Annotated in this window: 212 protein-coding genes and 1 riboswitch (2 of these 213 cut by a window edge); of the genes, 173 read left to right on the forward strand and 39 right to left on the reverse strand. The window is 48.2% G+C overall.

The genetic code is table 11. The features are described from left to right. Positions 1-410: the 5' end (the start) of a 3-hydroxyacyl-CoA dehydrogenase family protein gene (locus EJL91_RS10270; RefSeq protein WP_125141836.1), read on the reverse strand. 481 nt of this gene lie to the left of the window's left edge; 410 of the gene's 891 nt are visible here — the first part of the coding sequence; its start codon is at positions 408-410; its stop codon lies off the left edge, out of view. Positions 411-429: 19 nt separating this feature from the next. Continuing rightward, positions 430-1,623 (reverse strand): thiolase family protein, encoded by a 1,194-nt coding sequence (locus tag EJL91_RS10275; RefSeq protein ID WP_125141837.1) that lies wholly within the window; start codon positions 1,621-1,623, stop codon positions 430-432. Positions 1,624-2,300: 677 nt separating this feature from the next. On the opposite strand from EJL91_RS10275, the gene EJL91_RS10280 reads away from it, so the two are divergent. From EJL91_RS10280 to ggt (EJL91_RS10355), 17 genes are all read left to right on the forward strand, one after another. Further along, positions 2,301-2,609 (forward strand): ATP synthase subunit B family protein, encoded by a 309-nt coding sequence (locus tag EJL91_RS10280; RefSeq protein WP_125141838.1) that lies wholly within the window; start codon positions 2,301-2,303, stop codon positions 2,607-2,609. Between the two features lie 35 nt (positions 2,610-2,644). Further along, positions 2,645-4,660: a V-type ATP synthase subunit I gene (locus EJL91_RS10285; protein ID WP_125141839.1), complete on the forward strand. Its 2,016-nt coding sequence runs from the start codon at positions 2,645-2,647 to the stop codon at positions 4,658-4,660. 1 nt (position 4,661) lies between these two features. Next, a complete protein-coding gene (locus tag EJL91_RS10290) occupies positions 4,662-5,129 on the forward strand; it encodes a V-type ATP synthase subunit K (RefSeq protein WP_125141840.1) in 468 nt (155 codons plus the stop codon). Positions 5,130-5,160: 31 nt separating this feature from the next. Continuing rightward, positions 5,161-5,754, forward strand: coding sequence for a V-type ATP synthase subunit E (locus EJL91_RS10295; protein WP_125141841.1), 594 nt, complete (start codon positions 5,161-5,163; stop codon positions 5,752-5,754). 91 nt (positions 5,755-5,845) lie between these two features. Continuing rightward, positions 5,846-6,823, forward strand: a complete 978-nt coding sequence (locus tag EJL91_RS10300; protein ID WP_125141842.1) for a V0D/AC39 family V-type ATPase subunit — start codon at positions 5,846-5,848, stop codon at positions 6,821-6,823. Beyond that, a complete protein-coding gene (locus EJL91_RS10305; RefSeq protein ID WP_125141843.1) occupies positions 6,816-7,139 on the forward strand; it encodes a V-type ATP synthase subunit F in 324 nt (107 codons plus the stop codon). The genes EJL91_RS10300 and EJL91_RS10305 overlap by 8 nt, the downstream gene beginning before the upstream one ends. A 73-nt stretch (positions 7,140-7,212) precedes the next feature. After that, positions 7,213-8,982: a V-type ATP synthase subunit A gene (locus tag EJL91_RS10310; RefSeq protein WP_125141844.1), complete on the forward strand. Its 1,770-nt coding sequence runs from the start codon at positions 7,213-7,215 to the stop codon at positions 8,980-8,982. Beyond that, positions 8,983-10,356 carry a V-type ATP synthase subunit B gene (locus tag EJL91_RS10315; protein ID WP_125141845.1) on the forward strand — a complete coding sequence of 458 codons (1,374 nt, stop codon included), beginning with the start codon at positions 8,983-8,985 and terminating at the stop codon, positions 10,354-10,356. A 244-nt stretch (positions 10,357-10,600) separates the two neighbouring features. After that, positions 10,601-11,275 carry a V-type ATP synthase subunit D gene (locus EJL91_RS10320; RefSeq protein WP_125141846.1) on the forward strand — a complete coding sequence of 225 codons (675 nt, stop codon included), beginning with the start codon at positions 10,601-10,603 and terminating at the stop codon, positions 11,273-11,275. A gap of 117 nt (positions 11,276-11,392) precedes the next feature. Further along, positions 11,393-13,051: a sensor domain-containing diguanylate cyclase gene (locus tag EJL91_RS10325; RefSeq protein ID WP_125141847.1), complete on the forward strand. Its 1,659-nt coding sequence runs from the start codon at positions 11,393-11,395 to the stop codon at positions 13,049-13,051. A gap of 217 nt (positions 13,052-13,268) precedes the next feature. Then, positions 13,269-14,681 (forward strand): sensor histidine kinase, encoded by a 1,413-nt coding sequence (locus EJL91_RS10330; protein ID WP_125141848.1) that lies wholly within the window; start codon positions 13,269-13,271, stop codon positions 14,679-14,681. Then, positions 14,659-15,291, forward strand: coding sequence for a response regulator (locus tag EJL91_RS10335; protein WP_243125301.1), 633 nt, complete (start codon positions 14,659-14,661; stop codon positions 15,289-15,291). Before EJL91_RS10330 ends, EJL91_RS10335 begins: the two co-directional genes overlap by 23 nt. A 173-nt stretch (positions 15,292-15,464) precedes the next feature. Continuing rightward, the gene (locus EJL91_RS10340; RefSeq protein ID WP_125141849.1) at positions 15,465-16,109 is read left to right on the forward strand and encodes a DUF6305 family protein; all 645 of its coding nucleotides are present in this window, start codon (positions 15,465-15,467) and stop codon (positions 16,107-16,109) included. A 17-nt stretch (positions 16,110-16,126) separates the two neighbouring features. Next, positions 16,127-17,404, forward strand: coding sequence for a TRAP transporter large permease subunit (locus EJL91_RS10345; protein WP_125141850.1), 1,278 nt, complete (start codon positions 16,127-16,129; stop codon positions 17,402-17,404). Positions 17,405-17,419: 15 nt separating this feature from the next. Then, positions 17,420-17,566 (forward strand): hypothetical protein, encoded by a 147-nt coding sequence (locus tag EJL91_RS24565; RefSeq protein ID WP_164516807.1) that lies wholly within the window; start codon positions 17,420-17,422, stop codon positions 17,564-17,566. A 10-nt stretch (positions 17,567-17,576) separates the two neighbouring features. Beyond that, positions 17,577-18,722 (forward strand): succinylglutamate desuccinylase/aspartoacylase family protein, encoded by a 1,146-nt coding sequence (locus tag EJL91_RS10350; protein ID WP_125141851.1) that lies wholly within the window; start codon positions 17,577-17,579, stop codon positions 18,720-18,722. A gap of 44 nt (positions 18,723-18,766) precedes the next feature. Further along, the gene (gene ggt / locus EJL91_RS10355) at positions 18,767-20,575 is read left to right on the forward strand and encodes a gamma-glutamyltransferase (RefSeq protein WP_125141852.1); all 1,809 of its coding nucleotides are present in this window, start codon (positions 18,767-18,769) and stop codon (positions 20,573-20,575) included. Between the two features lie 711 nt (positions 20,576-21,286). Here the strand turns inward: ggt (EJL91_RS10355) and EJL91_RS10365 are convergent. Next, on the reverse strand, positions 21,287-22,045 hold the full coding sequence (locus EJL91_RS10365; RefSeq protein ID WP_125141853.1) for a succinylglutamate desuccinylase/aspartoacylase family protein: 759 nt from the start codon (positions 22,043-22,045) through the stop codon (positions 21,287-21,289). Between the two features lie 232 nt (positions 22,046-22,277). On the opposite strand from EJL91_RS10365, the gene EJL91_RS10370 reads away from it, so the two are divergent. The 6 genes from EJL91_RS10370 to EJL91_RS10395 all read left to right on the forward strand — a co-directional run bounded on the left by EJL91_RS10370 (position 22,278) and on the right by EJL91_RS10395 (position 28,008). Then, entirely contained in the window at positions 22,278-23,141 is an 864-nt protein-coding gene (locus tag EJL91_RS10370; protein ID WP_125141854.1) for an alpha/beta fold hydrolase, read from the forward strand. A gap of 69 nt (positions 23,142-23,210) precedes the next feature. Continuing rightward, on the forward strand, positions 23,211-24,290 hold the full coding sequence (locus tag EJL91_RS10375; RefSeq protein WP_125141855.1) for a TRAP transporter substrate-binding protein: 1,080 nt from the start codon (positions 23,211-23,213) through the stop codon (positions 24,288-24,290). Positions 24,291-24,313: 23 nt separating this feature from the next. Continuing rightward, on the forward strand, positions 24,314-24,853 hold the full coding sequence (locus EJL91_RS10380) for a TRAP transporter small permease (RefSeq protein WP_125141856.1): 540 nt from the start codon (positions 24,314-24,316) through the stop codon (positions 24,851-24,853). Continuing rightward, a complete protein-coding gene (locus EJL91_RS10385) occupies positions 24,854-26,131 on the forward strand; it encodes a TRAP transporter large permease (protein ID WP_125141857.1) in 1,278 nt (425 codons plus the stop codon). It abuts the gene before it with no gap. A 4-nt stretch (positions 26,132-26,135) separates the two neighbouring features. Continuing rightward, the gene (locus EJL91_RS10390) at positions 26,136-26,954 is read left to right on the forward strand and encodes a DUF6282 family protein (protein WP_125141858.1); all 819 of its coding nucleotides are present in this window, start codon (positions 26,136-26,138) and stop codon (positions 26,952-26,954) included. 139 nt (positions 26,955-27,093) lie between these two features. Beyond that, a complete protein-coding gene (locus EJL91_RS10395) occupies positions 27,094-28,008 on the forward strand; it encodes a LysR family transcriptional regulator (protein ID WP_125141859.1) in 915 nt (304 codons plus the stop codon). Between the two features lie 49 nt (positions 28,009-28,057). Here the strand turns inward: EJL91_RS10395 and EJL91_RS10400 are convergent, their stop codons facing one another. Next, positions 28,058-29,329 carry an L-cysteine desulfidase family protein gene (locus EJL91_RS10400; RefSeq protein WP_125141860.1) on the reverse strand — a complete coding sequence of 424 codons (1,272 nt, stop codon included), beginning with the start codon at positions 29,327-29,329 and terminating at the stop codon, positions 28,058-28,060. A 99-nt stretch (positions 29,330-29,428) separates the two neighbouring features. Between EJL91_RS10400 and EJL91_RS10405 the strand changes: the two genes are divergently transcribed. Next, on the forward strand, positions 29,429-30,367 hold the full coding sequence (locus EJL91_RS10405; RefSeq protein ID WP_125141861.1) for a LysR family transcriptional regulator: 939 nt from the start codon (positions 29,429-29,431) through the stop codon (positions 30,365-30,367). Between the two features lie 102 nt (positions 30,368-30,469). Here the strand turns inward: EJL91_RS10405 and EJL91_RS10410 are convergent, their stop codons facing one another. Beyond that, positions 30,470-31,468: a uroporphyrinogen decarboxylase family protein gene (locus EJL91_RS10410; protein ID WP_125141862.1), complete on the reverse strand. Its 999-nt coding sequence runs from the start codon at positions 31,466-31,468 to the stop codon at positions 30,470-30,472. Between the two features lie 683 nt (positions 31,469-32,151). On the opposite strand from EJL91_RS10410, the gene EJL91_RS10415 reads away from it, so the two are divergent. The 6 genes from EJL91_RS10415 (at position 32,152) to EJL91_RS10440 (ending at position 36,884) form a co-directional block, all read left to right on the forward strand. Continuing rightward, the gene (locus EJL91_RS10415; protein ID WP_125141863.1) at positions 32,152-33,195 is read left to right on the forward strand and encodes a Bug family tripartite tricarboxylate transporter substrate binding protein; all 1,044 of its coding nucleotides are present in this window, start codon (positions 32,152-32,154) and stop codon (positions 33,193-33,195) included. Between the two features lie 39 nt (positions 33,196-33,234). Continuing rightward, positions 33,235-33,705: a tripartite tricarboxylate transporter TctB family protein gene (locus EJL91_RS10420; protein ID WP_125141864.1), complete on the forward strand. Its 471-nt coding sequence runs from the start codon at positions 33,235-33,237 to the stop codon at positions 33,703-33,705. An 18-nt stretch (positions 33,706-33,723) separates the two neighbouring features. Then, positions 33,724-35,238, forward strand: coding sequence for a tripartite tricarboxylate transporter permease (locus tag EJL91_RS10425; protein WP_125141865.1), 1,515 nt, complete (start codon positions 33,724-33,726; stop codon positions 35,236-35,238). A 297-nt stretch (positions 35,239-35,535) separates the two neighbouring features. Beyond that, the gene (locus EJL91_RS10430; protein ID WP_341466985.1) at positions 35,536-35,901 is read left to right on the forward strand and encodes a Fur family transcriptional regulator; all 366 of its coding nucleotides are present in this window, start codon (positions 35,536-35,538) and stop codon (positions 35,899-35,901) included. A gap of 57 nt (positions 35,902-35,958) precedes the next feature. After that, complete coding sequence (locus EJL91_RS10435) at positions 35,959-36,525, forward strand: 6-carboxytetrahydropterin synthase (protein ID WP_125141867.1); 567 nt, start codon at positions 35,959-35,961, stop codon at positions 36,523-36,525. Between the two features lie 179 nt (positions 36,526-36,704). After that, positions 36,705-36,884, forward strand: coding sequence for a hypothetical protein (locus EJL91_RS10440; protein ID WP_164516808.1), 180 nt, complete (start codon positions 36,705-36,707; stop codon positions 36,882-36,884). A gap of 43 nt (positions 36,885-36,927) precedes the next feature. Here the strand turns inward: EJL91_RS10440 and EJL91_RS10445 are convergent, their stop codons facing one another. Then, entirely contained in the window at positions 36,928-37,413 is a 486-nt protein-coding gene (locus EJL91_RS10445; protein ID WP_125141868.1) for a GNAT family N-acetyltransferase, read from the reverse strand. 169 nt (positions 37,414-37,582) lie between these two features. Here EJL91_RS10445 and trxA point away from each other — a divergent pair, with 169 nt between their 5' ends. After that, the gene (gene trxA / locus EJL91_RS10450) at positions 37,583-37,894 is read left to right on the forward strand and encodes a thioredoxin (protein ID WP_125141869.1); all 312 of its coding nucleotides are present in this window, start codon (positions 37,583-37,585) and stop codon (positions 37,892-37,894) included. A gap of 148 nt (positions 37,895-38,042) precedes the next feature. Here trxA and EJL91_RS10455 read toward each other — a convergent pair whose 3' ends face one another. Together EJL91_RS10455 and EJL91_RS10460 are read right to left on the reverse strand one after the other, a co-directional pair. Further along, a complete protein-coding gene (locus tag EJL91_RS10455; RefSeq protein WP_125141870.1) occupies positions 38,043-38,720 on the reverse strand; it encodes a Crp/Fnr family transcriptional regulator in 678 nt (225 codons plus the stop codon). 71 nt (positions 38,721-38,791) lie between these two features. Next, positions 38,792-40,030, reverse strand: a complete 1,239-nt coding sequence (locus EJL91_RS10460; RefSeq protein WP_125141871.1) for a 6-phosphofructokinase — start codon at positions 40,028-40,030, stop codon at positions 38,792-38,794. Positions 40,031-40,397: 367 nt separating this feature from the next. Here EJL91_RS10460 and EJL91_RS10465 point away from each other — a divergent pair, with 367 nt between their 5' ends. The 10 genes from EJL91_RS10465 (at position 40,398) to EJL91_RS10510 (ending at position 54,119) form a co-directional block, all read left to right on the forward strand. Further along, positions 40,398-41,087 (forward strand): GntR family transcriptional regulator, encoded by a 690-nt coding sequence (locus EJL91_RS10465; protein WP_125141872.1) that lies wholly within the window; start codon positions 40,398-40,400, stop codon positions 41,085-41,087. A gap of 89 nt (positions 41,088-41,176) precedes the next feature. Beyond that, entirely contained in the window at positions 41,177-42,148 is a 972-nt protein-coding gene (locus tag EJL91_RS10470; RefSeq protein WP_125141873.1) for an aminopeptidase, read from the forward strand. Positions 42,149-42,316: 168 nt separating this feature from the next. Further along, on the forward strand, positions 42,317-43,516 hold the full coding sequence (gene gltS / locus EJL91_RS10475; protein ID WP_125141874.1) for a sodium/glutamate symporter: 1,200 nt from the start codon (positions 42,317-42,319) through the stop codon (positions 43,514-43,516). 145 nt (positions 43,517-43,661) lie between these two features. Then, entirely contained in the window at positions 43,662-44,585 is a 924-nt protein-coding gene (locus EJL91_RS10480; RefSeq protein WP_125141875.1) for a nucleotidyltransferase family protein, read from the forward strand. Positions 44,586-44,711: 126 nt separating this feature from the next. Next, entirely contained in the window at positions 44,712-45,437 is a 726-nt protein-coding gene (locus EJL91_RS10485; protein ID WP_125141876.1) for a hypothetical protein, read from the forward strand. A 300-nt stretch (positions 45,438-45,737) separates the two neighbouring features. Then, positions 45,738-48,221: a hypothetical protein gene (locus EJL91_RS10490; RefSeq protein WP_125141877.1), complete on the forward strand. Its 2,484-nt coding sequence runs from the start codon at positions 45,738-45,740 to the stop codon at positions 48,219-48,221. Between the two features lie 147 nt (positions 48,222-48,368). Further along, complete coding sequence (locus EJL91_RS10495) at positions 48,369-49,661, forward strand: UDP-N-acetylglucosamine 1-carboxyvinyltransferase (protein ID WP_125141878.1); 1,293 nt, start codon at positions 48,369-48,371, stop codon at positions 49,659-49,661. A gap of 573 nt (positions 49,662-50,234) precedes the next feature. Continuing rightward, a riboswitch (SAM riboswitch) is annotated at positions 50,235-50,384 on the forward strand. Positions 50,385-50,494: 110 nt separating this feature from the next. Further along, positions 50,495-51,685 (forward strand): methionine adenosyltransferase, encoded by a 1,191-nt coding sequence (metK, locus tag EJL91_RS10500; protein WP_125141879.1) that lies wholly within the window; start codon positions 50,495-50,497, stop codon positions 51,683-51,685. A gap of 260 nt (positions 51,686-51,945) precedes the next feature. Next, positions 51,946-53,433: a sensor histidine kinase gene (locus EJL91_RS10505; protein ID WP_125141880.1), complete on the forward strand. Its 1,488-nt coding sequence runs from the start codon at positions 51,946-51,948 to the stop codon at positions 53,431-53,433. After that, on the forward strand, positions 53,430-54,119 hold the full coding sequence (locus EJL91_RS10510; protein ID WP_125141881.1) for a response regulator transcription factor: 690 nt from the start codon (positions 53,430-53,432) through the stop codon (positions 54,117-54,119). Before EJL91_RS10505 ends, EJL91_RS10510 begins: the two co-directional genes overlap by 4 nt. 183 nt (positions 54,120-54,302) lie before the next feature. Here the strand turns inward: EJL91_RS10510 and EJL91_RS10515 are convergent, their stop codons facing one another. After that, positions 54,303-54,992 carry a GntR family transcriptional regulator gene (locus EJL91_RS10515; protein WP_125141882.1) on the reverse strand — a complete coding sequence of 230 codons (690 nt, stop codon included), beginning with the start codon at positions 54,990-54,992 and terminating at the stop codon, positions 54,303-54,305. Between the two features lie 263 nt (positions 54,993-55,255). On the opposite strand from EJL91_RS10515, the gene EJL91_RS10520 reads away from it, so the two are divergent. From EJL91_RS10520 to EJL91_RS10535, 4 genes are all read left to right on the forward strand, one after another. After that, positions 55,256-55,756, forward strand: a complete 501-nt coding sequence (locus EJL91_RS10520; protein WP_125141883.1) for a TRAP transporter small permease — start codon at positions 55,256-55,258, stop codon at positions 55,754-55,756. 87 nt (positions 55,757-55,843) lie between these two features. Next, positions 55,844-57,130, forward strand: a complete 1,287-nt coding sequence (locus tag EJL91_RS10525) for a TRAP transporter large permease (RefSeq protein ID WP_125141884.1) — start codon at positions 55,844-55,846, stop codon at positions 57,128-57,130. A 108-nt stretch (positions 57,131-57,238) separates the two neighbouring features. Then, a complete protein-coding gene (locus tag EJL91_RS10530) occupies positions 57,239-58,312 on the forward strand; it encodes a TRAP transporter substrate-binding protein (protein ID WP_125141885.1) in 1,074 nt (357 codons plus the stop codon). Between the two features lie 52 nt (positions 58,313-58,364). Further along, entirely contained in the window at positions 58,365-59,849 is a 1,485-nt protein-coding gene (locus tag EJL91_RS10535; RefSeq protein WP_125141886.1) for a carboxylesterase/lipase family protein, read from the forward strand. A gap of 154 nt (positions 59,850-60,003) precedes the next feature. Here the strand turns inward: EJL91_RS10535 and EJL91_RS10540 are convergent, their stop codons facing one another. Then, positions 60,004-62,016 (reverse strand): LacI family DNA-binding transcriptional regulator, encoded by a 2,013-nt coding sequence (locus tag EJL91_RS10540; RefSeq protein ID WP_125141887.1) that lies wholly within the window; start codon positions 62,014-62,016, stop codon positions 60,004-60,006. A gap of 346 nt (positions 62,017-62,362) precedes the next feature. Between EJL91_RS10540 and EJL91_RS10545 the strand changes: the two genes are divergently transcribed. From EJL91_RS10545 to EJL91_RS10565, 5 genes are all read left to right on the forward strand, one after another. Then, positions 62,363-63,391: a sugar ABC transporter substrate-binding protein gene (locus EJL91_RS10545; RefSeq protein ID WP_125141888.1), complete on the forward strand. Its 1,029-nt coding sequence runs from the start codon at positions 62,363-62,365 to the stop codon at positions 63,389-63,391. A gap of 89 nt (positions 63,392-63,480) precedes the next feature. Beyond that, positions 63,481-64,974: a sugar ABC transporter ATP-binding protein gene (locus EJL91_RS10550; RefSeq protein WP_125141889.1), complete on the forward strand. Its 1,494-nt coding sequence runs from the start codon at positions 63,481-63,483 to the stop codon at positions 64,972-64,974. Between the two features lie 3 nt (positions 64,975-64,977). Continuing rightward, positions 64,978-65,967 (forward strand): ABC transporter permease, encoded by a 990-nt coding sequence (locus EJL91_RS10555; protein ID WP_125141890.1) that lies wholly within the window; start codon positions 64,978-64,980, stop codon positions 65,965-65,967. A gap of 3 nt (positions 65,968-65,970) precedes the next feature. Continuing rightward, positions 65,971-67,446 (forward strand): glycoside hydrolase family 32 protein, encoded by a 1,476-nt coding sequence (locus tag EJL91_RS10560; RefSeq protein WP_125141891.1) that lies wholly within the window; start codon positions 65,971-65,973, stop codon positions 67,444-67,446. A gap of 95 nt (positions 67,447-67,541) precedes the next feature. Continuing rightward, the gene (locus EJL91_RS10565) at positions 67,542-68,516 is read left to right on the forward strand and encodes a carbohydrate kinase family protein (RefSeq protein WP_125141892.1); all 975 of its coding nucleotides are present in this window, start codon (positions 67,542-67,544) and stop codon (positions 68,514-68,516) included. A gap of 58 nt (positions 68,517-68,574) precedes the next feature. Here the strand turns inward: EJL91_RS10565 and EJL91_RS10570 are convergent, their stop codons facing one another. Next, the gene (locus EJL91_RS10570; protein WP_125141893.1) at positions 68,575-69,279 is read right to left on the reverse strand and encodes a DUF554 domain-containing protein; all 705 of its coding nucleotides are present in this window, start codon (positions 69,277-69,279) and stop codon (positions 68,575-68,577) included. A 442-nt stretch (positions 69,280-69,721) separates the two neighbouring features. Here EJL91_RS10570 and EJL91_RS10575 point away from each other — a divergent pair, with 442 nt between their 5' ends. After that, complete coding sequence (locus EJL91_RS10575) at positions 69,722-71,434, forward strand: glycosyltransferase family protein (RefSeq protein ID WP_125141894.1); 1,713 nt, start codon at positions 69,722-69,724, stop codon at positions 71,432-71,434. Positions 71,435-71,478: 44 nt separating this feature from the next. Here EJL91_RS10575 and EJL91_RS10580 read toward each other — a convergent pair whose 3' ends face one another. Next, positions 71,479-72,282, reverse strand: a complete 804-nt coding sequence (locus EJL91_RS10580) for an amidohydrolase family protein (protein ID WP_125141895.1) — start codon at positions 72,280-72,282, stop codon at positions 71,479-71,481. Between the two features lie 844 nt (positions 72,283-73,126). Between EJL91_RS10580 and EJL91_RS10585 the strand changes: the two genes are divergently transcribed. Continuing rightward, entirely contained in the window at positions 73,127-74,782 is a 1,656-nt protein-coding gene (locus tag EJL91_RS10585) for a DEAD/DEAH box helicase (protein ID WP_125141896.1), read from the forward strand. Positions 74,783-75,012: 230 nt separating this feature from the next. Here EJL91_RS10585 and EJL91_RS10590 read toward each other — a convergent pair whose 3' ends face one another. Then, a complete protein-coding gene (locus EJL91_RS10590) occupies positions 75,013-75,492 on the reverse strand; it encodes a GNAT family N-acetyltransferase (RefSeq protein ID WP_125141897.1) in 480 nt (159 codons plus the stop codon). A 154-nt stretch (positions 75,493-75,646) separates the two neighbouring features. On the opposite strand from EJL91_RS10590, the gene EJL91_RS10595 reads away from it, so the two are divergent. Genes EJL91_RS10595 through EJL91_RS10605 form a run of 3 tightly spaced genes read left to right on the forward strand, consistent with a single transcriptional unit; the run spans position 75,647 to position 78,385 of the window. After that, positions 75,647-75,883: a hypothetical protein gene (locus EJL91_RS10595; protein WP_243125302.1), complete on the forward strand. Its 237-nt coding sequence runs from the start codon at positions 75,647-75,649 to the stop codon at positions 75,881-75,883. A 26-nt stretch (positions 75,884-75,909) separates the two neighbouring features. Next, on the forward strand, positions 75,910-76,650 hold the full coding sequence (locus tag EJL91_RS10600; protein WP_125141898.1) for a response regulator transcription factor: 741 nt from the start codon (positions 75,910-75,912) through the stop codon (positions 76,648-76,650). Further along, positions 76,622-78,385 carry a sensor histidine kinase gene (locus EJL91_RS10605; protein ID WP_125141899.1) on the forward strand — a complete coding sequence of 588 codons (1,764 nt, stop codon included), beginning with the start codon at positions 76,622-76,624 and terminating at the stop codon, positions 78,383-78,385. Before EJL91_RS10600 ends, EJL91_RS10605 begins: the two co-directional genes overlap by 29 nt. A 119-nt stretch (positions 78,386-78,504) precedes the next feature. Here the strand turns inward: EJL91_RS10605 and EJL91_RS10610 are convergent, their stop codons facing one another. Then, positions 78,505-79,824: an aspartate kinase gene (locus EJL91_RS10610; RefSeq protein WP_125141900.1), complete on the reverse strand. Its 1,320-nt coding sequence runs from the start codon at positions 79,822-79,824 to the stop codon at positions 78,505-78,507. A 224-nt stretch (positions 79,825-80,048) separates the two neighbouring features. Next, entirely contained in the window at positions 80,049-80,852 is an 804-nt protein-coding gene (gene lepB / locus EJL91_RS10615; protein WP_125141901.1) for a signal peptidase I, read from the reverse strand. A gap of 137 nt (positions 80,853-80,989) precedes the next feature. Between lepB and EJL91_RS10620 the strand changes: the two genes are divergently transcribed. The 11 genes from EJL91_RS10620 (at position 80,990) to EJL91_RS10670 (ending at position 95,209) form a co-directional block, all read left to right on the forward strand. Further along, the gene (locus EJL91_RS10620) at positions 80,990-82,072 is read left to right on the forward strand and encodes a DUF3810 domain-containing protein (RefSeq protein ID WP_125141902.1); all 1,083 of its coding nucleotides are present in this window, start codon (positions 80,990-80,992) and stop codon (positions 82,070-82,072) included. A 94-nt stretch (positions 82,073-82,166) separates the two neighbouring features. Then, on the forward strand, positions 82,167-84,635 hold the full coding sequence (gene glgB / locus EJL91_RS10625; protein ID WP_125141903.1) for a 1,4-alpha-glucan branching protein GlgB: 2,469 nt from the start codon (positions 82,167-82,169) through the stop codon (positions 84,633-84,635). Between the two features lie 15 nt (positions 84,636-84,650). Then, positions 84,651-85,604, forward strand: a complete 954-nt coding sequence (locus tag EJL91_RS10630) for a mechanosensitive ion channel family protein (RefSeq protein ID WP_125141904.1) — start codon at positions 84,651-84,653, stop codon at positions 85,602-85,604. A 9-nt stretch (positions 85,605-85,613) separates the two neighbouring features. Further along, complete coding sequence (locus EJL91_RS10635) at positions 85,614-86,156, forward strand: HD domain-containing protein (RefSeq protein WP_125141905.1); 543 nt, start codon at positions 85,614-85,616, stop codon at positions 86,154-86,156. A 752-nt stretch (positions 86,157-86,908) separates the two neighbouring features. After that, positions 86,909-88,204, forward strand: a complete 1,296-nt coding sequence (ltrA, locus tag EJL91_RS10640) for a group II intron reverse transcriptase/maturase (RefSeq protein WP_125141906.1) — start codon at positions 86,909-86,911, stop codon at positions 88,202-88,204. 501 nt (positions 88,205-88,705) lie between these two features. Beyond that, complete coding sequence (locus EJL91_RS10645; protein ID WP_125141907.1) at positions 88,706-88,990, forward strand: hypothetical protein; 285 nt, start codon at positions 88,706-88,708, stop codon at positions 88,988-88,990. Positions 88,991-89,129: 139 nt separating this feature from the next. Beyond that, a complete protein-coding gene (cysE, locus tag EJL91_RS10650; protein WP_243125303.1) occupies positions 89,130-89,858 on the forward strand; it encodes a serine O-acetyltransferase in 729 nt (242 codons plus the stop codon). A gap of 16 nt (positions 89,859-89,874) precedes the next feature. Continuing rightward, positions 89,875-90,804, forward strand: coding sequence for a tRNA 2-thiocytidine biosynthesis TtcA family protein (locus tag EJL91_RS10655; RefSeq protein WP_125141908.1), 930 nt, complete (start codon positions 89,875-89,877; stop codon positions 90,802-90,804). 358 nt (positions 90,805-91,162) lie between these two features. After that, a complete protein-coding gene (locus EJL91_RS10660; protein WP_164516809.1) occupies positions 91,163-92,824 on the forward strand; it encodes an amidohydrolase in 1,662 nt (553 codons plus the stop codon). Positions 92,825-92,839: 15 nt separating this feature from the next. Continuing rightward, positions 92,840-94,258 carry a YfcC family protein gene (locus tag EJL91_RS10665; protein ID WP_125141910.1) on the forward strand — a complete coding sequence of 473 codons (1,419 nt, stop codon included), beginning with the start codon at positions 92,840-92,842 and terminating at the stop codon, positions 94,256-94,258. A 33-nt stretch (positions 94,259-94,291) separates the two neighbouring features. Continuing rightward, the gene (locus EJL91_RS10670) at positions 94,292-95,209 is read left to right on the forward strand and encodes a DMT family transporter (RefSeq protein WP_125141911.1); all 918 of its coding nucleotides are present in this window, start codon (positions 94,292-94,294) and stop codon (positions 95,207-95,209) included. A gap of 164 nt (positions 95,210-95,373) precedes the next feature. On the opposite strand, the gene EJL91_RS10675 is transcribed toward EJL91_RS10670, so the two are convergent. Beyond that, complete coding sequence (locus tag EJL91_RS10675; RefSeq protein ID WP_125141912.1) at positions 95,374-96,720, reverse strand: hypothetical protein; 1,347 nt, start codon at positions 96,718-96,720, stop codon at positions 95,374-95,376. A 219-nt stretch (positions 96,721-96,939) separates the two neighbouring features. Between EJL91_RS10675 and EJL91_RS10680 the strand changes: the two genes are divergently transcribed. The 15 genes from EJL91_RS10680 to EJL91_RS10750 all read left to right on the forward strand — a co-directional run bounded on the left by EJL91_RS10680 (position 96,940) and on the right by EJL91_RS10750 (position 114,927). Continuing rightward, on the forward strand, positions 96,940-98,466 hold the full coding sequence (locus EJL91_RS10680; RefSeq protein WP_423243435.1) for a DUF3794 and LysM peptidoglycan-binding domain-containing protein: 1,527 nt from the start codon (positions 96,940-96,942) through the stop codon (positions 98,464-98,466). A gap of 217 nt (positions 98,467-98,683) precedes the next feature. After that, positions 98,684-100,543, forward strand: coding sequence for an ATP-dependent nuclease (locus EJL91_RS10685; RefSeq protein WP_125141914.1), 1,860 nt, complete (start codon positions 98,684-98,686; stop codon positions 100,541-100,543). Positions 100,544-100,737: 194 nt separating this feature from the next. Further along, a complete protein-coding gene (yaaA, locus tag EJL91_RS10690; protein ID WP_125141915.1) occupies positions 100,738-101,742 on the forward strand; it encodes a peroxide stress protein YaaA in 1,005 nt (334 codons plus the stop codon). Beyond that, positions 101,742-102,911, forward strand: coding sequence for a cation diffusion facilitator family transporter (locus EJL91_RS10695; RefSeq protein ID WP_125141916.1), 1,170 nt, complete (start codon positions 101,742-101,744; stop codon positions 102,909-102,911). The genes yaaA and EJL91_RS10695 overlap by 1 nt, the downstream gene beginning before the upstream one ends. A gap of 104 nt (positions 102,912-103,015) precedes the next feature. Then, positions 103,016-104,521, forward strand: a complete 1,506-nt coding sequence (locus EJL91_RS10700; RefSeq protein ID WP_206429481.1) for a metallophosphoesterase — start codon at positions 103,016-103,018, stop codon at positions 104,519-104,521. 50 nt (positions 104,522-104,571) lie between these two features. Next, entirely contained in the window at positions 104,572-105,081 is a 510-nt protein-coding gene (locus tag EJL91_RS10705; RefSeq protein WP_125141917.1) for an NUDIX hydrolase, read from the forward strand. Further along, on the forward strand, positions 105,053-105,712 hold the full coding sequence (locus EJL91_RS10710) for an HAD family hydrolase (protein ID WP_125141918.1): 660 nt from the start codon (positions 105,053-105,055) through the stop codon (positions 105,710-105,712). The genes EJL91_RS10705 and EJL91_RS10710 overlap by 29 nt, the downstream gene beginning before the upstream one ends. Positions 105,713-105,714: 2 nt before the next feature. Beyond that, positions 105,715-106,908 carry a leucine-rich repeat domain-containing protein gene (locus EJL91_RS10715; RefSeq protein WP_125141919.1) on the forward strand — a complete coding sequence of 398 codons (1,194 nt, stop codon included), beginning with the start codon at positions 105,715-105,717 and terminating at the stop codon, positions 106,906-106,908. 158 nt (positions 106,909-107,066) lie between these two features. Further along, positions 107,067-108,116 (forward strand): LysR family transcriptional regulator, encoded by a 1,050-nt coding sequence (locus EJL91_RS10720; RefSeq protein WP_125141920.1) that lies wholly within the window; start codon positions 107,067-107,069, stop codon positions 108,114-108,116. Continuing rightward, positions 108,088-109,431 carry a vWA domain-containing protein gene (locus EJL91_RS10725; RefSeq protein ID WP_125141921.1) on the forward strand — a complete coding sequence of 448 codons (1,344 nt, stop codon included), beginning with the start codon at positions 108,088-108,090 and terminating at the stop codon, positions 109,429-109,431. Before EJL91_RS10720 ends, EJL91_RS10725 begins: the two co-directional genes overlap by 29 nt. A gap of 52 nt (positions 109,432-109,483) precedes the next feature. Further along, positions 109,484-109,969: a pyridoxamine 5'-phosphate oxidase family protein gene (locus tag EJL91_RS10730; protein ID WP_125141922.1), complete on the forward strand. Its 486-nt coding sequence runs from the start codon at positions 109,484-109,486 to the stop codon at positions 109,967-109,969. Between the two features lie 6 nt (positions 109,970-109,975). Continuing rightward, a complete protein-coding gene (locus EJL91_RS10735; RefSeq protein WP_125141923.1) occupies positions 109,976-111,526 on the forward strand; it encodes an ATP-binding protein in 1,551 nt (516 codons plus the stop codon). Positions 111,527-111,532: 6 nt separating this feature from the next. Then, positions 111,533-113,146 (forward strand): metallophosphoesterase, encoded by a 1,614-nt coding sequence (locus EJL91_RS10740; RefSeq protein ID WP_125141924.1) that lies wholly within the window; start codon positions 111,533-111,535, stop codon positions 113,144-113,146. Between the two features lie 14 nt (positions 113,147-113,160). Further along, positions 113,161-114,036 carry a radical SAM protein gene (locus tag EJL91_RS10745; RefSeq protein WP_125141925.1) on the forward strand — a complete coding sequence of 292 codons (876 nt, stop codon included), beginning with the start codon at positions 113,161-113,163 and terminating at the stop codon, positions 114,034-114,036. After that, positions 114,037-114,927 carry an EamA family transporter gene (locus tag EJL91_RS10750; protein ID WP_125141926.1) on the forward strand — a complete coding sequence of 297 codons (891 nt, stop codon included), beginning with the start codon at positions 114,037-114,039 and terminating at the stop codon, positions 114,925-114,927. Positions 114,928-114,949: 22 nt separating this feature from the next. On the opposite strand, the gene EJL91_RS10755 is transcribed toward EJL91_RS10750, so the two are convergent. Further along, positions 114,950-115,831, reverse strand: a complete 882-nt coding sequence (locus EJL91_RS10755) for a DNA-3-methyladenine glycosylase family protein (protein WP_125141927.1) — start codon at positions 115,829-115,831, stop codon at positions 114,950-114,952. Positions 115,832-116,249: 418 nt separating this feature from the next. Between EJL91_RS10755 and EJL91_RS10760 the strand changes: the two genes are divergently transcribed. After that, complete coding sequence (locus tag EJL91_RS10760; protein ID WP_125141928.1) at positions 116,250-116,699, forward strand: zinc ribbon domain-containing protein; 450 nt, start codon at positions 116,250-116,252, stop codon at positions 116,697-116,699. Positions 116,700-116,736: 37 nt separating this feature from the next. Next, positions 116,737-117,123, forward strand: a complete 387-nt coding sequence (locus EJL91_RS10765) for a thioesterase family protein (RefSeq protein WP_125141929.1) — start codon at positions 116,737-116,739, stop codon at positions 117,121-117,123. Between the two features lie 805 nt (positions 117,124-117,928). Here EJL91_RS10765 and EJL91_RS10775 read toward each other — a convergent pair. Together EJL91_RS10775 and EJL91_RS10780 are read right to left on the reverse strand one after the other, a co-directional pair. Then, positions 117,929-118,318, reverse strand: coding sequence for a hypothetical protein (locus EJL91_RS10775; protein ID WP_125141931.1), 390 nt, complete (start codon positions 118,316-118,318; stop codon positions 117,929-117,931). Between the two features lie 54 nt (positions 118,319-118,372). Continuing rightward, positions 118,373-118,897: a hypothetical protein gene (locus EJL91_RS10780; protein ID WP_125141932.1), complete on the reverse strand. Its 525-nt coding sequence runs from the start codon at positions 118,895-118,897 to the stop codon at positions 118,373-118,375. Positions 118,898-119,716: 819 nt separating this feature from the next. Between EJL91_RS10780 and EJL91_RS10785 the strand changes: the two genes are divergently transcribed. From EJL91_RS10785 to EJL91_RS10810, 6 genes are read left to right on the forward strand one after another with little or no spacing between them, the layout of a single operon-like run. Further along, the gene (locus EJL91_RS10785) at positions 119,717-120,466 is read left to right on the forward strand and encodes an MBL fold metallo-hydrolase (RefSeq protein WP_125141933.1); all 750 of its coding nucleotides are present in this window, start codon (positions 119,717-119,719) and stop codon (positions 120,464-120,466) included. Then, on the forward strand, positions 120,463-120,834 hold the full coding sequence (locus EJL91_RS10790; protein WP_125141934.1) for a VOC family protein: 372 nt from the start codon (positions 120,463-120,465) through the stop codon (positions 120,832-120,834). The genes EJL91_RS10785 and EJL91_RS10790 overlap by 4 nt, the downstream gene beginning before the upstream one ends. Before the next feature lie 50 nt (positions 120,835-120,884). After that, positions 120,885-122,177, forward strand: coding sequence for a dihydroorotase (locus EJL91_RS10795; RefSeq protein WP_423243443.1), 1,293 nt, complete (start codon positions 120,885-120,887; stop codon positions 122,175-122,177). Continuing rightward, positions 122,174-122,860: a YjjG family noncanonical pyrimidine nucleotidase gene (locus tag EJL91_RS10800; protein ID WP_125141936.1), complete on the forward strand. Its 687-nt coding sequence runs from the start codon at positions 122,174-122,176 to the stop codon at positions 122,858-122,860. The genes EJL91_RS10795 and EJL91_RS10800 overlap by 4 nt, the downstream gene beginning before the upstream one ends. A 21-nt stretch (positions 122,861-122,881) precedes the next feature. Beyond that, positions 122,882-124,393 (forward strand): 4-alpha-glucanotransferase, encoded by a 1,512-nt coding sequence (malQ, locus tag EJL91_RS10805; protein ID WP_125141937.1) that lies wholly within the window; start codon positions 122,882-122,884, stop codon positions 124,391-124,393. A gap of 48 nt (positions 124,394-124,441) precedes the next feature. Beyond that, positions 124,442-125,101, forward strand: a complete 660-nt coding sequence (locus EJL91_RS10810; RefSeq protein ID WP_125141938.1) for a hypothetical protein — start codon at positions 124,442-124,444, stop codon at positions 125,099-125,101. Between the two features lie 190 nt (positions 125,102-125,291). Here EJL91_RS10810 and ggt (EJL91_RS10815) read toward each other — a convergent pair whose 3' ends face one another. Further along, positions 125,292-127,013: a gamma-glutamyltransferase gene (gene ggt, locus EJL91_RS10815; RefSeq protein WP_125141939.1), complete on the reverse strand. Its 1,722-nt coding sequence runs from the start codon at positions 127,011-127,013 to the stop codon at positions 125,292-125,294. 1 nt (position 127,014) lies between these two features. Further along, positions 127,015-128,388, reverse strand: coding sequence for a sodium:solute symporter family protein (locus tag EJL91_RS10820; RefSeq protein ID WP_125141940.1), 1,374 nt, complete (start codon positions 128,386-128,388; stop codon positions 127,015-127,017). 470 nt (positions 128,389-128,858) lie between these two features. Between EJL91_RS10820 and EJL91_RS10825 the strand changes: the two genes are divergently transcribed. Continuing rightward, positions 128,859-129,539 carry a GntR family transcriptional regulator gene (locus EJL91_RS10825; RefSeq protein ID WP_125141941.1) on the forward strand — a complete coding sequence of 227 codons (681 nt, stop codon included), beginning with the start codon at positions 128,859-128,861 and terminating at the stop codon, positions 129,537-129,539. 131 nt (positions 129,540-129,670) lie between these two features. Here the strand turns inward: EJL91_RS10825 and EJL91_RS10830 are convergent, their stop codons facing one another. Both EJL91_RS10830 and EJL91_RS10835 read right to left on the reverse strand, forming a co-directional pair. After that, positions 129,671-130,282 (reverse strand): metallophosphoesterase family protein, encoded by a 612-nt coding sequence (locus EJL91_RS10830; protein ID WP_125141942.1) that lies wholly within the window; start codon positions 130,280-130,282, stop codon positions 129,671-129,673. A 131-nt stretch (positions 130,283-130,413) separates the two neighbouring features. After that, positions 130,414-132,345, reverse strand: coding sequence for a BMP family ABC transporter substrate-binding protein (locus EJL91_RS10835; protein WP_125141943.1), 1,932 nt, complete (start codon positions 132,343-132,345; stop codon positions 130,414-130,416). A gap of 912 nt (positions 132,346-133,257) precedes the next feature. Here EJL91_RS10835 and EJL91_RS10840 point away from each other — a divergent pair. After that, a complete protein-coding gene (locus EJL91_RS10840; RefSeq protein ID WP_125141944.1) occupies positions 133,258-134,895 on the forward strand; it encodes an ABC-F family ATP-binding cassette domain-containing protein in 1,638 nt (545 codons plus the stop codon). Between the two features lie 102 nt (positions 134,896-134,997). On the opposite strand, the gene EJL91_RS10845 is transcribed toward EJL91_RS10840, so the two are convergent. Both EJL91_RS10845 and EJL91_RS10850 read right to left on the reverse strand, forming a co-directional pair. Next, positions 134,998-135,390 (reverse strand): helix-turn-helix domain-containing protein, encoded by a 393-nt coding sequence (locus EJL91_RS10845; RefSeq protein ID WP_125141945.1) that lies wholly within the window; start codon positions 135,388-135,390, stop codon positions 134,998-135,000. A 138-nt stretch (positions 135,391-135,528) separates the two neighbouring features. Beyond that, positions 135,529-136,362, reverse strand: coding sequence for a helix-turn-helix transcriptional regulator (locus tag EJL91_RS10850; RefSeq protein WP_125141946.1), 834 nt, complete (start codon positions 136,360-136,362; stop codon positions 135,529-135,531). Positions 136,363-136,573: 211 nt separating this feature from the next. Between EJL91_RS10850 and gnpA the strand changes: the two genes are divergently transcribed. Beyond that, positions 136,574-138,736 (forward strand): 1,3-beta-galactosyl-N-acetylhexosamine phosphorylase, encoded by a 2,163-nt coding sequence (gene gnpA, locus EJL91_RS10855; RefSeq protein WP_125141947.1) that lies wholly within the window; start codon positions 136,574-136,576, stop codon positions 138,734-138,736. Between the two features lie 127 nt (positions 138,737-138,863). Here the strand turns inward: gnpA and EJL91_RS10860 are convergent, their stop codons facing one another. Beyond that, entirely contained in the window at positions 138,864-139,751 is an 888-nt protein-coding gene (locus EJL91_RS10860) for a GNAT family N-acetyltransferase (protein WP_164516810.1), read from the reverse strand. A 586-nt stretch (positions 139,752-140,337) separates the two neighbouring features. Here EJL91_RS10860 and EJL91_RS10865 point away from each other — a divergent pair. Next, positions 140,338-140,739, forward strand: a complete 402-nt coding sequence (locus EJL91_RS10865) for a cyclophilin-like fold protein (protein WP_125141949.1) — start codon at positions 140,338-140,340, stop codon at positions 140,737-140,739. A gap of 13 nt (positions 140,740-140,752) precedes the next feature. Beyond that, entirely contained in the window at positions 140,753-141,238 is a 486-nt protein-coding gene (locus tag EJL91_RS10870; protein ID WP_125141950.1) for a cucumopine synthase-related protein, read from the forward strand. A gap of 92 nt (positions 141,239-141,330) precedes the next feature. Here the strand turns inward: EJL91_RS10870 and EJL91_RS10875 are convergent, their stop codons facing one another. Then, entirely contained in the window at positions 141,331-142,221 is an 891-nt protein-coding gene (locus EJL91_RS10875; protein WP_125141951.1) for a LysR family transcriptional regulator, read from the reverse strand. A 269-nt stretch (positions 142,222-142,490) separates the two neighbouring features. On the opposite strand from EJL91_RS10875, the gene dhaK reads away from it, so the two are divergent. The 6 genes from dhaK (at position 142,491) to EJL91_RS10905 (ending at position 148,852) form a co-directional block, all read left to right on the forward strand. Then, positions 142,491-144,272 (forward strand): dihydroxyacetone kinase subunit DhaK, encoded by a 1,782-nt coding sequence (gene dhaK / locus EJL91_RS10880; RefSeq protein ID WP_125141952.1) that lies wholly within the window; start codon positions 142,491-142,493, stop codon positions 144,270-144,272. Between the two features lie 26 nt (positions 144,273-144,298). Then, positions 144,299-145,381, forward strand: a complete 1,083-nt coding sequence (locus tag EJL91_RS10885) for an ABC transporter ATP-binding protein (RefSeq protein WP_125141953.1) — start codon at positions 144,299-144,301, stop codon at positions 145,379-145,381. 20 nt (positions 145,382-145,401) lie between these two features. After that, positions 145,402-146,529: an ABC transporter substrate-binding protein gene (locus EJL91_RS10890; protein WP_125141954.1), complete on the forward strand. Its 1,128-nt coding sequence runs from the start codon at positions 145,402-145,404 to the stop codon at positions 146,527-146,529. Positions 146,530-146,617: 88 nt separating this feature from the next. Further along, complete coding sequence (locus EJL91_RS10895; RefSeq protein ID WP_125141955.1) at positions 146,618-147,466, forward strand: ABC transporter permease; 849 nt, start codon at positions 146,618-146,620, stop codon at positions 147,464-147,466. A 2-nt stretch (positions 147,467-147,468) separates the two neighbouring features. Next, positions 147,469-148,254: an ABC transporter permease gene (locus EJL91_RS10900; RefSeq protein ID WP_125141956.1), complete on the forward strand. Its 786-nt coding sequence runs from the start codon at positions 147,469-147,471 to the stop codon at positions 148,252-148,254. 226 nt (positions 148,255-148,480) lie between these two features. Continuing rightward, positions 148,481-148,852: a helix-turn-helix domain-containing protein gene (locus EJL91_RS10905; protein ID WP_125141957.1), complete on the forward strand. Its 372-nt coding sequence runs from the start codon at positions 148,481-148,483 to the stop codon at positions 148,850-148,852. Between the two features lie 110 nt (positions 148,853-148,962). Here EJL91_RS10905 and EJL91_RS10910 read toward each other — a convergent pair whose 3' ends face one another. Then, positions 148,963-149,898, reverse strand: coding sequence for an AraC family transcriptional regulator (locus EJL91_RS10910; protein ID WP_125141958.1), 936 nt, complete (start codon positions 149,896-149,898; stop codon positions 148,963-148,965). A gap of 246 nt (positions 149,899-150,144) precedes the next feature. On the opposite strand from EJL91_RS10910, the gene EJL91_RS10915 reads away from it, so the two are divergent. The 14 genes from EJL91_RS10915 (at position 150,145) to EJL91_RS10980 (ending at position 171,011) form a co-directional block, all read left to right on the forward strand. Beyond that, positions 150,145-151,461, forward strand: coding sequence for an ABC transporter substrate-binding protein (locus EJL91_RS10915; RefSeq protein ID WP_125141959.1), 1,317 nt, complete (start codon positions 150,145-150,147; stop codon positions 151,459-151,461). A 135-nt stretch (positions 151,462-151,596) separates the two neighbouring features. Continuing rightward, the gene (locus EJL91_RS10920; protein ID WP_125141960.1) at positions 151,597-152,502 is read left to right on the forward strand and encodes a carbohydrate ABC transporter permease; all 906 of its coding nucleotides are present in this window, start codon (positions 151,597-151,599) and stop codon (positions 152,500-152,502) included. A 14-nt stretch (positions 152,503-152,516) separates the two neighbouring features. Then, the gene (locus EJL91_RS10925) at positions 152,517-153,392 is read left to right on the forward strand and encodes a carbohydrate ABC transporter permease (RefSeq protein WP_125141961.1); all 876 of its coding nucleotides are present in this window, start codon (positions 152,517-152,519) and stop codon (positions 153,390-153,392) included. 101 nt (positions 153,393-153,493) lie between these two features. Beyond that, positions 153,494-154,423 carry a nucleotidyltransferase family protein gene (locus EJL91_RS10930; protein ID WP_125141962.1) on the forward strand — a complete coding sequence of 310 codons (930 nt, stop codon included), beginning with the start codon at positions 153,494-153,496 and terminating at the stop codon, positions 154,421-154,423. Between the two features lie 2 nt (positions 154,424-154,425). Continuing rightward, a complete protein-coding gene (locus EJL91_RS10935) occupies positions 154,426-155,544 on the forward strand; it encodes a phosphotransferase enzyme family protein (protein WP_125141963.1) in 1,119 nt (372 codons plus the stop codon). A gap of 269 nt (positions 155,545-155,813) precedes the next feature. Beyond that, on the forward strand, positions 155,814-157,064 hold the full coding sequence (locus EJL91_RS10940; protein ID WP_125141964.1) for an AfsR/SARP family transcriptional regulator: 1,251 nt from the start codon (positions 155,814-155,816) through the stop codon (positions 157,062-157,064). 179 nt (positions 157,065-157,243) lie between these two features. Beyond that, complete coding sequence (locus tag EJL91_RS24915; RefSeq protein WP_243125304.1) at positions 157,244-157,747, forward strand: hypothetical protein; 504 nt, start codon at positions 157,244-157,246, stop codon at positions 157,745-157,747. 35 nt (positions 157,748-157,782) lie between these two features. Further along, entirely contained in the window at positions 157,783-164,139 is a 6,357-nt protein-coding gene (locus EJL91_RS10950) for an isopeptide-forming domain-containing fimbrial protein (protein WP_164516811.1), read from the forward strand. A gap of 1 nt (position 164,140) precedes the next feature. Continuing rightward, positions 164,141-165,784 carry a SpaH/EbpB family LPXTG-anchored major pilin gene (locus EJL91_RS10955; protein WP_164516812.1) on the forward strand — a complete coding sequence of 548 codons (1,644 nt, stop codon included), beginning with the start codon at positions 164,141-164,143 and terminating at the stop codon, positions 165,782-165,784. A 149-nt stretch (positions 165,785-165,933) separates the two neighbouring features. After that, on the forward strand, positions 165,934-166,809 hold the full coding sequence (locus EJL91_RS10960) for a class C sortase (protein WP_125141967.1): 876 nt from the start codon (positions 165,934-165,936) through the stop codon (positions 166,807-166,809). Between the two features lies 1 nt (position 166,810). Next, on the forward strand, positions 166,811-167,638 hold the full coding sequence (locus EJL91_RS10965) for a pilin N-terminal domain-containing protein (protein WP_125141968.1): 828 nt from the start codon (positions 166,811-166,813) through the stop codon (positions 167,636-167,638). Then, positions 167,635-168,444 (forward strand): class B sortase, encoded by an 810-nt coding sequence (locus tag EJL91_RS10970; protein WP_125141969.1) that lies wholly within the window; start codon positions 167,635-167,637, stop codon positions 168,442-168,444. Before EJL91_RS10965 ends, EJL91_RS10970 begins: the two co-directional genes overlap by 4 nt. A 290-nt stretch (positions 168,445-168,734) precedes the next feature. Continuing rightward, positions 168,735-170,600: a sensor domain-containing diguanylate cyclase gene (locus EJL91_RS10975; RefSeq protein WP_164516813.1), complete on the forward strand. Its 1,866-nt coding sequence runs from the start codon at positions 168,735-168,737 to the stop codon at positions 170,598-170,600. 210 nt (positions 170,601-170,810) lie between these two features. Further along, a complete protein-coding gene (locus EJL91_RS10980; protein WP_125141971.1) occupies positions 170,811-171,011 on the forward strand; it encodes a cold-shock protein in 201 nt (66 codons plus the stop codon). A 201-nt stretch (positions 171,012-171,212) separates the two neighbouring features. On the opposite strand, the gene EJL91_RS10985 is transcribed toward EJL91_RS10980, so the two are convergent. The 7 genes from EJL91_RS10985 to EJL91_RS11015 form a co-directional block, all read right to left on the reverse strand. Beyond that, positions 171,213-172,265 (reverse strand): type IV pilus twitching motility protein PilT, encoded by a 1,053-nt coding sequence (locus EJL91_RS10985; RefSeq protein WP_125141972.1) that lies wholly within the window; start codon positions 172,263-172,265, stop codon positions 171,213-171,215. Between the two features lie 51 nt (positions 172,266-172,316). Next, complete coding sequence (locus EJL91_RS10990) at positions 172,317-172,760, reverse strand: hypothetical protein (protein WP_125141973.1); 444 nt, start codon at positions 172,758-172,760, stop codon at positions 172,317-172,319. Beyond that, complete coding sequence (locus tag EJL91_RS10995) at positions 172,744-173,172, reverse strand: hypothetical protein (RefSeq protein WP_125141974.1); 429 nt, start codon at positions 173,170-173,172, stop codon at positions 172,744-172,746. The genes EJL91_RS10990 and EJL91_RS10995 overlap by 17 nt, the downstream gene beginning before the upstream one ends. Next, the gene (locus EJL91_RS11000) at positions 173,165-173,686 is read right to left on the reverse strand and encodes a DUF4860 domain-containing protein (protein WP_125141975.1); all 522 of its coding nucleotides are present in this window, start codon (positions 173,684-173,686) and stop codon (positions 173,165-173,167) included. Before EJL91_RS11000 ends, EJL91_RS10995 begins: the two co-directional genes overlap by 8 nt. After that, on the reverse strand, positions 173,683-174,036 hold the full coding sequence (locus tag EJL91_RS11005) for a hypothetical protein (RefSeq protein WP_125141976.1): 354 nt from the start codon (positions 174,034-174,036) through the stop codon (positions 173,683-173,685). Before EJL91_RS11005 ends, EJL91_RS11000 begins: the two co-directional genes overlap by 4 nt. Before the next feature lie 13 nt (positions 174,037-174,049). Next, positions 174,050-175,099 (reverse strand): type II secretion system F family protein, encoded by a 1,050-nt coding sequence (locus tag EJL91_RS11010; RefSeq protein WP_243125305.1) that lies wholly within the window; start codon positions 175,097-175,099, stop codon positions 174,050-174,052. Positions 175,100-175,220: 121 nt separating this feature from the next. After that, positions 175,221-176,108 (reverse strand): transglutaminase-like domain-containing protein, encoded by an 888-nt coding sequence (locus EJL91_RS11015; RefSeq protein WP_125141977.1) that lies wholly within the window; start codon positions 176,106-176,108, stop codon positions 175,221-175,223. 823 nt (positions 176,109-176,931) lie between these two features. Between EJL91_RS11015 and EJL91_RS11020 the strand changes: the two genes are divergently transcribed. The 7 genes from EJL91_RS11020 (at position 176,932) to EJL91_RS11050 (ending at position 185,953) form a co-directional block, all read left to right on the forward strand. Next, the gene (locus tag EJL91_RS11020; RefSeq protein ID WP_125141978.1) at positions 176,932-177,204 is read left to right on the forward strand and encodes a hypothetical protein; all 273 of its coding nucleotides are present in this window, start codon (positions 176,932-176,934) and stop codon (positions 177,202-177,204) included. Positions 177,205-177,376: 172 nt separating this feature from the next. Beyond that, the gene (locus EJL91_RS11025) at positions 177,377-178,570 is read left to right on the forward strand and encodes a dicarboxylate/amino acid:cation symporter (RefSeq protein ID WP_125141979.1); all 1,194 of its coding nucleotides are present in this window, start codon (positions 177,377-177,379) and stop codon (positions 178,568-178,570) included. A gap of 298 nt (positions 178,571-178,868) precedes the next feature. Then, positions 178,869-179,624 carry an exodeoxyribonuclease III gene (locus EJL91_RS11030; protein ID WP_125141980.1) on the forward strand — a complete coding sequence of 252 codons (756 nt, stop codon included), beginning with the start codon at positions 178,869-178,871 and terminating at the stop codon, positions 179,622-179,624. 77 nt (positions 179,625-179,701) lie between these two features. Beyond that, positions 179,702-181,543: an ABC-F family ATP-binding cassette domain-containing protein gene (locus EJL91_RS11035; protein ID WP_125141981.1), complete on the forward strand. Its 1,842-nt coding sequence runs from the start codon at positions 179,702-179,704 to the stop codon at positions 181,541-181,543. A gap of 76 nt (positions 181,544-181,619) precedes the next feature. Then, positions 181,620-183,476: an alpha-amylase gene (locus tag EJL91_RS11040; protein ID WP_243125306.1), complete on the forward strand. Its 1,857-nt coding sequence runs from the start codon at positions 181,620-181,622 to the stop codon at positions 183,474-183,476. A gap of 30 nt (positions 183,477-183,506) precedes the next feature. Next, on the forward strand, positions 183,507-184,865 hold the full coding sequence (locus EJL91_RS11045; protein WP_243125307.1) for a S8 family peptidase: 1,359 nt from the start codon (positions 183,507-183,509) through the stop codon (positions 184,863-184,865). 26 nt (positions 184,866-184,891) lie between these two features. After that, on the forward strand, positions 184,892-185,953 hold the full coding sequence (locus EJL91_RS11050) for an acyltransferase family protein (protein ID WP_125141984.1): 1,062 nt from the start codon (positions 184,892-184,894) through the stop codon (positions 185,951-185,953). Between the two features lie 9 nt (positions 185,954-185,962). Here the strand turns inward: EJL91_RS11050 and EJL91_RS11055 are convergent, their stop codons facing one another. Together EJL91_RS11055 and EJL91_RS24570 are read right to left on the reverse strand one after the other, a co-directional pair. Next, complete coding sequence (locus tag EJL91_RS11055) at positions 185,963-186,832, reverse strand: class I SAM-dependent methyltransferase (RefSeq protein ID WP_125141985.1); 870 nt, start codon at positions 186,830-186,832, stop codon at positions 185,963-185,965. A gap of 8 nt (positions 186,833-186,840) precedes the next feature. Then, complete coding sequence (locus tag EJL91_RS24570) at positions 186,841-186,987, reverse strand: hypothetical protein (protein WP_164516814.1); 147 nt, start codon at positions 186,985-186,987, stop codon at positions 186,841-186,843. A gap of 119 nt (positions 186,988-187,106) precedes the next feature. On the opposite strand from EJL91_RS24570, the gene EJL91_RS11060 reads away from it, so the two are divergent. Beyond that, positions 187,107-188,492 carry a cell wall-binding protein gene (locus EJL91_RS11060; RefSeq protein ID WP_125141986.1) on the forward strand — a complete coding sequence of 462 codons (1,386 nt, stop codon included), beginning with the start codon at positions 187,107-187,109 and terminating at the stop codon, positions 188,490-188,492. Positions 188,493-188,621: 129 nt separating this feature from the next. Here the strand turns inward: EJL91_RS11060 and EJL91_RS11065 are convergent, their stop codons facing one another. Further along, positions 188,622-189,509 carry an AraC family transcriptional regulator gene (locus EJL91_RS11065; protein ID WP_125141987.1) on the reverse strand — a complete coding sequence of 296 codons (888 nt, stop codon included), beginning with the start codon at positions 189,507-189,509 and terminating at the stop codon, positions 188,622-188,624. A 129-nt stretch (positions 189,510-189,638) separates the two neighbouring features. Between EJL91_RS11065 and EJL91_RS11070 the strand changes: the two genes are divergently transcribed. From EJL91_RS11070 to pepD, 42 genes are all read left to right on the forward strand, one after another. Beyond that, the gene (locus EJL91_RS11070; RefSeq protein WP_243125308.1) at positions 189,639-190,307 is read left to right on the forward strand and encodes a sugar O-acetyltransferase; all 669 of its coding nucleotides are present in this window, start codon (positions 189,639-189,641) and stop codon (positions 190,305-190,307) included. Positions 190,308-190,838: 531 nt separating this feature from the next. Then, positions 190,839-191,156 (forward strand): 30S ribosomal protein S10, encoded by a 318-nt coding sequence (gene rpsJ / locus EJL91_RS11075; RefSeq protein ID WP_125141988.1) that lies wholly within the window; start codon positions 190,839-190,841, stop codon positions 191,154-191,156. Positions 191,157-191,280: 124 nt separating this feature from the next. Next, a complete protein-coding gene (rplC, locus tag EJL91_RS11080) occupies positions 191,281-191,916 on the forward strand; it encodes a 50S ribosomal protein L3 (protein WP_125141989.1) in 636 nt (211 codons plus the stop codon). Between the two features lie 27 nt (positions 191,917-191,943). Continuing rightward, on the forward strand, positions 191,944-192,564 hold the full coding sequence (gene rplD / locus EJL91_RS11085; RefSeq protein ID WP_125141990.1) for a 50S ribosomal protein L4: 621 nt from the start codon (positions 191,944-191,946) through the stop codon (positions 192,562-192,564). Then, positions 192,564-192,863, forward strand: a complete 300-nt coding sequence (gene rplW, locus EJL91_RS11090; RefSeq protein WP_125141991.1) for a 50S ribosomal protein L23 — start codon at positions 192,564-192,566, stop codon at positions 192,861-192,863. The genes rplD and rplW overlap by 1 nt, the downstream gene beginning before the upstream one ends. A 227-nt stretch (positions 192,864-193,090) precedes the next feature. Further along, the gene (gene rplB / locus EJL91_RS11095; RefSeq protein ID WP_125141992.1) at positions 193,091-193,933 is read left to right on the forward strand and encodes a 50S ribosomal protein L2; all 843 of its coding nucleotides are present in this window, start codon (positions 193,091-193,093) and stop codon (positions 193,931-193,933) included. A 20-nt stretch (positions 193,934-193,953) separates the two neighbouring features. Next, positions 193,954-194,235 (forward strand): 30S ribosomal protein S19, encoded by a 282-nt coding sequence (gene rpsS, locus EJL91_RS11100; protein WP_003497851.1) that lies wholly within the window; start codon positions 193,954-193,956, stop codon positions 194,233-194,235. Positions 194,236-194,263: 28 nt separating this feature from the next. Further along, on the forward strand, positions 194,264-194,650 hold the full coding sequence (rplV, locus tag EJL91_RS11105) for a 50S ribosomal protein L22 (protein WP_125141993.1): 387 nt from the start codon (positions 194,264-194,266) through the stop codon (positions 194,648-194,650). 12 nt (positions 194,651-194,662) lie between these two features. After that, on the forward strand, positions 194,663-195,319 hold the full coding sequence (gene rpsC / locus EJL91_RS11110; RefSeq protein WP_125141994.1) for a 30S ribosomal protein S3: 657 nt from the start codon (positions 194,663-194,665) through the stop codon (positions 195,317-195,319). Continuing rightward, positions 195,319-195,756, forward strand: coding sequence for a 50S ribosomal protein L16 (gene rplP, locus EJL91_RS11115; protein WP_125141995.1), 438 nt, complete (start codon positions 195,319-195,321; stop codon positions 195,754-195,756). Before rpsC ends, rplP begins: the two co-directional genes overlap by 1 nt. Beyond that, on the forward strand, positions 195,746-195,949 hold the full coding sequence (gene rpmC / locus EJL91_RS11120) for a 50S ribosomal protein L29 (protein WP_125141996.1): 204 nt from the start codon (positions 195,746-195,748) through the stop codon (positions 195,947-195,949). Before rplP ends, rpmC begins: the two co-directional genes overlap by 11 nt. Before the next feature lie 54 nt (positions 195,950-196,003). Continuing rightward, positions 196,004-196,279: a 30S ribosomal protein S17 gene (gene rpsQ, locus EJL91_RS11125; protein WP_206429482.1), complete on the forward strand. Its 276-nt coding sequence runs from the start codon at positions 196,004-196,006 to the stop codon at positions 196,277-196,279. Between the two features lie 27 nt (positions 196,280-196,306). Next, a complete protein-coding gene (gene rplN, locus EJL91_RS11130) occupies positions 196,307-196,675 on the forward strand; it encodes a 50S ribosomal protein L14 (protein WP_125141998.1) in 369 nt (122 codons plus the stop codon). A 12-nt stretch (positions 196,676-196,687) separates the two neighbouring features. Continuing rightward, entirely contained in the window at positions 196,688-196,993 is a 306-nt protein-coding gene (gene rplX, locus EJL91_RS11135) for a 50S ribosomal protein L24 (protein ID WP_125141999.1), read from the forward strand. A gap of 23 nt (positions 196,994-197,016) precedes the next feature. Further along, on the forward strand, positions 197,017-197,556 hold the full coding sequence (gene rplE / locus EJL91_RS11140) for a 50S ribosomal protein L5 (protein ID WP_125142000.1): 540 nt from the start codon (positions 197,017-197,019) through the stop codon (positions 197,554-197,556). A gap of 15 nt (positions 197,557-197,571) precedes the next feature. After that, positions 197,572-197,757: a type Z 30S ribosomal protein S14 gene (locus EJL91_RS11145; RefSeq protein ID WP_003497828.1), complete on the forward strand. Its 186-nt coding sequence runs from the start codon at positions 197,572-197,574 to the stop codon at positions 197,755-197,757. 183 nt (positions 197,758-197,940) lie between these two features. Further along, positions 197,941-198,342: a 30S ribosomal protein S8 gene (gene rpsH, locus EJL91_RS11150; protein ID WP_125142001.1), complete on the forward strand. Its 402-nt coding sequence runs from the start codon at positions 197,941-197,943 to the stop codon at positions 198,340-198,342. Positions 198,343-198,416: 74 nt separating this feature from the next. After that, positions 198,417-198,959, forward strand: coding sequence for a 50S ribosomal protein L6 (gene rplF / locus EJL91_RS11155; RefSeq protein WP_125142002.1), 543 nt, complete (start codon positions 198,417-198,419; stop codon positions 198,957-198,959). 17 nt (positions 198,960-198,976) lie between these two features. Then, positions 198,977-199,345, forward strand: a complete 369-nt coding sequence (gene rplR / locus EJL91_RS11160) for a 50S ribosomal protein L18 (RefSeq protein ID WP_125142003.1) — start codon at positions 198,977-198,979, stop codon at positions 199,343-199,345. A gap of 19 nt (positions 199,346-199,364) precedes the next feature. Further along, positions 199,365-199,874, forward strand: a complete 510-nt coding sequence (gene rpsE / locus EJL91_RS11165; protein ID WP_125142004.1) for a 30S ribosomal protein S5 — start codon at positions 199,365-199,367, stop codon at positions 199,872-199,874. A 15-nt stretch (positions 199,875-199,889) separates the two neighbouring features. Beyond that, a complete protein-coding gene (rpmD, locus tag EJL91_RS11170) occupies positions 199,890-200,072 on the forward strand; it encodes a 50S ribosomal protein L30 (protein ID WP_125142005.1) in 183 nt (60 codons plus the stop codon). Between the two features lie 22 nt (positions 200,073-200,094). Further along, positions 200,095-200,535: a 50S ribosomal protein L15 gene (gene rplO, locus EJL91_RS11175; protein WP_021640639.1), complete on the forward strand. Its 441-nt coding sequence runs from the start codon at positions 200,095-200,097 to the stop codon at positions 200,533-200,535. Between the two features lies 1 nt (position 200,536). Then, positions 200,537-201,853 (forward strand): preprotein translocase subunit SecY, encoded by a 1,317-nt coding sequence (secY, locus tag EJL91_RS11180; protein WP_125142006.1) that lies wholly within the window; start codon positions 200,537-200,539, stop codon positions 201,851-201,853. A gap of 164 nt (positions 201,854-202,017) precedes the next feature. Continuing rightward, positions 202,018-202,662 carry an adenylate kinase gene (locus EJL91_RS11185; RefSeq protein ID WP_125142007.1) on the forward strand — a complete coding sequence of 215 codons (645 nt, stop codon included), beginning with the start codon at positions 202,018-202,020 and terminating at the stop codon, positions 202,660-202,662. A gap of 3 nt (positions 202,663-202,665) precedes the next feature. After that, complete coding sequence (map, locus tag EJL91_RS11190) at positions 202,666-203,418, forward strand: type I methionyl aminopeptidase (RefSeq protein WP_125142008.1); 753 nt, start codon at positions 202,666-202,668, stop codon at positions 203,416-203,418. Positions 203,419-203,459: 41 nt separating this feature from the next. Next, positions 203,460-203,729, forward strand: a complete 270-nt coding sequence (locus EJL91_RS11195) for a KOW domain-containing RNA-binding protein (protein ID WP_243125309.1) — start codon at positions 203,460-203,462, stop codon at positions 203,727-203,729. A gap of 54 nt (positions 203,730-203,783) precedes the next feature. Beyond that, positions 203,784-204,002, forward strand: coding sequence for a translation initiation factor IF-1 (gene infA / locus EJL91_RS11200; RefSeq protein ID WP_003497811.1), 219 nt, complete (start codon positions 203,784-203,786; stop codon positions 204,000-204,002). Positions 204,003-204,363: 361 nt separating this feature from the next. Continuing rightward, a complete protein-coding gene (rpmJ, locus tag EJL91_RS11205) occupies positions 204,364-204,477 on the forward strand; it encodes a 50S ribosomal protein L36 (protein WP_003497809.1) in 114 nt (37 codons plus the stop codon). Between the two features lie 154 nt (positions 204,478-204,631). Further along, a complete protein-coding gene (gene rpsM / locus EJL91_RS11210; protein WP_125142009.1) occupies positions 204,632-205,000 on the forward strand; it encodes a 30S ribosomal protein S13 in 369 nt (122 codons plus the stop codon). A gap of 79 nt (positions 205,001-205,079) precedes the next feature. Beyond that, entirely contained in the window at positions 205,080-205,481 is a 402-nt protein-coding gene (rpsK, locus tag EJL91_RS11215; protein WP_022360550.1) for a 30S ribosomal protein S11, read from the forward strand. An 18-nt stretch (positions 205,482-205,499) separates the two neighbouring features. Then, complete coding sequence (gene rpsD / locus EJL91_RS11220) at positions 205,500-206,102, forward strand: 30S ribosomal protein S4 (protein ID WP_125142010.1); 603 nt, start codon at positions 205,500-205,502, stop codon at positions 206,100-206,102. 162 nt (positions 206,103-206,264) lie between these two features. Further along, positions 206,265-207,227: a DNA-directed RNA polymerase subunit alpha gene (locus EJL91_RS11225; protein WP_003497792.1), complete on the forward strand. Its 963-nt coding sequence runs from the start codon at positions 206,265-206,267 to the stop codon at positions 207,225-207,227. 143 nt (positions 207,228-207,370) lie between these two features. Further along, positions 207,371-207,907 (forward strand): bL17 family ribosomal protein, encoded by a 537-nt coding sequence (locus EJL91_RS11230; protein WP_125142011.1) that lies wholly within the window; start codon positions 207,371-207,373, stop codon positions 207,905-207,907. 185 nt (positions 207,908-208,092) lie between these two features. Then, positions 208,093-208,932, forward strand: a complete 840-nt coding sequence (locus EJL91_RS11235) for a helix-turn-helix domain-containing protein (protein WP_125142012.1) — start codon at positions 208,093-208,095, stop codon at positions 208,930-208,932. A gap of 152 nt (positions 208,933-209,084) precedes the next feature. Beyond that, positions 209,085-211,661: a response regulator gene (locus tag EJL91_RS11240; RefSeq protein ID WP_164516815.1), complete on the forward strand. Its 2,577-nt coding sequence runs from the start codon at positions 209,085-209,087 to the stop codon at positions 211,659-211,661. A 302-nt stretch (positions 211,662-211,963) separates the two neighbouring features. After that, positions 211,964-213,211, forward strand: a complete 1,248-nt coding sequence (locus EJL91_RS11245; protein ID WP_243125310.1) for an N-acetylmuramoyl-L-alanine amidase family protein — start codon at positions 211,964-211,966, stop codon at positions 213,209-213,211. A gap of 98 nt (positions 213,212-213,309) precedes the next feature. Then, positions 213,310-214,365 carry an N-acetylmuramoyl-L-alanine amidase family protein gene (locus EJL91_RS11250; RefSeq protein ID WP_125142015.1) on the forward strand — a complete coding sequence of 352 codons (1,056 nt, stop codon included), beginning with the start codon at positions 213,310-213,312 and terminating at the stop codon, positions 214,363-214,365. Between the two features lie 53 nt (positions 214,366-214,418). Continuing rightward, on the forward strand, positions 214,419-216,155 hold the full coding sequence (locus tag EJL91_RS11255; RefSeq protein WP_125142016.1) for a sigma-54 interaction domain-containing protein: 1,737 nt from the start codon (positions 214,419-214,421) through the stop codon (positions 216,153-216,155). Between the two features lie 305 nt (positions 216,156-216,460). Further along, the gene (locus EJL91_RS11260) at positions 216,461-217,768 is read left to right on the forward strand and encodes an L-cysteine desulfidase family protein (protein ID WP_125142017.1); all 1,308 of its coding nucleotides are present in this window, start codon (positions 216,461-216,463) and stop codon (positions 217,766-217,768) included. A 53-nt stretch (positions 217,769-217,821) separates the two neighbouring features. Beyond that, entirely contained in the window at positions 217,822-218,337 is a 516-nt protein-coding gene (locus tag EJL91_RS11265) for an L-2-amino-thiazoline-4-carboxylic acid hydrolase (RefSeq protein ID WP_243125311.1), read from the forward strand. A 151-nt stretch (positions 218,338-218,488) separates the two neighbouring features. Next, positions 218,489-219,829, forward strand: a complete 1,341-nt coding sequence (locus EJL91_RS11270; protein WP_125142018.1) for an APC family permease — start codon at positions 218,489-218,491, stop codon at positions 219,827-219,829. A gap of 290 nt (positions 219,830-220,119) precedes the next feature. Continuing rightward, positions 220,120-221,562 (forward strand): beta-Ala-His dipeptidase, encoded by a 1,443-nt coding sequence (pepD, locus tag EJL91_RS11275; RefSeq protein WP_164516816.1) that lies wholly within the window; start codon positions 220,120-220,122, stop codon positions 221,560-221,562. 6 nt (positions 221,563-221,568) lie between these two features. Here pepD and EJL91_RS11280 read toward each other — a convergent pair whose 3' ends face one another. After that, complete coding sequence (locus EJL91_RS11280; protein WP_125142020.1) at positions 221,569-222,447, reverse strand: LysR family transcriptional regulator; 879 nt, start codon at positions 222,445-222,447, stop codon at positions 221,569-221,571. Positions 222,448-222,654: 207 nt separating this feature from the next. Here EJL91_RS11280 and EJL91_RS11285 point away from each other — a divergent pair, with 207 nt between their 5' ends. The 9 genes from EJL91_RS11285 to EJL91_RS11325 form a co-directional block, all read left to right on the forward strand. Then, positions 222,655-224,070: a YfcC family protein gene (locus EJL91_RS11285; RefSeq protein ID WP_125142021.1), complete on the forward strand. Its 1,416-nt coding sequence runs from the start codon at positions 222,655-222,657 to the stop codon at positions 224,068-224,070. A 61-nt stretch (positions 224,071-224,131) separates the two neighbouring features. Beyond that, positions 224,132-225,043 carry an AEC family transporter gene (locus EJL91_RS11290; RefSeq protein WP_125142022.1) on the forward strand — a complete coding sequence of 304 codons (912 nt, stop codon included), beginning with the start codon at positions 224,132-224,134 and terminating at the stop codon, positions 225,041-225,043. A gap of 146 nt (positions 225,044-225,189) precedes the next feature. Next, positions 225,190-225,372: a hypothetical protein gene (locus tag EJL91_RS11295; protein ID WP_125142023.1), complete on the forward strand. Its 183-nt coding sequence runs from the start codon at positions 225,190-225,192 to the stop codon at positions 225,370-225,372. Next, positions 225,338-226,198: an energy-coupling factor transporter ATPase gene (locus EJL91_RS11300; protein ID WP_125142024.1), complete on the forward strand. Its 861-nt coding sequence runs from the start codon at positions 225,338-225,340 to the stop codon at positions 226,196-226,198. The genes EJL91_RS11295 and EJL91_RS11300 overlap by 35 nt, the downstream gene beginning before the upstream one ends. A gap of 4 nt (positions 226,199-226,202) precedes the next feature. Further along, positions 226,203-227,069 (forward strand): energy-coupling factor transporter ATPase, encoded by an 867-nt coding sequence (locus EJL91_RS11305; RefSeq protein ID WP_125142025.1) that lies wholly within the window; start codon positions 226,203-226,205, stop codon positions 227,067-227,069. Next, positions 227,066-227,866 (forward strand): energy-coupling factor transporter transmembrane component T family protein, encoded by an 801-nt coding sequence (locus EJL91_RS11310; RefSeq protein ID WP_125142026.1) that lies wholly within the window; start codon positions 227,066-227,068, stop codon positions 227,864-227,866. Before EJL91_RS11305 ends, EJL91_RS11310 begins: the two co-directional genes overlap by 4 nt. A 24-nt stretch (positions 227,867-227,890) precedes the next feature. Further along, positions 227,891-228,943, forward strand: coding sequence for a tRNA pseudouridine(38-40) synthase TruA (gene truA / locus EJL91_RS11315; RefSeq protein ID WP_125142027.1), 1,053 nt, complete (start codon positions 227,891-227,893; stop codon positions 228,941-228,943). Between the two features lie 95 nt (positions 228,944-229,038). Next, positions 229,039-230,475, forward strand: coding sequence for a sodium:solute symporter family protein (locus EJL91_RS11320; RefSeq protein ID WP_125142028.1), 1,437 nt, complete (start codon positions 229,039-229,041; stop codon positions 230,473-230,475). Further along, on the forward strand, positions 230,459-230,686 hold the start of the coding sequence (locus tag EJL91_RS11325) for a sensor histidine kinase (protein ID WP_125142029.1). 1,119 nt of this gene lie beyond the right edge of the window; 228 of the gene's 1,347 nt are visible here — the first part of the coding sequence; its start codon is at positions 230,459-230,461; the stop codon falls past the right edge of the window. Before EJL91_RS11320 ends, EJL91_RS11325 begins: the two co-directional genes overlap by 17 nt.

Here is a 230,686-nt window from a genome sequence, read left to right on the forward strand (position 1 = left end):
ACATCCGCCAGCTTGGAGCTTACAATATTTGAACTGTTGGTGCTCAGAATAGTATCTGGCCTGCATAGCTTGCTGATGGTTTCAAAGAGCCGGCGTTTTACTTCCAAATCCTCGACGACAGCTTCTATAATAAAATCTGCCTGAGCGGCAGCCCATTGCACGTCTTCCGACAGGATAAGGTTAGAACTTGTTAGATTAGCTTCCGCCCTAGTAAGCCTGCCTTTTTCCACTCGGCTGTCCAAATAACCGATAACCCATTTTTCTGATGTTTCTAAGGCGGCATTATATGTATCGCATAAAATGACCCGATAACCCTGTCCCCTTCCGTTCAAAGCCGTGTTCATGGCAATCTGCCGCCCCATGGCACCGGCCCCAATAACGACAATAGTCTTAAGATTCTCTGCCTTCATGTACATCCTTCTTTCTATGTTAGTGTTGTAAATTTTCAAGGATTACTGCCATAGACTGGCCACCTCCGATACAGAGGGTAGCAAGGCCATAGTGGCCGCCGGTCCGTTTAAGGCTGTGCAGTAATGTGACAATAAGGCGGGCTCCCGTACATCCAAGGGGATGGCCCAGGGCGATGGCGCCTCCGCTTATATTTACCTTTTGTGGATTCAGTTCGAGGTCGCGCATACACGCAACTGCCTGAGCTGCAAATGCTTCATTCAGTTCGATCAGGTCTATCTGTTGCAGGTTCATGTCCACTTTATTAAGAAGTTTTCTGGTCGCTGTCACTGGTCCGTATCCCATGATGGAGGGATCGAGTGCGGCTGAAGAAACACCTATTATTTTGGCAAGAGGCCTGACTTTTGCTTTCCTGACCATAGTCCCGCTCATGAGGACCAGGCAGGCGGCCCCATCATTCAGCCCACAGGAATTTCCGGCGGTGACGGTGCCGTCCTGTTTTACGATGGGTCTTAACTTTGCCAGTATTTCCAGCGTGGTAGATGGCTTCGGGAATTCATCCGTTTCAAATACGGATGAATTCTTTTTATCTTTTACCGTTATCCCGATAATCTCTTCTTTAAAGTATCCTTTTTTGATTGCCTCATTAGCTTTTCTCTGGCTCTCAACTGAAAATAAATCCTGCTGTTCACGGCTGATATTAAAGCGTTCCGCTACATTTTCAGCCGTCTGGGGCATACTTAGACCCGTCCCATAGACAGAAGAGGGCTGGGCTGTGGTTCCTGCTTCAATATTTGCATCCACAAGAGTCATAGGTCCATCTCCCCAACGTCCGTTCCTGATATAGATAGGAGCACGGCTCAGGTTTTCGGTCCCGCCGGCCACGATACAATTAGCCTCGCCCAGCCATATTTCCTGGCATCCTGAATATACGGCCTGCATTGAGGAGGCGCAAAGGCGGTTCACCGTAAAACCAGGAACTGTTTCAGGCAGGCCTGCCTCCAGAAGTGCACAACGTGCAATATTAGAGGCCTCCGTACTCTGCCTCACTTCGCCGAGAATCACTTCGTCAATGTGCTCTGTGTCTGCTCCGGCACGAGTGACGGCTTCTTTAATGACGGCGGCTGCCAGTGCGTGTGCCGGAACATTTTTGAGGGAACCGCCGTATTTCCCTATGGCCGTTCGCACTGCGCTTACAACATAAACATCTTCCATTTTCATTTCCTCCGTGTGTTCCTTCAATAAGATTTTACCGAAGGTTTTTATTTCCGGATTACAAATTGTATCTTGCTATACTTCTATTGAGCAAGTAATGTGCCAGATTACGATTTAAACGCTAATTTGCTTTTTCTTGCATGTAAACCCGTTGTTTTCAAGGAACTTCGCATTGGCTGCTCCTGTTTATGATAGAAGTGCATTGTGCATAAAGTGCAAATTGTGAAATGAATTCACATATTCTGCACTTTATGGATTGCATATATATATTTTCTGCACAGAGTTTTAGCAAGTGAAAATTAATAACTTTTTCGATAAGCCTGCCGTTGCTGAAAAGCTTTTTTTTAGGATTGTCAACTTTATCTTTGTAAAGCGCTAATGCATATAAATGGACGGATTTAGACAAAATGTCACCTATTGGCATAGAATTGTATGAATTTTATCATTTTTATAACATTTAATAGACAAGTCTGAAGTAAATAGTTATAATAGTATACAAATGTGCGGGGAGAAATGGGTTTTGCATGGTTTGATGAATGGAAAAAGCAGGCTTGAACTATAATAAAACAGATAGAATTCAACATTTCATGGGGAGCTGCACATGCTGTACCATCATCGGAGGATTCCGGGAGATGGTAATTTTTTTAACAAATATCAGAAGCTAAGGTGGTGAGGAGATGGTCAAGGACACGATCCAGGCCGTAAAAGAAGCAGAAGAAAAAGCTGCTGAGATGATTGGGAAAGCGTCTGAAGAGGGGAAAAATCTGATTGGGAAAGCGAAGGAAGATGCTTCGCAGATGAGGGAATCAGCCCTTAAGGAAGCCAGGGAGAAAGCCGGCAAGGTCCGGGAAAAGCTGGCCGAGGAAGGCGAGCAGTATCTGCAGGAATCAATTGCGGCGGCCGAAGAGGATATCGCTTCCCTGAAGTACAATGCCGGGAAGAAGACGGAGGAAGTAATTAATAAGGTTATTTCCGAACTTATTTAGCGGCATATTAGCAGAACGTTAGGAGGGATGCGGACATGGCAGTATTGCAGATGCAGAAATTTAGTATCTGTGCACTGAAGAGGGACCGTAAAGAGGTTCTGGAACTTTTGCAGGCTGCCGGCGTGATGGAGATCACTCAGGAAGCAGAAGAAGACAGTGTATTTAAAAAGATGGATACGGCGTCTTCGAGACAGATGTTTGACAGGAATGCCGCCCTTGCGGATCAGGCTCTTGAGATACTTCAGGAATATGTTCCTGAGAAGAGTTCGATGTTTTCCGCGCTGGAGGGTAAGGCTCTGACAGACCGTGGTAAATTCGGCAAAGTAGCGGAGAATGCCCAGACCGTCCTGGAGGACGCAAGGCAGATCCAGGCGCTGAATAAGCAGGTAGCGGAGCAGAAGGCAGGAATAGTCAAACTGGAGACGCAGATAGAGAGCATGAAGCCCTGGATGGGATTAGACATCCCCTTAAGATGCCAGGAGACGCGGACTGCTTTGGTTCTGGTCGGAGCGGTAGCTGGCGGAATGACGCTTGACCTGCTCTATCAGGCGGTGGCCGAGAGGGCGCCGGGGATAGAAGCATTGGATATCCAGGTAGTAGGATCGGATAAGGATCAGACGTGCATCACGGCCGTCTGCCTGAAACGCGACTCGGAACAGCTTGAGGAAGCGCTCAGGTCGGTAGGGTTTGCAAGACCGTCCCAGACGGTTCAGGAGATTCCCGCACAGTACGTCACGGAGCTCCGTGCACAGATTGAACAACTGAATAACGAAATTGAAAATACCGTAAATAAACTGAAAGTGTATGAGGGAAGCAGGGAAAACCTGAAAGTTTTATCCGACTATTACAGGATCAGGGCGCAGAAGTACGAAGTGCTTGGACAGCTCGTCCAGTCGGAAAAGACCTTTATCGTCACAGGCTACGTTCCCAAGCGAAGCGTGGAAAAGCTGGAAGGAACGCTCACATCGCGTTTTGACCTGTCTTTTGAGGCAGAGGATATTCCGGAGGACGAAGAAGCCCCGGTACTCCTGTCCAACGGCCACTTTGCATCCGCAGCGGAGGGAATCACGGCCTCCTTTGGCCTTCCGGCAAAAGGGGAGATCGACCCGACGACAATCATGTCGGCCTGTTATGTGTTCCTGTTCGGACTGATGCTTTCGGATGCGGCGTACGGCCTGATCGTATTTTTGGCCTGTTTCATCGCACTTAAGAAGTTCCCGAGAATGGGAGAGAACCTGCAAAAGTCACTGCGGCTTTTTATGTACTGCGGCCTTTCCACCCTGTTCTGGGGAGTTTTGTTTGGAGGATATTTTGGAGACGCGGTAAACATTGTCAGCAGGACCTTCTTCGGGCATGAGGTTTCAATCCCGGCGCTCTGGTTCGTACCGCTTAACGATCCGATGAAGATGCTTGTATGTTCCATGATATTCGGCGTTATCCATCTTTTCCTGGGACTTGGAATCAAGGGATATATGTACCTGAAGAACAAGGACGTCCTCGGTTTCGTATGTGACGTCGTATTCTGGTATATGATGCTTGTCGGCCTCGTTATGATGCTGATCCCGACCGAACTGTTCAGTTCGATCGCACAGATTCAGATCGTATTCCCGCCGGCGGTAAGCATGCTGGCAAAGTGGATGGCTATTCTCGGAGCCGTCGGCATCCTGGTGATGTCGGCCCGGACGACGAAGAATCCGGCGCTCAGACTGGCTCTCGGCGCTTACGATTTGTACAACATATCAGGCTGGCTGTCTGATGTGCTCTCTTATTCAAGACTTTTAGCCCTGGGACTGGCAACCGGCGTTATCGCTTCCGTTGTCAATCAGATGGGCAGCATGTTTGGTTCCGGCCCGATAGGCGCAATCCTGTTTATTGCAGTCTTTTTATTCGGCCATCTGTTCAACCTGGCAATTAACCTGCTGGGTGCATACGTCCACACATGCCGTCTTCAGTATGTGGAGTTTTTCGGTAAATTCTATGAGGGCGGAGGAAAAGAATTCACGCCGTTTAAACAAAATACGAAATATGTAGATATTAAGGAGGATTTATAATATGAGCGGTATTGTTTTTGCATTATTAGGTGTAGCAGTAGCAGTTGGCCTGGCAGGCATGGGTTCTGCCTGGGGCGTAGGCATTGCAGGCCAGGCGGCCGCAGGCGTTGTAACAGAAGATCCGAGTAAATTTGCGAAGGTTCTTGTACTTCAGCTGCTTCCGGGTACTCAGGGTATCTACGGTCTGCTGGTTGGTTTCATCACATTATCTAAAATCGGCCTCTTAGGCGGCGGTGTTAACATGGATATGGCAATGACGGAAGGCCTTCTTTACTTTGCAGCCTGCATCCCGATCGGTATCGTAGGACTTATCTCCGCAAGATATCAGGGGGAAACAGCCGCTGCCTCCATCGGCATCGTGGCTAAAAAACCGGAGCAGTTCGGTAAAGCCATGCTGTTCCCGGCCATGGTTGAGACATATGCAATTCTGGCGCTGTTAATCTCCATCCTGGCAGTAAGTGCCCTGTAATACGATAAACTTAAAGTAAGGAGAGTTTAGAATGACCGGATTAGACAAAATTATAAGTCAAATCCTTGAAGATGCAGGCAAAGAAGCGCAGGAAATTTCCGAGAAGGCCAAAAGCGAGGTTCAGTATATTCTGGAGGATGCCAAAGAGGGCTGCAAAAAGATCGCGGCGGAGAACGACGTAAAGCTGGCCGAGGAGGCTACAAGCTATATGGAGCGAATCAAATCTTCCGCAGAACTGAAAAAACGCCAGTCGGTGCTGCTCGCAAAACAGCAGGTTATCACGGAGATGCTGAATCAGGCATATGATACGCTGCTTGGAAAAGAGGGCGAAGAATATTTCACTCTGATTGAGAAAATGCTTAATAAATTTGTCCTGCCCAAAGAGGGTGAGATTTATTTTTCAAAGAAAGACCTGGACAGAATGCCGCAGGGATTTGAAGCTGTAATTGAAAAGGCGGCTTCTTCTAAGGGCGGAAGCCTGGTTCTTGTAAAGGAGCCGAAAAACATAGACGGAGGTTTTATTCTTGTCTATGGAGGTGTTGAGGAGAACTGTTCATTTAAAGCGCTGCTTGCGGCGAGGAGAGATGAACTTTCTGATAAGGTACATGCAATGTTATTTTCATAAAGTGTAACCGCGTAACTGTTCGGACGGCAGGATACCGCAAAGCGGTAACGCATGAAGGTACCGAACAGTTATTACCGAGAAGGAGGATCATATGTCTGATACAAAATATGCCTATGCGGTTGCACGAATCCGTGCGATGGAACTGTCGCTTTTTTCCGCCGCCACGCTGGATCAGCTGATGGCCCTGAAAACGTATGAGAGCTGCCTGCAGTTTCTTGTAGAAAAGGGCTGGGGCGATCAGGATACGTCCCAGGACGCGGAAGCGATCCTGGCAATGGAGAGGGAAAAAACATGGAATGTGGTCAGAGAGCTTCTGAAGAAGGAGGATGCGGGCATTTTAAATGTCCTGTCCTATGAGAATCTCTTCCACAATCTCAAGGCGGCAATCAAGGAAACGGTCACTTCGGATCACCATGGGAACATCTATTTTGACAACTGTGCCGTAAACGGCAGGGAGATGGCCCGCATCGTGGCGGAACGTGACTGGCAGGCGCTTCCGGCTAATATGAGGCCGGCGGCGGAGGAAGCCTATGAGACATTCCTGCACACGAGGGACGGACAGCTCTGCGATATCATCGTAGACAGGGCGGCTCTGGAGGCAATCTATGCGGAGGGGGAGAAATCGAAGGACCCGGTCATCAGGGCCTATGCCGAATCCACCGTAGCGGTTGCCGATATCAAGATCGCCGTCCGCTCACAGAAAACCGCAAAATCACTTGAATTTATAAAACGGGCAATGGCTCCCTGTGCCAGCCTGAGCGTTACACGCCTCAGTTCGGCGGCGCTCTCCGGCATGGACGCCATCTGCGAATATCTGGAAGGTACTGCATATGCAGGCGGCGCCGAGGCGCTGCGTGAATCGCCGTCGGCTTTCGAGCGCTGGTGTGACAACCAGCTCATGGAGGCGATCAAACCGCAGAAGTATAATTCATTTTCAGCAGGACCTCTGGTAGCCTATGTGCTGGCCAGGGAGAATGAGATAAAGACAGTCAGGATTATTCTGACGGCCAGGCTGAATGAGCTTCCTGAGGAGCAGATCCGGGAAAGGATAAGGGAAATGTATGTATAAAGCAGCAGTGATGGGCGACTACGACAGTATTTACGGCTTTGCGGCGCTCGGACTGGATACATTTTCTGTATCCGGCCAGGAGGATGCTGAAAAAATGCTTCAGAAGCTTGCCGGCAGTGAATATGCAGTCATCTATATAACGGAAGCCGTGGCGGCCGGAATTGGCCGCGCCATAGCAAAATATAAAGAAAGTCTGCTTCCTTCCATCATCCTGATACCGGGAATTTCCGGAAATACGGGAAAAGGCGTGGAAGGCGTTAAGAAATCGGTGGAGCAGGCGGTCGGTTCTGATATCCTTTTCGGAGGAAACCAGTAGCGGAACCGGGTAAGCTGTCCGGCGGGGACGCCGCGGCGGTCATATTGTTAAGAAAGGTGGGTGTGACCTTCCAATGAGCAAAGGTACGATTAAAAAAGTGGCAGGCCCTCTGGTAATTGCACAGGGGATGAGAGATGCCAATATGTTTGACGTGGTCCGCGTAAGCAGCCAGCGTCTGATCGGTGAGATTATTGAGATGCACGGAGACGAGGCCTCCGTTCAGGTATATGAGGAGACATCCGGACTGGGGCCGGGAGAGCCGGTAGAGTCGATTGAAGTGCCGCTTTCCGTAGAACTGGGGCCGGGACTCATCGCCAGTATTTACGACGGTATCCAGAGACCTCTGGATGAGATCATGAAAGCGACGGGGAGCAACAACCTGAAGCGCGGTGTTGAAGTTCCTTCCCTGAACCGCGAGAAGAAATGGGAATTTGTTCCTACGGCTAAGGCCGGTGATGAGGTTGAGGCCGGTGATATCATCGGTACCGTGCAGGAGAGTATTGTAGTAGTTCAGAAGATTATGGTGCCTTACGGAATAAAGGGCACGATAAAAGAGATTAAGGGCGGTGAATTCACCGTGGAAGAGGTTGTGGCTGTCGTTACCACGGCGGAGGGTGACAAAGAGCTTACGATGATGCAGAAATGGCCGGTCCGAAAGGGACGCCCGTATCTGAGAAAACTTCCGCCGGAGACTCCGCTTGTGACAGGACAGCGTGTTGTAGACTCTTTCTTCCCAATCGCCAAAGGCGGCGTTGCAGCCGTTCCCGGACCGTTCGGAAGCGGAAAGACCGTTATCCAGCATCAGCTTGCTAAATGGGCCGAGGCGGATATTGTGGTTTATATCGGCTGCGGTGAGCGTGGAAACGAGATGACCGACGTTCTGAATGAGTTCCCGGAACTGAAAGACCCGAAGACCGGCCACTCCCTGATGGAGCGTACCGTTCTGATTGCTAATACTTCCGATATGCCAGTTGCGGCCCGCGAGGCGTCCATCTATACCGGTATTACAATTGCAGAGTACTTCCGTGATATGGGCTTTTCCGTGGCGCTGATGGCAGACTCCACATCCAGATGGGCTGAGGCCCTCCGTGAGATGTCTGGACGTCTGGAGGAGATGCCGGGTGAGGAAGGTTACCCTGCTTATCTGGGAAGCCGTCTGGCCCAGTTCTACGAGCGTGCCGGCCATGTGGTATGTCTCGGCAAGGACGGAAGAGAAGGAGCCCTGTCCGCGATCGGAGCCGTATCCCCGCCAGGCGGTGATATTTCCGAGCCGGTATCCCAGGCGACACTGCGTATTGTAAAGGTATTCTGGGGACTGGATTCTTCCCTCGCTGCAAAACGCCATTTCCCGGCCATCAACTGGCTGACAAGCTACTCACTTTACGTGGACAGCATGGGTAAATGGTTTGATGAGCATGTAGACAGTGAGTGGATGGAGAACCGCCAGAAGATGATGAGCCTGTTACAGGAGGAGTCGGAGCTGGACGAGATCGTTAAGATGGTTGGTATGGATGCGCTTTCTCCTTCCGACCGGCTTAAGATGGAGGCGGCCCGTTCCATCCGTGAGGACTTCCTGCACCAGAACTCATTCCATGAGATTGACACCTATACTTCCCTGCGCAAGCAGTTCCTGATGATGAAGCTGGTTATGGCTTTCTACGAGGAATCCCAGAAAGCGTTAAACGACGGAGCTTCGGCAAACGGACTCATCAAGATGGCTGTCAGGGAGCAGATCGGACGGTTTAAATATACGACGGAAGACAATATAGAGACGGAATACAAGAAAGTTTTAGATGAACTGGCAAAAGAAATTGCCGACGTATTAGGAAAGGAGGACTTCTAAATGCCAAAAGAGTACAGAACCATACAGGAAGTAGCCGGTCCTCTGATGCTGGTGCGCGGCGTTGAGAATGTTACTTATGATGAACTGGGAGAGATCGAGCTGGCAAGCGGCGAGACAAGGCGCTGCAAGGTGCTGGAGATCAACGGAAGCGATGCTCTTGTACAGTTATTTGAGAACTCAACCGGTATTAACCTTTCCAACAGTAAGGTGCGGTTCCTCGGGAGAACGATGGAGCTGGGCGTATCGGAAGATATGCTGGGCCGTGTATTCGACGGCCTGGGCCGTCCGATCGACGGAGGCCCTGATATCCTGCCGGAGGAGAGAAGAGACATTAACGGACTGCCGATGAACCCGGCGGCCAGAAGCTACCCGGAAGAGTTTATCCAGACCGGTATCTCTGCTATTGACGGGCTGAATACCCTGGTCCGCGGCCAGAAACTGCCGATTTTCTCGGCATCCGGCCTTCCCCATGCCAATCTGGCGGCTCAGATCGCAAGACAGGCAAGAGTGCGCGGAACCGATGAGCAGTTCGCCGTAGTGTTCGCCGCTATGGGTATCACATTCGAGGAGTCCAACTTCTTTATTGAGAGCTTTAAAGAGACAGGCGCGATTGACAGGACCGTACTTTTCGTGAACCTGGCAAACGACCCGGCCGTAGAGCGTATCGCAACACCGCGAATGGCCCTGACCGCAGCCGAGTACCTGGCATTTGAAAAAGATATGCATGTACTTGTAATCCTGACCGATATCACAAACTACGCAGACGCCCTGCGTGAGGTTTCCGCAGCCCGTAAAGAGGTTCCGGGACGCCGCGGCTATCCGGGTTACATGTACACCGACCTTGCTTCCCTCTATGAGAGAGCAGGACGCCAGAAGGGTAAATCGGGTTCCATCACGATGATTCCGATCCTGAGCATGCCTGAGGATGATAAGACTCACCCGATCCCAGACCTTACCGGATATATTACCGAGGGCCAGATCATTCTGAGCCGTGAACTTTACAGAAAAGGCATCACACCTCCAATCGATGTACTGCCGTCCCTGTCACGATTAAAAGATAAAGGTATCGGCGAAGGCAAGACGAGAGCCGACCACTCCAACACGATGAACCAGTTGTTTGCCGCTTATGCCCGAGGCAAAGAGGCAAAAGAGCTGATGGTAATCCTGGGCGAGGCGGCGCTTTCCGATATCGACCTGATTTATGCGAAGTTTGCGGACGCCTTTGAGAGAGAGTACGTTTCCCAGGGCTACACGGCAAACCGCGATATTGAAGAGACACTGAAGATTGGCTGGAAACTCCTTTCTATTCTGCCGAGGGCGGAGCTGAAACGTATCGATGACAAGTATCTGGATCTCTACTATGGGAAAGAGTAAAGACTGAAGACTAAAGACTAAAGAGTAGGTACGAAAAATAGAATAGTTAGTTACTGTCCGCAGAGAATATTCCGCGAGGCGTTTTTTGTGAGTGAAGCGAAGCGCAAGTCACAGACAGCGGGCCCCCTTGGGTCAAACCCGAGGACAGCAGCGCGAAACGGCATTTTTGCCGTTTCTGTGCATCGCGAAGCGTCCTTCTGTCACTGTACGCGGAGCGAACAGTAACGGAAAGGAGGTGATTGCCGTGGCATCTACACAGGTGAACCCAACCAGGATGGAGCTTACAAGGCTCAAGAAAAAACTGGTGACGGCCACGAGAGGCCATAAGCTTCTGAAGGATAAACGAGATGAGCTGATGCGGCAGTTTCTGGATCTGGCAAGGGAGAACATGGCCCTGCGCCTTAAGGTAGAAGAGGGAATCAGAAGCGCCAATAAGAATTTTGTCATTGCAAAAGCGGGAATGTCCGAGCAGGCGCTGAACGCCGCCCTGATTGCGCCCAAGCAGGAGGTATACCTGGAGACCGGAAAGAAGAACGTCATGAGCGTCGATATCCCGGTGTTTGAATATAAGACGAGAACGGCAGATGAGAATGATATTTATTCTTATGGATTTGCCTTTACTTCGGGTGACTTAGACGGCGCTGTCAAATCCCTGGCGGATATCCTGCCGGATATGCTGAAGCTGTCCGAGACGGAGAAAGCCTGCCAGCTCATGGCCGCCGAGATCGAGAAAACCAGAAGGCGTGTAAACGCGCTGGAGCATGTCATCATCCCGGAGACAAAGAAGAACATCAAGTATATTACCATGAAGCTGGATGAGAACGAGAGAAGCACCCAGATCCGTCTAATGAAGGTGAAGGATATGATGCTTGAAGAGGCTCATCATTACAAGGAAAAACAGGCAGTAGCAGCAGAATAATAAGCGAATAAGAAATAGAGGCCGGCCGACGTCTGTAGTATAGAGGATACAGATGGCGGCCGCGTCTGCCTTTTTAGAAAAACATAAATTATATTTTGTTTTTGTGAGGTATTACATATGAGCATTCGCAATTCCATGTGCCGGCTGTTTTTCGCACTCGTTGTTCCTCCGTTTTTACTTTTTATGCTTCTGGTTGCATATCTGTTTTCCAATAAAATGGAAAAAGTAATTACCGACAGCCTTCAGGTTGTGTCTAATGCCCAGGTAGCGGAGATGACGGACTTTTGCGAACAGCAGAGAGATTATCTGACCGTCATGGGCAGCATGAATTTGCCGAGGGCGGCTATGCGCAGCCAGCTTAATGATGAAATGCAGGGATATCTGGATAATATGCTGGAGGCCCGTGTTCAGACAATGGGATATCTGGATGCAATTGCCATCATTGACAAAGACCGCCGCGTGGCGGCATGCGGAAAACGGCATGATGTGTTTGCCAATGAAGGGATTGACAGCCTGATTGAGATGATGGGAGATAAACCATTTTTCATTTCTGATACGATGCCGGATGAAGAAGGAAATAAGACGCTGATTGCAATAGCAAAAATTGAAGACGGGGAAGAACTATTAGGCTATGTTCTGGCGGAACTCTGCACAGATTTCTATGAAACGCTCAGGGAGCGGGCGGAGCTGTGGAATGAATCCACCTTTTATCTGCTGGATGGGAAGGGAAAGATTATCAGTGCGGGGACTTCCGATGAAAACCGGGATTCTTTTGTCACGACAGAGGAGGAACGGAAGGACTACACTGCAAAATACGGCTCAGTTGATTTTACACTGCACCCACAGGGCAGTTTCCGTTATAAGGTCGGCGGAACGGATTATATCACCTATTATTCCAATCTGGATTATACGAACTGGCGTGTTATGCTGTCGGTCAATTTAAGCGCCTATCAGAGCCAGAAAACAGTTTACTATATGATGATCTGTTTTATTCTGCTGCTTTGGTTTATGCTGGCGGCAGGAATCGGCTGGTTTGCATCGCACAGGATTGTTCATCCCATAAAAAATATTTCCGACACGTTGAATTCTATCCGGGAAAGACAGGATTATTCCCTGCGCGTCGAGGTTGAAAAAAAGGATGAACTGGGAGCTCTGGCAGCGGAGGTCAACGGTTTGCTGGAATTTATAGAGACGGAGAATCTCTATAAGCTGCAGCAGCAACGACTTCTTCAAGAGCGCGCAGGGAGGGATGCCCTGACAAAAGTCTTTAACCGGGAACGGATCAGCCAGACTATCCGGGAAGCGGTCGAGCTCCATCGCGGTGCGCATACAGGACTGGCGGTATTGTTCGTGGATATCGACGACTTTAAGGACTTTAATAATATTTACGGACACAATGTCGGAGATCAGGCTTTGTTGTTCTTTGCATCTGTCCTTGAGAGGGAGACAAATGGGACAGTGGGAAGGGTTGGAGGCGATGAGTTTGTAATCCTGATAGAGTGCCCCGGAGATATGACGGAGCTGGAAGGGCGGCTGGAGAAGGTGGAAAAAGCGGCGGCGGAACGGTTTGTGCTGCGCGGCAGCGGGGTACATCTGCCGGTTTATTGCTGTATCGGCGCCGTAACCGTTGATTTTTCAGTATCTGATGCCGTGGAACTTACATGTGAGAAACTGATGGATATGGCGGATCGTGCAATGTATCAGATGAAAAACAGCGGAAAGCATGGCCATGTAATATTGGAATATTCAGAAAAAGCAGAGAGCCGGGAGGTCTGAGGGACTTAAGGCTCCTCTTTTTATTTGAAGGCGGTAACATGACCGAAGGGCGTACGGGTTATCGTCAGGTGAAAAATTCGAAAAATTCTATCGAAATGTCCGCGATAAAAAGACATGCGGCTAAGTCCGGAAGAAAGGTAATATTGTATTTCCCCCTCGTAATATGGTATGATAGATCTGCTAAATCTGAAACGTTCATGCAGATACGGGGGGAGCTATGAAAATTCGGGTCAGGTATTTCAACAAAAAGAAGTTTTTTTCGGGCTGCGTTTTACTGCTGCTCGGAATCTGTATGCCATATTTTCTGACAATCAACATGTGGAATATTCCGGAAAAAGCCTATGACGCCATTGTCACACGGGACAAGCTGGAATTGTGGACGGCGGGAATGAAGCTGGGGGCGCTGAATTCCATCCGCGCATTTCCCCATTATTTCGGGGCGTTCATTATCGCTGAATCCATCGAGCTGGACAGCGGCCACAAGATCACAAAGTGGCTGAAATCAGCCATCGTCTTCTGCATCATCCCACTGATTTATACGATTATCAGCTTTGTCCACCAAATTAAGTATGATTTTGGAATACCGGCGCTGTCTCTTATCATTCTGCTGATCCTGCTGGGGAAAAATGATTATAATTACGTCAGCTTGTGGAAAAAAGCCATGCTGATTCTGGTGTTTCTGTCGGCGCTTCAGTTCCTGGATATCATGCCCTGTTTAAAGGGACTTCCCACAGGCAGGGGGGAGATGTCGAAGGACATCAAGATCATTGCCGAGTTTCTGGAGATGGAACCCGAGATGAACGGGACCGTGGCGATATTCTTTGCCCTTTTGATGTTCATGGGGGTGCTGCTCTTTCTGCTGATCCGGGATGAGAATAACCTGAAGGCAATGAATGAGCTGAAGGCCCAGAATGAGAGGATGGTCATGGATACCAGGCTCCGTGTCCTGGAGAACCGGACGTATCTGGAAATGCGCCATCTGGTCCACGATCTCAAGTCTCCGCTGACATCAGCCCAGGCGCTGGTGGGCGTGGTGCGGATGTCCTGCGATTCCAGGCAGATGTCAAAGGAATCGGGATATTTAAGCCAGGTGGAATCGGCCATTGAGAAGATGAGCGGGATGATTTCCGAGATTCTTTATGAGAATCACAGGACCAGGATTTCGACGGAAGAAATACTGGATTCCGTTTTAGCCCAGATTTCCGTTTCGGAGTATTCGTCCCTGGTCCATGTGTCGAACCGGGTTCCGGAAAAATACCTGCTTGTCAATAAAATTCGGTTTTCAAGGGCGCTTATCAACCTGATTGAGAACTCGTTCTATGCCCTCGCGGAGGAAGGCGGAAGCATAGATTTTATTGTGGACAAGGCCGGTCCGGACGGGGAGGGGGAGATCTGCTTTAATATATCTGACAACGGAAAAGGAATCGATGAGGACACGCTGTCGCTCATCTGGGAACGGGGATTTACCACCAGAAGTTCTCACGGCCTGGGCCTGAGTTTTGTAAAGAAAGTGGTGACGGATTCGGGGGGGACGATAGAGATAGACAGTGAGATTGGAAAAGGGACAAGCATTGTACTGAGATTGCCCGAGGATAAAGAGGAGGAGTATGATGAGCAGCAGTGTAATTAAAATTCTGTTGATTGATGATGAGCCGGAGATTCTCTGCGCGCTGAAAGCAGTGATTGAGACGCAGGGCTGGGAGGGGCTGATGGCCCAGAACGTCAGGCAGGCGCTGGAACTGTATGAGAAGAGCGCGCCGGATCTTATTCTGATTGACTACCACATGCCGCATATCAATGGGGTGGAGGGGGTGAAAATGTTCCGGAAGATCGATCCGGACATTCCAATTATTGTATTTACGATAGATGAGGATCAAAGCATTGCCGACAAGTTTCTGGAGGCAGGAGCCAGTGATTTTGCCACTAAACCGATTAAGGCCCCGGATATCATATCCAGAATCCGCGTCCATATCAGGCTGATGGACAGCAAAAAGGCGAGGAAGAATGAGTACGAACCATTTATCGTCAAGGGCATCGGGACCTCTACGATGGAGCTGATCAAGGACGCGATGAAGGGGCAGACGCAGTACCTTACCGTGGAGGAAATCTCGGAGAAAACCGGGCTTGCCTATCAGACGACATACCGCTATCTCCAGCACCTTACATCGGACGAAAAAGTGGATGTAAAGAGCAGTTACGGCAAGAAAGGAAGGCCGAAACAGAGCTATTTGCTGCTGTGAATTGTATGAAATTATTAGAAAAGAGCTGTTTTGAAATGATTTTATGGTTAAAATCACGAAAAAACAGCTCCTTTTTTGTCTATTTCAACGAGAGATAAATAAGAGAAAAAATAGAAGTTTGGAATGGCCTATGATACTATAAATTTAACAAAAAAATAACGCAGGAGGGAAATATGAGAAAGAAATCAGTTGCAATTTTAATGTGCCTGGCGCTGGCCATGGCAGTGAGCGGATGCGGGGAAAAGACTTCCCAGGGAGGCGGCCAGCCGGCTGCTGCGCAGACACAGACCGCAGGCGGAGAGGCTCAGGCAGCCGCAGAGGTAGAGGGACTCAAGGAGGCGATTGCCGAAGCGCCGGTTCTTCTGACTTCCGTAGGGCAGAGCGCCGACTATGAGATGGTTAAGACGATGCTGGATAAGAACAACATTAAGTGTGAGAAAAACAGCCTTGCAACATCCGCGGATCTGGAAGGGATTAAGACACTGATGCTGGCGGTGGGAGGTTCCTCCAAAGGACTTGGAGCCGCCGGAATCGACGCCAACGGTGAACTGGAACGTGTGGCCGAACTGATCGGCGCGGCGGATGAACAGGGAATTGTTATCATCGCGGTGCACGTGGGCGGAGAGGCAAGGCGCGGTGACTTATCCGACAAGTTCATTGCCCCGAGTTTTGAAAAAGCAGACTACGCCATCGTGGTGGCGGACGGAGATAAGGACGGCCTCATGAAAGGACTTGCAGCACAGGCGGGAATTCCTTTCGACGAGGTGAGCAGCATGGCCGACGTGGTCCCGAAACTGGGCGCCGCATTTAAATCTTAAGTTTCAGGGGGTTACATATGAGTATTGAGCTGATAATATTTTTAGCCATGGTGATTGTGTTCGTGGCAGGCTGCTTCCTTTTGAAGCTGCCCGTAAGTCTTTCCATGGTGTTGGCGGCCATCGTCGGAGCCCTGGTGGGAGGATATGGTTTTCCGCTCCGTCATCTGATTGAGGGAACCTTCTCCTATGTGGATACGATTCTGGTTATTACGACCGCTATGATTTTCATGAAAGTAATTCAGGAGTCGGGAGCGTTGGATGCGCTGTCGTCCCTGATTATTCAGAAGTTCCATAAGGCCCCGGCCCTGCTGGTCTGCCTGATTATGCTGGTCATTATGTTTCCGGGTATGATTACCGGTTCTTCCACCGCAGCGGTTCTCTCCGCCGGTTCCATTATGGCCCCGGTGCTGATGCTTATCGGAATCCCGCAGCTTGAAACGGCCTGTATCCTGGCCATGGGCGGAATCCTGGGAATGATAGCTCCGCCGGTCAATATTCCGGCCATGATTATCGGAGGCGGGATTGATATCCCTTATGTCGGTTTTGAACTTCCCCTTGCGCTTCTGACATTTCCGCTCGCATTCATTTTTGCCCTGATGTTCGGGTTAAAATATGTGAAAAAACTGGAATACGAAGTAATCAGGGAAAAACTGAACCAGGAGCCGGGCGAGAAATTCGGATTCAAAATTTACATCCCGATTTTTGTGGCGATGATTCTGATGGTTCTTAACAAGACGGTTCCGTCACTCCCCAACCTGGGAATGCCGCTGATTTTCATGATTGCCTCGGTGACGGGACTGTTCACCGGCTACAAAATCAATGTGCAGAAGGTGTGCAAGGACGCGGTCCAGAGCGTGCTTCCGGTTCTGGGAATCCTGATGGGCGTCGGAATGTTTATCCAGATTATGACACTGACAGGCGTGCGCGGTTTTATTGTAACAACCTGCCTGAGCCTTCCGAACGGTTTCTTATATCTGGCGATGGCAGTTACCATTCCGCTGTTCGGCGCAGTATCTTCCTACGGAGCGGCCTCCGTATTGGGAGTACCGTTCCTGCTGGCTTTCCTGAGCAAGAACCAGATTATCACGGCGGCAGCCATTTCCCTGATTGCTTCACTGGGAGACATGATGCCTCCGACGGCTCTGGCCGGAATCTTTGCAGCCCAGGTAGTCGGTCTCGACAAGTATACAAAGGTGCTTAAAAAGTGTATGATTCCGTCCCTGATGATTATTGTCTGGGCCATTGCATTTATTCTTCTTGCTAATGTTCTGGCGCCGTATATCGTGATTAAATAGAGGGAGGGATCGGGTATGATTACATTGATTTACAGAGGAATTGTGGCGCTTGTCCTGATATTTACCGTCTGGAACCTGTTCGACGAAAAAAAAATTACACTGCAGGCCAACGCGGCGCTCGTTGTAATTCCGCTGATACTGAGATTATTAATGATTAAATAAGGAGGCAGACATGAAGAAAAACCATATTACAGCGGCTGTCTGCCTGGCGGCGGCGCTTCTGGTGGCAGCGGTGACGGGACAGAATTTTGCGTCACTGAAGAATCTCGGGGAGATTAAACCGGGACCGGGTGTGACGGGAACAAAGATGCTTTCCGAGTATTTTGACGGCATCAAAGGCACGAACATGGACACGGAAGTCTATGTGATGGAGGGGGAAAAACCGGGCGGCAAGGCGCTGATTCTCGGAGGAACCCACGGTAATGAACCGGCAGGATATATGGCGGCCATTACATTTATTGAAACGGCGAAGGTGGAAGAGGGGACAGTCTATGTGATTCCCTTTACCAACCGAAGCGGAATGACCCATAACGATCCGCAGGAGGCGTCCCCACAGTACATGCACATCACAACGCCCAGCGGAGAGCGGAAATTCCGCTATGGCTCCAGGGCTTCCAATCCGGTTGACCAGTGGCCGGATCCGGATGTCTATGTACATGCGGCCTCCGGGCAGCAGCTGTCCGGATCAGAGACAAGAAACATCAACCGGGCGTACCCGGGAAAGCCGGACGGCAATTCTACGGAAAAAGCGGCCTATGCGATAGCGGAGATGATCCGGGCGGAAGGCGTGGACGAAACCTTTGACCTCCACGAGGCATCTCCGGAGTATCCGGTTATCAATGCGACGGTTTCCCATGAAAAGGGAATGTCGCTGGCGGCCAGCGGAATGATGGAACTGACCTTTGCGGGCATCCAGATGTCCCTGGAACCGTCGCCGACCAACCTGCATGGCCTGACACACAGGGAGTTGGGAGATTATACGAAAACGATTCCGCTGCTGATGGAGACAGCCAATGCATCACAGGGACGTCTGCGCGGGGCGACCAATGAGAAACTGGCCCTGACGGGAAAAGACAAGGCATATGTCAAGAGTGCGAAGCTGGGATTTTTGTATGTTCCTTACGATGAGAGCGGGCATCCCATCGAGGAGAGAGTCGGAAGACACCTCCAGGGAGTCATCGAATATACGAAGGCATACAACCAGCTGTACCCGGACAACCAGATTGTTTTTTCAGAGGTTCCAACTTATGCGGAACTGTTCCTGGATTCGGACGGCTCAGATCTGGGGGGAAACAGACTGGGAAGTTTTCTGAATTAGAGTATGTTTAGGCGTTTTCATAGAAAGATTAGGAGGATATGAATATGAGAAAGAAAAGTTTGGCGCTCTTTTTAGCTGCTGCTCTGGCAACATCCGTTACGGGATGCCAGACAAAGACAACGCCGCCGGCCACGGAGGCGGTACAGGAATCCGCCGTACAGACGGAAGCGCCGGAGGAAACAAAGGAAGCTCCGGCTGCGGAAGAGGGATGGAAACCTTACGATGAGAACGGACAGATTAAGCGTGACGACCGTGATGCCAACGGCAAAAACGGTGTGGTATCCACAGGAAAATACGAGGCGTCAAAGATTGGAGCCGACATTATTGAGGCCGGCGGAAACGCTGTGGATGCGGCAGTTGCCGTAGGATTTGCCCTGGGTGTATGTGAGCCGCAGTCATCCGGTATCGGCGGAGGCGGATTTATGTTAATCCATTCGGCGGAGACGGGCGAGAATGTATTCGTAGATTTCCGTGAGCCGGCGCCGTCCAAGGCAGAGCCGGGAATGTGGCCGGTTGACAAGGACGGGGAACTGACGGATGACACAAAATGGCTGGGCGGCCCCGCAGTCGGCGTACCGGGCGAGGTAAAAGGGCTTTTATACGCCCTGGATACATACGGAACAATGACAAGGGAAGAGGTTATGAATCCGGCCATCGAGATGGCTGAGAACGGCTATGAGGTATCAGCTGTCCTGAACCGGGATATGATGGAAGAGTTCGAAGTGCTCACCCGCTTCAAGGCCTGCGGTGATATTTACCTGAAAGAAGGATTCCCATATTCGGTCGGCGATGTGATTAAAAACCCGGATCTCGCAAAAACACTTTCCCTGATCCGCGATAACGGACCGGATGCGTTCTATAAGGGAGCAATGGCGGAAGCCATGGTTAAGGCAGTCCAGGAATCGGGTGGAGTCCTGACTCTGGAGGATCTGGCAAACTATGATATCAAGCTCAGAACACCGGTCAGCGGCACTTACAGAGGCTATGAAATCCTTTCCTCCCCGCCGCCATCATCGGGTGGTACGACAATCGTGGAGATTCTGAATATTCTTGAGAATTTTGACATCAAGGGAATGGGCCACAATTCGGTGGAGCACCTCCACACATTGACGGAAGCAATGAAAATGGCATACAAGGACAGAGGTTTCTTTGCGGCAGATACCGATTTTATCGATGTTCCGCTGACGGGAATGGCCTCTAAAGAATATGCAAAGGAACTGGCTTCCCAGATCGACCCGGAAAAAGCGCAGATTTTTGAGCATGGAGATGCATGGGCTTATGAATCCCCACAGACGACCCACTACTCCATCATGGATAAACAGGGAAATATTGTGGCTGTAACAAAAACAATCAACTACGTATTCGGTTCCGGCCTTGTTCCGGAGGGATATGGATTTATTATGAATGATGAGATGGACGACTTCGACGCTGAGGTTGGCACAGCCAATGAGGTACAGCCGGGCAAACGTCCGATGAGTTCCATGTCACCTACCATCATTCTTAAAGACGGAAAACCGGTTATGACCATCGGTGCGCCCGGTTCCCAGAGAATTATCTCCGGTGTGGCACAGGTTATCTCCAATGTCATCGACTTTGACATGGATATCCAGGATGCCATTTCCGCGCCTCGAATCCACGCCGGTTCTGACTGGACTACAAGCGATGAGACAATCATGATCGAGACCAGGGTCGACAACGACGTAATTGAAGGATTAAAAGCTCTGGGCCACCCGGTGCTTGAGACCGGAGACTGGATGGATTATCCGTGCGTACAGGCTGTGGAGATGCTTCCCGACGGAACACTGCGCGGCGGCGCGGATCCAAGACGTGACGGGAAAGCGGTTGGATATTAACTGGTTTTTTCTGGGACTCCCGTTCTGTCCGGGGGGATCACTTAGACTTTCGTAATAAAAGGTGGTTTCAGAAATAAGAAGATAAAAAGGAAATCTTTTATAGCTGCGTACAGCTGGAAAGATTTCCTTTTTTGATGATGCAAAATTAGTCAAGTTCTAATTGCATGAGAATAATTTCCTGCCATTCCTGACTGCAGGAATAGAACCCTCTGAGATTTCTGCCATATTACAGGAATCCAACACTTTTACATAATGCGATGGCGCCGGCATTTTTATTAACCACATCTAGTTTCGACTGTTGATAGCCGGCTTCTTTACCTTGTCCTTTAAACCAACCTTTTCAATGCCTGCTCCCCCGACTAAAAATCCATCAATAAATGCGCAAATTTTGATTTCATTGCTGCTGTTTTCTTTTTCAAGCAAATATGCTTTGGCCTACTCAATATTAAAGCTGTTTTCGTCTAGATAAGTCAACAGGAAATCTGTTTCTCCGTGTGTAAGATTAAAATTATTATGAACCAACTCCGCATCTATTACCTGTGCATTTCAAAGTAAGCATTTTGTATTATCTTTTAATAACATTGTTTTACTGTATTTCATTTCATATTCCCTTTGGGTTTATATTAAACATTAGCTGATATTTCGATTCTGTAACTTGTAGCAAACAATAATTTACCAGTCTAATGGTTTCTTGGCCGGATATAACTGTTTTTATTCCATCGAATAATAGCTGAGAATCCGGTTCACAATAGCGAGCTGGTTCCGGATGCGCGTTTCCAGCGGTTCCTCCTGTGATACCTCCACGGTGACGGCAGGGATACCGAGCGTTTCGGTGACAGTACGGTTCAGGCTGCCTGCGGGAGTGCCGTTGTAGCAGGAAAAGGGGGCGGAAGTTTTGAGCGTTCCGTCCTGGGATTCCACGATAAGGTCGAAAATCAGTTGATCGATAGTTCCGGAATCAGTGATAATAAGGGAGTTACCCAGAAAGTCACGTCCGGTTCCCTCCCGGTAAGCCTCATGCAGGTCAATGACGAGATCGGGGGAGTATTCCCTGATTTTCAGGAAGATGGAGGCGGCCAGTCTGTCCGTTAAATCCCGGTTCTTATCACCCGGAAAGGAACGGTTCAAATCCCGGTACTGTTCTACGTTGCGCTCCCCGTTTTTGCTCCCCGGAGCATTAGCGGGGGAGAGGATGATAAGCGTCCCGCTTTTAAGATTCCGGCGCTTTTTCAGCTGATCTGCGGCCATCCAGCCGGAAGTTTCATCCCCGTGAACTCCTCCGACCACCAGGACGGTTTTACCGGGAGAGCCGCTTTCCAGGATGGTAAACCCCGTTTCAAGAGGGGTGTGCTCCATGATGAATTCCGTTTTTGGCCCCGGCCTTAATACCGTAAAAAGGCAGACGCCGCACAAAACGAAGAAAAACAGCAGTACAGGCCGGTAACGGCCTTTTTTCTTTGGTCCGGACATAAGGGAGATCCACCTCTCTGTTTTTTTCTTACTTAAAAGTATACAACAGCAGAGGATAAAAAGAAAGAATGGAAAATATTGACATTGCAAATATATCCGCCAATACACACGATATAATATTTCTGTTATATACTGGATAAAGATTAAGTCTTTGTTGCAATATCCGTATTTTGTTATACTGAATCTATTCAAATCACGGCCGTGGTTTAACAGGTATTGGAGAGGTATGGTAATGGATAAAAGTAACTTTTTCACGGCGTCGGACGGTGCTGTCCTCTATTATGAAGACAGGGGGGACGGGGTCCCGTTTCTCCTGATGCCGGGCTTTTTGGCGACGACAAAATTTTTTGAAAGAAACGTTAAAGTGCTGGCGGAAAAATACAGAGTGATTGTTTTTGACCCCAGGGGCCAGGGACGTTCCGGCAAGGTATGCAGCGGAAATACAATGGAGCGTAATGCTTTGGATATCAGGGATCTCATTGAACATCTCCAGCTGGAGGACGTGATACTGGGCGGATGGTCCATGGGTTCGTCGGTGGTGGTTTCCTACGCGTCTATGATGCAGGAGGCGCACTTGAAGGGAATAATTCTGATAGATGGCTCTCTGTTCCCAATGTCGCCCGATGGGTGGAACAAACACCGCTCACGGGACTACAACGTAGATAACTGGCTGGAAAATTACATGCCGATGATTTTTGACAGGGAGACATTCTACGGCCGATTTATTGCCAGGATATCAAACGGGGCGATGACGGAAGAGGACAGGGAGTGGGTGACAGCGGAATTCATGAAGACGCCCCCGTGGTCAGCTCTGGAATTTCATTATGATTTCTGCCAGACCGACAACTACAGCAACCTGAAAAAACTGACAGTTCCCGTGGCGATATTCGGCGGTTCATCGGAAGCGTACGGATTGGAAATGGTGGACGCCTTTGCTGCGGAGCTAAGAGGCTATGTGGAGCTGAACAAATTTTACAACAGCGGTCATATGATGTTTTACTATGAGGCGGATAAATTTAATCAGTGTGTCAGCTGTTTTATCGACCGGGTGACCGGGGGAGGCGGCCTGGCGGGGAATTCCAGGCGTGTATCCTGATTCGGACGGGAGAAGCGGGAAATGTAGGTAAACATAAAAACGTACATAAGAAATGGAGTGGAGAAAACTATGAAGAAAATGTTAGCAATTGGTATATCACTTATCATGGCGGCTTCCCTGGCAGGGTGCTCATCGGGAGGGACTGTGGCGGATACGCAGCAGGCGGCCAAAGAAAGCGCTGGCGGACAGGAAGCGGACAGGCCCAAAACGGAGGGAAAGACGAGAACGATCCAGCTGGGGCACATTGATCCGGCCCAGGATGTGGATCCTTACCACACACTGGCAATGAATTTTAAAACAGAAATAGAGGAACTGTCCGGCGGCGCGGTTACGGTTGATGTAATTACGGATGCACAGCTTGGCAGTGAGCTTTCAATGATGGAAGGCATGAATATGGGAACCATCGACATGGCCGTTATAACAAATTTCAGTTTCAGTTCGTCGGTACCCGATTTTGCCGTTTTCGATCTGCCTTACCTGTTCCTGAGCCGTGAGCAGGCCCATGCGGTTCTGGACGATGCAGCCATAACCAATGCAATGGAGGAGGAGCTTTACAATGATTTTGGCGTTAAAATTTTAAGCTGGGGCGAGGGCGGCTTCAGAAGCACCATTAATAAAAAACGTCCCATCTATACGCCGGCTGATTTAAATGGAATCAAAATCCGCGTGCCGGAGAATTCAACATACGTAGATACATTCAAGGCTTTGGGCGCCAATCCAACAACAATGGCGTCCAGCGAGTGCTTTACCGCTCTTCAGCAGGGAACCATCGACGGTCTGGAGCAGCCGGTTACGCCGATGTATACTTATAAATCATATGAGCTTTGCGATTACATTTCCTTTACGGAACACTTCTATTCTCCCATCACGCTCAGTGTATCAAAATTTATCTGGGACGACTTAAGCGATGAGGAAAAAGGATGGTTTGAGGAAGCAGCAGAGAAGGCAGCAAAAGAGGAGCGGGTATCTGCAAAGGATACGGACGACAAGCTTTTGAAGGAGATGGAGGCCGCCGGAACCCAGGTGAATGAGGTGACGGATAAACAGCAGTTCAGAGATGCGGTAAGACCGATTCATGAGGCATTTGCGGCGGATGTGAACGGTGAGCTGCTGAGTCAAATCAATGCAAAAATAGCGGAAATCCAGTAATCTGCCGGGTGAGGAGAAGGCTTATGAGAAATGTGGTGGATAAAGTGTGCGGTCTGGTCAACAGGATTTATGGAGGGGCGGCTCTGCTCCTCCTGGCCGTTCTGACCGGAGCCATGGCCGTACAGGTTTTTACAAGATATGTGCTGGGATCCTCCCTGTCAGGGACGGAAGAGCTGGGGAGGTATTGTTTCATCTGGATGACAATGCTGGGTGCCAGCATCTGTGTATCGACGGACTCCCATGCGGCCGTGACAATCCTGAACGATAATTTAAAGGGGAAAATAAAAGGGGGACATAAAATAACAGTGGATTTTATGATTCTGGCCTGTGCGGTGCTTCTTTTTGTGCAGGGAATCAGGATGGCGTCTATGACAACGAGGCAGCTTACGCCGACCTTGCATATTCCGATGTCCGTTATTTACTGTTCCCTTCCCGCCGGGGCATTCGGCATTATACTGAACGGGCTCAACAACCTGCTTAAGAGAATAGCCGGGCCCGGGCGGACGGAAGAAATCACCGCAGCCGAAGAAGGGGAACAAGGCGGAGAAAGGGGGAAGCGGTAGATGGAAGTTGCACTGCTATTAGGGGTTATGATGATACTTCTGGCATATGGCGTTCCCATCGCCTTTTCCATTGGAATATCCAGCAGTATTTTTCTGATGGTGACACAGATGAAACCGCTGATCCTGATTGCCCAAAGAACAGTTCTCGGAACGGACAGCTTTCCGCTTCTGGCGATCCCTCTTTTTACGCTGGGGGGATATCTGATGGAGTCCAGCGGACTTTCCAAGCGTCTGGTCGGCTGCATTGAAAAAATGCTGGGCGGTGCGCCGGGCAGCGTGGGAACCGTAACAATTGTCTGCTGCACGATATTTGCAGCTCTGACCGGATCTGGTCCTGCCACTGTAGCGGCCATTGGGGCTATCATGCTCCCGGCCATGCTGAAGAACGGTTACAGCAAATCAGAGACAGGCGGCATCCTGGCGGCGGCCGGTTCTCTGGGGCCGGTGATACCGCCGAGCATCTGCATGATTGTATACGGCAGTACGATGAATGTATCCATACCGGAAATGTTTGTGGCGGCGATTGTGCCGGGGCTTCTGCTGGCCGCTTCCTTTGTTGCGGTTAATCTGGTGACGAACCGGAATAAAAAAGCCGCCGTCACCGTCAGCTACAGCAGAAAAGAAGTAATGGAGTCTTTTATACAGGCGGTGCCGGTTCTGCTGCTCCCGATCATCATCCTGGGCGGTATTTACACCGGGATCTTTACACCGACCGAGGCGGCTGTAACATGCGTAATCTATAGTCTTGTATTGGGAATTGCCTACAGGGAGATGAAGCTGTCAGATCTGATCAGCGCAATGAAGAAGACGGTGGTGACCTCGGGTATGGTAATGTTTATTATGGCTATGTCGGCTAACTTCGGCTGGATTCTGTCCGCCGCAAAAATCCCGACCACCGTTGCAAATGCGCTTGTGCCGTACCTGGGCAGCCGGTTCGTCTTTACGGTGCTGCTGTTAATCCTGCTTTTTGTGGCGGGCTGTTTTATGGAGGTTCTGGCCCTTGTTGTCATTCTGGCGCCGATCCTGATTCCGATAGGAGTTCAGCTTGGAATGGATCCTCTGCATCTGGGAGTCACTTTTTGTATTGCGCTCGTTATGGGGCTTATCACACCGCCGTTTGGTATGAATCTGTTTACTGCGGCAGCGGTCTGCGATACCACATTTGTGGAGATTGTTAAGGGGGCTCTGCCATATATCTGTGTGGCGCTTATCATGATTACCCTGTTTGCGTTTGTGCCCCAGATCACCTTATTCCTTCCCGGATTGATGGCGGGGTGAAGGCATGGCGGAGAGAAATATTTTAAAGGGTGTGACGGAGCTTCATGTTCATCCATCACCCGACATACAGCCGAGAAAATTCACGGATTTGGAACTGGCGGAGCAGATGAAGGCGGCTGGAGCTGCGGCCGTCGTTCTGAAATCCCATACATTTCCTACAATGGCCCGGGCGGAAGCTGCGTCAAGGGCGGCGGATTTTCCCGTGTTCGGTTCCATCACCCTCAATGATGAGGTGGGGGGATTCAACCCGGTGGCAGTGGAAACAGCCCTGAACCTGGGGGCTAAAACGGTATGGATGCCTACAAAGAGCGCGGAGAACCACAGGAAATATTTTAACCTGCCGGGCGGCCTGAATGCTCTGGAAGGGGGCAGGGTGAGGGAGGAACTGGAATCTATTCTGCGCATGATTGCGGACAGGGATGTCATCCTGTCTATGGGGCACCTGTCATTTCAGGAGCAGAGGGCCGTTATTGTAAGGGCCAGGGAACTGGGGGTTAAGAAAATCATGATCGATCACCCGGAACTGTCTCTGACAAGGCTCACGGTCCCCGAACAGAAATGTCTTCAGGAATACGGTGTTTACTTCCTGCGCTGCGCGGTTTATCTGGATTTGAGCCGGTCGTACGGGGATGTGCTTTATAACCTTTTGGAACTTGGGTGTTCCGATACGGTGCTCTCTACGGACGGCGGCAATTTTGGACTTCCGGACTGGCCTGAACTGATGGAAGAATATCTTCTGTATCTTCTGCGCCATGGGGTTACGGAGGAAGAACTAGGTTTGATGGCAAAGGACAATCCGGCCGGTCTGCTGAATCTGATATGATAAAATTATAGTGATACAATGAAAAGTGCGCTGCAGGAAATTTTCGTTGTCAATCAATAAAAGAGGCAAGGTATCTGTAAACCTTATAACGGTTTATGGGATGCCCTGCCTTTCCGTGCCGGGAGGGGGAAGCTAGATTATGACATTAAAGGAACTGAAATACATAGTGGCAATTGCTGAGGAAAAGAGCATATCACGCGCGTCCGAAAGGCTGTATGTATCGCAGCCGTATTTGAGCCAGTGTCTGATGCGGATTGAACGCCAGCATGATATGCCGCTGTTTAAAAGGACGCAGAGTGGTCTTGTACTGACTTTTGCGGGGGAACAGTATGTGGAAACTGCAAGAAAAATTGTGAAGCTCTACAATGATTTTGAAACGGGATTGTGCGAGATTAGCAATATGAGAAAAGGCCGTCTTACGATCGGTTCAACCATTCATCTGGGGTCCATTGTTTTTTCAACAATTCTGCCGGTTTTCAGGGAACTGTATCCTAATATTGAGATAAGAATAGAGGAGGGGCCATCGCAAAAGATAGAAGAATATATTATGGCTTCAAAGGTGGATATCGGTCTGCTTCACTGTCCGCTGAAGGATAACGCCATATCCTGTGTCCCGATCTGTGAGAACAATTTTGTTGCGGTGCTGCCGAAAGAGAGTCCACTGCAGGTGCATTTTTATGAAAAGGAGGGGAGCCCGTTTCCGTTCATTGATCCGAGGCGGCTTGCAGGAGAAAAATTCGTTCTGGCTTATCCCTATCAGAGGGTCAGGCAGATTGCGGATCAGATACTCACCGCGGCGGGAATTAACCCCGCCGCATACCTGGAGACCAGCAGCGTCCAGACCGCGATGTGCCTGTCGGCCGTGGGACTTGGAATTTCCTTTATGCCGGAAAACTATATTTCTCTGTTCAACTGTCCGGTGGAGCCGCAGTTCTGCCGGATGGAAGAGGAGTTTGGGGCAAAGTGGACTATGGCGGTTGCCTACGATGCAAGGGATACACTGAGCGGTCCGGCGAAAGAATTTATCAGGCTTATGAGGTCGAATATGGGATAAATGTGGGCCATCCGCAGTATAAATCGGCTGTGCATGGGACATTCTGGATTTAGTTCTCCAGCATGATGTTCAATATTTCAATATCCGTGGCCCTCATCCCTTCACGGCCCATACGGCCTATACTCTGGATGGTATCCTCCACATTTTCCTTCACAAGGCCTTCACCCGGCTGGAATACGCGTCTGTTTTTACTTAAGTGGAATGCGGTGAGGGCACAGTCTACGGCTGATGCAATTTTTGCGGCACAGGATGGTTTCGCGCCGTCACACACCATTCCGCCGATGGTGGCGATGGTATCGGTAATAATGCCGCAGATCTCGTCATAGGTGGCTCCCAGCATATAGGCAATGCCGACGCCGCTTCCGCATGCCGCGCTGACCGCTCCGCAGTAGGCGGACAGACTGCCGATGTATTTTTTCTGATGCAGGGAAATCAGATTTCCGGCCACAAGGGCACGGTATAGTCCTTCATCGGAAATATGATATTCCTTTGCATATTCGATAATCGGAAGAGAAACCGTCATACCCTGGTTTCCGCTTCCCGAATTGATGACAACCGGCAGCGGGCATCCGCTCATTCTGGCATCGGAACCGGCAGCGGCGGCCGCCTTAGCCCGGATAGCGACATCGCCTCCGAATGTGTCGAGAAGCGTGCGGCCGACCTGGGCGCCCCATGGGTTATTCAGGCCTTCGCGGGAAATGGCGGTATTGCATTCGATCTGGCGGGAAATCACCTCACTGATGTCACTGAGATCCACACAGTCCGCAAATTCCAGAATATCTTTGACATTCAGCAGGGATTTATCAGGTCCGGCGGACTCTTCGGAGCACGACTCGGAGGCGCTGTAGAGCACTTCGCCGTTTTTGACGATCTTCGTGATATTGCTGTGATAATCTCGTATTTCTACGGTGGCTGATTCTTCCCCGGCAAAGGCCGTAATAACAATATAGAGGTTTTCCACGCCTTCAATCAGCCCGCATTCACAGAATCCCTTCCTGACGAGAGACTGGGTTGTTTCAATCTGCTCCGGCGTGATATCTTCGAGCACGGCAAGGATACGGTCGACGTTGCCGCCTACGATGCCCAGGGTTGCGGCCGTGTCGATTCCCTTCATGCCGCCGGAGTTGGGAACGGTTACTCCCTTTACGTTTTTGACGATGTTACCGCTGCAGAGAATCTCGCAGCGATCTGGCATTTGCCCCAGAACCTTTCTCACCTTGGCGCCCGCATAGGCGATGGCGATTGGTTCTGTGCAGCCCAGAGCCACAACGAGTTCATTTTTTAAAATTGAGACATAAGTGTCGTAAGTATTCCGGTTCATAGTTACTTATCCTTTCTAGATTAGCTTGTCAGATAAACCTTGCAATTTCTACCATGCCCCCGTATAATTTTACCTGAGAGAAAGGGAGGAGCTGAGGTTATGAATTTCCTGAATTTGAAATATTTTATTGTGACGGCGGAAGAGATGAACTTCACAAAGGCGGCAAAACGCCTTTTTATATCGCAGCAGTCACTCAGCAATCATATTGCAAAGCTGGAAGATTACTTCGGCGTCCAGCTCTTTGACAGAAACACACCTCTTACACTGACCGATGCGGGGGAAAGTCTTTTGAAGAGCGCCCGCAAAATTCTGAATGTGAAGCAGGAGGCGGAGCTGGAACTGCAGGATATCCGCGACTTCCGCAGCGCGGTTCTTACAATCGGCGTGCCAAATACGAGAGGCTCGGTGATTCTGCCACCGCTTCTGATGCGATTCAGGAGCGAGTTCCCGCAGGTACAGATACGTCTGGTGGAGGGAACTTCCAATGAGATTACCGATGCCCTGTATAAAGGCGATGTGGATTTTACCATTGGTTTTGAGCTGGATGCGCCCGACCGGATTCGAACAGAGGTGCTTCACGAGGAGCACACTCTAATCGTGGTGCCCGACAACATCCTGAGAGAATATTTTTCCGAGGAGGAGCAGAAGGAGATTCTAAGCAGGAAACTCCTGCCCATCCAGGTTTTTGCCCGGTGCCCCTTTATTAAGATGAAACACTCCAACTGGATTGGCGAGATATTTGAAAGCAGCTGCAGGGAGGGAAATATGACTCCTATTGTGATTCTGGAAACGGTCAATATTATGACAATGGTCTCCATGTGCAGGGCCGGGGGAGGCATTATCATCTGCCCCAGCGTCTTTGTGGAGGACAAACGGCCGGTTTTCGGCAATGTGAAAGAGGAACCAATCCATACGTTTATCCTTGATTTCCCCAATGCCCACAAGATGATCGCCATCAACTATCTGAAGAATAAATACCAGACCAAAGCGGCCAGAGAATTTATTGAAATGACGAAGGTAATGCTGGCCCGTCCATAGCAGGATTCAAAATACTGCGCCGTCTGCGGGAATTTCCGTGGCGGCGCAGTGTTTATTGAGTGGCAATGAAAAGTTCGCAAAGCCTGCTTTTCGTTGTTTGGTTTAATACATTCTCTCTTCCACGTATTCTTTTACTCTCTTCACATAAGTCAGCATATCGTCATCCAGCGGATACCGGATTACGCAGCCGGGAGTCAGAATCTGATGAAGTCCCTTTAATGTCTTGAAGCTCTCATAAATCTGGTTCTGTATCTCGTTCTTATGGCCATTCGTAATATCCATACGTTTTAAGCCGCCCATCAGGCATTTTCCCGTCATGAGGAAGGCCTCATCCAGTTCCGGAAGTGTCTCTCCGGCATGCCAGTTGAATACGGAAACAGGATAATCTTTTAAAATATCGAACATGATATTATTGCCGTGGGCATGGATCGTGTTGAACCAGCCATCCTTTGCGGCCTCCAGAACCTTTAAGTCATAAGGTTTTCCATATTCCATATATTCTTCGGCTGTCATTGAATCGTAGGTGCTCATCTGGGAGGCAAAAAACACACCGTCGGCTCCCAGCCGGATTGCCTCGGCGGCCAGGGCCATGGTTGTCTCTGTGATAACATCCAGGGCTTTTTTTACGAGGTCTCCGTGGCCTTCCCTGATATGGGAAAGCATTGTTTTGCCGGAAATCTTATCGGCTGTGGTTATGGGGCTGAAGACAGTGAACAGGACGGGAACCTCCTCACCTTTGACCTTGTCAAGAAGCAGCTTTAAGGAGGTCAGTTCCCTGGAAAGACTGCCTTCTGTACAGGGACATGGTTTCAATTTTAACCAGTCGGATGCCTCTTTCACAGGGGTGCCGGTGACTTTTGCCACTCCGCCCTTAGCGATTTCGGAATAATCTACGGTGCATCCAAAATCCTCGATCGGGTACATGCCGTTATTCATGGTCTTGATGAAATCCACATCATATGTTTTGTAGAATTCATACGTTTTTTCCGCCAGAAGGGCGGGGTCCAGGTCAATACCGGGAAGGTGGGTCCACAGGGAGTACGGCAGTTTGTCGGGCTTTGTCCCCTTTACAGCAGCCTGGATTCGTTCACGCTTTGTCATAATTCAACCTCCAATGTTATATGTATGCATTTTTATTAATAGTCGGTAAATCGCTTTCGGTAATTTCAGTATAAGAAGCCGGGGAGTAAAATGTCCAACAGGTTTTTTTGTAAATGCAACAGCTAAAAGACTGTTACGTGAGAAAGGGAATATAAAAGAAAACTAAATTTGATAAAATATTCGGAAATTTCTTAATATTGGAAGAAGAAAATCAATTATTTATCTTGTAATTTGTGCGATAATTTGATATGAAAGTAAAAAAGCTTTTACGACTCCAAAAGATGTGATGTTGAAAAGGGTCGCAATACGACGATGGAAAATAAATACCACAACCTTTTGACTGTTGATATAAAGAGAAAAGCTGTTGGTAAAAATGATTAGGATATAATATGATTGATTTAAAAATAAGGCAAAATTGAACAAAAGAAAGCGAGATTTAATCACGGCCGGACGAAGCTGAAAAATAGCGTGAAACCGTACGTGAATTGAAATAATATTTGTAACTGTTCAAAGGGTAGTGTCCTGCGAGCTGTTTTGACGGATTTCGACATGAAAATCCGGGTTTTTCCTGTACAGAACAGATTATTATGGGGATTTCTGTACAACGCAGGACGGCAGCTGGGAAGGAACTGAATAGTCACTAATATTTATACATTTATATACCAGAAAGGAAAGGGAAAATTATGAAGAAGACTACTAAGAATTTATTGGCGCTTGCAATGGCGGCCGTTATGCCGCTTACATTGGCGGGATGCTCGGGAAGCCAGGGAGCGGACGAGCCGAAGACAGAGGCACAGCAGGGCGGGGAAGCAGAAAGCCCGAAGAAAGCAAAAGGCGAGTGGCCCTCAGAGACGATTACGCTGGTCTGCCCGTTCTCGGCAGGCGGCGGTACCGATATCGGAGCACGCAATATGGCGACGGCTCTTACTAAGGCATTGGGTGTTAACGTGGTAGTGGAAAACCAGACTGGTTCCGGCGGCTGGATTGCATGGACAGACCTGATTACCGGCGATTACAGCGACGGATATACGGTAGGCCTGATCAACCATAACTATGCGATGGGAGAACTGGATCCGGATAATCCACGAAAGTATAATCTCGATGATGTGCAGGTTCTTGCTAACCAGGCGGTTGATTACAACGTCATGGCAATCCGAAGCAACGACACGCGATTTACCGATATCAAGAGCTTTATTGAATATGCAAAATCAAATCCGGTCCTCGTTTCCGCCCAGGCTACCGGTATTACGGACGGCGATGCCACAACGGCAGAGTGGTTTAACAAGACCTTCGGGACCCAGATTACGGTAGTTCCGGTGGATGGGGCTTCCGACAGCCGCGGTATGTTCCTGGCAGGCGATACGGATGTATTCTTTGCCTCCATCTCCGACGTACAGAGCGCTTACCAGTCGGGTGAAATGAAAATTGCCTGCATTTTCTCAGAAGAACGCAGTGATTTCATGTCGGACGTACCTACGATAAAAGAGGCTACAGGCGAGGAATTCACCGCATTTGCGGCCCGCGGTTACTTCTATCCGAAGAATGTGGATCCGGAGATTGTTTCCAAGATGACGGAAGCCATGTTAAAGGCAATGGAAGACCAGGAATATATCGACAACATGGCGGCTCTCGGCCTCCAGCTTGACAATACTTCGGGAGAAGCCTTTGCGGAACTGCTTGAAAGCCAGGTGGAGACACGTAAAGAAATCTGGGGAGCAGCCGAATAAAACAAGGTTATCTTATTTATAGAAAAGGAGTCTATCCATATGAGTAAGAAGTATCATAGAGATGTGTGGGTAGGTCTGGTTCTGCTTCTGTTCTGCGCTGCCGTGCTTTTTAACGCAGTGAGGATTGCAGGACAGGCGGCCTACCTGCCGGTCGCACTGACCGTATTAATGGCTTTGTGCGCAGTCTTCATTATATTAAAGGGGCTTCGCCTGACAAAAGAGCAGATGGGGGAATACCACTATCCGCTGACGGTGAAGGAAAGCAAATATGCATTCCTGTTCATGTTTTTTATCTTTATCTATTACCTGGGATTCCGCTATATTACATATTGGATTGCCACCCCGATATTTATGATTTTCACTCAAAAATATCTGAAACTGAAGTCGTTCAAGGTTAACCTGCTGATCACAGTGCTGTATATCATCCTCGCTTATATTGTGTTCGTGATTATTCTGCACCTTCCTATCTATAAAATAGGTATACTGGGCCGGTTTTTCCGCTATCTGTAATAAGGAAGGAGAATATAAATGTTAGAATACTTATCTATCGCGCTGTCTTCATTCCTGTCGATTGAGGTTATCATCGCACTTATAGTCGGCGTTGTGGGCGGCATGGTTATTGGAATTATTCCGGGTCTCGGACCTTCCGTAGGTATTGCCCTGCTTCTCCCGATCTCCTTTTCCATGAGTCCGACGGCGGCCCTGGTTATGATGACGGCCATGTATACGACCGGAGTTTACGGAGGTTCTATTACAGCCGTTCTCTGCCATACTCCGGGTACTGCTGCATCCGCCGCCACTACCATGGATGGTTATGAGATGACCAAACAGGGGCGGGGCATGGAAGCGATATCGGTTGTTACGGTAGCGTCCGTTCTCGGTGGAATCATCGGAGCGGTTTGTCTGATTCTCTTTGCTCCGGCTCTGGGAAAAATCAGTTTAATGTTCTCTACGTTGGAGTATTTCCTGGTGGCCTGCTTCGGCGTGCTCGTAGTTGCCGGTCTGACCGGTGAAAACCAGGCAAAAGGTATCTTTGCCGCACTGCTTGGTCTTCTGATTGGATGTATCGGCATGGACTCCATCAGCGGTGTCTCCAGGTTCACCTTTGGCCAGTTGTGGCTGGAGGACGGCCTCGATTCAACACCGATTCTGATAGGACTGTTTTCTATCTCACAGGTACTAGTATTAGTGGAAAAACTGATGCGTGGCACCGGATCCACCATTGTGGAGGATCCCAGCGCCGGTCTTCAGGGAAAACGCTGGAGAAAGGGCAACACAAAGAAACTGGCGCCCACTATGCTCCGCAGCTCGGTCATCGGCTCCTTTATCGGATTTATTCCGGCTGCCGGCTGTTCCATCGCGGCCTGGATCAGCTACAGTATTGCAAAACGTACCTCTAAAAACCCGGAGGAGTACGGAAAAGGTTCCATCGTTGGAATCGCAGCCTCCGAAGCGGCCAACAATGCGGCCTGCGGCGGCGCCATGATTCCTCTTTTCACACTGGGAATTCCGGGAAGCCCTGTTACCGCTATCCTGTACGGCGCCCTGCTGATGCATGGACTGCAGCCGGGCAGTGACCTCTTTATCGGTTCCAAGGCTCCGACGACCTACGCTATCTTCCTCGGTTTCCTGTTCGCCAATATTTTAATGGGAATTATCGGCGTATCCATGGCAAAACATATGGCCCGAATCTGTCTGGTGCCAAACTCTGTACTGGTTCCGATTATTGTGGCGCTGGCCAGCATCGGTACCTATGCATTGAGCAACAGCATGTATGAGGTTGTGATAATGCTGGTGTTCGGCCTGCTAGGTTATTTAATGAAGATTTACGGTTTTGAACCCGCTCCGCTGGTGCTCGGCGTAGTTCTGGCCGATATCCTGGAGTCTAATTTCAGACGTACCCTGATTATCGCAGCCACAAAGGGCGGCCTGGTGCCGTACTTCTTCTCCAGACCTATCGCAATTGCCATCGTTGTCGTAATTCTTGGCTTTGCACTGGTTCCGGTATTCAGAAAGTTCCAGGTGAAGAAAGCGGCGGCATAGAAAAGGAATTAATTGATATAATTTCATACATCTCCTATACCCACATATTAAAAAACGTCCTGTCCGGCCGGTTACGGTTTGGCAGGGCGTTTTTTAATCACAATTGCATTGCAGACGCGACGATCCCATCCCCGTCCGCCATCCTACAAAGGTATCCTCGCACCTCGCATCTCACTTACCCCCTCACCTTATACAGAACTATCGCCCAAAATCAACATAATTTTCAGAAATCTATTGACATAACTGGAAATTTATGTTAATTTAGATTTAGAATAATTCTAAATTAGGAGAAAAATAATGAGGTACGGACAAAGCATATTGAAAATTATCAATAGCTCTCATGAACACATGACGGCGGAGCAAGTCTTTTTCGCACTGAAGGAACATTTCCCCGCTGTCGTTATTGCGACGGTATATAATAATCTGAACAGCCTTTACCGGCAGGGCAGAATCCGGAAAATCAGCGTTGAAGGACAACCCGACCGCTATGACAGAATTACACGGCATGACCATCTGGTTTGCTGCCGATGCGGAAAGCTGTCTGATATTTTTCTTTCGGATTTAACTGCCGACCTGGAGAAGCAGGTCGGTTTCCAAATTGAAGCTTACGATTTGAAGATTCAATATCTGTGTCCGGAATGTAAGAAGAAAGAGCCGTCTTAACCATGTGCGTATGCGGGCGCGGATTCCCGTAAAAATATAATACCAGGAGGATTACATATGAGAAGTATAACAACATTAGATTTGCAATATGCTCACAGATTTTTTGGATTTAAGGGTGAAGCACAGTATCTGCACGGCCATACGGGCATCCTGACCATTGAGGTGGAAGATACCGTTGAACCAGGTGTAAATATGGTTTTCCCATGCAATGAAATTCAAAAGACCGCCTGGGCCGTTTTGAAGAATTTCGATCATGCACTGATTTTAAGGGAAGACGATCCTTTGCTGCCTGCCATTCTTGAAGTGTATGAAAAACAGGGCATCCGTGACGGCGCCCCCAACAATCAGATGAAGGGCCCGGCGTTCAAAACCGAGCTTGCGACAGCATATCCGGAATGCCGTCTTGTGGTTACAAAAGAAACCATGACGGTTGAGGGCATGATTAAAATTGTTTATGACCTGCTTAAGGATAAACTGAATATTGCAAAAATCACCTTTACCAGCGGCGTGAATGCAGCTTCCGCAGAGTTTACGACAAAGAATCAGATCGATCGCTGTCCTCTGTGCGGCATTGCCCTGAATGAAAATGGTGTTTGTCCGAAGTGTGGATATAAGAAGAACTAAGTATAACTTAAGAAGAATTAAGTATAACTAAGAAGAACTACAGCCAAAAACAGCGGGTTTTGAACAGCCTGTTGTTTTTGGCGTTTCAATAAAATTAAGAGAGCTGCAGTCCATATTTTCAATAAAATTCCAGCATATTAATTACCCCATTTTCACAAAATAATAGCGGGGTGATTAAAATGATCGATAACCATGAACTTCCTATCGGCTTTACTATGGAACTGGCACAGCATTCAGATATCCTGAACCGCTTTGCCGCCCTGTCTCACGATGAGCAGGAGCGTTATATTGACGGTTCCAGAGATGTAGAGAGCCGACAGGAAATGAAGAATTACGTGGAAAATATGTTCCGCGGTTAAAGGGCCGGATGCGCGAAATATTCGGGCCGTGTTTAAAGAAATATCAGGTTTCTGCCATTTCAAGCAGTGTTTTTCCGCTGATTCGGTAAGAGGTCCACTCATCCATCGGCTGAGCGCCCATGGAAAGGTAGAAATCGATGCTCGGCTGGTTCCAGTCGAGGCACCACCATTCCAGACGGCCGCAGCCTCTCTCCACGGCTGTGGCCGCCAGTTTTTTGAACAGGGCTTTCCCGCAGCCTTTTCCCCGGTACTGGGGAAGGACGAAGAGATCCTCCAGGTAGATTCCGGCTCTTCCGAGAAACGTTGAAAAATTGTGGAAAAATAGGGCAAAGCCAATCGGTGTGCCGTTCTCTTCCGCAAACAGGACTTCGGCTTTCCCTTTATCAAAGATCCATTCCTCCAGTAGTTCTTCCGTGGCAATGACCTCGTTGGCCATCTTTTCGTACTCGGCCAGAGCTTTGATAAAATAGAGAATCAGACCGGTATCCTCCCTCTGTGCACTGCGGAATTTAAGCTGCGGGTTATCCATAATTCGTACCTCCGTAAATGATAATGAAAAAAAATTGAATCTGCACAGCATTTGTGACTAAGTCACAGATAAAGCGCATTTTTATGTTTATAATACAGTCATCGAAGTGATAAGTCTACAGTAACTTAGAACATAGCGGTAATTTTTAAATGAAAGGAAATGATCAATCATGGCAGACGTAAAAGAACTGACAACACAGAATTTTGATAAAGAAATACTTGGCGCAGAGGGAGGCAGCATCCTGGTGGATTTCTGGGCAACATGGTGCGGACCATGCAGAATGCAGGGACCGGCAGTGGAGAAACTGGCAGTGGCCGGTTATAATGTAGGAAAGGTCAATATCGACGAGCAGCCGGAGCTGGCGGAAAAGTTCCAGGTTATGAGCATTCCTACTCTGATCGTATTTAAAGATGGCAAAATTAAAGAAAAAATGGTTGGTTTACAGTCCATTCAGACCCTGGAAAAAGCCCTGAAGGCATAACAGGCCGCAGCAGGCAGAAGAATATATCAAATGTATTGTTTTAAGGCAATATAGCATAAAGAAAAATAAAAAATGAAACATAATAAAAAGGGAAAGCGATGCCAGTGACGCCGCTTTCCCTTTCTATAGGCCCGGACTCTGGATAGGTTCAGGCCGAGATAATCTCATAGAGCTGTTTCCGGTCCAGGATGTTGATGGTGCCTCTGGATACTTCAATACAGCCGCTCTTTGCAAGAAGCTTTAAATTGCGGCTCACCGCCTCCCGGGCGCTTCCGATGGCCTTTGCCATCTGTTCCTGGGTGAGGGTGAGGGTTGTGGAGTGCTGGGCGACGGACTCATCGATCAGGAACACGGCAATTCTCTGTTGAAGATTCAGGAAAAACATCCTCTCAACCGCGGAGATGACATCTGAAAAACGTTCAGTCATCAGTTTGTAGGCAAAATTCTCTACATAAATATTACGCTTCATCAGCGTCTGGAAAACAGCGCTGGGGATCAACAGTACATCACATTCGGTTTCTGCTTCAATCTGAACATCAAAGGTAATGACGGAAAGGACGCAGGATGCGGAAAGAATGCAGATGCTGCCTTCTCTGATCCTGAACATGGTGGTCTCTTTTCCTTCGTCGGAAAGTAGAAACGTACGGAGGATTCCCTGACGGATAATCAGGGCTCCAAGGCAATTGGATTCACCCGAGTGGACGGACTGGCCTGCCTCATAATGAAGCGGATGCAGGTTGCCGCAAATCAGGTCTTTATCGTCATCGGAGATATGTTCCCAGAAGGGCAGGTTTTTTAAGTATAGGGTTACATCGTTTGACGTCATACAAATACCTCTGATTTCTTAAGCGGTGGAAGGTATAGAACTGATACCTTTCACCGCTTTCTGTTTAAAAATTAATTATTTTTCTTATGATACAGGTAGCGCGGAATTCCGTCCACCATTACGGGCGAAACATCCCCCTGGATTAATGGGCGTACATAGCTGATAAATTCTTCGGTCACATAGGTGCCGTCCTTGTTAATCCAATCCCTTGGAACGGTTTTTTCCACATTTGAAACTTTGTGTACATTGCGCAGTTCCGTGGTGCACTGGTACGGGTCGTCGGAGATTCTCTTCAATATAACCATCTCTCCGGTGTCACCCTCATCAGCGGCTTTGACTGCGGCGCCGCCAACCTGGAAAGCCTCCAGGATATCAATACGTGAAGCCAGATGGGAAGCCGCCCTCTGCAGGGAACTGAGTTCGATGCTGCGGGTCTTGCAGCCGATCTCCTGTGCAAGTCGCCGGGCCAGGTAGTTGGCGGTCCCGGTCAGCTGTTTGTGGCCGAAGGCGTCTACAAACTCGACTCCGTCGGTCAGCTCGCATACATAGCGGCCGTCCTCCAGGCGGATGCCCTCGGATACAGCGGCCACGACGAAAGATTTCTTCTTAAGGAGGTTCTTTACTCGCTCCAGGAAATCTTCAATATCAAAAGCAACCTCAGGCAGATAGATTAAATCCGGTCCCTCGCAGTCCTCGCCTTCGGACAGCGCGGCGGAGCCGGTCAGCCATCCTGCATTCCTGCCCATTACTTCAATGATGGTCACGAGACCCTTGCTGTAAACCAGCGCGCTGCTGTCCTGGATGATTTCCTTGGTGGATGTGCCGATATATTTGGCGGCGCTGCCATAGCCGGGCGTGTGATCGGTAAGAGCAAGATCGTTGTCAATTGTCTTTGGGACACCGACGAATTTCGTCGGGTATCCTTTGATGATTGCATAGTCGGACAACTTCTTAATCGTGTCCATGGAGTCATTGCCGCCTATGTAAATAAAACATTCTATGTTCAGTTTATCGAGGATTTCGAAAATCTTCTCATAGGATTCAATATTTTCATGGATCTCAGGAAGTTTATAGCGGCAGGAGCCAAGGTAGGCAGCCGGTGTTCTCTTTAACAGTTCTACGTCCAGATCGGTCTGGATATGCTCAGATAAATCAATATACTTTTCGTTTAATAAACCTTCAATGCCATGCAGCATCCCGTATACCTTAGGAGCCCCTCTGTCGATGGCAGTCCGGAATACACCGGCGAGACTGGAATTAATGGCAGCGGTAGGCCCGCCTGACTGGCCGACAATTACATTACCTTTCATATGATACCCCTCCAAACTTTTATTGGTAACGGTAAGCTGTGTAAAGAGCATACAGGCTCCCGTTTATAACGGTAGAAAATCGTATGTCTATATTTTTACCGTTATAAAATTATTATATCAGTTTTATCATAGTACAACAAGAAAAAGTAGGGGAATATTGCTTTTAATGACAAACTTCATTATAATAAAATCACATGAAAAATGAGATTAACAGTTTCTGAGGGAAAGGGAAGCCGGTAGAATAAACGGAAGAGAATTCTGACAGAAAGAAAACAAATAGAAAAAATAACAGAAAAGTATTGACATGGGTGAAGAGATATTATATTCTATAGAATATAGAAAACCTTTCCCATGGATGGGAGAGATCATGCAGATTAATGAATTGCCAATCGTAGGGAAGATGCCTTTGAGTGAAAAAGTATACAGGATTCTGGTCCAGTCAATTGTCAGCGGAGAACTTCCTCCGGGGACAAAACTTCAGGAAAAACACATTGCAAAACAGATGGAAGTCAGTGCAACCCCGGTCCGGGAGGCTTTTAAAAAACTGGTCGGTGACGGTTTTATTGAGATAGTCCCATACTGCGGCGCTGTTGTGAAGGAACTGGACGAGGAGGAGATCCGGGAGGCTTATCACTGCCGGGAAGCGCTGGAGAAGATGGCGCTGGAAGATGCAATCGGCCGGTTTGACGAGAATACCTTAAACCAGCTCTTTGATATCATCGAGAAAGAGAAGAATACAGAAGATATTCTGGAGGTATCAAGGATTAATAAGAGCTTTCATAATGTGATTTATCTGACAGCAGACAACACGATGCTCTGCCGTCTGCTCGACATGCTGAATACGGTTATCTCACGGGATATGAAGTATTCCGCCAGCGACGGGAAGCGGAGAAATGAGATTTATCATGAGCATGTTGCGATAGCCGAGGCGATCCGGGATCACGATCTGGAGAGGGCGCAGAAGGCAATGGTGACCCATATCCGCAATGGCCAGAAATACATAGAGGGACGACGCCCGGTATACGGAGATTCCGGTTCCCGGGAGCAGGAAAACTAAAAAAAGAAGGAGACTTCTTTTTTTTACTAATATATATTCTATAGAATATAGAATATAGAATAAAATTAATAATAAGGAGGATATACAGGATGAAGAAAATTTTAATGGCAAGAGGGGCGGACAAAGTGGTGAGCACCTGTGTCAAAGTGCAGCCGGGCGAAGAGGTGGTAATTATCACGGAGGAATCCAAACTGAGTATCGCCGAGGCGGTGGCGGCCGCTGTTTACCGCGTTGGGGCGCAGCCTATACTTACGGTGATGGAGCCGAGGGAGCAGGACAGCCAGGAGCCGCCTAAGACGGTGGCGGCGGCTATGAAGTCCAGCGACGCATTTATCTCCGTTGTAGGTAAATCCATCACACACACCAATGCGGTAAAAGATGCGGTCCAGAACGGTTCCCGGGGCGTCGTCCTGACACAGTTCAGTGAGGAGATGATGATTCACGGCGGCATCGAGTGCGATTTTGAGGAAGCCAAGGTGGTATGCAAGGCCATGGCGGAGGCTCTGGCCGGTTCTCAGGAAATTGTACTGACGACGGCAGCAGGTACAAATCTGCGTTATTCGGCAGCAGGACGAAGAGGAAACTCCCTCTATTGTATGGTAGAGAAGGGTCAGTTTTCCACGATACCGACGGTGGAGGCAAATGTGTCCCCGCTGGAAGGAACGGCCAATGGCGTGATCGTGGCGGATGCCAGCATCCCATATATCGGTATCGGCGTTCTGGATGAACCGGTCCGTCTTACGGTGGAAAACGGATTTATCACCTCGATTGAGGGCGGAAAACAGGCCGGTATGCTGAAAGCCGATCTGGCGGCGAAAAATGATCCCAATGTATATAACATTGCAGAGATGGGAGTGGGGCTGAACCCACAGTGCCGTTTCATGGGATTTATGCTGGAAGACGAGGGTGTCTACGGGTCGGCTCATATAGGAATTGGAACGAGCATCACACTCGGGGGAGTTGTGAAGGCATCCTGCCACTACGATCTCATCATGAAGGATGCGACGATTGTGGCCGATGGAAAGACTCTGATGGAAGCGGGAAGGGCGCTGGTAATCTGAGTCGTTTAACAGGGGAAATTAACACACGGTCCGAAAAGAAATTCGGCTGATTTGACGCGTAATTATTGTTATTATGGGAAATAGCAGATAAAGCTTCAGGCGGGAGGATTACAGGGAGTATTGAGGCGGAAAAGCTTTACCTGAACAGAAGGTCAGGAGGAATGAACTATGACAATTGGATTAAATGTATATCATACCATAGCAATCGCAGTCGTTATATTAATCTTGGGCGAGGCAATCCGTAAGCGGGTCGCGCTTTTACAGAAATATTGCATCCCCGTACCGGTAGTCGGCGGTCTGATATGTACGGTTTTGATTCTTATCGGCCACGAGACAGGTGCGTTTGAGATAAAGTTTGACATGGCGTTTAAAGATTTTTTTATGCTGCTGTTCTATTCGGGAATTGGGTTTACAGCCAGCTGGAAGCTGTTAAAAAAGGGAGGACCGCAGGTTATCATTTTTCTGATTATCTCTTCCGTAGTCGTAGTATTGCAGAATCTGCTGGGAGTCGGCCTGTCCAAAGTAATGGGCATTGATCCGCTGGTAGGCCTTGCTACAGGTTCAATCCCGATGACAGGGGGACACGGAACATCGGCGGCTTTTGCACCTGTTCTGGAAGGGGCGGGTCTTGCAAACGCCAACACGATTTCCCTGGCGGCGGCCACATTCGGCCTGGTGGCAGGAAGCCTGATTGGCGGACCGACGGGACGTTTCCTGATCGAACACTACCATTTAAAAAGCTCCGATGCGGCCAGCGTTGCCGTAAAACTGGACGACAGTGAACTTGGAAAATCAGCAAACGGATCCAGTGAACGCGCACTGACTGTAGGCGCATACCAGCTCCTGATCGCCGTTTCACTGGGCTGCCTTGTTTCGGATTTACTCGCTAAAACCGGCCTTTCGTTCCCTGCCTCGGTAGGAGGCATGACGGCAGCGGCTATCATCAGAAACATTGCCGACAACACGGATCATTTAAAACTGCGCCTGCCGGAAATTTCAATTATCAGCAATATATCACTCCTTATATTCTTGGCGCTGTCGATGATGACTCTGCAGTTGTGGCAGCTCGCAGATCTTGCAATTCCAATGCTCGTTCTGCTCCTGGCCCAGACCATCCTGATGTTCGCCTGTGCTGTATTCATTACATTTAAGTTCATGGGTAAAACATATGACGCCGCTATGATTGCGGTCGGCCACTGCGGTTTCGGACTCGGTGCCGTTCCGACAGCTATGGCTAATATGCAGTCGGTAGAAGAAAAATACGGCACATCGCCGGATGCCTTCTTTATCGTACCGCTGGTAGGCAGCCTGTTTATTAACCTCATTAATACATTTGTAATTACCGGTTTTGTGAATTTTTTGAAGTAGAAATTTCATTCCGGGTAAAAGCAAAGGCCGCGGCATCCTCTCCCACGCTATAGCCGTCCCCAGCTAACATCCTGATTGCAGAACCCTCCCCCATGTGCTATACTGTTATGCAGTTATCAAGGAAACACATATGAGGAGAAGAGAAATGAAAAAAACAGCGCTTGTGATCATGGCTGCCGGAATCGGAAGCCGTTTTGGAGGCGGAATTAAGCAGTTGGAGCCGGTAGGGCCTAACGGCGAGATTATTATGGATTATTCGATCCATGATGCACTTGAAGCCGGATTTGATCGGATTGTATTTGTTATCCGCCATGATCTGGAGGATGACTTCAGGGAAGTGATTGGTAACAGAATTGAAAAAATAGCTCCGGTTTCTTATGCATTCCAGGAACTGGACGATATACCTGCCGGATTTTCAGTGCCTGAGGGCAGGAAAAAGCCGTGGGGAACGGGCCAGGCGGTACTGAGTGTGCGTGACATCGTAAATGAGCCGTTTTTGGTGATTAATGCAGATGATTATTACGGCAAGGAAGTATTTAAAAAGATTCACGATTACATGATCTCTGAGATGGATGAGAATGCGCCTGTTTATGACGTCTGCATGGGCGGCTTTATTCTGGCCAACACATTGAGCGATAACGGCGGAGTTACCAGAGGGGTGTGCGAAGTAGGGGAAGACGGAGTCTTAAAGCGCGTTACAGAGACTTACAACATTGTTAAAACTCCGGACGGCCTGTCTGCGACCGACAAAGAGGGGAACCCGGTTACGGTCAGGGCGGATCAGCATGTCTCAATGAACATGTGGGGACTTACACCTGCGTTTATCAGAGAGCTTGACAGAGGTTTTCCTGCTTTCCTGCAGAACCTGAAAGAAGGTGACATTAAGTCTGAATACCTGCTTCCGACCCTTATCGACCAGATGATCAAGGACGGCCGTGTCAGAGTTACGGTGTTGGAAACTCAGGATCACTGGTTCGGCGTAACATACAAAGAGGACAAAGCAGGGGTTGCGGAGTCTATCAGGGCGCTGATCGGCCAGGGTGTTTATCCGGAAAAGCTGTTTGACTGATTGACCGGAGAAATCGCGGCGGAAATAAAAGAAAATCCCCGGATTGGGGAAGCAATATAGAAACTTTGGAAAAATCCTGCATATGATACCATATAACTTCATGCCAGAAGGAGGAATGGGAATCAGATGCAGGATTTTTCGTATGAAAGATTGAGAGCGCAGGAAGCAGCCTTGGAGCCCTACATACTGTACCGCAAGGATCAGGCTGTTCAGGCGGAGCGAAGTGGAAGGATCCGGGACTTTGAGTATTTTAAGAGTATGTTTCCCGACAGAGTCAAGACTTTGCAAATGTACGTGGAAGAGGTCTGCGATGAGATGGAATACGACGGAAGCCCGATTTATGATGAGTTTCCGGATCGAATTCTGATGGAGCAGATGATTCAGAAGATTGCAGATAGAGCATCAGCCACCGGCCAGGAGACGCAGCAGGCGGAAATGCCCTCGGAAGAGCTGGAACCGCCTCAAACCAGAACTGCGGATACGGCTCCGCGGGTTTCCTACGGCCCCGTTAACAGTGAGTACGGAGGCGGAGAAGGCTACGAGACTTGGGAAATGGAGGAGACCCAGATTCAGGAGATCGGGACGGAAAGACGTCCATGGGGACCGCCCCCACCCCCGCCGCGTCCATGGGGACCGCCGCCAGGTCCGGGTCCGTGGGGACCGCCACCGCCGCCGCCCCGTCCGTGGGGACCGCCGCCACCGCCGCCGCGTCCGTGGGGACCGCCGCCACCGCCTCCAGGCCCGTGGGGACCGCCTCCGCGTCCCAGAAATAACTTTCTGAATGATATTCTGGGAATCCTTCTGTTTAATGAGCTGCAGGGAAGGCGCTGCCGCAAAGGCAGGTGCAGGTAAATCTGAACGGGTGCCAAAAACGTGATAAAAACAGAATAAAAGGTAATGATAGTAGCAGGGAAGAAAAGGAAATCTTCCCTGCTTTTCTATGTTCCGGGCAAATGTTCCTGCAATACGGTTCCTGATCGACGGTGAAAAGTTTACAAAGCGCGGTTCATTGTTTCCACTTCCAGGTATTTCTGGAATTTGGATGTGGAATATGATATAATGTGCGCAATGCGGGCATGCGCTAACAGATAGAGTATTTGTAAAAACAGACTGAAACAATTGTTTAGTATTTCTATAGAAGGAACAGGAAGAATGAGAAAAACGATAAAGAAAGCGATAATTTTACTGGTAATATTCGTGGTGGCCCTGGCCGCCTATTTCATATGGTCTTCAAGAAAAGGGGAGGACGGCGCCGTTTACACGTCAATCGAGGATGCCAATCTTCCGGTCGTCTACATGGAGCTGTTTGGGAGCAGAATGAACTGTCTCTACGGTTTTATTGAGGACAAGCACACCAGCGCCGGACGAGGGGATCTGACGGTCCTTCCGCAGGATCGCCGACTTCCTATTACCTTTCAGGATGTGGATTCCAAGGTAAGGGGAATCCAGTATGAAATAAGGAGCCTGGACGGCGAACGCCTTGTAGAGAGGACAGTCCTGGAGGAGTGGACACAGGAAGGGACAGATGTGGGCGCCGTGCTTCCGATCCAGAATCTTTTGACGGCCAACGAAGAATATATGATGACAATCGCTATTTCCACCGAGGATCACCCGGCGGTTTATTATTATACCCGAGTAGTGTGGTCGGAGAACAATCATATGGAAGAGATGCTGACCCTGGCCAGGGAATTTTCCGATAAGACGTTCAGTTATGAAACGGCCAGGGATTTGACGACCTATCTTGAAACGGATTTAAACGCAGACAACAGTTCTCTTGGTGAGGTGACTCTGAAAAACAGCTTTACACAGCTGACATGGCGCGGTATGGAGATGAAGCGTGAGAGTGAAGCAGCCATCCATATTAAAGAGATGCAGGGCATCATGGGAATTATTGAGCTTAATTACGTAGCCAGTACGGCGGATGAGGACGGGGAACAGGAATATTTTGACGTGACTGAGAGTTTTACCATGAAATGGAATACTCAGAGAACGTACATGATGAACTATGACAGGCGTATGAACCAGATTTTTTCAGGAGACAGCAGCCTGTACTCAGATAAGCGCATTATGCTTGGAATTTCTGATTCCGATGAACTGCAGACCATGAGTGATCCTTCCGAAAAATACCGTGCCTTTGTTGCAAACCGTGCTCTGTGGTGCTACGATGCGGAAAAAGGAAGCAGCACGAAGGTTTTTGCGTTCAGAAAGAGTGAAGATGACCTGAGGACGAATTTTAACTCTTATGGCATCAAGATTCTTTCGGTGAGCGAAGAGGGAAATATCGACTTCCTCGTATATGGATATATGAACAGGGGTAATCATGAAGGAACGACGGGAGTGGCCCTTTACCGGTATGAGAGCGGGGACAATACGCTGACGGAACGCCTGTATCTGCCTTCCAGTGAAGATTACTGGAGCCTGCGCCAGGATATCGGCCGCCTGAGCTATTTAAGCAGCAATCAGACGCTGTACCTGCTGATGGATCACGCTGTTTACGGAGTGGAACTGTCCGGTAAGGAATATATGGTAGTGGCCGACGGCCTGACGGAGGAAAGCTTTGCCGTCAGCGCAGACGGCTCCAGGATTGCATGGCAGGATGGAGATGACATTTACAGCTCTGAGAAGTTAAATGTCATGGATTTGAAGACAGGCAAGAAGGATGAGATACGTTTCCAGGATCAGACGGTAATCCGTCTGGTGGGTTTTGTCGGCAGTGATTTGGTGTACGGGCTGGCAAATCCCGGTGAGAAACTGATGACGGACGGCCGCGTGACCGGACTTCCTCTTTATGCCCTTGAGATTGTAGGCTGCAATATGGAGACCGAGACGAGGTATGAACGTCAGGGACTTTACCTGACGGACGTACAGATACGTGACAGCCGCGTCCATATGACCAGAATGCGCAAATCGGGCAGTGACTATGAAATGGCGGACGAAGACACGCTTGTATGTAATGAGGAAGTGATTGCCGATCCATTGGCAGGAATAGGATACCTGGCAGATTCGGCAAAGGGGCGCCTGTATTTTGTGCAGCTGAATTCCCAGACAGCCAAATCCCGCAGCATCAGGGTCCATGTGCCGAAGAAAGCGGTTGCCGAGGAAAATAATGTCATAACGCTGACAGCAAACAGGCCGATGAACATCAGGCGTTATTATGCGTACGGCGGAGGCAGGATGAACGGCTCTTTCGTGGACTTCACGCAGGCGGTGCAGGCGGCTTATGATGATATGGGCCTTGTCACCGACCAGGATGGCCGGGTGTTCTGGGTGAGGGCGAACCGGAACGATGCCAGGACCATAAAGGATATACAGAATGAAGTAGCCGTGATTAAGCGGTATCTGGATGAAATGGCCCAGGGACTGGAAGAATCTTCGGACGGCGTACAGTTTGTAAACGCCAGGGGTTGTACCCTGAACCAGGTCCTGTATTTTGTTTTCCGCGGCCGCCCGGTAGTGGCCTACCTGGGTAATGGAAGCTATGGACTGATATACGGATATGATCAATACAACATTTCCTGCCTCTGGTTCCCGGGAACGGAATTCGCCTATATTGAGAAGATAGGACTGAATGACGCGGCGGCATTTTTCACAAATAACGGCGCCAATGACTTCATCGGATTCCTTCCGGCACAGTAACACTTGTAAAGGGCTGAAAACGTAAAAAAGCGGACGAAACCTTTACAAATCCTGACGATATGGTATAATCAGTAGAAAGCGATTGTTAGAAATTAAGAATTCTGTAACAATATACATTGTTTTTTAATATATATTTGAGGTGCGAGGATGGAACAATATATTATGAAAGGCGGCAACTCTCTGGTAGGGGAAGTCATTATCAGCGGAGCAAAGAATGCTGCTTTGGGAATCTTGGCTGCATCAATCATGACGGATGAGGATGTTCTGATAGAGAACCTTCCGGATGTCAGAGATATCAATGTGCTTCTTGAAGCGATAGATGAGATCGGCGCCGACGTGGATCGTATTGACAGACATACAGTCCGTATTAATGCAAAGAACATTAAAGAGGTCAGCGTAGATGATGAATATATACGCAAGATCCGTGCGTCTTACTATTTTATAGGCGCTCTGCTGGGCAAGTATAAGAGTGCGGAAGTGCCGCTTCCCGGCGGATGCAATATCGGCAGCAGGCCGATTGACCAGCACCTGAAGGGGTTCCGTGCCCTTGGTGCCAAGATCGAGGTGGAGAAGGGCGCAGTGGTGGCCCATGCTATCGATCTGGTGGGCAGCCATATTTATCTGGACGTAGTTTCCGTGGGGGCTACGATCAATATTATGATGGCGGCTACCCTGGCAGAAGGCGAGACTATCATTGAGAATCCTGCAAAGGAACCTCACGTAGTTGACGTTGCCAACTTCCTGAACAGCATGGGAGCCAATGTCAAAGGAGCCGGTACGGATGTGATCCGTATTAAGGGAGTCCACAAACTGCACGGGACGGAGTATTCCATTATTCCCGATCAGATAGAAGCAGGGACATTCATGTGTGCCGCCGCGATTACCCGTGGCGATGTTATGGTACAGAATGTTATTCCGAAGCATCTGGAGGCGATTACCGCCAAACTGATTGAGCTGGGCTGTGAAGTCAGGGAGTTTGATGAGGCCGTACGCGTTGTGGGCAAGCCGAAGCAGAAACATACGGACATTAAGACACTGCCATATCCGGGATTCCCGACAGATATGCAGCCGCAGATGACTGTTACGCTGGCCCTGGCAGAGGGAACCAGCATTGTTACAGAGAGTATTTTCGAGAACCGTTTTAAATATGTGGACGAGCTTGCCAGAATGGGGAGCAATGTCAAAGTGGAAGGCTATACTGCCATCATCAGCGGAGTAAAGAAGCTGACCGGAGCACAGGTAAATGCACCGGATCTGAGAGCCGGAGCCGCGCTTGTCATCGCGGGACTGGCCGCCGAGGGATATACGATAGTCGACGAGATAGGTTATATCCAGAGAGGTTATGAGAATTTTGAAAAGAAACTTCAGGGCCTGGGAGCTGTAATTGAGAAGGTGGATTCTGAGAAAGAAGCCCACAAGTTCAAATTAAAAGTAGGCTGAAAGACAAAGTGCCTGTGATATGATTCGGGGCAGAGCAGCGGGTTTCGGTAGATTACCGGAATCCGGCGCTCTGCCCCGAATTTTTTATGTTTACGCTGAGAAATGAGAACGCCGCCGGGAGGGTCAGTTCTTAACTTCATAGTGGCCGCGGCAATACCTCTTCCGCACTGCTTGACGAAAGAGACAATCAGCCTCTGAAGATGACGGACGGGGCAATACCTTTCGCTGAGTCTTCAGTCCCGTCGACAACCTGCCCGGGGAAGAAGGAGAAAAACTTTCCGAAGGGAGACCTTGAAGCCCGCCGGTGCTTAGCGAGGTTCTTTCGAGCTTAGCATCCGCTGTGCGCTTCACAAGCGAGAGCGTGTCCCCGCAGGAATTTTTTTCTCCTTCTTCCCCCTCACTACAACCAACCATCGGGACTGAAGAATCATATCCAACCTCCCACCACCCCGTCCGCCATCTTTCAGAGGCGTCACCGCATCTCAATTAAAATTTCCTGATATTACTTGACATAGGAAAAAGAGTGTGATATCGTACATGTTGCAGTTAAATAAATTAAAAAGTACGTAATATCCCTTATTCAGAGTGATGGAGATACAAAGGATCTGTGAAGTCACGGCAACCCCGTTTAAGCAGGAAGGACAGGATGTCCCGAATGTGAGAGGCGGAAGGTGCCAGCCTGAGCGAGGCGCCGGAATGTTCCGGTCAATCGAGCAATAAGAGGATTTGATAGACCACAATCAAGTCCGTATTGCTACGGACTTTTTATTGATCTGCGATGAAAATACCGCGGAGCGTATGTTCGTCGTCTTTTAAAAACAAGGAGGAATACAATGGAGAAACTACTTTTCACATCTGAGTCAGTGACCGAAGGCCATCCGGATAAAATGTGCGATCAGATTTCCGATGCCATTCTGGATGCTTTATTAGAGCAGGATCCGATGAGCCGCGTTGCCTGCGAGACGGCTACCACGACAGGCCTTGTCATGGTAATGGGCGAGATTACAACACAGGCCTATGTGGATATTCAGAAAATCGTGCGTGAGACAGTGCGTGAGATTGGATATGACAGGGCTAAATACGGTTTTGACTGTGACACATGCGGCGTTATCACAGCGATTGACGAGCAGTCCACCGATATTGCAATGGGAGTGGACAAGGCTCTGGAGGCCAAAGAGAATAAAATGTCCGATGAAGAGCTGGAGGCAATCGGAGCCGGTGATCAGGGCATGATGTTCGGTTATGCCACAAACGAGACGGAAGAATTTATGCCATACCCGATTTATATGGCACACAGACTGGCCCGCCGCCTGACGGAAGTGCGCAAGGACGGAACGCTTCCTTATCTCCGTCCCGACGGAAAGACACAAGTTACGGTAGAGTATGACGAGAATGGGGCGCCAGTCCGCCTGGATACGATTGTTCTGTCTACACAGCATGATGAAAATGTAACCCAGGAACAGATTCATAAGGACATCAAACGCCATGTATTTGACCCGATTCTGCGGTCCGGCATGATCGATTCCGAGACAAAGTTCTTTATCAATCCGACCGGACGCTTTGTAATCGGCGGCCCTCACGGGGACAGCGGACTGACCGGACGTAAGATTATCGTTGACACCTACGGCGGATATGCCCGTCACGGCGGCGGCGCTTTTTCCGGTAAGGACTGTACCAAGGTAGACCGTTCGGCAGCATATGCGGCCCGCTATGTGGCAAAGAATATTGTAGCCGCAGGACTGGCAGACAAGTGCGAGATCCAGCTTTCCTACGCAATCGGTGTGGCACAGCCTACATCCGTTATGGTCGATACCTTCGGCACCGGCAAATTGAGTGACCAGAAGCTGGTCGGCATTATCCGTGAACATTTTGACCTGCGTCCGGCAGGAATTATCAAAATGCTCGATCTGCGCCGTCCGCTTTACAAACAGACTGCCGCATACGGTCATTTCGGCCGCAATGATCTGGATCTTCCGTGGGAGAAACTGGACAAGGCAGCTCTTCTCAAAGATTACTTAAAATAACAGGTGTTAAAATTTACAGGGAGTTCCGTGTTTACGGGGCTCCCTGTTTTGGAATAAAATACTCCCAGAAGTACCATAAACAGGGCATTCTAGCGGAATCAGGAAGAATATTTTATAATACTTTTAGAAACGAAGGAGTCAAAATATGATATACTTATCATTAAGAAAGTGAAAAGATATGAGAAAGCCTCACGAAGCTTTTAAGAAGCGGGTTTTCTCATATTTTTCTGATTACCGTAAGGAGGTGCCGAAGGTATCATATGAAGATAAAGACACGTCTTGCTATTGCATTTATCACAATTACGGTGGTTCCTATTGCACTGATTTATATTGCCGTTATGGGACTTGTCAATTATCAGGGCCGTTCCTTCCAGAAGAACTATGGGCTTAATGAACAGGTTGATCTGCTCTCCGGCAACTCCATGCAGGTATTTAACCGTCTTACACAGGGGGTTCAGAATACAATCCGCAAGTCGGTGGAGGCGGACCCCTCCATTTTTGACGATGAGAGCTATCTGGAATCCCTGAATGATGAGCTGGAGAAGAAGTACTCCTATTTGATTGTTAGAAAAGGAGACGATATCACTTTTTCCGGTACAAATGAGGGATTTGAGCTGGCGGAACAGCTGCCTCCCTATGATGATTATAAGGTGAATTCATCCGGCGGTTTTTATCTCGACGGCGAGGAACAGCACCTTTTAAAGCAGATTGATTTTACATTCTCGGACGGAGCGGAGGGCAGTCTGTTTATTGTGACGAACGTAGGCGAATACGTTCCGGAGATTAAGTCGATGATCAGCGAGATGCTGCTGGTGGGAGTGCTGATTATCTGCTTCACGGCCGGTATCCTGATCATGTGGGTATACAGGGCGCTGCTGCAGCCGCTGAACAAGCTTCAGGAGGCCACGAAGAAGATTCGTGACGGCAACCTGGACTTTACACTGGATGTGGACAATGACGATGAGATTGGCCTGCTCTGCCAGGACTTTGAAGAGATGCGTTTAAGGCTCAAGGAATCCTCGGAGGAGAAGCTCCAGTATGACAAGGAGAGCAAGGAACTGATCAGTAATATTTCCCATGACCTGAAGACGCCGATCACGGCTATCAAGGGTTACGTGGAGGGAATCCAGGACGGTGTTGCCTCATCACCCGAAAAGCTGGATAAATATATTAAAACGATTTATAATAAAGCTAATGATATGGATCGTCTGATTGACGAGCTGACATTCTATTCCAAGATCGATACGAATAAAATACCGTATAACTACACGAAGATCAACGTGGCGGAATATTTCGGGGACTGTGTGGAAGAGGTCGGCCTGGATATGGAGACCCGTGGAATTGAGCTGGGATACTTTAACTATGTGGACAACGACGTTGTGGTAATTGCCGATGCGGAGCAGATGAAGCGCGTGATTAACAACATTATCGGCAATTCCTTAAAATATCTGGATAAGAAAAAGGGAATCATTAATATCAGAATTAAGGATGACGGTGATTTTATCCAGATTGTGATTGAGGACAACGGGAAAGGAATTGCGGCCAAGGACGTGCCATTTATATTTGACCGCTTTTACAGGACGGACTCCTCCAGGAATTCTTCCAAGGGAGGCAGCGGCATCGGTTTGTCCATCGTGAAGAAGATTATTGAGGATCACGGCGGCAGGATCTGGGCTACGAGCAAAGAAGGAATTGGCACTGAGGTTCATTTTGTGCTTAGAAAATACCAGGAGGTTATTCAGGAATGAGCAGAATTTTAATTGTTGAAGACGAAGAGAGCATCGCGGAGCTTGAGAAGGATTATCTGGAACTCTCCGGTTTTGAGGTAGAGATGGAGAACAACGGGGAATCAGGACTGAAACGGGGCCTGGAAGAAGATTTTGATCTGCTGATTCTGGATCTGATGCTTCCCGGTATGGACGGTTTTGAGATCTGCAAGAAGGTCCGCGAGGTGAAAAATACACCGATTATCATGGTTTCGGCAAAGAAAGACGATATAGACAAGATAAGAGGCCTGGGCCTGGGCGCCGACGATTACATCACAAAGCCCTTCAGCCCGAGTGAGATGGTAGCCCGGGTAAAAGCCCATATGGCAAGATATGAGCGCCTGATTGGCAGCGGAACCCCGGAGAACGAGATTATAGAAATCAGGGGCTTAAAGATCGACAAGACGGCAAGGCGCGTTTATATTAACGGGGAAGAGAAGAATTTCACTACGAAGGAATTCGACCTTCTGGCCTTCCTTGCCCAGAACCCTAACCACGTGTTTACGAAGGAAGAACTCTTCAGTAAGATCTGGGATATGGAATCCCTCGGAGATATCGCTACCGTTACGGTGCATATTAAAAAAATCAGGGAGAAGATTGAGTTTAATACGGCGAAACCGCAGTATATTGAGACGATCTGGGGAGTTGGATACCGGTTTAAGGTGTAGAGTATGCCCATGCAGGAACAAAACGAAGTGGATGCTGTAAAGCCAGCGCTAGCTGGCTTTACAGCATCCACTTCGTTTTGAAGAATAAAACAGGAAAACAGGTTCTGAAAAAACTGCAATCTATGATATTTATCCGGAAAAATTGATTCTCGATGAAGAGTCGGTTCACTGCCAAATCATATATTATTTTTTATGAAGAATCTCTGACAACTGATTAATGTACTGAATAGCGTCCTGTCTGCCATAGTTGGTATGTTCAGCGATAGCGTCGCTGGTAAATGCTAAATCTAAAGTTTTTAGACCATATATAATTTTATTATGGACCATGCGAGATTTTTCTATTCGATTCTTTCGTGCCTCACCAGATTTATCATAAAAAATGATATTGGCAAGCAAGACACGTTGTGACTGATTTTTTAGATAGATATCATATAGTCTTTTGTTATCAGCAATATCAATCATATAACGTTTGAATTCTTCATCATCATCTACCAGGTTAATGATATTGGCCTTTTGTTCCAAGGTTGTTAACTTGTCTTCCATTTCCTGAAAATTTCTCCCGCTTAACGTGGCAATTATTTTTTTTGCGGCAGCTAACTCTATCATTTCTGATATATCAAAAATTTCTTCGAGATCTTTTAATGAGGGATGGAAGACGTAAAAACCCCGGGGTGAAGTATTAATTAGAAGTCCCTCATCTGTCAGCTTTCGCATTGCATCACGTATTGGCGTTCTGCTGATTCCAAATGCTTCGGCCAGTTGCGAATCAACAAGGCGTTGACCAGGCTGAAATTCTCTGTTGATAATTCTTTTTTTTATTTCTGAGTAAGCTCGTTCATTTAAAGTTAGAGATTCAAATGGTATTGTATTCATACTTATTCCTCTTTTCAAATTTGTATACGATATATTATAAAAAAATAATAATCATTATGCAATATGTTTTCATCTTTTTTTTGACAATAATAACTAGTTTCGTATACGATAAATAATAAGAAGGTAAAAAATAAAGCCAATCAAACATCCTTTTGCACTGAAAAATATAGAAAAATTGCCAATAAAAACAAAATAAATGTTGAAAATCAAATAAATGTATGCTAATATAATTCGTATAACGTATACGAAAAGGGAGGGGTTTAATGAAAGGGAATAGGAATGTTTTTAAATGGCTGGATGCTCATCTTGAAGAAACGATCATGATAATAACCGCGATATCAATTACGGTGGTAATTTTATTTCAAATTATTATGCGATATTTTTTTAAGAATGCGTTGCCTTGGCCGGAGGAATTCAGCAGATTTTGCTATATCTATTTTGTTTTCATGAGTATCGGATATTCGATACGGAATAAAAGTATGTTGAATGTCACAATGTTGCAAGATTTCATGCCAAAAAGAATGAGGATGCTTCTTGATTTAGTCATCCAGATGTTAATGGCGGTTATTTTTGGGGTTTTTACATATTACAGTACGGAAGTGATTCGAGCTACGTTACTTTCAGGACAAAAAGCAACGGCATTACAGATCCCGATGACAATTCCTTATTTAGCTACTTTTCTGGGATTTCTGACAGCGACGTTCCGCTCTGTTCAATCTACACTTTTGTGCATAAAACAACTTCACTCAAAGGGTAATTTATGATTTAGGCGGGTTGGAGTGTTAGAAGATGAACGGAGCAGTGAAATAAGATAACGTCTTTTGAAAACGAATAAAAAGGAGAGAAATGCGATGGTAGGTTTGGTGTTTGTTATATTTTTTGTGCTGCTGGCGTTGGGATTTCCGATTGTAATGTGCATGATTGGAGGCTCTTTGGTACCGCTGCTGGCAGGAATGGCAGGAGCGAGCAGTATCCCGGCTCTGATACGAGGGACTTTTAGTGGAGCTAATTCAGCCAATATCCTCTGTCTTCCGCTTTTCATTTTTGCAGGAGTAATCATGGCAAAAGGGGGTATTTCAAAAAAAATATTCGATGTGTTCGCGTATTTTATAGGGAATAAAACGGGCGGAATACCGTGCGCCGTAATTATTACATGTCTGTTTTATGGTGCAATTTCCAGTTCCGGCGCAGCTACGGCCGCTGCAATTGGGGCAATGACCATTCCACTTTTAATTGAGCTTGGGTACGATAAAAAATTTGCAGCAGCGACTGTGGCGGTATCAGGGGGATTAGGAGTTATTATTCCTCCAAGCGGACCATTTATGATGTATGGAATGGCTACAGACACATCTATTGGCTCTTTGTTTATCGCAGGAATTTTGCCGGGAATATTTATAGGATGTATGCTTATGATCTATGCGGTGCTTTATTGTAAGCTCCGTGGTGAAGATAAAGAAAAAATTCTAAAAAACTATAATAATATAAAAAAGAATGGTTTTTATGCACTTTTTAAGGACAGCTTTTGGGCACTGTTGTCTCCGGTCATCATATTAGGCGGGATTTATGCCGGCATTGTCACACCAACGGAAGCGGCAGCGGTTTCCGTGCTCTATTCGATGCTGATTTGCCTTTTTGTTTATAAAACGGTTGCTTTTGGCGAGTTGTTTTCATTTTTATGTGAAACGGTAAAGTCGGCAGCGCCTATCTGTTTTTTACTGGCTTTTGCCACTGCGTTTGGACGGACATTGTCTCTTATAAAGGCGGCAAATGTAGTACAAGCTCTGATTTCAGGAGTTGCAACGAATAAGATTTCTTTTCTCCTTATTGTAATTGTGGCCTTTTTCCTGTTAGGAATGGTGATGGATACCGGTCCCGCAATTATTATTTTGGCTCCGATTATTTGCCCGATTGCAAAATCCTATGGTATAGATCCGGTACACCTTGGGGTTATTATGGTTTGTAACTTGGCTATTGGTATGGTAACTCCACCTTTCGGCCTCAATCTCTTTGTGACCAGCCCATTGGCCGGAACGCCGGCTATGAGTGTTGGAAAAGCGGCAATTCCTTATATTGGCGCATTTTTAATCGCGCTTCTTGTAATAGCATTTGTCCCGCAGTTCAGCTTAGCTCTTTTATAATTGCAGCAGGATAGGGAAGAAATAATTTATTTTGAATCCAAATAAATCTTCGAGGAACCGAAAAACTTTAAAATAGGTTTTGAAAGTAGAAAGCAGGAGGTATATGTAATGAAAAAGACATGGATCATGTTGATGGCAGCTTGTTTCATGATGGGATTGACTGCGTGTGGAAAAGGCAGTTCTGATATTGGCGGAAATACCGCTGATTCAGTGGGGGCAAGCGGGGAAGGCGGGAATAGTGTGTTGGCAAGCCTTGAGCCGGTTAATTTAGCATATGCACATAATGGTTCGGAAAAAGCAATGGTTGGCAGATGGGGATACCTGCTTAAGGAAAAAATCGAAGCAGCTTCCGATGGGAAAATAACGGTAACTATTTACAGCAATGGTGAAATGGGAACAGATGCCGAAACAATAGAGGCGGTACTGGATGATACAATACAGATTGCTGCAATGCAGCCGTCCCCGGCAGTCGCATTTGTCCCGGAACTGGCCGTATTTGATTTGCCGTGTGTATTTGCCAATTCAGAAGCGGAAAAAATAAATCAGGCGCTGAATGAGAGCGCTTTCGCAGATATTATAAATGAAAAATTTCAGAGAGCTGGTTTAAAGTGCCTGGGCTTCTCTCAGGGAGCGACATTCCGTCAGTTTACTTCTTCTGAAAAAGTAAGTTCGATAGAGGATTTCAAGGGAATGAATATCAGGGTAATGGATAACCAGTATCAAATTGCACTGTGGAAATTATTGGGCTGTAATACGACGCCGATCCCAGGTTCTGAATTATATATGTCGCTTCAGAACGGATTAGTGGATTCTCAGGAAAATGCACTTGACACCTGTGTGTCTATGAGTGCCTGGGAGATACAGAAATATGTTACTCTGACGAATCATAGTCTGTATACAAACATGATTGTGATGAACGAGTCATATTTTGAATCCCTTCCGGAAGAATACAGGTCTATTATTAATAATGCAATTACTGAATCAATCACAGAAATGATTCCGTGGTATCAAGAGGGGGATCAAACAGCATATAAGACACTGGAAGATAATGGGATGGAATTTACGGAACTTACGAAGGAACAGATGGATGAAATCGTTGAGCTTGCACAGCCGCTCTATAACGAAATTCGTTCTGATGTTGGAGAAGAGCTTGTAGATACGCTGATAGAAGCAGTTCGATAAAATGAATAATAGAAAAATCGAAATACTGTTTATATAAATTTGGAGGTTTGACATGGCATTGCGGGAGACGGAGATATATTGTGGAAAGATAAGTGGAATAGCAGCCGGAAATCAGGATATAACAGTGTTTAAGGGTATCCCATATGCGGAACCGCCGGTGGGGAATAACCGGTGGAAACCGCCAATACCTAAAAAAAAGTGGCAAGGGACATATGATGCTGTACGTTTTGGCAATATCTGTCCACAGATCTTACCGGAAAAAGATACTTTTTATTATAAAGAATTTTTTAGAATGGAGGCTCATGAAAAACAGAATGAGGATTGTCTGCAGCTTAATATATGGACGCCGGCAGAGAGTGTAAATGACAGGTATCCTGTTCTTGTTTTTATCCATGGTGGAGGATTCCAGACTAACTATAGCTTTGCTCCGCAGTTTGATGGGGAAGGGCTGGCAAAACGGGGAATTGTGGTGGTGACAATCAATTACCGACTGGGGATTTTTGGCTTTCTGGCGCATCCGGAGCTATCGAAGGAATCTGAACGGGGCATATCAGGAAACTATGGTCTCATGGATCAGATATGTGCATTGCAGTGGGTGAAAGACAATATCCATGCATTTGGCGGGGATGCAGGGAAGATTACTATTTCAGGGGGCTCTGCAGGGGCCGAGAGTGTTTTTTTACTTACCCTGTCAGACCGTGTAAATGGGTGGTTTCGCGGTGCTGTTATGCAGAGCGGTCCGCTGCTGGAACCGCTTCCTACTCTGAAACAAATTGAAACGGATGGAAAGAAGTTTTTGGATAAGCTGGGTATCTCTTCCATTCATGAGGCAAGGGCGTGGACGGCGGAAGATTTGAAGAATTATTCTCCCGATTTAGATCGGGGAGATAAGATGTTTTTAAAACCTTGTATCGATGGCTATATTATCAATGACAACCCTCTGGACAGTTTGAAAAAAGGAGCGGCGGCTGATATTTCATATATGGTGGGATGCACAGGTAACGAGGCTGGTTCTATGAGAAACCGTTTCAGGGAAACTCCTCAGTCAATTGCGAAAAAATTAGAGAACTGTTATGGCAGCTGCTCAAAAGAATACAGAAGCAGCGTCAGGTATAGTACGGAAGAGGAGGCATTCCAGTTTCAGTTAAAACACGGATTTACAGAAGATATGTATTCGTATTGTCTGGCTTGGTGCGAGCTGCAGGGAAGAATGAAACCTTATATGTATCGGTTTGAGCGAGACTTACCGGGAGATAATGCGGGAGCTTTTCACGCCAGTGAACACTGGTACATATTCGAAACATTAAACCGCTGCTGGCGCAGGTTTACCGGTGCGGATTATGAATTATCAAAAAAAATGGCGGATTATTGGGCTAATTTTATTAAAACAGGCGACCCCAATGCGGCTCATCTTCCAAAGTGGGAACCTTATGAACCGGGAACGTTTCGATTTATGGCGCTTGATGAAATATGCAGGATGAAGGACATGGGAAAAGATAAAGCGGTATATAGCCGAATAAAGTATTACTGCAGTTAACCCGGACGGGAAAACTAATCAGAACAGTTACAAATATAGTCAAAAACCGGATAAAAACTCATGAATGAGCTGATATCCGGTTTTTTGTATCACAAGAAAGAGGTATCTCTATCGCAGCGCAACTAAAGGGACTGGGTCTGAAAAACGATCGTTTCTACTCCTTCGACAACTCATTCTTCAACGTCTTAGCCAGTTCATCCGGCGCATTCTCATGCATAACTTCTTTCCAGGCCGACAACAGATTTTTCCGCTCCACAACACAGGGAGAGATCCCAATATACTCATATCCCCTCTGGTTGAGCAGCGCCTTGGCGGTTGCCTGGCCTGCGGCGACGCCCTGGTCGTATGCCTTCTGGGCGCTCAGGCCGAGCACGATATCTTCATCGGCCAGGATTCTTGCTATCTCATAATCCAAATCAAAGGTTACAATCTTAATATCGCAGCGGTTCAGCTCCCGCATTGCCCTGATGGCTCCGAGAGCGGGTCCTTCCCAGGACACATAGAGTCCCTTGATCTCCGGGTGGGCGAGAATCATCTTTTTCGCTACCGCATAGGCGTTTTCTATCTGGTAAAAAGGTTCCGATTCCACGATTGTGATATTCGGATATTCCTCCCGTATCGTCTGTTCCGCAATCATGTCCCTCAGATAGGTTCCGAGAAATTTGCTTCCGTGCACGATGAAACCGACCACCACATTTTCTTCCTTCTTGAAGTGCTCCCCCAGTAGAACGGCTCCGCCCCGCCCGTTTTCACGTTCATTGGTGGAGACGAGGGAATAGTAGTCCCCTTTGCTCATCCCGTCCGGGACGTTGCTGATAAAAATCAGTTTCGTCTCTTTGGAGAGCTGACGGAACTTATTGGCGGTGGCGGTATCGTCTACGGGGATTGCAACGATGGCGTCTACTCCCTGCATCCGCAGGCTCTCAAGCTGGATCGCCTGGAGGTTCGGGTCAAAATTGGAGTCGGTGACGGAAACGATGTTGACGCCGCACCGGGACAGGATATAGCGCAGACCCTTCTCGTGCATAGCGGCCCACTGAGTGTTGCCGTAGTGGAAGGAGACGCCCACCCTGTATTTGCGCTCCTGCAGTTCCTTTACCTCAGAAGGTGTCAAATCCAGATTGTCGGGGGAAACAGTAGTTTCACCGTAGGGTCCCTTGCCGATCATCTTGACGGACTTCCTGATTTCTAAAAGAGACGGGATATGTACTTCCTCTACCGCGGTAACTCCGTTTATCTGTTCAAACAGGAGCCTCAGTGCGTTCTCGGCCATTCTGCGGCAGTCGTGGGAGAAGGTTGTGAGGGGCGTGCCGAAGAGGTGACACCATGATTCATCACTAAAACCAATGACGGATAACTGTTCAGGAATGTCGACGGCAAGCTGCTGCAGAGTAGATATCAGAATCAGAGTGATTCTGTTGCCGCAGGCGATATAGGCCGTGGGTTTGAAATTCTCATAATGGCTGATGATGGCTCGTTCGCAGTCCTTATTATTGTACAGATTCATTTTGACAATGTTGGTGTCGTCACAGTGTACGCCTGCGTCGTACATGGCGTCGAGGAAACCGGTTAACTGTTCATTGACCGTGGATATCTCCCTGTCCGACATCAGGATGCCGATTCTCTTATGGCCGCTGTTGAGCAGGGTTTGTGTCCCCTTGTAAATGATGCTCTTGCTGTCGGCCACCACGCAGGAGATGGAGTGGTCTGAGACTGTCCGCTCAATACAGACAAGCGGCATGCCCCGCTGGCGGATCTTCTGATAGTGCCGGCTGTCCTGGCCCGAGGGGGCAATCAGAATCCCGGCGGTCTGGCGGCTGCTCATCAGGTTCTCCAGAATCCGCTTTTCGGAGGTAATATCATCGAAGGTCAGATAGATGGATACCGAGTATCCTTTAGACTCACAAAGTTCCGTGATGCAGGTAATAATCCTGGTAAATAAAGAGCCGCCCACATTGGGAATTACGACGGCTATGACGGACTTTTCACCTATTCTGGCAGTGCCGGGTTTTTTCTGCGCTTTTACCTGATAATTCGTATCGCGGATGGCCTGCAGAACCTTCTCTGTCAGCTCGGGTTTCACATATCGAGTTCCATTTATGACATGAGAGACGGTTGCAATCGAGACACCGGCTTTTTCCGCAACATCCTTGATCGTTGTAGCCATGTAAAATCCCTCCCCTGTTGTTTACGTAAATTTAACTATACTATATCAATTTATAAAAACAAAGTCAAATTTTAATCGTATGGATGGAAGATGGCGGCAATATTTTTATAAAAGATAATGGTAAAAATTAGAAGAAAAATGGGAAAAACAATATTGATTTACGTAAATAATCGATTTGGTTTATTATATTAGCACAAAATGCACAAAACAATCCTGTTAAAAACGCAGAATATTATAAAAACCGTTGACGCTGTCAGACTACAATGATATCATTTACGTAAACAAAGCGGCGCGCAAAGCTTAATGCAGTAAATGTAAGAGGTCAACGAAAGAGGAGGATACAAAAATGAAGAAAACAATCGCAAAGGTAATGGCATTTACAATGCTGGCGGCAACACTGGCCGGATGCGGCGGATCGGGAAATAAGACAGAGACTCCGGCGGCAGAAGCAAAGACAGAGGGAGCAGCTTCTGAAGCGGCAGGAACGGAAGGAAGCGAAGGCGCAGAGGAGGCGGCATCCTATAAATTTGCATTTCTTCCTAATACACAGAATAATACATTCCAGGCGGCAATGAACGACACATTTAAAAAGCTTTGCAATGAAAAAGGTTACAGCTATGTGTGCCTTGACCCGGATTATGATTTAAATACCCAGTTATCCCAGATGGCCGATGTGGCAAACCAGAACTTTGACGCAGTATTCGTAATTCCGGTTGATTCCGCAGGTATCAGACAGGGCCTTGAGCAGATACATGAGAAAAACATCCCAATCCTCAATGTGGATACCCCGGTGATCGATGATGATTTAGATCTAGTGGAAACCGTAATTGCCACCGACGCCTATAATGCGGGTACATTAGTAGGACAGCAGATGGCAGCGGACTATCCGGACGGAGCAAAGATTGCAATTCTGGATTTTCCATCCAATGAGTCATGCGTAAACCGCGTGGCAGGTTTTATGGACGGCCTCGGCGCTGCAAAGGATAAATTTGAGATTGTTGCACAGCAAGACGGTGCAGCAGCGCTTGATATTTCCATGCCGATTGCAGAGGATATTATCCAGGCTAACCCGGGCATCAACGCATTCTTCTGTATCAACGACCCGTCGGCCCTCGGCGCTGCAGCCGCTATCAAGGCATCCGGAAAGACAGATATCGGCGTTTACTCCATCGATGCATCTCCGGACGGCAAGGCGGCAATCCTGGACGGTTCCTTCACCGCAGTGGCGGCACAGGTTCCGATCGGCATTGCAGAGACGGCATTTGAAAAAGCAGAAACACTTTTAGCCGGTGGTGAAATTGAAAAAGAAATCCTGTTACCTTCTTTCCTGGTTGATAAAGAGAAAGCAGAGGCGACACTGAAGGATTGGCAGTAAATTACGGTTTAATACTGCGGCAGTAACAGTACGACACAGCAGGCGCTTCTCTAACGGAAGTGCCTGTTTTCAGAAATGCAGGTGAGCGAGTGGAAAACATTGTATTAAAGATGACAGACATATCAAAAAGCTTCGGTGGTGTCCACGCTTTAAACGGGATTCATTTTGAGCTGAGAGAAGGGGAAATCCATGCCCTGCTGGGGGAGAACGGAGCCGGAAAATCTACGCTTATCAAAGTCCTGGGCGGAATTTACAGACCGGACCGGGGCGTCATAAACATCGGCGGAAAAGAGATTGAGATAGATAATGTCCAGACTGCCAGGGAGCACGGAATCGGAATCATCCATCAGGAAATCGTGCTGGTGCCTTATCTGACCGTGGCGGAAAATATTTTCCTGGGACGTGAGATTCTGGACCGGTTCGGCTTTAAGGATATGAAGGAAATGCTCCGTCAGGCCGGAGAAATGTTAAAACGCCTGGGACTGGATATTGAGGCGGACACAAAGATTGCGGATTTGACGATTGCCCAGCAGCAGATGGTTGAAATCGTCAAAGCAAGCTCATTTAACGTGAAAATCCTGGTTATGGATGAGCCGACCTCTTCCCTGTCGGACGAAGAGGTGGAAAAGCTGTTTGAAACCATGACAAGGCTGAAAGCGCAGAAGGTAAGCATCATTTATATTTCCCACAGGATGGAAGAACTGTTCAGAATGTCGGACCGGATTACGGTCATCAGGGACGGCTCCTATGTGGGAACGGTAAATACAAAGGAAACAGACACCGATGAGCTGGTGGCCATGATGGTCGGCCGCAGCCTTCAGAATTATTACACAAGAGATTATGATACGCTCCGGGAGGACAGTGTAATACTGGAAGTAGAAAATCTGACGAAGAAGGGCGTTTTTGAGAATATCAGCTTCAGAGTCAGAAAAGGTGAAATACTCGGTTTTGCAGGACTTGTGGGCGCCGGGAGAAGTGAGATTATGACCTGCGTCTTCGGCGCCGACCGCTTCGATTCAGGCCGGATCATATTGAACGGCCGGGAGGTGCGGTTTAAGAACTGCCTGGAAGCGATTAACCAGGGAATTGCCATGGTTACGGAGGACAGAAAGAAGACGGGGCTTACACTGATTAATTCGATCGTATTTAATACGACCCTCTCAAGCCTGAAGTATTACGCCAGGGGCCTTCTGCTCAGCGATGCGAAGAAAGAGGCGGTTACGCAGGAATACATAAAGAGCCTGAATATCAAAGCTCTGTCGCCTGATGCGGCGGTGGGCAGCATGTCGGGCGGCAACCAGCAGAAGGTGGTAATTGCAAAAGCGCTGGCGACAAAGCCGGAAATACTGATACTGGATGAACCGACAAGAGGCGTGGACGTAGGCGCGAAAGCCGAGATTTACTCCATTATTAACGAGCTGGCAAAAGAGGGAATGGCGATTATCATGATCTCCTCGGAACTTCCCGAGATAATCAACATGTGCGACAACGTGTGCGTTATCAAGGAAGGCATCAAGACGGGAGAGATTGGTCATCTGGAACTGACACAGGAACGAATTATGAAATTGGCTACGGGAGTGTAAAATATGAAAAATAACAGTTTTATGAAAATGCTGAAAGGAAATTCCGGAATCATTGCAGTGCTCGTCATCATCTCCATTATCCTGAGCTTCGCGTCACCGGTTTTCCTCACTACGGACAACCTTCTGTCTGTTCTCAGACAGGTATCAAATAATATGTATCTTGCGCTTGGAATGACGCTTGTCATTATCCTGGGAGGGATTGACCTTTCCGTGGGCACCTGCGTCGCCATGTGCGGCACTCTGACGGCCGGACTCATGGTCAATCAGGGAATGCCGATGGCTGCAGCGATCGCGGTGGGCCTGCTGCTCGGAACGCTGGCCGGATTCTTAAACGGATTAATCATCGCCACCTTTAAGGTGCCTGCCTTTATTGTAACCATGTCCATGATGAATGTGGCCAAGGGCGTCGCATACATCTACTCGGGAGGCCGTTCCATCAGGGTTTCCAACGACGTGTTTACCGGAATCGGCACAGGGAAATTATTCGGAGTCCTGCCCCTTCCGGTTGTGTACATGGTCGTTCTCATCATTATTTTCATCGTTGTATTAAACAAGACGAAATTCGGAACCTATATATTTGCTATCGGAGGCAACCGGGAGTCGGCCAGACTTTCCGGTGTGCCGATTAAGAAAGTGGAGATTGCGGTATTTACCATATCTGGTTTCCTGGCGGCATTCGCCGGTATCGTCCTTTCCGCGAGAATGTATTCCGGCCAGCCAGGCGTCGGAGAAGGGTATGAGCTGGACGCAATCGCAGCCTGCGTGCTGGGGGGAATCTCCATGACAGGCGGCGTCGGAGCTGTATCGGGAACGATTTTCGGCGCATTGGTAATCGGCATTATCAGCAACGGCCTGAACCTGATTGGACTCAGTTCCTTCTGGCAGTTGGTTGTAAAGGGCCTGATAATCGTCCTGGCCGTCATCATCGACACCCAGAAGGGAAAAGACAGTGTAGTAAAACGCATCATAAGAAACGCGAAGGAGAGAGCATAAGAAATGGATATTTTCAGGAAATTAAGCTGGGCTGATTCTACAGGGGATGCAATTCCCCTCTACCATGACGGTGTCTATCATATTTTTTCACTGACCTCCCCTCCCGGAACGACCGTTTATCCGGCGAGGCTGAGGACCACATGGGAGCATTCCGTATCAAAGGATCTGGTGCACTGGGAAGAGGTGGGAACTGCGCTTTATCCGGGGGAGGGGGAAGAACCCGACGCCTGCGGCGTATGGACCGGAGCCGCCGTCTATGGGGAAGGAAAATTCCATATTTTCTATACGGGCTACAATTATAACGTGCATTTTGAGCAGACAATCTGCCATGCGGTGAGCGACGACGGAATCCATTTTGAAAAGGACCCGAAGAACCCGATTATTATTCCAAATGAGGAAGAATATGAAGTTGGGGACTGGCGTGACCCATACGTCTTCTACAACGAGGACGACGCCTGCTACTGGATCCTGATATCCGGAAGGAAGAAGGAGGGGCCGCCGTCCAGACGGGGCTGCATCGTCCTGTACCGCTCGAAGGATCTGGACAACTGGGAGTATTACGGACCGATTTACCAGCCATTCCATACCAACTGTCCGGAGTGCTGTGAGATGTATAAGATAGGAGACATCTGGTATCTTTCCTACTCGCGTTTCTCTGAATTTGTTAACACTATCTACCGCATATCCGATTCGCCGTTCGGGCCGTGGAGAACGCCGAAGATGGATGGAATCGGCGGCCGCCGGTTCTATGCGGCAAAATCGCTGGTCAATGATGAGGGACGCAGATTCTACTTTGCATGGGCCCACGACCGGGCGGAGCAGAGCAATTTTGGCGAGTGGTACTGGGGCGGACGGTTCTGTATCCCGCACGAGGTATGCAGGAATACGGACGGCGAACTGGATGTGAAGCTCCCCAGAGAATATGCGGAGGCGTTTTGTACACCGGTGGAGTGGAATTATGTGGATATCCTCGGCAAATCCGTAAAATATGGGGATAAGTGCATTTACCTCGATTCCGTCGGCACTCTATCTTATGGATTTGTGGATGTGAAAGAGGAGAGCTTCCTGTTTCGCTGTAAGGTAAAGCCGGTCAATATGGCGGATCATTTCGGCCTGCTTCTTAAATCCGACAGGGATGCGACCCAGTGTATCGTTCTTGCCTTTGACAAGGGGATGCAGCGTGCCGAGCTTTTGAACCTCCCGATGGGAGTGGATCCGTTCTGGGAGGCATCCTGCACCAACATCGGAACGCCGAAGGACGCAGGACCGGACGGCATCCGGGTATGTGAAAAACCGTTTCCGTATGAGAACGGAGATGTAATTGACCTTAAAGTGGTGATTGACCGCGATATGATAGAGATATTTGCCGGGGAAAAGATTGCATTTACATACCGCTACTTTGGGGAGACGGATTACCAGATCGGGCTGATGGCCCAGGATGGCTGTGCGGAATTCTTTGATATCGCTGTGACGAAATAAGAGGACATTAAGTGTAGAAAGACGTTACCTGGAGCGTGTCTGAAAATTGCAGAAATGTATTTTCAGGCACGCTCTGGGTAATATAGGAGAGAAATATGCAGAATACAGATGTAACCGCTCTCGGAGAGCTGTTGATTGATTTTATCCAGAACGGGGAATCCGACCAGGGTAATCCCCTGTTTGAGGCAAATCCCGGAGGTGCGCCCTGTAATGTGCTGGCGATGTTAACCAGGCTGGGCAGGAAGACGCAGTTCATTGGGAAAGTCGGCCGGGACAGGTTCGGACGGCAGCTTAAGAGAGAACTTGAACATATAGGGATCGGCACGGCGGGTCTTATTGAGGATGTAAAGATTCCGACGACACTTGCACTGGTGCACAAGCTTCAAAACGGGGACCGGGATTTTTCTTTCTACAGAAATCCCGGGGCCGATATGATGCTTGCTTCCGGGGAAGTGGATTTTGGACTGATTGAGAGATCAAAGATATTTCATTACGGTTCCTTGTCCATGATGGCCGGACCGTCCAGGGAGGCTACGAAAAGAGCTGTTGAAACATCGGAAAAGGTTGGTCTGCTGCGCTCCTTTGACCCAAATCTGAGGCCGCCTCTGTGGAACTCGGAGGATGAGGCGAAAGAGCAGATCCGCTATGGCCTGGCTCACTGCGATATTCTCAAAATATCCGATAATGAGATACAGTGGCTGACCGGCCTGGAAGACTTTACGGACGGTGTAAGGGAGCTTAAGAAACATTATGATATCAGGCTCATCTGCGTTTCCATGGGAAAAGACGGCAGCAGGGCCTATTATGACGGAATAATGGTGGAGGTTCCCGGTTTTATCCAGGAAGGGACCGTTGAAACGACGGGCGCCGGAGATACGTTCTGCGGCTGTGTGCTCCACTTTGTGCTGGAATACGGCCTTGATAACCTGGATGAGGGTAAAATCAGAGAGATGCTCACATTCGCTAATGCGGCGGCCTCGCTCATAACAACGAAGAAAGGCGCGCTGAAGGTGATGCCTGAGAAAGAAGAAATTAAAGCATTAATTTCTGCCCGAAAGGCAGGAAAATAAGTTGATTAGCGGATGGAGGCTCCCCGGGGAAAGGGGGGCCTCCATTTTTCAATTACAGTCAGATAATAAGGCTGAACAGCCAGGAGGAGGGCCAGATTAAGATTAAAGACGGCAGCAGGTTTACCGCGCTGATATGCTTAATCTGCGCAATGCTCAGTCCAAGGACAAAGGTAAGCAGCCCTCCCACAGCTATAAAATCATTCAACATGGCGGCCGTGGTCAGGGGCATAATGAATTGTGCGGAATAAAAGCAGGCGCATAAAATCAGAAATTGTGGAAGAACGATCAGATTCATTGCCCGGCCCAGAGTGGCGGCAAAAATCGTGGCAGCAAAAATATCCATGACGGCTTTTGAGAGAAGTATTGTAAAATCACCGGATATCCCCTCGTTAATTGCTCCGAAAATATTCGTTCCGCTTGCGCAGAAGGTAACCGCGACAATGAGGTAGAAACGCATATAGTCCTCCTTATTACCCGAGATCTTAAAATGCAATTTTTCCAGAATACGTTCAAACAGTGAATTTACCCTGCGGTCCAGATTCATCATTTCCCCGGCCAGTGCACCCAGTATAAGAGCCAGTATCACGGCGGGCAAAGACTGGAGTTTTACCATGGAGGTAATCCCGATTGCAATGGCGGCAATGCCGAAAATTGCATTCATCGGCTGCTTGATGCGCTCCGGCACCCGGCTTTTGATCGCACTCCCTAAATTCGTCCCAAAGAGGACACAACAGCAATCAATTATAATTCCTTTTGGTATCATACTTACCCTGTCCCTTTCTCATCACTTATTATTCTGTTATTGTGCCTGTATATGGGATTTTTCAGAAAAGCTAACCTGCAGGCTAACCCACACGCCCTGTGTATTCCATTCCAGGCAAAAGTGATGTGACATTTTAACATAGCAGATTTCTGGAGTCAAGATTTGGAAGTGATTATATTTATCATTAGATATAGAGGCGGGATTGTCCTTTAAATAAAGGCGGTATACCCGTAAATTGCAAAAAAAGTTGGAACGGCGTGTCCATTTCTGCATTTCTGCTCACAACGGCGTCAAATCGGACAGGAGGCCTGTTGACTTTTTTATAAAATTACAGTAATATCTGACTGACAAAGATATAAAACTTGTCCGCGGTATTTTGAAGAATACGGCGGAAACGCGGAACAATTTGTGGAAATGCCAACAGACAGAAGGACACTGGAATATGGGAGCAGGAACGGAAGACAGAAACCGCAGCAAAGGTGGAAACCATGCCGGAAACAGAGCGGAGCTGGGTTATAAATCAGACGCCAAATCAGGCGGTCCGGCGGACAATAGAAGAGGATTTGGGAAAGGGGCGGCCGCAGCGGGAGGAAACTCCCACGGGTCTGCGCTGGAACGGCTTTGTACGTTCTTCGTACAGCTTTTATTCGGAGCGGTGCTCTTATTTCTCATTGTCATAAGCGCCGCAACGACCTGCCGTGTGTATGGAGGCGCGGAGAAAGTGCAGTATGGCCCGGACCAGCCGGTTGTACATATCCTCCTGATGATTCTTTTCCTGGCAGCCGGTGTGTGGTTTTATCGGAAACGCAGGTCGGGGCAATGGAAACACAGCCTGACCGACAGGCAGTACCGCAGGCTCCTCATTGCACTGGCGGGCTTTTATCTGATATGGCTTTTAATGACAATGTACTGGCCTAATTCGGATCAGAGAATGGCGATGGAATCGGCGCGTTCCCTTCTGGCAGGGGACTATTCGCCCTGGGATGAGGTCGGTTTCGTCTATGCGTCCCCAATGGTGCCGGTGGGATATGCCTATACGTATCCGTCCCAGAACGGACTGATTCTTTTCCTGGCGGTAATTGTCATGATTTTCAGGGACATCACGCCGTATGCGGTTCAGATCCTGAATATCGGGTTTCTGTTCGGAGGCGTTTACTGTCTCAGCCGTCTGGCGGTGGAACTATTCGGGCTTAAAAGCATCAGGGGACTTCTGATTCTGATATTCGGCTGCCTGCCGTTTGCCTTTTACATTACATTTGTGTACGGCACCATGCCGGGATTTTGTTTTTCCTCTGCGGCGCTGTATTTACTATACCGATATATCCATACGGATAAAATAGGCAGTCTTCTGCTTGCATCATTGTTTGCCGCCGCATCCGTGCTTCTGAAATCAAACTATCTGATCGTGCTGGTTGCGCTTGTCATCTATCTTTTATCAGAGGGCGTTTTCCGGAAGAGGGCGGGATTTCTGGCTGCCGCGGTTTTAATGGCGGTCATTTATATAGGCAGCGGAAAGGTGATGAATGCTTTTCTGGAAAATGTGACGGGTAAACCCGTGTCGGGAGGAATCCCTATGACAGCCTGGGTGGAGATGGGACTCCAGGAGGGGAGCCGCGGCCCGGGATGGTACAACGGCTATAATGTCAGTGTCTTTGCGGGAAACGGCGAGGATACGGAAAAAACAAAGGAGGCCATCCGGGAGGACCTGATGGACACGATATCGGAATTCGGAGCGGATCCGGAGGCAGCAGCGGACTTTTTCCTGAGAAAGGCAGAGTCTGTCTGGGCAGAGCCCACCTTCCAGAGTCTGTGGATTCAGGAGGTAAAAGGAGGCTCCTGGCTTCTGCCGGGATTCACGGATTCCCTTCTTAAAGAGGGAGGGCTTCTGAACAGGGGTTATATGGCCGTCAGTAACTGGTTTCAGACCTTTATTTATGCGGGAGCCTTTCTGTTCCTGCTGACGGGCATGAAACGGACGAGATGGGAACAACTGATTCCGGCGATTATTTTTATCGGAGGTTTTCTTTTCCATATGGCCTGGGAAGGAAAAGGACAGTATACGGTCTGCTATTTTATCCTGCTAATCCCCTACGCCTTTGCGGGAATCGGCAGGACAATAAAATGGCTGTCCGGCAATGGAGGCGGACAGCACTGAGTTATTATATAGAATAGATGTAACGGTTCAGAAACGCTGAACCGTTAAAAATAGATACGTTTTGCATTCCGGTAGAACACGTTATCCCAGTGTTTTTCCGGAATGATTACTTTTGTGAAATCAATATAATCTCCGTAGTTGGCGAGGGGCCAGTCGGTTCCGAACATCAGTTTATCATAGCTCTGCGAATAGGAAATCCATGTTTTCAGAGCTTCCACATAACCCTTCTGTTCTTCTAATAGTTCTTCCAGCACCAATTTCCCCTCCAGAAGGCCGGATAAATCGGCGGCAACATTCTCATTCTTCTCCAGGACAGCAGCGGCGTCCATCAGCCAGGGATTGCCAAAGTGGCACATGACAAACTGGACGTCGGGATGCGTGACCGCAACCTCGTCTAGGGTCAGGGGATGGCTGTATTTCAGGAATGCGTTGGAGCCGGCGGTCTGCCCCATATGGATTGCAACCGGTTTCTTATACGTTTTAGCCAGTTCATAAATGGGTTCATATCTCCGGTCACTGACATAGACAGGACTATAACCGGGATAGAGTTTAATCCCGGCGCAGTTCTCCCTCTTAAGGTGGATTTCCACAAAGTCGATGGCGTCGGCAATTTCATGGTTTTCCAGATAATCACTGTCAATTCCAATACAGTACCGTAAAAAGCCGGGATAATCATGCTCAGCCAGGGAAAGGCCGTGGTTCCCCATCACAATGCCCGCCTCAATCTGGTATTTCTCATACTGTCCCCTGAGATGCTCCGCCGTATTTATATGTTCCGCCCGCTCTGCAATCTTATCAAAATAAGGAGAGCCAGGGCAAAAGTGCAGGTGTGAATCAATGATCTTCATAAAAACACTCCTTCTGAATCAAGGTTTTATAGTTATACAATGCAGGATGATAACAAGTTTAGAACTGAATGGGAGAAAAGTCAATGGAGAGTTGGGGGGAGAAATGAGAACGCCGCCGGGAATGTTATGACCGTGACTGAAGACGCGAAGGTTTTCGTCATTCCGCACGGCCTGCGGGGGCTGAAGTGTTCTCTTTCTTTGTGTGGGAGGAGGACTTTTATTCATTGTTCCTAATATGTATGATTTTTAATGTTTAATTGATTTTTTCTTGCTATTGTTTTAGTAGAAAAAATTGAAATCAAAAGTTGAAACCATGAACGGGAACTGCGAACTGAAGTCACGAACCTATGAACAGGAACTATGTAGTGGACGCGACAGAGTGTGCCACCCCTTGGAAAAAGAGGACAGTTCAGCCGTGGCAGGCGTTGTGGGATGGCAGAAACCCTGGCGTCTTCAGTCCCGGTCATAGTCTGCCCGTGGGGGAGGAGGACGAAAAAATTTCCGGAGGGAACATTGGAGTCCATCGGCACTTACCGAGGTTTTGCACGAGGTTAGTGTCCGTTATGCACTCCGCCAGCGGAAGCGGTTCCCGCAGGAAATTTCTTTCTTCCGTATCCCCACCTAAGCGATATCCTCCGCCCCGGGACTGAAGACTCACCCCTCCCTCTCCCCATCCCACCCTCGCCATCCCTCGGCGTCCTCGTTTCCCAACAAAAAATCTTTAATTGACAAGGCGAAAGAGATCTGCTATATTTTATAAGATATAGTTAAAGTGAGAAGATTCGAGAGCTGAGACGTTCCTTGGATCTTCTTTTTTGAAGTTTTGAATCAGGAAAGGAAAAGAATGGAAGCAGTTAAGTTTGAAGATTTAAATTTAGATGCGAAGATTTTACGCGCAGTTACAGATATGGGGTTTGAGGAGGCTTCGCCGATTCAGAGCCAGTCAATTCCTCTGGAGATTCAGGGAGTGGATATAATTGGCCAGGCCCAGACCGGAACAGGTAAGACAGCGGCCTTCGGTATTCCGCTTCTTCAGAAGGTAGATCCGAAGAATAAAAAGTTACAGGCTATTATTCTCTGTCCGACGAGAGAGCTGGCAATCCAGGTTTCCGATGAGGTCAGACGCCTTGGAAAATATATGCACGGAGTAAAAGTCCTTCCAATTTACGGAGGACAGGAGATAGGAAGACAGATCCGGTCCCTGAAAGACGGTGTACAGGTTATTATCGGAACACCGGGCCGTGTAATGGATCATATGCGCAGAAAGACCCTGAAACTGGATCATGTTCATACCGTTGTTCTGGATGAGGCGGATGAGATGCTGAATATGGGATTCTTAGAGGATATGGAGATGATTCTGAGCGAGCTTCCGGAAGAGCGCCAGACCGTAATGTTCTCTGCGACGATGCCGCCGGCTATTGCCGAGATTGCGAAGAAGTTCCAGAAAGACCCGCAAATCGTAAAAGTAGTAAAAAAGGAGCTGACAGTTCCAAAGGTTACACAGTACTATTATGAAGTGAAGCCGAAGAATAAAATAGAAGTTATGTGCCGCCTTCTGGATATGTATGATCCAAAACTGTCTATTGTTTTCTGTAATACAAAAAGACAGGTGGACGATCTGGTGCAGGAACTCCAGAACAGAGGATATTTTGCAGAGGGTCTTCACGGAGATTTGAAACAGATGCAGAGAGACCGTGTTATGAACAGTTTCAGAAACGGCAGGACAGACATCTTAATCGCAACGGATGTTGCAGCCAGAGGTATCGATGTAGATGACGTAGAAGCTGTATTTAACTATGATATTCCTCAGGATGACGAATACTATGTGCACAGAATTGGACGTACGGGCCGTGCCGGCAGAGAAGGAAAAGCGCTCAGCCTGGTAGTGGGAAAAGAAGTGTATAAGCTGAGAGAAATCCAGCGCTATTGTAAGACGAAGATTCTTCCTCAGCCGATTCCGTCCCTGAATGATGTGACCTCAATTAAAGCAGAGAAGATTCTGGACAGTGTGAGTGAGGTTATCCGGGATAATGATCTCGATAAAATCATAAATATTGTGGAGAAGAGAGTCCTTGAGGAGGATTATACCACTCTTGATCTGGCAGCCGCTCTTTTGAAAATGTCTATGGGAGATGAGTACGAGGATATTACCGAAGAAAAATTCCCGCTCCGATCTCTGGATGATCTGGACGATTATGAGAGAAACAACAGAAATAAAAACAGCCGTGGTCCGAGAAACAGCCGCAGCGGCGGTGGAGAGAATGTTGCGCGCCTTTTCATCAACATCGGTAAGAACCAGGGAATCAGGCCTGGGGATATTCTCGGCGCAATTGCCGGAGAGTCAGGAATGCCGGGCAGCATGGTGGGAAGCATTGATATGTTTGACAAATACACATTTGTAGAAGTGCCGAGAGAACAGGCCGATATCGTTTTAAAAGCGATGAAGGACGTGAAGATCAAAGGGAAAAATGTGCATATGGAAAAAGCGAACAGCAAATAGCTAAAAAACCAAAAAAATAAAAAGCCAAATGCTTAATCGCTGTAATGTTTTAAACAAGCAGGTTATGAAAGAACGTATAATTAGCAGAAGCAAATTACGGTAGATAAAACTCCGGAGGACAGCCTTCCGGAGTTTTTCGCATGCAAATTTACAAATATTTAATTCTGTAATTACGGAATGACGGTGCAAGCAGCATTTTGCAGCAATCTGCGTTGCATCACACTGTTCTTTCACGGGTTCTGCTCAACCTCGGGCAGTTCCATCTCATGTTCCATACTGACGAAACCAAACTTTTCATACAGAGGCCGTCCCATGTCCGTCGCTTCCAGTGAGATTGCCGTAATCCCTTTTTCTCTTGCAGCGGCCACGAGCAGGCCGAGGGTTTGACGGCCGACTCCTCTTCTGCGGTATTCCGGACTGGTGTACATGTTCATAATATATGCCTTACGGCCATCCGGATTGTGGAAGGTGGGCATGACCCTGAAGAAACTGATACCGCCCGAGCCGGCAAATATTTCACCGTCATAGACGAGGTATGCAATATGCGATTCATCGGCCAGGGAATGCCTGTAGTATTCCCTGGACTGTTCCTTTACAACGCTCATATCAACGTCATCGTCCAGTTTATTTGCCGCCCTTAAAACGATAATTCTCGTTTCCGTGAGCAGTTCCAGGTCTTCCAAAGAGGCCTTTTTATAAGTTAATTCCATGTGTTATTCTCCTCTGTAAAAGCGTCGGTCGGTTGATTCAATACTATCACACAGGGACCGTGCAGGCTATCTTTTTTTAATCTTTGACCCTTCTTTAGAATTTCTTTTGTTTTTCCCCAGAACCGGCTTTAGAAACGCAGGGTATACTTACGTCATGAAAAAGAAAAAGACTGAAAGGGGAGCTGATAACATGAGTGCTGAATATTTTACCGAGGTGGCCGTAGCGTTTCTTGCAAGCGCAGCTGCTTTTAGCATTTTCCTTAATTTTCTCTTACTTGTGAGGGAGGAACTCAAAAAATGTAGTATAATAAAGAAAAAGAAAAACTACGCGGTTTTGAGGTCTTCCGACAGGATGGAATTACAGAGTCCTGGCACAGTCCTGGGAGCCTGAACCGGGGATGATATGGAGAGAAAATAATGGATATACAGAACAGAGCAGGAGAAAGCCGGATTTTACTGGTAGAAGATGATAAGGAAATCAGGGAAGGAATTGAAATCTTCCTGCGCGGACAGGGATACCGTGTATTCCAGGCGGCAGACGGAGTGGAAGGACTCAAGGTGCTGGAGCAGGAAGAAATCCATCTGGCGGTTGTCGATATCATGATGCCCAGGATGGATGGAGTGACGATGGTAGTCAAGCTCAGGGAACATTATGATTTTCCGGTCATCTTCCTCTCTGCGAAGTCGGAGGAAGTGGATAAGATCATGGGACTCAATATGGGAGCCGATGATTATATAACGAAACCGTTTACGCCGATGGAGCTTCTGGCCAGAGTGAATTCTCATCTCAGACGGTACAACAGGTTTATGGCCCTGTTAAACAGGAAAGAGGAGAGAGAAGAGGAAGAAAACAGTAATATTTACCGTATCGGCGGGCTTGAGCTCAATGAAGACACGGTGGAGGTAATGGTAGACGGAGAACCGGCAAAACTGACGCCGATGGAATTTAAGATTCTCTCCCTGCTGATGAAAAATCCGGGCCGCGTTTTTTCGGCCGATGAAATATATGAAAGAGTGTGGAACGAACGGGCTGTCAACACGGATACCGTCATGGTGCATGTCAGAAATATCCGTGAGAAAATAGAGATAGACCCGAAAAAACCAAAATACTTAAAGGTGGTGTGGGGCGTTGGATACAAAATCGAGAAATTACAATAGTCTGGGTGTCATACTGGCACTCATTACAGTGATAGCGCTCACGGCCGGCGCAATGGCCGCTTATCCGTGGCTGAAAGAGCAGGTGTTTATAAATGCGGAAAAGGTAAGCAGCATTTCCTCTGCGGTGGATTATGATATTTATGACGGATACTGGATGACGATTAACGGACAGGATTATATTTTCCATGATTACTGGAAGTTCGAACAGGTGGCGGCATGGATGGTACTTGGCTTTTCCTTCCTGACGGCGGCGCTGGCGTTTATCATGGGACTGATTAAGCCGCTTGGACTGACGGAGCGGAAAATCTTCTCGGTTCCGTTTGAAATACTGATTATGATCGGTGGTTTTGCGATTACCCTGACGGCCGAAAGCGGATACATGATGTTTGACATGATAATGGGTACGGTTACCGGCGGTTTTGCCGGTGAATTTATCAGGGAATTCAACTTTACCCCCGATCAGGCAAACGGCCTGGTTATGGGCCTCAATGCAGTGATGTGGTTCATTGGGCTGTCGTTTATATACTGGTTCGTCGTGAGCATGGATTCTATCTTCACGCTGGGCCTGAAACGCTGGCTGAAAGAGCGTACACTGGTGGGCTGGCTGTTTATGGGAGGCAAGAACGCGGTGGAGAAAACTTGCGGCCTCGTTGGCTCTGTGGATTTCAGGGATAAGCAGACAAAGCTCCTTTTAAAAATAGTTGGAGTGAATTTCGTACTTCTTACCGTAATCAGCTGTTTCTGGTTTTTTGGCATATTCGGCCTTCTTATTTACTCGGTTGTTCTGTTTTTCCTGCTCAGAAGAATTTATGACGGGATGCAGGAGAAATACGAGGTGCTTCTAAAGGCAACAGGAAAGATTGCCGAGGGCAACCTGGATATTGAGATAAATGAGGATCTGGGCATATTTGAGCCGCTGAAAGAAGAGATTACCAAAATCAAGGACGGATTTAAAAAGGCCGTGGATGAGGAGGTAAAGAGCCAGAGCATGAAGACGGAACTGATTACGAATGTCTCCCATGATCTGAAGACACCTCTGACCGCGATTATTACTTATGTCAACCTGTTGCAGAAAGAGGGAATCACGGAGGAGGAGCGCCGCAGCTACATCCGGATTCTGGACCAGAAATCCATGAGACTGAAAAGCCTGATTGAGGATCTGTTTGAAATCAGCAAGGCCAACAGCAATAATGTGACGCTGCATCTGGTAGAGGTAGACATCGTAAGTCTGATGAAACAGGTAAGGCTGGAGCTGGAAGATAAAATCAGCCGGTCGGAGATAGAGTTCCGCTGGAATTTACCGGAGGAAAAGGCCGTACTGGTGCTGGACAGCGAGAAGACATACCGAATATTTGAGAACCTGCTGGTGAACATTGTGAAGTATGCAATGCCGGGTACAAGAGCTTATGTGGAGATAACGGATGACGGGGAAGTGGTCACCGTATCCATGAAGAATATTTCGGCTACCGAGATATCACTTGTGGGCAAGGACATTACGGAACGGTTTGTGAGAGGAGACGAATCCAGAAACACGGAAGGTTCCGGCCTGGGTCTTGCTATTGCAAAGAGTTTTATGGAACTTCAGAAGGGTACGATGGAAGTCGGGAACGAGGCGGATCTGTTTAAGGTGAAACTTCAGTGGGAACGCTCCAGAATGCCGGAAAGCACAGAGGCTGAAATTATAGTAGAGGATTTTAACGCAGAGGAGCCGGACAGCGAATATGCACCGGCATAGACAGAACAATACAACGAAAAGCATGCTTCGCGAACGATTCATTGCCATTCAATAAAAGAACCCCGGGCATCATCCGCTGATGATATCCGGGGTCTTTTATTGAATGGCAAATCAACGGACTACATCTCAGCCGTGATAAAGATATCGTAAATTGCCTTTATGGCAGGTTCAAAGTCATCGTTCTTTACACCGATAATGATGTTAAGCTCACTGGAACCCTGGTCGATCATTTTTACATTGACACGGGCATGGGCGAGAGCGGAGAAGATTCTTCCGGCCGTACCGCGGGCGGATTTCATCCCGCGTCCCACTACGGCGATCAGAGCCAGGTCGGATTCAAGGTCCACGGAATCCGGCTGGACCGCACGGTGGATGCCTGCGATAACGGACTGCTCAAACTCCACGAATTCGTCCTGATGTACGAAGATTGTCATGGTATCGATTCCGGAAGGCATGTGCTCAAAAGAGATGCCGTATTTTTCAAAAACATCCAGAACCTTTCTTCCGAATCCAATCTCGGAGTTCATCATGGCTTTTTCAATGTTGATGGAACAGAATCCTTTTTTGCCTGCAATACCTGTGATAACATATTTCGGCTTACGGCAGGTGCTCTCCACAATAAGCGTTCCCATATCATCCGGCTTGTTGGTGTTTCTGATATTGATCGGAATTCCTTCCTTGCGGACCGGGAAGATGGCGTCCTCATGGAGAACGCTGGCGCCCATGTAGGCCAGCTCGCGAAGCTCGCGGTATGTAATGGTTTCGATTGGCTCAGGATTCTCCACGAGACGGGGATCTGTGACAAGGAATCCGGAAACATCGGTCCAGTTCTCGTAGATATCGGCATGAATTGCTTTTGCGACGATGGAGCCGGTCACGTCGGAACCGCCCCTGGAGAACGTCTTGATGCTGCCGTCCGGTTTGGAGCCATAGAATCCGGGGATAACGGCGCGCTCAATATGGTCGAGGCGCTGTGACAATTCCGCATCGGTTTTATCGGACAAAAAGCTGCCGTTTTCATCAAAGAAAATAACTTCGGCGGCATCGACGAACTCAAAGCCCAGATAGTTAGCCATGACAATGCCGTTTAAGTATTCTCCCCGGGAAGCGGCATAGTCGCGTCCTTTCCTGGCAATGAAGTCTTCTTCTATCTTTTTGAATTCAAAATCCAGGTTCAGATTGAGTCCAAGACCTTCGATGATCTGCTCATAGCGGTCTTTGATTTTGGAGAAAATCTTTCCGTAGCTGCCGCCGGTGGATGCCGCATCGTAACAGTCATAGAGCATATCTGTTACTTTTTCGTCTGTTTTACTGCGCTTGCCCGGTGCGGACGGGACGACGTAGCGCCTCGCCTTATCGGAACGGATGATATCGCCTACTTTTTTGAACTGTTTCGCACTGGCAAGGGAACTGCCGCCGAATTTTACAACTTTTTTCATAAGTTCCTCCCTCGTAATATAGGATTAAAGATTATTTTTTATTTTATACTATCCTGAAGCTCCCATTCAAGTTACTATTCACTCGGGATGTATTCCGCGAGGTGTTTTCACGCTTTTTTTCGTGAAAATCCCGAGTTCTGCGGCGCGAAATGGTGTTCTTTGCCATTTCTGTGCATCTCGAAGCGTGTTATTGTTCACAGCGCAAAGCGGTGTGAACAGTAATCCTATTCAAGTTTCCGTATCTTTGGAAAATACTGGAACAGAACCTTTGCTACCAGCTGATCCTCGGCTACAAATTTATTTTTCCAACGCCTGGAGTCGTTGGAGTAATTCCGGTTGTCTCCCATCATAAAATAGGAGTTTTCCGGGACCTCATAGTGCTGCGGCGGTTCCTCCTCCATCTCCTCGTGGAGATAAGGTTCATCCAGAGGGGTATCGGAGCCGTTGATATAAATCTTTCCGTCAATAATATCAATGGTGTCTCCCGGCATTCCAATCACCCGCTTTACATAGTAGGTGGTGATACCCTTGTCGGCGTCGTCAGGGTAGACGAAAATTGCAATGTCGCCTCTCTCGGCTTCTCCGAAGGTGTAGCTTAACCGGGAACCAATTACGCGGTCACCCGGCATGATCGTGGTTTCCATGGAACCCGTCGGGACCTGGCTGTTGGCTATAATGTAGCGGTCGATGACAAAGGCGATGAGGGCCGCTGTCACGAGGACCTGAATCCAGCTTATAATCTCAGCTTTCCAGTTAATAGGTTCTTTTTCCTTCTTCCCTTTTGCAGAAGCGGGAGAACTGTTCTCCGCGTCCGGCTCAGGAATCTCGCTTTTGACCGTGTTCCTGGCCAGCTCTTTTTCCAGCTCCTCCGCCAGGGCTCCCGGTTCGGGCTCTGTCAGGCCGGATTCATGCTCCCCGGCGGGGCCGCCTTCCACAGCGGCATCATATTCCGCAGCAGCATCGCCGGTGGGAAGACCTGATTCACTTTCGAAGCCGTCCTCCTGCGAGTTAGTTTCTATATTTTTCATAGTATCTCCTGTTTGACGAATGAGTTTAGTTTGCAATATAATAGTGTATATGAGTTTTTTTGATTTATCAAGTTTTTTTGAAGAAATTTCACAAATGGTAAGGTTTTTTTCCGTTTTTCGGGATGAGGGGAAGAAATATGGGGATAAGAGTGAGGAAAAACAGAGAATTTACACTGCTTGCGGCAGGTCTTATCCTGCTGGCAGTCTCGGCGGCCCTGCAGATGATGGCGCGCAGGACAGCCTGGTTCGGTCCGTGGTATGCGTCTTATATTTACCCGCCGATCTCGGCTGCATTCGCCCGCTTTTTCGGTCTGTTTCCCTTTTCTGTGGCGGAACTTCTTATCTATATTCTGTTTCTGGCCTGTTTAGTCTACGGCATCCGTCATTTAAAGGACTGGAAAAAGATGGCTGCGGGAACATTCTTTTTGATTTCAGCTTTGTTTTTTATCTATACGGTAAATTGCGGAGTGAATTATTACCGCCGACCTTTTTCCAACTATCTGGAATACAGGGCCGGGCGTTATTCGAAAGAGGAACTGGAAGAGCTTTTAGGCTGGCTTACCGACGAAGTCAACGCCTCTTATACAGAGACCGGCTTGCAGACGAAAGACGGGATTCAGCGCGAGGCAGTCAGGGCAATGAATAAACTTGGGGAACAGTATCCCCAGCTCTCCGGTTATTATCCGATCCCGAAACCGCTTCTGATTTCCAGGATTTTATCGGTCCAGCAGCTCAGCGGAATTTATTCTCCCTTCACGGTGGAGGCTAACTACAATGCGGAAATGACTCCTTACAACATTCCCCATACGGTGTGCCATGAACTTTCTCATCTGAGAGGATTTATGAGGGAGGACGAAGCGAATTTTATCGGTTTTCTGGCCTGCATCGGGGCGGATGATGCTGAATACCGCTACAGCGGCTGCCTGATGGGATGGATTTATGCGGGTAATGCACTGGCGGAGGTAAATCATGGGTCGTATGCCGGATACTGGAACAGGCTGAGGCCGGAGGTACAGGAAGATCTCCGGGAAAATACTGCGTTCTGGGAGAGGTTTGACTCAAAGGTTTCAAAGGCCGCTGAGACGCTGAACAACACGTATCTAAAGGCAAACAGCCAGACGGACGGTGTAAGGAGCTACGGCCGGGCGGTCGATCTTATGCTGGCCTGGTACCTGTCGGGGGAAGCGCAGCAGACCGTGGCGGGCGGTGGGACAAGCTGAGAGGCCAAATCTAAAATTAGGGTAAAGTGATTGTATTATTTAATTCATGATGATAGAATGAAGATAAAACAGGTAGGAAAAAGGAGGCGTATTTATGGATCAAACATTATACGACTTGATGGACTGGGCCGGAATCGAGGAACTGGTATATTCAGAAGCTTCCAATCCGCATAATATGCTGGGTGCCCACATGACAGAGGAAGGTATGCTGGTACAGGCATTTATTCCGACTGCCAGGGATATCACAGTTAAGATAACTTCTACAGGGAAGAAATATCAGATGGAACTGGCGGACGACGCAGGTTTCTTTGCGGCGCTGATACCGAGAAAAACTCTGGCTGAATATACGCTGCTGGTATTTTACGATAACGGAACCCTGAGCGAGATTCATGATCCATATTCATTTGCGCCTCAGTTTACCGATTCGGATTTAAAGAAGTTCGAGGCCGGGATCCACTATGGAATCTACAATAAGATGGGCGCTCATCCAATGACGATCAAGGGAACGCCGGGTGTTTATTTTGCCGTGTGGGCTCCCTGCGCGATGCGTGTCAGCGTAGTGGGTGATTTTAACCTCTGGGACGGACGGAGACACCAGATGAGAAAACTGGGGGAATCCGGCATATTTGAGCTGTTTATTCCCGGAGTGAAGAAAGGCGCCGTATACAAATACGAAGTGAAGTTCAGGAACGGCGATCCGGCCCTGAAGGCGGATCCGTATGCCAACTATGCGGAACTCAGGCCAAACACTGCGTCTGTGGTCTGGGATTTGAACCAGTATGAGTGGAACGACAGGGAATGGATGGACAGACGTGCAAAGACAGATACTAAGACGAACCCGATGTCAATCTATGAGCTCCATCTGGGCTCCTGGATGCGTAAACCGACAGCAGTGGACGATACGGGCAGTGAGATCGTCGGTTCCGAGTTCTACAATTACAGAGAGATAGCCGGGAAGCTGGCCGAATATGTAAAAGAGATGGGATACACCCATGTGGAGCTTATGCCGGTGATGGAACATCCGCTGGATGCGTCATGGGGATATCAGGTTACCGGTTATTATGCTCCTACGAGCCGTTTTGGAACACCTGATGATTTTATGTATTTTATGGACTATATGCACGGCCAGGGAATCGGAGTGATCCTGGACTGGGTTCCGGCCCACTTCCCGAGGGATGCCTGGGGTATGGCCCAGTTTGACGGCACATGTGTTTATGAACACAAAGACCCGAGAAAGGGCTCACACCCTCATTGGGGAACTTTAATTTATAATTATGGAAGACCGGGAGTTTCCAACTTCCTGATCGCCAACGCGATGTTCTGGGCAGATCGCTACCATGCGGACGGGATCAGGTTCGATGCGGTGGCGTCCATGCTGTATCTGGATTACGGCAAGAATCCGGGAGAGTGGGTTGCCAATATTTATGGCGGCCATGAGAATCTGGAAGCGGTGGAATTCTTAAAACATCTGAATTCCGTTTTTAAGGGAAGAAAAGATGGAGCGGTTCTGATTGCCGAGGAGTCAACGGCATGGCCGAAGATTACAGGGACGGTCAAGGAGGACGGCCTCGGATTTGATTATAAGTGGAATATGGGGTGGATGAACGATTTCCTGGAATATATGAAATACGATCCGTTCTTCAGAAGCCATCATTACAGTGAACTGACATTCAGCATGCTGTATGCGTACAGTGAAGATTTTGTTCTGGTATTCTCGCACGATGAAGTGGTGCACGGCAAGGGTTCCATGGCGGGGAAGATGCCCGGCCAGACGATGGAAGAGAAGTTTGCCAACCTGCGGGCGGCCTACGGATTTATGATGGGACATCCCGGCAAGAAGCTCCTGTTCATGGGACAGGATTTCGGCCAGCTGAGTGAGTGGAATGAGAATGCAGAGCTGGAATGGAACCTGCTTGAGTATCCGCTGCACAACGAGATGAAGGAATATGTAAAGGAGCTGAACTATCTGTACCGCACACATCCCGCTTTCTACCGCAACGATTACCATCCGGAAGGATTCGAGTGGATTAACTGTATGGATTCGGCCAATAATATTGTGTCTTTTATCAGAAAGACGGATAAGAAAGAGGAGACTCTCCTTTTTGTCTGTAACTTTGCTCCGGTTCTCCATGAAAAGTATGTCACGGGAGTCCCGTTTGAAGGGAAGTACAAAGAGATTTTCAACAGTGAGGCGAAGAAGTTTGGAGGAGGCGGAAAAGGTAACCCGAGGGTGAAGACATCCAAAGAGGAGGAATGTGACGGAAGAGAGTACTCCATCACGATCCAGGTGCCTCCATTGAGTGTCTGCGTATTCAGCTGCACTCCGGATAAAGTTGTAAAACCGGCTCAGAAGACACAGAAAAAGACGGCGGTGAAGAACGCGGGCAAGTCTGCGCCGATGAAGACTGTGGAAGACTCGGTTCATGCAAAAACTTTAGAAACTCTAAAAACTGCGGGAACAGCAAAGACGGAGAAAAAGAGCGGGACAAAACCCGGCAAGGCTCCCGTACCGGACAGAAAACCGGCGGATGTAATACCGCTGAAAAAGAGAACAAAGAAGTAAGGCGGTAGATTCTGAATGACAGGACATATATTTATGCTGGCGACAGCCGGAACGGCTGGTACAGCGGCAACAGATGCAGTGGAATCAATCAACAGGGATATTGCGGATTTTCAGCAGCTGAAGCCTGGGATGATAAAGCAGATGCTGGCTAACCTGGGACCTGATTTGATGTCCCTTGGCTGGAAACTGTTTATTGCGCTGCTGATATTTTTGATAGGAAGAAAACTGATTAGGATAGTCCAGAAGATGATGTATGCATCTTTTGAGCGGACCGGAGTGGAGGTTGGCGTTTCCAAATTTCTCCGTTCCCTTACGGAATTCATCCTGTATGCACTTTTGGTTTTTATTATACTTGGACAGCTGGGTTTCAATACCACCTCCATTCTGGCAGTCCTGGGTACGGCCAGCCTGGCGCTGAGCCTTTCCCTTCAACAGAGCCTTGCTAATTTTGCCGGAGGCGTGCTGATTCTGATGATGAAACCATTTAAGGTTGGAGACTACATCATCTGTCCCCAGGGGGAAGGAACGGTTTCCATGATTGGCCTCGTATATACGACACTGGCCACTGTTGACAATAAGGCAATTACGGTTCCCAACGGAACGCTGGCTAATTCCACCGTCACGAATGTGACTGCAATGGAGAAGAGAAGACTCGATTTGACTGTGGGAATCGGTTATCAAGCTGATTTAAAGAAAGCAAAGCAGATACTTGAAAAGCTATACACTGAACACCCCGCGATTATGAAGGATTCCGACATAACTGTGTTTGTAGACAGCCTGGGAGAGAGTTCGGTGATGATTGGCGCAAGGGGCTGGGTTGCGGCTGAGGACTACTGGAAGACCAGATGGGATATTACGGAGAAAATAAAACTGGCCTTTGATAAAGCCGGGATTGAAATTCCATTTAACCAGATGGACGTACACATTGTCCGGGACGGAGGCCAGACGGCCTGCGGCCAATCAGAATAGGGGGAACCAATGATAAGGGAAGCTGCCGAATTTGCGGAAAAAGCACACAGAGGAGCATACAGAAAGGGTTCCACTATACCTTATATTACTCATCCTCTGGAGACGGCCGTGATAGCGTCGATGATGTCGGATGATGAACAAGTGATTGCCGCTGCTCTCCTTCACGATACGATCGAGGATGCCGGAGTGACTTACGGGGAGCTGGAAGTACATTTTGGACGCCACGTGGCGGATCTGGTAGCCGAGGAGAGTGAGGATAAATCCAAGACATGGCTGGAACGGAAGAGCCGGACTATAGAACACCTGCGTACGGCGGGGCGTGAGATTAAAATCCTTACCCTGGCGGACAAGCTGAGTAATATCCGGAGCACCGCCCGGGATTATATCCTGGTGGGGGAGAAAATCTGGGAGCGTTTTAATGTAAAAGAAAAAGAGAAGCATGCCTGGTATTACAATTCTATGGTGGATCTCTTAGCAGAGCTTAAGGAATATCCTGAGTATCAGGAATATGTCAGGCTCTGCCGGAATGTGTTTGGATGCCCCGGAAAGTAACGGGGGATAGAACGAATATGTCATGAAAAGCTGTCTGCTGGGAAGCAGATGGCTTTTTTGCTATCAGGGACAGTTAGTTGAGATGCGAGGACGCCTCTGTAAGACGGCGGACGGGGGAGTGGGTGGTTGGATATGAGTCTTCAGTCCCGGTTTGCAGGTTGTTGTGAGGGGGAATCCAGGAGAAAAAATTCCTACGGGGACTCGCTCCCGCTTGTGGAATGCGCAGCGGATGCTAGTGCGCCCAGAAAAGGGTGTGATATTTAACAGGTGGAAACCCTGTCCGGCAAGGTGCTAACCACACCACCGGTAGCGAGTCTTGGGCTGACAACAGTAATGCGGCCAGTTAAGCGTAGACAGCCAGGTAATAGGGTTGAGTGATAGAGCACCGAAACGCTGTGAAAATCCAGCAGGCCGACGCTTTTAGTGTAGTGGAAGGCAATATGTGGGCTTATCGATAGGGTGAGATTTTCCACACTGCTGCGGTGTCCGAGAGCCAATCATGTTATACAATGATATCATGTCAACTGGGGAGAGCCTGCCGTCTCCCCTCCTTGTGTGGGGAAGGGGTATGCCGACCAAAAAGGAAGGCAAACGGGCGGCAGGCAGTCGGAAGGCCGAATAGTACCGAAAAGGCGGGGAATCGCACCGCCAAAGGGAGGTCGAGAGGGGGCCGGGGAATCCTCCCGGCCCTGCCTTATAAGGCAATATCAAAGAGGAAACATCAACTGCACACAGAGGTAGGAGAAAAAAAGATGGAAACGAAATTGGCGAGAATATCACAGATGTCAAGCGAAAATCCGGACATGGTATTTACGTCCATCGGGCATCTCATCAACAAAGAGTTGTTGAAGAGCTGCCATGAAAAGATGGATGGAAAGAAAGCAGTGGGAATCGATGGAGTGAGCAAAGCGGAATACGAAAAGAATCTGGAAGGGAATCTGGAAGATCTGGTACTGCGGCTGAAAAAGAAATCGTATAAGCCAAAGGCAGCCAGAAAAGTGGAGATACCGAAGGAGAATGGGAAAACGAGGCCGCTGAGTATCTACTGCTATGAGGATAAGTTGGTACAGGAAGCGTTAAAGGAACTGCTGGAAGCCGTGTTTGAACCCCATTTCTATGAAGAGATGATGGGATTCCGTCCGGGAAGAAGCTGCCATCAGGCAATAAAGAAACTGAACGGGATGCTGGAACGGGAGAAAACGAATTATGTACTGGATGCAGATATAAAATCCTTCTTTCAACATCTTGACCATGACTGGATTGTACGGTTTATAGAATCCAAAATCAAAGACCCAAATATCACGCGCCTGGTAAGGAGAATCCTGAAGAGTGGAATCCTGGAGGATTACCAGTACCATGAGACCGTGGAAGGAAGCGGCCAGGGCTCCGTATGCTCCCCGGTGCTGGCAAACCTGTATATGCATTATGTGCTGGTATGGTGGTTTGTGGAGAAGGTGAAGCCGGGGATGAAAGGCTACTGCGGCCTGGTGGTGTACGCCGATGATTTCGTAGTGTGCTTCCAATATAAAGAGGAGGCGGAAGAATTCTATGAACGGTTGAAACGTAGGCTGGGGCACTTTGGGCTGAGCCTGCAAGAGGATAAAAGCCGTCTAATTGAATTCGGTAGGTATGCGAAGGAACGCAGCCAAAAAGAAGGGAAAAAGGCGGGGACATTCGACTTTCTAGGCTTTACACACTACTGTAGCGAGAACCGGAACGGGAAGTTCAGAGTGAAGAGGAAAACCAGTAAAAAGAAGTTGGCGAAGAAGAGCCGGGAAATGAACGCGCATATTAAGCGGAAGAGACATGAAGACCCCAAGGAGCTCATCAAAAAGCTGAACGAAATTTTAATTGGCTACTACCATTACTACGGAATCACAGATAATAGCCGAAGTATCTGGTGTTTTTACGAGCGTGTAAAAAGACGGCTGTACTACTGGCTGAACCGAAGAAGCCAGAGAAACAGCTATACGTGGGAGGGATACAGGGAGTTGTTAAAACAGTATCCCCTCAAACGGCCAAAAATCTATGTCAACGTATACGCATGATAGAAGTGAACGATGCGCCTTATAAAGAGCCGGATGCGGGAAAGCCGCACGTCCGGATTTCTGTGAGGGGTGTGCCCTGTAAGGGGCACATCTACTCGACGATTCGAAAAGACCTCATCAAGCACCGGCGGATTCCAAGGTCCCCTTCGGAAAGTTTTCTCCTTCCTTCCCCCGGGCAGGTTGTTGGCGGGACTGAAGACTCAGCGAAGGTTGTTGCCCCGTCCGCCGGCTTCAGGGGCTGATTGTCTCTTTCGTCAAGTGGGGAGGAGGTATTGTCGCTTTCATGATATAGTCGTGATTTTTTTACAGTCTGACGAAGTCTTGAGCTGCATAAAAAAAGGAGCAGAATGAACAGTCTAAGATTATAAGCTTCCATAGTTTCATAGTGTACAGGATGTAGTTTTCGGGCATCTTGAGCAACGTAGTGGCAGCGGCAAGCGCCTCCCCCATTGAAGAAAGAGGACAAATCGGCCGCCGCAGGCCAGGGGCCGGGCAGCCGTCTTGGCTGAGTCTTTCGTCCCGGCCATAACCTTCCTGTGGGGAAGAAGGGAGAAAAAGATTCCGGAGGGAACCTGGGAGTTCATTGGTACTTACCGAGGTCTTTTCGAGGTTAGTACCATTATGTACTCCAACGAGCGAAAGCGTTTCCCGCAGGAACTTTTTCTGCCCGGATTCCCCGCCCACGATAACCTAACGCCCGGGACGAAAGACTCATCGATCCCCCTCACCACCCCGGCCCCTGGCTTGACGGCGGTGTCCTCATTTCTCAACCCAATCCCCATTTAAAAGCAGAACTACCGCGACTCCCCCCTTTCGATTATCACACTTTGCTTGACAGCATAGAATAAAATAAGATATACTTCACCCCATAGGTACTCATTGGCGGACATTTGTGAAGACATAATGAAAAAAGAGGTAGGAGAGAATGATTCTTAAGGATATCTGGCTGGACGTGAAAGCCGTGAAGGAGAGGGATCCGGCGGCGAGGAATGCACTTGAAGTGCTGCTTTTATATCAGGGTGTCCATGCGCTGATTTGGCATAGGGTTGCCCACTGGTTTTACAGGCGCCACATGTTTTTTATTGCCAGGCTGATTTCTCAGCTTGCAAGATTTTTTACACTGATTGAGATACACCCGGGTGCTCAGCTGGGACACGGGATCCTGATCGACCATGGCTGCGGCGTAGTGATCGGTGAAACAACGGTGGTCGGTGATAACTGTACGATTTATCAGGGCGTAACGTTGGGAGGCGTAGGTACCCAGAAGGGAAAGAGACATCCAACGCTTGGAAATAATGTGACGGTTGGAGCGGGAGCCAAAATTCTTGGCTCATTTGAAGTCGGAGATAACTGTTCAATTGCGGCTAATGCCGTGCTTCTGCGCCAGCTGGATGAGAATATCACCGCCGTAGGAATCCCTGCCCGCCCTGTTAAGAAGGACGGAGTGCCGATCCAGAAGAAACAGAAAACCATTATCAGTGAGCACAACCGGATGATGATGGAACAGATGGAAAAACTTCAGAAAGAAGTTGAAGTCCTCAGAACGGCGCTGGAGGAGGCAACCGGAAAGCCGGTTCCCGCTGCAGCCCTGGAAGAGGTAAAAACGCCGCCGGCTGAGGCTGAAGAAGCGTCAGGAAGCGACGTGACGGAATAGAGGAAGAATAACATTTATGCAGAATGAAGAAAGTACACAATATGCAGAAAAAGCTATAGATTTGGCGGCGGAACGAAAGAAAGAGAAAACTCCGGACCGCTGCCGTGAGATAGAAAAGAGCATTATCAAGCAGTTTAGAAAAGAAATCTGGCGCCCTTTTGTCAGGGCGCTTAATGAATACGATATGATTAAAGAGGGTGATAACATCGCCGTCTGTATCTCCGGGGGAAAGGATTCCATGCTCCTGGCGAAGTGTATGCAGGAAATTTTAAGGCATGGGAAGATGAAGTTCGGCCTCCATTTCCTGGTCATGGATCCGGGATATAACCCGGCTAACCGCAGGATGATTGAGGAAAATGCGGGGATTATGGATATTCCGGTTACTATATTTGAGTCGGATATTTTTGATGTGGTGGTGGATGTGGATCAGTCGCCCTGTTATCTCTGTGCCAGAATGAGAAGAGGATTTTTATATGCTAATGCCAGGAAGCTGGGTTGCAATAAGATTGCGCTTGGCCATCATTTTGACGATGTGATAGAGACGATTTTGATGAGTATGCTTTACGGCGCCCAGGTGAACACGATGATGCCGAAGCTCCACAGTACAAATTTTGAGGGGATGGAGCTTATCAGGCCTCTCTATCTGGTGAAAGAGGCGGATATACTGGCCTGGAAGGACTATAACAGCCTTCGCTTTCTCCAGTGTGCCTGCCGTTTCACGGAAGCGGCGGAGGCGGTGGCCGGCCGGGATGAAAACCATCTGTCCAAGAGACAGGAAATGAAAGAGCTGATCAACCGATTCCGTCAGATTAATCCGCATATTGAGACAAATATTTTCAAAAGCGTAGAAAATGTTAATCTGGATGCCTGCATTGGCTATGTGAAAAATGGGGAGAGGCATCATTTCCTGGAAGAGTATCATCACTCAATTGATACTGATATATAAAGTCCGGACAAATTTCAGGAAGAAAGATCAACTCAATAATCAGTTATGGAATTTTTAAACGGGACCAACCCTGATATTTATGGGGGAGGGCCCGTTTTTTTGTTAAATTACTATTTTGACATTGTCTACGGCATTGTTAATAGTTATTTATGAGTTATTCTGAGGTTTTTTAGAGTTTTTTAAAAATAAAATTAAACATATTGACAATTAACTGATGCGGTGCTAATATCAATTTAATGAGTGCTCAATAAATAGAAAAAATATAATACAAAAGCGAGGAATGGCAGCCGTAAGGAGTATCCGTCAGGGACTTCACTGCGGATTGCAAAATGCAGTTTATGAAAGGGGGAGCTTTGAAATGAATCATTTACAAATGAATTCAGCAGCCGACACCATCTACTATGGCGGGGTTATCCGAACCATGACGGGACCGGATCACACGATTGAAGCGGTGGCAGTAAAGGATGGTAATATTTTATCCTGCGGCAGCAGAGAAAGTGTTATGCAGTTTTCGGGGGAAAAGACAAGAATAGTCTGTTTGAACGGATATACGATGATTCCGGGATTTTACGATGCCCACAGCCATTTCCAGGAGGCAGGAGTGGGATTGCTCAATTATGTATATTTGCGCTGTCCGCCGTTTGGAACGTTCAGTACCGTGGAAGAGTGCATTATCAAACTGCAGGAGGAGATAAAGACACTGCCCGCGGGTAAGACTTTGATTGGAGCAGGGTTTGACAACTGCGGTATTGCTGAGAAGCGTCATTTAAACCGTCATGATCTGGACAGGGTATCTGCTGAGAGGCCGGTTATTGTAGACAATTACACATCCCATTCCATTTACTTAAACAGTAAAGCGCTGTCTATGCTGGGAATTACAAGGGACACACCGGATCCTGACGGAGGCGTAATCTACAGGGACGAGGATGGGGAGCCGAACGGGATACTGGGAGAGATGGCTGTTATGCAGGTCTGGAACAGTGAATATTTCGGATTTCTGGGAACGGAAGAGGATAAATTGCTGGGGATTAAGGCAGCTACAGAGCTCTATGCGTCCAGGGGCATTACTACCGCTAACCAGGGGCAGGGAAGCTCAGGCGCTAAGGAACTTTTGGAGGAGGCTCTCAAAAGCGGTTATTTGGGGATACGCTGTATTTGGTGGTCTTCCCCGGAAGAAGCAATTTATTATGCAGAAAATAACATAAAGAGTTCAAGTAATATGATTACCTTACACGGGGCAAAAGCATTTCAGGATGGTTCGATTCAATGCGGAACGGCTTATCTCACAAAGCCGTATTATAATCTTCCTGACATGGAACCGGAATACCGGGGTATGCCGATCCATAGCAGGGAGGAACTGCTGGCCATCGTCCGCCCCGTACATAATGCCGGAGTCCAGATGTATATCCACTGTAACGGTGATGCGGCAATCGATGATGTCCTGTATGTATATGAACAGTGCCAGAAAGAAAATCCAAAACCGGATATCCGCCACACGGCCGTTCATGCACAGACTGCCAGAGAGGATCAGCTTCTGAAAATGAAAGAGGTGGGAATTGTCCCTTCATTCTTTGTGCCCTGTGTCTATATCTGCGGAGATGTCCACCGAGAGATTTTCCTTGGGCCGGAGCGGTGCCTGCACTATAATCCCATCAGGACGGCATTTGATATGGGGATGAAACCTACCATGCACACAGATTGTCCTGTTCTGCCTCCGGATCCGCTCACTTCAATATGGGCGTCCGTAACCAGAAAAACTTACAGCGGGGAAATACTGGGACCGGATGAGGCGCTGACCGTTTATCAGGCTCTGTGTGCCAATACGATAAACGGAGCCTGGCAGAACCACGAAGAATGTGAAAAAGGTACTATTGAGCCCGGGAAACTGGCCGATTTTGTGATTCTTGACAGGGATCCCATGGCCATTGAACCGGATGATATTAAAAAGATAAAGATTATGGAAACGATAGTTGGGGATAAAACTGTATACGCAAATAATAGTTCTGGGAAGAAAGCGTAGGAATGGAGGAGAGATATGAAAGCGGCTGCTGTAAAACAAAAACGGAGGTTTGAACTTCCACATCCATATTTGATTCTGATGACGGTAATGCTTTTGGTGGTTGTCCTCTCCTGGATTATTCCCAGCGGTGAGTATACCAGGGTTGCTAACGAGGCGACCGGTTACAGCGAAGTGGTCTCAGGGAGTTTTCATTTTGTAGAACAGGATAATCCGATCACTTTTCTGGGATTTTTCACTTCCATCAACGCCGGCATTACGGCAGCCATGGCCGTCGGTTCCCTGATTCTGATCATGACGGGCGCTATTGCCATTTTAGACAGCACGGAGGCCATGACTACAGGCGTAAAGGTTCTGATTCAGCATGCTAAGGGAAAAGAGTTTCTGATGATAATAATTTTTCTCTTTTTCTTTACACTGTTAGGCGCGGCGGGAATGGCGGAAAACCTTATACCGTTCATCCCTATAATGATAACGCTTGTTATCGGACTGGGGTATGACCGTCTGGTGGGAATCTCCCTTGTTATCATGAGTATCGGACTGGGGTGGACAGGAGGAATTGTCAATGTCTACACCACCGGCCTGGCCCAGCAAATGATAGGCCTTCCTATTTTTTCCGGCATTGGCCTGCGTGTGATAGCACAGATAATCTTTTTCCTGGTGGCGGTTGGGTATCTCTACTTTTACTGCCGCAAAATTAAAGCGGATCCGACTAAAAGCGTGGTAGCGCAGGAGTATATTTCTTCCTGTAATGAGGAGGAAGAAATCCTGCATGAAACGGTAAGGCTGACCGGAAGAATGAAGGCAGGACTGATTATTTTCTTCATTGCCCTGGTGGTTCAGACATATGGAGCAGTCAAACTGATGTGGAACTATAATCAGATGTCCGCTATTTTCCTGATTGCTGCAATCGCAATTGCAATTGCAGGGGGAATCAATATGAACAAGGCGTGCCGTCTTTTTACAAAGGGAGCGGCCGATTTGCTTCAGGTAGTATTTCTTATGGGACTTGCCCAGGCGGTTACGAGCCTGATGAAACAGGCCAAGATGCTTGACACTCTGGTCTACTATATCTCACAGATGCTGACGGATCAGGGGATGCTCGTTACCCTCCTGGCAGTATACCTGATTGTGATTTTTATGAATTTCTTTATTATTTCCGGTGAAGGAAAAGCGGTTGTGCTTGTCCCGATTCTTTCCCCGCTGGGACAGGTGCTCCATATTAACCAGCAGGTTCTGGTTCTTGCATATCAGTACGGCGACGGATTCACCAACATGCTTTATCCGACCAGCGGTTCTCTTCATGCAATGCTGGCGGTAGGAAATGTGACTTACGGACAGTGGGTTAAATTTTCCTGGAAATTGTGGACGCTTCTGTCAGCGGTAGCGTTTGGCATTATTCTCGTTGCACAGTTAATTAACTATGGGCCATTCTAATAGCGTTGTTTATTCAACCAGAGGGCGGCAATTATGTTAAAAGGAAAGTTATCCGGCTCATTACTTGTTTTTCTGGGCGCGGTATGCTGGAGCCTCAATGCCCCACTTGTGAAATTTGTGCAGCAGGACCTGGATCCCTTTCTGGTCTGCGGTCTGCGTTCACTGCTGGCCGGTATTGTCCTACTTCCGTTTTTAAGGCCGCGGAAGATGATTTGGAATCACTGGACCCTCATCTATATCGCTTCATTTGAAGCGCTGGTAACGGGAGTCATTCTGGCGCTGGATCAGACCTCATCCGCTATTGCCGTTGGAATGCAGTATACGGCTCCGGTCTGGCTCCTACTGCTGGCAGCGGTAAAAAAGGAACGGATCTATTGGAACAGTATTATACCGGTTATCCTGATACTGGCCGGAGTCCTGTTTTTTATGAGTACGGGATTTGGCAGCACCGGTCAGGGCAAAGGAAACCTGATCGCGCTCAGCGAGGGCCTGGCCTTTGCCCTGATGACGCTGAGCGCCAAACATGCATCGGGCGATTGCCCGCTTGGGCTTACCTGCCTTGCGTGTCTGTTTTCGGGCGTGTTTACTTTTATTTTCCTTCCCCCGTCTTTTTCCGATTTGCAGGAACTTACGGCACAGAACTGGATGGTGATGCTGCTTCTTGGAACGGTTCAGATGGGAGCGGGATATGGCTTTTATAATTTTGGCCTTCAACTGGTGAATCCCAGAAAAGCTTCGGTCATCGCTCTTTGGGAAATGATCCTGGGGCCTTTGTGGGTTGCCCTCTTTTTAAAAGACTATCCCACTCTGCCCGTGCTGATTGGCTTTTTTATCATTTTAGCGGGGATGTTTCTGGAAAATGTTCTTTCCATGCCGAATGTATATGCTGCCTGCGGTACAGGCATAAAAATGGCGTTAAAATGCAGATTTCATACAAAGAGAGGTGAATGACAAAGAGAATCGATATGAACCGGACAACTATTTATGCGAATTATATGAAATGACGGCGGCGTCAAGGTAAAGGAATGCCTTGACGCCGCCGTCTGCTATTTCTGATTTTATTACGATATGCAAACTGCCGTGCCTCTAGGGACGAAGCTTTTTAATGTGGCCTTTCACCCCTTAATTTTAAGACGGTAATGCTTGATCGGACGTCCCTTGCCGCCAAGGCTTTCCTGTCCTATCATTTCAGCATAGCCATACTGCAGGAGGTTAGTCAGGATCTTGCTTGCGGTTCTGGGAGAAATGCCAAGACTTTTCACTATTTGGGCGGCGGTTACCTCATCGGAACCCTCCAACCTTATCATGGAAGCCAGTTTTGAAATAGTTTCAACGGAAAGCCTGACGCTGCTGGCAACTTCCTTTAAATATTTACTGGATTCCGCGGGACGGGCGGCTATTTCTTCCGGGGACGCATCGAGGAGAAAGATATTTTCATTCTCATCCATCATAAAGCTGCCCTGGTCTTTTCCCAGAACTTTTTTACCATAGGCGGCTGCCTCCCATGCATTCATACGCGCCTGATTCAGCGTGGTGCCGATGCCATAGCTGATAACGCCTTTAAAGTTCATCTCCTGCTTCAGCAGGGGGTGGACGCCGCAGGAAGTGCAGTTGTCCGTCATTTTTTTAATCAGCATAGAGGTGGTGTAAATCTCGTAGCCGTTATAGCCCTCTTTGAGAATCAGACTGTTCATATAACGTTTGTTAAGCGTCATCACCGCCTGCTTAAGCTGGAACAGGCAGCGTTCCCTCTCTTCATTGGCTATGTCCCAGGTATCCTTCTCTACAGGTAGGATTACGATGGCTCCTGAGATATTTTCTTTCATGCGTTTCATTTCTATCTTCTGTCTCAATGCGGAAAAGGTGCGGTTCAGCTCTTTGATACTGGGATATACATAGTAAGAATCCACTCCATACAGTTCCCCCAGTTTCTGCACACTGTGAAATTGGGTGAGAATCAGATCCAGTTCATGGCATTCAAGCCTGCTTTTATATTTGTCCAGCAGTTCTTCTTCTCTTTGCTCCATCTCATCCCAGAGGCCCTCTTCAAGTCTCTCGCAAAACCGATCCGCCATAACAGCCAGTTTCTCCTCCGTCAGGGCTTCGCGGAGAGTATAACCTTCTTCCAAAAAATCGATGCCAATTCTGTTAACATCCGTCTGTTCGTTTAACATCATTAATTTCAGCAGCATTTGATAGACATGCTCTACCTCAATGTCAAAACACGCAGTTGGAATATTTTCTCCGTCCGGAATATAATGCTTCAGTGTAAGCCAAGGAACATATCCGCTCGTAATAAAACCGTCATACAGAGTTTTGGATTCAAGAAATATGGAGATCAGCTCGCTGAACTCGTTATATTCCCTGTAAGTGATGTCCACATCATCCCGGGAACTTCCCAGAATTTGTTCACAATATTGTTTGATACTCGGCTTTAGAAGCAGCATAATTCTGTAACCCATCTTTTATTTTCTCCATTTTTCAAATGATTCCGGACTATACCAGTCCATTATATGATAATTCATCCCAGAATTCAAGGTACCACTCCGCCGGTTTTTGAATATCCCTCTTTCCTGTTTGGAATAATGTCACGTCTGTCCGCATAAACTTTCATAAAGTTGTAGATATGGAAAGGGCAGGTGCGATCATTAATGATGGAGCTGATTAAGAAAAATATACATATGAACAGACAGAAAGGAAGCGCGGTATCCCAGATCACTCTGGACGACGATTTTATCGTTCCGGACACCATGGACGACGTATCCCAGGTCCTTCTGGACAATGGAGAGGTCCAGATTGAATCATCGAGAACCCAGGGCGATAAGGTTCTGATTAAGGGAAAACTGGCTTTCCGTGTGCTGTACAGAAAAGCAGAAGGAGGGCTTCAGGCGCTGGGAGGAGAGGTGCCGTTCGATGAGACGATCAATGTGCCGGACCTGGATGAGCATGACTATACCCAGGTATCCTGGACGCTTGAGGATCTGAACACCAGCATGATCAATTCCAGAAAGCTGAGCATCAAGGCAGTCGTGACTCTGGAAGTGCGGGTGGAGAATCTGTACGACGCGGAGGCAGCCGTGGACATTGAGACGGATGATGAAGAGGTAGAGGTATTAAAGAGAAGTATCGACGTGGCGGCAATCGCGGTCAGGAGAAAGGATACATACCGGATCAAGGAGGATATTCAGGTTTCTGGAAATAAGCCGAACATCGAGAGCATCCTGTGGAATGAGATGCGGCTAAGAGGCGTCACCTGCCGCCCCATGGACGGAAATATCCATCTGGAAGGGGAGCTGATGGTATTTATCATTTATGCCGGGGAAGGGGAGCATACGCCTGTTCAGTGGCTGGAGGAGAGCATTCCGTTCTCGGGTGATGTGGAGCTTGCGGAGGCGGAGGAGGATATGGTTCCGGCCATCGGCGTGAGAATCCTGCACCGGGGAATCGAGATGAAGCCCGACTACGACGGGGAAATGCGTGATTTTGAGCTGGATGCGGTCCTGGAACTGGATATGAAACTCTACATGGAAGAAAATGTGGAGCTTTTAAGTGATCTCTACTCCACCAACCGGGAGCTGATGCTGGATGGCGGGGAAGCCTGTTTCGACCGGCTGCTGACAAGGAACATCTGCAAATGCAAGGTGGCAGAGCAGCTTAAAATAAGCAAACCGGACCGGATTCTTCAAATCTGCCACAGCAGCGGCAGCGTGAAGCTGGATGAGGCGGAGCCGAGGGAGGACGGACTTCATATAGAAGGTGTTCTGGAAGTGAGTCTTCTGTACCTGACCGACGACGATACGGAGCCGGTGGGAGCAACGACGGAGATTGTACCGTTCCACTGCGTGGCGGAGGCCGACGGCATTAACGCGGACAGCATCTGGCAGATGAACCTTGGACTTGAACAGCTCACTGCCGTGATGCTGGGAGGGGATTCTGTGGAAGTGAAGGCGGTGATTGCCGCCGATCTGCTGGTGCTGCAGCCGGTGTGCGAGCCTGTGGTCACGGGCGTGAAAGTGGAGCCACTGGATATGAAGAAGCTCCAGCAGATGCCGGGTATTGTGGGCTACATTGTGCAGCAGGGGGATTCACTGTGGAAAATCGCAAAGAAATTCCATACGACTGTGGAAAACATCAAGGAAACGAACGGTTTGACGGAAGATGAGATCCGGCCAGGGGAAAAGCTGGTGCTTATAAAAGAAGTTCAGTAGCAGGACTCCCGGTAAAAACCGGGCGGGCGGCAGGGACCGGGATGGTTCCGCCGCCTTTTTCTGCTCAAAGCACATTGCGAACCTGCCCGGCTTAGAGTATACTAAAGCATAACTGTTTATATGTTTGGGAGGCTGTACGGCAGCGGGAAGAACGCTGCTGTCCATACCGCACTGAGCTGTGGACAATAACGGAAAAACGGCCGAAAGGAGGCAGAACATGCAGTTTATACGTCTCAGAATCAAAAACTATAAAGTAATCCGGGACATGGAGATACGTGACATGGAGAACGCCCTGATTCTGGTGGGAAAGAACAATACGGGGAAAACCTCCGTCCTGGACGCAATCCGTGTCATGGCGGGAGTGGAGGAGCTTTCAAAAGCTGATTTTAATGAGGCAAAGCAGAATGTGGAAATCGAAGTGACCCTGCAGATCACGGATGAAGACCGCAGGATGATGCACCAGGCCGGTATCGTGAGCCGCTATAAGCGCTTTGAGGTGTGGGAGAAGGAATTTTACAGGAAACTGCCGTCCTGCCAAGGAGATCTGCTGGAATTCACCTATACCGCCAATTATGAGGGGAAAATCCGCTATACGGACGGATTTAAAAAGGATAATCCCTGCATCCGGGAAGTCCTTCCAAGACTCCACTATATCAACACGGCAAGAGATCTGCAGATGTTCCAGAACGACCTTCTGCTGTTCCAGGACAACAGGATGATGAACCAGCTCCGATCCGGCCGCTGCCTGTTCGACGGAGCCAAGGAATGCAGGCACTGTTTCCAGTGCATTGGCCTGATTAATAAGAAGAAACCCGAGGAACTCGATGCCGCCGAGACGAGAAAACTTCTCGAATACAAGCTGTATCAGTCCAACATGGGAGACCTGGTGGAGCGGATCAATGAGAACTTCCATAAAAACGGGGGATATGACGATATCCTCTATGAACTGCGCTGTGATATCGACCGGCTGTTCCAGATTGAGGTAAAGACCTACAACAGCGAGCGCGGTGAGGTGGATACGGTTGAACATATGGGAAAAGGTATGCGCAGCATTTATATGTTGTCCCTGCTGGAAACTTATATCGAGGGGGAGAACCGGATACCGAGCATTGTCATCGTGGAATATCCCGAACTGTTCCTGCACCCGCAGCTCCAGAAGGTATCGAGTGAGATACTTTACAGGCTGTCCAAGAAAAACCAGGTCGTGTTCAGTACCCATTCTCCCCAGCTACTGCTGAATTTCACCAACGGCCAGATCAGGCAGGTGGTGCTGGACAGAGAGTATTACTCTGTGCTCCGGCAGAATACGGACATCGGGGAAATACTGGATGATCTCGGATACGGGGCGGCAGACGCGCTGAATGTGGACTTTGTATTTATCGTGGAGGGGAAACAGGACAAGAGCCGCCTTCCGCTGCTTTTGGAAAAATACTATTCCGAGGTCCACGACAGGGAAGGGAATCTCTCAAGGATTGCCATCATAACGACAAACAGCTGCACCAATATCAAGACATATGCCAATTTGAAATATATGAACCAGGTTTATTTAAAAGATCAGTTCCTGATGATCCGGGACGGAGACGGAAAGGATCCGGAGGAGCTGGCCGGAGAACTGTGCCGTTATTACGACGAGCAGAACCTGAGGGATGTGGACCGCCTGCCGAGGGTAAGACGGAAAAACGTCCTGATTCTGAAATATTATTCCTTTGAAAATTACTTCCTCAATCCGGAAATCATGGCAAAAATCGGAATTATAAAAACAGAGGAAGATTTTTATCATATTCTTTGGCAGAAGTGGACAGAATATCTCGGTCGGCTTCGTTCGGGCAGAAAGTTTGTCAGTGCGCTGGGACGGACTCCGGAATCGGAAGAAGACTTGAAAAATAATATGGAGCTTTTTAAAATTCATATGAGAGGCCATAACCTCTACGACATTTTCTACGGACGCTATAAGAAGAAGGAAAAACAGACGCTGAAACAGTATATTGAACTAGCTCCCAGGGAGGAGTTTTCCGACATACTGGACAGCATTGACAACTTCCTGTATTTTGACAGCCGGAAAAAAATGCCGGAATGAAAGTTGCATTTCAGGAGAAAATCCATATAATAGATTATAGCCAAAGCAGAGGAAGAGAGTAGCGCATCCGGCCGATGCTTTAGATAGATACAAGGCTCTAATGTGGAACTGCCGAAAGGCACCCCGGGGCTTTGGACGGTAACGGCACATTGCAAGGTGTTGTTACCGTTTACATACCCCCTTGGAGGAAGATGATGAATTACACATACCTTCTGCGGTGTTCCGATTCATCGCTCTACTGCGGGTGGACAAACCATCTGGAGGAGCGGCTGAAGACACATAACGCGGGAAAAGGCGCCAAATATACGAAGAGCAGGCGGCCGGTCACGCTGGCCTATTATGAGGCCTGGGAAACAAAAGAGGAAGCCATGAAGCGGGAGGCGGCAATTAAAAAGATGACAAAGAGAGAAAAAGAAGCTCTGGCTGCAGAGCTTCGCATTATTATATCTCCGGCAAAGAAAATGCAGGTTAAGGCGGATGAGCTGCCCTGGAAAAATATGCCTGTGCTGATAGAGAAGACGGAAGCGCTGAAAGAGAAGCTGCAGTCCTTTACGGAGCCTGAGCTTAAGAAACTGTTTGCGGCAAATGACGCAATCACCCATCAGAACTATCTGCGCTACCGTGATATGGACCTGAGAAGGAATATGACGCCGGCGGCGCTCTCCTATGTGGGGATCCAGTATCAGTATATGGCGCCTCAGATATTTTCTGAGGCCCAGTGGGAGTACATATGCCGCCATCTGCGTATCCTGAGCGGTTTTTACGGCATTCTGAGGGCCGACGACGCGGTTGTGCCATACCGCCTGGAGATGCAGGCAAAACTCCCGACAGAGGGAGCAAAGGACCTTTACGGCTATTGGAGGGATGAACTTTACAGGGAGTTGTACCGCCTGGAGAAGGGCGCGGGACGCGTTAAAGTGCTCAATCTGGCGTCGAAAGAGTACAGCAGCGCCGTGGAACCGTGGCTGAAACCGGAGGATGAGTTTGCCACCTGTATTTTTGGAACCATGAAAGACGGGAAGGTTAAAGTGAAGGCGACGGAGGCAAAGATGGCCAGAGGTGAGATGGTCCGCTTTCTGGCAGAACGGAATGCCATGGGATTTGAGACGGTGAAACAGTTTGACCGCCTCGGTTTTTCCTATGCACCGGAATTGTCCGATGGGAGCCGGTTCGTATTTTTAAAGAACGAGGTTGAGTAATGATTAAATTTCTTATTAAACGATTTATAAAGGATTCCGATAACATAAAAGACCCCGCGGTGAGACGTATGTACGGCTCGCTTTGCAGTTCCGTGGGTATCGGGCTCAATATCTGCCTGTTTATCGGAAAATATCTGGCTGGCGTTTTAAGCGGATCCATCGCTATTATGGCCGATGCCTTCAATAACCTGTCGGATGCGGGTTCCTCCCTCATCACACTGATTGGGTTCAAATTTGCGGGCATGAAGCCGGACGCGGAGCATCCCTTCGGCCATGGGAGGATTGAGTACATATCGGGACTTGCCGTCTCGGCTGCAATCATCCTGATGGGCGTGGAGCTGGCTAAATCGTCTGTGTCTAAGATCATGTCACCCGCCCCTGTTGAGATGAATATGACGGCAATCGTGATTCTGGCGGTTTCTGTGTGCGTGAAGCTTTATATGTGCAGCTATAACCGGTTTGTCGGCAGGAAGATAGACTCCGCCGCGATGAAAGCGACGGCCACGGACAGCCTGAGCGATGCGGTGGCTACCTCCGTCGTGCTCCTGGCTATGCTGGTGCTCAAATTTACCGGCGTGAATGTGGATGGCTGGTGCGGAGCCATGGTGGCTCTGTTCATCCTCTATGCAGGCTACAGTGCGGCAAAGGATACGCTGAGCCCGCTCCTGGGCCAGCCGCCGGAGGAGGAGCTGATCAACCAAATCCGGGACATTGCGCTGTCCCACAGCGAGATTGTGGGAATCCACGATCTGGTGGTACACGATTACGGCCCGGGCAGACTGATGATTTCCTTCCACGGCGAAGTTCCGGGAGACGGAAATATTTTTGAACTTCACGATGTGATAGACCAGGCGGAAAAAGAGTTAAAAGAAAAGCTGGGCTGCGACGCCGTCATCCATATGGACCCGATTGCCACCAACGACGATGAGGTAAGGCTCGTCAAACAGTGTGTGGCGGAACTGGTCAAAGAAATAAACGGGGACTTATCCATCCACGATTTCAGGATGGTCAAGGGTCCCACCCATACGAACCTGATTTTTGACGTGGTGGTTCCGTTCCAGTTAAAGCTGTCGGATCGGGAAGTGACCGAAGAAATTACAAGAAGAGTACGGGAAAAGTGGGAAAACTACTACGCGGTAATCGAGATTGATCACAGCTATGTGCTGTAGACCTGCCGTTGCGTTGCACGGCGGTTGTCCCGCGAGGTGTTTTTACACTTTTCCGTGTGAAAATTCCGAGATAAACGGTAAGCTCAGGAAAGGAAAAGGTCGAGATGATGAAATACAGAAAATGGATGGCTGTCCTGGCTGCCTTTTGCGTTGCAGGAACGGCTGCAGGCTGCGGTTCCCGGACTTCGGACACGCCTTCCGTATCGGAGGAGAGCGGGAGCGTCCAGGAACCGTCGGGCACGGAAGCAGAGAAGACGACAGAGGAGTCCCGGGAAGAGACGGAACGCTTTGAGTCGTGGGAACATGAGGAAACAGAGGCCGGGACCCGGGAAGAGGAGACAAAAGAGACGCTGCCCGGAGACAGTGATACATTCGTGCAGCAGAAGATCGTTGTTGCGACCGACCTTCATTATCTGGCGGAAAAACTTGCTGGAAACAGATGCCAGAGCTTTATGGCCGCCGTGGAATCGAGCGACGGCCGTGTGCTTCAGTACGGCTGGGAGATTCTCGATGCGTTCCTCGATGATGTGATCGAGGAGGATCCGGACTTGGTCATCCTCACTGGAGACCTGACGCTGAATGGAGAAAAAGAGAGCCACGAGGAGCTGGCCGAAAAGCTGGAGACGCTATCGGAGCATGGCATAGAGGTGGCCGTGATTCCGGGAAACCATGATATCAATAATCATTATGCAAGAAAGTTCACCTCGGACGGCACTGTGAAGACAGACGTAATTACTGCGGATGAATTCAGCAGCATCTACGCAGACTATGGTTATGTGGCGGCGGACGACCGGGATCCGGCTTCCCTCAGCTATCTGTATAAGCTGGATGATTACTACTGGCTTCTGATGCTGGATTCCTGCCAGTATGATCCGGTCAACCAGGTCGGCGGAATGATCCGCAGGGAGACATACGAATGGATGGAAAAGCAGTTGGAAGCCGCCTGGGAGGAAGGAGCCCAGGTTATTACGGTGAGCCACCACAACCTGTTTGACCAGAGCGGTGTGAGCCGTGAATTCTATGACAACTGTACGATAGAGCACAACGAAGAGCTGGTGGGTATGCTCTATGACTACGACGTCCGTCTCCATCTCAGCGGGCATCTTCATCTGCAGCATTATAAAGAGGATGAAGACAGCGGAATCAGTGAGATTGTGACGGGATCCCTTGTGATGGCCCCGTGCCAGTACGGCTTGATGAAAATCTGGAACAGCGGCGACATCCAGTATGATGCAAAATCGGTGGATGTGGACGGCTGGGCAAAGAGGAATTCTTATAAAAACAGGGACTTATCGGATTTTAAAACCTTCAGTGAGAACTTTTTAAATCAGGTTACATACAGGAATGCGGTCCTGGATCTCAGAAAACATACGCTGGAGCGTAAACTGTTCTTCAGCGATGAGAAGATTGACGAGATGGCCAGGTTCTATGCAAGGCTCTGTGTTTATTACTATGGCGGCAGGATGTTTGAGATTGCGGATCAGGTTAAGAATGAGAAGGCATATCAGTATTGGAATGAGATTGACTATGTCAGCGACTTAAGTGACTTCCTGAGGAATATCCTGGAGGACGATGCGAAGGATTTCTCGCACCTCACGGTACATTATTAAGCCGCTGTTCCCGCGGGGCGGATTACAGCAGAAAAAGGACGGAATCAATTATGCAGGAAAAAAGGAAATCGGAGCTGACAACGCTCTGTTATATTGAAAAAGACGGCTGCTATCTGATGCTGCACCGTGTGAAGAAAGAAAAAGATGTTAATAAGGATAAATGGATCGGCGTAGGCGGCCATTTTGAAAAGGATGAGAGTCCGGAGGAATGCATTCTGCGCGAAGCGAAGGAGGAGACAGGACTGACCCTGACCTCATGGAAATTCAGGGGAATCCTGACCTTCATCGCAGAAGGGTGGCCGACGGAATATATCTGCCTGTTCACGGCCCACGGATTTACCGGTGAACTTAAAGCGTGCGATGAGGGGACGCTTGAATGGGTGAAAAAGGAAGATGTATTTAAACTGAACCTTTGGGAGGGAGACAAAATCTTCCACAGGCTCCTTTTGGAGAGAGATGACTTTTTCTCGCTGAAGCTTAAGTACGATGGGGATGAACTGAAGGAGTGGGTTCTGGACGGAGGACAGCAAGATGACGCAGGTAAAAGCGGTACTCTTTGATATGGATGGGCTGATGTTCGACACAGAGTGCCTCGCGTCGGATTTCTGGAAACAGGCCGGAGCCGAGGCGGGAGTCGCCATCAGCGAGGAGTTCCTGATCTACAGCCGCGGCAGCCGCAGCCAGGAGATGGAGCGGCTGTTCTGCCGCTGTCACGGTGAACATATGGATTTTAAGGGGATTCGGAGACGGAAGAGAGAGCTTCTCATCCACTATCTGGATACGCATGAGATACCGGTCAAACCGGGACTTTACACACTTCTTGAATGGCTTAAGAAACATCATTATAAGATCTGGCTGACCACGTCCACCGAGAGCAGCAGGGCGCTCCGGTATGTGGAGTCGGCCGGAGTAAAGGATTATTTCGATGGCTTTGTCTGCGGGGATATGGTGGAGCATGCCAAACCGGATCCCGAGATTTTCCTGAGAGCGGCCGGCGCAGCGGGAGTTTCTCCGTCGGAATGCGTTGTCCTGGAGGACAGCTTCAACGGTATCAGGGCGGCCATAGACGGAGGTTTTATTCCGGTCATGGTGCCCGATCTGATGCAGCCCACGCAGGAGCTTTTACTTAAGCTGGCGGCGAAGCCGGAAACACTGGAAGGAGTTATTGACTTTCTGGAACGGAGAATATAAGAATGGAACTGAAATGCCTTTATGAAGAAAATGGAGATTCCGTCAAAATATTAAGATGCTACGGGGAGTGCAGCCAGATTGTGCTCCCTGAAACTATTTCCGGCAGGAAGGTGACGGAACTGGGAGATTACATCTTTTCCGGGGATATGCGCGGGACGCCTGCAGGGAAACTGTGGGATGCGGAGGAGGAACCGGGAAACGCGGCTGGAACCGGCGCGGGCGGATTGTCGGGAAGTGCCTCTGGAGCCGGTGCAGGCGGCAGTATGGAAAGTCCGGTTATCAATACGGCCGGACTGCCGGCAGCCTGCGGTGAGCGCCTTAAGGAAATCCACCTTCCTTCCGGCATACGCAAAATCGGCCGATATGCATTCTATAACTGTTACGGCCTTAAAAAGCTTTCGATATATTCCACAATTTCAGACATCGGAGCCGGAGCCTTTAACGGCTGCCGGAAGATCGAGGAGCTGGACATCGGTGTTGTGAAGGGGGAACGCTCATGCCTGAAAGAAGTTCTGGCGGAGCTGAATGAATCGCTGACCGTAGATTACAGGCAGCTTGAGAAAGACGCGGACGGGCAGCTTGGGTGCACGGGACGCGCCAGTCTCTTTTTCCCTGTATTTTATGAGGAGGCGGTGGAGAACACGCCGGCCAGGATTCTGGAAACCCATGTGCACGGCTGCGGGCACCGCTACCGTTATGCGTTCGAAGGGACGGAGTTTAAGTTCCGTGAATACGACAGCCTGTTTATCCATGCAAAGATCCAGGAACCGCCCGCGAGAGCGGCGGCCCTTGCGATGGGACGTCTCCGCTTTCCGCTGGAACTGACGGAAAAAGCCTCACTGATGTACAGGGAATACCTGATCCTTCATCCCGAAGAGGCGGCAGCCTGTCTTCTGAAAAAGGACAGTATGGACGAATGGAAATGGTTTGTAGGTGAATTTTTACCGTCTGAAGGGGAAAATGATGAAAAAAGGATAAAGGTTGAGCACGCGACTGCGGGTTGTTTGGGGAACGAGGGTTATGCAGTGCGTGCTCGCGAGGAATATTCCGATATAAAGAAACCGGCTTTGGGGAAAACCGGCTTTGATAAACTGATTCATGCCTCAAACCGGGCCGGCCGTACGGATGTCATAAGTTTTCTTATGAACGCCTCTTACCGGGCCTATCCTCCTGAGAGGAAAAAATTTGAGTTATAAAGCCGAAAAAAATGTATCATTTTTGTTCTTTAACTTGATTATATAACATGGTTCGTATATAATCAAATTTATATAATAAAATAATAGTTATTAATTTTTCGTTATAGAGGGCGGAACCGGAAAACCAATAAAAACAGAGCGGAAAAACAGGAGGAAAGATGTTCGACGGTAAAGAATACGTATATGCGGTATACGAGGAGAAAAGCTTTTCAAAAGCGGCGCAAAAGCTGTATATCACCCAGCCTGCGTTAAGCACGGCGATCAAGAAGGTGGAGAAAAAAATAGGCAGTCCGATATTTGACAGGAGCACTTCGCCTATCGGTCTCACTCCCAGCGGCGAAGTTTACATTGATGCCATTGAAAAGTTATTTGCCCTGGAGCAGAATACGATTAACCAACTGAATAACCTGAACGGTCTTCTGACCGGTAAACTGGCAATCGGAGGAACTATATTTTTTACCTCCTTTATTTTGCCGGGTCTGCTCGGTGAATTCTCCAGAAAATACCCTCAGATTAAGATTGAACTGATCGAAGGGACAACCTCCCAGCTGACCGATAAGCTGATGGGAGAAGAACTCGATTTAATTATCGACAATTCGGAACTGGATGATAAAAATTACGAAAAATATTATTACAATACGGAGCGGATTATTTTGGCCGTCCCCAGGGAATTTGAGATTAACAGAGAGCTGATGGAATATCAGCTTACTGCAGCCGACATTACGGCGAAGCGCCATAGCGACGATGCGTTTCCCGCACTGCCGCTTCCGCTGCTTAAGAATACGCCGTTTATTTTTGTCAAGGAAGAGAACAGTATCTATAAGCGGGGCGTGAAGATGTGCGGCCGTCAGAATTATACACCGAATATTATTCTGAAACCGGATCAGGTCGTATCGGCTTTCAATATGGCGGGAAAAGGGATCGGGGCAACCTTTATTCCGGACGGCCTCGTTGCCAGCCTGTCGTATGAGGTTCCTCTGTGTTATTATAAGATGGATGAATCACTTTCCGTCAGACAGGTCTATTTTTACAAGAAGCGCAACAAATATCTGACCAAGACGATGGAAGAATTTATCCGTGTGGCGGTAGGCGACGAGGGTTTCCAGAAGGTAAGGGAAGCCAGGGAAAAAGAAAACCAGGAAAAGAAAAACCAGGAAAAGAAGAATCAGGAGAAACGGAATGGAACGAAAAACACCGGCGGCATTTGAACAGGAAAAGGCCGAAGAGCTCGCTGCTATCTGTCGTGATATACTGATAAATACGAGAAACGAGCTTTACCTGCATCTGCGTTTTATGGACGCGGCGCTCAGTTCCCTTATGTTTGTACCGGATTTTACCGCCAGGGGGGCAGGGACGGACGGCTTCTGCTATACGTACCAGCCCGAGTTTCTGGCGGAAAAATATATGGATGGGCGTGTTTATGTAAACCGGCTGTATTTCCACTCCATCCTCCACTGTATCTTTGCCCATATGGACACAAGGGGAAAGAGAGCCGAAGAACTGTGGAACCTGGCGTGTGATATTGCTGTTGAATATATGATAGACGGGATGGAGATAAGGTGCCTCCACCGTCCCCAGTCTCCCGTGAGGAGGGAGTGTTATATGCGCCTGAAAGAGAAAACAAAGGTTATGAATGCCCAGAGTATTTACCGCTGCCTCCAGGAAGAAAATCTGCCGGAGGGGCGGTATCTTTCGCTTATGGCAGAATTTTACAGGGATGATCACTCCCGCTGGAATGATAAAAACGACAGACCGGAGATACCCCAGGAGAGAAAGAACAAGTGGGATAATCTGCGCGAATCAATGGAGACGGAGATGGAATCCTTTTCCAAAAAGGCGTCGGAGGAGGCCGGGGAGTTGTCCCGCCAGGTGAAGATAGAGAACCGGGAACGGTATGATTACAGGGGATTTTTGAGAAAATTTTCGGTGATGAAGGAGACGGTTCAGATCGATACCGACGCTTTCGATTACATTTACTATGATTACGGACTGAGAACCTATGGAAATATGCCTCTGATTGAACCTCTGGAGACAAAGGAGGTAAAAAAGATAGAGGAATTTGCCATCGTAATCGATACTTCCATGTCATGCTCCGGCGAGCTTGTGAAACGGTTTCTGGAACAGACATATGCCGTACTCTCGGAAGCGGAAAGTTTTTTTACAAAGGTGAACGTACATGTGATACAATGTGATGAAAAGATTCAGAGTGACCGGAAAATCGAGTCGGCCCTGGAGCTTAAGGATTATATGGAGCATATGGAGATTGCCGGAGGCGGAGGCACCGATTTCAGGCCTGCGTTCCAGTATGTGGACTCTCTGGTGCAGAAAAAGGTATTTACCGGGCTTAAGGGCCTCATCTATTTTACGGACGGCTACGGGATGTTTCCGGTCCACAGGCCGGCCTATGATACGGCATTTGTATTTATGCGGGATGATTACAGCGACGCGGATGTTCCGCCCTGGGCGATCAAGCTGATTCTGAATCCGGAAGAGTTTGAGGATGAAGGAGAAGACGTGGACTGATAAGGACCGCCGCCTGCACCGGTGACATTCAGGACGAAAGGAGAAACGAACAATGAGAAGAAAAGACAGGGGAATTGAGAATCAAAATGAAATTATGGAAATAATAAAGAGATGCCGCGTGTGCAGCCTCGCATTTTCCGGAGAGGACTATCCCTATGTGATTCCCATCAACTTTGGAGTTGGCGTTAAGGACGGAAAAACTGTTTTCTATTTCCACGGAGCCGGAGAAGGCACCAAGTTTGACCGGATCAAATGCGATAACAGGATCGCATTCTCCATGTATGCGGAGGAAGAGCTGGTCTTAAAAGAGCCTGCCTGCAAGACGACAATGCTTTATGAGAGCGTCTGCGGCACGGGAAGGGCGTCCGTCGTGGAGGATATGGAAGAAAAGTATGAGGCGCTGAATCTGATCATGCGCCAGTATGACAGAGAGAGCGGGGCATTTGAATTTGACGCCAGGGTTGTGGAAAAAACAGCCGTTTTTAAACTCGAAGCAGAAGACATGACAGGAAAGACGAATAGACCGAAAAACAGGTGATGTGACATGAATATCAAGCGGGCAAAGCAAGAAATTAAAAACTGCATCGAAGCGTATCTTTTGAAGGATGGACGCGGGGAGTATCTGCTCCCTGCCGTCCGCCAGAGGCCGGTTCTGTTAATGGGGCCTCCGGGAATCGGAAAAACACAGATTATGGAGCAGATTGCCAGAGAATGCCAGGTGGGACTGGTTTCCTATACCATTACGCACCATACAAGGCAGAGCGCCATCGGCCTTCCTTATATTGTGGAGAAAGAATACGCCGGACGGCCATGCTCCGTGACGGAGTACACGATGAGCGAGATCGTGGCCTCCATTTATGACAGGATGGAGGAGACGGGGCTTAAGGAAGGAATCCTTTTTATCGATGAGATCAACTGTGTGTCCGAGACGCTGGCGCCGATGATGCTCCAGTTTTTGCAGTGCAAGACATTCGGGAACCACAGAATTCCCGACGGCTGGATCATTGTGACGGCCGGAAACCCGCCGGAATACAATAAATCCGTCAGGGAGTTTGATATTGCGACCCTGGACAGGATTAAGAAAATCGATGTGGAGGCAGATTACAAAGTCTGGAAGGAATATGCGGTCATGACCGATATCCATCCGGCAGTTACCGCTTATCTGGAAGCCAGGCCTGAACATTTTTACAGGATAGAGACAACCGTGGACGGCAAACGTTTTGCGACGCCGAGGGGCTGGGAAGATCTTGCCCGTTTTCTGGAAATATATGAAAAACTCGGAAAAACGGTTGACAGGGACGTCGTATATCAGTATATTGAACATCCGGGTATAGCAAAGGATTTCGCCAATTACCTGGAGCTTTACAGCAAGTATAAAACAGATTACCAGATCGAACGGATCCTTTCCGGTGAACCGGATACGGAGATGGTGCGCCGTGTGGCGGCCGCGCCTTTTGATGAGCGATTCAGTGTTGTGAGCCTTGTCCTGTCCCATTTAAACGGGCGGTTCAAGGATATTTACCTGAAGGGACGGTATCTTGAGCTTCTGAGGGAAGAACTGGGTATGTTCAGGCAGATGGCCGAAAAAACGCCGGATACAGAGGCGGGAACGAAGACCGCAAAAGCAATGACGGCGGAGAGCGCCGCCGCTCTGCTGGAAAACCTGGCTGCGGAGATGGTTTTGGATTTGGAAAAGAGGCATAAGGCAGGACTCATCAGCAGAAGAGAAGAGCATCTTAACCGGGATGCGGCGGAAAAACTGCAGGATTACGCCCTGACACTGGAAAAAGAGCATATCGTTTCCCCTGAGGAAGGTTTTGAAAAAGTCAAAGAGCTGTTCGGGGGAGAAGCACGGGAATACGACACAATGTCGGAGACAGCCCTTACAATGCTGGAACACGGCTTTGATTTTATGGAGGCAGCCTTCGCCGCGGGCCAGGAGATGGTCATTTTTGTGACGGAGCTGAATACAAATTATTACAGTGTGAATTTTTTAAGGGAAAACAGATGTGAGCGTTATTATGAATACAATAAAAATCTCCTGTTTGAGGACAGAGAGAGTGACATCAGAAAAAGACTGGCACAGAGGACTTAATACAGAATGAGAAAATGGAGAAAGATGTCTCTGCTCGTCTATGCGGCAGAACTGTTACTGCTTCTTGCGGTTCTTGTACTGGTGGTAAAGTTTGTACCTGATTTCGGTAAAAAAGGGGAAGAACAGACCATGTACGGAAGCAGCGGAGAGCAGATAGAAGAAAGTACGGGAACTACGGAAGGCGAAAAGGAGAGCGCAGAAACCGGAGAAACGCCGGAGAGTATGGAAGCCGGGGCGGACTCGGAACACCGTGGTACCGGCGCCGGAAGAAAAAAAGGGAGTCATTCCGGAGGAGATACCGCCGGTCAGGAGACGGAGGCGGAGGAAGAGCCGTACCGTCCGCCTACGATGATTGTTGCGTCGGATTTACACTACCAGTCTCCTAAAATGACGGATTTCAGGGAATCCCTGGACACCTACACAGAGTGGAATGACGGAACAGTGGTGCCGTACCTGGATGTGATTGCCGATGCTTTTCTGGAGGAAGTCCTGAAGCAGAAACCGTCCGTCCTGATCCTGAGCGGAGATATTTCACAGAACGGTGAGAAGGTGAATCACCAGGAACTGGCGAAGAAGCTTAAGAGGGTACAGGATGCGGGAATCCCGGTGCTTGTCATACCTGGCAACCACGATATCAACCATCCATGGGCAGCCACCTATTTTGACGATAAGAAAGAAACGGCCGAGGGCGTCGATGCCCGTGGCTTTTACGATATTTACCACGAGTTTGGCTATGATCAGGCGTCATCCAGGGATGAGGATTCCCTGAGTTACCTTTACAGGCTGGATGAACATTATTGGATGATGATGCTGGATTCATGCATCTACGAACCCGTCCATGAGACGGGAGGCAGAATTAAAGATACGACCCTTGTCTGGATGAGGGAGCAGCTTGAGGCGGCGAAGGAGGCCGGAGCCATGGTAATCCCCGTAGCCCATCACAATCTGCTGAAGGAGAGCACTCTCTATCCGGAGGAGTGTACGCTGGAAAACTACAGGGATGTCGTACGGCTTCTGGAAGAATATAAGCTTCCTATTTACATAAGCGGCCATCTTCATCTGCAGAGGGTGAAAAAGAACGTGGAAAGTCCGCTGGATGAAGGAAAATACGGTATTTATGAGATTGTTTCCTCCTCCCTCGCTATCCCACCCTGCCAGTATGGAATTATTAACTGGACAGAAGACGGCAGTTTCCGTTATCATACAAAAGAGGTGGATATCTCCGGCTGGGCGGAGCGCTATCAGGAAGAAGACCCGAACCTGCTTAATTTTAAAGAATACAGCAGCCGGTTTTTGATAGAGACAATCAGCAACCAGACGTTTAAGGGGCTGGAAACCATACCCGAGGAGCGAAAACTGGAGATGGCGGAGCTTTACGGCACTCTGAACAGCGCCTATTGCTCGGGAACTCCGATCAGCGCGTCCAAAGTGAAGAACAGCAGGACTTATTTTTACTGGGAACGTTACCTGGGAGCCAGTAAATGGTTTGACCGCCTCAGCGCGATACTGAGAGACACGAAAAAAGACCACAATTCCCTGAGCCTCACCGCGGGAAAAGACTTTCCGGAGTGGTTTAAGGAAGAGGCAGATGCGGAATCGTTACCGGACAATGACAGATAAGGAGTGATAGGACTATGATATATGAAGGAGTTGTATACAGACCCCCGAGTGAGGCCAGGAGCCTGATTGTACAGGTGACAATCGGCTGCGCGCACAATACCTGTACATTCTGCAATATGTACAAGGAAAAAGAGTTCCGCGTCCGCAAGATGGATGAGATCATGGCGGATCTTCAGGAGGCCCATGACGCCTATGCGGCCTATGTAAAGAAAGTTTTCCTTGCCGACGGGGACGCCCTGATTATGAAGACGGAAGATCTGCTTACGATTCTGGAAGCCGTCAGACGCCTGTTTCCTAATGTGACAAGAGTTGCCTCCTACGGAACGGCGCAGGATATACTGCGAAAATCGGAGGACGAACTGAGGCAGCTTAAGGAAGCCGGACTGGGAATTGTCTATGTCGGCGCGGAAACGGGAGACGATGAAATCCTCGAATACATCCACAAGGGAGTGACGGCCCGGCAGGTAATTGATGCGGGACAGAAATTAAAACGGTGTGGAATCGCCACCTCGGTAACGCTGATTTCGGGCCTTGGAGGCCGGAAAAAGGTCAAAGAGCACGCGCTTTCCTGTGCAAAACTCATTTCCGAGATGAACCCGGAATTCGCTTCTTTCCTGACGCTCCGCCTCTATGAGGGCACACCGATGTACGACGATGTCGTGGAGGGACGCTTTGAGCGTATCACGGCGGATGAGATTATGGATGAGATGAAGATTTTCCTGGAAAATGTGGATTCTCCGGGAACCGTGTTCCGTACTAATCATGCATCCAACTATGTCGTCCTGGCAGGGAATATGAACGAAGATATTCCAGAAATGCTTGAAACCCTCGAGAGGGCGAAAGAAAGCCAGCATTACAGAAGATTCAGAGAGACAGGGGATTTATTATAAATGATTTATCTGATACTGGCGGTACTCTGCAGTGCATCCATGGCTGTGGCGCTGCGCCTGAGCGAAGAGTACAGCAGCAATAAATATGCAATCCTGACGGGAAATTATGTGACCTGCACCGTGGTTGCTTTCCTGATGCTCCCGGAGAAACAGATCATTCCGACTGCGAAGTTTCTGATGACGGTATCTGCCGGGGACCCGGGGCTGAAAGCGGCGATGATGACGGCCATGGCCGCCGGAATATTGAATGGAATCTTCTTTCTGGGGTCGCTTCTGTTTTTACAGTACAGCATCAGGAAGAACGGGGCCGTCCTGTCATCCGCTTTTGCGAAACTGGGAATCATGCTGCCGGTGGCAGCCAGTATTCTTTTTTTAAACGAGAGGCCGACGGTTCTTCAGACGGCGGGGATGGCCCTCGTCGTGGCAGCTATTCTTGTGATTAATCTGGAAAAAGGAAAAGGAGGGGCATCTGCAAAGATGGCCCTCCTTGTGCTGTTTCTCTTCAGCGGAGCGGGAGACGGGATGTCAAAGGTATTTGAACATATCGGGGAACGCAGGTTTGACGCTTTGTTTTTATTTTACACATTCCTGACCGCCCTGATTCTGTGCCTGATCCCAATGCTCTGTGAGGTGTTCCGGGAGAAGAAGAGACTGAAGGCGGTAGATTTTATCAGCGGCATCTTTGTCGGAATCCCCAACTATTTTTCAACCTCCCTGCTTCTGGCGGCGGTCACCAGACTGCCCGCGTACCTTGCCTACCCGTGCTTCAGTGTGGGTACAATCCTGATTGTCTGCTTTGTGAGCGTTCTGGTTTTGAAGGATAAGATGACAAAGCGGCAGGTATATGGGTGCGGGATGATCCTTCTGGCGCTGGTGCTGCTGAACCTGTAGCGATAAGGCGCGACAGGCTGGGTCAGGAACTGCGCCCGTTTAACACTGTGCGTTCATAGTAAAATATATATTGCTGCATCACTCCGGCGCAGCCCCTGTATTTTCCAAAGTTATCCTGCACCATCATCTCGTACAGGCGGCTTTTGGGAGCAGAGTCATATTTTTTCCTGTAATAATGGTTCATCAGAATCTGCTGTATCCAGGTGTCCACGGGAAAAGCCTCCACGTGGTGCAGCCCGAAAAGGCAGATGCAGTTAGCCACCTTAGTCCCTATGCCATAGAAGCCGCTCAGGTATTCCATGGCTTTTTTATAATCCATTGCCGAGAGAAGTGAAAGATCCAGGTTTTTGTCATCCGCGTCGCGGCAGATGCGGTGGATATACTTGGCCCTATAGCCCAGCTTCAATGACTGAAGGTCCTCTAAGGAGGCCTTTTTTAATTGGGATGGAGTGGGAAACGTGTGGTAAAGTACGGTTTTACCGCAGGCTGAACGAGCCTGTCTCTCCTCCCCGTACAGTCGGCTTAAGTTTTCTACCGCCTCCCTAATCTTGGGGATGGTGCGCTGCTGGGAGATAATGAAGGTTATAATCATTTCCCAGGGATCCTGGTTCAAAATGCGGATACCGCTGCCCGCGCAGGCGGCCTCCTGGAGGTAAACATCGCGTTTCCTAACGGAGGAAATGATGGCGCCGTAGTCGGTTTCAAGATCAAAGTAACGGCTCCAGAACGGAAAGTCCTCATCGGAACAGTGAAAGCAGAAGGTCTGTTCCTCCTGGACGACTTCCACATAGCGGCCGCCGCTCACCGTCCTGTATCTGCCGGGTTCCAGGCAGTTCATGCGGAAACATTGGCCGGATTCGGCGATTTGCTGCAGGTCGAAATTGGTTATCTTTTTTGTAATCATGATATAGGTTCCTTTATGTATGTGGCGGGTGTTGGTGAATTAAGATTCCGGGTGATTTTAAGCTGTTTTCTGAGGTGGACGCAGAAATCAGCATGCGCAGGTATAATGTCTACTTTGTGGACATTATACCATAATACTACTTTTATTTTTAAGAAAATAATTCCACATAATAAACAACCCCTAAAATAATTGGGATGAGGAACAACATAAAGGGTAATGCCTTAGCCTGCTGCCTGCTTTGCTGTAAATGCGATTTTTGCCATATACCAGATATTTCTAAAAAATAGATAAAATTTTAACATATTTATTGCACAAGTAAAATACGTTTAGTATACTAATAAATATCCCGGTAATGCAGTGATACGCAATAAACCGGACAGAGCGATGCAGCAGAGTAATCAGAAATCAGGTGGCGGGTATGATATTTATCGGCGGAATCAGTTCCGGAATGAAACAGATAGAATATTTAAAAACGGTAATCTGCAACAGATGCGGAGCCTATGGAAGATATCAGGTTTATATGACCTATATGTATTTCAGCTTTTTCTTTATCCCTCTGTTTAAGTGGAACAGACGCTATTATGTGAAGATGTCGTGCTGCAATGCCGTGTACGAGCTGAATCCGGAGATTGGCCGGATGCTGCTTCGGGGAGCGGATGTTGAAATCCGTGACGAAGACCTGACACTGTGCCGCGAGGGAAATGGAAACCCGTGGGAGCAGGAGGAACGTGCGGGACATACATATGGGGAACAGAACGGCTCCAACTGCCTGCCGGAGCATTCGGGAAAGAAGTGCCCGAACTGCGGATACGAAGCGGCGGAAGATTTCTCCTACTGTCCGAAATGCGGCAGCAGGCTGGAAGATTAGATTTACGTTTGAATCAAAGAAAAGAGAGGTAGAGAAGATGTTAAAAGCAGGAATTCAGGGAAGACAGGAAGTAATGGTGACAGAGGACAATTCTGCAAACGCTCTTGGAAGCGGTCTTCTGGAAGTATTTGCAACACCGGCCATGGTGGCTCTTATGGAAAAAACAGCGTGGATGAGCGTTGCCCCTTATATGAACGACGGCGAAGGAACCGTTGGAACGAAGCTGAACATCAGCCATATGTCCGCCACACCGACGGGAATGATCGTATGGTGTGAGAGTGAGTTGACGGAAGTTGACGGAAGAAGACTGGTATTCCATGTGGAGGCCTTTGATGAGAGCGGTAAAATCGGCGAAGGCGAGCATGAGAGATTTATTATAAAAAATGAGAAATTTATGAGTAAGGCGGCGGCCAAAAGGAAATAGTGGTGAAAAATGAGGACGCCGCCGGTCGGCCGGGGGATGGGGGTGGTGTGGAGGTTATGAGTCTTTGGTTCCGGGGATGGGTGTCGTGAGGTGGGGGATACGGAAGAAAGAAACCTCCTGCGGGGACCGCTTCCGCTTATGGAATGCGCAGCGTTTCTAAGCTCGATAATACCTCGCTAAGAAGCGGCGGATTCCAACGTCCCCTGCGGAGGTTTTTTCTTCCTCCTCCCCCACGGGAAGTCTATGACCCGGAACCAAAGACGCCAGGGGTATCGACCACCCCGTCCTCCCGGCCTGCGGCGTCTGAACTGTCCTATTCCTTCAAAAGGGGGAGGGATTGTCGAGGCCACTACCCGTATCAGAAAGTGGTAAGGGAATTTTGGTTGGAATAATAAATTAAATGCGTAACAAAATGTTTCCATTTTTCTCTACGCGTTGCAGCTGCAAATTGAAGAGGAGATTAATTGCCTTTGCTAAATGAACCGCCACCTCTATATGTATTTACAATACAGGTATATGTCTGACCGCATTCAGGACATTTTACGACATGATAAATGATATCATCTATCCATCGCCCGTTCACATCTTTATGACAACCTAATTCACAGTTGCCGTCAATTAAAACGAAGTGTTGGATCTCAATAAGTTCTTTGATATAGCCAACGGCCTTTTCATACTCGTTAGGTGTCTGAAATTTGTTTTTCAACTCTATTTTAGCGCAATAATCACACATATCTTTACCTCTGTTAATTTTCTTTCCATTTCTTTCACGAAACTCTTATGAGAACTGGATTTTGTTGGTGGGTTATTTTGGTACTTCCCATACACCTGTTTGCTCATTTTTCTTTAATACTAATGTATATCCACCATCATCCTGATAGAAGTAAATCTCCGTATCATCTGGTGCTATATCTAGTACAAACGAATTTTCAGAACCAAACGAACTATTTAATCCACCGAAAGTAGAGTAAAACTTCAAGTAGTGAGGTTTTACACCACCACCTTCATCTTTATAATCTCGGATATAACCCATAGAGGAGGCAACTGCAACATGAAGTGTTATTTCAGTACCATCTTCTGATTCTAAATAATCAGTTAATACCACGCTTGTCTGCTTCATAAAACCTGTCCCCACAAGGTAGAACACGCTCAGTGAAATTACAACAGTTAATGCGGCTGCTATGATTTTCTTCAAGTTTTGTACCTCCTCCTCAGATTCTGTTCTCAAATTTCTGCTGATTTTTATGTATTACGCGGTTGTCCATGATTCAAAAAGAATATATTTATCTTCTGTTTCAATCAGATAATCGAAAGAGTTCCAGGCATTAATATCACCATATCGAGTTATAAAAAGAACAGGAGATGTGATTGCAATATCCAGTATTTTATTCTTAATATCGAATCCGTCTATGGCATCCGCCTGCATATATTTGATACTTGAAGTGCCCTCACACGAAAAGTATTTTGGTATCCAATAATCCTTTAAATGGCTCTTCCACTCATCGGTTTTGAAATTATTCTTCCATGGTTTCTCTGATTTTTGCCATTCTTCATGCTCATATAATGAATAGATAAAAAGGATAGGAAGCGCCATTTCTAAGGAATTACAGCATGATTTAGGAACTGCGCAAAAATATGCCCCTTCTTCCCTACCGTCATGGGAATATACGCTATTACTGCGTATGCTGTCTTTATATTTTTCTATAGCTGCTTTTGAGGCGCATTCAGCAAAATAATCTATATCACCAAACAACTTATTTAATGTATTTTTCATAAAAACAACCTCCTGTTTCTATATCCGTACCCAGTGTCTAATATAAATTGCCGTTCCTTCGCTTTACTCGCCTAATGCGCATTATTTCCCAGCTATTTGTTTCATTCTACGGTTTTTATACAATTCTGTCAAATGTACATAGATCGCCTTAAGGCTTCTTGCAAGCGGTAATTTTATTTGTGCACCAAATAGGGAACCATTTTATACTTCCATACAGGCGTATTTTATCAAAAAACAGTAACCAAGCCATTTAAGCTTATAGAGAACCATAACCAACTGATAAAGCTACTATTTTTGTCGTCAAATTCCTTCTGATTCATTTTTGTAAAGATTCTCCAATCCCAGCCCCATAAGCAATTATAGAATAAGCGTTCAAAAAAGGTGGTGGTGTCCCTTCCCTCCCCGCCCCTAAAATCAGGACAGACAGTAGTGGCCGTTTCGGGACGGGGTGGACAATAAACCCGGCGTCTTCAGTCCCGGGTCATAAACTGCCTGTGGGGGAGGAGGAAGAAAAAATCTCCGAAGGGGATGTTGGAATCCGCCGCTTCTTAGCGAGGTATTATCGAGCTTAGAAGCGCTGCGCATTCCATAAGCGGAAGCGGTCCCCGCAGGAGATTTCTTTCTTCCGTAGCCCCCACTTTACGATCCCCATCCTCCCGGGAATGAAGACTCATAACCTCCCACTCACCACCCCGTCCCCATCCGTCCCACTGCCGCCCTCATTTTTCATATTGAAGCCCCCCGGCTTTTAGAATATAATAAAGAGAACACAAAACTCAGCACCCAGTACACGATGGCAGGCAAGGAGGCCGAAAATATATGAAAATAACCTATATACATCACAGCTCTTTCTCAGTAGAGCTGGATCATGTAACCATGCTGTTTGACTACTATGAAGGACCTCTGCCCGATTTTGACAGGAGCAGGCCTCTGGTGGTTTTTGCCAGCCATTTTCACGGTGACCACTTTGCGCCGGTTATATTTGGCCTGGCGGAGGGGAGAGAGGATATTCAATATGTTCTCTCCAAAGACATTAATAAAAAGAAAGTGCCGGAACATCTGCTTGATAAAGTGCTGTTTGTAAAAGCCGGTGAGAAATACACGCTGCATCCCGGCAGAAACGAAAAGCCGTCAGAAGCCGGAAATGTGGAGCAGGACGGCGTCACCATGGAGATAGAGACTTTTAAATCCACCGATGAGGGTGTGGCGTTCTGGATTTCCTGTGAGGGAAAAGAGATTTACCATGCCGGAGATTTGAATAACTGGTGGTGGGAGGGTGAGGACAAAGCCTGGAACCACAATATGGCTGCCAATTATGCGAGAGAGATGGATAAGTTGGCGGGGCGCACCGCGGATGCGGCCTTTATTCCTCTGGATCCGCGCCTGGAACAGTGGTTTTATCTGGGGATGAAAGAATTTATGGAAAAAGCCGATGCAAAAACCGTAATTCCGATGCATTTCTGGAAAGACTACAGTATAATTGAAAAGATGAGGCAGCATCCGTCCAGCGAAGGATGGAGAGAGCGTCTGATAGAGATTCACAGAGAAGGAGAGGAGCTTGACATATGAAATTCACATTTGCACATAATAACTTTAATGTAGTAAACCTGGAGAAGTCTTTAAAATTCTACGAGGAGGCGCTGAACCTTAAGGAAGTGCGCAGAAAAGAAGCGGCGGACGGCAGCTTTATTCTGGTGTACCTCGGTGATGGTGAGACGGGCTACCAGCTTGAGCTGACCTGGCTCAGAGACTGGGAGAAGGATTCTTATAACCTGGGAGACAACGAGTTCCATCTGGCATTTGTAACAGATGATATGGAAGCATCCCTGAAAAAGCATAAGGAGATGGACTGCGTCTGCTTTGAAAATCCGGCCATGGGAATCTACTTTATTGCGGATCCGGACGGATACTGGCTGGAAATTGTGCCGGCAAAATAAGAATGCCGCAGACAACAACTGAAACAGCAACCGAAACAGTGAGGAGAAAAATCATGCTTATAAAAAACGGACGGGTCATAGACCCGGAAAGCGGCTTTGACGGCCCCGCCGATTTACTGGTTGAGGACGGGAAGATAAAAAAGATAATCAGACGCGGAAACAATGAAAACGGCTCCGACAAAGAGACGGAAAACAGCGTCGGGGAAGTGATTGACGCGTCGGGTCTTATCGTTGCCCCGGGCCTGGTGGACGTGCATGTACATTTTCGTGATCCCGGCCTGACATATAAAGAAGACATCGTGACGGGAGCGGCCGCGGCAAAGGCGGGCGGTTTCACGACGGTGGTCTGCATGGCGAACACGAAACCGGCTGCCGACAATCCGGAGACGGTCGGATATATTATTGAAAAAGGGAAAACAACCGGGATTCATGTACTGGCGGCCGCGGCTGTCTCAAAGGGCCTGAAAGGACAGGAGCTGACCGACATGGAAGCGCTCAAGGCCTGCGGAGCCGCCGGATTTACGGACGACGGCATTCCACTGATGGATGAAAAACTGGTGAAAGCAGCCATGGAGAAGGCAAAAGAGCTTGATCTGCCTCTCAGTTTCCACGAGGAGGATCCTGCATTTATCTTTAACAACGGAATCAACCGGGGAGCAGTTTCCGAGAAACTGGGCATCGGAGGTTCTCCCGCGCTTGCAGAGGATTCTCTGGTGGCCAGGGACTGTATGATTGCCCTCCACACCGGTGCGGCGGTCAATATCCAGCATATTAGTTCCGGAAATTCCGTGAAAATGGTAGCTTTGGCCAAAGAGCTGGGCGCCGATGTGTGGGCGGAAGTGACGCCGCATCACTTTACACTGGATGAGACGGCTGTGCTTGAGCATGGGACTCTGGCAAAGATGAATCCGCCCCTGCGCACGGCAAAGGACAGGGAGGCGCTGATTGAAGGGCTGAAGAGCGGAGCGATCGATATTATTGCCACGGATCATGCCCCGCACAGCCAAGAGGAGAAAGAAAAACCGCTCACGGAAGCGCCGAGCGGAATCATTGGCCTGGAGACCGCCCTTCCACTGGCAGTCACGAAGCTTGTAAAGGCCGGACATCTCACCTATCTGGAGCTGATGGAGAAGATGTGCCTGAACCCGGCCAGGCTCTACCGCCTGGAATCGGGGCGGATCAGGGAGGGCGGGGATGCCGACCTCGTGATTTTCGACGACAGCGAGACGTTCACTGTCAGGGAGTTCCGGTCCAAATCCTCCAATTCCCCATTTGCGGGAGAGGAGCTTTACGGTAAAGTGAAACTCACAATCTGCGGCGGAAAGGTGGTATATCGGGCGTGAGCAGACAATATAAAGCGCTTTTAATGGATGTGGACGGCACGCTCCTGGATTTTGACAGGGCGGAGGCCGCGGCATTTGTAAAGGTGCTGGCAAAGTATGGTTTAGAGCCGGAAGAGCGCTATGTGAAAGAGTATCACAGAATTAACCAGGAGTGCTGGGAGGCATTTGAAGTCGGGCAGATGGAGCGGGATGATGTTCTGACGGTCCGTTTTGAGCGCTTCTTCGGCGCCCATAACCTGCCGGTGAGCGGCAGGGAGGCCGAGGATGCATACCGCGTCTGGCTCGGCGAGGGGGCCTACCTGATGGATGGAGCGCTGGAAATTCTCGATTATCTGAAAGAACGGTATGAGCTCTATGTGGTGACTAACGGCGTCGGCGCCACACAGAGAAAACGGCTTAAGGCCTCGGGACTTTCCGGGTATTTCCAGGAGCTTTTTATCTCCGAGGAAGCGGGAAGCCAGAAACCGCAGAAGGAATTCTTTGATTACTGTTTTGCTCGTATTCCGGATATCAGGCCGGAGGAGATGATGGTGATCGGGGATTCCCTGACATCTGATATCCAGGGCGGGGTGAATGCAGGAGTCGACACATGCTGGTTTAATCCGCAGGGGAACGAGAACAGGAAAGCGCTCCCGGTAACAAGAGAAATACGCAGGCTTTCTGAGCTTAAAACATTCCTGTAATACAGACAAGGAGAAACAATTATGAAAACAATGTTAAAGCGCGGAGCCGGTATTCTGATGCCGATTTTCAGCCTGCCGTCCCCATACGGAATCGGCACCTTTGGAAAAAGCGCATACGAATTTGTAGATGCACTGAAACGGGCGAGACAGAATTACTGGCAGGTGCTCCCGATGGGGCCGACCAGCTACGGCGACAGCCCGTACCAGTCTTTTTCCGCCTTTGCCGGAAATCCTTATTTTATAGACCTCGATACGCTGAAGGAAGAAAAGCTTCTGACCCAGGAGGAGATAGACGCCTGCTTCTGGATGGAAAAGCCGGAGGAGGTCAAATACGACGCAGTGCATTATTACCGTTTTCCCCTTCTGAGGAAAGCATTTGAACGAAGTTTACATAAAGAGACGGAAGAGTATGCGAAGTTCTGTGAGAAAAACAGCTACTGGCTTCCTGACTACAGCCTCTATATGGCCCTTAAGAAACACTTTGAGGACAGAGAATGGCTGACCTGGGACGAGGACATCAGGCTCCGGGCACCCGAGGCGATTAAGAAGTATGAAAAAGAGCTGGAAGAAGAGATAGATTACTGGAAATTCCTGCAGTATAAATTCTTTGAACAGTGGGAGAAGCTGCAGGCTTATGCGGCGGAGAATGCGGTAAAGATTGTCGGGGATATCCCGATCTACGTGGCGCTTGACGGCGCCGACGTGTGGAGCCATCCGGAGCTTTTCCAGCTGGATGAGAAAGAGCTGACGCCGGTCAGGGTGGCCGGAGTGCCGCCGGATGCATTTTCCGACGAGGGACAGCTATGGGGGAATCCCCTCTATGACTGGGAAACAATGGAGAAAACGGACTTTGCCTGGTGGAGGGAGAGGATGAAAGCTTCGGCCGAACTCTACGACGTGATCCGCATCGACCATTTTATCGGAGTGGTCCAGTATTACTCTATTCCATACGGAGCCAAAGACGCGAAAGACGGAAAATGGGAGAAGGGACCGGGCAGGAAGCTGACGGATGCGATCAACGAGGCGGTCGGGACGACGAAAATTATCGCAGAAGATCTGGGAATCTTTAGCCAGGATGTAAAGGATCTGCTGGCGGAAACAGGTTATCCGGGAATGAAAATCATCGAATTCGCTTTCAGCGGAGACCGTTTTAATGAACATCTTCCGCACTGCTATGATCCGAACTCCGTTGTGTACGGCGGGACCCATGACAACGAGACGCTGGCCGGATATTTTAAGGCGGAGAAGAGACAGTGGTGGGAGCTTCAGTATATCGCGGATTACCTGGGCGCGGCCCATCAGAGCGAGGTCGTAGACAAGGTTTTCCGGGCGGCCTACGGTTCCGTGGCAAGCGTGGCGATTTTCCAGATGCAGGATGTGCTGAAACTCGATAACTGGGCGAGGATGAACACGCCGAGCACGGTGGGGGAGAACTGGAGATGGAGGATGAAACCTGGACAGTTCGGAGACGAACAGACAGGATATCTGTCCTGGCTGGTTGATACATTCGGGCGTTTTCAGGATGGCCGTTAAATTAGCCTTAAACCGACAACTGAAGGAATTATGACAGGAGGACATTATATGCAGAAAAGAAAGACCGGAAAATATGCAGCAGCGCTGCTCTTAACAATATCCATAGCCGCCCTGGCAGCCGGCTGTGCGAAGAAGACGGATCCGACGGGAACGTCGCAGCCGCAGGGGGAGACGGGAACCTCCCAGGCCGTAGTTACGACGGAGGAGAGCACTGAAAATCCGAGGACAATGCCGGAAATTAAATCGGAAGATGAGATTAACATTATGTGCGGAACCGTGAAAGACGCGGGAATGAATACGCTGGTAGTGGCAAACGAAGAGTACCCGAACGGCGTCGTGTTCGCCAAAGAAGATGCGGCGGTGAATCTGTCCGAGGGACTCGTCATTGATCATGAGGTAACCGTATTTTACCGAGGGAAAATAAATCTGGCAGACTCCAAGCCCGTGAATGCCGAGTTGGTCCGTGACCCCAGAGAGGGGGATAAAGACTGCCGGGCGGGCGTCGTTTCAGGCGAAGTTCTCGGTGTCGGCATGAGTGTTATTACAATCCGTACGGAGGAGGGAACCGAAGTCTCCTTTGAGCAGGATCCTAAGCCGGTTAATCTGGCAGCGGGACCTGTTGAGGGTGATGATGTCACAATATTCTATTCCCACAAACAGGGCGAGACGATCTACGTGCCGGAGCTGATTCAGGATAAAGAAAAGTAATCAGGAGTTGGAGACTGAATCAGGAAAGCCGGAAGCCCAATGGCACAGTAAGAAGAATTCAGAATTTAAACGCAAAACGGACAGGACTGAAGAGGCCGGTTTACCTTCAGTTCTGTCCGTTTTTCCGTAACATGGTAAAAAATTTCCCAAAATGCATTTTCAGCATAGCCGGCATAGCTTACGAGTATATTTACGCTTCCTGGCTGACGCCCTCCAGAACAATATTCCCGCTGGACAGGAGCGCGCCTCCGCAGCCGTCTACGCGCTTTGTCCCGGCCGCATAGAATTCGCCGTCTTTCTGCATTACGCTGTTTACCATGGTGCTCATAGCCTGGTCCACGGCAATGCGCACGGGGCGGTGGCCTTTTTCTTCCAGAAGTTTTATTGTATCTTCGGATATCCCGAACTCAATTTCCAGCCCCTGCGCCCTGGTCAGGCAGTTCACATACGGAGCGTTTACGAGCTGTTCCGGGTTCATGCCGAAGTCAACCGCATTGATAATACCCTGGAGCGTTCCGGTGATAATTCTGGGACCTCCGGCGGCTCCAATAGCGAGGAACGGTTTTCCGTCCTTAAATACCATGCTTGGGCTCATGCTCGACAGCGGAGTTTTGCCGCCTTCAATGCTGTTGGCGCTTCCATAAGCCAAGCCCTGGCTCGTCATCGCCCCGGCGGCGGCCGAGAAATCGGACATGGCGTTATTCAGGATAAATCCCAATCCGTCCACCACGATTCCGCTTCCAAACCAGTCCCTGACGGTCTGGGTCTGGGAAACGGCATTGCCGAACCGATCCATGATAGAGAAATGGGAGGTATTTCCCGGATACTCCTTCGCTTCGATTCCTTCGGCCGGCGCATATTCACCCGCATGGCCGTCTATCAACCGAAACCGTTCCCCGGCATGTGTTTTACTGGTCAGACGTTTGGCGGCCACCGCCACAAAGTCGGGGTCGCCCAGAGCAATGCTGCGGTCGGCAAATCCCAGCTTCATCGCCTCTGCAATCGCGTGGATGCTGGCTGCGGTATTATGTCCCATGCTCTGTAAGTCAGTGTTTTCCAGAATATTGAGCATCTCAATCAGTGCGCATCCTCCGCTTGGGGGAGCAAAGGAAACGACATGATATCCCCGGTAGTCCGTCTGAACCGGGCGGCGGAATTTAGGCTGGTACTGTTCCAGATCTGACCGTTCAAAACAGCCCCCCCGCCCGTTGATTACAGCCACGATCCGTTCTGCGATCTCACCGCTGTAAAAAACGTCGACTCCCCTGTCTGCGACGGTTTCCAGCAATGCTCCCAGCTCGGGATTCTTCTGGGTTTCACCAAAGCGGTAAAATTCTTTTTCTCCTTTTAAATACAGCTTCCGGAAATCAGCGGAAAGGTTCATTTTGCGTTTCACGGAGTCGTCATACATGGTCAGCGCTCCGGTGTAGCTGGTTCCGAATCCTTCCTTCGCATACCGGATGGCAGGGGCGGCGGCTTCTTTAAAGGACATTGTGCCGAACCGTTTCAGCATATTGTCCATCGTCCTGAGAAGGCCGGGAAGGGCTACGGACTGTCCGCCCAGATCTTTCCACTCGTCCTGAACTTCGCCGTCCTTTAAGAACAGGTCCGGCCCAGCCTGCGCGGGGGCGGTTCCCCTTCCGTCGAGAGCGTAGACCTCGTCGTCTTTTTCACTGTACAGGAGGCTGAAACAGCCCCCGCCGATTCCGGAATGATGGGGTTCCACCACGGACAATGCCAGAGAGACGGCCGCCGCCGCATCAAAAGCATTTCCCCCGTTTTTTAATATCTGGAGGCCTGCCCTGGCTGCATAAATATTGTTGCAGCTCACCGCGCCGTAATCACCGCGGGCGACCGGTTTATCCCAGTGGGACGGCCACATGTAAATCTGTTTTTTTTGTTCCTGATACATATTAAGCTATCTCCTTTTTACTCGTCATAAGCGAGACAATAATTCCGACTGAATATGTAACAACTACAACCGGATATACAGCTTCCATCTTGTCGGTCAGTCCGAGAAGCATCCAGGTAACGCCCACTACCATACCGGTCAGCATACTCCAGAAAGCGCCCTGCTTTGTGCAGCGTTTCCACATTAAACCGGCCAGGATGGAGAAGCTGACCGGGGCTGCCGCTACGTGCTGAAGCGTTAAGAACAAGTTGGTCAGAGACTGGCTGGGAATCAGGAAAGCCGGAATCAGGGTAAGGTAGGCAAAAATAAACGTAACGGATTTGGAAATTTTTAAGACCTTCTGATCATCGGCTTCCGGTGCGATTTCCGTCTTGTAAATATTAGTGATAATGGTTCCCGTAGCGAGCATCATGGTTGCCATCGTAGCGGCGATGATCATGGTTGCGAATGCAAAGATGACACCGGCGAAAACAGGGCTGCTGAAGGTTTTAACAGCATAAGCAAAAGCAGTTGAACCGTCGCCCAGGTCGGCGCCGGACGCTTTTGACAGCATACCACAAATTGCCGTGAAAAAACAGATTGGAGCGGCGATCAGATAGCCGAGAATCGAACCAGTTCTTGCCGCCTGAGGGCTCTTTGCCGCCAGAAGCGGCTGAAGCACGGCCTGCATAACCGCGGTGCTGATGCATCCGCCCAGGATCCACGCAACGATTCGCTGTGTCGGCATATTCCCCATGGAATCATATTTTTCAGGAAGCTGCTCAAATAAGCCGCCGAGGCCTCCAAAATTGGAAAGCGTTGTGAAGGTAAAGACAATAAGCAGGATGTAGATACCAATGCAGACAACGCGCCCAACGGCCGATGCCCCCTTCATACCGGAAAAGCTGGTGTAGAGTACGGCTACGGTAACGCCAATCAGCATTGCGGCCATCAGGTTCATGCCCGGCAAGACAATCTGGATGATGCTGGCTACCGTCTTTAACTGAATCGGGATATAGAGAAATCCGTAAACGATCCAGGCGTAGGAGTATAAGCGCGTGGTCTTTTTGTCAAACCGGTTCTGCAGATAAGCGGGAACCGATTCGCCGGGCATTCTTTCCCGGATAATTTTAGCGAAGACAGCCAGGGCAATAAAATAGAAAGAACCCGCGATAGAATACCATGCGCCGGAAATTCCGAGGTTGTAACCGTTCTGTGCCGCGCCAACGACGGCCATGCCGCCGATTTGCCACGCTGCGAAAATACAGCCGAGTGAAACGGCGCCCATAGTCTTGTCTCCGCCGGACCACTGATTTGCCGATTTAACCTTTGTACCGGCATAAACTCCGACCCCGATGATCAACATAAACGTAATAATCCATACAGCAATTAACATACTTCTCCTCCTTCGATTGTTTGACAATGAAAAGCCACAGTAGCGTGCTTTCCGTTAATTACACTGACACTTTGTTTTCGTTTAGCAGATTGCCGATAAAATGAACGTCCCTCCCCTCCTCATTCTTCAGTAATATATTACATATTACATGTTACATATCGTTAGTATAGCACGATTGAACCCGATGTCAATTATTTTTCGCAGAAAATGTCAGCTTTTGCAGTTGAAGCCTGCTTTTTCCTTCACCTGAAGGCGGTAACCTGAGTGCGGAGTGCGCGGGTTATCATTGCATTTTTTTACTTTTGTCGTTATACTTGATTTATGGATATGTAATATATTTGATTTGAGAGGAATTTAAAAGCAAATTGTTTTACCGATGTAACCGTTTGGACGGACATACTTTATGAAACGGAAACTTATAATGCCGCCGGACCGTTACGCAGATTAATAAATGGAAGGATTTTATACTTATGAATGATGAATCTCTGCTGGGTGGAGGGTATATCCACACGAATACATTTAAGGAACAGGCATATGAACTGATTAAGGATGCCGTACTTTACAACCGTTTCCGGATCGGAGCGGTTTATTCACAGGAAGCAATCTGCAATGAGCTGGGAATCAGCCGTACGCCGGTGCGCGAAGCTCTTCTGGAGCTGCAGAAAGAAGGTTATGTCTGTTTTTGCCGGGGAAAAGGCGTGAAAGTAGTTCCCGTGACGGAGGATGACGCCAGGGATATCCTGGAGATGCGTATGTTAATGGAACGCAATAATGCAAGACTCGCCGCCTTGAGGAGCACGGACGAGGAGATAGAGGGACTGCTTCAGTGTCTCGATGAGCTGAAAAGCAATCTGGATTCCAGGGACAGCCGTTTCCTCTACCGGATCGATCACAAATTCCACCGTGGGATCGCCAATGCGACCCACAATGGATGGATGAGCCGCGAGACAGGGCTGCTTTTAGACAATTACCTGCGTTTTGAGGTTAAATCAGTGTATAATAACTCGATTGATGCCCAGATTGTATGGGAAGAACATCAGGCTATCGGCGCTGCCATCCGTGACCGCAACCCGGAAAAAGCCGAGCAGGCCGTGAGCCGTCATCTGAATAATTCCTATAAGCGGACGCTCAGTCCGTTATGGGAGGAGTAGGGAAGAAAGTATGGCGTAAAATGCCGGTGGATTTACACAAATATTCCGAAATTAAAAATATATCCAAAGCCCCGCTCTTCGAAGAACCAGAAATTGGTTTCGAAGGGCGGGGCTTTTATGAAACCTTCCTATTATTCCGTTTTTTCTATATCCTCATAGTCCACCAGATATCTCTCATAGGCATTTATTACCGTGGTATCACCATAAACGGAATTCCGCTTGAAATTCCCACCATAATTTGCGTGGACATGGCCATGGATAAAGTAAGCCGGTTTGTATTTGTCCATCAGCCTGTTAAAGGCCTGGAAGCCGGTGTGCGGGAGATCCTCCCCGTCGTTGAAGCCATAGGCCGGGGCGTGGGATACGAGAATATCAAAGCCGCGGCTGTAGGCCAGTTTGGGCCAGAGCCTGGAGACACGCCGGTTCATGGCACCCTGGGTGTACTGGTGGACGCCGTCGCGGTAGCGCATGGAGCCGCCCAGACCCAGGATCCGGATACCTTTGTAGTTGTAAATCTTATCTTCAATGCAGATACAGCCTTCCGGCGGTGTCTGTTCATAGCAGTCGTCATGGTTGCCATGGACATAGAGCACCGGAGCGTGCGTAAACGTGGCCAGAAAGGAGAGGTACTGCGGGGCTAAGTCACCACAGGAAATAATAAGATCGACCCCGTCCAGCTTTGATTTCTCAAAATAATCCCAGAGGGATTTGGACTCCTCGTCAGCCAGTGTCAGTATTTTCATTTATAAAATCCTCATATGTTATTCTGAATCCGTGTCTGGTATCGTTTTTATGCGGTATTACCTTAAGAGCCCGATATGGCGCCGTGGTATCACCACGGAGTGTGATATCGCCTTCGGTGATATATACCGCCTCAGATGTCCTTGGGCCTGCAAAGTCCCTGCAGCCGGACAACCGGCCGGGCCTCGTCGGCCAGCATCTCAAAATCGGGAATCGTACCTATGATATTGTCAGCCAGCCAGTCCATCGTGATAATTTCCTCGGGTGTGAGGATGTGATCATCATCCTTTTGAATCATACCGTCCTGGGAGTACAGCGTTCCGGCAAACGGATGGAAGGAGCCTGATTCCACGGCGCGGCGCATAAATTCCACCAGCTTTTTGGTGCCGGGAGCAAGATTCTGGGTGTAGATGATATCAACAACCCCGGCCGACAGGCCCCACCAGTAGTTCAGGGCCCTGCTGTCGGAGGAATCGTTCTCATCCCAGGATCCGCTGATGATACTGCTGATAATTTTCTCGTAGAACTTTCCCCAGTTCCACAGCGGAGTGGCCGCGTTAAAGGGCATGCTGCCGTCTGCAGCATTTTCGAAGCGGTACAGTCCGAACTGGCGTGAGGCAAACCGCGGGATAATCATATCCTGGCTGGATACATAGGAAATATGGTGTTTCCTGAAGTATTCCACGATATCATCCTCTTTCACCGTCGACCACTTCAGGTAAATCTTAGCTCTTGGGTTCACCATCCGGGCGCCCAGGGCGAACGCGTTGATATTGGCCGTCATACCGTATATCGGATAATCGGCAATGTAGCCGATGTGGTTATTATCCGCAAGGGAGCCTGCAATCATTCCGCAGAGAAACTTCGCTTCATACATACGTCCGTAATAGGTCCTGATATAGCGGTGGGAGGTATTCAGCGAACAGTTCAGTATCTTGACGTCCGGGTATTCCACGGCTGCTTTCAGGCTGGCGGGAATAAATTCAGGAGTGGTGGTGAAAATAATGCCGCACCCGGCGTCGATGGCTTTTTTAATTGCCGCCTGGGCATCCTCCCCTGCGGTTATGTTGTCGATGCAGATCGTCTCGGCCTGCCCCTTGAAAATCTCTTCCACATGGCGTCTGCCCAGTTCATGGGCGTAGGTCCAGCTTGATGTGGCGGCATTCTTGGAGTGGATAAACGCAATCCTGACCTGTTTTGGGGAAGGCGGAAGCAGAATGTCAATAAACTTTTTCCTGGGTGAAGCATCCACGGGATCCATCACCAGTTCCACCGACTGCTTTTCTTTGAGAAGCGTAAATTCATCCCAGATTTTTGCCATGTTCTCTTTCACTTTAGACGACGGATCGCTAAGAAGTGACGCATAGCCGTATATTTCAATATAGGATAGAAGAGCGTCGCCGGTTTTAATGGAGAGCCGGGTACCGCCGCTGGCCATGTAGGCGCTGCGGAATTTTACATAGGCTGCGGAAAAATCCATCCGCATCTCCTCGGTCCAGACCGTCTTACTGTCGCCGGCCACGGCGGCGGCCAGGCGGGTAAAACCGCCCTCACGGCCGAACAGGACATAGTTGATGTTGGTCAGCCGGTGAAAATTCATATACTCATAGTAAATGATATTGTCGGTTTCTTTCGTCCTTCTCGGAATCAGCCGGGTGACAACGGCGGGGATAAAGGGGGAGTCAAAATACTTCAGGACACTGACCCGTTTATTACCCTCCATGATGTAAAAGCGCCCCATAAATTCGCAGGCGGTTACCGGCTCACGGATCCCTTCCTTCAAATGGGAATCACAGAGATTAATCCATTTGGAGGCAAATTCCGAATGAGGATCCAGAAGCGGCATATAATTCGGGGCAAATGCGGTCCGTCTGCCGATACTCCTCGTTCCGGCAATAAGCTCCGCCGGGATCTGCTGCAGTCCGAGCCGCACCTCGGAAACAATATCGATATGGGAAATACTTTCATCAAGGGCCTGCAGGTAGGGATAACTGCCCTCCGAAAGATGGCGCTGGTATTCCTTTTTACCTGCTTTATAGGCTTTTGAATAATCATCATAAGACATAAGGGACCTCCTGTCTGGAATTCGTATAGCCGGAGATTTTTCGTTGATTTGAGTATAGCACAGGTGGGCGGAGGGTGCAATGAGGGAGAGGTAGTTGAGAGGCGAGGACGCTTCTGTAAGATGGCGGATGGGGGAGTGGGAGGTGTATATGAGTCTTCAGTCCCGGTTTGCAGGGTGTGGTGAAGGGGAATCCGGAGAAAAAAATTCCTGCGGGGACTCGCTCCCGCTTATGAAGCGCACAGCGGATGCTAAGCTCGTGAGGGACCTCGCTAAGCACCGGCGGGCTTCAAGGTCACCCTTCGGAAAGTTTTTCTCCTCCTTCCCCCGGGCAGTTTGTCGACGGGACTGAAGACTCAGGGAAGGTGTTGCCCCAACCGTCAGCTTCAGAGGCTGATTGTCTCTTTTGTCAAGAAGGTGGGTAGAGGGATTGTGGAGGCCACTACAATCCGCAGAAACGTAGTGGTTTTAAGAATAGTTCCCTCTTGAAGAAACAGAACAAATCAGCGGCCGCAGGCCGGGGTTCGGAATGGCGGTAAAACTTTGCGTCTTCAGTCCCGGCCATAACCTTCCTGGTGGGGGAGGAACTTTTTCTGCCCGGATTCCCCACCCGCGACTAAACTTAAACCGGGGCTGAAGACTCACAACCTCCCTCTCCCCATACCGCCCCCCGACCGTCCCGGCAGTGTTCTCTTTCCTCAATTACAGTAGCGATTTTCTGTAAATTGCCGCAAACCCCTTGTTTTTCAGGGATTTTGTGAAATCGGTCTTGCAAAATTATTATTTTCCTGTAAAATAGAAGAGACGCAGTGGGAGGGGCATGAAAAAGCCTCTTTTTCTATCCCTGCAGTTTGCCAGTGAACGAGAATAAACAGTCAGTCATTATAAAGCAGTTAATTATGAAAGGGAATCAATATGATTAGTACAAGTAATGTAACGTTACGTGTAGGCAAGAAGGCATTGTTTGAAGATGTCAGCATTAAATTTGTCGAGGGAAACTGTTATGGTATGATTGGCGCCAATGGTGCCGGTAAATCTACCTTTTTAAGAATCCTGTCCGGACAGCTGGAGCCGACCAGTGGAGAGGTTGTTATTACCGCGGGACAGAGACTTTCCTTCCTGCAGCAGGATCATTTTAAATATGATGCCTATACGGTTCTGGACACCGTTATTATGGGAAATGCCAGACTGTATGAGATTATGAAAGAAAAAGAAGCAATTTACATGAAAGAAGATTTCACCGATGAGGATGGAATCAAGGCCGCCGATCTGGAGGGCGAGTTTGCCACGATGAACGGTTGGGAGGCGGAGTCGGATGCTGCTAATATGCTGAACGGACTCGGTATCGAGACTGATTTACATTATAAAATGATGGGCGACTTGAACGGAGCTCAGAAGGTAAAAGTACTTCTGGCCCAGGCATTATTCGGAAATCCCGATATTCTGCTGCTCGACGAGCCGACCAACCATCTGGATTTGGATGCGATTGCCTGGCTGGAAGAATTCCTGATCAACTTTGAGAACACGGTTATCGTGGTATCCCATGACAGGTACTTCTTAAATAAGGTCTGCACCCAGATCGCCGATATCGACTACGGCAAGATTCAGCTTTACGCAGGTAATTATGATTTCTGGTATGAGTCCAGCCAGCTGATGATTAAGCAGATGAAAGAAGCCAACAAGAAGAAGGAAGAGAAGATCAAGGAACTGCAGGAATTCATCCAGCGTTTCTCGGCCAATGCCTCCAAGTCCAAACAGGCTACTTCCAGAAAGAAAGCGCTTGAAAAAATCGAACTGGATGAGATCAGGCCATCCAGCCGTAAATATCCATATATTGATTTCAGGCCCGAGCGGGAAATCGGCAACGAAGTGCTGACCGTAGAGAACCTTTCCAAGACAATCGACGGAGTAAAGGTCTTAGACGGAATTTCATTTATCCTGAACAGGGAAGATAAGGCTGCCCTGGTCGGCCCGAATGAGCAGGCCAAGACGGTGCTGTTTAAGATTCTGGCGGGTGAGATGGAACCGGACGAGGGAAGCTACAAATGGGGACTTACCACATCCCAGGCATATTTCCCGAAGGATAACAGCGCCGAGTTCGACAACGACGACACGATTGTGGACTGGCTGACCCAGTATTCTCCGGTTAAGGATGTAACATATGTCCGCGGTTTCCTGGGCAGGATGCTGTTTGCCGGCGAGGATGGCGTGAAGAAGGTAAAAGTTCTTTCCGGTGGAGAGAAGGTCCGCTGCATGCTTTCCAAGATGATGATTTCCGGAGCCAACGTGCTGATCCTGGATGAGCCGACTGACCATTTGGATATGGAGTCCATCACGGCGCTCAATAACGGTATGACGAAATTCCAGGGCGTAATTATTTTCTCATCACGTGACCATCAGATCGTGGAGACAACGGCAAACCGTATTATGGAGATTGTAAACGGCAAGCTGATCGATAAGATTACGACATACGACGAATATCTGGCAAGCGATGAGATGGCCAGAAAACGTCAGGTATTTACAGTAACAGACAGTCAGGAAGAGGACGACTGATTTGGATTATAAACAGTAAATAAAAAAGGCAGATATTCCGGGTATGGAACATCTGCTTTTTTTATCTGCTGCCGACGGCCTGTCCTGCTAAAAATCATCTCTTCATTGTGGAAGATTCTTTGGCTTTTCATCTTTCTTAAGCTTTTCGGTATTTTCCAGATAGGTGAGATAGTTAACGTAATCCACCAGCTGCCTCTTTGATTTGCCGCTGAAAGAATCGATTCGGCAGACAAAATCGCCAATTGTGACATTCTGAATCAGGTAATTGGAAAATTCAGGAGGGATCTTGGGATAATCTATGCGGCCTAGAAGGAAATCCGTACTGACGTTATAGTAGGAGGACAGGTTAAGTAAATGTCGGACAGGAAGCTCCGTTTTACTGGTTTCGTAACGTGAGTAAATCTGCTGTGTTGTGCCAATGACCCGGGAGATATCCTCCTGAGTCTTGCCGTTCTTTTCACGCAAAAGACGGAGACGTTCACCGACAATTCCCATGCCATCACCTCCGGTTCTACAAACTTACACAATTTAGTTGTAGAACCAATTTATCATACATTGATTATATTGTATTTCAATACTCATAAAATGATGTATGGCTATGGACTTTTACTCTTTATATTTGTAAAATAATAATCAGATACTCTTAAGGGGACCTTCTTTTCTGTACTGGGCCGGCGATTTACCAACCTCACGCTTAAAAACCTGGGCAAAATACGACTGGGACGAGAAACCGGCCAGCGATGCTATCTGGGCAATAGAATGATCGGTTGTGGCCAGCAGTTCCTTGCTGATTGCGATTCGCCGGGCATTCAGGTAGTTAATCGGAGACAGGCCCGTATACCTGGTAAATGCGTGAACCAGATAGTATTTGCTCATATGCGCCAGTGAGGCCAGCTGATCCAACGTGATATTGTCTGCGTAGTTGGAATCCAGATACCGCTTAATCTGGCTGCATTCCTTTGTCATTCTGGAAGCGGTAAAGTGTGTGGGCAGAAGGTTCTGCCTGCGTGCAATCCGAATCATCAGAACTTCCAAAAGGGCCTGACATGCGGTGCCGGAGTAGGCTTCCTCACTTTCTGCTTCTTCCAGAAGGAGCAAAAGCACTGAGAGAAGGTCAGTGTCCGTACCATAGTGGCAGATGAAATAACGCTCCAGGCATTTGCTGTCCCGGAAGGAGACGCCGTTTACCCCGACGACAATATATTCCAGAGGATAAAGGGGCACGGATCGCTCCGTATGTTCCATGTCGGGAGGAATGATGATGAGATCGCCCTCGACTACCGGGTATTCCTCACCCTCCAGAATGAAGCGGCCTTTGCCCGCCGTGATGTAAATCAGTTCAGAAAAATGATGGATATGGGGGATGCTCTGCCAGTCATCTTCATATTTGGAAGTGGATACATATAAGAGACTGCCGGTCAGTTTCTGGCCGTCGTGATTTTTTAAAATGAAGCGGTTACTGCTCATAAAAATACCTCCTGATTGAGATGTTAAGAAAATTATAGAAAAAATAAAAGAATTTGTAAATATCAGGTTGAATATTGTCGATATGGGAGCAAGAATTATAAAAAAGCAGGCAAGAAACTGATAGCGCACAGGTGTGAGAATGAATATAATCATAGTACAAACAAAGAAGCCATAGGAACGCAGTACAAAAGATTTTGGAGGACGCTTAATAATGAATGTAAGAGGAAGACTTACCCTGCCGACGGATGTAGACATGGTGGATGAGACACTTAAGTTAAAAGAAAGACTTGACGCAGATGCGCTTAGAGACTGCGACGGGACAGAGATGCCTCCTGATCTTTTAAAAACAGGAGCGAAGATTTACGCTACTTATTATACAACGAGAAAAGACAACGACTGGGCCAGGAATAATCCCGAGGAGGTTCAGCAAGAGTATCTGATTACAGACCGCATGACAGCTAAGAGCTGGACGCTCTCTATTGAATTGATGAAGGGATTCCATACACAGCAGCTGAAGGTCAATACAATTGACGATCCAAAGCGCTGGTGGGAGGTTGTAGACAGGACGACCGGCAAGGTAATCCCGGTTGAAAACTGGTTTTACGATGAGGCTACAGGGGAAGTTATTATAAAAAGTATCCCCTATCATCAGTATACGGTCAGCTTTCTGGCTTTCCTGATCTGGGATCCGGTCCATATGTACAATTATCTGACTAATGACTGGCAGGGCGCGGAACACCAGATGACTTTTGATGTGCGCCAGCCCAAGACACAGGCTTATGTCAAAGAGAAGCTGAGACGCTGGTGTGAAGAGAACCCGGATGTGGATGTCGTGAGATTTACCACCTTCTTCCATCAGTTTACCCTGACTTTTGACGATCAGAAACGGGAAAAATATGTGGAATGGTTTGGCTACAGCGCCAGCGTCAGCCCCTATATCCTGGAACAGTTTGAACACTGGGCAGGCTACCGGTTCCGCCCGGAATATATTGTAGATCAGGGATATTTTAATTCCACGTTCCGTGTACCGTCCAGAGAATTCAGGGACTTCATTGAATTCCAGCAGATTGAGGTCAGCAGGCTGGCTAAGGATCTGGTGGATATTGTCCATGCCTACGGCAAGGAGGCTATGATGTTTCTGGGGGATCACTGGATTGGAACGGAACCGTTCGGCAAGTATTTTGACAATATCGGGCTGGATGCCGTGGTTGGTTCCGTCGGGGACGGCGTGACGATGCGTATGATTTCCGATATCAAGGGGGTAAATTATACGGAGGGACGTCTTTTACCGTATTTCTTCCCGGATGTTTTCACCGAGGGCGGAGATCCAATCGGTGAGGCGCAGGATAACTGGATGAAGGCCAGAAGGGCGACTCTGCGTTCCCCTCTGGATCGTATCGGTTACGGAGGCTATCTGAAACTGGCATCGGAATGGCCCGGTTTTATCGGGCAGATTGAGAAAGTAGTAGGGGAATTCCGCCAGATCCAGGAGGCGATGGAGGGAACCAGTTCCTACGTGGCCCCGTTTAAGGTGGCAATCTTAAACTGCTGGGGAGAGCTGAGAAGATGGATGTGCAACCAGGTCCATCATGCAATCTGGCACCGCGAGATTTATTCTTATGTGGGCGTCATTGAATGCCTGAGCGGAATGCCGGTCGATGTGGAATTCATTAACTTCGACGATGTACGCAACGGAATTGATCCGGACATCAAAGTAATTATCAATGCCGGAGACGCCTATACGGCCTGGAGCGGGGCGGAAAACTGGGTGGACGAGAAAGTAGTTACCGCCATCCGCCGTTTCGTGGATCAGGGAGGCGGATTTATCGGAGTAGGTGAGCCGACCGCATACCAGCACCAGGGACGGTATTTCCAGCTCAGCGATGTGCTGGGAGCCGACCGAGAGATGGGATTCTCCATGAGTACAGATAAATACAATGAACTTGCAGAGAATTATAAAGAACACTTTATTCTGGAGGATATCAGCGGAGACATTGATTTCGGAGAGGGCAAGAGCCGTATTTATGCCCAGGGCGAGGGATATCAGATCCTGGATAAAGACGGAGAGTACAGCAGACTGATCGTAAACCAGTACGGCCAGGGCCGCAGCGTGTACTTCACAGGACTGCCTTATTCACCGCAGAACTGCAGAATCCTTCTCCGCGCCATCTACTTTGCCGCCCACAGGGAAGAAGAGATGAAGAAATACTATGTCACCAACGTCGAAACCGAGGTTGCCGCATTCGAGAAAGCCGGCCGTGTTGCCGTAATCAACAACTCGAAGGAAGCTCAGAAGACGGAGCTTTATACCCATGGAACTTTAAAATGCGGTCTGGATATGAAGCCGATGGAAATGATATGGGTTGAGATTTAGTCGGTGAAAAAGGACACGTATGGGATGTTCGGGGACGTGGTGGTGAAGACGCGAAGAGTGTCGACACCACCGTCCCGGACAGCCGCCCGGATTAAGAATTGTGTCACCCATGCAGATTTCATGCGGGTTATTGTTTTTTTGCCCAGAAAGTTGAAGCGGTGAAGGGCTTGAAGCCGATATTGTAATAAAACTGCTGCGAGGAGCCAACATATGCGTGTTTAGCGCCGAGTGCGGCGCAGCGGCGGATGGCTTCGAGAACAGCCGCCCGGCCGAGCCCCATTTTCCGGTAGGCAGGATCCGTAGCGACCGGTTCCACCAATACATCCGTCGAGGCATTATCCTGCCAAATACCGCAATAAGCGGCGAAATTTCCATCCGGTGCCACAATCGCGACTTTCAAGTCAAGATTTACATTAGGGCGTTCAAATTCCCTTCGGAACCCATCCAAATCATCCTGCGAGGGCAGATAGGGGCCGTCCCCGTCCAACTCGTGGTTAAACCCGTTCCAGAGAATCCTTCCATACCGATAAGGATCAAACGTATCTCTCATACTGGTAATGACAAATCCTTTAGGCAATTCAAATTCAAGCCGGTTTTTCTCCATCTCAAAAACAGAGGTACAGTCCTTATACTGAGTCGGCCGATACCCCATCCTTAAAGCAGCATCCTGAAACCTTCCGTCCTCATCCCGGACAGCAAGCATCACCCCATCCGATCCCGCCAGATGCGTTTCTGCATATTCAATCATCTCCTCATAAAGATTGTCAAAACCACCCTTCAAAGAAAAGAAACAGCACCCATCCAGCACCGTATCATACAAAACAACCCCAACAATTCTCCCGTCATTTTCCCATATACCAATCCGCGGCAGTCCCTCCACATCCAGATAAGCATGTGAAATCATCCAGTCCCACCGCCCAAACGAAAAACCGGCCCTGCCATTATCAAGAAAAAACCTCCTCAACCGGGAATAATCTTTCCCATACCGCGTATCCATAACATAATTCCGAAACAAAACAAACATCCCCCTCTTATCATCCCAACATTCTATATCCCAACTCTACCACACATCCATCCACTAATACAGTTCTATCTCTCCATCAACCCCAAAGTGTTCCCGCCCCCTCCCCTCCCCATTCAAAAAAAGTCCCAGAAAAATCAGCCGACGTGAGGATGGCGGGCGGCCTCGATCCCATCCGGTCTTCAGTCCCGCCGATCCAAAAACAGAGGGGAAGCAGGGGGACGGTATTCCGTAGGGGACATAGGAGTCCGCAGCTGCTTAACGAGGTTTTTCACGAGTTTAGCAGGCGCTGCGCACTCCACAAGCGGGAGCGGGTCCCCGTAGGAATACCGTCCCCCGGAGTCCCCGAACGCGAATCTCATCCCGGGACTGAAGAAGCAGCCACCCCAACTCCGCCCGCCATCCTCACGTCAGCGTCCTCCTTTTTCAACGCCACATTCTATTTTTGAATGCAACCCATAACTATTATTCAGTTGCGTAATACATAAAACAAGCCTATGATGAACTCATAAATAGTTTCTGCGACACGAAGCACAGGGCAAAAACTATTAATTTCAAAGAGGAAAGGAAGAAGATTATCATGGCAAACAAAAAAGTGGAAATTATGATTGACGATGTCAGGCTTGTTGCGGAGCTTTATGTTGACGACGCTCCGGTAATCTGCAACATGATTTTGAACAATCCGGGACAGAGGGCGATCATCCAGCACGCGAAATTGAACGGGCAGTTATTCTTCGGCACGCTCCCTTATGCCTGTGGATTTGAGAACCAGTGCAGAGGCGGAGATTTGGAGACATTTGATCTGGCATATTATCCTCCAAGAAACCAGCTCTGTTTCCTGTATGGAGTGGGAACTGACGAGCCGCTGCCTATCAGCCGTATCGGCCGTATTGTAGAGGGTATGGAAGCAATGCAGGTAGTTGGAATCAAGAACTGGTTAAAACAGGGCAGTATGATGACAATTGTCGGTGAAATAGAATAAGGAGGTGCACGTAATGAACTGGAAAGCAGCGATAGACAAATTTGAAGAGAGACGTCTTGCAATCTGGGAGAATATGCCGCAGGATGTTTATGATCTGAGTAATGGTAAGGTACCGGGCGATACAAATGTATACGGCCAGTATGTTACAACGATGATGTACGCCGATTCAGAGCTCAGGACCCTGTGCGATGAAGTGCTTTTTTATATGATTGAGACGGCAAAGGAAGGGGATGTGGATCTGCGCACACTGGTTCACTTTGCAAAACGCATCCTCGATTACAAGGCAAAATTTTTTGTGTTTACCGGAGTTCCTATGGCCAGTGAACTATTATTTATGTACCTGGAAGCAATCGACAGCGTGGAGACGCTGGAGGAGTTCATCCAGCTGAGTAATGCCGCCCTGAAATATTTCAACCGTCACCACATGTGGGTTGACCTGATTATTCCATGGGGAGTATACAACGGTTTTGCAAAGCAGGATTTTACACAGTATCTTTAATATGAAACATAAGTAACAAAGAATAAAGTTAAAAGGAGTTTTTGCCCCACAGCGGCAGAAACTCCTTTTTCATTGCTGGCAGGGCCGTATTCTCACTGGCCGGTCAACATTCCTTCTGTTTTCAAATATTCTTTTGTAATGGATATAAATTCCTCGGCGGCCGGAGAGGCATGTTTGATGGAGCGGATTGCCAGCCCCAGCACACGGCTGTGATCCCGAATCAAAGGTCTGGTGACGATGTTGTGAAATTGGAACGGCAGAGCCAGCCCGGGAATCAGGGATACACCCAGATTTTGTCCTATCATCGAAATGGTAGCCATGTCTCCCTTGATCCTGTATTTAATTTCCGGGGTGAGATTTTCCGCATTCATGACCTGCCACACGTCCTCGTCGCCTCCGTCATGCGGGATGATAAAGGGATAATTCACCAGCTCCGCCGGATCCACTTTCTCACACCGGGCCAGAGGGTGTCCGGTGGGGAGCACGGCCATAATGGAATCCTTATACAGAGGGATAAAATCGTAGTTCTCCGGCACGGGCACGGACATGAGGCCGATGTCGATGGTGCCGTTTGTCAGCCACTCCTCGAGTTCGAAGTGGTTTCCCTCAAAGACCTGCAGCTTGACGCCCGGATGGAGGGAGGAGAAACGGGAAACAATCGGCGGCACCCATTTTACCGAAGTGCTGTAAAATGCCCCTACCTTCAGGGAACCTATCTCAATGCCACGTATCTTACAGGAAATCTCCTTCAGCGTATCCTCGGCCGACACAATCCGCTGCATGTAATAGATCAGAGGTTCGGCATTTTCGGTGGGAAATACGCCCTCCTTGCCGCGGACCAGGAGCGGGAATCCCATCTCCTTCTCCAGGGAGGAAATCATATGGCTGATTCCGGGCTGGGTATAGACAAGCGCCTCCGCAGCTTTTGTGAGACTGCCGTACTCAACTGCCTTTAAAAAGGCATTGTATTTCAGAATGCTCATTCGTGCCGACCTCCATTCAAGTTTGTTATGTGATCCATAATAAATATTCAATTGCTTAATATGTTGAAATAATATACCATACATTTATAGATAATTCAATAGAAAAACATATAAAAATCAAGCAAATAAAAGAAAAAAAGTAATAAGAATAAAATTTTAACAATAGTTCCGCGGATAACAGATAAAACGAAGGCGGATCGACATGAGAGGCCGACAGGAGCAACCGGTTCAACCAGAATCAGCTCAAACAAAAGGATTGGAGGAAACAAATGAAGAAGATTATCAACCGACCGGACCAGGTAGTGACGGAGATGTGCCAGGGGATGGCGCTGGCACATCCGGAACTGGAATTTTCGCAGAAGTACAAATTTATCACGAAAAAAAATCTGAATCAGGACAAAGTGACTCTGATCAGCGGCGGCGGCAGCGGGCATGAACCGGCGCATGCCGGATTTGTCGGGGACGGAATGCTGGATGCGGCTGTCTGCGGAGATGTTTTTGCCTCACCCTCCCAGATTCAGATCTACCAGACAATCAGGGAGACGAAGAGCCGGAAAGGAACCCTCCTGATTATCAAAAACTACAGCGGAGATATGATGAATTTCAAAAATGCCGCTTACATGGCCCGGGAGGACGGAATCCAGGTTGATTATATCAAAGTGGACGACGATATCGCGGTTCAGGACAGCCTTTATACCGTAGGGCGCCGCGGAGTGGCCGGAACGGTTTTTGTACATAAAATCGCAGGCGCGGCAGCCGAGGCGGGATGCAGCCTGGAGGAGGTGAAGGCCGTCGCAGAGAAGACGGCTGCCTCGGTAAAATCCATTGGATTTGCCCTCACATCCTGTACCGTACCGGCCAAGGGAACTCCCACCTTTGAGATTGGTGAGGATGAGATGGAATACGGCGTGGGAATCCACGGCGAACCGGGTATTAAAAGGGAAAAACAGACGGATGCCGATACGGTGGCCGAGAGAATGGCGTCACAGCTTCTGGAAGCGCTCGGGTTAGAAGAAGACGCTGAGGATGAAATAGCAGTATTGGTGAACGGCCTCGGGGGAACGCCGGCCCAGGAGTTATACATCCTCAACCGCTCGCTCAGAAAAGCGCTGGCGAAAAGAAAGCTCAGGACAAGATTTTCCCTGGTGGGCAACTATATGACCAGCATTGATATGATGGGGGCGTCGATTTCCATTTTAAAGCTGGATGAAGAACTGAAAAAATATCTATTCGCACCGTGCAGCGCTCCTGCCCTCAAGTTAGACCATGTGCCTGGAACGACGGACTTCCAGGAATTGGAAGGCGAGAAAAAGGCCGGGGAAAACGCGGAAAATAGTGCTGAAATATCGGCAAAATACAGGGGAGAGGGCAAAATCAGGGACGAAAAAATCACTCTACACAATATAATTTTTATGATAGATTGTATAGGGGGATACATCATACAAAATGAGATTCCCTTCTGTGAACTGGACTCATATGCAGGCGACGGGGATTTCGGAATGAGCGTGGCGAAGGGCTTTAAACAGCTTAGGAAGGAGTGGGGAGAAGTGATCGAATCATCCGGGGATATTGCTTCTTTCCTGAATGCCTGCTCTCTGATTATCATGGAGCACTGCGGAGGCGCCTCGGGGCCGATCTGGGGATCGGCATTCAGGGCGGCGGCCAAGTCCGCGGAGGGGAAGGAAACCCTCGGGGCGGAAGACATGGCCGTGATGTTAGGCCGGGCGGTGCAGGGGATTCAGGCGACGGGAGAACGGTCCTTTGGAAGGGGAGCCGTACCGGGAGACAAGACACTGATTGATGCGCTTGTTCCCTGTGCGGATGAATGGACCCGCCTGGCGTCGGCGAGGACTCCCCTGCTGGAAATTTTCAGGCAGGCAGCCGAAGCGGCAAAGGCGGGGGCCGAAAGCACCAAAGCGATTGTAGCCAGAATGGGGCGCGCCGGAACGGTGGGAGAACGCAGCCTCGGCTATCCCGATGCGGGAGCGTATGCCCTGGGAGAAATTTTCGGGAATCTGGCCTGCAGACTTGAGGAGGTACAGTCACAGTAAACATAAGTATGCTGGAGGGTGAAAAAATGGACTATCAACTGGAATTAATCGACGTAGCAAAACAGTATAAAGAGTTTCTGGCAGTGGACAGTGTCAGCCTGCAGATTAAAAAGGGAGAAATCGTTTCTTTCTTGGGCGCCAGCGGCTGCGGCAAGACGACAACGCTGAGAATGATCGCAGGCCTGATCGAGCCGACCAGGGGAACAATCCGCATTCAGGGGCAGGATATGAACGGAATACCGCCACATAAGAGAGACATTTCCATGGTGTTTCAGAATTATGCGCTGTTTCCGCACCTCAGTGTATATGAGAATATTGTATACGGACTGAAGACCAGAAAGATTAAAGACAAGAAGGTGCTGATGGACAAGGCCAGGGAGATGATGGATTTAGTCCAGCTCGAGGGCGTGGAGAACCGGCTTCCCAAGGAACTTTCAGGCGGCCAGCAGCAGAGGGTTTCGCTGGCCAGAGCCATGATTGTGGAACCGAAGGTCATGCTTTTTGACGAACCGTTAAGTAACCTGGATGCAAAGCTGAGAGAGAAGACAAGGGTAGAAATCAGAAACCTGTTAAAGAAAATGAATGTCACGGCGATCTATGTCACCCATGATCAGGAGGAAGCGCTGACCATCTCCGACAGGATTGCAGTAATGAATAAAGGAAGGATTGAACAGATTACAGAGCCAAGCTGCCTTTATACACGCCCGGCCACACGGTTTATCGCCGGTTTTGTGGGTCATGCCAATATTGTGGAGGGTAATGTGACGGCGGTGACGGAGGACAGAATTGCAGTAAAGCTCACAAGCGGGGAAGAACTGTGGGCCAGGGCCGATACAGGGAAGAAGGTGACAGGCGGGGATGCCGCCGTCCTGATTATAAGGCCGGAAAACGTGCAGCTCCATGAGGAAAAACCGGATAAGAAAAATGTGCTTTCGGGGAAGGTAAAAGCCAAAATTTATCTGGGTTCCACGCTCCGGTATGTGGTTGAAATGGCAGGAAACAATGACTTTGAAGTGGATCTTCACACCAAGGACGAAGGGAAAGCGGTCGAGGGGGATACGGTTTATCTGGAACTCGAAGAAAACAGTCTGGTCCTGGTTGAAAGATAAAAATGAGAGGAGAGGTACAAATGAAAAAAACAATCAAATCGGCAATGGCACTGTTAATGGTATGCACGATGACGGCATGCAGTTCATCCGGCACAGCGGAAAGCACCACAAAAGCACCTGATACGGAGGCTCCGGCCGTGGAGACAGCAGACACGGAAGCAGCATCTGCGGAGGCAAAAGATTATACCGGCGAGACACTGGTAGTTCAGGTCTGGGGCGGAACCTATGAGGAAACGCTCAGGAACCATATTATTCCTGCCTTTGAGGAGAAGACAGGGGCAAAAGTTGAAGTAGTGAGCGGCGCGGCCCCGCTTTCCCAGCTTGCTACGGAAGGCGACGCGGCTTCCATCGACGTGCTTCACGTAGACTGCAGCGAGGTAGTGCAGGGAACCAATATGGACGTGCTTGAGACACTGGATTTCAGCAAAATGTCGAATGCACCGGATTTATATGATGAAGCCCATATGTATGATACGGCGGTTGTAACAAACTGGGGTACATACGGCATTATTTACCGCAAGGATCTTGTGGAGAAAGAGCCGACAAGCTGGCTGGATCTCTGGGATGATGCATACAAGGGCGGAAAAATCGGCGTTATCGATTACAGCATGGGCGGCGGACTGGAATTTGCGGAGGCAATTTCCCGAATCCAGGGCTACACCGTGGCAGACGAAGAAAACTGGGACAATCTTTTTGAAAAAATGTCTTCCCTGAAACCCAACATCGGTGTTTACGCCAGCCAGCACTCTGATATTGAGAGCATGCTGACCAAAGGCGACATCGTGATGTCGGTAGAGACGAACGGACGCGCCATCGGCCTGATGAAAGAAGGGATCGATATCGGATTCTGCCAGCCTGAGGAAGGTTCCATTGCCATGACCTCCCTGGCAGCCATCAGCAAGGGTTCCACCAAGAAAGAACTGGCTTATCTGTTTGTCAATGAACTGATCTCCCCGGAAGGACAGAAGGCATATGCGGAGAACAACTACTATGCGCCGTCCAACGGTAAAACCGTAATCGATGAAGAACTTCAGGCATTCATGCCGTACGGTCAGGAGCAGGTTTCCAAACTGCTTTATATGGATTCCGAGACACTGGAACCGGTAAAAGCAGCCCTGATCGAGAGATGGAATAAGGAATTCAAATAATAGTGCCGGTACGCCGCCGGGGCGGGGCAGACACCCTGCCCTTTGGCGGCGTACTTAAGATACAGAAATAAAAGGAGGAGGGATTTCCTTGGATAAAGAAAAAGACACATGGTCCTATGTGAATAAATGGTACCTGATTATTCCCCTGGCTTTCCTGACATTTTTCTTCGTTGCTCCGCTGATCAAGATGTTCTATCTGAGCGTGTTCCAGTTTAACGGGGTGAATAAGCCGCTCGGAGATTTTACCCTGACGAACTATCATAAATTTCTGAAAGACGGGTATTATTGGGGAATTTTGGGGAAAACCGTGGGGCTGAGTTTTCTCTCGGCAATCATCTGCGTCATCCTGGGATATCCGATTTCCTATCATCTCAGCAGAATGCAGGGAAAAGTGAAAAGCGTTATCACCGCAATGGTTATGCTGCCCCTATGGGTGTCAATTACGGTCAGGATGTTCGGCCTGATGACGATCATTGAATGCGGGACGTATTTTGCGGTTGAGGTGGGACTGGTCTACTGTGGCCTGCCTTATATGATTATGATACTGACAGGACCGATCGGAAACGTGAACCAGAGTGTGGAGGAGGCCTCCTACGTGTGCGGAGCCGGATTCTGGGAGACTTTTTTTAAGATTACGTTTCCGCTCACCATCAAGGGCGTTATTTCCGGTTTTATGCTGGTATTCGCCCTGAACACGGCTGCGTTCGTTGTGCCGGTTATGCTGGGAAGCGGAAAAATTGTCACGATGACCACCCTGATTTACCAGCAGGCCACCTATATTTATGACTGGGGCTTTGCAGCGGCCATATCTGTCATCTTCCTGATTGTTTCCATGGCGCTCACCAATTCGGGAAAGCTTTACGACGTTTACTGTGAAAAAAGGGCGAGACGTTCCTCTAAAATTCTGAGGGAAGAGCTTCGCAGGGAGGGGGAATAAAGATGAACCTTACAAAAATAGCGGGAAAGTTATTCAGAATATTTGTGTACATGTTTTTACTCTGTCCCCTCGGCGTTGTTATTTGTACGGCATTCAGCGATACAAACAGGGTTATTTTCCCTCCGAGAGGTTTTACGCTCAAGTGGTTCGGGCAGGCTTTCGCTAATGTAGAATTTATGAATTCGCTTCTTCTGAGCATCCGGATCGCCTGTGTCAGCGTCGTGATTGCCTGTGTACTGGGTACGATGGTCAGTCTCTGGTTCTGGAAATCGGGAAGCCAGACAAAAGGGATTTTTGAAACGCTGTTTCTGTCCCCCATTGTCATTCCGACCATCATCAGCGCCGTGGCGTTCTTACAGTATTTTGCCATTTTCGGCAACATGTTTACAAACTACTGGAAACTGTGCCTGACCTATGCGATTATCGAGATCCCTTATGTCATCAGGACAGTTACGGCCAACCTGGTAGGACTCGACACGGGATTTGAGGAAGCTTCCCTCGTGCTGGGGGCATCCCCGGTTAGGACGCTGTTCAAGGTGACGCTTCCCTGTATCCGTCAGGGTATTATCGGAGGCGCTGTGTTCTCGTTCGTGGTGGCCTTTGATGAGTGCGTTATCATCATGTTCATGAAGAGCGCAAAGACAGTGACCTTCCCGCTGCGCCTCTACTCCTATATAACGGAGTCGTTCACCCCACTGATTTCGGCCTTTGCAACACTCTTCATCATTGTGGCCGGAGTCGTGATCTATATCGTGGAGAGAAAGATCGGGCTCAGTAAACTGTATTAATATAGTAGAGCGGGAGGAAAATCTGCTGATATGAAAATTTGATAAAGCTTAAGAAAATCCCTTTTCCGATGGAAAGGGATTTTCCGGCATTTACAGCGAGGATTGCGGAGAGGGAAAACGCCAATTTAGTGATAAACTGATAATACCCAAAATATGGGTATATAAAAACTCACAACAAGAGGATACCGAAAAAGCATGCCTGATATAATAATATCAGAGGTGTGCTATGACCAAGAAGACGAAAGTGGAAGCTATTTTAAAAACAGATAGTAAACTGAGGGAATTACGTAAAAAACGCGATTTAAAACAGGAACTGCTGGCGGATGAAATAGGAACATCACAGCAGACAGTCAGCCGCATTGAGAATGATAAGTTATCAATGTCGGTTGAGACTTTAATACGCCTTTCTGCCTATTTCAATGTCACAACCGACTATCTGCTGGGTATTTCGGATATCGAACCCTCGGAAGAAGAGGACGAAAGTAAAGCGCAGGAGCTGGCACAGCTTTATATGGCTCTGAGGGATAGAGACAAGGAGCTGTTATTCAGTCAGGCCAGGAAGATGTATGAATTAGATCATAAGAAGAAAGAAAAATAGTGACTGCCCGAAAGGCAGTATGTTGCGGATAATGATAGAGAAGTGCAGAAAAGGGAGGCCGGGGCCTCCCTTTTTCCGATGGCAGCGGTAAGCGGCAAATAACATAGCGGTTACAGGTGTTTTCTCTGCGGTCTCTTTGCCCTCTGCATGATGGACGCGCGGTATTCCGTCGGCGTCATGTCGGTGATTTTCTTAAACTGTCTGGAAAAGTAATGTACAGAGGTATACCCCAGAGCATCCGCAATTTGGGTAAAGTTCATTTGCTGGTTACGGATCATCTGTTTGGCCGCGTTTATTTTCATCTGGTTAAAACATTCCATCACGCCGCTTTTCTGGTAGGTGCGGAAGAGCTTTTTTAGCTGCGACACACCGATCAGATTGTCACGGCATATTTTTTCCACGTTGAGCTGCTGGCCGATATGACGGTCCAGGTAATCGATAATGCTGGCAAACAATTCGTTTCCGTCCGAGAGGGCGGGGGTTCGGCCGGGATTATAGAGGGTTGGTGAAGGCTTTTCTTCATTATAAGAGAAGGCGCCGGAAAAATTGCGGAACAGCTGAATTAAAAACTGTTCCAGATGGATTTTAATCATCTGTTCAGCTCCGAAGGGGATGTTCTCCCGGCGGCTCAGCACCTCCATATAAGGGTCGTCCATTGGGCCGTCGAAGGTGTCGCGGGCCTCCGAAATAATCTGGGACAGGAGGTTGCGTTCGCTTTCCCCAACCGTCAGGATTTTGTGCTCAAAGAATGCCATACACGGCTCTCCCGCTTCAAAAGAGATGACCACCAGGTTTGGTGCGATGACATTGTTGGCGGCCAGGGCGTGGAATTCATTGGGCCTGTGAAAGATAATCTGTCCCTGGCGGAGGATGAATTTCTCACGGTCTGCCGTCACCTGGAGCTCTCCTTTATCCACATACATAAATTCCCAGAAGTTATGGGATTCTCCGGGAAATGTGAAATCACTCATATATTCAAAATAATGAAGGCTGACGATTTTTCCGATTCGCAGCTCTTCTTTTAACTCAGTAAACTGATAGGACATAGGCGCCCTCCTGTGGAATAGATTTACCGGCAGCTTATTAAAATCGTGCAAGACGGCCGTATAGCCGTAATTGAGACTTTTTTACATTTTAACCTGAATTACAGCCGGTGTAAAGAAGAAAAGAACTAAAAGTGCAAAAAAGGAAACGCTTTGTATAAAGAAATTTGGCAATTAGTATAATATCATAGAGATATGAATTGCACTAAATGTGAAAATTCACTAAAAGTGTTAAGGAGGAAAGAATTTATGAAAAAAAGAACGTTAAGCGTACTTCTGACGGCTGCTATGGCAGTTACCATGCTCGCAGGCTGCGGAAGCAAGACAGACAGCGCTCCGGCTGAGACAGCAGCGCCGGCGGCAACAGAGGAAGCAGCAGGAGGGGAAAGCGGAGAAGCAGCAGCTCCGGCCGAAGGCGGCACACTCGTTTACTGGTCCATGTGGGAGTCTACAGAGCCGCAGGGTCAGGCAATTCAGAAAGCAATCGATGCCTTTACAGCAGAAACAGGCATTAAGGTTGACGCACAGTTCAAGGGACGTACCGGTATCCGTGAAGGTTTACAGCCGGCTCTTGACGCAGGAACCAATATCGACTTATTTGACGAGGATATCGACCGTGTCAACAAGACATGGGGACAGTACTTATTAGATCTGGAAGACCTTGCGAAGGCAGCTGACTATGAGTCTACAGCCAATGCAGGACTGATCAATGCATGCCGTGAAGTTGGCGACGGGACATTAAAGTCCATTCCTTACCAGCCAAACGTATTTGCAATGTTCTACAACCAGGATATTTTTGATGAAGCAGGCGTTACAGCAGTTCCTACCACATGGGCAGAACTGGATGCAGCTTGTGCTAAGATTAAAGAAGCAGGTTACGTTCCGATTACAGATGATGACGCATACATCACATGTTTATTCGGATACCATATGTGCCGTCTCGTAGGATACGAGAGAACATCCGAGATTGTTAAGAACGGCGAGTGGGATGACCCGGCAGTTCTTCAGACAGCAGAAGCTTTCGCAGATTTCGCAAAGAAGGGTTACTTCTCTGAGGATATCGCTTCCAACGTATGGCCGGCAGGTCAGAACATGGAACTGGCAGGCGGAACAGCCGCTATGTACTTAAACGGCTCCTGGCTTCCAAACGAAGTTAAGGATATGGCTGGTGACGACTTTAACTGGGGATGCTTCAGCTACCCGGCAGTTGAAGGCGGAAAAGACGGAACAAACGCATCCAACTACGGCGCTCAGGTATTCGCTATCAACAAGAATTCCAAGAACGCAGAAGCCGCTTTCCAGTTAATCTGCAAGATTACAAAGGGCGAATATGACAAAGTATTAGCTGAGGACAGCAACGGTATCCCGGCAGATACAAGCAACACAGAGTGGCCTGCAATGGTTAAATGCGCACAGCCTGTTATGGAACAGCTTACGGTTCGTTACCCATGGGCAGCAGGCGCTGAGGACAATGCAGATATGACTCCAATCATCAAAGAGAACATGCTCAAACTGGTTGGCGGTTCCATCTCAGCTCAGGACTTCGTTGATGCGTTAAAGAAATAATGATAAGGTAGAAGCGTCCGCGCTTGAATGAAAGACTACTGAATGAAGATTACATGGTGGCACCGATAAATTCATCGCTGTCACCATGTTTTTTAAAAACGTATATAAAAATAAAGATGAAAAGGGGGAAGCAGCTTGAAGAAGAACAAGGCAATGATTGTCACTTTCCTGGCACCGGCAGTATTTATGTTTATTATGGTATTCCTGTATCCAATCTGCCGTACGATCGTGATGAGTTTCTTTAAAATAGAAGGAATCACGGATTCGGTATCCAAGTGGCAGTTTACCGGAATTGACAACTACGTCAAACTTATGAATACCACATTGTTTAAGACCTCCATGTGGAACCTGTTCCGTATCTGGTTTATCGGAGGTATCGTCGTCATGTCCCTGGCGCTCTTATTTGCAGTTATTCTGACAAGCGGAATACGCTTCAAGAGCTTTTTCAGAGCAATGATTTACCTTCCAAACGTAGTCAGCGCCGTAGCTCTGGCAACGATGTGGCTCCAGTATGTATACAATAACAAGTACGGCCTCCTGACCGGCATCTTTAAGAAACTGGGTCTGACCTCCCTGGCCAAAATCCAGTGGCTGGACAGCGATCACAAGTTCTATGCGCTGCTGTTTGCTTATTGCTTCGGTATGGTAGGTTACCATATGCTGATTTTTGCCAGCGGCATCGAGCGGATCAGCGAAGATTATTATGAAGCGGCGACTCTGGACGGAGCCAATAAATTCGGCCAGTTCCGCTATATTACCCTGCCTCTTTTAAAAGGGGTGTTTAAGACGAATATTACCATGTGGAGTGTTACTTCCGTAGGATTCTTCGTATGGTCGCAGCTGTTCTCCTCCGTTACGGCGGACAATCAGACGATCACTCCGATGGTTTACCTGTATATGCAGATATTCGGCGCCGGCAACAGCGTGACGGAACGAAACTCGGGTCTCGGCGCGGCGGTCGGTGTTATGCTGAGTATCTGCGTGGTCCTCATCTTCTGGCTGTGTAACCATTTGCTGAAAGATGACGATCTGGAATTCTAAAAGGAGGGGAAGTTATGGCGAAAGAAAAGAAAGTGCGCGAACGCGTTAACTGGAACAGAGAACTGAAACTTGCCCCCGGCTATCTGATTCTGTGTCTCTGGATCTTATTTACCGTTGTTTTACTGGGATGGGTCGTGGGCGCCAGCTTTTCCACGACAAAGGCGATTTTCGCAGGAAAGATTATGTCCAGCGGATTCCATCTCGAAAACTATGCGAAGGCCTGGAACAACTCCAATGTTTCTACCTTCTTTATGAACTCACTGGGGTATGCAATTATTTCCTGTACCCTGTTAATTCTGATTTGTGCTCCGGCGGCATATGCATTGTCAAGATTTAAATTTATTGCTAATAAGGTAATCCAGACCGGATTTGTATCGGCCATGGGCGTACCGGTTGTTATGATCGTGCTTCCGCTGTTCGGACTGGTGGCGGGAATGGATCTTTTAAACCACGAGCTGTCCAACCGTTTTGTGCTGATATTCCTTTACATAGGAATTAACGTGCCGTATACGACGATATTCCTGATGACGTTCTTTGCCAATATCTCGAGGGCGTTCGAGGAGGCCGCGGCGATCGACGGCTGCTCACCGACTAAGACATTCTGGCTGATCATGCTGCCGATGGCGCAGCCGGGTATCATAACGGTTACCATTTTTAACTTTATCAATGTATGGAATGAGTATTTCATTTCCCTGATTTTCGGAAACTCAGACAGGATACGTCCCGTTGCCGTAGGTCTTTACTCCATGATTAATTCCATGAAGTACACTGGCGACTGGGCCGGCATGTTTGCGGCAGTTATCATTGTATTCCTGCCGACGTTCATCCTGTACATCTTCCTGTCGGAGAAGATTATTGCCGGTGTAACAGGCGGCGGTGTCAAAGGTTAAAGGCAGAATTTCAGATTACGGTCCGCAGCCCCGCAGCTAAGCGCGGTTCGGCGGACCGTAAACGAGCAGTATGAATCCAAGTGAAAGGAAGTATAGACAGTATGGACAAAAAACCGGTATTAGTAATAATGGCAGCCGGCATGGGCAGCAGATACGGCGGTTTGAAACAAATTGACCCGGTAGATAAAGAAGGGGATCTGATCATCGATTTTTCTATCTTTGATGCAATCGAAGCGGGATTTGAGAAGGTTGTCTTCATTATAAAGAAAGCAATTGAGGCCGATTTTAAAGAGCATATCGGAAACAGGATGGAGAAGCATCTGGAGGTTGAGTATGTTTATCAGGAGACCGATAAGCTCCCTGCAGGGTTTGAAGTTCCGGAAGGCCGTGTAAAACCGTGGGGAACAGGTCATGCAATTCTCTGCTGCAAGGATGTAATTGACGGTCCGTTTGCTGTAATCAATGCTGATGATTTCTATGGTAAATCCGCATTCAGGGAGATTTATACCCAGCTTGCCGCAAATGGTGACACTGAGAAGTACCAGTACACGATGGTCGGTTATGAGCTTCATAATACACTGACGGAAAACGGCTATGTGGCCAGAGGCATCTGCCGCACGGATGATGCCGGAAAACTGGTCGATATCCATGAGAGAACCAGGATTGAGAACCACGGCGGCAGGGCAGAGTATACGGAGGATGATGGAAAAACCTGGGAATTTCTTCCGGCCGGTACTATCGCTTCGATGAATATGTGGGGATTTACAAAAAGCATTCTGGCTGAACTGGAGGCACGTTTTGTGCCTTTCCTGGAGAAGAATCTTCCGGAAAATCCGATAAAATGTGAGTATTTCCTGCCATTTGTCGTGGATGAACTCCTGAAAGAAGGAAAGGCGGAGGTGACCGTACTAAAGAGTGTTGACCGCTGGTATGGCGTCACCTACAAAGAAGATAAACAGATGGTGATGGATGCCATCCAGGGCATGAAAGATCGGGGGATTTATCCTGAAAAACTCTGGGAGGACAGATAGAGATGAGCTGTGATAAGGCACTGAAGACAGAGGAGGCCATGGCCAATATGTGCTATGAAGGCGCTGTTACGGAATATTACCGTTACGGCCACGGCCATATCAATGACACTTTTTATGTTAAAACAGAGGCGGAGGACGGCGGTCACGCTTACATCCTGCAGAGAATGAACCGGGAAGTATTTAAAGATCCTGTTTCCCTGATGAAGAATATCACGGGGGTCACAGGTTTTCTCAGAAAAGAAATTGAAAAAGAGGGGGGAGATCCCCTGAGAGAGACCCTGAACCTGGTGCCGGTTAAAGACGGTAAAGATTATTATGTGGACAGCGACGGTGAATACTGGCGCTCCTATCTTTTTATTGCCGATGCCACCTGTTACGACAAGGTAGAGAAACCGGAAGACTTTTATCAGAGTGCAAAGGCGTTCGGCCGGTTCCAGCGCCAGCTGTCACTGTACCCGGCAGATGAGTTGTCCGAGACAATCCCGAATTTCCACAACACTCCGGTCAGGCTTGAGACCTTCAAGAAGGCTGTGGAAGAAGATGTGTGCGGCCGTGCGGCTTCGGTCCGGGAAGAGATTCAGTTTGTACTTGACCGTGCGGACGAGGCAGGAGCTGCGATTGAGATGCAGAAGGCGGGAAAACTTCCGCTGCGTGTTACCCATAATGACACAAAGCTTAATAATATCATGATTGACGACGAGACGGGCGAGGCTCTCTGTATCATCGATCTGGACACCATTATGCCCGGGTTATCCATCTTTGACTTTGGGGATTCCATCCGCTTCGGCGCTAATACGGCGGCAGAGGATGAGCCTGATTATTCTCTGGCGGGATTGTCACTGTCCCTGTTTGATATCTATACAAAAGGATATCTGGAGGGCTGTAAGGGAAGCCTGACTGAGGAAGAAGTGCGGATGCTCCCTATGGGCGCGAAGCTGATGACGTACGAATGCGGAGTAAGATTCCTTACGGACTATCTCCAGGGAGACGTCTATTTTAAGATTACTAGGGAGAACCATAATCTGGATCGCTGCCATACCCAGTTTGCCCTTGTGGCGGATATGGAGAAAAAGTGGGATGAGATGAAGGCAGCCGTTGAAAAATACGCGGGGCAGCAGTAGTGTTTCTGGATGCCGCCGGACGGAGTTATAAGACTCCGGCTGGCGGCATTATTAAGTTGATTGAGAAACGGGAACGCCGCCGGGACGGCCGTGGTTCGGGGTATCAAGCCGGCTATTGCCTATGGGAAGTGCCCCGCGAGGCATTTTTGTGAGAGGAACAAAGCGCAAGCCACAGAAAAATAGTGCTGGAAATAGCTGGGAAATGTATTATAATCAATATAGGTGTTATAAGAAAATCGCGGAATTTTATGCGGGAAAGGAGAAGCTGGATGGTAGAAGAAATTTTCGGTTCAAGGCCGCAGGAGGTCCTGTCCGTAAATATGTTCGGTGGTTTTTCTATGACATATGCGGGTAGGAAGATAGCGTTTTCGAGAAGCAGCAATACAAAGTTTATTCAGCTTCTGCAGCTTTTGCTTTTGAATGCCGGCCATGGTATTTCCAAGAAAGAGCTGATTGACACGCTCTATGGATGGGATGAGGGCGTCAACCCAAATAAAAATCTGAACAATGTCATATACAGACTGGAAAAGCAGCTGATTACGGCAGGTCTGCCTGAGGAGGATTATGTCGTTCTGGACAACGGCATGTGCCGCTGGAACAGCAGCTTCCCCGTGGAGACAGACGTGGTGATGTTTGTAAAGTATGTGGCGTCCGCGGAGAATAAAGAGGGGGAAGAACGATTCAGGATTCTTGAAAAAGCAGAACGCCTTTATACTGGGGAACTGCTCCCGGAATTTTCGACAGAGCTATGGGTCATAGAAGGGAATCTGAAACTTAAAAACCTGTATGAACAGATAGTGAAAGCGTTGGGCGCGGACCTGAGAGCGGCGGGAGAATATCAGGAGGAATTGAGGTTATACCGCAAGGCAGGAAAGATCTATCCCTTTGACAGATGGCAGGTTCAGGAAATTGACTGCCTGATGTTAATGAAAGAATTCAAGGAAGCGTATGATGTCTATCAGAATACGACCAGCCTTTACTGCGAGGAGATGGGTGTGCCGCCGGGACCCGAGATGGTGAGCCGTCTGCGCCAGATTGAGCAGCAGATTAAAAATCCGGTCGGTAATTTTGAAGACCTGAAACAGAATTTCCAGGAACAGCAAAACAGGGGGGCGCTTTACTGTCTGTACCCCAGCTTTCTGGATTCCTGCCATCTGATGTCAAGGGTGGCTGAGAGAACGGGAAGATCGGTTTTTCTGATGCTCATAAACCTGACGGATAAGATGGGAAAAGATATAACGGATCCGGCGAGACTGGAGACTCAGATGGATTTGTTGAAAGAGGTAATCCGGTCAACCTTCAGAAGAGGTGACTTGTTTACAACATACAGCAAGAGCCAGTATATGATTATCCTGGTCGGAACGGAGAAGGAGAACTGCAATAAGGCATTTACCAGATGCCTTACCCGGTGGAAGAACACGGAGGGAGCCAGAGGAGAACTCAGCTACTCTGTGGAATCCCTGATCAAGATGCTGAATCCGGAGCTGTCGGATGAGGGGGAAACACCACTCTGGAGATGAAATATACGGTAAAAAAAGACTGCTTTTAGAAAAATAAAAAAATGATAAGAGCTGCCTTCGCGAGGTAATTCGCGAGGCAGCTCTTTTGTTATGATACAGACAGAACATTAAATAGCATACAATCCGGTACCGGAAAACTTGAGACAAATATTAAGAGAGTATAGGGAAGTGAGAACTGATTGAGTGAGAATAAAATCAATTTATCGGCGGCCAATCTTATGAGTGTCTGTGTGGACGGCCGGAGGAATTCAGATATAAGTGGAAGATTATACCACAGAGGAGGACCGGAACCGGTTCTGTTTGAAAACACCGGTCAGGCGCTGATTGAGATGGAAAAGTGGTGTGATCGGGTGGGATATCCTCAGCCAGAGGTGGTTGTGAGGAAGTTTAAGACAAAGGCATCCGTTCCGGATGGCGGAACAGCCCAAAAGCGTGACAAAAATCCGGAGCAGCTCAGCATCAGAAAGATAGAGGAGGCAGTGTCTGTGGCGAGTGAAGACTTATTGAATGAAGAAGGAAATAAAGGAACTTTTGTGGTTCATATCAAATATAGACAGAACGCCACCTGGCAGGGGCAGGTAATGTGGGCGGAAAAGAAACAGACATGCAGCTTTAGAAGTGCATTGGAACTCCTGAAGCTGATTGACAGCGCCCTGGATGAAGAAAAAAAACAGGGTGGATGAGGATAGATACATTAATTGGAAAGGAAATGGCGGGGATGTGGGGAATTAAAAAAGACGGGAAATTTAGAAGAATGATGGCAGCCTGTCTTGGAATCTGCATGGTAATGCAGATAATCATAGGCGGTTTGCTGCCGATAGGAACTTACGCGGGAGACGGCAGGCCGGAAGAAGTGAATATCAGCATAACGGAAAAGCAGATAAGAAAGGCACTCGCCAATAAGGAATCGGTAGAAGAGTGGGATGATATCAATCTGAAAATTCCGTACCAGTTGGAGGAAAAGCAGGAAGCAGCCAAAGAACTGCTGGAAAGTACGCTTCTGCGCATGACGGTTGTGACCAAGAAGGCATCTTCCGATTATTCCTATATAGTGGCGGCGATGTCGGACGACCCGGAGAACCCGGAGGCGCCTGTCAATGAAATAGTGCTGGTTGGCCTGAATGGTAAACGGTCAGGAGATATTAATTTTAATCTGCAGATCGTCGATGAGAATGGTATGGTCATCCGGTCTCTCACGGCGGTCGGTTACCGCTGGGATGACGATTCTGAGGAGGACGGAGAGAGGGCTACAGAGTCGGAGGCAACAGGTTCGGAAGCCGACGAGTCTCCCAGGGCGACAGGTTCCGAGGCCGATGAATCATTTGTGGCGACGGGTTCCGAGGCTGATGAGCAGACAGTTACCGCTTTTGCTTATACGGCGGCCAGTGGTTCCGAAGCCACAGAATCCGAGGCAGAGGAAGACGGTTCTGATAAAGGGGTTGGCGGATTTATCGAGGTATATCGGGAAATTATGGAGGGGGATGAGCTGGAAGGCCTGCTGATATCGAAGGCAGAGCGTCCAACGGCTCTCTCGCTCGATTTCAGGACAACAGATTCACTTCCTCCGGCTCCGTTCATCAGGACATCTGCAGGAGGGCTGGCGCTGGGAAGTGTCAGCAGCGGAACACCGGTTTATAATGGAACAGTCGGAGAAATAGTGAATTTTCAGGTCGCGGCGAGAAATAATCCGGTAAAGACAGGGGAATATAATGTATTCGATGTGGTGGCTGCATACAGTAATGCAGCTCAGAATGAGGAAGCAATTCTTGGAATTGAATTTACGGTGGATGGCGTTGATGACAATTCTAAGCTTGACCAATACCTGCTTGGGCCGGAGACCGGCTCAGGCGTTCAGGAAGTCTCGGCTTCTGATTCGGGGTGGGAGAAGATTCAGACGGCCCTCGAAGAGGCCGGAAAATATGAGTCAGGTCAGAAATGGTTTAAGATACCTGCCGTACAGTCTGTAATCTATTATTGTCCTCAGACCAGATATGCGGCATTCAGCAAGGCGAACGGGGATACGGCCAGCATGGCGCTGCAGTTTGTTTTCAAAAGCGGGATTACACCCGATGGTGTGACGATAACCGCTAAGCCTGAGGTAGTGAATGAGGATGCGCTGATTCAGTCCTATCTGGATTCCCTGACAGAGACTCCGGGGAGTTCAAAGCCCAGCAGTGAAGAGGTAAAAGAGGGGATTAAGTGCAGTGAGCCGGCAGTCATTGAAAACACAGCGGCTTTCGCATGGAGACCGGTGACGAAAGAGATTGTTCAAAGCACGCTTCAGGGGGCTCAGGTGAATGGGAAGAAGACGTTGGGTAATCTATGGACTGTAACGGGAGAGAATAAGATTGAATATACGGTTACAGCCGGACCGGATCATGGCGCGGATACAACACTTGGGGTATTAAATACGGGAAAGATAGTTTTAAAAGATACGGTTACTTTCACGGGCATGAAAATAGCAGATGATCGGGTACTGGAAACAAAGAAGGAAGGAACCACGTATCGCATTAACCTGACGAGAGGTACAGATACAAGGTATTTTATGGAATTTGGTTTTGAAGGGCCTGAATCTGCAAACTTTACGGCTGAAATGTCGGACGACAGAAAGAGTGTTACCTTTACGCTTGAGTATGAGAATCTGACGCCGGAACAGGAACTTCAGTTAAATCAGAATAAACCGCTGAATGTAAAACTTAATTTTTATAAATTATTTAAACTCGGAGTTATTCAGGCGACAGGAGACAGTGAAACACCATTGATTCAGAATGATGTGGTGCTGGACACATATGCAGTTACGTATGACCAGGCCCAGGAAGAGAGTAAGGAGAGTCTTCATCACCACAGTGCGGCTGAAGCCAAGGTAAGCGCAACACCGTCCTATCCGATCACCAAGACGGCTTTTGTGGATGAGGCATGCACCAAAAAGGCAGAAGGGGAACTGGCGGTCTTTAATCCGGAGGGTATCGTATACTATCAGATTAAGGTGAAAAATCAGGGATATACTGCCAAAGAATTTAAAATAACGGATTATCTGCCTGATGGAATCGTATTTGACTCTGTTGAGGTTGTGAAAGCAGCTATTGGCACAACCGAAATAGAGATAGACCAATTAACAGCCCATAAGAAGAATGAACAGCTTTACTCGTGGGGAAAGTTTACAATCCCCGCCAATCAGGAGGCCACATTAACGCTGAAGGCCACGATTAAAACAAGTGATGCATTTGAAGGGAAGGATGCCAGCAGTACGAAACTGGAAAACCGTGCGGAGTGGTCCTACGCGGAAGAGGGCGCAGAGTCCCTTGGAACGGCTTCAGCTACCGTTTATGTTGCCGCAGGAGAACTGACAAATGCAGAATTAGGACTGACAAAGATTTCTTCTGCAAAACAGGAAGAGGGGGACGATTCGCCGAAATTAAGCCTGGGTTCTACAGTGGACTATACATTAACAGCCCATTTGACAGACAAGGCAGAGTATTCCCGTCCTGTGACGATTACGGATAAATGGCCGAAGGAAAGTGTGAAATTCACGCAAGTTAAGAAGCTGGCGCCTGGGGGAACGGTTATATTGAAGTCCGGTTCGACAGAGGCAACCTATACTAATACAACCGGTGCGGCACAAACGGTGAATGCCGGCTCATTCAGAACGGCAGAGGGAAAGACGTTTACAGATGCACAAATTTCCGCTATCGATACGATTCAGGTAATTGTCTATTTAGATAAGCCTTCGGGGAGTGCCAAAACAGGTCCCAAAGTGGCTACCGTACTGTCTGGAACAATTATCAAAGAAGGAGCTGTTACAAACAGCGCATCGGGCGGCGAGGGAGAAGGTTTGAATCCGTCTGCCACATTTTATGCGGTAAACATGGGAATAGAGAAAAAAGCTTACCGTATTGCCAGGGCGTATGCCTCCAATATCACGGAGACAACGGTGATGCAGCAGGGAAATGCAGGCTCGTCTACATTTGCCGCAGATGATGTGGTATGCTTTGAAATTAAAGTTGACAATAAAAATAAGGCGGGTGCAGACAGTCTGGCAATTGCCCCCGAGATTAGCGACGATGTAAGCAGCCTGTTCAAAGATTCCTCCGGGAAAGACATTGCTCCGGTTTTTGCAGAAGCTGAGCTGGGAGGGAAAAAAGGAAGTATTTTCTATAAAATGTCCAATTCACAGCAATGGCTTTCATTAGATACGCCTGCAAATGGGAATTTTAAACTTGACTTAAGCAATTTGAACGGTCAAAAAGTTGAGATACCCAATGGACAGACATGTACGTTGCGTATCTATATGAAGGTGCCGGCAGCAGCAGTAAAACGGGGAACAACTACAAAATTTACGAATAAAGCCACGGCAGTTCTTACATTGGATAAACAGAAATTTACTATATCCTCGACCGTGGATATTAACACCCTGGAATATGCCGAGCAGAAGGTTTCGATTTCAAAAGAAGTCTATGCAGTGGGAAAGGAATTAACCAGACCTGCAGGTTTTAACAGTGATGAATCAGCTAAAGTTTATCTGGAAAATGCAGTTTGGTTTAACAGCAAAATTCCGAACAGCGGGTATAAAGGATATGATTCCGAGACGGAGTATCCTGCTGTAAATAAGGGAGACTATGTATTATATAAAATTGCCATACAAAATAATAATGACAAAGAACCACTCAATATTTATGAAATAGAGGACGTTCTCCCTTCAGGAATGGAATTTACACATTTCATAGAGTTTGCCGGCGGAGCAGGGCAGGGCGGAAAAATAAAAGCTGCCTCCGATAACAGGCTGCAGCTCAGTTATACGCATTGGGTTTTTCCGTTTAAGGATGAGAAGAGAACAGATGACAGATGGCTGCAATATTTAGACGGGACCGGCTCTAATGATGAAAGACTGACAATAAACTTTCAGAGAAAAACGGAAACAGTACCAGACGGCAAGATGCTTGTGGAAGATAATATTTTAAGGGCCAGGGTATACAGGGTTTCCGATAAAACAAAGGCGCCGGCCATAAGGCCGGGAGGAACCATAGTATACGGGATTCTTGCCAGAGTTACGAGAGATATAGAGACTACTGAGCTCCTGACAAACACGACGGGTGTAGTTGTCGATCAGTCTGCTGACATTGTAAACGGCGATAAAGTGGAGACAACGGAGCAGGGATGGGGGGATGTAGCCGGTACGACCGTTGGCGGTTATGCTTACCCGGCTGAATCATTTAAAATTGTATCGGCATCCGCAAGTGTAAAGGGCTCTGATTTTACTCCGGGCATCTCTAAAGTGTGTATCGGCTATCGGGACTTGGGAGCCGCTGTTGATACCGATTGGCCGGCTCTTGCACCGAATACCACGCCTACCGACTGGCTTCGTTGGAAGATAACACTGCATAACGGAACCAACGGGACGCCGACAGCGGGCCCCATCGAGAACTATGAGGTAATAGACGAGTTTCCGCAGGGAATGGCCTACAACGGGGACGACCCGGCTGTATTTCTGCTGGACGGAGGTAAAAAGCTGGAACTTCCAAAACCGGACACCTCAAAAGAGGGCCGGGCCGCCTGGAGTATCACAAAGGATAACGAAACGGGGAATTACACCGTAACAGGCGCAGAGGGAGAAACAGTAGAAACAGTTGAAGACCTGTCCATACCGGTGGGAGGAACGCTTGCTATCCGGGTCGGGACAAAACCGGCATCGGCAGACGGCACACTTCGTTACGGCTCCTATGTGAATCAGGCATATTTAATTCCTGATACTGAAATTTATTCTTACAAAAGCGCCTGCATTGGAACGGTTGTTCAGGAACCGGAGAAGGCCATCAATGCCGCAGCGCCGATCGAGCTTTACGGAGGAGCCCAGACAGAATCCTGGAAGACCATTACTTCCTCTTATGACGGGAAAACAGAGCTGGGAGACGGAAGGGACGATAACAATAATACGGTCCGCTCGGCGGCAGGCGGTGAAGTTACCTATACGCTGTACGTGAAGAATATGACGGGCGACGGTGCAATGGAGAGTCTGGTTGTAGTCGACCATCTTCCGGAGACAGGAGACCGGGGCCTGGTAAATAATGCGGCGCGCCAGTCCGATTTTGCGGTTACTTTTGCAGACGAAACCGTGACTGCCAGGATTCAGAAGGCAGAAGGGGACGGTTGGGAAACAATTCCTAAGGAAAGCTATCATGTTAGCTTTAACAATTGGGATAAGGTGGCCGGAAGCGGTGAATCCGCGCTTGCACAGACCGGATGGGATGAAAGCAAGGTAAAGGCTTGGAACGGCAATTATCGTGAAGCAGATACGCTGGGAGTTGTATTTGAAAGTCAGTGGCTGAAAGAGAACCTCAAGAATGATGATATCATTTCCGTGTCATTTAAAGGAAAGCTGCCGGCTGGGTATGAGGGCGGAAAGACGGGAACGCCGATTGCCTGGAACTCATTTGGTTATGCGTACAAGGCCAGAGGCCTGAACCTTCTCGTGGAGCCTGCCAAGGTAGGCGTCAGAATCCCGATGTCACAGCTGGTGATCGGCAAGGAAGTAGATAGTCCCGTTGAGGGAGACCGTGAGAAGGAGTTTCGCTTCGGACTGGAATATCTGGATGGCAAGACATGGCGGCCGATGAGTGACGCGGCTTACACTCTTATATCCGGTGGAACCACAGAAGAAAATAAGGTAACAGGCAGCTCCGGGCCGGATGAGGGAGTGTTTTTCTTGAAAGATGATCAGAAAGCCAGATTCTATGTCCCAGCGGGAAGAAAGTACCGTGTAACCGAGTTGGATGCGGAGGGATTTGTTGTAAAGACCAAAGAATTCAGTACATCTGATAATGTGCAGTTTAACGCCGGGGCAGCTTTTAACAGTGAAGCAAAACCGCAGGTGGAAATGAAAGACAAGACAGAGGACGGTTTAGTTTATCAGACGGCCTTCAAGAATACAAAAGCCAGTCTTGTTCTGCCGGAAACAGGAGGAATGGGGACGGGAACAACGCGTTCCGTAGGCGCGGTGATGATGCTGCTTGCAGCGGCGCTGTTTTTCCTGTATGAAATGGCAGAGCGGGAGAGAAAAGAAAGAAAAAAGGAGAGATAGTATGAAAAGCAGAAGAAAAATAAAAGGTCTAGTTGCAGTGCTTTTGACGGCGGCAATGGTCATGTCTGCCGGGATAACATCCATGGCGGAACCAGCCGCCGGGACAACGGGGGACTCCGGGAAAATAACCCAAAGCGCTCTTACTATTCAGGGAACAGAGGCCGCTCCTAAAACAGGCGCCGTGTTTACCATTTATCCGGTGGTGACTTTTGACGCAGAAAAGGCCGCTGGGGAAAGCACCTATGTATATACCAATATGAAGGTAGCAGAAGAGTTTAAGAAAACGGTGGAAGAGGTAGGCGGGTTAGAGAAAATTGCAGAGTATGCAACAGCCGACAATGTACCAAGTGCACCGATCTCCAAATTTGCGGCTAAGCTGGCTGCTGTAAGTGTAAAAACGTCTGGAACTGCCTATACAATCGGTCAAACGGGAGAAATTACCCTTCCGTCAGGCTGGTATCTGGTGGAAGAGACAACACCGGCGAATGGAGATGCCAGCCTGAAGTCAGCCCCTATTTTGGTAGCGGTTCCGGGAACAGATGGAAAGGGCCGGATTGTGACCGTTAAGAGCAGTAAACCGGATATATCAAAAGAGATTACAGGGGAGGGGATCTTCTCACCTTCTGCTGATGATAAAAAAGTAGGCGACACTGTAAAATATGAAGTAAAGGCAGACATCCCGCTTTACAGTGCGGAATATGAAGTTACAGGACAGGATTATGTTTACGGAATTACCGATACGCTCAGTGAGGGGCTGACCTATAAAGAGGATATGGTTCTTGTGCTGGAGGTAGATGGTGATCAGAAAGAAACACTGTATGACAAGGAACAGAACATTAACGTTTTTGGGGCGGAGGTAGTAACGGCAGAAAAAGAAAATGCAGGCACTGTCATTAAGGTCACACTTGACAGTCTTATGAGGACTGAGGTGAATAGCAAACCACTCTATCAGTATGCGGAAGGCGGGTCAGCCAGGATAGTTGCCAGATATTCAGCAGAATTAAATGAAAATGCGGTAAAAGGAAATGCCGGAAATGAGAACGATGTTGTTTTGAAATACGATGCCGATCATGAAACGGAGCATAAAAAAGCGAAAGTTTACACAACAAGCTTGAAGGTGATTAAAACGGAATCGTCTTCGGATGGCACAGCAACTGAGAAAAAACTGGAAGGCGCGACGTTCAAACTTCAGAAGGAAGCATCTGCAGGTGTTTGGGAGGACTTAAAAGATAATAATGACAGCGTGATCGAGTTATCAACAGATGAAAATGGAGAGCTGACTTTTGAAGGCCTCGAAGCCGGCACATACAAACTGATTGAGACAAAAGCGCCGGATGGATATTCACTCGATCAGACGGAGCGTGAGTTTACCCTTAAATTTGACGGCGGGTCGGGAACAGAAACTCCTGTCTGGACGGGGAACGGCAGTGTGGACAGTAATAATAGGCCGATTATCACACTGAAAGAGGATGAAAATACAGGAGGCATCTTTGAGACTACAATCACCAACGTCAAGGGCTTTGTTCTTCCCGGCACCGGTGGTTCCGGTACGACGATATTTAAGATAGTCGGCGGCGTAATGATCCTGCTTGCCTGCGCTATGCTTTTGGTATATTATAAGAAAAAGGGAAAAGAAGTAAAATAGACGGTTTTACCGCGCTTATGCGGCTTTGTGCCTCTGCCTTTCACAGTATGGACAGGCAGGCACAGAGCCCGGCTGTACCTCCGGAGCGCCGGGGGCAGAGCCGGACTCTGTGAATTAATAGTAAGTATTCGGATGTAAGGAGAAAGAGAGTGAAGAAGAACCTACCGCTTATACTAATCGGGCTCATATTGACAGCAGGAATCGGAATATTTCTTTATCCGACTGCGAGCGATATCCTGAGCCGTATTACGTCTACAACAGTAATTAAAGAATACCAGGGACAAGTGGAAAAGACGGATGAGAAAGAGATGGAGGAGATGCTGGCGGCCGCGGAGGAATATAATGAGAAACTGCCTGATAAGCTGACTATGGATCCCTTTGGAACAGAAAGCGACGATCCGTCCGGGAACGACGCTGAGTATAACCGTCTTCTAACTATCAACGGTGTGATGGGGTATATAGATATTCCCAGGATAGATGTATATCTTCCTGTTTACCATGGCACCTCGGAGGAGGTGCTTCAGAAAGGGGCCGGACATCTCTACGGTTCGGCGCTTCCGGTCGGCGGCGAAGGGAAACACAGTGTTGTTTCGGCCCACAGAGGTCTTCCGTCCGCCAAACTTTTTACCGATCTGGATCAGCTTGAAGTGGGAGATGTATTCTATTTCCACGTGTTAAACCGGATTTTGGCCTATCAAATAGATAAAATTAATGTAGTAGAGCCGGATGAGCTGGATGATTTGGATCCCCAGGAGGGTAATGATTTTATGACGCTTTTTACATGTACGCCTTACGGAATCAATTCGCACAGAATGCTGTTGAGAGGTGTGAGGATTCCCTATGAGCCGACAAATATATCCGACATGCCGATGATTGCTGCTGCGCCGCCGAAAGAGAACGCAGCGCTTCCAAAGTGGGCTGTCTTCTATATGGCATCGGCCGCAGCAGTAGTTGCGGCAGTGATTTTTACCGCACTGATTATAAGGAAGAACAGGAAGAAAAGTAAAGAAAAGAGGGAGGAATAGTATGCAGCGGACGGGAATATATGGAAAAATACGTACTGTCCTGATAACAGGCGTGCTGACGGCGGCCCTTTCGGTTCAAACGGCAGCGGCGGCTCCGGCGGAAGAAACGCCTGTCCTCACGATTGAAGAGATCTCGTCATCAACCGGAGAAACGGTGCCGGGAGTGGAGTTATCTGTATATAGAGTAGCTGCTCTCGATGAAAAGGGAATTTATACGGTATTGGAAGAATATACGGCATCAGGGCTGAAAATTGGTGAGCTTGAGAATGCCGAGGCACAGAAGAAATGGGCTAAAACGGTATCTGACTATGTGGTAGCTTCCGGGATTGCGGCCGGAAAATCAGGAGTGACTGATGCAAGCGGCAGTGTTAGTCTGGATGGCCTGGAAAAGGGATTGTATCTGGTCAGAATAACGGGAACGCCGGGAACCGATTTAAAAGTTGAAGGGAATCCGTTCTTTGTCTCACTCCCTATGTTTGAAAACAACGGCTGGGTATATCATGTTACGGCGCAGCCCAAGATAACGACCGAAAGCGGTTCGAATACACCGGGAGGTGGTGGTGGAAACAGCGGTGGCGGCGGCGGCCGGCCGGGCCGGGATCCAAACAGAACGGCAACAATAACCGATCCGGATACGCCCCTGGCCAGTTTCCCATCCGAACCGGAGCTGGCGGAGATTACCGATGAGGAGGTTCCCCTGGCAGCGCTTCCCCAATTAGGGGATCTGGGAAGTTTTGGTTACGGCGTCGGCATGGTTTTTTCTCTGCTGGGGGCGGCTGTGTTCCTGGTGCTTTTGAACAAGACGGGCAGGAGTGAAAATCGGCAATGAGAAGAAAAACGATATGCAGGCTTTATGCACTTCTGGCCGGGCTCTGCCTTATTGCGGCGATAGGATTCGGCAGTCAGTTATTGCGGACCCGGATTAATTATCGGAGGAGCGAACAGGATTTGGCCAAGATTCAGCAGATTCGGCAGCATTTCCCGCAAACGGTGCCGGAGGAAGAGCTTGGCTTAATGGATGAGGCATCGGCCCGTGCGGTTCAGGAAGAAAACAGACAGATCCGTTTGGAAACTTATGATAAGCTTCATGAAGAAAATCCCGATGTTGTCGGCTGGATTCAGATTGAGGGGACGAAGATTGACTATCCGGTTATGCAGACTCCAGATGATCCGAATTACTATCTGCACCGTGGATTTGACGGGGAGTATTCAGCCTATGGAATGATATATATCGATGCCGGCTGCGCTCTTGATGCTGTCTGTCCCAATTATCTGATTTATGGACATCACATGAAAAATGGAGCCATGTTTGCCCAGCTGGAGAATTATGCATCACAGGAGTTCCGGGAAGAGCACCCGGACATTGACCTAAGCGTCAGGGGGAAGCCGGATTCATATCAGGTAATAGGGGTGATCCGGTTGGATGCATCCGAGCTCGGAAAAGATTTTACAAAGATGCTGGCAGCGAGGACAGAGGAAGACTATAATAGACTGATAGAATATGTTAAGACGAATTCCCCCTATGATACGGGGATAACAGCTCAGTGGCCTGAGCAGCTTATTACGCTGACCACCTGTGAATACACACAGAAAGACGGCCGCCTTCTGGTGGTTGCGCGGAAAAAAACAGAATAAAAGCAAGACGATGCCGCAGTTATAGGATGGCCCGGCGCCAGACTGTAACGCATCACAGTTATTGTTCACATGCTGAGAACCGTTTTTTGCGATACGGCTCCTGGAGAGAACGGTAAAAGCCTTCATTTTTAGATATTTTGCTTGTAATGCTGCGAGAAAATGGTAAAATTGAAGGAGAATAGTATGGCGGTAAAGCGGAATGCAAAAGAGCGGTACGGCAAAAAAATCAATTTGCCGTGCCGCTTTTGCCGCCGGCATGTAAGATGACAATAGCGGGGAGGGGTGCCGGGGTGAAATCTAAGCAGGAAGTGCTGGCATTTGTCAGGCTTTTACAGCATCTTTATTGGGAAGAAAGGGATATGGAGGCGCTGATTCCGTATTTCGATGAATCTACATCCTGGATTGGAACCGGGAGACATGAGATTTGTTATAACCTGGATGAAGCGATACAGGCATTGAGAGAACAGGCAGAAGAGTGTCCGTCCTGTTTTACGCTGAGAGAGCAGAAGTATGAAGTTTTCCCTTTGGCTGACGGCATTTACGGAGTCTATGGGGAGTTTTCCGCTGTCAGCTCGGCGGAGGAGATGTCGGATGTCTGCGATCGGTTTTCATTAGTCTGCGCGGAGCGTGAGGAGGGAATGAAGATTCTGCATCTTCACATGTCAAAGCCTGATCTGGAACAGACGGAGGGCAGTTACTATGCAAAGAAAGAGAACGGGAGCACAAAAGAGGAGCTGAAGGCCCGTGTCGAGGAAACCTCGCGGATTCTTCAGAAGAAGGAGAGTGAACTGGAAGCCCTGACGGTCAGCGTTCCGGGAGGACTTCACAGGTGCAGGGACGACCGGGAAATGACACTCCTTACGATGAGCGGCAGTTTTCTGGAGATGTTCGGTTATTCCAGAGAGGAGATAAAAGCCTGGTTTAACGACAGCTTTGTTGAGATGATATATGAGGAAGACCGCCGCCGAATCAGAAGTGAGATGGACCGCCAGCTCGCGAGAGGGAATACGGTGGAGCTGGAATACAGGATTGTCGGGAAGGACGGCGGACTGCGCTGGATCCTTGACAAAGGGGTGCGCATTCAGGAGGATGGGGATGCCATGTTTTACTGTGTCCTTCTGGACATTACGGATCAGAAGAAGGAGAGGGAGGAACTGCGTCTTTCTCTGGAACGCCATAAGCTCATTATGGATCAGACTACCGATATTATATTTGAATGGGATATCGGGGAGGACGAATTGAAATTTTCGTCCAACTGGAAAAAGAAGTTTGGCTATAATCCCATACACAGCCAAATCAGTGCCAGGATTCCTTTGTCCGAAAATATTTATCCTGCCGATATGCCTGCATTTATCAAGATTATGAGGGATACGGCGGCAGGCGTACCCTACTCGGAGACGGAATTCCGCATACGTGGCAAATTGGGTGACTACATCTGGTGCCTGATACGCGCGACAACGCAGTTTAACGCGGAGGGAAAGGCGGTCAGGGCGGTTGGTGTGATCATTGACATTGACCGCAATAAGAAGCAGAAAGAACATCTGATGGCTCAGGCGAGTCTTGACTCTCTGACAGGCCTGCTGAACAAAAAGACGGCCAGGGAGCGGATAGAGGGCTGGTTTCTGGATGAAGAGGCGCCATGCGGGGCATTTATTCTGATTGACTTAGATGATTTTAAGCATATCAATGACCGGTATGGACATTTATGCGGCGACCGGGTGCTGTCCGGAATTGCGGAAATTATGAAGAGGCAGACCAGAAAGGACGATGTAACCGCGAGGATCGGCGGGGATGAGTTTTTGGCGTACCTGCCGGGGGCAACGGAGAAAATTGCGGCAGAAGTTGTGCACCGTTTTCTGAAGGCGGTGAAAGAACTCCGTCCGGATGGCAGGAACGGAGAGGTAAGGGCGTCAATCGGAGCATCTTTTTATCCGAAAGACGGGACTGACTATCTGACGCTGTTTGCAAAAGCGGATCAGGCTCTGTATTTTGTAAAAGGGGCAGATAAAAATAAGTATTATACTTATGAGATGCTTAAGGGGGAACAGAGCCTTGACAAGAGATGTATGGCCCTTGGCATTTCTGCTGAACCGGACATTCCGGCGGATGGGAAATGTCAGGAGGAATTTAGCTGGGAGGAGGGGACGTCTCTGTAAGGTGGCGTCCTCTTTTAATATCTTTTAAAATCTTTTAAAATAAATAAAATTTATGATTGACTTTTTTGAAATAGTATGTTAAAGTATAAATAGTGTTTTGATAAAGCCTTGATTTCACATATATCCGTAAGTCATTCTTTTATTGATGATTTACTGTTATATGTTTTTTTTGTTTTATAAAAGCATATTAAAAATTAGGAGGTATCTTTTATGAACAAAGGTACAGTAAAATGGTTTAACTCAGAAAAAGGATTTGGCTTTATTACAGGAGAAGATGGAGCAGATGTATTCGTACATTTTTCAGGAATTAACAGCGACGGATTCAAATCTCTTGAGGACGGCCAGGCCGTAACCTACGATTTAACTCAGGGAAATCGTGGTATGCAGGCTGTAAACGTAACGGCTGCTTAAACTAAGGCATCATTTCAGTATATAATCTTAATCTGCGCGGCAGATATTAGTAATTTATATATTAAATTGGTTAACAATCCTGTAAAAGCGGGAAACGGAAAAAAGAGAGTATTTTCCGGCATAGAATCACAGCAATTCGATTCTATGCCGGAAGATACTCTCTTTTCCTGTTTCCTGCTTTAAAGTGTTCGGTATCTGTTCTTACATCAGCCTCATCTGCATCTGTTCCGGATCACTGCTGCAGCTTATGCAGGTATCGCGGGTGATTTTTCCTTCGCGCAGAAGCCGCAGCAGGCTGTTGTTCATTCCCGTCATGCCCTCGGCCATACTCGTTGCGATTACGTTGTCGATCTGATGGATTTTGCCTTCCCGCACCATGGTGCGGATTGCGTCGTTCAGGAACATAATCTCAAAGGCCGGAACCATGCTTCCGTCTGAGGAGGGCACCAGCTGCTGGGACACAACGGCCTGAAGAACCATAGCCAGCTGTACCCGGATCTGCTGCTGTCCGTCGGGCGGGAATACATCAATGATACGGTCAATGGAGTTGGCGGCCCCGATGGTGTGGAGTGTCGAGATGACCAGATGACCCGTCTCGGCGGCAGTCATGGCCGTTTTTATCGTGTCAAAATCGCGCATCTCACCGAGCAGTATCACGTCGGGAGCCTGTCTTAGGGAAGCCACCAGTCCGTTCACATAGCTGTCCGTATCCAGGCCTATCTCGCGCTGGGTGACGACGGAATGGTTATGCCGGTGCAGATATTCAATCGGATCCTCCAAAGTAATTATATGGCTGTTTCTGGTTCTGTTAATCTCATCGATAATACAGGCCAGAGTGGTAGATTTACCGCTGCCTGCGGCACCTGTGACGAGCACCAGCCCCTTTTTCAGGTTGGCAATTTTAATGACTTCGGGAGGGATACTCATATCTTCCGGGCGCGGCACCTCAAAGTGGACGACACGGATGACGGCGGCCAGCGTGCCCCTCTGCTTCATAATACTGACACGGAACCTTGCAACGCCCTGGATGGAGCAGGAGAGATCGTCGTCCCCGTGGGTGTGGAGTTTATCCATGCTCCTGTGGTTGCTGAGCTCGTAGAGAGCCTCTATCAGCGCTTCCGTTTCAGTGGGTAAAAGTTTATGATCGCCGTACGGAAGAATCTTACCGTTTATCTTGTATGAGAGAGGGAGTCCGGGGATAATGAAAATATCGGAGGCATTTTTCTCCACGGCATCGGTCAGAAAATTCAGCATTATTTATATCTCCTTTCACGGCAGTTCGTTTTACATCGGTCTGCAGCCGTATCATTCTTCGGGGGCGATCCAAACGGGCAGACTGTCGTCAATCGCATAATCTTCTTTGTTGTAAACATAGCTGGCAAGTACGGCCGCATCCTCTACGGATAATTCAACCCGCAGAGCCTGGCCCGCGTTCATAGGGATCTCACAGTAGAGACGGCCCGATTCGTCGATCCCTGATTCTGAACCTTCAGGCAGTGTCCCGGCGGCTTTTTCCAGGGCATCGGCAGCGGCGGCGCCGTCTTCTTTCAGGGTGATGGCCGCGGTCTGGATAAATAACTGGCCCTGAGTATCTGCCTGATAGTAAGCGGCTACGGAGTCGGCATGACGCTCCGACAATACAAGGGCCGATTTTCCATCGCTCAGGCTTAACAGGGAGAAGACTGCAAGGCATAAAATAATAAAAATCAGGATGATGGAGGCAGTTCCAATATTAATTCTGTTTTTCATCTAGCCTCCTTTCTGCATCCAGGCTCCGGGCGCCGTTCAGGGAGTATAGGGGCTCCGTATTACTGCGTTTTATTTCATGGACTGAGGCGGAGACGTACAGCATTCCGCCGTTCACTTGGTGATTGGTTTTTATATAATAGGCAGCTTCCGGAGCGTTATATTCACAGGCATTCCAGTTCCGGTCAAATCCGGACAGAATCTCGCGGGGCGCGTCGTCTCCGTCGTACCCGGCAAATACCGTCTCAATGGAATTCTCCGCGGCGAGAACCGCGTGGTTTAAGTTTTCTGCGTTTTTGCTGAGACTGTCGGCTTTTACAAAGGCAAGGACAAATATACAGGCAGCCAGGGCGAAAAAGCCGCAGACCCATAGCATTTCCATCAGGAAAGCGTAAGAAGTCCGTTTTTTATTCATTGCTTGACCCTCCCTCCGAATTAGAAGCGCTTCGGAGAAACAGTTTTGCCGTGTCGGACGACATTTCCCCTTCCAGCGTGATTACGAGCAATTCCCCGTCTGCCGCTTTGTCAATAGCAAACGATACGGGAGGGCATTCCATAACGGGAAGGCCATCCTCTGTGGAGAGGCCGCTGCCCTGTTCGGAGAACAGTTCCAGAAGGGAACCGTCTTTAGTATAAATCCAGGTTTCATAGAGGACACCGTAATAGTCGGAGGACAGCACAAGGACATTCTGACCGTCAATGGAGCGGACATTTACAGAGTCAGTCCGGTCGGCCTGGCGCACTTTGTTAGTTATATAACTGAGAGCCGTGTCGGAATAAAAAGCGGCATCATTTCTGGCCCTTATATTGCCGTATACCCGGCTGCCGATGAGAATCGTGAACACGGAACACAGGATAAACACAAGGAACAAAAGCATAGAGAAGATAAAATCGATGCTGCCCGAAGGGCGGGTATTCGCTCGTTTCATTGCTGCCCCTCCTTACCGGCCTGCTCAACGGCAGGCAGAACGGTGATATCCGGCATTACGTTGCTGGCCCAGCCGTCGTAAAATACATTATAGCGATCGCGGTCGATAACGACGGCGTAATTCTCCTCCAGATATTCCACACTGGGAGGATACCGTCCTTCAATGGCATAGCACTGAACGCTGGCTCTCTTTATTGCAGCTGTCAGCGCATTTAAACGGTCCTCCTCGGTCCTGCTCTGCATGGCTCCCACGGAACAGAGGAAGAGATACAGGACGATACCGAGAAGGAGAAAAGAAATCAGATATCCGGGCAGGGAACTCCTGCGCTTTGGGACTTCAATATGTAACATAACTTAACACTCCTTATCCGATGGAGGACAGAACACCGGCCAGAGGCAGCATAACGGCGAGGAGAACCAGGCCGACGGCCACCGCAAGCACAGAAACGATAGTAGGTTCCAGGCGTGCGATCATCGAGTCGATCGCTTCGGAGGCTTTTTTGTCGTAATCCTCTGCCATACTGTCCATGATGTGATCCAACTGGCCTGCACGGCTGCCCACTCGTATCAACTGAAGCTCAAAACCGGAGAAAAGACTGCTTTCTTTTACCGAATCGTAGAATCCCCTGCCCTGCGCAACTGCTTCACCGCAGCTCTTCACCTTTTGCTCCACGGAGCGGTTATCCACCAGCGTTTCTGCCAGCTTGAACGCCTCCGGCAGATTGACGCCGCACTGAAGCGCCATGGCCATGACATTGCAGAATCGGCGGTTGGCCGAAGCGCGTGCGATTGTGGAATGCGTTTTGATTTTTTCCAGCAGAGAGAGCGCCATGGAGGACTGCTTTCCGCTTTTACCCAGGAGCCACAGGATCAGGGCCGTCACGATAAGAACGGCGGCCAGGATCAGGGCGGCTCCGCTTAGAAAACCGCCCAGGCGGATGGCGGCGGCCGCAGCCGGCGGTATGGATGCTCCGAGCTGTTCATAGACGCCGGAGAAAATCGGCATCACTCTGGTAAACAGGACGAATAGTATGATAATCAGCATGAGGATCATCATGGCGGGATAGGTGACAGCCTTTCTCAGGTTTTCTGCCAGATAATACTCTTTTTCGTAATAGGCTGCGAGACGTTCCATCGTGTTATCCAACAAGCCGGTCCGTTCCCCAAGCATGGTCATGTTGACAACATAAGCAGGAAAACAGCCGGCTTCCTTAACTGCCTGATGAAACGGAAGGCCCATGCGGACCTTGTCGGACATTTCAGAGAGGATTTCCCGTTCCTGCTGTCCAGGTGAATCTTCGGCCATGACCTTCAGGCCCTCGTAAAGGGGAACTGCCGATTTAAGAAGAATTGAAATCTGCATACAGAATCCGGACAGGGTAAGTCCGGTAAAGGGTGATGCGCTGCTGCTCATGATATACCTCCAAATTTGCTCTTCCTGTGATGATGTAAGACACATTCTGCGGATAATACTTCCGCCAACTAAATAACTGCACCGTCAGTTCTCGGACAATTGACGGTGCAGAGTTATGCTGCTAATAGCAGAATTTTTGCCTGTAGTTTGCCGGATTGCTGACATAGCTCAGCGCTTCCGCACTCTTTTTGCCGCTGGACACAAAAGTCGGATCCATAAGCTGCCAGGTGGTTCCGTCAAAATAGATGAGATTGTCAATCCAGCCCTGGCCCTGAATATAAACGCTGACCCAGGCGTGGTAGACATTACCCGCATAGCCGATTACAAGTTTTGTCGGAATGCCCTGGGCGCGGAGCATGGACGACATGACGGCCGCATAGTCGAAACAGATACCGGTTTTCTGGGACAGCGTGTTGTCCACGTTGGGAAGATAGCCAGATTGTACCGTGGCCGCTTTCTGGTTGTCATAGGTAATATTGTCCACGGCATAGTTATAGATAGCCTCAACTTTTTTAAGCGGATCGGTGATTCCGGCCGTGATGGAATCGCTGACGGCCACTACGTTTGAACTGGCGTTAAAATTGCAGAACTGGTTCGGATAGAGAAAGGGCATCGTATCGCTTGCCAGGTTCACCTGGATTGTCTGGCTCACCGCCTGTGAGTAGGTGGTGCCCGATACATTCTCAAACAGCTTGATTGTGTAGCTTCCGCTGCCCTCGGTCAGAGGGAAGGTCACATAGTTTCCTGTAGCATTAATGTCATAAGTATATTCGGTGTCTTTCTGGATGCGCAGCTTCACTTTGGCATTAGAGCCGGTGTACTTAACCATCACATACCCGTCGGCCGTGTGGGAAGCGTCGATTACCGCCTTGCCGCTGGTGTAGGCTACGGTGCCGTCGGCTGTTGGAGTATAGATGGTGGCAGCCTGTGAAACACTGCCGGGCGCGAGAGCCAGAAAGAGCGCTGTCATAACAAGCGCCGGTGTTATTTTAAAATTTACTCTACTCATAGTGTATGCTCCTTATTGGTGTAAATGCCTGAACCTGAGTCCTGTCTGTGCAGACACAACCGCCTCTCCATATTATATGAAATAAATGCACGGACGGATTGTTCAGCATTGGTGCGGCCGCTGTCCGAAGGAACGGCGGGATGCGGAAAAATACACGCAAATACAGGGATCTTATGCCCCGCAGGGAAGTGGCCGTGGTTTATAATTCCAATTATTACATTATACAAAAAATGACATGAACTTACAAGCGGTTTGAGGATTTAGTTGAGATGTGAGGACGCCTCTGTAAGATGGCGGACGGGGGAGTGGGTGGGTGTTTATGAGTCTTCAGTCCCGGGGTGTAGGTTGTCGTAAGGGGGAATCCAGGAGAAAAAATTCCTGCGGGGACTCGCTTTCGCTTGTGGAATGCGCAGCGGTGCTAGCTTCGTGAGAAACCTCAGCAAGCACCGGCGGATTCCAAGGTCTCCCTTCGGAAAGTTTTCTCCTTCCTTCCCCGGGCAGGTTGTCGGCGGGACTGAAGACTCAGCGAAGGTTATGCCCCGTCCGCCGGCTTCAGGGGCTGATTGTCTCTTTCGTCAAGTGTGGTGGTGGTATTGGCGCTTCCACGATATAGTCGTGATTCTTTTACATTCTGATGATATCCTGGGTTGCATTAAAAGAGTATCAGAATAAACACTCTAAGATTATAAGTTTACATAATCTCATAGTGTACAGGATGTAGTTTTCAGGCATTCTATAGAGACATAGTGGCAGCGACAAGCGCCTCCCCCATTGAAGGAATAGGACAGATCAGCCGCCGCAGGCCGGGGGCCGGGCCGCTATCTTGGCGGAGTCTTTCGTCCCGGCCATAACCTTCCTGTGGGGAAGAAGGGAGAAAAAGATTCCGGAGGGAACCTGGGAGTTCATTGGTACTTACCGAGGTCTTTTCGAGGTTAGTACCATTATGTACTCCAACGAGCGCAAGCGTTTCCCGGAGGAACTTTTTCTGCCCGGATTCCCCGCCCACGACAACCTGACGCCCGGGACGAAAGACTCATCGATCCCTCTCACCACCCCGGTCCCCGGCCTGACGGCGGCGTCCTCATTTTTCAACTAAACCTCATTTAATGTCAGGATGGTAAAAACCCCCATACCCTAAGCTGAAACAAAATAATTGCAATGTACATAATTATTGGTATAATGAAAAGGCAATGTTCAGATCCGGCGGCGTAAAATTCGTCGGCTGAGGGGAGTTTTGCCGCGAGAGGCGGCAAGGAAAGGATGGTAATATGAATAAAGTTTTTAAAAGCCTGCCCGTCAGACTTCTGCTGGGCGTTGTCATCGGTATCCTGGTGGGACTGGTGGCAAATGAGGGAGTCATGCATGTCGTTGTGACTCTGAATTACATCATGGGGCAGATTATTTCTTTCTGCGTCCCGCTAATTATCATCGGTTTTATTGCACCATCAATCACGAAACTTGGAAAAAATGCGTCCAGAATGTTGGGGATAGCCCTGGTGCTGGCGTACACTTCGTCACTGGGGGCGGCTCTGTTCGCCATGGCGGCCGGCTATACGCTGATTCCCGGCCTGTCTATTAATCCTGTAGTGGAAGGATTGAAAGAACTTCCAGAGGTGGTGTTCCAGCTCTCGATTCCTCCTGTCATGGGAGTTATGAGCGCTCTTGTATTTTCCGTCATGATTGGCCTTGCAGCTACCTGGACGAAGGCAGTCACGGTGACAAAGCTTCTTGACGAATTCCAGAAAATTGTCCTGGATATTGTTAAGAAGATTATCATCCCAATTCTGCCGGTCTATATCGCATTTACATTTTGTTCACTGGCATATGAAGGCTCTATTACAAAACAGTTTCCGGTGTTTGTAAAAGTCATTATCATTGTAATGATTGGCCATTACCTGTGGATGGCGCTCCTTTATACTCTGGGCGGCGCATATTCGGGAAGAAATCCGTTTAACGTAGTGAAAAATTATGGCCCTGCCTACATCACGGCAGTCGGTACGATGTCCTCGGCCGCCACACTGGCGGTGGCTCTGGAATGTGCAAGAAAGTCGGAACCGACTCTCAGGGATGACATGGTGGACTTTGGAATTCCGCTGTTTGCTAATATTCACCTGTGCGGTTCGGTACTTACGGAAGTATTCTTTGTCATGACCGTCTCCAAGGTGCTTTACGGCACGCTGCCGGAACTGTCCACGATGGTGCTGTTCTGCGCGCTTCTGGGCGTTTTCGCAGTCGGCGCACCCGGCGTTCCCGGAGGAACTGTTATGGCTTCTCTTGGACTGATTACGGGAGTTCTGGGATTTGATGCAACCGGCACGGCCCTGATGCTTACGATTTTTGCACTGCAGGACAGCTTTGGTACCGCCTGCAACGTGACGGGAGACGGAGCGCTGACTCTGCTCCTGACCGGATACGTGGAACGCCACAAAATTGAAAAACAGAAAATCAGCGTGGATTTGTAAGTTAAACTGAAAACGGATTGGGGAAAGATCAGGCGGCCTATATGGTTCTGCCTGGTCTTCCTTTTTTGAACGGCAATGTATAGCCGGTGGAGCGTGCTTTGTGTTGTTTTAGCGGTTGCGTTTCCGTTCACAGGCAATATCCTGCGTGTGATTATCCACTCCGTACCCGACAACTTTCCCCCTTCCATATTTTCTGACAAAATGATATACTGAGAACAGATTGTTCCATTTACAGACACTATCCACACTATCCCGCGGGGATTACCTATCACAGTTTGACAGCAAGGAGAGATCAATTATGAAGAAATTAATTTCCTGGAACGTAAACGGCCTGCGCGCCTGCGTGGGGAAAGGATTTTTAGATATTTTTAAGGAGCTGGACGCCGATGTGCTCTGCATTCAGGAGAGCAAGCTTCAGGGCGGCCAGATCGATTTGGAACTGGACGGTTATTATCAGTACTGGAGTTACGCCGACAAGAAGGGCTACTCCGGCACAGCGCTTTTTACGAAGGAAGAACCTCTGTCCGTGACGTATGGACTGGGCATTGACGAGCACGATCACGAGGGGCGCGTCATAACGGCGGAATTTCCTGAATATTATGTACTCACCTGTTATACACCCAATTCACAGGACGGACTGGCAAGACTTCCTTACCGGATGAAATGGGAGGATGATTTCCTTGCCTATCTCAAGAAACTGGAAGAGAAAAAGCCGGTGATTTTCTGCGGGGATCTGAACGTGGCACACAGGGAGATCGATCTGAAAAATCCGAAAACCAACAGGAAGAATGCCGGTTTTACGGACGAGGAGAGGGGCAAATTCACAAAACTCCTGGAGTCGGGCTTTATTGATACCTACAGGCATTTTTATCCGGATCAGGAGGGAGTTTATTCCTGGTGGTCCTACCGCTTCAAGGCCAGAGAGAAGAATGCAGGGTGGCGCATCGATTATTTCTGTGTGTCGAAGAGCCTGGAGGACAGGCTGGAGAGTGCGAAGATCCATACGGAAATCATGGGATCAGATCACTGTCCGGTGGAACTTATCATCAAATAACGGACAAAAGATACGGCCGCACAGGCGGATAATCCCGCGTGCGGGAAAAGAGATTATAGAATGTCAGGAAGAATACCATGAATATACTTACAATAGAGCATTTGACGAAATCATACACAGAACGGCTCCTGTTTGACGACACGTCGTTTTCCATCAATGAGGGTGAGAAGATCGGCCTGATCGGAATCAACGGCACGGGTAAGTCTACCCTTTTAAAGATTGCCGCAGGACTGGAGGAGCCGGATCAGGGCACTGTGGTGAGAGGCAGGAACCTCTATATCCGTTTTCTGCCGCAAAACCCCGTGTTTGAGCCTCAGCTTACCGTTCTCGAATGCGTCATTAAGGAGAATGAGGGACATGAGCACAGCTGGGATCTGGAAGGCCAGGCCAAGAATATACTGACCCAGCTTGGGATTACGGAGTACGGAGCGGTAATTTCCACGCTGTCCGGAGGACAGAAAAAGAGGGTGGCCCTTGCAAGCGTCCTTCTGTCTACCGCGGATCTGCTGGTGCTGGATGAGCCGACGAACCATCTGGACAGCAGCATGGCGGACTGGCTGGAAGAGTACCTGAAGAAATTCAGGGGAGCCCTCCTGATGATTACCCATGACCGTTATTTCCTGGACAGTGTGTCCAACCGGATCGTGGAGCTGGACAAGGGGAAATTATACAGCTATCAGGCGAACTATGCTGGATATCTGGAACTGAAAGAGGAGCGCATGGCAATGGAAGAGGCCTCCGAACGGAAACGCCAGACTATCCTGAGGACGGAGCTTCAGTGGATCAGGCGGGGCGCCAGGGCCAGATCGACAAAGCAGAAGGGCCGTATCCAGAGATTTGAGGAACTGAGCGCAAGAAAAGGGCCTGAGGAGGACGGGGACGTGGAGATGAGCTCTCTGTCCAGCCGTCTCGGCAGAACGACCGTGGAAATCTCCCATCTGAGCAAAAGCTATGGGGATAAGGTTCTTTTAAGGGATTTTAACTACATCTTTTTAAAGAACGACAGAATTGGAATCATAGGACCGAACGGAAGCGGCAAGTCCACGCTGATGAAGATGATCGCGGGATGGGTTCAGCCTGATTCGGGAGAAACCGTGATTGGCCAGACCGTTAAAATGGGGTGTTTTTCCCAGGAAAATGAAGACATGGACGAGAGCCTCAAGGTGATCGATTATATAAAGAATGTTGCAGAGTATGTGAAGACGCCTGAAGGCAGCGTGTCCGCATCCCAGATGCTGGAACGTTTCCTCTTTCCGCCAAGCGTTCAGTATACACCGATTGGAAAACTTTCGGGCGGGGAGAGAAGGCGGCTTTACCTGCTTCATATTTTGATGGATGCTCCCAATGTCCTGCTTCTGGACGAGCCGACCAATGATCTTGATATCAGGACTCTGACGATCCTTGAAGACTATCTGGATCATTTCCAGGGGATTGTGATAACAGTATCCCATGACCGGTATTTTCTGGACAGGGTGGTGCGCCGTATCTTTGCTTTCGAGGGTGACGGCGTTGTGAAGCAGTATGAAGGCGGTTATACGGATTACCAGGCGGCTCTTGATGAGAGGAACCAGGAAGAGAACTCCGCAGCGGAAGGCAAATCGGGCCAGGCCGGACAGGCCGCGCAGACGGGCGGCCGCAAAAACTGGAAGGAAGGACAGCCGCGGGATAAGAAACCGAAGTTTTCCTATAAAGAACAGCGGGAATGGGAAACTATAGAGGAAGACATTGCCTCCCTGGAAGTGGCTGTGGCCGGGCTGGAGGAGGAAATTCTAAAGGCGGCCAGTGATTACAGCCGTCTGAACAGCCTGATGCAGGAGAAAGAAGAAAAAGAATCACAGCTGGAAGAAAAGATGGAGCGCTGGATGTATTTAAACGATCTGGCGGAACAGATAGAAAGTTACGAATCCCAGCCCCGCTAAAAAGCGAAGTTTTGGGAAGCATAACATTTAGAAGCACAATAACCTCGGCCTACACGGCCGGATTGGAGATGGGCGAGTGAAGACAGGCAAAATAGAAAAAGTGCAAAACGGCCACGGTAATTTCCCTCTGGGAATCACGGAGACGGAAAGAGGAGTCCACATCTGCACCGTGGCCTCCGGTGATAAATGCAGCCTGGTAATTTACAGAGACGGAAGGAAGACAGAGACGATACCTTTTTCAACCCAAGAGCGGGTGGGAAATGTATGGTCCATGGAACTTTGCGGGGAGGACTTTAAAGATCTTGAATACTGCCTGGAGACGGAGGAGGGGGAAATCCCCGACGTTTACGGCCGGGAATTCAGCGGACGGGAGAAGTGGGGGGATTTGACCTCGGTGAACCGCCCCTTAAGAAGCCGGTTTATCTCCGGTGATTTCGACTGGGAGGGCGACAGGCCCCTGAACCGTCCTTTTAATGAGACGGTTATCTACAGAATTCACCCCAGGGGTTTTACAAAGCATGCCTCTTCCCGTGTGGAGGACCGCGGGACATTTAAGGCAATTGCGGAGAAAATCCCATATATGAAGGGACTGGGTATTACGGCAGTCGAATTATTTCCTCCGTACGAGTTTTCAGAGGTGATGATGCCGGATCAGTCGGACGGAAATCCCTACCGCAGCACGGAGCCGACAGGAAAGCTGAATTACTGGGGATATGAAAAGGGATTCTATTTTGCCCCCAAGTCTTCCTATACGTCGGGAGCTGGGAAAGCGCCGGCGGCTGAGTTCAGCGGTCTTGTGAAGGAGCTTCATAAGAACGGACTGGAAGTGATCGTGGAGCTGTATTTTACCGGAAAAGAAAGCCCGTCCATGATTCTGGATGCGGTACGTTTCTGGGTTTCGCGCTACCATGTGGATGGGATCCATCTTTCCGGTTTAGCACCGGCGGGACTGCTTTTATGCGATCCCTATCTTTCGGAGACAAAGCTTCTGGCAACGTCCTGGGAGCTGGCGGAGAGTGCAGGGGAACGCCATCTGGGAGAATACAACGACGGCTTTCTGACGGACATGCGCCGTATACTGAAGGGAGATGAAGATCAGATGAATAACCTGATATTCAGAAACCGAAGGAATCCGTCCGGCTGCGGCGTTATAAATTATATGGCCAATACAAACGGCTTTACGATGATGGATATGGTGTCCTATGAGGTAAAGCATAATGAGGCCAATGGGGAAGATAACCGGGACGGAACCGATTATAACTTTACCTGGAACTGCGGTGCGGAAGGACCGAGCCGCAAAAAAAAGATTGTACAAATGCGCAGAAAACAGCTCAGAAATGCGTATCTGCTTCTGTTTTTAAGCCAGGGAACCCCCTTAATCCAGGCGGGAGATGAGTTCGGCTGCACAAAAGGCGGGAACAATAATTCCTATTGTCAGGATAATGAGGTCTCATGGCTCAACTGGAACCTTCTGGAAAGCAACCGCGATATCTATGAATTTGTCAAATATGTCATTGCGTTCAGAAAAGAGCATCCCGTATTCCACATGGAGACGGAGCCGAAGAACACGGACTACCTTGTCTGCGGCCATCCCGACGTGTCATACCACGGTGTGAAAACCTGGTGCCCGGAGTTTGAGAACTTCCGCCGCCAGTTAGGCATTATGTACTGCGGTGAATACGGACAAAAGACTGACGGAACGCCCGACGATTATTTTTACACGGCTTATAATATGCATTGGGAACCCCATGAGTTCTCCCTGCCCAAGCTGCCGCGGGGTATGAAGTGGCACCTGGCCTTTAATACGGATGACGGGGAGAAGAACGGTATTTACGGAAACGGGGAAGAACCGGTGCTGAAAAACCAGAAACAGTTTGTCGTGCCGCCGAGAAGCGTGGTTGTATTTATCGGTTTAAAGAGAGTTCAGAAGTAATATCATTAAGTTATAATTTCAGGAGTGACGATGAGAAAAAATCAAAAACGGTTACTGGAAAACAGAATATGGACTGCCGCACTGGCAGTAGCGCTGGCCGTTCCGATGCTGACCGGATTTACCTCAGCAAACGTGGGAACCGATGAGCCTGCGCCGGTACAGGTTGTGGAGGCGGAGGGGATTTTTGCCGCCGGCCGGTACAGTGCGGAGGCGTTTGGCTCGGCAGAGGGCACGGAGATGAGTGTGTTCTCATTAGGACCCGGCTACCAGTCGATGCCGTATTCCGACACCTACGGGGATTATCAGTGGGCATTACTTAACAGCGGCGTATTTAAGCTGGTGCCCAGCACGAAGATGCCTCTGGATAATGTTTTTCAGGGATGGCTGGGAAACCGCAACACCGGAGAAAACCGGCCGGGGCCCGCAAGGGAGAGCGATGGAACGACGCTGGCTCTGACGGGAATTGATATTAATATCATACCTGCCTGGAAGAAATACGACGCAAAAGGGGATAAACGCCAGGTGGTCGTTGCGGTGATTGACACGGGTATTGACTACAGCCATCAGGATCTGGCGGGTTCTGTCTGGATTAATGAGGATGAGATTCCGGGTGATGGAATCGATAATGACGGCAACGGATATATCGACGACGTTTACGGATGGAATTTTTATTCCGACAACAACCAGGTCTTTACAGGCCCGGATGACGATCACGGCACCCATTCCGCGGGTACTATTGCCGCGGCGAGAAACGGGGTGGGAACGATTGGCATCTGCGATCCGGCGTATGTGAAAGTGATGAGCATCAAGGCGCTTGGAACGCCTTCCGGAGTCGGTACGGCGGACAACGTCGCCAAGGCGATCCGCTATGCCCAGGATAATGGAGCGGTGATCTGCAATCTGAGCTTCGGCACGAACAAGTACAGTGAAGAACTATACCAGACGATGAAAAATTCCGGCATGCTCTTTGTTGTCGCGGCGGGAAACGGCGACAGTTCAGGAAACGGGTATAACATAGACAGTCTGCCGGTCTATCCGGCCAGCTTTGATCTCGATAATATCATTTCGGTGGCCAATTTACGGTTTGACGGCAAGATAGACCCGGCCTCCAACTTTGGCGTGAAGAGCGTAGATCTGGCGGCGCCGGGCAGTTACATACTAAGTACGGTTACCGGCAACAAATACAGTTATATGAGCGGCACCTCCATGGCGGCGCCGATGGTGACGGGAGCTGCGGCCATGCTGTATTCCTATGATCCCGGCCTGCCTCTGACGGAAATTAAGGGAAGAATATTGAACTCGGTGCACAGGCTGGAGAGCCTGTCCGGGAAAACGGCAACAGGAGGAATGCTGGATGTTTCGGCAGCCTTAAATTTTTCTGATAATTAATTATGAAATGGTGAAAGAACGAATCTATGAAGCGACTTACGGAGACGGAATTCAGAAATAAGATTACCTGGATGACTTTTATCCTGAGCTGCCTGGTTGTGATGATTCACAGCTATAATGCGGACTTGTTTATAGAAGCGGAAGAAACCGGACTGTTTGCAGAGGGTCTTAAACTGGCACAGAGTCTGGTTTCTCTTGCTGTGCCATCGATTGCCGTGCCGGGATTTTTTATCATATCGGCCTATCTGTTTTACAGAGGTATTTCGTGGCAGGAGATTCCGGGGAAAATGACACGCAGAGTCAGGAGCGTATTAATACCGTATATCGTATGGAATGCCCTCTATTATCTGCTCTTTCTGGTCGTGTCGAGGATACCGGTCCTGTCCGCAGTGGCGGGAAAAGGAACGGTGACCTTCTCCCTCGAAAACCTGGCGGACGCCATCATTAACTATACGTATAATCCGGTGCTGTGGTATATGCAGCAGTTAATTCTTTTGATAGCCCTGGCTCCGGCGGTCTATGCGGTAATGGTAAATGCGTGGACGGGGGCGGCTGCGATAGCGGTCATGCTGTATTTTCTGGGCCGGGCTACCGTCATTCCGGTGTTGAACCTGGATGCCCTTCTGTACTTTTCCTCGGGAGCCTATATGGCGCTCCACGGCGGAAGATTTGTTGAAAAAAGGGATGGCAGCGGGGCGGTATCGTGGATTTTGAAGGAAGGCGCGGCCGTAGCGGGCGTTCTGCTCTGCATCTGGATGTTTTGGACGACTCACCATTATGCAAATTTTCTGACTGCCGTGCTCTACGGCCTGCTGGCGCCCGTGACGATTTGGATTGCACTGCCGTCGGGCAGACTGCCGTCCCCTGCGCCCTGGATGAAAGAGAGTTTCTTCTTATATGCGTTTCATTTTCTTGTGGTCAGGACGCTCAACAAGGCGGCCTCATTTGTCCTGCCCCATACGGCGGCTATGGCGTTTCTCATGTATCTGGCCGTGCTCGTGGCCGCTGTGCTGCTCGCATGGGGAACTTCGGAATTTCTGAAAAGAAAAATGCCGCCACTCTGGAAACTGCTGAGCGGCGGGCGTTAATACGGATATTTAGCGGGGGGAGGATTCCCATCGGCCGGAAGCGCCGCAGGGGAGAATCAACCCGCTTTTTGTTACGGGGAGTCCAAGCTCATCGGAGCGGACAATCCCTTTATATTTTGGCGATAATTCCGTGGAGAGCATGTAGGTCAGCACGGAAGGGGCCAGTCCGGTTGTATAAGAATTTATAAGGTAGAAAAGCGGTTCCTCCGACAAAAGCTGTGCACACAGTTTGACAAAGGGGTGAATCGCTTCTTCGATCTTCCAGATCTCACCTTTGGGTCCCCTTCCGTAGGATGGAGGATCCATGATGATTCCGTCATAGCGGTTGCCTCGGCGGATTTCTCTCTCCACGAACTTCACACAGTCATCCACGATCCAGCGGATAGGAGCTTCCGCCAGCCCGGAAGAACGGGCATTTTCTTTGGCCCAGTTCACCATGCCTTTTGAGGCGTCCACATGGGTCACGCTGGCGCCTGCCTTAGCGGCGGCCAGGGTTGCCCCTCCGGTGTAGGCAAAGAGGTTCAAAACCTTCACAGGCCGTCCGGCCTCCCGAATCTTATTCCCAAACCAGTCCCAGTTCGCAGCCTGTTCCGGGAAAAGCCCGGTATGCTTGAAACTGAACGGCTTCAGGTTAAAAGTGAGTCCCTTATAACCAATCGTCCACTGTTCCGGCAGATCAAAGAATTCCCATTCCCCGCCGCCCTTGGCGCTTCTGTGATAATGGCCGTTCATCTTTTTCCATCCTTTATGTTCCTTCGGAGTGTCCCAGATTACCTGGGGATCGGGGCGGACAAGCAGATACTTCCCCCAACGCTCCAGCTTCTCTCCTTTGGAACAGTCTATTACTTCATAATCATTCCAGCCGTCGGCAATCCACATAGTTTTATTTATCCTTTCAATTGGCAGATACCATAGTATTCATGTTTCCTCAGATAATTATATCTGGTGGAGGTGGAGGTGTCAAACATAATTGGCAAAAGCAGAAGCCGCCGCCCTGCCATTGTCTGAGCGAATGCTCCGCATAACCGATACATAGTGGCCGCGTCCTCCTTTCTCAAATTGTAATCAAATTGAAAGATAATTCTGCTTGAACATTTTCTCCTCCCCTGATAGAATGTATTGTAGAGTACTGTATACAACGGGAGGAATTTATATGAGGAAGAGAGGAATCACCGTTTTTGCCCTCTCCATGATGCTTGCATTGGGAACAGCGTCTCTGACTGCATACGCGGAAGGCTGGCAGCAGTCGGGATCTGATTGGGTTTATTACGATTCTAATAATTATAAGGTTACAAATGAGTGGAAGAAGGGTGCCGACGGTCTTTGGCGTTACCTGAATTCCCAGGGAGTAATGGCAGTGAATTCCTGGGTTGATGATGAGTACTATGTGGACAGCAACGGTATCATGACAACGAATAAGTGGGTCAAGCTCCAGAAGAAGAATCCGGGCTGGGATGAGGAGAATACAATTGTCTGGTATTATTTTGCAAACAGCGGCAAGGTAGTGACGGACGGCTGGTCCAAGATAGATAATAAATATTATTATTTTGACAGTGACGGAGCGATGCAGACCGGCTGGGTGGATGATGATACTTATTACACCGGTTCCGACGGGGCGATGCGCACCGGATGGCAGTATCTGGAGGATCCGGACGACGACGATTCCTTTGATGACAAGACGGTGCCGTTTGGAGATGATGAGGACAAGCACTGGTATTATTTCCAGAGCTCCGGCAAGAAATATGTGCCGAACATCAGCGGCGGAGACTATAAGTTATATAAGATTGACGGTGTATACTACTGTTTCAGCGAGACGGGGGCAATGCAGACCGGCTGGGTGAACATGGGCGACAAGTCTGACGACAGCTTTGAAAACTACCGTTATTTCCAGGACAACGGAAAGGTGCAGACCGGCTGGTACTCCACAACGCCTCCTGAAGATTCCGACCTGAATATGGATCTGGGGAATGAGGTGGAATGGTACTATTTCTCCAGCAACGGCACACCGAAGGTGGGACCGTCCGCCGAGGAGGCATCCACAAGTGATCTGGTGAGAATTAACGGCATTACTTATCTCTTTAATGAGAAGGGCAACCCGGTCTACGGACTGAGACGTCTGAGCGTGGGCAGCACGGATGAATATGCATGCTACTACTTTGGCAACAAGGCCACAAGCTCTGTTGTGAAAGGGAAAGGAACCGTGGAGGAAGGCGACGGAACACGAAGCGAATTCTACTTCACTGAATCCGGTACCAAAGCAGGCCGCGGCTATACAGGCGTCAAGGAGAACTACCTGTTCTACATGGGCAAGCTTCAGAAGGCGGAGAGCGGAACCAAGTATGAGGCCATCAAGATTGATAACAAAGTTTACCTTGTAAGCACATCAGGGAAGATTGTTAAATCCACGACGGTTAAGGACTCCAGCGGTACAAAGTACAAGACGAACTCTTCCGGACAGATTATTCAGGTGGATGAGCAGAGCGACGACGGGAAGTCATTGGCGCGTGAGCCGATCGAACCTGATTACTGGGAAGACTAAAACAGAGTTTTACAGATAGACTGTAATATAGAGAAGGAAGGAATCGCAGAATGCCGGATTTTCGGGCGTACTGCGGTTCCTTCTTTTGTTAATAATATAAAAGAGTTTTTGGCATCTGGAAAGTAACGGTCAATCCATCTTTACCGACAAAAGATATTCTGTTGGGGACATCCCCGTATATTGTTTGAAGCGTTTTGAAAAATACTGCGGCGTATCAAATTTCAGACAGGCCGATATTTCCTGTATGGAGAGATTCTGTTCCCGGATTAGCTTCTTAGATTCCTCAACCTTTAAATAAGTATAGTAGTTGATCATACTTCTGCCGTACACTTTTCTGAATGCGGCAGACAAATGGGTTTTTCCATAATGAAGCCGTTCGCTGATCTGGGAAACGGTGATTTTTCCATAAATATTGTCCTCCAGCATTTGTTTGATCTGTGCCGCAATGTGATCATCAAACTTTGACTTTGAGGTGAAAAGCTGATGATTCGAGTCATTCTGCTGTTCATACCTCAGCAGCATGATGAGAAGTTTTTCCAGGTCCAGCCGTATCATCTGCTGGGAACCGATCATGGAATCCTCTTTCGGAATCAGTTTACGGATTTTAGGATCCGGCATAGGCAGAATAAAGGCGGATTTCCCCTCTCTTATAATTTCTGAAATCAGCTTTTTTAAATGTTCCGGTATCTTTATCACCTTGTCTTCAAAGTAACTCATGGGAGCGGAAGATGTTTCAAAAGAAATAAAAAATACATTAGCCGAGTGTTTTCCGTCCGAGCAGAGGTTGTGATACAGATTCGGACGAAGAAACAGCATCTCTCCCTGTTCCAGCATGAACTCCTTTTCGCCCTTGGTGATGCATACATGTCCTTTATCTGCGTACATGATTTCCCAGAAGTCGTGGCTTTCGCCGTGAAAACGATAGTTCTTTCCGAATTCAAAATAATGGATAGTGATGATTTTAGCAATATTGAGTATATTCGCAATCTCATGTTTGATATAAATTGTGTTTTGCATTTCTGTTCTCTTTTCATTTTTAATATGAACAAAAGTATAAGCTCGCCGTACAATTATCTCTTACGTTCTATTGCCATCTATTATAAGATAAGAGGGTACAAACCACAATTGGAAAGGAGGATATTTACAGTGCAGGAGGAATGCAGAACTGCTGTTTCAAAGGGAAAACAGGGGCAGGACGAAGTACGGAGGGAGAGAACGGAAATGGAGAAATCACTCGGGGGAGAGGATTTTATTTCGAATGCTCCGGAAATACTTGAAATTATCAAAAGGGCAAGACGGCTTACTAATATGTATAATCAGTCCGACTATGACGCACGGACGATCCGGCGCACGATATTGGAGGAACTGTTCGGGACCGTTGGACAGAATGTGGCCGTGGATACTCCATTTTATTGCGACTATGGAAAAAATATTTATATTGGTAATCATGTAATGATTAATATTAACTGTACATTTGTGGACTGCAACAGAATTGAAATCGGAGACAAGTCACTGATCGGGTCAAATGTCCAGATGTATACGGCGACTCATCCGGTACAGCCTGATGAAAGGCTGGTAGAAAACTGGACGCCCGGTTCCGGCCGGCCGTTTTTCCATATTACCTCGCAACCGATCATAATCGGGCGGAATGTCTGGATTGGCGGGGGTGCCGTTATTCTGCCCGGCGTGACAATCGGTGATAACTCGGTAATCGGGGCGGGAAGTGTTGTTAACAGAAGTATCCCTGCAAACAGCCTTGCCGTTGGCAATCCATGCAAGGTAATTAAAACATTTGACGGCAGGCACGTCATTTGAAACGTTTCGCTATATATAATAGGAAGAAACACAAATAAAGACAGCGGAAAATATAAAAAATTCCATTACTTTAAAAAAGAATGAGCATAAATGATAAAATAAGCAAAAACAGGGAAATATAAAATCAGGGGATATGGAGGCGGCATACGAAAATTACCGTCTCCAGATTCCGAATTAAAAGCCGTTTTTACAGAAATTTTTCTTGTACAATTTCACTGAAAAAAGTCCCGGAATTTCGTGAAATTCGGAGAAAAAAAGTGTAAAAAATCCTTGCAATCCCTGTAAATGTATGATATGATATCAAAGCTGTGGCATGATAGCTGTGAAACGAGAGGTTGCTGTCTGAGATAGGGCAGGTTTTCCGTGGAGCGAATGTCAAGTTAGGAAACTGGCGACAAGTCACTGTACAACTACAGAATTATCCGGAAGTAGATGAAGGATTCCGTGTGAGGTTCATGAGGACACACCCGGGCATGTGTACAGTCACCGCTTGTCGTGCTTAAATAGTACGAAAAGGAGGCGACTTTTTTTATGGCAAGTCAAGTAATGAGAATCACATTAAAAGCTTATGAGCATCAGCTGGTAGACAGCTCCGCTGCAAAAATCATCGAGACTGTAAAGAAAAACGGATCAAAGGTGAGCGGACCGGTGCCGTTACCAACAAAGAAAGAAGTAGTAACAATTTTGAGAGCTGTTCATAAGTACAAAGATTCCAGAGAGCAGTTTGAGCAGAGAACTCACAAGAGACTCATCGACATCATTGCTCCAAACCAGAAGACAGTTGATGCACTGCAGAGACTCGAAATGCCGGCTGGTGTTTACATCGACGTAAAGATGAAAACAAAATAAGCTGCGAATATTCAGCAGCTAAGCATTTAATGCATATCCTAACAGATTTAGATAGATTTCTGGACTGTTCTAGGATGAACGCGAATCCCGCGTTCCGCTGTAGAAAAAGACAGGAGGTCAAAAAATGAAGAAAGCGATTTTAGCTACGAAAGTCGGAATGACTCAAATCTTCAACGAAGACGGAGTTTTAACTCCAGTAACTGTTCTTCAGGCCGGACCATGTGTTGTTACACAGGTTAAGACGGAAGAGAACGACGGTTACAAAGCAGTACAGGTTGGTTTCGTTGACAAGAGAGAAAAACTTGTCACAAAGCCGGTTAAGGGACACTTTGACAAGGCAGGCGTTGCTTACAAGAGATATGTAAGAGAATTCCGTTTTGAGAATGCTGAAGAGTATTCCGTAAAAGACGAAATCAAGGCAGACGTTTTCGCAGCAGGCGATAAGATTGACGTAACTGCTATTTCCAAAGGTAAAGGTTTCCAGGGCGCCATCAAGAGACATGGCCAGAGCAGAGGACCTATGGCTCACGGCTCCAAATTCCATCGTCATCAGGGTTCCAACGGTTCTGCAACCACACCAGGCCGCGTATTCAAGGGCAAAGGAATGCCAGGACATATGGGTAGCGTAAAAGTTACTATCCAGAATCTGGAAGTTGTCAAAGTAGATACAGACAACAACTTAATCCTTGTTAAAGGCGCAGTGCCAGGACCTAAAAAATCCTTAGTAACAGTGAAAGAAACGGTAAAAGCTGGTAAGTAAGCTTTAAAGGAAAGGAGGAACATACAGATGGCAAACGTATCTGTTTACAATATTGAAGGCAACGAAGTTGGCACATTAGAGTTAAACGATGCTGTATTCGGTGTAGAAGTGAATGAGCATTTAGTACACCTTGCAGTTGTAGCTCAGTTAGCTAACAAACGTCAGGGAACACAGAAAGCTAAAACACGTTCCGAAGTTTCCGGAGGCGGTAAGAAACCGTGGAGACAGAAAGGAACCGGTCATGCAAGACAGGGTTCAACTAGAGCTCCTCAGTGGACAGGCGGCGGTGTAGTATTTGCACCAACACCACGTGATTACACAATCCGGTTAAACAAGAAAGAGAAGAGAGCTGCTCTTAAGTCTGCATTATCAAGCAGAGTGAACGAGAATAAATTCATCGTTGTAGATGCAATGAACTTCGACGAGATCAAAACAAAGAAATTCCAGAGCGTTATGAACAACCTCAAAGTGAACAAAGCACTTGTTGTTTTAGATGACGAATGCGGCAACACAGTATTATCTGCAAGAAACATTCCTACAGTTAAGACTGCATCCGTAAACACAATCAACGTATACGATATCTTAAAATATAACACAGTAGTGGCAACTAAGGCTGCTGTAGCTTCTATCGAGGAGGTGTATGCATAATGGCAAACGTACAGTACTATGACGTAATCCTCAAACCAGTGGTAACTGAGAAAAGCATGAACGCTATGAGCGATAAGAAATATACTTTCTTAGTTCATACAGAAGCAAACAAATCCATGATCAAAGAGGCTGTTGAAAAAATGTTCCCAGGAACAAAAGTAAAGAGCGTTAATACCATGAATCTCGACGGTAAGACAAAGAGAAGAGGTATGACCTTCGGTAAAACAGCTAAGACAAAGAAAGCAATCGTTCAGCTCACAGAAGACAGCAAAGAGATTGAAATCTTCAGCGGTCTGTAGGACGAGAACAGCTTAGTTGAAGGAACCACCGGAGACGGCTTTGATTGAGCAGCAATGAAAAGTTCGCGAAGCGCGCTTTCCGTTGTTTGGCAACTATACGGCGAACACTATGCCGTGATAAAGAATGAAGTCTGCGAAGGACAGACGGAGGAATCCGTAAGTCCGCAGGGCGGCTTCTAAAAACGTAAAGAAACGCCAGGAGGCGTTGAACGAAAGGAGTTAGAGTCATGGGAATTAAAACATACAGCCCATATACACCTTCCAGAAGACAGATGACAGGCTCTGATTTCTCTGAGATTACTAAGACAACACCGGAGAAATCATTAGTTGTAGCGTTAGGTAAGAAGAACGCAGGTCGTAATAATCAGGGTAAGATTACAGTTAGACATCGCGGAGGCGGTGCTAAGAGAAAATACAGAATCATCGATTTCAAGAGAAATTCCAAAGATGGAATTCAGGCAACTGTACTGGGAATCGAATATGATCCAAACAGAACAGCAAACATCGCTTTAATCTGCTACGCAGACGGCGAGAAAGCATATATCCTTGCTCCGGCCGGTTTACAGGTAGGAACAAAAATTATGAGCGGCCCACAGGCAGAAGCAAAAGTTGGTAACTGTTTACCACTCAGCCAGATTCCGGTCGGTGCTCAGATTCACAACATTGAACTTTATCCGGGTAAAGGCGGACAGTTAGTTCGTTCCGCAGGAAACTCCGCACAGTTAATGGCTAAAGAAGGAAAATACGCAACCCTTAGATTACCATCCGGTGAAATGAGAATGGTTCCGATCATCTGCCGTGCAACAATCGGCGTTGTAGGAAACGGAGACCACAACCTGATTAATATCGGTAAAGCTGGTAGAACACGTCATATGGGATTCAGACCTACAGTCCGCGGTTCCGTTATGAACCCGAATGACCATCCACACGGTGGTGGTGAAGGTAAGACCGGTATCGGCCGTCCAGGTCCATGTACACCATGGGGCAAACCAGCGCTTGGTCTTAAGACAAGAAAGAAAAACAAACATTCCAACAAGTTAATCGTAAGAAGAAGAAACGGTAAACAGTAAGTTATCAAGGAGGTAATTCAATGGGTCGTTCACTTAAAAAAGGACCATTTGCAGACGCTCATCTTTTAAAGAAAGTGGATGATATGAACGCAGCAGGCCAGAAGCAGGTTATCAAAACCTGGTCCCGCCGTTCAACAATCTTCCCACAGATGGTAGGTCATACAATCGCAGTTCATGATGGCAGAAAACACGTTCCGGTATATGTTACAGAGGATATGGTTGGACATAAACTCGGAGAGTTCGTTGCTACAAGAACTTACAGAGGCCACGGAAAAGACGAAAAGAAAGCAGGCCGTAAGTAATTTACGCTTTTGAAAGGAGGTTTCACCAATGGCTAAAGGACATAGATCCCAAATTAAGAGAGAAAGAAATGCACAGAAGGATACAAGACCATCAGCTAAGCTGTCTTATGCCAGAGTATCTGTTCAGAAAGCATGTTTCGTATTAGATGCCATTAGAGGCAAAGATGTGCAGACCGCACTCGGTATTGTAACTTACAATCCCAGATATGCTTCTACTTTAATAAAAAAATTACTCGAATCAGCAGTTGCCAATGCTGAGAATAACAACCAGATGAACCCGGAAAACCTTTACGTAGCAGAGTGCTTCGCAAACAAGGGACCGACAATGAAGAGAGTTAAACCGAGAGCACAGGGCAGGGCTTACAGAATCGAAAAGAGAATGAGCCACATCACGATCGTGCTTGATGAGAGATAAAAGGAGGCAAATATGGGACAGAAAGTTAATCCACACGGCTTAAGAGTCGGTGTAATTAAAGACTGGGACTCAAAATGGTATGCTGAAGCTGATTTTGCTGATAACCTTGTTGAAGATCACAAGATCAGAACATATCTGAAAAAGAAATTATACAGCGCTGGCATTTCCAAAATCGAAATCGAGCGTGCATCTGATAAAGTTAAAGTCATCATCTACACAGCTAAACCTGGCGTTGTAATCGGCAAGGGCGGCTCTGAGATTGAGAAGACAAAAGTACAGATTCAGAAGTTAACAAACAAGAGAGTCTTTGTTGACATCAAAGAAGTTAAGAGAGCTGACAGAGATGCTCAGTTAGTAGCTGAGAACATTGCTCAGCAGTTAGAGAACCGTGTTTCCTTCCGTCGTGCCATGAAGTCTGCAATGGGCAGATCCATGAAGGCAGGAGCTAAGGGCATCAAAGCATCTGTTTCCGGACGTCTCGGCGGTGCAGATATGGCCCGTACAGAGTTCTACAGCGAGGGTACAATCCCGCTTCAGACATTAAGAGCAGATATTGACTATGGTTTCGCTGAGGCAGAAACAACCTACGGCAAGACAGGCGTTAAGGTTTGGATCTACAAAGGCGAAGTTCTTCCTGCTAAAGGAAATAAGGAAGGGAGAGATAAATAATGTTAATGCCTAAAAGAGTAAAGCGTCGTAAACAGTTCCGTGGTTCTATGGCCGGCAAAGCTACAAGAGGCAATGTTATTTGCTACGGAGAGTATGGTCTGGTTTCCACAGAGCCGTGCTGGATCAGATCCAATCAGATAGAGGCAGCCCGTGTTGCCATGACCCGTTACATCAAACGTGGCGGTAAAGTATGGATTAAAATTTTCCCGGATAAGCCAGTTACAGCAAAACCTGCAGAGACTCGTATGGGTTCTGGTAAGGGCGCACTTGAATACTGGGTAGCAGTTGTTAAACCAGGCCGCGTATTATTTGAAATCGCGGGTGTACCAGAGGAGACAGCCAGAGAAGCACTTCGTCTTGCAATGCATAAACTTCCTTGCAAGTGCAAAATTGCTTCTAAAGCAGATTTAGAAGGCGGTGATAACAGTGAAAATTAATAAGTACGTAGAAGACTTAAAAGCCAAATCGGCTGCAGAATTAAGTGAAGAATTAGTAGCTGCTAAAAAGGAACTGTTCAACTTGAGATTCCAGAACGCAACAAATCAGTTAGATAACACGAGCAGAATCAAAGAAGTTCGCAAGAACATCGCCAGAATCCAGACTGTTATTACAGAGAAGGCAAACGCTTAATCGTTACTTCTGGCAGATTACGGCAAATTTAACTGGATAATATAGATTCCTAGAATGGGAAAGGAGATATCTACCGTGGAAAGAAATCTTAGAAAAACACGTACTGGTAAAGTAGTAAGCAACAAGATGGATAAGACTATTGTAGTTGCTATCGAAAACCATGTAAAACATCCTTTAATCGGTAAGATCGTTAAAAAGACATACAAATTAAAAGCACACGATGAGAACAATGAGTGCGGAATCGGTGATACTGTAAAAGTAATGGAAACAAGACCTATCTCCAAGGATAAAAGATGGAGACTTGTTGAGATTATCGAGAAAGCAAGATAATTTTAATATCAGAAAGGAGTATTGGGCATGATTCAGCAGGAAACCAGATTAAGGGTTGCCGACAATACCGGTGCTAAAGAATTACTCTGTATCCGTGTTATGGGCGGATCTACAAGAAGATATGCTAATATTGGTGATGTTATCGTTGCCAGCGTTAAAGATGCAACACCAGGCGGTGTTGTAAAAAAAGGTGACGTTGTGAAAGCCGTTGTCGTACGTACTGTAAAGGGCGCACGCCGTAAAGACGGTTCTTATATCAAATTCGATGAGAACGCAGCAGTTATTATCAAAGATGACAAGAACCCGAGAGGAACACGTATCTTTGGGCCAGTAGCCAGAGAGTTAAGAGAGAAACAGTTTATGAAAATCGTTTCCCTGGCTCCAGAAGTACTGTAGGAGGTGTCGACTGTGCATAAAATTAAAAAAGACGACCTGGTAAAAATTATTGCAGGTAAAGACAAAGATAAAACGGGAAAAGTTCTCTCCGTTAACTTAAAGAAGAACACCGTTCTGGTTGAAGGATGCAACATGGTTACAAAGCATTCCAAACCATCCGCAGCTAACCAGCAGGGCGGTATCATCCATCAGGAAGGTCCTATCGACTATTCCAACGTAATGCTCGTAGTTGATGGAAAAGCAACAAGAGTAGGTTTCGAAGTAAAAGATGGCAAAAAAGTCCGTGTTGCAAAAGCAACTGGAAAAGTGATTGACTAATACAGAGAGGAGGAACATTTAAGTTGGCTAGATTAAAAGAAATTTATAAGAACGAAATCGTAGACGCTATGATTAAAAAGTTCGGATATAAAAATGTCATGGAAGTGCCGAAGTTAGACAAAATCGTTGTTAACATGGGCGTTGGAGAAGCAAAAGAAAATGCTAAAGTTCTGGACTCTGCTGTAAGGGATATGGAAATCATCACCGGACAGAAGGCAGTTCTGACAAAGGCAAAGAAATCCGTCGCTAACTTTAAGCTCAGAGAAGGTATGGCAATCGGCTGTAAAGTTACTCTGCGCGGCGAGAAGATGTATGAGTTTGCTGATCGTTTAATCAACCTTTCACTTCCACGAGTTCGTGACTTTAGAGGTGTTAACCCGAATGCATTCGACGGCAGAGGAAACTACGCACTTGGTATCAAAGAGCAGCTTATCTTCCCGGAAATCGAGTATGATAAGGTTGACAAAGTAAGAGGTATGGATATCATCTTCGTAACAACGGCAAAGACAGACGAAGAAGCACGTGAGCTGTTAACACAGTTCAACATGCCATTTGCAAAATAATAGGAGGATTTATCAATGGCAAAGACTTCAATGAAGATTAAACAGCAGCGTCCGGCAAAATTCTCCACCAGAGAATACAACCGCTGCAGAATTTGTGGCCGTCCACATGCATACTTAAGAAAATACGGCATCTGCCGTATCTGCTTCCGTGAATTAGCTTACAAGGGCGAAATTCCGGGCGTTAGAAAAGCAAGCTGGTGACCGAAAGCAGCTTAGCGAGGTTTTTTCGAGCTTAGCGCGAGGCCGTTCGCGAAACTTAGCGAGGTTCTTTCGAGCTTAGTTGAGGGAACATGTAGTGGAAGGAAAAACCCTACTCGTGTGGTGGCGGGAGAAACCCCACTCACCGTAGTGGCAGATGAAATTATTAAGGAGGCAAAACTCAAAATGACAATGAGCGATCCAATCGCAGATATGCTTACGAGAATTCGTAACGCAAATACTGCTAAACATGATACAGTAGATGTTCCGTCATCCAAGATGAAATTAGCAATCGCTGATATCCTTGTAAAAGAAGGCTACATCAAAAAATATGACATCGTAGAAGATGGCAATTTTAAATCTATCCGTATGGAATTAAAATACGGTAAAGACAAAAATGAGAAAATTATTTCCGGCATCAAGAGAATTTCCAAACCAGGTCTTCGTGTTTATGCAAACAAAGAAGATATGCCGAAAGTACTCGGTGGTTTAGGTGTGGCTATCATCTCTACCAACCAGGGTGTAATTACAGACAGACAGGCAAGAGAACTCGGCGTAGGCGGAGAAGTTCTGGCTTTCGTTTGGTAATCTATAAGTATTAGAACTGAAAACAGAGAAGCCGCTGACGGCTTCTCCGAAAATCTAAGTAGGAGGTAATCGGCATGTCACGTATAGGAAGAATGCCAATCGCGATTCCGGCAGGAGTTACTGTAACAATCGCAGAGAACAATTTAGTGACTGTAAAAGGTCCTAAGGGAACACTCGAAAGAGAGTTACCGGTAGAAATGACGATCAAAGAAGAAGATGGTCAGATTATCGTTACAAGACCCAGCGATTTAAAGAAAATGAAATCTTTACACGGTCTGACAAGAACCTTAATCAGCAACATGGTTCATGGTGTTACTGAGGGGTATGAGAAAGTTCTGGAAGTTAACGGCGTTGGTTACAGGGCCGCGAAACAGGGCAAGAAACTGGTTCTCAGCCTTGGTTATTCCCATCCTGTAGAGATGGAAGATCCGGACGGAATTGAGACAATTCTGGAAGGTCAGAACAAGATCACTGTAAAAGGAATCAGTAAAGAAAAAGTTGGCCAATACGCTGCTGAAATCAGAGACAAGAGAAGACCTGAGCCGTACAAGGGCAAAGGTATTAAATATGCTGATGAAGTTATTAGACGTAAAGTTGGTAAGACTGGTAAGAAATAATTAAGGAGAGTGTAAAGATGGTTAGCAAACAGTCAAGAAGCGAAGTTCGCGTAAAGAAACATGCTAGATTACGTAATCGTTACTCTGGAACAGCTCAGAGACCGCGTTTAGCAGTGTTTAGAAGTAATAATCATATGTATGCTCAGATTATTGACGATACAGTTGGCAATACTTTAGTTGCAGCTTCAACAGCAGAAAAGGCAATCAAAGCTGAGCTTGAGAAGACAAACAACGTAGATGCGGCAGCTTACGTTGGTACTGTAATCGCAAAGAGAGCAATCGAAAAAGGTATTAAAGAAGTTGTCTTTGACAGAGGCGGATTCATATATCACGGTAAAGTTCAGGCATTAGCAGATGCAGCCCGTGCGGCTGGTCTGGAATTCTAGTAGGAAGGAGAACATACACATGAAACGTACAAAAATTGATGCCAGCCAGTTCGAGTTAGAAGATAAGGTAGTGGCAATCAAACGTGTGTCCAAAACTGTTAAAGGCGGACGTACAATGAGATTTTCCGCATTAGTAGTAGTTGGTGACAAGAACGGGCACGTTGGTGCAGGTATGGGTAAAGCTGCTGAGGTTCCGGAAGCTATCCGTAAAGGAAAAGAAGCTGCAGCAAGAAACCTTGTAGCAATTCCGTTTGATGAAAATAACAGTATCCCACATGACTTCATCGGCAAATTTGGAAGTGCAAACGTACTTCTGAAGAAAGCTCCTGAAGGTACAGGTATTATCGCTGGAGGTCCGGCCCGTTCCGTTCTGGAGCTTGCAGGATATAAGAATATTCGTACAAAGTCCTTAGGTTCTAACAACAAAACCAATGTTGTTTTAGCTACAATTGAAGGATTATGCTCGATTAAGACACCTGAAGAAGTTGCAAAACTCCGTGGTAAATCTGTAGAAGAGATTCTGAACTAATAGGAGGGTATTAAAATGGCAGAGAAATTAAAAATCACTTTAGTAAAATCTCCTATCGGTGCCGTTCCGAAGCAGAAAGCAACTGTTGAAGCTTTAGGCTTAAAGAAGTTACACAAGACAGTTGAGATGCCGGATAACGGTGCAGTCAGGGGCATGATTCAGTGTGTAAGACACTTGGTAAAAGTTGAAGAAATCTAAAATCCACGTAGGAGGTGCAGTCATGGATTTATCTAATTTACAGCCGGCTGTAGGTTCAAAACACAGCGACAGCTTCAGAAGAGGCCGTGGACACGCTTCAGGTAATGGTAAGACTGCTGGTAAAGGACATAAGGGCCAGAAAGCTCGTTCCGGTGCAACTAGACCGGGATTTGAAGGCGGCCAGATGCCTTTATACAGACGTATCCCGAAGAGAGGATTCACGAATAGAAACTCTAAGACAATCATTGGTATCAATGTTAGCGAATTAGAGAGATTTGACAACGATTCAGTTGTTACAGTAGAAACATTAATCGAAGCAGGTATCGTTAAAAACCCACGCGATGGCGTTAAAATTCTTGGCAACGGCGAGCTGACCAAGAAACTCACTGTGAAAGCAGATGCTGTTAGTGAAGGAGCAAAAGCCAAGATTGAAGCAGTTGGCGGAACCTGCGAGGTGATCTAATATGTTAAAAACACTCCAGAACGCTTTTAAGATAAAGGAAATCAGAGAGAAAATCCTCTACACTTTCTTTATGCTGGTTGTGATCCGTATCGGTTCGCAACTGCCGATCCCGGGAGTACAAACGAATTTCTTCGATGAACTGTTCTCAAGACAGTCCAGCGATGCATTTGGATTTTTCAATACGATTACTGGCGGTTCGTTTACGAACATGTCAGTATTCGCCTTGAGCATCACACCATATATCACATCTTCCATCATCATGCAGCTTCTCACAATCGCGATTCCAAAACTGGAAGAGATGCAGCGTGAGGGTGAGGACGGAAGAAAGAAAATTGCAGAGTATACGCGTTACCTCACTGTAGGCCTTGCACTTATGCAGTCTATTGCCATGTCCGTAGGATTTGGCGGCAGAGGCCTTCTGATTGACTTCAATGCAGTCAGTGTTATCGTTGCTATCACTACGATGACGGCAGGTAGTGCAATGCTCATGTGGATTGGTGAGAGAATCACAGAGCACGGCGTCGGAAACGGTATTTCCATCGTGCTTCTGTTCAACATCATTTCCACACTGCCCAGCGATATGATTACCATTTACGAGAGATTCCTCGTTGGTAAGAATGTGCCTGTGGCAACCGTATCACTGATCATTATCCTGGCGATTATCCTTGCCATGGTAGTGTTCGTTATTGTTTTGCAGGATGCGGAGCGGAGAATTCCGGTTCAGTATTCCAAAAAGATGCAGGGCAGAAAGATGGTGGGCGGCCAGTCCTCCAATATTCCTCTGAAAGTAAATACCGCAGGTGTTATTCCTGTAATCTTTGCTTCCTCCCTGATGTCTTTCCCGGTTGTTATCGCAGAGTTTTTCCAGGTGGATTACAATACCATCGGCGGAAAGCTTTTAAGAATGCTTAACTCCGGTTCATGGTTCCATGCGGAATATCCTGTATATTCAATTGGTATGATAGTTTATATCGGCTTGATCGTGGTGTTTGCGTATTTCTACACATCCATCACATTCAACCCGTTGGAAGTTGCAAACAATATGAAAAAATCCGGCGGCTTTATCCCGGGCATCCGTCCAGGTAAGCCAACGTCTGATTATCTGAACAGCATTTTAAATTATATCGTATTTATCGGCGCCTGCGGTCTTATCGTAGTATGCCTGATCCCAATTATGGTATCCGGAATTTTCTCTGTGGGACATATGTCCTTCGGCGGAACATCCCTCATCATTATTGTCGGTGTTGTCCTTGAGACAATTAAGGCGGTAGAGTCACAGATGCTTGTTCGTAATTACAGAGGATTTTTAAACGATTAAAACAATTCGCTTTCTAAGCAGGAACTCCTGGAAGCCGGCCGATCCGGAGCCGGGCTGATCCTGCATAGGGGCGATTCTGTTGTATTTGCAGGAAGCGTTTTATTGGATGGCGGTGAAGAAGATCGCAAAGCGTCTGTCGCCGCATTAAACGGGGAGGTAAGCCTATGAAGATTATTATGTTAGGAGCACCGGGGGCCGGCAAAGGCACGCAGGCCAAAAGAATTGCAGAGAAATATCAGATCCCTCATATCTCTACCGGAGATATCTTCAGATCTAATATTAAGGAAGGTACGGAGCTGGGCATGAAGGCAAAACAGTTCATGGATCAGGGACTCTTAGTACCGGATGAAGTTACGATTGGAATGCTTCTTGACCGTATCCACCAGGACGACTGTGAGAAGGGTTATGTTCTGGACGGATTCCCAAGGACAATTCCGCAGGCCGAGAGCCTGACAAAAGCGCTTTCCGACATGGGAGAGGCGATCGACTATGCAATTGACGTGGACGTTCCCGATGAGAACATCGTGAACAGAATGTCAGGACGCCGCGCATGTTTAAACTGTGGAGCCACCTATCATGTAACATTTGCTCCCCCTGCAAAAGAGGGCATCTGCGACGTATGTGGAGCAGAGCTGGTTCTCAGGGATGACGACAAACCTGAGACAGTTCAGAAACGTCTAGCAGTTTACCACGAGCAGACACAGCCGCTGATTGACTATTATAAGGAAAAAGGCGTGCTGCATTCCGTAGACGGAACCAAAGAAATGGAAGCAGTTTTCCAGAGCATCACTGAGATTTTAGGAGCATAACATATGGCAGTAACGATTAAATCTCCCAGAGAGATTGAGCTGATGAGAGAGGCGGGAAGAATCCTTGCCGTCACTCACGAAGAGCTTGCAAAAAACCTGAAACCCGGCATGTCCACATGGGACATTGATCATATGGGTGAAGAAATCATACGCAGCTATGGGTGTATTCCTTCCTTTAAGAACTATAACGGCTATCCTGCGTCTATCTGTGTGTCGGTCAATGATGAGGTGGTGCACGGAATTCCGCACAGGGAGCACTATATAGAGGAGGGCGACATTGTAAGCCTGGATGCGGGGGTTATCTATAAAGGATATCATTCCGATGCGGCCAGGACCCATGGAGTCGGTGAAATAAGCGCAGAAGCGAAGCAGCTCATAGAAGTAACCAGACAAAGTTTCTTTGAGGGGATTAAATTTGCCAAACCTGGCAATCATCTAAATGATATTTCCGCGGCTATCCAGAAATATGCCGAAAGTTTCGGCTATGGGGTAGTCAGGGACCTGGTAGGTCACGGGATCGGCACTCATTTACATGAAGATCCGGAGGTGCCCAACTTCGCAAGGCGGAGAAAAGGCATTCTTCTGCAGCCCGGTATGACGCTGGCTGTGGAGCCGATGATCAACGCGGGAAGTTATGATGTGGTCTGGATGGATGACGACTGGACTGTAGTGACGGATGACGGCTCTTTGTCGGCTCATTATGAAAATACCATTCTCATTACCGAGGATGGACCAGAGATTTTATCAATACTATGAGTACTTAGCGACCAGTGTATACTCTGATTCGAGGTGGTAAGATGGCAGGATATGAAGCAGGCTGTCTTGTCCGGTCTTTGGCCGGTCATGACAAAGGAAGCATATTTATCATAATAAAAGAAGATGCGGAATATGTTTACCTGGCGGATGGAAGACTCCGCACCGTGGCAGATCCGAAGCGCAAAAAGAAGAAGCATGTTCAGATATCCCGTATCCGCGATGAAAAGCTTTGCGAAAAGCTGGTGAACAGCGGTACTGTCAGAGATGAAGAGGTTAAACGCTTCATTAAATGTAACGGGAGAATCATTTAGAAAACCCACAAGTAAACCGGGAACAACCAGGAACCCCAGGGAGGTAAAAAGTTTATGTCAAAAGCAGATGTAATTGAAATTGAAGGCGTTGTGGTTGAAAAATTACCGAACGCGATGTTCAAAGTGGAGCTGGAGAACAAACACATAGTTTTAGCTACTATCAGCGGAAAACTTCGTATGAATTATATCAGAATTCTGCCGGGCGATAAGGTTACAATGGAGATGTCTCCATATGATCTGTCCAAGGGAAGAATTATCTGGAGAGATAAATAGGCTCAGGTTTTGACCTGAGACCTTCGGGCGCCGGAGCGGGAACGGGAGGAGAACATCTTCCTGAAGCCGCTTCCGCCCGTATCGAATCCGGAACCCGGGCAGGGGATACCGCACCTAATATGCGGGAAACCTTTGTTTTACGGGAAATTGTGCTTGCATTATATAAAAATAAGTGTTATAATGCTCTAGCGAACTTTGTTGAAGCAACAGGTGAGATCCGCCCTTTTAGCCGAACCCGGGCTATGCAAGGAAAGTGACGCCTGCTGTACCTGTAAGTCCGGCATATAAGGACTGCAATGGGTAATATTGAAATATTGTAAGTCCTTAACAAGGACGGACTATTACGGAAAGGAGAATCACTGTGAAGGTTAGATCATCGGTTAAACCAATTTGCGAAAAGTGCAAGATCATTAAAAGAAAAGGCAGTATCAGAGTAATCTGTGAAAATCCAAAGCACAAACAAAGACAGGGCTGATAAGCATTTGTCTGCCTGATTTTTTCGCACGGCTTTCTATATGAACCACCAGGATAAGTTGTTCATAACTATTCAGGGTTTACATGGAATGGCATAATACATTTAACTCAACTCAAAGAAGCAAAGAAAAAACTAATGGAGGTGTACTACACACATGGCTCGTATTTCAGGTGTTGATTTACCAAGAGAAAAACGCGTCGAGATCGGTTTAACTTACATCTACGGTATCGGTAGAACAAGTGCAAGCCGTATTCTTGCAGAGGCTGGCGTTAATCCTGACACACGTGTTAAGGATTTAACTGACGACGAAGTTAAGAGAATCGCAGCAGTCATCACTGAAAGTCAGGTTGTTGAAGGTGATTTACGTAGAGAAATCGCTATGAACATCAAGAGACTTCAGGAGATCGGATGCTACAGAGGAATTCGTCATAGAAAGAGCCTTCCTGTTCGTGGTCAGAAGACCAAGACAAACGCAAGAACACGTAAGGGACCGAGAAAGACAGTAGCGAACAAGAAGAAATAATAATTGGTAACAAATAAGTTGTGAATCAGGTTAGAGAAGTAACAGGATTCAATAATCGAAGAAAGTAGGTTAGTTTAAAATGGCTAAAAAAGTGTCAACTGGTAAAAAAGTGACAAAAAAGCGTGTAAAGAAAAACGTTGAACGCGGACAGGCGCACATCCAGTCATCTTTTAATAACACAATCGTTACCTTAACAGATGCTCAGGGTAATGCATTGTCATGGGCTAGTGCTGGCGGTCTGGGATTTAGAGGTTCAAGGAAATCTACTCCATATGCAGCTCAGATGGCTGCAGAAACTGCTACAAAGGCAGCTCTCATCCATGGCTTAAAGTCAGTAGACGTTATGGTAAAAGGTCCGGGATCAGGCCGTGAAGCAGCAATCCGTGCCCTTCAGGCATGTGGTCTTGAAGTAACCAGCATTAAGGACGTAACTCCGGTTCCGCATAACGGATGCCGTCCGCCAAAACGTAGAAGAGTCTAATTAGGAGGTGCAAGTAAAGTGGCAGTAGATAGAGTTCCTGTACTTAAAAGATGTAGATCTCTTGACCTGGATCCGATTTATTTAGGAATCGACAAGAAATCCAAGAGAGAGTTAAGAAGAGGTAATAAAGGCAATAAAAAGATGAGTGAGTATGGTCTTCAGTTAAGGGAGAAGCAGAAAGCAAAGTTCATCTATGGTGTGCTGGAGAAACCTTTTAGAAATTATTATGCAAAAGCGTCCAGAATGTCCGGACAGGTTGGTACCAACCTTATGATCCTTCTGGAGTGCAGACTGGATAATGTATTATTCAGAATGGGCTTTGGCCGTACGAGAAAAGAGACAAGACAGATCGTAGATCACAAGCATGTACTGGTTAACGGAAAGCCTGTAAACATTCCGTCTTACCGCGTAAAAGCTGGTGACACAATCGAGATCAAAGAGAAGTACAAAACTTCACAGAGATATAAAGATATATTAGAGGTAACAGCCGGAAGAATGGTACCTGCATGGTTAGAGGCTGACGCTGAAAACTTAAAGGGTGTCGTTAAAGAGTTACCATCCAGAGACGAAATTGATGTTCCTGTAAATGAAGTGCTTATCGTCGAGTTATATTCCAAATAATTAAGAGTTGACTAAAAACACTGTTGCTGTACGGTCCTTCGGGGCCGTACAGCGGCAATATCGTTATGGTTCTGCATTCGGCGGATATATAACAAATTATCTTCTCTTAGCTTATGGAGTATGGCAGACCCTCAATAAAAGTTCCCAAAAGGAGGGGCTATAGTGTTCGATTTTGAAAAACCGAAAATTGAAATTGCTGAGATTTCAGAAGACAAAAGATACGGCAAGTTTGTAGTTGAACCACTCGAAAGAGGATATGGAACTACTTTAGGAAATTCTTTAAGAAGAATTATGCTCTCTTCTTTGCCTGGCGCAGCAGTAAGTCAAGTGAAAATCGATGGCGTTTTGCATGAATTCAGTTCGATTCCCGGTGTAAAGGAAGACGTAACTGAGATTATTATGAACATCAAAAGTTTGGCAATTAAGAATCTGAGCGAAACGAATGAGCCGAAGACCGCTTATATCGAGTTCGAAGGAGAAGGCGTGGTAACGGCCGCTGATATCCAGGTTGATTCTGACATTGAGATTTTAAATCCTGAGCAGGTAATTGCCACATTGAGCGGCGGTACGGACAGTAAGTTCTATATGGAACTGAACATCACCAAAGGCCGCGGCTACATCAGCGCAGACAAGAATAAGAACGACGAACTTCCAATCGGAATGATCGCTGTGGATTCCATCTATACACCGGTAGAGCGTGTCAATATGACCGTTGAGAATACCCGTGTAGGCCAGGTTACCGACTTCGATAAACTGACACTGGATGTGTTTACAAACGGAACTCTTGCTCCTGATGAGGCAGTCAGCCTGGCAGCTAAGGTTCTTAGCGAGCATTTAAATCTGTTCATTGACCTTTCCGAGAATGCCAGAACCGCAGAGGTTATGGTGGAGAAGGAAGACAATGAAAAAGAGAAAGTGCTTGAGATGAACATTGATGAACTGGAATTATCCGTACGTTCATACAATTGTTTAAAGAGAGCAGGTATCAATACCGTGGAGGAACTGTGCAACAGAACTCCGGAAGATATGATGAAGGTCAGAAACTTAGGCCGCAAGTCATTGGAAGAGGTACTTGCCAAATTAAAAGAATTAGGCTTACAGCTCAACCCGAGCGAAGAGGCTTAATCCGTATCGTTTAGAAGAAAGCATGGAGTACCTGGCAGGTAAGACCAAAAGGCACAGCCGGGCGCTTACAAAATATAAGTCAGGCGGACAGTAAGTCCGAAGAAGCATGGACGCCGGCTTCCACAATAATGGAGGATCCAAACATGGCAGGATATAGAAAGCTGGGGAAAACTTCCAGCCAGAGAAAAGCATTACTTAGAAACCAGGTTACCAACCTGTTATACCACGGCAAAATCACTACAACTGAAGCAAGAGCTAAAGAAGTAAAGAAAATTGCCGAGGGCTTAATTGCTATGGCAGTTAAGGAAAAAGATAACTTCGAAACCGTTAAAGTTACTGCAAAGGTTGCACGCAAAGACAAAGACGGCAAGAGGGTAAAAGAAGTTGTTGACGGCAAGAAAGTAACCGTTTACGACGAAGTAGAAAAAGAGATCAAGAAAGACAAACCATCCAGACTTCACGCAAGAAGACAGATGTTAAAAGTTTTTTATGATATCACAGAAGTTCCTACTGCAAAAGCAGGCAGAAAGAAAAACACAAAATCCGTAGATATGCCGGCAAAACTCTTTGATGAGATTGCTCCTAAATACGTTAACCGTAACGGTGGATACACAAGAATCGTTAAAATCGGCCAGCGTAAGGGCGACGGCGCTATGGAAGTTTTATTAGAGCTTGTTTAATCTTATATCCGAATAGATAATGAAAAAAGGCATTCCCGTTTGGGAGTGCCTTTTTTCATTGGCTCAGAAAGAAGGCTGATAAAGCAAGTCAAAGAATCTTTGCTTTCAGTTTTTGAGCATGGAAAAGTGAGGTTGCTTTTGATTTGGTAAAATATGAAGTATAATAAAACCGGGAGGCGAAATTAATGAACATTGGAAAAAGTATTCTAAATATAAGAAAAAGTCATGGAATGACGCAGGAACAATTCGGCGGAATATTTCATGTTACACGGCAGACAGTTTCAAATTGGGAAAATGAGAAGAGTTATCCGGACTTACAGACATTAATAAAAATCAGCGAAAAATTTATGATTCCCCTGGATACTTTAATAAAAGAAGATGAAAATATGGTGCAGTCAATCGACAAGGAGAGACACCTGGCCAGAAGAGCGAGGAGGGTTATATTCTGCCTGGCAGTGTTTATCTTATGTGCCGCTGCCGGTGTCTGGATGTTTTTTTGTTCCTTCGAACCTACACCGGATAAAAAACGTAACATCTCCACCGCTGCTGTAAGAATGTATCTAAATCTGCCTGGGGCCACACCGTCGAGAGCGATAATCAGGACATTCAATACCAAAGAATACGAGCAGTTTTCGGAAAGCAAAATAAAACAGATAAGGCATGAAATAGGGGGCAAAATGGAGGGGGATATTCCTGCGCTTCATTTAAATTCAGGGCAAAAAATACGCCCGGTTCTACAAAATAATTATAGTGAAAATATTGAACCGGATGATATTCCTGTGATTATTATCAAAGAGTATTCGGATACTGTAGTGCTCCCTGAAAATGATATTCTATATGAAGGGAATGTTAAAACGAAAAAAAGTGTTTTACAACAGGATTCAGAGGGATACTATTTTTGTGTTAACGAAGACTTTAGAGATTCAGACGGACCTGTATCGAAAGTTTGTATGATCGAGGTGAGATACAGTGTAGAGGGTAAAAATTATATTTCCCTGTCAGCCGTCTATGTCTCTAGTGAGTGAAAAGTCTGCCGGGGAATGACCGGCAGACTTTTTTGCGTTAAATTTAAAATTGCAATCGTCCTGGCGATTCAGGAAATCATTGAGTTTTGCCTCTGCATGATTTATAATAAAAAAATACGGAAATGCACGTGAGGCAGGATGCGGAGGAACATATGAAAGTAGAAAAATATAGTCAGTTGAAAACGCATATTTTAGATATTTTGTGGAAGGAACAGGATTTTGATACCGCTGTCCGTCAGGTGCTGGCATTGGTGGGTATGGAGTTTTCGGCTGACAGCGTATATGTTTCAGAGCATGACAGCAGACTTGGCAGGAGATATTTATGGACCGCATCCGGTTCGGCATCCGCTTCAGGGGATATGGAGAGGACGGAATGGAATGAGCTCTCCATATATGAGAATGACTTTGCTATGAGCGGAAAAACCGCTTTTTGGAGTATAGATACACTTCCACCGGAACAGGCGGAGGAATTTAAACAGTTTGATTGCAAATCGGTCCTTCAGGCGCCGATCGAGTATCATGGACAGCTTGCAGCCTGTTTTGGATTAACGGATTCCAGGTATCGGCGCAGTGACTGGGAAAGCGACGGTGAGATTCATGACGTCGTCATGACTATAGCGCAGATTATAGGCGTGTTTCTTTTAAAGGCCAGGTATGCAGAGAGCAGCGGTGAATACCAGAAGCAGTTGGAAAGTTCCCTGAAAGCATCACAGGAAAGGGCAAACACGGCATATGAGCTTCTGGACTCGATTTCGGCCGGCGTGATTCTTGTCTGCCTGTATCCTGACGGAAGAGCAAAGCCCCTATACGGTAATCTCGGTATGTACCGGATCCTTAAGATAGCGCGGACGGCGGAAAATGCAGTCGTTCCGGATCGCAGTGTGGCTGCTTTAGAAGGAGCATATTTCGACGACTTTTTTGCCAACATTCCGGAACCGGATAATGGCCGGGTGCGCCAGGAATATCTGGATGGGTTCAAAACGGATAATTTCTGTGTGAAAAAGTACCGCCTGCTCTGCGGGGATGGCACGTATGCATGGGTAAGCGCGGATCTGAGCCTGCGCCAGGAGACCGAGGAGTGCCGTATTTATTATGCAACATATACCGATATGACCGAGGAGATGAGCCTACAGACCGATTTGAGGGAAACGCTTCAGAAGGAAAAGCAGATAACCGCAGATCTGGAGAAGGCCAGCCGTGCAAAATCGGATTTTCTTTCCAGGATGAGCCATGATATCCGTACCCCTATGAATGCTATTATGGGGATGGTAACCATCGCAAGATCCCACCTTAATAATGAGGAACGTCTGACGGGCTGCCTGGACAAAATCGATACTTCATCCAGGCTGCTTCTGAGTATTATCAATGAGGTCCTGGATATGTCCAAGATAGAGAGCGGCCGGATTGTGCTGACGGAGGAATCGGTCAACCTGTCGGAGCTGGTTCAGAGTGTGGTATCCATGGTACAGCCTCTGATAGATGAAAAGAACTTGCAGTTTCAAATCCACCTGAACGACATACGCCATGAATTTGTCCTGGGCGATATGCAGCGTTTGCAGCAGCTCATCATGAATTTACTGACCAATGCGATAAAATATACCGGAGAAGGAGGAATTATCCGGCTGGAAATTTTTGAGAGGCCATCCGATGAGCCGTTGACGGGATGTTACGAATTTGCCGTGGAGGATAATGGGATCGGGATGCGAAGCGATTTCCTTGAACATGTTTTTGAGCCATTTGAACGGGCGGATGACGAGCGGATCCATTCGGTGCAGGGAACCGGACTGGGGCTTTCCATTTGTAAAAGTGTAGCCGAAAAGATGGGCGGACAGATCCGGGTTGAAAGTGAATACGGCCGGGGCAGCAGGTTTACGGCATCAGTTTACCTGAAGCGGACCGATGCAGCAATCGATGACAAAGCTCTGCGAGGCAGGTCGGTCCTGATTGCGGATGATGATGAAATTACCTGCATCAACACCTGCAGGCGGCTTGAAGCCCTGGGCATCAGAACCGAATGGGTGACCAACGGCCGTGAGGCATTAGAGAAGGCAATTGCAAGGCACGCGGCCGGTCAGGACTATTTTGCGGCGATTTTGGATTTGAAGATGCCGGGACTGGATGGAATAGAGACAACACGCAAGATACGGGAAAATCTGGGAAATACGCTGCCGGTTATCCTGATTTCCGCCTATGACTTCTCAGAATATCTGGACAAAGCGACAACAGCCGGAGTCAATGGGTTTATCACGAAACCGCTGTTTTTATCGCGGCTTATTTCCAATCTCAAACGGTTTCTGGAAGTTTCCGAACCGGCGCCGCAGGAACAGCATACCGAAAATACTCCATTATATACAGACAGACGGATACTTCTCGTGGAGGACAACGTTCTGAATCAGGAGATAGCCGCCGAACTGCTGAGAATGATGGGAGTCATGGTAGATATTGCCGATAACGGAAAGGCAGCCCTGGAACAAATCCAGGAGTCCCCGCCGGGCTACTATGACTTAATATTCATGGATATGCAGATGCCTGTCATGGACGGATGCACCTCCACCAAAGCCATCCGCGCCTTAAACAGAGAAGACGCCAAAACCATTCCAATTATCGCCATGACCGCCAATGCTTTTGCCGACGACCGTCAAAAGACCGCAGAATCGGGAATGAACGAACACCTGGCAAAACCAATCGATCCCCGCCAGTTAAAAAAGACGCTGGAGAGATGGCTGTAAATCCTTTTGGAACCAAATTATAGCAGTGCAGGAACATATTAGTATGGCAGCATAACAGCACAACAACATAACAACATAATAACAACACAATAACAGGCCTCGGAACGCCGTTTTCCGGGGCCTTTATCAAACCATTTTATAGCAAAAATCGACAATCAGCCGGCGCTCCTTTTTCCTCCGCCCCCTCTTCTTCGCAAGAATATCGTAAGTTGACTGTCCTAGAGGAACGCTTTATAATAAAATCATAAAAATAGCGGAAAATCCAGCAATAGAAAGGTTTTTCGCCGGAGAGGATGAGGAAGATGAAAAGAGAACGCAGGTGGATTGGTCCGCTTGTTTCCATATGTATGGCAGCCTGTATGGTATTCGGAGGAGCAGTCGTTTCCTACGCTGCTTCATCCAGAAAGACAATCAGCAAAGTTTCTATTACCCTTGATTTGAATTTAGACGCCGGAGAGAGCCTCCCGGATCTGGAAGCGGGGAAGGACAGCGGGTTTAACGTGCGTGCGGGCAACGACAGATATGTGGCAAGCGAGGCGCAGTGGGTTAGCTCTACTTCAAAAGATGTAAAGATAGGAAGTACTTATACGCTTAAAGTATGGCTGGAGGCGGAGGACCCGGATACTTACGGATTCGTCGGAACCTACAAAGCAAGCAATGTAACGGTCAAGGGCGGGACATTCGTTTCCGCGTCGAGAAAGGGCTATGATACCCTGATCGTGACGGTTAAAACAAAGCCGGTGAAGGGTGAATACGAGGCTCCCGATGAGGCCGAGTGGAAACAGAACCAATTAGGACATGCAAAGTGGGATAAGGTGAGCGGCGTGGACGCCTATGACGTTACCCTCTACAAAGGAAACAGCGCCATATACAAGGTGAAAGCATATAAAGGCACAACAATCAATTTCTACCCGTATATGACGAGTGCGGGAACGTATTCTTTCAAGGTGCGTTCCACGCCGTCAAGCGACAATGAGAAGGATTATGCGGACAGCAGCGACTGGACGGAGTCCGATGAGGTCTATGTTGCCAAAGAGTCGGTTTCAGACGGATCAGGTAAAATTGATTATAACAATACGAACAGCGCGGCAAACAATTCCACGACCCAGGTCGGCTGGATACAGGACGGAAGCCGCTGGTGGTACCGCTATCCTGACGGAACTTATCAGAAGGACTCCTGGCTGTATATTAACAATATCTGGTATCTGTTCGACAAGGATGGATGGATGCTGACCGGCTGGCAGGAGAAGAACGGCAACTGGTATTACCTGGATAATAACGGCGCAATGAGAAAAGGGTGGGTGCAGGCTACCAACGGCTGGTACTATTTAAACCCGGGCCCGGACGGAACCGAGGGGGCCATGTTTAAGAATCAGTGGCTGGACAGCAACGGCAAGAGATATTATCTGGGAGAGAACGGCGTGATGTGCGAGGGGTGGACCCAGGTAGGGGGAAACTGGTATTATTTCTATCCGGGAGATGGAAGTATGGCTGTGAACACAACGATCAGCACCTTTTATGTCGGAGCCGACGGAGTATGGCGCAGATAGCATGTAAACCGTAACCGCTCAGAAAGGTATATTGCATGATGAGGCAAATACAAAGGTTCTGACCGGGGGCATAAAATTATAAGAAGAGAGGTATTAATATGTTCAGGAGAAGTGCAAGGGGATTATGGATTGGTTTTGCGGCGGCGCTGATCATAGTGGGCAGCGCTTTTACAGCATATGCGGATACAACGATTGCCAGTATCAGAGTGACGTTCAAGAATAACTACGACAATGACAGCGGAGAGATTCTGGAGCCTACCTTGACGGCCGGAAGCGGCTATGAGGTTGAGGATGTGTCCTGGAGCAAGGAGCTGGACAAGTGGAGCCCAGGCTCCAAAGTGACGGCAACGGTTACTCTGGTTCCGGGAAGCGGCAAATCATTTAATGGCTCTTACTCTTCCAAGAAAAGCACTATCAGCGGTGCGGATTTTGTTTCCGCCAAGAGGAATGAGGATGGAAATCTGGTCGTCAAGGCTACCTATTATCCTGTCGTACAGCTTGGACAGACGGAGAAAGCCGGATGGAGCGATTTGACGAAGACGAAGGCAGTATGGAAGAAAGTAAAGTATGCTACGGCATATCAGCTCAGGCTGTACCGCGGCAATGACGAGTATGTGACAACACTGACTCTGGAAGGCACAAACGTTGATCTGACGGAGTATATCACCAAAGAAGCAAACTATTTCTACGAGGTGAGAGCCACCTCGAAGAACAGCAACGATGCGAACTACAGACGGAGCGGGGACTACGTTACATCCGAGGATTCATTTGTAGATAACCTGGGAGAAGTGGGAGGACGCTGGAGACAGGACCGCACCGGACGCCGGTATACAGATGAGAACGGTGTCGAGGCAGTGAATGGCTGGCGTTATATTCTGGGTACATGGTATTACTTTGATGAGAATGGCTATGCAGTTACCGGCTGGCGGGCCATCAACGGCAAGTGGTACTACATGGATGCAGAATGCAAGATGCTGACCGGCTGGCTGAACCTGAATGACAAATGGTATTATACGGATTCCACCGGAGCTATGGCGATCGGCTGGTATCAGCTTTCACCATCTGAATGGTACTATTTCTATGAGGACGGCAGCATGGCTATGAACACAGTGATAGATGGCTATACAATAGGCGGAGACGGCAAGATGCAGTAAAACAGCGTTTTTTGCTCTTTACTCAGGCAATCCGCGGGGAGCGGGAAACTACCATGGAGAGTATAAGTACACTGAAGAATATTTTAGACCGCATAGAGCAGGAAGTCATCATTACGGATCGCGAAGGAAAAATACTCTGGGTGAATCAGTATGCGGAGAAGGCTATAAAGCTGGACGAATGGATCGGAAAGGAATTTGGCTCCTATTTTGCCACACAGAAGCGGGGGAACGGTGAGACGCTTCTCCATTCACCGTTGGGAGATACCTATGACTTCGGAACGGAGGAATGGGAAGGCGGCACGATTTATTTTTTGGATAACCTGACCAGCTTTGATAATCCCAGAATCCAGCGTGAATGTTATAAAGAGATCGTTGAAAAACTTGACGTTATGGGAACTGACGCAAAGGGTGAAATTGTAATTGTAAGCCAGATGGCCGCCCAGTATTACGGGATGAGCCGGGAGCAGCTTTATCACCGTTCTCTAGCTGATTTTTATAATTACCGGACAGAGGATGAGCACGAACACAGGGATGTCATTGAGACCGGAGTTCCGATTATAGACAAATACAGCGACAATCCCGCCAGGGCGAAGAATTATGTTTATCGTCCCCTGATGTACAGCACTTACCCCTTTGCTTACCACGGAAAAAATATACTGGCATATACGATTATCCAGGATGACAGGAAGGCACAGGAGACGCTCCGTGAGATCACGGAGCTGAAGCGCCGCCTGCGTTTGAGGGATTTGAAGGATGAAAAACACAAGGAGGAGAATGATACCTCCTATTCTTTTCTGGATATTGTCGGGGAGAGCAAGGTCCTGGTGGATACCATCCGGGACGCCCAGACAATTGCCGGGGTGGACCGGAATCTCCTGATAGTCGGTGAGACCGGAACCGGAAAAGAAGTTTTTGCCCAGAGTATCCATAATTTCAGTAAGAGAGGAAAGGAACCGTTTATACCGGTAAACTGTGCGGCAATTCCGGAGAATCTTCTGGAGAGCATCCTGTTCGGGACGGTCAGGGGCGCCTATACCGGCGCGGTGGACTCGGAAGGCCTGTTTGAGCTGGCGAAGAACGGGACGCTGTTTCTGGACGAACTGAATTCCATGCAGGTTTCCATGCAGACGAAACTGCTGCGCGTACTGCAGGAGAGGAAAGCCATGAGGGTCGGCGGGCATAAGATGTATCCGATCAACTGCCGGATTGTCAGTGCAATTAACGAGGATCCCAGGGTACTCATGGATACCGGCAAGATGAGGAGCGATTTATTTTACCGAATCGCGCCTTTATCGCTGTATATCCCGCCTCTGCGGGAGAGACCGCAGGACATACTGGCGATGGCCCGATATTTCATCGGCAAATATAATAAGGTTTTTTATAAAGATATTAAGGGTGTGTCTCCCGAAATGGAGCGCCTCCTTCTGGCATATGACTGGCCGGGCAATGTCCGGGAACTGGATTATGTGATTGAGAATATGATGATTAGAGCGGAAGAAAGTGAACTGAAGCTCTCAGATTTGCCGCGTCACCTCCAGAGTCAGTTTGAAAACGGCATGCCAGGGGAAAGCAGCCCGGTTATGGAAGTGGGAGCAGGGGGGAATGGAAGCAGCGATTGCGTAAGCCTTGCCGGCAGTCTGCAGACGTACGAAAAAGAGCTGATTGAGAGAGCGCTTCTTCAAAATGGAGGCAACCAAAAGAAGGCGGCAGAGCAACTGGGAATTTCCCGGCAGAATCTGTATCACCGCATGAGACGTTTGGAAATGTGTAAAAATAATGATACGCAATGAGTAAAATATATTTTACTTAGGTAAAAAATATTTTACTTGGCGAGAGTGATTTGCAGATGGAATTGATACCATAATGACGTGGAAGATGATTTCCGGGACAGATATTTCGAAAAAGACCTTATGAGGAGGTCTTTTTTTTGTATGATAATTCAGAAAAAGAGTGGGAAAGAGGGGGACAACAGATAAAATCATGGAGACTGAGGTCATTTTATTACAAATTTTTCTGTTTTAATTATCATACTCGGAAAAGTGGCACGGAGGTTGCTTATATATAAGGCAGACAAGGAGAAAGGAGGAAATAGGTAATGGATCAGGAAGCGATCATCGGATTAATCCAGTCGGAGATGAAACCCGGTATGGGATGTACGGAGCCTGCAGCTATCGGTCTTGCCGTGTCCAATACATGTGGCAGACTGGATTCACCGGCAGCAGCCATACATCTGAAACTGAGTTCCAATATTTTTAAGAATGCGTTTTGTGTAAAAATTCCTAATACGGATAAGGCGGGTATTCCTCTGGCAGCGGCTTTGGGAGCTCTGTTGGCGGGACAGGATAACACGATGGAGATATTTTCTCAGGTTACGGCAGAATTGACCGAAGAGGCGGAACGGATGCTGAAAAAAGGTGTTATCACACTGGAAGTGGAGCCGGACAACCGGTTTTATATTGAAGTGACTGCCCGGGAGGGGCAGAAGACGGTACGGACTATTACTATGGACAGGCATGACAATTTGGTCTACATAGAAAAAGACGGGAAGATCTTGATGGACCGGAGAGAAGAACTGAATGTGGACTCATGTGGCGGGGAATTGTGGATAACTGAGTCTTCTGTCTGCGATTTGGTTGATATCTGTGAGAAAATACCGGTTGAAAAAATCACTTTTTTAAAGGAAGGTATTGAGATGAACCGCCTTGCGGCACAAATGGGACTCAGCCGCGACTATGGCCTGAATATTGGAAAAAAGATACGCAGTATGGTGAGAAAGGGGGCGGTTCCGGACGATTTGGCAAGCTATGTCAAAATGAATGTGTCCGCCGCGTGTGACTGCCGCATGGGCGGTGCGCCGATCTCCGCCATGACTGTTCTGGGCAGCGGAAACCAGGGATTTGAGTCCATTTTGCTTCCGGCATCGGCGGCGGAGTACTTAGGATGCGATGAGGAGAAGATGCTGCGGAGCGTCATGATAAGCATTCTGCTTACAATCCGCATCAAATACCATGTTGGCCGCCTGTCCCCCATCTGCGGGGCAACTCTCTCGGGTGCGGCCGGAGCCGGAGCCGTTGTATGGCTGATGGGAGGAAACCGGGAACAGATAGACGGAGCCATGCAGAACATGCTTGGAAGCGTATCGGGGATGCTCTGTGACGGAGCGAAAGACGGTTGCGCGCTGAAGCTGGGAAACTGCGCAGGGGAGGCTGTTCTGGCGGCGTGTCTTGCAATGGAGGGAAGTATAATACGACAGACGGACGGAATTATAAGCCGCCGTGTGGAGGACACGATCCGGGATGTGGCCCGTCTTTCACGGGAGGGAATGGCCGGGGTGGATATGAATATTATCTCTATTATGCTCAGTAAAGAAAATGTAAGCGGCAGACCCGCAAAAGTGTCATGACTAAGCAGAGAAGCAAACTAACCACTATTATAACTATGAGGAGGAAAGTAATTATGAGCATTATTACAAACAAAGCAGCAATCCTGGATGATGAGAAGGCTAATATCCTGAGAGGGGCCGTAGGGACAAGAGCCTGTTGGATGGCGCTGATTTACGAGGAGGCGTGCAAAGCCGGTATGGGAGAGGAAGGGGAAGAAATGATCCGAAAGGCAGTCAGAAGATACGGGCAGAATCAGGGCGCCGATATTAAAAAAGCGCTGGATGACGGAAATGGTTCCCTGGACATGGAGAAATTCGCCCAGGCATTTGGTTCACCGGCCGCGGTAAATGCCTTTGAGGCTGAGGTAACGCCGGAAGGGGAGGAAAAAGTAGATATAGAATATCATTTCTGTCCACTCTTAAAATCCTGGCAGGACTTAGGTTATGATGATGAAACCTGCATGAAGCTGTGTGATATGGCTATGGAAGGAGACAGAAACATGGCGAAGGGGATGGGGCTGGGTTTTGAACTTACGGATACAATTGCAAACGGATGTCCCACATGCCGTATGAGTTTTTATAAAGAATAACAGGAAGAAATACGCTCGGCCTAAATAGCGCCGATCGCCCATGTCTGTATTACTAATTGCAGAATGGGGAGCTGATTATGCTATAATACTTGCAGCAGACATGTTTTCGTGTCCGCCGGGTGAGTAATTACGGCACACAAAGGAGGGTATTATGAGTGAGACGGTTACTCTGAAAAAAGATATAGGTTTTAAAGAAGCGTTGAGCATTGCAATTGGACAAAGCATTGGAACCGGAGTTATGGCTATGACGGGGCAGGCCATCGGATTTACCGGAAACGGAGTGGTGCTGGCATTTATCATAGCGGCATTCCTGGTAATTGTATTGTTTCTTCCAACTGCTGTTATGGGTTCCACTCTTCCGGCCACCGGAGGGGCATACATGTATGGAGCCAGACTTCTGGCTCCGCGGTGGGGAGTTTTTTATGTTTTGATTTTTCTTTCATATAATATTACACTTTCGCTGTATGCAATTTCATTTGCCGACTATATGCAGTCACTGGTGCCCGGAATTCCCTTTAAACTGGTGGGAGCCTCCCTGCTGACACTTTTTTACGTGCTGAACCTCGTCGGGGTAAAGTCGGCGGCGATGGTACAGAAAATAATGGTGCTTGTGCTGCTGTCCGCATTTGTACTGTTCATCGGATACGGCATGCCTCAGGTGAATTTCGAGGCATTTACCTCGGACAATGTTGTGCCTAACGGTATCGTAGGGTTGATGACGGCATCGGCTCTTATGACATTTGCCGTGGGCGGTTCCAATGTTATCGCCAATATGGGCGGTGAGATGAAAAATCCGGGCAGGGATATTCCGCTGTGTATGATTTTAGGAACCGGTATTGTCGGTGTGTTCTATGCTTTTCTCGGCCTGGTGGCTTCAGGAGTGCTTCCCTGGGCACAGGTGGCGAATAAAAACCTGTCGGAGGTGGCAAGGGCAATCCTGCCGGGACCGCTTTACACTTATTTCATCATTGGAGGAGCGCTTTTCGCAATAGCCACAACATTGAATTCGGTGTTCGGCTGGGTGACGAAACCTCTTCTGGCGGCTGCGTCCGACGGTTACCTTCCGTCAATTCTGACCAGAGTGAATAAACGGTTTGGCACCCCCCACGTGCTGCTCACGATGTTCTACCTGATTGGAATCGTGCCTGTTATCACTGGCGTTTCTCTGCAGACGGTTTCTACTTATGGTTCGGGAATTTCAATCTTTATGACCATCATTCCGATTGCTGCTTCAACACAGTTACATAAGAGATATCCAGAAGCATGTAAGAAGGCTTTCTTTATTCTGAAACCGGGAACAATGAATGCAGTGGCGGTGGTTGCCATGATACTTGTTGTGATTCAGACCTATCTGCTGTTCCAGACACTTCCCGCAGCAGCCATTATCGGAGCCATGCTCTATGGGCTGGCGGCGCTGGGGCTCTCAATTTATATGGAGAAAAGAGCCGGTAAGGTGCTTTACACAGGGGACGCGGAAAAGGATTTTCAATAATGTTTTGGAGAAATTAAATACAGGACGAGCCAAAGAGCCGCTGTAAAATCGGATAAATCATCTGCTTTTACAGCGGCCTTTTCATTGCTGGAATCTGTGTTACTAAAAGCGGTCCGTGCGGTTTACCATATACTGCGAAGGAGAACATTTTGAGTTCTGTGTGCCTTGAATATATCTTCTGATATATGGTTTATATGGACAATCTTATAGTTTTTTTGAATGACGGATATGATTATAATTTAGACAGAAAAGACGTGAAAAATAGTGGAATAATAAGGAGGAAGGGAAACATGTACAGCAGAAAGCAGCTTTTACAAAATCCTACATTTCAACATTTTGATAAGCTTTGCCGGATACCTCATATAAGCGGAAAAGAGCAGGCAATCAGCAATTATCTGTTAGCCTGGGCGGAAAGCCTGGGATTAGCAGCGGAACAGGATGCCCATTTTAACCTCTATATACAGAAACCGGCTACATCTGGGTATGAGCGCGCGCCTGTTGTTATGCTGCAGGCTCATCTAGACATGGTCGGTTCCAAGAGCAGTGGGGAAAATGTGAATTTTGAAAAAGACGTGATACCGTGGGTGATTGAAGGAAACACCATAACTACGGGAGGAAAGACAACGTTGGGGGCAGATGACGGAATTGGCGTAGCGCTTGCCATGACGGTTTTAGGGGATAAGAATCATGCCCATCCTGCTATAGAAGTGGCCTTGACCACTATGGAAGAAGTCGATTTCAGCGGCGCGGAGTCTTTCAATTTTCCATTTAGGGCAGTTTCCCTGATTAATCTCGACGGTTCAAATGATAATCAGCTTTTGTGTGCAAGTTCGGGAGGTATGGCGGCAGAAATCCGACTTCCGCTGGAGCGTGTTACCTTGCCGGAAGCATGTAGATGTGTGCGAATTGCAATCAGCGGGCTGGCAGGCGGCCATTCCGGAAGGGAAATTAACCGTGGCCGTGATAATGCTATCGGAATTTTAGGCCGTTTTTTGCTTCAGATTAAAAAAATGTTCCCCTTCACAATTTCGGATTTGGATGGAGGCGACAGTTATATTGCCCTGGCACGTGACGCCCAGGCTGAGCTGGTTCTTGCCGCAGAGGACATATCCGCGTTGGAAAAAGAGGCAGCGGAGCTGGAAGAAACACTCCATAAGGAGCATCCCATTACAGGGAAAAAAATCAGAGTCTCACTGAATGAATGTAAAGAGCCTTCACATGCGTATATGGCAGAACCGATCATTATGATGCTGAGCCTTTCACCTAATGGGATAGTCCAGATGAATGAGATGTTTCCAGAAATTGCAGCCTCTTCGGTCAATATGGGGACAGCGAGGATGAATGAAGGATTTTTGACGCTGAAATATGATATCCGTTCTCTTTCTGAAAAGATGGGGAAGTCTACCTACGAGAAATTGGAACTGCTGGCAGAACTGGCCGGAGCAGGATGTAGACAGTCTACATCATACCCCAGTTGGGATTTACGCGCCGACTCTCTACTGCGTGATACCGCAGCCACAGTATACCGTAGAATGTATGGGGAAGAGCCTGAGATTTGTTCTATCCATGTCGGCCTGGAAGTCGGGTATTTCTTCCTAAAAAAAGAAGGAATGGATGCCATTGCATACGGACCGAATCGATGGAATAATCACAGCCCTTCCGAAGGAATGAGTATTCCTTCAGTATATAAGGCTGAGGAATATCTTTTTACTCTTTTATCAGAACTTCGGTAGATAAATTCAGGAATGCTCAACAGAACTGTCAAAGTTTTGCTTTAGATATTCAAAAAAGGTTTTGGAGGCATTATTTAAAGGTCTGAGACTGCTTCGAAAGAGAAAAGTCTTGCGGATGAAAAATGGTTCATCTACATCCAACAGAATGGAACCGTTGAAATCAAGGTGATTCCAGGAAACCGTCGGCACAACGGCTACGCCAAATTCGCAGTCTACATATTTTTCAATACATTTCAGGTCGTCTATATACGTGATAGAGTTAGGGCGGAATCCATATTGATCACAGTGAGACATCAAAATACGGACCATATTGGAATCGGGTGAGAGGAACAGAAAATTCTCATAACGTAATTCGGGGAGAGTGATGGATTGACGTCCAGCCAGAGGATGAGTGGAAGATACAGCAATTTTCAATGGTTCCTCCACAAGCGGGATGCATATGTCATTGTTTTCCGAAGGCGCAAATGCTGATACACACAGATCATACTCGGAAAAGTCTCTCAACCTGTGTGAAATGATAAAGCGGACTTTGGGATGTTCGTGTTTGAAGGCGGCAATACAGTTTATTAGATTATATCTATGCTGAAGGATAAGGCATCTGACTTCGCCGCGCACTACTTTGGGATCCTCTTCTTCCCTGATTTCCAAAAGGGATGAATCCAGTGCAAATAAACTTTTTTGTACTCCATGGTAGAGACATTTGCCTTCTTCCGTCAAAGAAAGTTTGTTTTTGGTCCGGGTAAAGAGAGGGGTTCCCAATTCCCGTTCCAATTTAGAAATCGTTTTCGACATGTCTGATTGTGGGATCATGTGATAGATGGCGGCGTGAGAAATGTTTTCCATTCGGGCGACAGTGGCAAAATAGCGTAATTGAAGTAGTTCCATTAATACATCTCCTTTACTGAAGGCTGAATGAATAGTTACGTAGAAAGAAAGGTACACAGGCAGCAGAAAAAGGGATAGACGGGAAGTAATATAATTATCTAATTATAGCACAACGCAGTTTTACAGGAATATAGTAAACAACTATTTTTGGTATTGTTATGCATTATCAGAGTTTGATAATGCGGGGGTAAGAAAGAAGGGGAATATATGTTTAAAATGAGGGAGAGAACAGAAACAAAACAGGTAAAAGCCATTAATCCAATGCTTATTCTTGCTGCATTCCTGGCAGTAGCCGCAATTGCCACCTATATTATACCGGCAGGAGCATTTGACCGTGTTGCGAATGAGACTACCGGCTATTCAATGGTGGATCCGGCAAGTTTTCACCGGGTAACACAGAATCCGATAAGGCTTTTTGACTTTTTTATGGCAGTTCCAAAAGGTCTTGCGGGTTCAGGCAGTCTGATTTTTTTCCTTCTGATTGTAGGAGGAACATTGCAGGTGATCCAAGCAACCGGCGTAATCGATATAGGCCTTAAAAATCTGATTAAAAAGTTTGCAGGTAAAGAAAACCTGCTTTTAATAGCAATACTGCTTACATTTGGACTCCTATCTTGTTTTGCTGCTACCAGTGAAGAATTTCTGGCGTTTATGCCCCTGATATATATGGTCTGCCTAGGGCTTGGATTTGACTCGATGGTAGCTGCTTTTCTGGTGTTAGGAGCTTCCTCAATAGGTTATTGCGGCGGTATGACCAATGCTTATACGGTGGGTGTCGCCCAGACAATTGCTGAACTTCCCATGTTTTCCGGCATCGGTTACAGAGCAATCGTCTTTATTGTCTTTGAGGTGGTCAGCATTATTTGGATCTGTGCTTATGCTATTAAAATTAGGAAGGATCCACAGAAGAGCCTGATGTATGAAATCGATAAACAATATCGCGCTGAATTGGATCTGTCTGATATTTCTCCGATGACAATTCGTCATAAACTGGTGCTTTTAACGTTTGTTCTGGGAACGGCCGCCATGGTCTGGGGAATTCTGGAAAAAGGATTTTATCTCACGGAGATGGGAGCTGTCTTTATTATTATGACCATTGTTGCCGGTGCAGTCGGCGGTTTGGATGCAAACCGGATTTGCAATGAGTTTGTGGAAGGAACTAAAAGTCTTTTGTGGGTTGGCCTGGTAATGGGTCTTTGTAAGGGGCTTACCAATGTTCTTACCGATGCCAATGTCATTGATACAATTATTAATGCCATGGCCAGCCTGCTCAACGGTCTGCCTAAGACGGTTGCCGCGTGTGCTATGTTTGCAGTACAGGATATCATCAATTTAGTAGTTCCGTCCGGCTCCGGCCAGGCGGCGGTTACGATGCCGTTAATGGTGCCTTTGGGCGACCTGCTGGGCATAAATCGACAGGTGAATGTACTTGCATTCCAGTTTGGTGATTCTCTTTCCAATATGGTTACTCCGGCTGGCGCCAAGCTGATGGCGGGAATCGCCATGTGCCATATTCCATATAAAAAGTGGCTGAAGTTTTTTCTGCCGTGTTTTGCATTATGGTGGGTTACTTCCTTCGTTCTTCTGATTGTGGCGACATTGATTAACTATGGTCCATTCTAAAAAGTACTGACCAGCGCTGCAATACTTACAGATACTATTTTATATATAGGGAGAAAATGATTTGGAGAGTGCGGTTGTTATTTTACGGCAGATTATGATTATGTTTGTCTATATGGTGTCGGGGTACCTCATGTTCCACTACAAGCTGATTACAAAGGAAGGGAGCCGCTCACTGGCCAATCTGCTTTTGTATGTTTCCCTTCCGTGCGTAATAGTAAAATCATTTTGCGTACAGAATACGGCAGAAATTAGAAATGAGGTGCTGCTGTCACTGTTGATGGGGCTCGCTATTCTCCTTGTATCAATGGCAGTGGCCGGATTGCTGTTCAGAAAACGGCCGATGGAAAATTTTGCGGCAGCTTTTTCCAACGCCGGGTTTATGGGAATTCCACTGATTGCGGCTACAGTGGGGGAACGCGGTGTGTTATATACGGCGGGGATGATTGCACTCCTGAATGTGTTTCAATGGACCTATGGCCAGTGGCTTCTGGCTGGTAGAACAGGAGGCAAACAGTGGAAGGGACTATGTAATCCCCTTACTGTCAGTCTGGTAATTGGCTTGCTCGTTTTTTTGGGCAGAATCACCCCGCCGGATATGGCAATATCCTGTCTGACGACACTATCTGGGCTGAACGGGCCTCTGGCAATGATTGTGTTGGGAGTTTATTTGGCTCAGACAAAGTTGACACAGCTTTTTTGCAGGGGAGAAAGCTATATGGTATGTATAGTGCGTTTACTTCTGATTCCATTACTGACAATAGGTCTGTTATGTCTGGTTCCAAAACAGTTGCTGACTATGAAGCAGGCGCTGCTGATTGCTGCATGTTCTCCAATCGGTTCGAATGTGGCAGTCTATGCACAGAAGCTGGATAGTGATTATACATATGCGGTACAGTTGGTCTGTCTCAGCACTCTGCTGGGCATTATATCAATGCCGATTATCATGGGGATTTCCTCTCTGATATGGCAGTAAGATATTAAATATTAAAAAAAGGCCGGCTTCCAGGGTATTTAATACCCTGGAAGCCGGTTTTAATTGTTATTTAATTGTATCACAGTCTTCAATATGATAAAATGATCGGCGGAAAGAAGAAACTTATCTTATAGAAAGAGGGCAGGGTGGAGAAGATAAAGAAGACGTTAAAAGCAGAGGCGGGATATGGCCAGACGTCTTTTTCAGACAAAATATTACTTGACTCCCAGTTACAATTGCTCTACAATTTACACAAATGCGCAGTGATAAAATGCGGTTATGAAGGGCTTGATTATGAATATTATAAAAGCGGCAAATCTCGTTTTTGATTATATCAGGCGGGATGAGGAAGATAAAATAGAAGAAGTGAACCGGGCTATCGATCACGTGGATGTGGAGATAGAAAAGGGGAGCTTTGTGGCGGTCCTGGGACATAACGGTTCTGGAAAGTCCACATTCGCAAAACATATTAACGGGATTTTGATTCCGACGGAAGGGACGGTCTGGGTGTCTGAGATGGATACGGCGGACGACGATCTTCTGTGGGATGTGAGAAAGACGGCCGGGATGGTGTTTCAGAACCCGGACAACCAGATTATCGGCAATGTGGTGGAAGAAGATGTGGGCTTTGGTCCGGAGAACATTGGAGTGCCTACCGAGGAGATCTGGGAACGTGTGGACAACAGCCTTAAGGCAGTGGGGATGACAGCCTACAGGAAGAAGTCTCCTAACCGCCTGTCGGGCGGACAGAAGCAGAGGGTGGCGATTGCAGGTGTCATGGCGATGAAGCCACAGTGCATTGTCCTGGATGAGCCGACTGCAATGCTTGATCCCAATGGGCGTAAAGACGTTATCAGCACCGTACGGGAACTGAACCGGGCGGAAGGGATCACTGTGCTCCTAATCACTCATTATATGGAAGAAGTAATCGATGCAGACAGGGTGATTGTCATGGACGGCGGAAAGATTGTCATGGACGGGACTCCGAAGGAGATTTTTTCCAGGGTGGACGAGCTTAAGAGCTACCGTCTGGACGTTCCTCAGGTGACGGAGCTGGCCTATGAGCTTAAGAAGAGCGGAGCTGCGCTGCCGGATGGAATACTCAGGAAAGAAGAGCTGATGGAAGCGCTGCTTCCGCTCTTAAAAGAGGAATAGAGATATGTCGATTAAGGTTGTAGATTTGAATTACACGTACGGGGCGGGGACTGCCTTTGAGCAGCATGCCCTGAAACATGTGAATTTTGAGATAAACGACGGTGAATTTGTCGGGCTGATCGGCCATACCGGTTCCGGTAAATCCACGTTGATCCAGCATTTGAACGGACTGATCCGTCCTACCAGCGGAGATATCTTATATCACGGGACAAGCATTTTCAGTGACGGGTATAAGATGAAAGAACTGCGGAGCAAAGTAGGGCTTGTGTTCCAGTATCCGGAGCACCAGCTTTTTGAGGCCGATGTGTTTTCCGATGTCTGCTTCGGACCGAAGAATCTGGGCTGCACGAAGGAGGAGACGGAGAAGCGGGCCAGACATGCGCTGGATCTCGTCGGCATGGACGAGAGCTTTTATGAACAGTCGCCTTTCGAGCTGTCGGGCGGACAGAAGAGAAGGGTTGCGATTGCCGGAGTTCTGGCTATGCGCCCCGAGATGATGATTCTGGATGAGCCGACGGCAGGACTGGATCCGCAGGGCCGGGATGAAATCCTCGATCAGGTGGAGAGACTGAACCGGCAGCACGGACTTACGATTCTCCTCGTTTCACACAGTATGGAAGACATGGCCCGCTATGTGGACCGGATCATGGTGATGAACCATGGGGAGAAAATTTACGACGACACCCCGCGGGAAGTGTTTAAGCATTATAAGGAGCTGGAGGACATGGGCCTGGCGGCGCCTCAGATTACGTATGTCGTGCAGGAACTCAGAGAACAGGGAATCCCGGTGGATGATACGATTACGACTGTGGAAGAGGCAAGAGATGCGATTTTTAACCTCCTTCGGGAGAGGGGGAGGCTTACGTTATGATTAGAGATATCACGATCGGACAGTATTATCCGGTAGATTCGGCGGTTCACCGCCTGGATCCGAGGACTAAGCTGTTTGGGACAATGATTTATATTATTTCGCTTTTTTTTGCAAATAACCTTTGGTGCTATCTGGCGGCTACCCTTTTTCTGGCCGTTGTGATCCGGGTATCCAAAGTTCCCTTTAAATTTATTGTGAAGGGGTTAAAGGCGATTGTTTTCCTGCTGCTGATCAGCGTCAGCTTTAACCTGTTTTTGACAGAGGGGCGTGTGATCTTCCGCCTCGGTTTTCTGAAGATAACGGCGGAGGGTCTGAGTCTGGCGTTCTTTATGGGACTGCGTCTGATGTACCTGGTTCTGGGTTCATCCATTATGACGCTGACTACGACTCCCAACCAGCTTACGGATGGCCTGGAGAGGAGCCTTGGATTTTTAAATAAAATCCGTGTTCCAGTGCATGAAGTTTCGATGATGATGTCGATCGCGCTTCGTTTTATTCCGATCCTGATCGAAGAGACGGATAAGATTATGAAGGCCCAGATGGCCAGAGGCGCCGACTTTGAGACGGGTAATCTGATGCAGAGGGCAAAGAGCATGATACCGCTTTTAGTTCCCCTGTTTGTTTCCGCATTCCGGCGCGCTACGGATCTTGCCATGGCTATGGAGGCCAGATGTTACCGCGGCGGCGAGGGAAGGACGAAGATGAAGCCGCTTCATTATGAGAAGAGAGACAGGGCGGCCTACGCCGTATTTATTATTTATCTGGCGGCTGTGATCGCGATCCGCGTTGTCCTGTAAAAGAATGACGGCAGGAGATGAAAGATGAGACGAATTAAACTGATTGTGGCTTACGACGGGACTGCGTACTGCGGCTGGCAGATTCAGCAGAACGGCGTGACAATAGAGGAAATATTAAACAAGGCTCTGACAGGACTTCTGAAGGAGCCTGTTGCCGTTATCGGCGCAAGCAGGACGGATTCCGGCGTCCATGCGAGGGGTAACGTGGCTGTTTTTGATACGGAAAGCCGGATTCCGGGCGATAAAATCTGTTATGCCCTGAACCAGCGTCTTCCGGATGATATCCGGATCCAGGCATCGGAGGAGGTTCCGCTCACATATCACCCAAGAAAGGCCAACTGCACAAAGACCTACGAATATAAGATCATGAACCGGAAAATCAGTATGCCGCTGGAACGGCTTTACAGCTATTTCTGTTATTTTGATTTGGATGTGGATAAGATGAAGCGGGCGGCCGTTTATCTGGTCGGGGAACATGATTTTAAGAGTTTCTGTACGACCCGTTCCCAGGCGGAAGAGACGGTCAGGACGATCTACAGCCTGGATGTTGACAAAGCAGGGGACATGATCACAATCCGTATCAGCGGAAGCGGCTTTCTTTATAATATGGTCCGTATTATTACGGGAACACTTGTGAAGGTGGGAATGGGAGTATATCCTCCGGAGCATATGGAAGAGATACTGGAGGCCAGAAACAGGGCGGCAGCGGGGCCGACGATCCCAGCCGAGGGGCTGACACTGGTGAGCCTGGATTATGAGAAGGAACTCCGGCCTTATCTGGAAGGGAAGAATAAACACTGGCATTACGTTCTGGATCAGAGGGAAGTGGAAGAAGGCGGTCCGGCCCATCTCACAATTTACCGCTGTGAGGATGAAGAGTTCGAGAGAGTTGTAAGGCGCGTGGTGCATCAGGCGTACAGGAACGGGGCGAAGCGTGTGTCGGTGGCGGATGACGAAAAAGGCCGGTTCCGGGACGGCGGCCGCTATGGATTTTATACTGTAAAAGAAGATGAAGGATTCTGGATGTGCGACGAGGCGGGATTGGGTGACGGCGTCATCATGGGCCAGAAACAGTAATTAAAGATGCAGGTGTAAACCGGTGATAGAAGAGAGGATGAGGACGCAAAAACAGCAGGACATGCCATACGGCATACCGGCATAGTGGGGGGAAAATGAGTAAAACATTTGTTTATCTGGTCTATTTCGGACTTTATTCGCTGGCAATTCTTATTATAGGAAAATCATCCTTCGGGGAGAGCGATTCCATCTCGAAGTTTTTTGTCGGAGAGAGGAAAATCGGCGTCTGCCGGCTCTTTTTTACATTTGTGGGAACCTGGATTTCGGCGGCTACGATACTGGGGTACACGGGAAACGTGTACCAGAACGGTGTGGCCGTCATTTCCATGTCTGTTATTCCGTGGTTTATCGGAGCGTTAATGCTGTATGCAATCAGCGACAGGCTCTACGATAACGACATTTTTACAATCCCCCAGTTAATACGGAACCGGTACGGATCCAAGGGGCTTCAGGTTGCCTCGGCCCTTTTGATGTCGGGAGGTTATGTGCTGTATCTCGTTATGCAGATAAAGGGATTTGGCATTGCCGCCTCCAATCTGCTCAATATTGACTACAAGGTGGCCGTTTTCCTGGTATATCTTTTTATCCTCTATTCCACCTTTGGGGGCTTTAATTCTGTTACAAAGACAGATGCCGGGAATCTGGTGATGCTTGCAATCAGTGTCGGGGTGATCTATTTTGTCATTGTTGGGAAAGTGGAAGGCACATGGCTCCTGACCGACGGCACCGTAGCCCGTGAAACGATGAAAGCCGGAGCAGTGGCGGAACAGAAGGGGCTGTTCCGCGATTATTCCCCCCTCATGTATATTTCCATGTTTTTCGGCTGGGGAATGGGACTGGCTACAAATCCTCAGTACATGGTCCGTATTGTCGCAGCGAAGGATAAAAAAACGGCTAAACGGATGCTTCTCTGTGCCATGGGGTTTCTTGCGGTATTCTATTTTGCCCTGACCCAGATTGGACTGGGGCTTAAAATCCTGTTTCCTCATCTGGAAACATTCTGTGCAACGGATGATATCTTTGTCTATGCCATCGATCATCTGCTCCATACCAGGTTCAGCGGCTTTTTTCTGATCAGTGTGATCGGAGCCTGCCTCTCCACCGCCAACTCCCAGCTTCTGCTGATTGGCTCCATGCTCTCCTACGATGTGGCCGGACAGTTCGGATGCAATGGGATGAAGGAGGAAAAGCTCCTGGTCCGGGCCAGATGGTTTATTTTTATCGGAGGGACCCTGTCCCTGATTCTCTCCATCAATCCTCCGGGAAATATCCTCTTTTTCGGTGCAGATGTATGGGGAGCGTTTGCAGTTGTTTTCACACCGCTTATTTACGGCGCCCTGCTGTATCCGAAAGGAACAAAAGCAGGGGCCTATGCGGCATTTATAACGGGAGTCCTCTGTTCGCTCCTGCTCTGGGGGAGAACCACCAGGGTGTATTGGGCGTTCCCGGCGACGGCCTGTTCCGTCTCTGCATACCTTGTAGTTTCATACATTGAGAGAAGATGGGGGATGAGAGATGAAATGGCTGAGTGATAAACTGTCAAAATGGTTTTTCCAAATAGAAAATGAAATCCTGGTTCCTTTTTTATTCGTAGGAATCATTGTAATCTGCGGATTCGGAGCCATTTCCTATTACAACGGCTACACGATGCAGAGGGATAACCAGAAAGCAATGGCGCTTCAGATGTTTGATGAGATCAACAAGGACGTCAATTTCCTGACCGGGAAAATCAGTGAGGACGAT

Origin of the sequence: Clostridium transplantifaecale (genome assembly GCF_900626075.1) — a bacterium.
GTDB lineage: Bacteria > Bacillota > Clostridia > Lachnospirales > Lachnospiraceae > Otoolea > Otoolea transplantifaecalis.

Coding starts and splice junctions, on each gene's coding strand:
- EJL91_RS10275 (WP_125141837.1), bottom strand. CDS start 1,623: ATGGAAGATGTTTATGTTGTAAGCGCAGTGCGAACGGCCATAGGGAAA.
- EJL91_RS10280 (WP_125141838.1), top strand. CDS start 2,301: ATGGTCAAGGACACGATCCAGGCCGTAAAAGAAGCAGAAGAAAAAGCT.
- EJL91_RS10285 (WP_125141839.1), top strand. CDS start 2,645: ATGGCAGTATTGCAGATGCAGAAATTTAGTATCTGTGCACTGAAGAGG.
- EJL91_RS10290 (WP_125141840.1), top strand. CDS start 4,662: ATGAGCGGTATTGTTTTTGCATTATTAGGTGTAGCAGTAGCAGTTGGC.
- EJL91_RS10295 (WP_125141841.1), top strand. CDS start 5,161: ATGACCGGATTAGACAAAATTATAAGTCAAATCCTTGAAGATGCAGGC.
- EJL91_RS10300 (WP_125141842.1), top strand. CDS start 5,846: ATGTCTGATACAAAATATGCCTATGCGGTTGCACGAATCCGTGCGATG.
- EJL91_RS10305 (WP_125141843.1), top strand. CDS start 6,816: ATGTATAAAGCAGCAGTGATGGGCGACTACGACAGTATTTACGGCTTT.
- EJL91_RS10310 (WP_125141844.1), top strand. CDS start 7,213: ATGAGCAAAGGTACGATTAAAAAAGTGGCAGGCCCTCTGGTAATTGCA.
- EJL91_RS10315 (WP_125141845.1), top strand. CDS start 8,983: ATGCCAAAAGAGTACAGAACCATACAGGAAGTAGCCGGTCCTCTGATG.
- EJL91_RS10325 (WP_125141847.1), top strand. CDS start 11,393: ATGAGCATTCGCAATTCCATGTGCCGGCTGTTTTTCGCACTCGTTGTT.
- EJL91_RS10330 (WP_125141848.1), top strand. CDS start 13,269: ATGAAAATTCGGGTCAGGTATTTCAACAAAAAGAAGTTTTTTTCGGGC.
- EJL91_RS10335 (WP_243125301.1), top strand. CDS start 14,659: ATGATGAGCAGCAGTGTAATTAAAATTCTGTTGATTGATGATGAGCCG.
- EJL91_RS10340 (WP_125141849.1), top strand. CDS start 15,465: ATGAGAAAGAAATCAGTTGCAATTTTAATGTGCCTGGCGCTGGCCATG.
- EJL91_RS10345 (WP_125141850.1), top strand. CDS start 16,127: ATGAGTATTGAGCTGATAATATTTTTAGCCATGGTGATTGTGTTCGTG.
- EJL91_RS24565 (WP_164516807.1), top strand. CDS start 17,420: ATGATTACATTGATTTACAGAGGAATTGTGGCGCTTGTCCTGATATTT.
- EJL91_RS10350 (WP_125141851.1), top strand. CDS start 17,577: ATGAAGAAAAACCATATTACAGCGGCTGTCTGCCTGGCGGCGGCGCTT.
- ggt (WP_125141852.1), top strand. CDS start 18,767: ATGAGAAAGAAAAGTTTGGCGCTCTTTTTAGCTGCTGCTCTGGCAACA.
- EJL91_RS10365 (WP_125141853.1), bottom strand. CDS start 22,045: ATGTCCGGACCAAAGAAAAAAGGCCGTTACCGGCCTGTACTGCTGTTT.
- EJL91_RS10370 (WP_125141854.1), top strand. CDS start 22,278: ATGGATAAAAGTAACTTTTTCACGGCGTCGGACGGTGCTGTCCTCTAT.
- EJL91_RS10375 (WP_125141855.1), top strand. CDS start 23,211: ATGAAGAAAATGTTAGCAATTGGTATATCACTTATCATGGCGGCTTCC.
- EJL91_RS10380 (WP_125141856.1), top strand. CDS start 24,314: ATGAGAAATGTGGTGGATAAAGTGTGCGGTCTGGTCAACAGGATTTAT.
- EJL91_RS10385 (WP_125141857.1), top strand. CDS start 24,854: ATGGAAGTTGCACTGCTATTAGGGGTTATGATGATACTTCTGGCATAT.
- EJL91_RS10390 (WP_125141858.1), top strand. CDS start 26,136: ATGGCGGAGAGAAATATTTTAAAGGGTGTGACGGAGCTTCATGTTCAT.
- EJL91_RS10395 (WP_125141859.1), top strand. CDS start 27,094: ATGACATTAAAGGAACTGAAATACATAGTGGCAATTGCTGAGGAAAAG.
- EJL91_RS10400 (WP_125141860.1), bottom strand. CDS start 29,329: ATGAACCGGAATACTTACGACACTTATGTCTCAATTTTAAAAAATGAA.
- EJL91_RS10405 (WP_125141861.1), top strand. CDS start 29,429: ATGAATTTCCTGAATTTGAAATATTTTATTGTGACGGCGGAAGAGATG.
- EJL91_RS10410 (WP_125141862.1), bottom strand. CDS start 31,468: ATGACAAAGCGTGAACGAATCCAGGCTGCTGTAAAGGGGACAAAGCCC.
- EJL91_RS10415 (WP_125141863.1), top strand. CDS start 32,152: ATGAAGAAGACTACTAAGAATTTATTGGCGCTTGCAATGGCGGCCGTT.
- EJL91_RS10420 (WP_125141864.1), top strand. CDS start 33,235: ATGAGTAAGAAGTATCATAGAGATGTGTGGGTAGGTCTGGTTCTGCTT.
- EJL91_RS10425 (WP_125141865.1), top strand. CDS start 33,724: ATGTTAGAATACTTATCTATCGCGCTGTCTTCATTCCTGTCGATTGAG.
- EJL91_RS10430 (WP_341466985.1), top strand. CDS start 35,536: ATGAGGTACGGACAAAGCATATTGAAAATTATCAATAGCTCTCATGAA.
- EJL91_RS10435 (WP_125141867.1), top strand. CDS start 35,959: ATGAGAAGTATAACAACATTAGATTTGCAATATGCTCACAGATTTTTT.
- EJL91_RS10440 (WP_164516808.1), top strand. CDS start 36,705: ATGATCGATAACCATGAACTTCCTATCGGCTTTACTATGGAACTGGCA.
- EJL91_RS10445 (WP_125141868.1), bottom strand. CDS start 37,413: ATGGATAACCCGCAGCTTAAATTCCGCAGTGCACAGAGGGAGGATACC.
- trxA (WP_125141869.1), top strand. CDS start 37,583: ATGGCAGACGTAAAAGAACTGACAACACAGAATTTTGATAAAGAAATA.
- EJL91_RS10455 (WP_125141870.1), bottom strand. CDS start 38,720: ATGACGTCAAACGATGTAACCCTATACTTAAAAAACCTGCCCTTCTGG.
- EJL91_RS10460 (WP_125141871.1), bottom strand. CDS start 40,030: ATGAAAGGTAATGTAATTGTCGGCCAGTCAGGCGGGCCTACCGCTGCC.
- EJL91_RS10465 (WP_125141872.1), top strand. CDS start 40,398: ATGCAGATTAATGAATTGCCAATCGTAGGGAAGATGCCTTTGAGTGAA.
- EJL91_RS10470 (WP_125141873.1), top strand. CDS start 41,177: ATGAAGAAAATTTTAATGGCAAGAGGGGCGGACAAAGTGGTGAGCACC.
- gltS (WP_125141874.1), top strand. CDS start 42,317: ATGACAATTGGATTAAATGTATATCATACCATAGCAATCGCAGTCGTT.
- EJL91_RS10480 (WP_125141875.1), top strand. CDS start 43,662: ATGAAAAAAACAGCGCTTGTGATCATGGCTGCCGGAATCGGAAGCCGT.
- EJL91_RS10485 (WP_125141876.1), top strand. CDS start 44,712: ATGCAGGATTTTTCGTATGAAAGATTGAGAGCGCAGGAAGCAGCCTTG.
- EJL91_RS10490 (WP_125141877.1), top strand. CDS start 45,738: ATGAGAAAAACGATAAAGAAAGCGATAATTTTACTGGTAATATTCGTG.
- EJL91_RS10495 (WP_125141878.1), top strand. CDS start 48,369: ATGGAACAATATATTATGAAAGGCGGCAACTCTCTGGTAGGGGAAGTC.
- metK (WP_125141879.1), top strand. CDS start 50,495: ATGGAGAAACTACTTTTCACATCTGAGTCAGTGACCGAAGGCCATCCG.
- EJL91_RS10505 (WP_125141880.1), top strand. CDS start 51,946: ATGAAGATAAAGACACGTCTTGCTATTGCATTTATCACAATTACGGTG.
- EJL91_RS10510 (WP_125141881.1), top strand. CDS start 53,430: ATGAGCAGAATTTTAATTGTTGAAGACGAAGAGAGCATCGCGGAGCTT.
- EJL91_RS10515 (WP_125141882.1), bottom strand. CDS start 54,992: ATGAATACAATACCATTTGAATCTCTAACTTTAAATGAACGAGCTTAC.
- EJL91_RS10520 (WP_125141883.1), top strand. CDS start 55,256: ATGAAAGGGAATAGGAATGTTTTTAAATGGCTGGATGCTCATCTTGAA.
- EJL91_RS10525 (WP_125141884.1), top strand. CDS start 55,844: ATGGTAGGTTTGGTGTTTGTTATATTTTTTGTGCTGCTGGCGTTGGGA.
- EJL91_RS10530 (WP_125141885.1), top strand. CDS start 57,239: ATGAAAAAGACATGGATCATGTTGATGGCAGCTTGTTTCATGATGGGA.
- EJL91_RS10535 (WP_125141886.1), top strand. CDS start 58,365: ATGGCATTGCGGGAGACGGAGATATATTGTGGAAAGATAAGTGGAATA.
- EJL91_RS10540 (WP_125141887.1), bottom strand. CDS start 62,016: ATGGCTACAACGATCAAGGATGTTGCGGAAAAAGCCGGTGTCTCGATT.
- EJL91_RS10545 (WP_125141888.1), top strand. CDS start 62,363: ATGAAGAAAACAATCGCAAAGGTAATGGCATTTACAATGCTGGCGGCA.
- EJL91_RS10555 (WP_125141890.1), top strand. CDS start 64,978: ATGAAAAATAACAGTTTTATGAAAATGCTGAAAGGAAATTCCGGAATC.
- EJL91_RS10560 (WP_125141891.1), top strand. CDS start 65,971: ATGGATATTTTCAGGAAATTAAGCTGGGCTGATTCTACAGGGGATGCA.
- EJL91_RS10565 (WP_125141892.1), top strand. CDS start 67,542: ATGCAGAATACAGATGTAACCGCTCTCGGAGAGCTGTTGATTGATTTT.
- EJL91_RS10570 (WP_125141893.1), bottom strand. CDS start 69,279: ATGATACCAAAAGGAATTATAATTGATTGCTGTTGTGTCCTCTTTGGG.
- EJL91_RS10575 (WP_125141894.1), top strand. CDS start 69,722: ATGGGAGCAGGAACGGAAGACAGAAACCGCAGCAAAGGTGGAAACCAT.
- EJL91_RS10580 (WP_125141895.1), bottom strand. CDS start 72,282: ATGAAGATCATTGATTCACACCTGCACTTTTGCCCTGGCTCTCCTTAT.
- EJL91_RS10585 (WP_125141896.1), top strand. CDS start 73,127: ATGGAAGCAGTTAAGTTTGAAGATTTAAATTTAGATGCGAAGATTTTA.
- EJL91_RS10590 (WP_125141897.1), bottom strand. CDS start 75,492: ATGGAATTAACTTATAAAAAGGCCTCTTTGGAAGACCTGGAACTGCTC.
- EJL91_RS10595 (WP_243125302.1), top strand. CDS start 75,647: ATGAAAAAGAAAAAGACTGAAAGGGGAGCTGATAACATGAGTGCTGAA.
- EJL91_RS10600 (WP_125141898.1), top strand. CDS start 75,910: ATGGATATACAGAACAGAGCAGGAGAAAGCCGGATTTTACTGGTAGAA.
- EJL91_RS10610 (WP_125141900.1), bottom strand. CDS start 79,824: ATGAAAAAAGTTGTAAAATTCGGCGGCAGTTCCCTTGCCAGTGCGAAA.
- lepB (WP_125141901.1), bottom strand. CDS start 80,852: ATGAAAAATATAGAAACTAACTCGCAGGAGGACGGCTTCGAAAGTGAA.
- EJL91_RS10620 (WP_125141902.1), top strand. CDS start 80,990: ATGGGGATAAGAGTGAGGAAAAACAGAGAATTTACACTGCTTGCGGCA.
- glgB (WP_125141903.1), top strand. CDS start 82,167: ATGGATCAAACATTATACGACTTGATGGACTGGGCCGGAATCGAGGAA.
- EJL91_RS10630 (WP_125141904.1), top strand. CDS start 84,651: ATGACAGGACATATATTTATGCTGGCGACAGCCGGAACGGCTGGTACA.
- EJL91_RS10635 (WP_125141905.1), top strand. CDS start 85,614: ATGATAAGGGAAGCTGCCGAATTTGCGGAAAAAGCACACAGAGGAGCA.
- ltrA (WP_125141906.1), top strand. CDS start 86,909: ATGGAAACGAAATTGGCGAGAATATCACAGATGTCAAGCGAAAATCCG.
- cysE (WP_243125303.1), top strand. CDS start 89,130: ATGATTCTTAAGGATATCTGGCTGGACGTGAAAGCCGTGAAGGAGAGG.
- EJL91_RS10655 (WP_125141908.1), top strand. CDS start 89,875: ATGCAGAATGAAGAAAGTACACAATATGCAGAAAAAGCTATAGATTTG.
- EJL91_RS10660 (WP_164516809.1), top strand. CDS start 91,163: ATGAATCATTTACAAATGAATTCAGCAGCCGACACCATCTACTATGGC.
- EJL91_RS10665 (WP_125141910.1), top strand. CDS start 92,840: ATGAAAGCGGCTGCTGTAAAACAAAAACGGAGGTTTGAACTTCCACAT.
- EJL91_RS10670 (WP_125141911.1), top strand. CDS start 94,292: ATGTTAAAAGGAAAGTTATCCGGCTCATTACTTGTTTTTCTGGGCGCG.
- EJL91_RS10675 (WP_125141912.1), bottom strand. CDS start 96,720: ATGGGTTACAGAATTATGCTGCTTCTAAAGCCGAGTATCAAACAATAT.
- EJL91_RS10680 (WP_423243435.1), top strand. CDS start 96,940: ATGAACAGACAGAAAGGAAGCGCGGTATCCCAGATCACTCTGGACGAC.
- EJL91_RS10685 (WP_125141914.1), top strand. CDS start 98,684: ATGCAGTTTATACGTCTCAGAATCAAAAACTATAAAGTAATCCGGGAC.
- yaaA (WP_125141915.1), top strand. CDS start 100,738: ATGAATTACACATACCTTCTGCGGTGTTCCGATTCATCGCTCTACTGC.
- EJL91_RS10695 (WP_125141916.1), top strand. CDS start 101,742: ATGATTAAATTTCTTATTAAACGATTTATAAAGGATTCCGATAACATA.
- EJL91_RS10700 (WP_206429481.1), top strand. CDS start 103,016: ATGATGAAATACAGAAAATGGATGGCTGTCCTGGCTGCCTTTTGCGTT.
- EJL91_RS10705 (WP_125141917.1), top strand. CDS start 104,572: ATGCAGGAAAAAAGGAAATCGGAGCTGACAACGCTCTGTTATATTGAA.
- EJL91_RS10710 (WP_125141918.1), top strand. CDS start 105,053: ATGACGCAGGTAAAAGCGGTACTCTTTGATATGGATGGGCTGATGTTC.
- EJL91_RS10715 (WP_125141919.1), top strand. CDS start 105,715: ATGGAACTGAAATGCCTTTATGAAGAAAATGGAGATTCCGTCAAAATA.
- EJL91_RS10720 (WP_125141920.1), top strand. CDS start 107,067: ATGTTCGACGGTAAAGAATACGTATATGCGGTATACGAGGAGAAAAGC.
- EJL91_RS10725 (WP_125141921.1), top strand. CDS start 108,088: ATGGAACGAAAAACACCGGCGGCATTTGAACAGGAAAAGGCCGAAGAG.
- EJL91_RS10730 (WP_125141922.1), top strand. CDS start 109,484: ATGAGAAGAAAAGACAGGGGAATTGAGAATCAAAATGAAATTATGGAA.
- EJL91_RS10735 (WP_125141923.1), top strand. CDS start 109,976: ATGAATATCAAGCGGGCAAAGCAAGAAATTAAAAACTGCATCGAAGCG.
- EJL91_RS10740 (WP_125141924.1), top strand. CDS start 111,533: ATGAGAAAATGGAGAAAGATGTCTCTGCTCGTCTATGCGGCAGAACTG.
- EJL91_RS10745 (WP_125141925.1), top strand. CDS start 113,161: ATGATATATGAAGGAGTTGTATACAGACCCCCGAGTGAGGCCAGGAGC.
- EJL91_RS10750 (WP_125141926.1), top strand. CDS start 114,037: ATGATTTATCTGATACTGGCGGTACTCTGCAGTGCATCCATGGCTGTG.
- EJL91_RS10755 (WP_125141927.1), bottom strand. CDS start 115,831: ATGATTACAAAAAAGATAACCAATTTCGACCTGCAGCAAATCGCCGAA.
- EJL91_RS10760 (WP_125141928.1), top strand. CDS start 116,250: ATGATATTTATCGGCGGAATCAGTTCCGGAATGAAACAGATAGAATAT.
- EJL91_RS10765 (WP_125141929.1), top strand. CDS start 116,737: ATGTTAAAAGCAGGAATTCAGGGAAGACAGGAAGTAATGGTGACAGAG.
- EJL91_RS10780 (WP_125141932.1), bottom strand. CDS start 118,897: ATGAAAAATACATTAAATAAGTTGTTTGGTGATATAGATTATTTTGCT.
- EJL91_RS10785 (WP_125141933.1), top strand. CDS start 119,717: ATGAAAATAACCTATATACATCACAGCTCTTTCTCAGTAGAGCTGGAT.
- EJL91_RS10790 (WP_125141934.1), top strand. CDS start 120,463: ATGAAATTCACATTTGCACATAATAACTTTAATGTAGTAAACCTGGAG.
- malQ (WP_125141937.1), top strand. CDS start 122,882: ATGAAAACAATGTTAAAGCGCGGAGCCGGTATTCTGATGCCGATTTTC.
- EJL91_RS10810 (WP_125141938.1), top strand. CDS start 124,442: ATGCAGAAAAGAAAGACCGGAAAATATGCAGCAGCGCTGCTCTTAACA.
- ggt (WP_125141939.1), bottom strand. CDS start 127,013: ATGTATCAGGAACAAAAAAAACAGATTTACATGTGGCCGTCCCACTGG.
- EJL91_RS10820 (WP_125141940.1), bottom strand. CDS start 128,388: ATGTTAATTGCTGTATGGATTATTACGTTTATGTTGATCATCGGGGTC.
- EJL91_RS10825 (WP_125141941.1), top strand. CDS start 128,859: ATGAATGATGAATCTCTGCTGGGTGGAGGGTATATCCACACGAATACA.
- EJL91_RS10830 (WP_125141942.1), bottom strand. CDS start 130,282: ATGAAAATACTGACACTGGCTGACGAGGAGTCCAAATCCCTCTGGGAT.
- EJL91_RS10835 (WP_125141943.1), bottom strand. CDS start 132,345: ATGTCTTATGATGATTATTCAAAAGCCTATAAAGCAGGTAAAAAGGAA.
- EJL91_RS10840 (WP_125141944.1), top strand. CDS start 133,258: ATGATTAGTACAAGTAATGTAACGTTACGTGTAGGCAAGAAGGCATTG.
- EJL91_RS10845 (WP_125141945.1), bottom strand. CDS start 135,390: ATGGGAATTGTCGGTGAACGTCTCCGTCTTTTGCGTGAAAAGAACGGC.
- EJL91_RS10850 (WP_125141946.1), bottom strand. CDS start 136,362: ATGAGCAGTAACCGCTTCATTTTAAAAAATCACGACGGCCAGAAACTG.
- gnpA (WP_125141947.1), top strand. CDS start 136,574: ATGAATGTAAGAGGAAGACTTACCCTGCCGACGGATGTAGACATGGTG.
- EJL91_RS10865 (WP_125141949.1), top strand. CDS start 140,338: ATGGCAAACAAAAAAGTGGAAATTATGATTGACGATGTCAGGCTTGTT.
- EJL91_RS10870 (WP_125141950.1), top strand. CDS start 140,753: ATGAACTGGAAAGCAGCGATAGACAAATTTGAAGAGAGACGTCTTGCA.
- EJL91_RS10875 (WP_125141951.1), bottom strand. CDS start 142,221: ATGAGCATTCTGAAATACAATGCCTTTTTAAAGGCAGTTGAGTACGGC.
- dhaK (WP_125141952.1), top strand. CDS start 142,491: ATGAAGAAGATTATCAACCGACCGGACCAGGTAGTGACGGAGATGTGC.
- EJL91_RS10885 (WP_125141953.1), top strand. CDS start 144,299: ATGGACTATCAACTGGAATTAATCGACGTAGCAAAACAGTATAAAGAG.
- EJL91_RS10890 (WP_125141954.1), top strand. CDS start 145,402: ATGAAAAAAACAATCAAATCGGCAATGGCACTGTTAATGGTATGCACG.
- EJL91_RS10900 (WP_125141956.1), top strand. CDS start 147,469: ATGAACCTTACAAAAATAGCGGGAAAGTTATTCAGAATATTTGTGTAC.
- EJL91_RS10905 (WP_125141957.1), top strand. CDS start 148,481: ATGACCAAGAAGACGAAAGTGGAAGCTATTTTAAAAACAGATAGTAAA.
- EJL91_RS10910 (WP_125141958.1), bottom strand. CDS start 149,898: ATGTCCTATCAGTTTACTGAGTTAAAAGAAGAGCTGCGAATCGGAAAA.
- EJL91_RS10915 (WP_125141959.1), top strand. CDS start 150,145: ATGAAAAAAAGAACGTTAAGCGTACTTCTGACGGCTGCTATGGCAGTT.
- EJL91_RS10925 (WP_125141961.1), top strand. CDS start 152,517: ATGGCGAAAGAAAAGAAAGTGCGCGAACGCGTTAACTGGAACAGAGAA.
- EJL91_RS10930 (WP_125141962.1), top strand. CDS start 153,494: ATGGACAAAAAACCGGTATTAGTAATAATGGCAGCCGGCATGGGCAGC.
- EJL91_RS10935 (WP_125141963.1), top strand. CDS start 154,426: ATGAGCTGTGATAAGGCACTGAAGACAGAGGAGGCCATGGCCAATATG.
- EJL91_RS10940 (WP_125141964.1), top strand. CDS start 155,814: ATGGTAGAAGAAATTTTCGGTTCAAGGCCGCAGGAGGTCCTGTCCGTA.
- EJL91_RS10950 (WP_164516811.1), top strand. CDS start 157,783: ATGTGGGGAATTAAAAAAGACGGGAAATTTAGAAGAATGATGGCAGCC.
- EJL91_RS10955 (WP_164516812.1), top strand. CDS start 164,141: ATGAAAAGCAGAAGAAAAATAAAAGGTCTAGTTGCAGTGCTTTTGACG.
- EJL91_RS10965 (WP_125141968.1), top strand. CDS start 166,811: ATGCAGCGGACGGGAATATATGGAAAAATACGTACTGTCCTGATAACA.
- EJL91_RS10970 (WP_125141969.1), top strand. CDS start 167,635: ATGAGAAGAAAAACGATATGCAGGCTTTATGCACTTCTGGCCGGGCTC.
- EJL91_RS10980 (WP_125141971.1), top strand. CDS start 170,811: ATGAACAAAGGTACAGTAAAATGGTTTAACTCAGAAAAAGGATTTGGC.
- EJL91_RS10985 (WP_125141972.1), bottom strand. CDS start 172,265: ATGCTGAATTTTCTGACCGATGCCGTGGAGAAAAATGCCTCCGATATT.
- EJL91_RS10990 (WP_125141973.1), bottom strand. CDS start 172,760: ATGAAAAACAGAATTAATATTGGAACTGCCTCCATCATCCTGATTTTT.
- EJL91_RS10995 (WP_125141974.1), bottom strand. CDS start 173,172: ATGAATAAAAAACGGACTTCTTACGCTTTCCTGATGGAAATGCTATGG.
- EJL91_RS11000 (WP_125141975.1), bottom strand. CDS start 173,686: ATGAAACGAGCGAATACCCGCCCTTCGGGCAGCATCGATTTTATCTTC.
- EJL91_RS11005 (WP_125141976.1), bottom strand. CDS start 174,036: ATGTTACATATTGAAGTCCCAAAGCGCAGGAGTTCCCTGCCCGGATAT.
- EJL91_RS11010 (WP_243125305.1), bottom strand. CDS start 175,099: ATGAGCAGCAGCGCATCACCCTTTACCGGACTTACCCTGTCCGGATTC.
- EJL91_RS11015 (WP_125141977.1), bottom strand. CDS start 176,108: ATGAGTAGAGTAAATTTTAAAATAACACCGGCGCTTGTTATGACAGCG.
- EJL91_RS11025 (WP_125141979.1), top strand. CDS start 177,377: ATGAATAAAGTTTTTAAAAGCCTGCCCGTCAGACTTCTGCTGGGCGTT.
- EJL91_RS11030 (WP_125141980.1), top strand. CDS start 178,869: ATGAAGAAATTAATTTCCTGGAACGTAAACGGCCTGCGCGCCTGCGTG.
- EJL91_RS11035 (WP_125141981.1), top strand. CDS start 179,702: ATGAATATACTTACAATAGAGCATTTGACGAAATCATACACAGAACGG.
- EJL91_RS11045 (WP_243125307.1), top strand. CDS start 183,507: ATGAGAAAAAATCAAAAACGGTTACTGGAAAACAGAATATGGACTGCC.
- EJL91_RS11050 (WP_125141984.1), top strand. CDS start 184,892: ATGAAGCGACTTACGGAGACGGAATTCAGAAATAAGATTACCTGGATG.
- EJL91_RS11055 (WP_125141985.1), bottom strand. CDS start 186,832: ATGTGGATTGCCGACGGCTGGAATGATTATGAAGTAATAGACTGTTCC.
- EJL91_RS24570 (WP_164516814.1), bottom strand. CDS start 186,987: ATGTATCGGTTATGCGGAGCATTCGCTCAGACAATGGCAGGGCGGCGG.
- EJL91_RS11060 (WP_125141986.1), top strand. CDS start 187,107: ATGAGGAAGAGAGGAATCACCGTTTTTGCCCTCTCCATGATGCTTGCA.
- EJL91_RS11065 (WP_125141987.1), bottom strand. CDS start 189,509: ATGCAAAACACAATTTATATCAAACATGAGATTGCGAATATACTCAAT.
- rpsJ (WP_125141988.1), top strand. CDS start 190,839: ATGGCAAGTCAAGTAATGAGAATCACATTAAAAGCTTATGAGCATCAG.
- rplC (WP_125141989.1), top strand. CDS start 191,281: ATGAAGAAAGCGATTTTAGCTACGAAAGTCGGAATGACTCAAATCTTC.
- rplD (WP_125141990.1), top strand. CDS start 191,944: ATGGCAAACGTATCTGTTTACAATATTGAAGGCAACGAAGTTGGCACA.
- rplW (WP_125141991.1), top strand. CDS start 192,564: ATGGCAAACGTACAGTACTATGACGTAATCCTCAAACCAGTGGTAACT.
- rplB (WP_125141992.1), top strand. CDS start 193,091: ATGGGAATTAAAACATACAGCCCATATACACCTTCCAGAAGACAGATG.
- rpsS (WP_003497851.1), top strand. CDS start 193,954: ATGGGTCGTTCACTTAAAAAAGGACCATTTGCAGACGCTCATCTTTTA.
- rplV (WP_125141993.1), top strand. CDS start 194,264: ATGGCTAAAGGACATAGATCCCAAATTAAGAGAGAAAGAAATGCACAG.
- rpsC (WP_125141994.1), top strand. CDS start 194,663: ATGGGACAGAAAGTTAATCCACACGGCTTAAGAGTCGGTGTAATTAAA.
- rplP (WP_125141995.1), top strand. CDS start 195,319: ATGTTAATGCCTAAAAGAGTAAAGCGTCGTAAACAGTTCCGTGGTTCT.
- rpsQ (WP_206429482.1), top strand. CDS start 196,004: ATGGGAAAGGAGATATCTACCGTGGAAAGAAATCTTAGAAAAACACGT.
- rplN (WP_125141998.1), top strand. CDS start 196,307: ATGATTCAGCAGGAAACCAGATTAAGGGTTGCCGACAATACCGGTGCT.
- EJL91_RS11145 (WP_003497828.1), top strand. CDS start 197,572: ATGGCAAAGACTTCAATGAAGATTAAACAGCAGCGTCCGGCAAAATTC.
- rpsH (WP_125142001.1), top strand. CDS start 197,941: ATGACAATGAGCGATCCAATCGCAGATATGCTTACGAGAATTCGTAAC.
- rplF (WP_125142002.1), top strand. CDS start 198,417: ATGTCACGTATAGGAAGAATGCCAATCGCGATTCCGGCAGGAGTTACT.
- rplR (WP_125142003.1), top strand. CDS start 198,977: ATGGTTAGCAAACAGTCAAGAAGCGAAGTTCGCGTAAAGAAACATGCT.
- rpsE (WP_125142004.1), top strand. CDS start 199,365: ATGAAACGTACAAAAATTGATGCCAGCCAGTTCGAGTTAGAAGATAAG.
- rpmD (WP_125142005.1), top strand. CDS start 199,890: ATGGCAGAGAAATTAAAAATCACTTTAGTAAAATCTCCTATCGGTGCC.
- rplO (WP_021640639.1), top strand. CDS start 200,095: ATGGATTTATCTAATTTACAGCCGGCTGTAGGTTCAAAACACAGCGAC.
- secY (WP_125142006.1), top strand. CDS start 200,537: ATGTTAAAAACACTCCAGAACGCTTTTAAGATAAAGGAAATCAGAGAG.
- EJL91_RS11185 (WP_125142007.1), top strand. CDS start 202,018: ATGAAGATTATTATGTTAGGAGCACCGGGGGCCGGCAAAGGCACGCAG.
- map (WP_125142008.1), top strand. CDS start 202,666: ATGGCAGTAACGATTAAATCTCCCAGAGAGATTGAGCTGATGAGAGAG.
- EJL91_RS11195 (WP_243125309.1), top strand. CDS start 203,460: ATGGCAGGATATGAAGCAGGCTGTCTTGTCCGGTCTTTGGCCGGTCAT.
- infA (WP_003497811.1), top strand. CDS start 203,784: ATGTCAAAAGCAGATGTAATTGAAATTGAAGGCGTTGTGGTTGAAAAA.
- rpsM (WP_125142009.1), top strand. CDS start 204,632: ATGGCTCGTATTTCAGGTGTTGATTTACCAAGAGAAAAACGCGTCGAG.
- rpsK (WP_022360550.1), top strand. CDS start 205,080: ATGGCTAAAAAAGTGTCAACTGGTAAAAAAGTGACAAAAAAGCGTGTA.
- EJL91_RS11230 (WP_125142011.1), top strand. CDS start 207,371: ATGGCAGGATATAGAAAGCTGGGGAAAACTTCCAGCCAGAGAAAAGCA.
- EJL91_RS11235 (WP_125142012.1), top strand. CDS start 208,093: ATGAACATTGGAAAAAGTATTCTAAATATAAGAAAAAGTCATGGAATG.
- EJL91_RS11240 (WP_164516815.1), top strand. CDS start 209,085: ATGAAAGTAGAAAAATATAGTCAGTTGAAAACGCATATTTTAGATATT.
- EJL91_RS11245 (WP_243125310.1), top strand. CDS start 211,964: ATGAAAAGAGAACGCAGGTGGATTGGTCCGCTTGTTTCCATATGTATG.
- EJL91_RS11250 (WP_125142015.1), top strand. CDS start 213,310: ATGTTCAGGAGAAGTGCAAGGGGATTATGGATTGGTTTTGCGGCGGCG.
- EJL91_RS11255 (WP_125142016.1), top strand. CDS start 214,419: ATGGAGAGTATAAGTACACTGAAGAATATTTTAGACCGCATAGAGCAG.
- EJL91_RS11260 (WP_125142017.1), top strand. CDS start 216,461: ATGGATCAGGAAGCGATCATCGGATTAATCCAGTCGGAGATGAAACCC.
- EJL91_RS11265 (WP_243125311.1), top strand. CDS start 217,822: ATGAGCATTATTACAAACAAAGCAGCAATCCTGGATGATGAGAAGGCT.
- EJL91_RS11270 (WP_125142018.1), top strand. CDS start 218,489: ATGAGTGAGACGGTTACTCTGAAAAAAGATATAGGTTTTAAAGAAGCG.
- pepD (WP_164516816.1), top strand. CDS start 220,120: ATGTACAGCAGAAAGCAGCTTTTACAAAATCCTACATTTCAACATTTT.
- EJL91_RS11280 (WP_125142020.1), bottom strand. CDS start 222,447: ATGGAACTACTTCAATTACGCTATTTTGCCACTGTCGCCCGAATGGAA.
- EJL91_RS11285 (WP_125142021.1), top strand. CDS start 222,655: ATGTTTAAAATGAGGGAGAGAACAGAAACAAAACAGGTAAAAGCCATT.
- EJL91_RS11300 (WP_125142024.1), top strand. CDS start 225,338: ATGAATATTATAAAAGCGGCAAATCTCGTTTTTGATTATATCAGGCGG.
- EJL91_RS11305 (WP_125142025.1), top strand. CDS start 226,203: ATGTCGATTAAGGTTGTAGATTTGAATTACACGTACGGGGCGGGGACT.
- EJL91_RS11310 (WP_125142026.1), top strand. CDS start 227,066: ATGATTAGAGATATCACGATCGGACAGTATTATCCGGTAGATTCGGCG.
- truA (WP_125142027.1), top strand. CDS start 227,891: ATGAGACGAATTAAACTGATTGTGGCTTACGACGGGACTGCGTACTGC.
- EJL91_RS11320 (WP_125142028.1), top strand. CDS start 229,039: ATGAGTAAAACATTTGTTTATCTGGTCTATTTCGGACTTTATTCGCTG.